Raw genomic sequence first — 230,686 nt, 5'->3', positions numbered from 1 at the left:
GTGGATCATCGACCCCCACGGCAATCTGGTGCTGCGCTACGACCCGACCGTCAAGGGTAAGGACCTGCTCAACGACCTGCGTCACCTGCTGAAACTGTCGAACATCGGATAAGGGCATCGTCATGGCCAAACCTGGATTTCGCCTCGCGCTGTTTGCCACCTTGCTGGCACTGATTGTGGTGTTGCTCGGCGCCTACACCCGCCTGACCCATGCCGGCCTCGGTTGCCCGGACTGGCCGGGGTGCTACGGTTTTATCAGCGTGCCGAAAAGTGAAGCCCAGTTGGCCCATGCCGAATTGCACTTTCCCGATGCGCCCGTCGAAACCCACAAAGGCTGGAACGAAATGGTCCACCGCTACTTTGCCGGCACGCTGGGGTTGTTGATTTCGGTGCTGGCCGGTCGCGCCTGGGTGCATCGTCGTCATCCGGGCCAACCGGTGAAGTTGCCGTTGTTTCTGCTGGCGGTGGTGATCGCCCAAGCGGCGTTCGGCATGTGGACGGTAACGCTCAAGCTCTGGCCGCAAGTCGTGACCGGTCATTTACTCGGCGGTTTTGCGACCTTGAGCCTGCTGTTTTTGCTGACCTTGCGCCTGTCCGGCGTACTGCCGGCGCTGACCGTGCCACGGCGCTTGCAGCACTGGGCGACGGCCGGATTGCTGCTGGTGATCCTGCAAGTCGCCCTCGGTGGCTGGGTCAGTTCCAACTACGCGGCGGTGGCCTGCATTGACTTCCCGACCTGCCACGGGGAATGGCTGCCACCGGCTGATTTCGCCAACGGTTTTCACCTGACGCAACACATCGGCCCCAATTACCTCGGCGGGCAACTGGACAGCGATGCCCGCACGGCCATTCATCTGACTCACCGTATCGGGGCATTGCTGGTGACGCTCGTGCTGCTGGGTCTGGCCTGGCAACTGAAAATGGTCGGCATGACGCGCCTGGCAGGGTTGGTGCTGATTGCCCTCGCGACGCAGATCACGCTGGGCATCAGCAACGTTCTCTTTCACCTGCCGCTGCCAGTCGCCGTCGCGCACAACGCCGGCGGCGCAGCGCTGCTACTGACAATGGTGCTGGTCAATTATCACGCGCGGACCAGCCTGGTTCGGGTCAAACAGCAACACCCTGCACGCTGGCGGTTCAGCCCGCGTCTACATTCAGCCGGGCCCATAACAATAAAAGGAGAGATGCCATGGCGACTCTGATCGGCGAACGTCACAGCCAGGCGATCTGGCGTGACTACCTGGAGCTGACCAAGCCGAAAGTGGTGGTGCTGATGCTCATCACCTCGCTGGTGGGGATGTTTCTCGCGACCCGCGCCGGGGTGCCGTGGACGGTGCTGGTGTTCGGCAATCTGGGAATTGCCTTGTGTGCGGGCGGTGCGGCGGCGGTGAACCATGTGGTGGACCGGCGTATCGATGCGGTCATGGCCAGAACTCACAAACGTCCCTTGGCAGAAGGTCGAGTCTCGCCGACGGCGGCACTGACATTTGCCCTGGTATTGGCGGTGCTTGGGCAAGCCATACTGCTGGCCTTCACCAATCCGCTGACGGCGTGGCTGACCCTGGCCTCGCTGCTCGGCTATGCGGTGGTCTACACCGGTTTCCTGAAACGCGCGACGCCGCAAAACATCGTCATCGGTGGCCTGGCTGGCGCTGCGCCGCCGCTGCTCGGCTGGACCGCCGCCACCGGCCACGTCAGCGCCGAACCACTGTTGCTGGTGCTGATCATCTTCGCCTGGACCCCGCCGCACTTCTGGGCCCTGGCCATTCACCGCAAAGAGGAATACGCCAAGGCCGACATTCCGATGTTGCCGGTGACCCATGGCGAGCACTACACCAAGGTTCACATCCTGCTGTATACCTTCGCGCTGTTGGCTGTGAGCCTGATGCCTTACGTGATCCACATGAGCGGCATCCTCTACCTGATTTGCGCGCTGGGACTGGGCGCGAGGTTTCTGCAATGGGCCGTGGTGCTGTACCGTGGCACTCGGCCGCACGCGGCGATCAACACCTTCAAGTACTCTATCTACTACTTGTTCCTGCTGTTTATCGCGCTGCTCGTAGACCACTACTTACTGTTGAACCTATGACTCGAACTCAGAAAACCGTCTTTATCCTCGTCGCCCTGATCGCGCTGGTTCTGGGCCTGACCATCAATAAAGTGCTGTCCGGCAAAGGCCAGGGCGATCCGACGGCGCTGATCGACGCCGGGATCATTTTGCTGCCGCAAAGCCGCAACTTGCCGAACGTGACGATGACCGATCAGGACGGCAAGCCTGTGGCGGTCAACGCGCTGAAAGACAAATGGTCATTGCTGTTCTTCGGCTACACCTTCTGCCCGGACATCTGCCCGACCACCCTCGCCCAGCTGCGCCAGATCAAAAGCGAACTGCCGCCAGAGGCTGTGGACAAGTTGCAGATCATCCTGGTCAGCGTCGACCCGAATCGCGACACGCCCAAGCAGCTCAAGCAGTACCTGGGTTACTTCGATCCGCAGTTCCAGGGGCTGACGGCGGCGTCGGTTGAAGACATCCAGAAACTGGCCAACGCGGTGAGCATTCCGTTCATTCCGGCGGACACCAGCAAGCCGAACTACACCGTCGATCACAGCGGCAACCTGGCGGTAATCGGACCGGACGGGACACAGCGTGGGTTCATTCGCGCACCGTTGAACAACCAGAAACTGGTGGCGCAGTTGCCGGTGATGCTCAAACGCAAATAGGCACCCCGCTTTCCCGTAGGAGCCAGGCTTGCCGGCGAAGGCGATTTCATGGACGCCTTCGCCGGCAAGCCTGGCTCCTACAGGGTCGGTGTTTCAAGGCACAAAAAAAGGGGGCGCATTCGATGCGCCCCATTTTTCGTTCAAGCGGCAGATCAGAACGCCGGCAGTACCGCGCCTTTGTACTTCTCGAGGATGAAGGCTTTCACTTCCGGGCTGTGCAGCGCAGCAACCAGTTTCTTCATGTCTTCGCTATCCTTGTCGTCCGGACGGGCAACGAGGATGTTCACGTAAGGCGAGTCGTTGCCTTCGATGACCAGCGCGTCCTTGGACGGGTCGAGTTTGGCTTCCAGCGCGTAGTTGGTGTTGATCAGCGCCAGGTCGACCTGGGTCAGCACGCGCGGGATGGTCGCGGCTTCCAGTTCACGGAACTTCAGGTCCTTGGAGTTCTCGGTGATGTCCTTCACGGTCGTCAGGATGTTGTTCGAATCCTTCAACTTGATCAGGCCAGCCTTGGCCAGCAGCAACAGCGCACGGCCGCCGTTGGTGGCGTCGTTCGGGATCACCACGTTGGCGCCGCCTGGCAGCTCGGTCAGCGCTTTGTACTTGCTGGAGTAAGCGCCCAGCGGTTCCAGATGCACGCCGGCAACGGCAACCAGATTAGTGCTCTTGGCCTTGTTGAATTCATCGAGGTACGGCTGGTGCTGGAAGAAGTTGGCGTCCAGACGTTTTTCGGCCACTTGCACGTTCGGCTGAATGTAGTCGGTGAAGACTTTGACCTTCAGGTCCACGCCTTCTTTGGCCAGGGCAGGTTTAACGAATTCGAGGATTTCGGCGTGCGGAACCGGGGTGGCTGCGACGGTCAGGGTATCCGCGTGAGCGGAAAACGCTGCAACGGCTACGAACGCGACGAGTAGTTTTTTCATTCAGCTAACTCCATGTGAGGCGCCTGTCTTCGGCGCCTGCCAGCGAATGGCCGGCTCAGTCTTATTTACGTGAGAAATGGACAACCAGCTTGTCGCCAACGGTTTGCAGCACTTGCACCAGCACCAGCAGCAACATCACGGTCACGACCATCACATCAGGCTGGAAACGCTGGTAACCGAAACGGATCGCCAGGTCACCCAGACCACCCGCGCCGACCACACCGGCCATTGCCGTGTAGGACACCAGTGTAATCGCTGTCACCGTAATCGCCGCGAAGATGCCCGGGCGGGCTTCCGGCAGCAAGGCATTGGTGATGATCTGCCGTGTCGTGGCGCCCATGGCCTGGGTGGCCTCGATGATGCCGCGATCCACTTCACGCAGGGCAGTTTCCACCAGTCGCGCGAAGAACGGCGTAGCGCCAATCACCAGCGGTGGAATGGCACCGGCAACCCCGAGGGACGTGCCGGTGATCAACACGGTGAACGGGATCATCACGATCAGCAGAATAATGAACGGCAGTGAACGCAGGATGTTCACCATCAGCGACAGCATCGCGTAGACGCCTCTGGCTTCCAGCAACTGACGCGGGCTGCACAGGAACAACAGCACGCCCAACGGCAGGCCGAGCAAAACGGTGAACAACAACGAACCGAAGAGCATCAGCAGGGTGTCGCCGGTGGCCAGCCAGATTTCGAACCAGTCGATGTTGACGAAGAAACTTGTCAGGACTTCCATCAGCGCAGGACCTCCATGTGGACATCAGCCGCGGTGAAGTGGGCGAACGCCGCCTCCATGTCGCCACCGGTGACGGCCAGGGTCAACTGCCCATAGGGGATGTCTTTGATGCGGTCGATACGACCGGCCAGGATGCTGTAGTCCACACCCGTTTCACGAGCGACGGTACCCAGCAACGGCGCGTAGGTCGCTTCGCCCTGGAAGGTCAGACGCACAATACGGCCCGGCACGTGAGAGAAGTCGTCACGCTGTTCGCTTTCATCGATCTGTTCGTCTTCTTGCACGAAACGTTTGGTGGTCGGGTGCTTGGGATGCAGGAACACCTCGGCGACCGAACCTTGCTCGACGATCACACCGGCATCCATTACCGCCACCTGGTCGCAGACCCGGCGGATCACGTCCATCTCGTGGGTGATCAGGACGATGGTCAGTTTCAGCTCGCGATTGATCTCGGCCAGCAATTGCAGGACCGACGCAGTGGTCTGCGGGTCCAGGGCGCTGGTGGCTTCGTCGCACAACAGGATTTTTGGCTTGGTCGCCAGGGCGCGGGCAATGCCGACACGCTGCTTCTGGCCGCCGGACAGCTGCGCCGGATACTTCTTGGCGTGGTCGGACAAGCCCACCCGCGCCAGCAACTCGGCGACACGCTGGTCGATCTCGCTGCGCGACAGTTCACCGGCCAGGGTCAGTGGCAGCGCGACGTTGTCGGCCACGGTCTTGGACGCCAGCAGGTTGAAGTGCTGGAAAATCATCCCGACCTGCTGGCGGAAGCGTCGCAGGCTGTTGGCGTCGAGCGCCGTGACTTCTTCGCCGTCGACGAAGATCTTGCCGCCACTGGACTCTTCCAGGCGATTGATCAGACGCAGCAGGGTACTTTTTCCCGCACCGGAATGACCGATCAGGCCGAAGACCTGACCGTTCTCAATCGTCAGACTGGTCGGGTGCAGGGCGGGGATATCCTTACCGGCGACGCGGTAGGTTTTGTGGACGTTTTGAAACTCGATCACGTAGCGAACCTTGTGGGGCGCGTTGGAATAGGGTCAGCGGTTAGCCGGGCGCGCATTTTAGCCTGTCCGTATAGAGGTTATTAGCATTTATTCCGCATTCAACCTTCCATTTGGCAATAACGCGATCAAAGGTTAGAAAAAAGGAACGGCTAAAAAGCTCATCAGTCACTAATAAGGCAACTCGAAAACGCCCCCCGGTGCCGTGCCTGGGGAATGCATATGAGTCCTGGCTACGGGATCGCAACGAGGAGTTTACGACTGATGAGTACTAAAAAGCCTGCAGCCCCCAAAAGCGCAATGGCCGGGACCGATTCCCTGGACCGCGGCAACACCAATGCCAAGCTCGATAGCCTGGAAAAATTCCGCTCCGATGCCACCGAACAGGCCCTGCGCACCAATCAGGGCGTGAAGGTGTCGGACAACCAGAACACCTTGAAGGTCGGCGCCCGCGGACCGTCGCTGCTGGAAGACTTCATCATGCGTGAAAAGATCACGCACTTTGACCATGAACGCATTCCAGAGCGCATCGTTCACGCCCGCGGCACGGGCGCCCATGGCTACTTCCAGACCTATGAAAATCATTCGGTCCTGACCAAGGCCGGATTCCTACAGGATCCGGGCAAGAAAACCCCGGTGTTCGTGCGCTTTTCCACGGTGCAAGGACCTCGCGGGTCGGGCGATACCGTGCGGGACGTACGCGGTTTCGCCGTAAAGTTCTTCACCGACGAAGGCAACTTCGACCTGGTGGGCAACAACATGCCGGTGTTTTTCATTCAGGATGCGATCAAGTTTCCCGACTTCGTGCACGCCGTGAAGCCCGAGCCGCATAACGAGATTCCTACCGGTGGCTCGGCCCACGATACGTTCTGGGACTTCGTTTCACTGGTGCCGGAATCAGCGCACATGGTGATCTGGGCCATGTCCGACCGGGCGATCCCTAAAAGCCTGCGCAGCATGCAAGGCTTTGGTGTGCATACGTTCCGGTTGATCAATGCCGAAGGGAAATCACGCTTCGTCAAATTCCACTGGCGCCCTACCGCCGGTACTTGCTCGCTGGTGTGGGATGAAGCGCAGAAGCTCGCCGGTAAAGACACCGACTATCACCGTCGTGATCTCTGGGAGTCGATCGAGATGGGCGACTACCCGGAATGGGAACTGGGCGTGCAGGTCATCGAGGAAGAAAACGAACATAAATTCGACTTCGATATCCTCGACCCGACCAAGCTGATCCCGGAAGAACTGGTGCCGATTACTCCGTTGGGCAAAATGACCCTCAACCGTAACCCCGACAACTTCTTTGCGGAAACCGAGCAGGTTGCGTTCTGCCCAGGCCATATCGTGCCGGGAATCGACTTCTCCAACGATCCTTTGCTGCAAGGTCGACTGTTTTCCTACACCGATACGCAAATCAGCCGACTCGGCGGGCCGAACTTTCACGAGATTCCGATCAACCGTCCGGTGGCGCCGTTCCATAACGGCCAACGGGATGCGTTGCATCGCACCACCATCGACAAGGGGCGCGCGGCCTACGAACCGAACTCCATCGATGGCGGCTGGCCAAAAGAAACGCCGCCCGCCGCGCAGGACGGTGGGTTCGAGAGCTACCCTGAGCGCATTGACGCCAACAAGATTCGCCAACGCAGCGAGTCGTTCAGCGACCATTTCTCCCAGGCACGCCTGTTTTTCCACAGCATGAGCAAGCACGAGCAGGAACACATCATCTCGGCTTACAGCTTTGAGCTGGGCAAGGTCGAGCGTGAGTTCATCCGGGCGCGTCAGGTGAATGAGATCCTGGCCAATATCGATCTGGAACTGGCCAAGCGCGTGGCACAGAACCTCGGCTTGCCGGCGCCAAAGGCTGGCACCGTCGAAGTGCGTAAAACCTCGCCGGACCGCTCACCGGCCTTGAGCCAGGCCAACCTGCTGCCGGCGGATATCAAAACCCGCAAAGTGGCGATTCTTGCGGCCAACGGTGTCGATGGTGCTGCGATTGATGCGATGAAGAAGGCGTTGAAAGCCGAAGGGGCACACGCCAAGTTGCTCGGCCCGACCTCCGCACCTGTGACTACCGCCGATGGCAAAACACTACCGGTAGATGCGTCCATGGAAGGGTTGCCGTCAGTGGCGTTCGACGCAGTGTTCGTGCCCGGTGGCGCGGCGTCGATCAAGGCGTTGAGCGGTGATGGCGTAGCGCTGCATTACCTGTTGGAGGCGTACAAGCACTTGAAGGCGATTGCGTTGCATGGCGAGGCGAAGCAGTTGCTGGATGTGTTGAAGCTTGAGGTGGATGCGGGGTTGATCGTGGGAGCGGATGCCAAGTTGATCAAACCTTTTTTTGCGGCGATCGGGCAGCATCGGGTTTGGGATCGGGAGCCGAAGGCCAAGGCGATTCCGGCTTAAGGATTTGAGTATTTAGAGAGGACGCCTTCGCGGGCAAGTCGGACCGCCGCACCGCTCGCTCCTACAAGTATCGAGTCGTTCGCTTGTGTGATGAACGACGCGACCCTGTAGGAGCGAGGCTTGCCCGCGAAGCTTTTAGGGTTTACGCGGGCTCAAGACCATCTGCGCCGGAACGTTTCGCAGGATCTGTCTTTCCAGATTCAACTCAAAATTCGAATCCAGCTTCTTCACCCGCTTGGTCAGTAACGTGGCCAACCAAGGATAATCCTGGGTGCGCGGCGCCTGAATGCTCACGTCGCACTGATAATTCACCACATCGGCGGCAATCGCATCCAGTTGGCGGCGAAGCTTAGTCATATCGGTGAGGTTTAAAGCAACTGTGGTGCTTTCAGCAGTCGGATCGATCACTTTCGCCTGCGGTTTAGCCTCAGCAGCCAACAGCGCCGCTTCCGCTCTATCCAGCTCGGCTTTACGCGCATTAACGATGGCGTTGTTGACCCCACCGGTCAGCGCCGGAGCCTTGGGCATCAACGCCCGAGCTCGAGCCAGCGCCGTGGCGGCCGCATTAACATCGCCCTTTTGCAGCACGATCTGGCTGCGGCGCAGATAGGCTTCGGCCAATTGCCGCTGATATTGCACAAGGGATGGGTCGTCGGGCGACTGGGCCTGCAAGGTCGCCAGTTGATCTTCGGCGGTGGCCAGCTCGCTGCTGGCCAGGTTTTGTTCCAGCTGCGCGATCGCCGTGGCGCGAGCATCGGCCGCCTCAGTGGTGGCCGATGGCGTGCTTTGGCAAGCGCCCAGTAGCAGCGAAAATGCGACAAGGAGCAGATAACGGGAGGCTAACAGCTTCATTCCTGCGACTCTCTATTTGCGCAAAAAACGAGCAAGTCTACACCCCTCGACGGGGCAGGACAAAACTCAGCAGAAACAGTGCGGCGGCCGTCACAACAATCGATGGGCCCGCCGGTGTGTCCTTGAACCACGACAGCGCCAACCCGCCACAGACCGCGAGCATGCCCAGCAGGCTCGCGCCCAGTGCCATCTGCTCCGGCGAGCGGGCGTGACGTTGTGCCGCAGCCGCCGGGATGATCAACAACGAAGTAATCAGCAACACACCGACGATTTTCATCGCCACAGCGATCACCACAGCGATCAGCAACATCAGGGTCAGGCGCAGCGCCGGCACCGGCAAACCTTCCACTCTGGCCAATTCTTCGTGCACCGTGATTGCCAGCAATGGCCGCCACAATGTCACCAGCAAGGCTAGAACGGCCGCGCTGCCGCCGAGAATCCAGGCCAGATCGGTCGGGCTGATCGCCAGCAAGTCGCCGAACAGATAAGCCATCAGGTCGATCCGCACTTCGTGCATGAAGCTTAGTACGACCAGGCCCAGAGAGAGCGTGCTCGGTGCGAGAATTCCCAAGAGCGTGTCGGACGCCAGCGGCTGACGCTGTTGCAACGTCACCAGCAGCACCGCCAACAGCAAACAGCCGACGGTGACTGCCACGGTCGGGCTGACATCCAGCAAAAAGCCCAACGCCACGCCGAGCAAGGCCGCGTGGGACAGGGTGTCGCCGAAATAGGCCATGCGCCGCCAGACCACAAACGAACCCAGCGGTCCTGCGACCAGTGCCAAAGCCAGACCTGCAAGCAGGGCGTAGAGCAGAAAATCAGCCATGCTTGCAGCTATCTCCATGGACATGGGTGTGGGCCGCCGGGGCCGCGCTGACTACCGAGCCATGCAGGTCATGGGCGTGGTCGTGGTGATGGTGATAAATCGCCAGGCTTTGTGCGTTCTTCCCGAACAGCTCGACGAACGCCGGATCGCCGCTGACCTGTTCCGGGTGCCCGGAGCAGCAAACATGACGATTCAGGCACACCACTTGGTCGGTGGTGCTCATGACCAGGTGCAAATCGTGGGAGACCATCAACACGCCGCAGCCGTGACGGTCGCGCAGGCGTGTGATCAGGCTGTAGAGCTCGGCCTGACCGGCCACGTCGACACCTTGCACCGGTTCGTCGAGCACCAGCAATTCCGGCTCACGCAACAAGGCCCGAGCCAGCAGCACGCGCTGCATTTCGCCACCGGAAACGCTTTGCACCGGACTGTCGATCACCTGCTCGGCGCCGACTTCCTTGAGTGCTGCCAAGGCCCTGGCCCGGTCCACGCCCGGCACCAGACGCAAGAAGCGAAGCACGGACAGCGGCAGCGTCGGATCGACGTGAAGTTTTTGCGGCATGTAACCGACCCGCAGTTTCGGCTTGCGCCAGACGCTGCCGCTGTCCGGCTTCAACAGACCGAGCACGGCGCGCACCAGCGTGGTTTTGCCCGCACCATTCGGGCCGATCAGGGTGACGATCTGCCCCGGCTCGACGCTCAGCTCGATGTTATCCAGCACGTTTTGCCCGGCAAAGGTGACGGCAACCTGCTCGAGGCGGATCAGCGCGTTGCTCATCAAGCCCCCTGGCAACCCGAGCAGAGACCGACGACTTCAACGGTCTGGCCTTCGACGACAAACCCGACATCCTTGGCGCTGCTGATGATCGCGTCGCTGATGGATTTCTGTTCGAGCTCGATGGCGGCGTGGCATTCGCGGCAAATGAGGAACTGGCCCTGGTGGGCATGCTCAGGGTAATTGCAGCCAATGAAGGCGTTCAACGAGGAGATGCGGTGGACAAGGCCGTTTTCCAGCAGGAAATCCAGCGCGCGGTACACAGTTGGCGGCGCGGCGCGACGGCCATCCTGTTCGCTGAGCACCGCGAGGATGTCGTAGGCACCCAGCGGTTTGTGGCTTTGCCACACCAGTTCCAGCACCCGCCGACGCAACGCGGTCAGGCGCAAGCCTTGACGTGCGCACAAGGCATCGGCCTCCGACAGAGCGCTATGCACGCAATGAGAGTGATCGTGGGGACGGCTGGCAATCGGTGTTTTAGGCATGAGCGGCGACGAGTTTTGTGAGAGACGTTATTATGTTACCCGTTCTCACCTCTTCGAGTGGTCATCGTGTCCCGACTTTTTTCTATCTTTGTCGCATTTGTCGCAAGTTTTCTGCTGATTGGTTCGGTCCAGGCCAACGTCAAAGTCCTTACCAGCATCAAGCCTCTACAGCTGATTGCCGCTGCGGTGCAGGACGGCGTGGCGATTCCGGAAGTGCTACTGCCGCCCGGTGCTTCGCCGCATAACTATGCCTTGCGCCCGTCCGACGTACGGAAGGTGCAATCGGTGGATCTGGTTTACTGGATCGGTCCGGACATGGAAGGTTTCCTGCCTCGTGTGCTGAACGGTCGTACGCTGCCGAGCGTCGCCATCCAGGATTTGCCGGGGCTGAAACTGCGCCGTTTCGCCGAAGACAGCCATTCCCACGCCGAAGAAGCCGACGAGCATGACCACGATCATCGCCCAGGCAGCCTGGACTCGCATTTGTGGTTGTCACCGGTGAACGCCCGCGTAATCGCCAGCAAAATGGCTGCTGACCTGAGTGTGGCCGATCCGGCCAATGCGGCGCGTTATCAGAGCAACCTCAAGGCGTTCGATGAGCGTCTGGATGCGTTGGACCTGCGACTGAAGGCGCGTCTGGCCGGCATCGCCGGCAAACCTTACTTCGTGTTCCACGAGGCGTTCGACTATTTCGAAGACGCTTACGGCCTCAAGCACACCGGCGTATTCAGCGTCGCTGCGGAAGTGCAGCCGGGTGCTCAACATGTCGCGGCCATGCGCACACGCCTGCAGGAAGTTGGCAAGACTTGCGTGTTCAGTGAGCCTCCGTTGCGTCCGCGCCTAGCGGAAACGCTGGTAGCCGGCCTACCGGTGAAACTGGCGGAGCTGGATGCGCTGGGCGGGTACACGCCGGCGACTGCTCAGGGATATGAGCAGGTGCTGGAGAAGTTGGGGAATGATTTGGCGGGGTGTCTGGAGTCGTTGTAATTCCAGAATTGCGGCGCCCCATTCGCGGGCAAGCCTCGCTCCTACAGATCACACCAACCTGTAGGAGCGAGGCTTGCCCGCGAAGCTTTTAGAGGGCGAACGGCAGCGGCGTGCTGACCTTCTGCCGCTGCGCCAACCGCTGCTGGAACTCCATCGGATCGTGAATCAACACGTCCTGCCCGGCGAAAGATTCCGCGGCGATCAACCGTGACAACCAAAACCGCACACACGCCACGCGCAGCATGGTCGGCCACAGCTCGGCTTCGGCTGCCGTGAACGGCCGCAACGCCGCATAAGCCCCGAGCAATGCTCGCGCTCGCGGTCCGTCGATCAGACCGTCATCGCCTGAACACCAGTCATTCAAGGCAATCGCCACGTCGTAGAGCATCGGCCCCGAACACGCGTTGTAGAAGTCGATCAGCCCGGTCAGGTGCGTGCCTTCGAACATCGCGTTGTCGCGGAACAGGTCGGCGTGGATGTTGGCCCGTGGCAACGCCAGAATTTTCGTTTTCTGCTGAGTGATTTCGTCCAGCGCCCGTTGCAGCAGATTGCTTTGCTCGGCATTCAGGTGGGACAGCAACTGCGTGCCCTCCTCCAGCATCCAGTCCAGGCCACGATCGGTTTTGCGCTTGATCATGTTGGCCTGGGTCGCCAGGTGCAGATGGCCCAGCAGCTCGCCGACTTGAGCGCAATGCTGCGCGTTGGCGACCTTGATGTGCTTGCCGGCCAGACGTGGCTGCAACAGCGCAGGCTTGCCGGCCAGTTCGCGCAAGGCAACGCCGTCGGTGGTTCGCAACGCGTACGGCACCGGCAGATCGGCTTCGTGCAGCACGTCGAGCAGTTCGATGAAGAACGGCATCTCCTGAACCGGACCGCGCTCAACCAGAGTCAGGACAAATTCGCCCTGCTCCAGGCTGATGAAGAAATTGGTGTTCTCACTACCGGCGGCAATCCCCTGGAAATCAAGCAGGCGGCCGAGCCCGTATGGGGCGAGAAAGGTTTCCAGCTCGGGCCGAGCCAGCGGGGTGAACACAGACATGTTTAAACTGCCAGTACGGGCGCCGCTGCTTGAGCCAGCGCCGATTGAAATTAAGAAACTACTTCCACTCAAAAATTTTCCATGACGGAATCAGCATATCCGGCTGATCCGAGCGGATGAAGTTTGCATCGGTACCGTCCGCACGCACCAGAAAATAGGGCGGTGCACCCTTCGGCGTGACTTTGATCGCGTACAGGAAACCGTTTTGGCGGTACTCCTGAATGACCTTGTCCCCTTCCGTGCGGATCGTGACTTCCGGCTCCGGTGTCGGCGCATCGTCCGCCGCCATGACAGCCAGGGGAACGGTTGCAAACAAGCCAGCCAGCAACAGGCGATTTAGTGTGCGCATGATAACCTTGTCCCTTTGTCGTCAACGGTCCCGCTATTCTAGCGCCGGACCCGCCGAAAAGGTTGATCCTGCTCATGAGCCAAGCCCCCCTCGTCCTGGTGGACGGTTCTTCTTACCTGTACCGCGCCTTTCACGCCCTCCCACCACTGACCACGTCCAAAGGCCTGCCGACCGGTGCGGTCAAAGGCGTGTTGAACATGCTCAAGAGTCTGCGTAAGCAGTACCCGGACAGTCCGTTCGCCGTGGTGTTCGACGCCAAGGGTGGGACGTTTCGCGATGACATGTACGCCGAATACAAGGCCAACCGTCCGAGCATGCCAGATGACATGCGCGTGCAGATCGAGCCACTGCACCAGAGCGTGATCGCGCTGGGCTTCCCGCTGCTGTGCGTCGAAGGCGTCGAGGCCGATGACGTGATCGGCACACTGGCCCGCAGCAGCGCGGCGGCTGACCGCCCGGTGGTGATCTCCACCGGCGACAAGGACATGGCGCAACTGGTCGATGGCCACATTACCTTGGTCAACACCATGACCGGTAGCGCGCTGGACGTGGAGGGCGTGAAGGAGAAATTCGGCGTCGCTCCCGAGCAGATCATCGATTATCTGGCACTGATGGGCGACTCTTCCGACAACATTCCGGGCGTTCCGGGCATTGGTCCGAAGACCGCTTCGGGCCTGCTGGTCGGTGTGAACGGCGGCCTGACCGAGCTGTACGCACAGCTCGACATCGTCCCGACCCTGCCGATTCGCGGCGCCAAGACACTGCCGGCCAAGCTCGAAGAGCACAAGGAGATGGCGTTCCTCTCCTATCAACTGGCGACCATCAAGATCGACGTACCGCTGGATATCGGCCTCGACGACTTGCAAATGGGTCAGCCAGATCACGACAAACTCGCCGATCTCTACACCCTGCTGGAATTCAAGAGTTGGTTCGACGACAACCAGCGCGACGCCAAGCGTTCCGGCCAGGAAGTCACCGCTCCGGTGGCTGAAGAAGCCGCTGTCGAGACTGAACTCAAGTACACCACGATTCTCACCCAGGCCGATTTCGACCTGTGGCTGAAGAAGCTCAACGACGCCAAGCTGATCGCCTTCGATACTGAAACCACTGGCATCGACGCGCAGCAAGCGCAGCTGGTCGGCCTGTCGTTTGCTGTACAGGCCAACGAAGCGGCCTACATCCCGCTGACCCATTCCTACATGGGCGTGCCGGATCAGCTCGATCGCGACACCGTGCTGCGCGCGCTGAAACCGATTCTGGAAGACCCGAACAAACTCAAGGTCGGCCAGCACGCCAAGTTCGACATGAACATCCTGGCCAACTGCGCCATCGGTGGTGACCAGAGCTGCGGCATCACCGTGCAAGGCATTGCCTTCGACACCATGCTCGAATCCTACGTGCTGGATTCCACTGCGACCCGCCACGACATGGACAGCCTGGCGCTGAAGTACCTGAACCACACCACTACCAGCTTCCAGGACATTGCCGGCAAGGGCGCCAAGCAGCTGACGTTCGACCAGATCTCGCTGGAACTGGCCGGGCCTTACGCCGCCGAAGACGCCGACGTAACGCTGCGCCTGCATCAAACCTTGCAGGAAAAGCTCAATGCCATCCCGAGCCTGAGCAAAGTCCTGAGCGAAATCGAAATGCCGCTGGTGCCGGTACTCGCGCGAATCGAACGCCAGGGCGCATTGGTCGATGCCAACCTGCTGGGCATTCAAAGCGTTGAACTGGGCGAAAAAATGGTCGCTCTGGAGCGTGAGGCATTCGCCATCGCCGGCGAAGAATTCAACCTCGGCTCGCCGAAGCAATTGGGCGTGATCCTGTACGAAAAGCTCGGGCTGCCGATCCTCAGCAAAACTGCCAAGGGCCAGGCATCCACCGCCGAAGCCGTCCTCGCGGAATTGGCCGAGCAGGATTACCCGCTGCCCAAAGTGCTAATGCAGTACCGCTCCATGAGCAAGCTGAAAAGCACTTACACCGATCGCTTGCCGGAGCAGATCAACCCGCGCACCGGGCGGATTCACACGTCTTATCATCAGGCTGTCGCAGCGACAGGGCGTTTGTCGTCCAGTGATCCGAACTTGCAGAACATTCCGATCCGCACGGCTGAAGGGCGTCGGATTCGTCAGGCGTTCGTCGCGCCTAAAGGCTACAAGCTGCTGGCGGCGGACTATTCGCAGATCGAACTGCGGATCATGGCTCACCTGGCCAAGGACGAAGGTTTGCTGCACGCGTTCCGCAATGACCTGGACGTGCACAGGGCCACCGCCGCCGAAGTGTTCGGCGTGGAACTGGCCGACGTCACCATCGATCAGCGTCGCAGCGCCAAGGCGATCAACTTCGGTTTGATCTACGGCATGAGCGCGTTTGGCCTGGCCAAGCAGATCGGCGTTGATCGCAAGCAATCCCAGGCGTACATCGACCGTTATTTCGCCCGCTACCCGGGTGTTCTGGAATATATGGAACGCACCCGCGCCCAGGCGGCCGAGCAAGGTTTTGTCGAGACGATCTTCGGTCGTCGCCTGTACCTGCCGGAAATCAACGCGAAAAACCCGGCCCTGCGCAAAGGTGCCGAGCGCACGGCGATCAACGCCCCGATGCAGGGCACGGCGGCGGACATCATCAAGAAAGCCATGGTGGCGGTGGATAACTGGCTGACCTCATCGGGCCTGGACGCCAAAGTCATCCTGCAGGTGCACGATGAATTGGTGCTTGAGGTGCGTGAAGATCTGGTCGACCAGGTCCGCGATGAAATTCGCGCGCACATGAGCGACGCCGTGAAGCTGGATGTGCCGCTTCTGGTCGAGGTTGGCGTAGGCAATAACTGGGATGAGGCTCACTGAGCCGTCTGAAAGGCGTTTTCTGCTGCGGCATAGCGCCGCGGCAGAAAGGTCGAAGGGCTGTTATTTCGAAAAATGCTTGGGCTTATTCCGAATGGATTTTGACCCACTCAGGAACTAAACCCGTGAACCGCCACTCAGAGTTACTGAATGGCTGGTGAAGCCCTTCGATGCTCCTATGTTGTGTTAAGTGTTGGCAGATATCTGGACCCCGCCCTAACGGTCCGGAACTTGAACCCCGGAACTTCCCCCTCCCCATAAGAAGTCCGGGGTTTTTTTTGCCTGCGATTTATTGCTCGGCAATCTCGGAGCCTTTGTCCGCCAGTTCCATCCAGCCTGCCAGTACAGTGTAGGCGTCTTCCAGGCCCATGCGTTTTGGCGCCGAAAACAGCTGAATACTGATCGCATCGCCCCACCCTTTGCGGATGTCTGTCTGGACCTTGAGCAGGACGTTTTTCGCCGCGCCGTAGGTCAGCTTGTCGGCTTTGGTCAGCAAAATGTGCATCGGCATGCCGCTGGCCACGGCCCAGTCGAGCATCAACAGGTCGAAGTCGGTCATTGGATGACGGATGTCCATCATCAGAATCAGACCCTTCAAACTCTCGCGACCACCCAGATAAGCTTCCAGGTGACGCTGCCAGTGCAGCTTCAACGGGATAGGTACTTTCGCGTAACCGTAACCCGGGAGGTCGACCAGACGACGATCATCGTCTAGCTTGAAGAAGTTCAAAAGCTGCGTGCGACCCGGAGTTTTCGAGGTCCGCGCCAGGCTGGCGTGCGTCAAAGTGTTCAGCGCGCTGGATTTACCGGCGTTGGAACGCCCGGCGAAGGCCACTTCAAAGCCTTCGTCGTCGGGACATTGGTCGACTTTGGCAGCGCTGAGCATGAAGGTGGACTGTTGGCACAGGCCGAGGATGGGGTTCTTGAGTTGCATGGGATTTCCGATGTGGGCGGCGCCGGGGATGGACGCGGTAAGCGGTGTCGTTTCCGTTTCAGTGACGCCAGTATATAATGCCGCAGATTTTGTGTGCGCTTTGTCCCAGCGTAGGATGAAGTTCACGAGAGCGATTGACCTTGATTGCGCATTAGAACGCAGAACGCTCTCAACCCTGAAAAGGTCGTTTTATGACGAAATGGCTGCTAGCTGCCGGTGTCTTGATGCCGCTTTACAGCGCTCAGGCTACACAGGATCCGGAAGCTGTGTACAACCGTGTTTGTGGTGCCTGTCATTCCGGCCAACTACCCATGGCGCCCAAAAAGGGCGATCAGGAAGCTTGGACGCCGAGGTTGGCGAAAGGTATGGAGACGCTGGTGCAACACGTGACCCAGGGTTTCAAGGCGATGCCGCCGCGTGGTTTGTGCATGGACTGCAGTGCCGAGGATTACCGAGCCATCATCCAGTGGATGAGCGAGTGATCCCGGCCCATAACTCTTTAACCCTTAGCCGTAGTTGGATTAGCTGATGAACAAATTGATCGTGAGTCTGCTGTTGACCGTGGGGATCTCCGGCATAGCCCATGCTGCAGGTGATGCAACTGCTGGTCAGGCGAAAGCCGCAGTATGTGGCGCCTGTCATGGCCCGGATGGCAACAGCATGGCGCCTAACTTTCCGAAACTGGCAGGCCAGGGCGAGCGTTATCTGAACAAGCAGCTGCACGACATCAAGTCCGGCAAGCGTACCGTTCTGGAAATGACCGGCCTGCTCACCAACCTGAGCGATCAGGACCTGGCCGATATGTCCGCTTACTTCGCCAGCCAGAAAGGCAGTGTTGGCGCCGCCGACCCGAAAGTCGTGTCTCGCGGTGAAGCACTGTTCCGTGGTGGCGACCTGGCCAAAGGCCTGCCAGCCTGCACCGGCTGCCACTCGCCGGACGGCAAGGGTAACGCGGCTGCCGGTTTCCCGCATCTGGGCGGCCAGCATGCTCAGTATGTTGCCAAGCAATTGACCGACTTCCGCAAAGAGGAAGGCGGTCGTGCCAACGATGGCGATACCAAACCGATGCAGAGCATTGCCAAAAAGCTGAGCGACGAAGATATCGCCGCGGTGTCCAGCTACATTCAGGGCCTGCACTAAGACCGACGAATAGGGCGTCGCGCGGGGCGTACATCTCCTGCAACGTTAACGCTCTATTAATCCGTCGCAGCAAGTATAAAAAGGGTGGCTTAGGCCGCCCTTTTTTGTGGCCGCTGCCGTTACACTACAGAACTCAAGCCCGCCAGGACCTGTCTGAAAACAGGTCGCGCGAGGCGACCCAAATTGTCCAGGAGTAAAGCATGCGTAATCTGATCATCAGCGCCGCACTCGTCGCTGCCAGCCTGTTCGGCCTGACTGCCCAAGCCGCCGAAGCACCCGCCGCCCCTTACGTCGAACTGACCAATCCGGTTCCGGTCGCCGTGCCTGGCAAGATCGAAGTCGTGGAGCTGTTCTGGTACGGCTGCCCGCATTGCTACGCTTTTGAACCGGTGATCAATCCTTGGGTCGAGAAGCTGCCTTCCGACGTGAACTTCGTACGTATTCCGGCCATGTTCGGCGGCCCATGGGACGCACACGGCCAGATGTTCCTGACCCTTGAAGCCATGGGCGTCGAGAACAAGGTTCACGCTGCGGTGTTCGAAGCGATTCAGAAAGAACACAAGAAGCTGGTCGACAAAAATGAAATGGCCGACTTCCTGGCGACTCAAGGCGTAGACAAGGACAAGTTCCTGGCGACCTTCGACTCTTTCGCTATCAAGGGCCAGATCACCAAGGCTCGCGAGCTTGCCAAGAAATATGAAATTACCGGCGTTCCAACCATGATCGTCAACGGCAAGTATCGCTTTGACGTGGGCTCTGCCGGCGGCGCCGAACAAGCTTTGCAACTGGCCGACAAACTGGTCGACAAAGAGCGAGCGGCTAACAAGGCTGCCGCCAACTAAGCGCGGCGGCTGCCATGCGCCGCTGGGGTACTGAACGCGTCGTTGGCCGGCATGATCCGCGGGTCAACGAGCATCATCTGGAATCGACGGGCTTGCCCGCAGACAGCCGTTTGCGTTTGCTCAGTTTCAATATCCAGGTCGGCATCAGTACCGAGCGCTATCGGCACTACCTGACCCGAGGCTGGCAGCATCTGTTGCCGCACACCGGGCGTGCCGACAACCTGCAAAAGATCGGCAATCTGTTGGGCGACTTCGATCTGGTCGCCTTGCAGGAAGCCGATGGCGGAAGCCTGCGATCAGGCTACGTCAATCAGGTTGAGCACTTGGCGCAGCTCGGCGCCTTCCCCTACTGGTATCAACAACTCAATCGCAACCTCGGTCGTCTCGGCCAGCACAGCAATGGCGTGCTCAGCCGCCTGCGCCCGTGGGCGATTGAAGATCATCCGCTGCCGGGGCCCAAGGGTCGCGGGGCGATTCTGGTGCGCTTCGGCGAGGGTCCAGAGGCGCTGGTAGTGGTAATGATGCACCTGGCTTTGGGCGCTCGGGCCCGCACCATGCAACTGGCTTACATCCGCGAGTTGATTGGCGGTTACAAACACCAGGTGCTGATGGGCGACATGAATACCCACGCCAGTGACTTGCTGCAAACCTCCCCGTTGCGTGACCTCGGCCTGCTCGCGCCGCAAATGGAAGCGACCTTTCCAAGCTGGCGCCCGCAGCGCTGCCTGGACCATATTCTGCTCAGCCCCACCCTGACCCTTGAAAAGGTCGAGGTGCTGGCACAACCGATTTCAGATCACCTGCCCGTCGCGGTAGAGATTCGTCTGCCGGGTTCGCTCACGGCCGATGCATTCCCCGCGTTGATTCCTGCCCCTTCGCGGATCCCATGAATGAGCGACGAAACACAGCGCTGGAAAGAGAAATACCTTAAAAGCATCGAACAACAGGAAAAGCTCGAACGCCGATGGGATGCCCGTCTCGACTTGCTGCGTCGTGGGTTGGTGCGCAGTACGCTGGCCGCAGAAGGCACCGATCGCGCCGTTGACCAGTGCATGAAGGAAATGCGCGAAGTCGTGCGCACCGATGACATGGACGCCGGCCTGGCCGCCCTGCTTCCGCGCCTGGAAAAAGCCGTACTCGATTCCGAGCAGCGCCGGGAAACCCGGATCAATCAGACCAGCGCCGCACTGACAGCACTGGTGACTCAGCTACAAACACTGCCGCTGCCTCGCGAAGTCAGCCGACCGCTCAAGAACTTTGCCAAACAACTGGATGGCCGAGTCAGTCAGGCGCGCGAGATTCCGCTGCTACTCAGCGAACTCAGTGGCCTGCAAGGCAAAGCCTTGCGTCAACTGGACACCCCGCCAGAGCCTGATCGTCCTGGTTTTCTGCAGCGACTGTTCGGTAACCGGGAAACGGATGAGGCCGCGCCGCAGATCGCCGCTCCTGCGGTGCAAGCGGCGACTGTCGAACCCGTTGCCGCGCCGCTGGCCGCAACCCCGAATGAAACGGTCGATCTCGCCTCTGTGGTCGAGCAGCCGTCAGTCGTACCGCCAACGGTACTCGACGCCCAACCCGCCGCAGCCATTCCTGAAACCCTGGAGACGCAGGCACCAGCCGCAGAGGCACCCACTCCTGAAGTGGTGGCCTTTGTCCCGCCTGTGCTACAGCCAAAAACTGCATCTGCGCAAACTGTAGAGCCACACGTACAGCCGAACATTGAACAACTGCAGGAGCCAGCGCTTCCGGACATCGTGCCAGCCGAGCCAATTCAACAGGCAATCAACCCTGATGAACTGACCCCGGCATTGGCGACCATCGATGCAGAGCACTTCGAGCCAGAGCATATTCTCTACGCCCTGCCCGACTCGCCCGAGCCGTCCTACAGTTCGGTTGCCAAGCACATCGAAGACACGCTCCTGGGCCTGCTCGACGACCTGACGCTGCCCGAACGCCATCGACCGCAAGCAGAAGCAATGCGTGATCGCCTGCAAAACGGTCTGAACTGGTATGAATTAATCCCGATCCTCGACGATCTGGCGACTTTGATGCTGGCGATCACCGACAGCGGTCAGCATGAATTCGAAGCTTATCTGCAGCAACTCAACGAACGCCTCGAGTCATTCCAGAGCAACTTGCAGGCGGCCAGCGACGGCCATGCCGACAACCGATCTGCTGCGCGCGAGATGGATACACAGATCCGCGAGCAAGTTGATGGCCTGCAGAGCAGCATGCAGGAAGCGGCGGACCTGGACGACCTCAAGCACGTCCTGGAAAACCATCTCGAAGGCCTGCTCGGCACCATGGATCAACACCAGAAGCAGCGCGACGAACGTGAGCAGGAAGTCGCGGCACGCTTGCATAGCTTGGCCGAACGTGTGGCGCACATGGAACAGGAAGCGCTGGGCTACCGTGAGCACCTTGAAGAACAGCGCCAGAAAGCCCTGATCGATCCACTCACCAGCCTGCCCAATCGAGCAGCCTGGAGTGAACGACTGGAACACGAAGTCCACCAATGGCAGCAACACGGCGACACCCTGTTGCTGGCGATGCTCGATCTCGACCATTTCAAACGCATCAACGATAACTACGGCCACCTGGCAGGCGACAAGGTGCTGAAAATCATCGCCAGCGTGCTGCGCAAACGCCTGCGGGGGACGGATTTCATTGCGCGGTTTGGCGGTGAGGAATTTGTCCTGTTGATGCCCGCTACGCCATTGGCTGCCGGAGCGAAACTGCTGGAATCCTTGCGCGCATCAATCGAAGCCTGCCCTTTTCACTTCAAGGGCGAGCGGGTGACGATCACCATTTCCATGGGTGTGACTGCGTTTAAAGCCGGCGAACACAGCGATCTGGTACTGAAAAGAGCCGATCAGGCGCTATACCGTGCAAAAAACGCCGGTCGCAATCGACTGGAGGCAGGCTGACAGCCAATTGTTCCATTTTATTTAAAACAGCGCTTTTGCCCTCGGCTCGCAAGGCAGTACGTTACACTGTTGCATTACTGTCTTGCGTGTATTCCTTCTAGCCATGAAATGTCTTGCCCTTATCGTGTCGCTGCTTCTGCTGGCAGGCTGTGCCAGCGGTCCCCGGATCGACACCAGCCACCCTTCAGCCAATCACGACAGTCGTATTCAGTTCGTGGTGGTGCATTACACCTCCGCCTCGCTCGAAAGCTCGCTGCAATTGCTGACCCACGGCGAAGTCAGCAGCCACTACCTGATCGGTGACGACAAGGGCGCCACCATCTATAAGCTGATGGGTGAAAATCTTCGCGCCTGGCATGCAGGCGAAAGCGAATGGCAAGGCCGGACGTGGCTGAATTCGAGCTCCATCGGCATCGAGATCGTCAATCCTGGCTTCAAAGACACGCCGACCGGCCGACTCTGGTACCCCTACAGTGAAGATCAGGTTCAGTCGTTGATCTTTCTACTTAAGGACATCAGCAAGCGTTACAACATCAATCCTCACTCCATCATCGGCCATAGCGACATCGCGCCGCTGCGCAAGCTCGATCCCGGCCCGCTGTTCCCCTGGAAGCGCCTGGCCGCCGAAGGCCTCGGCGTCTGGCCAAACGAGCAGGCCGTCGTACGCCAACAAGCCCGGTTCGTAACAGAACTGCCGAGCATCAGTTGGTATCAGGGACAGCTGGCTCGCCTGGGTTATGCCACACCACAAACGGGCGAGCTAGATGTGGCCACGCGTCACGTACTGGCGGCCTTCCAGATGCATTTTCGCCCCTCCCGATTCGACGGCACACCGGACGCTCAGACTGCGGCGCTCCTGCAAGTCTTGAATCAGACAAAATAATGACGCCCGCCCGACGGTAAGGGCTTTTTCTCAATCAGCAGCTATAACTCATTGGTAATTCTTCGGATATCCATAATGGCTGTAGCTCGAGAGACGCTCCGTAGCTGGTTTTATCGCCCCTGGTTTTTGGCGATGCTGGCTGCTGCCTTGAGCGCAACGCTATTGATGGCTGCCAGCCTGTTTTTAGCGATGAATCAGGTCGAGCAGAGGGAAAGTCAGGAAATGAACGCCCAGGGCGAGCGCTTCCTCGCCCGGCTGGAGCAGCTGTTCGGGCAGCTACGCGAAAGCCTCGACGATCTGGAAGCCCAGCCGCTGCGAGGCTGCGATGATGAAATGATCGCGACCTTGCAACAGGTCAGCTTCAACTACCGATTCGTTTATGAAGCCACTTACATGGATGCATCGCGGATCTGTTCAAATCGCCCTCGCCAGGGAGGGCTGTCGATGATTCGCCCCCCGGACATCAAGGGCCCCACCTACAGTTTCTGGCTGAACACTACCACCGAACCCGATGAAAACCGTGCGGCGCTGATGCTGGGACGCGGCAATTTTCGGGTCGCAACCTCTCGCGGCCATTTGACCGACATGGTCGATCTGTCGCCGGAAAGCAGCCTGCTGGTGGTACTCGATAATGGCACCCGCGCGATTCCTGTGCTGGGTGTGCCACAGGCCTGGCCACCCAAAGAGTCCTTGCCCCTGACAAGCCGCGACGCCTTGCAAGTGACACAAACCCGCTTGATTTACCGTATGCCCACCAACAATCCCGAATACCAATTAGTGCTGATCACCCCGCGCACGGGCATGCATGTGCCAGGAGTGTGGTGGTGGCTGCTGCCGGCCAGTCTGGCGCTGGGTGTTTTAGTCGGTTTCATGGTGTTTCTGCTGGTGCGCCAGCGTCAGTCACTGGACGCCGAACTGAACGGCGCCATACGGCGAGGCGAATTACAGGTGCTGTATCAACCGATCTTCGATCTCGACAGCCGCAACTGTGTCGGGGCCGAAGCCTTGCTGCGCTGGCGAAGGCCGGACGGCACGCTGACCAGCCCCGACCTGTTCATTCCGATGGCCGAGAACACCGGCCAGATCCGCCAGATGACCGACTTCGTATTACAGCGACTTCTCGAACAACTAGGGCAACTGCTACGCGCCAATCCGCAGTTGTACATCTCCGTCAACCTTGCAGCTTGCGACGTCATGGTGCCGCGTATCGGCCAGGTGATGGCACGCCTGCTGACCTTGCACCGGGTCGCGGCGAAGCAGATTGCCTTTGAGGTGACTGAGCGTGGCTTGATCGATGTGGTGGTGGCCAGGGAAAACCTGCAAGCCTTGCGCGATGTCGGGCATCAGGTGTTGATCGATGATTTCGGCACGGGCTATTGCAGCCTCGCCTACCTGCAAACCCTGCCGGTGGACTGCCTGAAAATCGACAAGGCGTTCATTGATGCGCTGGGCCATGACGCCGCCAGCAGCGGCGTGGCACCACACATCATTCACATGGCCCAGGCCCTGCAACTCAGGGTGATTGCCGAGGGCATCGAACATGAAGCCCAAGCGGCATTTCTGAGCAGCGAAGGAGTGAAGTACGGTCAGGGCTGGCTGTTTGCTCATGCACTGAGCGCCGTGCAGTTCATCGAACTGATTACCCGTGGTCGCCGACTGAGCAATCGACGCCTGGATGATGAAGCCTGAGGAGACTGCCGGGGTTAAACCGCCAGCGCCATGTAGAACTGCGTACCCTGCCCCGGCCGCGAATAAACGCCCATCCGCCCGCCATGCAACTGCACGATTTCCTTGCACAACGCCAAACCAAGCCCGGCACCGCCCTTCTTGCGACCAACCTGAACAAAGGGTTCGAAGATCCTCCCCTGTTGACCATAGGCAATGCCTTCGCCGTTGTCTTCGACGCTGATAATCACCCGCTCCCCATGGCGTCGCGCCTGCAGACGTATCAGTCCATCCTGGGCGGTATGGCGCAAAGCGTTATCGATCAAGTTATCGAGCACCCGGTCCAATTGCGCTTGGTCAGCCTGCAATCTGGGTAACGGGCCCTGCACTTCCACCCGCATCTCGATGCCCTTCTGCGCCGCAGCCCCGGCAAAACGCGCCTGAGCCTCACCCAGTAGATCTTCGATTGAACACGGCGCCAGCGTGAGCTTCTGCAATCCGTTCTGGTAGCGAGAGAAATTCAGCAGGTCGTTGATCAACTGCATCAAGCGCTGCATTTCTTCGTTCACGGTGTCCAGCAAGTCGGCTTCGCGGGAGTCCTCAGGAAATTTCGCCCGCTCGCGGAACAGGCCGAAGGCCATATGCATTCCGGTCACCGGTGTGCGCAGCTCATGGGAGGCGCGCAAGACAAACTCGCTGCGCACCCTCTCGAAGGCACGCTGTTCGGTGACGTCATGCAACACCATCACGGCGCCGAGTATATGGCCCTGTGTGTGGCTGACCGGGGTCAGGCTGTAAGTCAGTAACCTCGATTCACCATCGACCTCAACGCTCAGGTCTTCCGGCGCCCGCTCCAGGGTCCCGCCGCGCAGTACCAGTTGCAGCTGCTCATCGAGTTCGGGACGATCGAGCGCTGTGCCCAGCCCTTGGCCGAGACGATCGGAGTCCCAACCCAACTGCCGCTGGGCCACTGGATTGAGGTGCTCCAAATGGCCTTCGCGGTCGATCATCAACAACCCATCGTCGATGCTGTCGAGTACCGCCTGCAAACGTTGCTGACCGGCGAGCAGCTCGTCGATATTCATCGCCTGGTGCTCACGCAGCGCCTGCGCCATGATGCCGAAGCGCTTGGTCAGTTGGTTCATTTCCTCGGCGGAGGAAACCGGCAGGGTCACTTCGAAATTGCCCTGGCCGATGTTGTCGGCGGCCTGGACCAACGCTTCGATCGGAGCGCCAAACCGCCGGGCGATCGCGTGAGCAGTCACGAAACCGATGATCAGCACCGCCAACCCCACCAACCCGAGCAGACCGGCAATCAGCAACGCGCGTTCACGGGCCTTACGCTCGGTATCGTTGATGTTATCCAGTGCGCGCTTTTGTTCAGTGACCAGACCGTTGCGCAAAATATTGAATTTTTCCGTCAGCGCCTCATTGCCGCTCAACGCAGGCGTCGGCGCTTGTGTCTGATCGTAGACCTGAAGAAAGTCGAGGTAGTCAGCCTTGGACTGTATGAAACCGTAGCTGCCGTTGCCGGATTGCTGAAGGGTGATGCCTTCTTCGAGCAACTCGAGGTAGTGCTTCCTGGCAGCCTCGAATGCCGCGGGATCAGGCTTGTCGTTGATCATGATCATGAGCTGATCGCCCAGGGTCTGACGCAATTTCAACCCCAGGTCCAGCGTGACGAAGTTGTTACGAACCTGGACTTCCTGGGTGCCGGCCATCTGCATCACGCTGACCAGCCCGAGCAAGAGCCCGAGCAGCGCCACGGTGATCAGCGCCGAAATACTCAGGAACAGCCGAGTCCGCAGCTTCATCGCCAGTTTCATCGCAGGCTCACAAGTTGTACTGCTTGCGTTTGCGGTAGAGGGTCGAGGCATCGATGCCGAGAGTCTTGGCCGCCTGGTCCAGCGTGTCGGCGGTGGCGAGGACGGCACCGATGTGGGCTTTCTCCAACTCATCCAGACTCAACGCCGCACCAATACGCGGCGCGTTGTTGGTCGGAGTCTCGGCCATGCCCAAGTGACTGATCTCGACCCGTTCCTGGGGACAGATAATGCTCGCCCGCTCCACCACGTTACGCAGTTCGCGAATGTTGCCGGGCCAGCGGTAACCCAGCAACGCTTCACGGGCCTCATCGCTAAAGCCACGGGCAGGGCGCGCGTACTCCTTGACGAAGCGAGCGAGGAAACGGTCGGCCAGGTTCAGGATGTCTTCCCGGCGTTCGCGCAGTGGCGGCAAGTGCAGAGTGATGACGTTCAAGCGATAGAGCAGGTCTTCTCGGAAACGACCGTCGCGCACCATGTCTTCGAGGTTCAGGTTAGTCGCCGCGAGAATTCGCACATCGGCGCGCCGGGTCACTGGATCGCCCACACGCTCGTATTCCTTGTCCTGGATGAAACGCAGCAACTTGGGTTGCAACGTCAGAGGAAAATCGCCGATCTCGTCAAGAAACAACGTGCCGCCATCGGCCTGATTGACTCGCCCCAAGGTACTTTCGCTGGCACCGGTGAACGCGCCTCGGCTGTGGCCGAAGAGTTCACTTTCCATCAATTCCGCCGTCAGCGACGGGCAGTTGATGGTGACGCACGATTTCTTCTGGCGCTTGCTCCAGCCGTGAATGGCTTGTGACAGTTCACCTTTACCGGTGCCGGACTCGCCAAGGATCAGAATGTTGGCGTCGGTGCTGGCGACCTGGCGTGCGGTTTCGAGTACCACTTTCATGGCCGGGCTATGGGAATCCAGACCGTCCTTGGGTTTACGCACTTCGCCTTCAAGTGCTTCCAGGCGGGCCGAGAGCTGCCGCACTTCCAGCTGCTTGGCGGTGGCCAGTCGCAACTGGTCGGGGCTGCAAGGTTTGACGAGGTAGTCGGCAGCACCGGCCTGAATCGCATCCACGGCGGTGTCCACGGCCGAGTGAGCGGTGACGATCACCACCCGCATCCATGGCGCCTGGATGCGCATCTGAGCCAGAACATCCAGACCATTGTCTTCACCCAGACGCAGATCGAGGAAACACAGATCGAACACCTGCCGTTGCAGCAAAGCATCGGCCTGCGCCGCGCTGTTCGCGGTGGCCACGCTATAGCCTTCATCTTCGAGGCAATAACGGAAGGTTCGCAGAATAGCGGATTCGTCATCCACCAGCAGAATGCGGCCTTGATGCTCAGTGGCTGATTCCATGTTCCTGCGCTCCTTTAATGAATGATCTTGGTTAGTCCCGGAAAAATCGGGCAAGTTGCATGGTTGATTCTGATCCTTTCCAGCCATGGCAGGGTAGCTGTCTACTCATCCATTAGCTAATGGGCTGATTTCTTTGGTTTTTTACCAGAAGAATAGTTTTACGGCGACTTCCCACGTCCTTTTCTGACACCTACGCCCTCCTCTCAATTCAAAAATAATCAAAGTCCCCGGGAATTGATCGTGCAATACGCACGACCTTGCGCGGTCCATCGTGCAGGATGCGTCCGCCGTGATTTCTGAGCTAAAACTAACTTATTGATTTATAACAGTTTTTTTCTATTGAAAAGCTGGCATGCAGGCTGCAATAGTCTGGGTAATCAGGGCCATTTTGAATCGACGCCCACTAACAGGATCACCACCAGAGTGGGAGGAGTTTCAGGATGAATCGCCAACGTGTCGCCCCATTGCGCATCTCGCCTTTGCATATTCAACAAGGACTGTTTGGCATTCTGGCGCTGTTGATCACGCTGATCGCCGGCCAGCGGTTCCTTCTGTGGGAACAGAGCCAGCAACCCGAGGCGCCGCACGTATCGATTCAACGCGCAACCCAGACCCACTTCAGCGCCGTCAGCAGCCACCAGGCTGATCTCGCCCCGATGCGAATGATGGACGTCGACCAGGCTCAGCCAGTGGATGAAATGCCTCGTCAGGAACGTTGGGTGTTCTGAGCAAACGAACTTGGCGCGCTCGATGCGCCGGGAAAAGCACCACAAGCTACATCTCTAATATAGAAGCGTAAGGAGAATCACCATGTTGAGCTGGGCAATCACATTCTTGATCATTGCCATCATCGCCGCAGTGCTGGGCTTCGGTGGTATCGCGGGCACCGCCACGGGTATCGCCAAGATTCTCTTTGTCGTGTTCTTGGTGATGTTCATTGCTTCGTTCTTCTTTGGCCGTCGCGGTCGAGGCTGAATATGAGCGTTTTGTTAAAGACTCTGGCAGCCGCCCTATTTCTGGGCGGCAGTGCCATGGCGATGGCGGCCAATGATGGCCAGACGCGGGCCAGCGAATTGCTGAATTCGGACCCGCAGTACCGTGAAACCTGGACTAAAGTCGTTAAAAAGGAAGAGCGACTGCCGGAATGGGTGATGAACCTGTCCGGCGATGCCGAGCAAATGAATGCTGTTGAAGAGGATGGCGACAAGTACTTGGTCGGGCCGCTTTGCGAAACGCAACCGACGTGCCTGAACAAGCGCCTGATCGTGGCCTTCAGCTTCGACAAAAAGGATGCCTATGCGATGCTGGTCGAGGTGCCTGCAGGACTGCCGGCCGACAAGTCGCCAACGCGACATGCCGATTACCGCTTCCTCGGCAAGCCTGATCAGGGCATGCAGGACCTGTTGATGGAGCAACTCAAGAAAGATCCGAACTGGTACTGAGTTTGTAACACGAGAGGAGCAGCATGCTCCTTTCCAGTGCGCCACCCGAGGAAGGCAGGCGCATGACCAAGGGGTCGGGACGTTCTGCCTGTTTCAGGGGCGGAGTGACCTACGGGCACATGGAGTGTCTGCGCAAGGGCCAGGTCAGGTATAAAGCTGCGACGCAGGTTCGCCAGCCCCGAGGGGCTCGACGGACTTGCGGAGAGCTTCAACGTGCAAAACGTTGATCTAGAGCACTGCGCTCATTCCCCTCTGTGTTGCATATTCCCCGCAAAACCGTTTCGCGGTGTTTCTTTACGACCGTATATCGAGAAACCTTCGACATTCGGCGTATGAGTTTTCGCTGCCAAACGTAGGCTTTTTCGTAAATTTCGCCATGAATTCAACTGTTTAAAAAACAACCAACCTCCTCTGAAATGGCCGGTTCACGGCACTTATGCCTGCCGAAATGTCGTATTCGAACCGGTTGGGACGCGAGTTTCAATTAAAAAAGCTCATGCCGATTCGGCATAGGGTAGGCGTTTACGGCATTAGACGTTGCTTCCTTGCATCGGAATAGTTGCGCCTTTTTTCGCCTGCCAGAGAGCCGTAATAAAGCGCTCCGGGGCACCTTATACGGGGGCAGATGCACAGACTTTTTCGCCACGAGCGTTCCAGTTCTTGCATTCGCCTGAGTCAAACGCAAGTAAGGGTAAAGATATGAAGAAGGCAAAGCTCAGCCTCGCCTGGCAGATCCTCATCGGTCTGGTTCTGGGGATAGCAATCGGTGCACTGCTCAACCATTTCAGTGCCGAAAAAGCCTGGTGGATCAGCAACGTCCTGCAACCGGCAGGCGATATCTTTATCCGTCTGATCAAGATGATCGTGATTCCGATCGTCATCTCCTCGCTGATCGTCGGCATCGCGGGCGTAGGCGATGCGAAGAAACTCGGGCGTATCGGCCTCAAGACCATCATTTACTTCGAGATCGTCACCACCATCGCCATCGTGGTCGGTCTGGTGCTGGCCAACGTGTTCCATCCGGGCACCGGCATCGACATGAGCACCTTGGGTACCGTGGATATTTCCAAGTACCAGGCGACGGCTGCCGAGGTTCAGCATGAACACGCGTTCATCGAAACCATCCTCAACCTGATCCCGTCGAACATCTTCGCGGCCATGGCCCGCGGCGAGATGCTGCCGATCATCTTCTTCTCCGTGTTGTTCGGTCTCGGCTTGTCGAGCCTGCAATCGGACCTGCGCGATCCGCTGGTGAAGATGTTCCAGGGCGTGTCGGAAAGCATGTTCAAAGTCACCCACATGATCATGAACTACGCCCCGATCGGCGTTTTCGCACTGATCGCAGTGACTGTGGCCAACTTTGGTTTCGCGTCCCTGGTACCGCTGGCCAAACTGGTGATCCTGGTTTACGTCGCCATCGCCTTCTTCGCCTTCGTGGTGCTGGGCCTGATCGCCAGGCTGTTCGGCTTCTCGGTGATCAAGCTGATGCGCATCTTCAAGGATGAGCTGGTGCTGGCTTACTCCACCGCCAGCTCCGAAACCGTGCTGCCGCGCGTGATCGAGAAGATGGAAGCCTACGGCGCGCCGAAAGCCATTTGCAGTTTCGTGGTGCCGACCGGTTACTCATTCAACCTCGACGGTTCGACCCTGTACCAGAGCATCGCGGCGATCTTCATTGCCCAGCTCTACGGCATCGACCTGTCGATCAGCCAGCAATTGCTGCTGGTGCTGACCCTGATGGTGACGTCCAAAGGCATCGCCGGCGTACCGGGCGTGTCCTTCGTGGTGTTGCTGGCCACTCTCGGCAGCGTGGGTATTCCGCTCGAAGGCCTGGCGTTCATCGCCGGTGTCGACCGCATCATGGACATGGCGCGTACCGCGTTGAACGTGATCGGCAATGCCTTGGCCGTGCTGGTCATCTCCCGTTGGGAAGGCATGTACGACGATGCCAAGGGCCAGCGTTACTGGAACTCGTTGCCGCACTGGCGCAGCAAGGAAAAACTGCCGGCTGGCGAGATTTCCAGCAACTGACGCAGGTCCCTGTAGGAGCGAGGCTTGCCCGCGAAGAACGATAACGCGGTTGATCAGATACACGCAGTGTCCCGTTCGCGGGCAAGCCTCGCTCCTACAGATAGATAGCGTTAATACAAACCCCGGAGAAATCCGGGGTTTGTCGTTTCTGGCTACCCCGCTATCATTCGCGGCATTCTTCGGGGGATTTAACTGATGCTCAATGGCCTGTGGCTTGGCTTCTTCATCGTGGCGGCCGTTTCGGCGCTGGCGCAATGGCTGATCGGCGGTAATGCCGGAATCTTCGCGGCGATGGTGGAAAGCATTTTCGCCATGGCCAAGTTATCGGTCGAGGTCATGGTCCTGCTGTTCGGTACCCTGACCCTCTGGCTGGGCTTTCTGCGAATCGCCGAGAAGGCCGGGATCGTCGAATGGCTGGCCAGGGCGCTGGGCCCCTTGTTCCTGCGCCTGATGCCGGAAGTGCCGGCCGGTCACCCGGCCATCGGCCTGATCACGCTGAACTTTGCCGCCAATGGCCTGGGCCTGGACAATGCCGCCACGCCGATCGGCCTTAAAGCCATGAAGTCGCTGCAAGAGCTCAACCCCAGCGACACTATCGCCAGCAACGCGCAGATCCTGTTCCTGGTGCTCAACGCCTCCTCCCTGACCCTGCTGCCGGTGACGATCTTCATGTACCGCGCCCAGCAAGGTGCGCCCGATCCGACGCTGGTGTTTCTGCCCATCCTGCTGGCAACAAGCTGCTCGACACTGGTCGGCCTGCTGTCGGTGGCGTTCATGCAGCGTCTGCGGCTGTGGGACCCGGTGGTGCTCGCGTATCTGATTCCCGGTGCCCTGGCTCTCGGTGGCTTCATGGCGCTGCTGGCGACGCTCTCGGCGACCGCTCTGGCCGGGTTGTCATCGATCCTCGGCAACCTGACGCTGTTCGGGTTGATCATGCTGTTTCTGGTGATCGGGGCATTGCGCAAAGTGAAGGTCTACGAAGCGTTCGTCGAAGGTGCCAAGGAAGGCTTCGACGTGGCCAAGAACCTGCTGCCGTATCTGGTGGCGATGCTGTGTGCCGTCGGCGTATTGCGGGCGTCCGGGGCGCTGGATTTTGGTCTCGACGGGATTCGGCATCTGGTGGAATGGGCCGGTTGGGACACGCGCTTCGTCGATGCTTTGCCGACAGCGATGGTCAAACCATTCTCCGGCAGCGCCGCGCGGGCGATGTTGATCGAGACCATGAAGACCTCCGGGGTGGACAGCTTCCCGGCGCTGGTGGCGGCGACGATTCAGGGCAGTACTGAAACGACGTTCTATGTACTGGCGGTGTACTTCGGTGCGGTGGGCATTCAGCGGGCACGGCATGCGGTGGGGTGTGCGTTGCTGGCGGAGCTTGCCGGCGTTCTAGGCGCCATCGGCGTCTGCTACTGGTTCTTCGGTTAACCACAAAAACCACTGTGGAGAAAAACCCTGTGGGAGCGGGCTTGCTCGCGAAAGCGGTGTGTCAGTCGACATCACTGTTGAATGACACACCGCTTTCGCGAGCAAGCCCGCTCCCACATTGGGGTTGTGTTGGCTTTAAGGGTGGGGAGGCGGAGCGACTTTCTGCCCTTGCCCAACCGCCCAACGCACCACCTGCACCGTCAACTGATCACTGGCCTGGCCAAACCCGGCCACCACCGCCGGCACCTTCACATCGTTCAATGGCTGACGCACTTCAAAGCGTCGGCTGGCGAGGATTCGCTGGTCATACCCGCGCACCAGCAACGCATCCAGCCGCACGACCACGCTCGCCGCGGTGCCTTGGTATTCAGTCTGGAACGCCTGCAGACTCCCGCCCAATTCCAGGTCTGCCTGGAAGTTGCTGTCATCCGTACTCAGCAACGGCACCCGACCGTCCCGCTGAAAACCATCAAGCAATCGATTACGCAGCAACACCGGTGCCGGATCGCTCCAGCGCGAGGCGGTGTAGCTGCTGATCAAATCACCTTGCGGGATCACCGCAATTTTCGGGCTGTTCAACGCTTCGCTGGCCTGAGGTTTGTTCAGGCGCAGCGACCAGCGTTGCGGCCCGCCGGGGCTGGCCGAGACGTTGCTCTGGGCCGACGGCAAGCGATAGACATCGGACGGCTCGGACTTGGGCAAGATCGAGCAGGCACTGACTAACGTGAAGCTGGCGAGGAGGGCGAGGGGCGCAAGCTTCATGGCGTGAACTCCTTGTTCTTGTCATTGCCCAGCAAATAACCGCTGGGGTTGGCTTCCAGGCGTTGGGAGATGGCCCGCAACGACGTCAGGGTGTCGCGCAGTTCACGCACCGCCGGCGCCAGGCCATTGAGGCCCTGCATGCCGCTGTTCAGAGAATCCTGATTGGTCGTCATCAACGTGTTGATGGTCGCGGTGCTTTGTTCCAGCGATTTCATCGCCTGCTCGGCGCTGCCAAACATCTGCTTGCCCTGATCGTTGAGCAGGCCGTTGGCGTTGCGCATCAACGCCGACGTTTGCTCCAGCATGGCGCCAGCCTGCTTGCCGACCGACGCCAGTTGCTGCATTGCCTGACGAATATCGCCGCGCTGGTCGGCGATGGTGCCGGTGGTTTGTTCCAGATGTTCCAGCGTCTTGCTGATGCGCTCGACGTTCTCTGTGGAAAACATCAGGTTGGCGTTATGCATCAGCGTGTTCACGCCGGCCATCAGGTCGCCGCTGTCGTTCAGCAGACGGGCGATGGGCGAGGGCGACGCGATAATCACCGGCAGATAGCCGTCCTTGCCTTTGAGGTTCGGACTTTGCGGCGTACCGCCGCTGAGCTGAATGATCGACGTGCCGGTAATCCCGGTCAGCGCCAATATGGCCCGGGTGTCTTCCTTGATTGGCGTATCGCCGCCCAGGCGAATCCGTGCCAGCACCCGGCGCGGGTCTTTCGGGTCCAGGCGCAACGTCACCACGTCGCCGACCTTGATCCCGCTGTATTGCACGGCGCTGCCCTTGGACAAACCGCTGACGGCCTCGTTGAAGACGACTTCGTAATCCTTGAACTCGGTGTCGACGCTGGACTTGGCCAGCCATAGACCGAAGAGCAGGGCGCCTGCCACCACAATCACGGTGAACAGGCCGATCAATACATGATGGGCTCGGGTTTCCATGTCAGACCTCGTTCAACTGTTTAGCGGCCGTCAGCGCCGCGCGGCCGCGAGGGCCATGGAAGTATTCGTGAATCCACGCATCGTCGGTTTCCGAAACCTTGTCAATGGCATCCGCCACCAGCACTTTTTTCTGCGCCAGCACCGCCACCCGGTCGGTGATGGTGTAGAGCGTGTCGAGGTCGTGGGTCACCAGAAACACACTCAGGCCCAAGGCATCGCGCAGCGTCAGGATCAATTGATCAAAAGCCGCGGCACCAATCGGATCGAGGCCGGCAGTGGGTTCGTCGAGAAACAGAATGTCCGGGTCCAGCGCCAAGGCCCGGGCCAGCGCCGCACGTTTGATCATGCCGCCCGACAGCGAAGCCGGGTATTTGTCCGCCGCCGACAGCGGCAGCCCGGCCAACGCCAGTTTCACCGCCGCCAGGTGCTCGGCGTCTTCACGGCTCAGGCCGGCGTGCTCGATCAGGGGCAGGGCGACGTTCTCGGTGACCGTCAGTGAGGAGAACAGGGCGCCTTTCTGAAACAGCACGCCGAAGCGCCGTTCGACCATCGAGCGCTCGTGCTCGGACAGGGTCGGCAGGTTCTTGCCGAAAACCTTCACCCTCCCTTCGCTGGGCTGGCGCAAGCCGACGATGCTGCGCAGCAACACCGATTTACCGCTGCCGGAACCGCCCACCACGGCGAGGATTTCACCTTTGTACAAATCCAGATCGAGGTTCTCGTGCACGCTCTGGCTACCGAAGCGATTGCACAGCCCACGGACTTCGATCACCGCCTCGGAAGGCGCTCGGGGTACACGACTCACCAGCCCATCTCCATGAAAAACAGCGCGGCCACGGCGTCGAGCACGATCACCACGAAAATCGACTGCACCACGCTCGACGTGGTGTGCGCGCCAACGGATTCGGCGCTGCCACTGACCTTGAAGCCTTCAAGGCAACCGATCGCAGCGATCAGGAAGGCGAAAATCGGCGCTTTGACAATCCCCACCAGAAAGTGCTGAACGCCGATATCGGTTTGCAGCAGCGACAGGAACATAGCGGGCGAAATATCCAGCGACACCGCGCACACCACGCCACCGCCGATAATGCCCGAGAGCATCGCCAGAAAGGTCAGCATCGGCAGCGCCACCAGCAACGCCAATACCCGCGGCACCACCAGCAACTCCATCGGGTCGAGGCCCAACGTGCGGATGGCGTCAATTTCTTCGTTGGCCTTCATCGAGCCGATCTGCGCGGTGAACGCACTGGCGGTGCGCCCGGCCATGAGGATTGCAGTCAACAACACGCCGAATTCGCGCAGAAAGGAGAACGCCACCAGGTCCACGGTAAAAATACTCGCGCCGAAACTCGCCAACACCGTCGCCCCGAGAAACGCCACCACGGCGCCGACCAGAAAGGTCAGCAGGGCAACGATGGGCGCGGCGTCGAGGCCGGTCTGTTCGATGTGCGCAACCATTGGCGTGATGCGCCAGCGCTTGGGGCGAAACAGCCCGTGCGCGATGGTTTCGAGGATCAGACCGACAAAGCCCAGCAGTTGCAGGGTGTCCTGCCAGACTGTGTCGACTGCGCGACCAATGCGGGTCAGCAGCTGAATGCCGACGCTGATTTCCGGTTCCTTGATCGGCACGCAGAAGTCACTGAGCGAGCAATAAACCGTCTGCAACAAGGCGCGGTCGGGCGGGGACAGTGTGCAATCGGGATGTTCGGCGGATCGGCCCAAACGCTCGGACCCGAGCAACTCAACCAGCAGCGAAGCACCGGCGGTGTCGAGCGCACCGAGGCCATTGAGGTCAATGTGCGTGCTGTCGTCGTATTGGCCGCGGAGCTTTTCGCTCAGGTTCTTGAGATCGGCGTAATGGGCGAGCGTCCAGTCACCCGTGACCCGCAGTTGTGCGGGTGAGTGAGAGGCGTCTAGCTGGGCATTGCCGGCCATTGTGCTGCTGGTCATAAGCTCCGTGCTTGTTCGGCTATTTACGCAGATCTACGTAATAGCACGAACCGGATTACTTTTCTTTGATCGGTGTGCTGTCCATGATTTTGAAGCGCAACACACCGATCAACTGGCCGTCTTCAGTCAACACCCGGACCTGCCATTTACCCGCAGGATTGCCCGGGAAATTCCGCTTGTGGGTCCAGGCGCGGTAGCCCTCCTTGCGCCCGCCGTGGATGTCCAGCGGGATGCGATCGACCTCTTTGCCGTTGAACTGCCAGACGTGATAAATCCGCTCATCGAGACCGCGCGGAGCGTTGATCGCCGTGTAGGCGTACAAGCCGTCGCCACGGATCTGCTCGACGCTGACTTCTTCCAGGCTTTTGCCGGGTGTGCGGTCCTGCATCTGAGTGCTGATCGCCACATCGGTCATCCACAGGGTTGCCGGCGGCACCCACGAACGCAGCACCCAACCCACGCCGCCGATGCCGACCGTGATACTCAGAATTGCCAACGCGTTGCGCACCGTGCGGATCGGGAAGATGGACGCCAGGCTCGGGAACGACAGGACAACGGCCGTACCCAGCGCCAGTTTGAAGCTCTGGGAGGTGCTCAGGTGCAGGATGACGGGCAGGGCGGTCAGCAGCGCCGCGAACAAGGTCAGCGTGTGCAACGCCAGGAACGCCCAGCGCCGCGGTGCCAGCCATTTGTAGTAGAGCGGATCAGTGATGGAAATCAGCGCGGCGATGCCCAGCAGCCCGGTGAAAAATAACTGGCCGCTGTTCCAGGTGGTGGTGATGAAAAAGAACGGCAGGACGAAGAACAGGCTTTCCTGGTGAATCATCTGCGTGGCGTAGCGCAGCAACGGCTGGGGAATTTCGCGTTTGAAGATTCGGGTAAAGAGCTTGGTAAGGCTGTTTTCCAGCATCAGCCAGATCCAGCTGAGCACCATGATGATGGTGATCCAGGTCGCCAGGCCCTGTTGGCGATCCACCAGAATGAAGCTGCCGACCCCGGAGACAAAACCACCAAGCGCAATGACCCCGGGATAGCGCTTGATCAATTCCAGGATGCGCTGCACGTACAGGGTCAGAGTAGGCATTCGGCGGTTCGCAATAGTCGTGGGAAAAATCCTCGACAGAGTACCGCCCGGGCGCAGGCGTGGCGAGGGTGCCGGTCACTTTGTCGAACACAAAACCCGGATTGGAAATCTACTGTGGCGAGGGGATTTATCCCCGTTGGGCTGCGAAGCGGCCCCTATCCCGCGATTAAGTTAATCAGACATACCGCATTCGCCAGTTTTGCGACTGCTTCGCAGCCGAACGGGGATAAATCCCCTCGCCACAAAAGCTCCCTCACCACAAAGCGTCTTAGCCACAGGGATCGGTTATCTGCTGCGATGGACTCGCCAAGCTAAAACGCCAAGGACCATCAGGCCAAACACCCCGGCCATCGCCCACATCAACTGGTCATAACTCATGACCGGCTTCTCGATCCGCAGATACCCCGGCTGCATGAGCAACTCGCGCATGGCTTTGTTCGCTTCCGCCAGCGTCACGCCTTGCAGTTCCTTCGCCGGGTCGGCGAAGCGCCCGTCCTGGTAGTCCCCAAGCGCGCTCCAGTAGTAATCGGCCAGCGCGCTGTTGCCTTGCACGGCCCACGCCTGGCGGGCGATGGCGGCCTGTTTGAGACGGTTGAAGGTGTCTGCGTTGAGACCATCCTTGAGCAAGCCGGCCCTCAAATCCTCCAACACCTGTTCGGCCTCAGGCATGTCGTCGCGCTCGAGGTCTGCGTTCAGGCTCATGAAACCGACCCCGCCAAACACCTCGCGCTCGGCCGAGGGACCGTAGGACAAACTGTGGGACAGGCGCAATTGGCGATAGAGCGCCCAGTCCAGATAGTCCTTGAGCAGGTCGAAGGTTTCGTCGTGCTGATCCTGCAGCACCGGTTCCGGCACCAGCCAGTGCAACTTGGCACTACCGCCGACGAATCCGTGACTCAACGTGCGCTCATGGGCGGCACTGGCCTGGATTTCCGGCAAGGACAGGTGATCGCTGGGGTCGACGGCTTCAAGTGCGCCATACGAGCGTTCCAGATACGCCGGCAACAGCTTGTCGAGCTCGCCGACCACGATCAGCGTCATGTTGTTGGGCGCGTACCAGGCCTCGCGCACCGTATCCAGTTGCTCGCGGGTCAGGTGATCGACCTCGGCCCGCTCGGGGCATTTGAGGCCCAGTTCCACCGCCAGCTGATTGCTCGCCGTGTGGCCCAGGTCCTGACGATCCAGCCAACGCTGCAAATGAGAGTAATGGCCGCCGTCTTCGCGCTCGACCACTTGTTTGGCCGCGTTAATGGCGTTGTCGTCGATTCGGGTCTGCGTCAGCAACGCCAGCAGCAGGTCGAGCACCTTGCGCTGGTTTTTCGCCGGGGCTTCGATGACGAACGTGGTGTCGGCATTGCTGGTGTAGGCGTTCCACTCACCGCCCAAGGCCTGCATCCTCTCTTCCAGGCCACCTTCGCCGGTGGCATCGATGCCGCTGAACAATAAATGCTCAAGCAAATGCGGCAGCTCCTTGTCGGCGCAGCTGAAATCATCCAGACCCACGCCGACCACCAGACGAATCGCCACATGCCCGCGCTCCGTGCCGGGTTTGAGCAGCAATTGCAGGCCGTTGGGCAGCGTATAACCCTCGACCTGAAAGCGATCCAGGGCAAACGAAGGAAATGAACCAAGCAACAGACAGGCGAACAGCAGACAACGCATAGCAAGCTTCCAGGCAACCAATCGGAGATCCGTGTCGTCAGTCATGCCGCCTTCGCGAGCAAGCCCGCTCCCACAGTGGATCTTTGGTGCACTTGGAAACAGTGTCCGACTCAGATCACCTGTGGGAGCGGGCTTGCTCGCGAAGACGGCGTTGAGGCTGAGTACATGTTACTGACTGACCCCACCGCCAGACGTTCAAGGCGAATGCGTGATGTCAGCCAAATCGTCAACCGCCAAGGCACCAGTGTCCGACGTTTCCAGCACCACATAAGCGCTGCTGCAGAACAGCGAATTCAAGCGCTTCATGTCGGCGATCAGCTCCAGGTGCAGTGAACTGGTCTCGATACTCTGCACGATCTTACGTTGCAACCGGCTGACGTGAGCATGGGCCAGGCGGCGTTCCTGTGCGCGAAAGCGACGTTTCTCACGCAGTAACTGGCGGGCACTTTCCTTGTCGGCACTGAGAAATACCGACAACCCGAGACGCAGGTTGGAGATCAACTGGCTGTGCAACCCGGCCAACTCTTCCAGGCCAACCTCTGAAAATGACCGGCGCTGCGAGGTTTTCTGCTGCTGCACCTTGCGCAGCATGCGTTCGATCAGGTCGCTGGCGAGTTTGAGATTGATCGCCAGCTCGATGATTTCCGCCCAACGCCGACTGTCTTGATCGCTCAAGTCTTCCCGGGGCATTTGCGCCAGATAGAGCTTGATCGCGCTGTAGAGCGCTTCGACATCATCCGTCAGTTTGCGCATTTCCTGGGTGATGGCGGATTGATTCCCGCGCAGCACGTCGAGCATCGCTTCGAGCATATTGTCGATCAGGTCGCCCATGCGTAGCGTTTCCCGAGCAGCGTTGGCCAGCGCCAGGCTGGGTGTCACCAGCGCTGTCGGGTCAAGGTGCCGGGGTTTCGCCATGCCGTTAAGCTCCGGCCGCTCCGGCAGCAGCCACGCGCAGAGCCTGGCCATCGGGCCGACGCTCGGCAACAGGACCAGGCAGCGCGCGGTGTTGTAGAGCAGGTGGAAGCCGATGACCATTTCCTGAGGACTGAAGTCGAGGCTGTCGATCCAGTGCACCAACGGGTCCAGCACCGGAATGATCAGCAACAGGCCGATCAGCTTGTACAGCAGGCTGCCGAGCGCCACCTGGCGCCCGGCGGCGTTTTGCATGCTGGTGCTGAGGAAAGCGAGGACGCCGCTGCCGATGTTGGCACCGATCACCAGGCCGATGGCCACCGGCAGACTGATCACGCCAGCGCCAGCCAGGGTCGCGGTCAGCAGGACGGCGGCCAGGCTGGAGTAGGAAATCATCGCGAACAACGCGCCAACCAGGGCATCGAGCAGGATGTCGCCGGTCAGTGAGGCGAAAATCACCTTCACGCCCTGCGCCTGGGTAATCGGCGCGGCGGATTCGACGATCAGCTGCAGCGCCAGAATGATCAGCCCAAGGCCGATGCTGACGCGGCCCATCTGGCCCAGTCGGGTCTGCTTGCGGGACAGGAAGAAAATCACCCCGAGAAAGATCAGCAGCGGCGACAGCCAAGACAAATCGAGCGTCAGCACCCGCGCCATCAGCGCGGTCCCGACATCCGCGCCGAGCATGGTCGCGAGAGCGGGAGTCAGCGCCATCAGGCCCTGACCGACGAAAGAGGTGACAAGCATGGCGGTGGCGTTGCTGCTCTGGACCATCGCGGTGACGACGATCCCCGAGATGAACGCGAGCCAGCGTTTGGACATGTTCTGGCCGATCACATGGCGCAGATTGGAACCGTAGACCCGCAAGATGCCGGTTCGGACGATGTGCGTGCCCCAGATCAACAAGGCCACGGCAGATAACAAATTGAGCAGGGTGAGCATGCAGGCCCCCTGTGGTGGTAGCGCCCCAAAGGGGCAAATTGACGGTGCCGCGACGTTCTACGTTCTGTTACTTAAGCTGTAGTTGGCTAACGGTCTAGGCGCCAGCATCGCATAGCTAAAGAAGTGATTGAAACAAAACTGTCATGAAAACAGGTTCATGCAGAAATGAAGAAAGGGACCCGAAGGTCTCAGCCACTCAGTTGAAAAAGTGCGCGAACACAAACCCTGTGGCGAGGGAGCTTGCTCCCGCTGGGCTGCGCAGCAGCCCTAAAATCGGGGCGAGAACTCAATCGCTGAAATGATCCCTGCTCAGCCCTATGTCGATCAGATACCTGGCTGTTTCGGCGTCTCGCTCATCACAGCGGGCGTAGCATTTGATGTGCAGTAACAGACTGTACTTGTTGGGAATCAGAAGAATGACTCCATCAGCCTGATCAAACAGCTTGGCTTGTAGCTTTCGTTTTTCTTCGTCGCTCGAGACTTTTATCCAGTCGTTACCTTCAACCGTCTCCGGTGTCCAACCGGTCTTTTTGAACATGGATTGCAGGTCGTCCAAGAGTTTTGCTGTTTGGGGGAAAGGTAGCGTCTCCACCATCGGAGATGTAGTGATGCCATCCACTTTTCCCTTGCTGTACCCCACAGTCCCGTAGATGGTTTCCGGCAAGGTAAAGCCGTGCTCAGGATCATCAAAAGTGATGACGACCGGGCTGCTTATCCAGGTGGAGTCAACTTCGGGGGGGTCGCTTGGGTAAACGGCGGTTTGGCGTTCGATGGGGAAAGTATAGTCTTCAACGAGTTCTGCGTACGGCTTACCGATATGAAGGATCAACCTATCAATCGGGAAGTGAAAAGAGGTTAGGCAAATGAAAAGCATAAAAAACGTTGCTTTGTGCAGATAATCGCTCCGCCTAAGGTGACTCCTCATTTCTCGATGCGATCCCGACCAACGCTTATATCGATCAAGTACTTTGCTGTCGTCAAATCACGCTTATCGCAGCGTGCATAGCACTTAATCAAAAGCAGCAGGTTGTACTTTCCCGGCACATACAAGTCTATGCCCACGGCCTGATCGAAGAGCTTGGTCTGTAATTGATCACGCTCTGCGACAGACTCGGTTCTGAACCAATCATTATTCTCTAAAGGCGCGAGCTGCCACCCTCGGGATTTGAGGGTGTTTTGTATCTCCACCAATCGAATCACTGCCTCTCCAAATGGAATTGTTTTCGACATGGGCGACGTAGTCAGTGTCGTGACTTTCTGGGCTGCATACGTAACTGCTCCAAATACCGTGGGAGGGAGTTTGAATCCGTAAGCGGGATCATCAAACTCAATGACTGTCGGGCTGCTGATCCACGTAGAGCCAGGCCTAGGAGGGTCTTCTGCGCCGGTAGGATCGCCTGGATAGATTGCCGTGTTGTCCTCGACAGAGAATGTCGAATCTTGGACAACCTGCTCGTAGGGTTTTCCTATGTGCAGTGAAAACGTCTTGGTGCTCCAGTGTGAATACATCAAGCTGCCCGCTACCAGAAGTGCAACGAAAGATAAAATTAACCAACGATTATTTGCCCTGCTCACTCGCATACTCCGTTCCATTGGCGGGGTGTTCAATCGCTAAAGTGATCTTCTCCCAGTCCTACATCGATCAGATACCTGGCTGTCTCGGGGTTTCTTTCGTCGCAGCGGGCATAGCATTTAATGTGAAGGATCAAGCTGTACTTGTGCGGAATCAACAGAATGAGGCCATCCAGTTGATCAAACAGCTTTGCCTGAAGTCGTTGTTTGTCTTCTGTGCTTTCTGTTCTTAGCCAATCGTTGCCTTCCACCGCCTCCGGACTCCAACCGGCTTGTTTAAACATATTTTGCAGGTTTTGAAAAAGCTCTACAGCTTGCCCAAAAGGCAAGGTTTCAAGCATCGGAGAAGTGGATAGGGTTATCGCTTTGAATTCGGACCAGCCAATCGCGCCAAACTTTGTCGCAGGCAATGTGAATCCATGTTGCTTATCATCAAACGTGATAATTACTGGCTTGCTGATCCAGGTCGAGCTTGGGTGGGGTGGGTCACTGGGATAGATGGCGGTTTCGTCCTTTACAGGAAATGTCGAATCGCGCACCACATCATCGTAACTTTTACCAATATGGAAGGAAATTTGTTCCGGACCACGGCTGAAATAAAAAGCCACAGTGACCGTCGCCAACGTAACAGCGGCAGAAAATAAGTAGATATTTCGCTTCCGCATCACTTGATGCCCCCGCCGCGTGCGATGTCAGCAATGGACTGTTTTAACTTTGCTCGAGAGGCTGGCTCATTAAGCAACATGTCAAACTGAGTGGCGGCGCGCAGGACAAACTCCATCCTTTGGTTCTTGTCGGCAAGGTTGGCAAGCGGATTACTACCGAAAGCAACTTTCCTGTTGTCAGGCGCTTTGCATTGGCTAGCAAGGGTAAGCTGGATTTCCTCGGCTGCCCCAGGCAACAAACCTGTTACGACCGAAATGACATCACCTCCATGGGTGCCCCGCATGAGCATCGCAAAATGATTTTCGTCGTACATCGCTGGTTGAAGGATGTTTACCTGTTCATGAGTCGCCATTCGCTCGACGCTATCCTTGATTTTTCCCTCGTCGATGGCCTTGAACGTTGCGTAAATCTCCGGGGTATCTGCGCCAAACTCCACCTTCCCTGCAATCGGCCACATCACGTCTTTCACAATGCCACGACGGCTCTTCAAGCACTTATCCATTTCCTGATAACCCCGCACCATAAAAAACCGATGCAACGGATAAACATCCAGAAACAGCGAGGTATTACCGAGGGCAAGCATTTCATACACATAGTCCAACTGCTGCTGGACCCCGGAACGAGAGTTGTCGCCGAACGTAATATCTTCAGTAGGAAGAGGATTGGCCGCTTTAGCGTTCGCTAATTCTTTCTCGATTTCCGGATCAGTCTTGCTGAGCTTGAACCCAAATCCTTCGAAAAGGGTTTCCGACTTCCCCGTCCGCAGTTTCTCTTGCGCAGCCTTTTGCGCCGCAATTGCCGTTTGCAACTTAGTGGCATGAATCAACCCACACCCCACCTGCTTAGAAGCAAACGCCGCCAACCCCGCCCACTGAAACCGGTTATCCGCCAGCCACAACTGTGCGTAGGCCGCGTTGATCTTGCGGTTACGAGCTTGCGGGTCGGCAATCAACACGCCGCCCGGTGCCACCCATTCTTCGGCTTCTTTCTGAAACCTGCGCCACAGGCAGTTACAGGTCAGCAACGGCACTTCGACGCGGGTTTTCGGGTTGGGGCCGGCCTTGGTAGTTTCGCGCTTGCAGGCGGGGAGTTCGCAGGTGCTGTCCCAGAGTTTCTTCATGTCCAGATCGTCTGGCGCGATGCATTGTCCAGTCATTTCATTCTTCCTTGAGGCGTCAGACAGTCCAGCTGACTACGGCGAGGTCGGGCTGTAGGGTAGCGACGCTTTGGGTCATGCCCTCGGCGTTGGTCTGGCCTTTGACGATGCGGCCTTCGGCGGTTTCGATTTCGTAGTCCTGTTGGGCAATCGGCTCGCCGTTGCCGGCGCTGACAGCTTTGAATTCGACCAAGGGCTGACCAATGATTGGCAGGGGCTGAATGAATGGCGTGGGGGTATGAGAGCTGCCGATGATGACGTTGCCGGAGCCGCCAATCACCACACCGCCATGGCTGGTGGTGCTATCGAGCGTCATGGCGTTCAGGCCGTTGATGAACACGGTTGAAGAGAATCCGCCGTTCAGGGTCTGACCGCAGGTGCATGTGTCGCTGACCCGAGCAGCCGCAAGACCGTTGAAAAACACGTCGGGAGAACCGCTGGCAATCGGGTTGGTGCCGTGGCCGGGGAGGGGACAGGTGGTGGGGTCCGTGAGGCGTGCAGCCGGTTTTCCTGACATATGCATTCCTTGTCATTGTCGGTTGAAGCGAGCGAGGGACGCTAACCACCAGAGCTCGGTGCGTCAACCTTGGGAAAAAAGCAGTCGGCTGTTTTGATGTGATTCACGCGTTTTTGCAGTGCGTGTTTAAAGACACCCGGCGTTACTTCTCGGAGGCTACAACGCCTTGCGTCGTTGCCTACGGCTACGCCAGAATCCGCCGGCTTGTGCGCCTTGACCCTGCTCTCTATCGTTTCTCCGTCGCTAATAACAGCGATCGGGTTTGGTAGCCCGGAGTCTGGCGCATAGCCACTTTTTGCGGACGCTTTTTCAGGTCGCAGTTTATGGTGGCCATGCGCAGGGTCCCTTCGGGGGCGCCGGTTCCAGTACTCCGGTCTACCAACCTGTGTATGGCCACCACCCATCGTTTGGTAGCGAGAGTGAAGGCTCCAAGTAACCAGTACTGGAGTTATATCTATGTTCAAGGCAACGCCCAACCCACCGGACACCGATCCGGTCGCTCACGACTTCCCACCACGCAAACCCAGCACCATCTTTCTCATAGACCCCAAGGTCGACAACGAAACCCTGCTCGCTCATGCCTGCGAGTCGTTGGCGTCGGCCAGTGTCATGGCCAGTGAACTCGCCGCACGAATGGAAGGCACACACCGCAACACCCTGCTGGGGATTCAGCAAAACATCATGTTGGGGGAGTTGGCGGTGAATCGAGTGCTGGATAACCTCGATCCGCCTGGGTAACCACTGAGCAAAAAAAATGTGGGAGCGGGCTTGCTCGCGAAAGCGGTGTATCAGGCAACATTGATGTCGACTGACACTCCTTTTCGCGAGCAAGCTCGCTCCCACAGGTTTTGTGCACTGACTGACACCAGCCAGTGCACAGGTTCGGGTTACTGCCCCGGAATGTCCTTGCGCAGTTTCACCGGATCTTGCTGTTTGCGTTTTTTCGCAATCGCGGTGCGCATCTTGATGTTGATCGCTTCCACCGCCAGCGAGAACGCCATGGCGAAGTAGACGTAGCCTTTTGGCAAATGCACTTCGAAGGACTCGGCAATCAACACGGTACCGACCAGCAACAGGAACGACAGCGCCAGCATTTTCAGCGACGGGTGCTTGTCGATGAATTCGCTGATGGTGCCAGCCGCCAGCATCATCACCAGTACGGCGACGATGATCGCTGCGACCATGACCGGCACATGGGAAACCATACCCACGGCGGTGATCACCGAATCCAGCGAGAACACGATGTCGATAATCGCAATCTGGATGATGGTGTACAGGAAGCTGCCACCCTTGGCGGTCGGTTCCTCGTGGGTCTCATCCTCGCCTTCCAGTGCGTGGTACATCTCTTGCGAGCTCTTCCACAGCAGGAACAGACCACCGAAGAACAGGATCAGGTCTCGCCCGGAAATACCCTGGCCGAACATTTCGAACAGGTCGGCGGTGAGGCGCATGACCCAGGTGATCGACAGCAACAACAGGATCCGCGTGACCATGGCCAGCGCCAGGCCGAAGATCCGGGTGCGCTGCTGCATGTGCTTGGGCATGCGGCTGACCAGGATCGAAATCATGATGATGTTATCGATACCCAGGACGATTTCCAGGGCGGTCAGGGTAAAGAAGGCAACCCAGATTTCAGGGTTGGTCAGCCATTCCATGTGTATTCCTTTGAGCGAGTGTTAAACCACAAAAGGCCCAGGCTTCGAACAGCGAAGCCTGGACCCGTTGTGGTGAGTCTTGGGCTTATAGAGTGCTGAACAGCGGAAAAATCCCCATCAGCAACGCGGCAACCAGTATGCACATGCACACCAGCACTGCCCATTTCAGGGTAAAGCGCTGATGGTCACCGAAATCAATACCGGCCAGGGCCACCAACAAGTAAGTCGATGGTACCAGCGGGCTCAGCAAGTGGACGGGCTGACCGACGATCGAGGCACGTGCCATTTCAACCGCGGTTATACCGTAATGACTGGCTGCTTCGGCAAGTACTGGTAACACGCCGTAATAAAATGCATCGTTCGACATGAAGAACGTGAACGGCATGCTCACCAGCGCAGTGATTACGGCCAGGTACGGACCGAGGAAATCAGGGATCACCGCCAGCAGGCTTTTCGACATCGCATCGACCATGCCGGTGCCCGTCAGGATACCGGTGAAAATGCCCGCGGCAAAGATCAGACCGACCACCGCCAGCACGCTACCGGCGTGAGCCGCGACGCGATCCTTCTGCTGTTGCAGGCAAGGATAGTTGACGATCATGGCAATACTGAACGCCACCATGAACAACACCGGCAGTGGCAACAGACCGGCAATCAGAGTGCACATCAGGCCCAGGGTCAGGGCGCCGTTGAACCAAATGAGCTTCGGACGACGGGCATCCGGGAACTGCGAAACGCTGATTTCACTGTGGTCGACTTCATCGCCCACCAGGTGCAGCTCCCCCAGACGCGCACGTTCACGTTTGCCGTAGAAGTAAGCAATCAACAGGATTGCCACCACGCCGGCCGCCATCGCTGGAATCATTGGTACGAAGATGTCCGACGGGTCCACGTGCAGTGCACTGGCCGCACGGGCAGTCGGGCCGCCCCACGGGGTCATGTTCATCACGCCACCGGCGAGGATGATCAGGCCGGCCATAATCCGCGGGCTCATGCCGATGCGGCTGTAAAGCGGCAGCATGGCGGCCACGCAGATCATATAAGTGGTCGCGCCGTCACCATCAAGGGAAACGACGAGCGCCAGTACGGCGGTGCCGACCGAAACTTTCAACGGGTCGCCCTTGACCAGTTTGAGGATCTTGCGCACGGCCGGGTCAAACAGGCCGGAATCGATCATCAGGGCGAAATACAGAATGGCGAACATCAGCATCACGCCGGTCGGCGCCAGCTTGGTGATGCCTTCGAGCATCATCGGGCCGATCTTCGGCGCAAAACCACCGAACAGGGCAAAGACGATTGGAATGATGATCAGGGCGATCAGCGCAGACAGGCGCTTGGTCATGATCAAGAACATGAACGTGATGACCATGGCGAAGCCAAGGAAAGTCAGCATGGGAATACTCCAGGCGTAGCGCGGCTAGGGAATGGGCGAACCGGGTGCGGTCAGCGCAGAACGGGAAGCACGAGGCGTACGGGCGGAGTTGCAGCGAAGCGGCGGGTAATAGAGGACATCAGAATCACCATTGTTGTTGTTAAATGGGCTGTGCGAGCGATAAAACACTGGCATTGGCCGACCGGTCTGTTGCCGGTAGTGGGGCGATCCTAATCGGGGAAGCTTTCAGCCAGCTTTCGCTGGTGAAAGCATTGACCGGATGTGTGACCGGTCGTCGGACTAGGGCAGGGTGTTAAACCGAGTTGAGGCCATCGCGAGCAAGCTCGCTCCCACAGGTGATTTGTGTACGACGTATATCCAGTGTGGGAGCGAGACCGGCTTGCCGGCGAAGGCGTCGGTACATACGCATCAGGAGGAAAGGTCATGAGCGAACTTCACACAGGCGGCTGCCACTGCGGAAATCTGCGCTATCAATTCAGCGGTCTATTACACGATATCGCCCACTGCCACTGCTCAATCTGCCGACGGGTCAGCGGCGGGATCGTGACGACCTGGATCACCGTGCCTACGTCAGCCTTCAAATGGCTGAAAGGGAAACCGGCGCAGTACGATTCTTCGACAACCTGCGTGCGCTATTTCTGCTCGAACTGTGGGGCGCAACTGGCGCTGACGACGCATCTCAGCCCCGAGAGCATCGACGTGACCATCGCCACCCTCGATCACCCGGAGCAGGCCCCGGCCGAGCGGCATATCTGGACCGACAACCGTTTACCCTGGCTGCACCTGGACGAGCACTTGCCGGGTGAAGCCGAAGAAAACCTCTGATCAAAAAATAGACAGGTCCAGCGGCCGGATCGCGCCCATCCAGATCGCGTGCTCGGTGTGGTCCAGCAAATCGTCGCCGGTAACCGGGTGCAGGAACACCACCAAACCCTTGCGGTTGAGCGCCAGCCACGGCAGCACGTCACCGATCAGCTCCGGCCCGAACGCCAACTGGCAACTCCAGTCCGGGTGCGGACCCACCGGGCGTTCGTGCACGCGGCCCATTTTCAGCGGGAACACGTGCGCGGCTTGCTCACACAGCGCTCGCGCCTGATCAATGCTGCTGGCGTCGAAATAGACATGGGCGTGGTAGCCCTTGATCTGTTGCATCTGAAACCCTCTAAATCCCAGTCGAACCCTCACCGATTCCTACAGGTCACACGACATATACGTCGGAAACAAGGAATCTCAGCCATGAAAAATGCCGAAACCCCTGTGGTGAAAGTGGTGCTTTATGGTGCCATGAGTAGCCTGGGCAGTGCGCTGATGGCTGAAATGCTGCGGCGCCAACATGAAGTGATCGCGATTCTGGATGACCTGACGGCGCTCCCACCGCGCCCGGGATTGCGGACCAAGACCGGCGATGTGTTCGACGCCGAGCGGGTCAAGCAGAGTGTCGCCGGTTGTTCGGCGGTGATCTGCCTGCTGGATGCACCAGGGTTGCCGATGAACAGCGAGCACGTGGAAAAATCCATCGTCCCCGGCCCGGTCGAGCAAGTGCTGGCGGTGGATGCTCTGATCGATGGCATGCAGGCCTCGGGGATTGTCCGGTTGTTTCTGGTGGGCGATTTCGAGGCATTGGACGATCCGGAAATAGAAGATCGACTGCAACGCCACGCCGCCGAAGAAATTCGAGAAGCCCTGCAAAGCAGCTCCTTGCACTGGACGCTGGTGAATGCGCCGCGCGGGGTGGCCGGGCTGACCATTGAGCATTTCAGCCAGGTCAGCAGCAGCCTGGAGCCGGGCCTCGCTGAACCACTTGAGCGGTTGAGCCGGGTGGCTGTCGGGATTGCCGATGAGTTGCGGTTGAACCTGCATGTCGGCGAACACGTGACCTTCGTCGCGACCGAGGCTATACAGCGATAGACGGCAGCGGAAGCCCGTTCAACGATTGCGCACTGCTGGCCTGCTCAGCCATCAGCCAGTCCACAAACTGTTGAATCAGTGCGCCACGCCGTTTTCGCTGGGGCAGGACCACGTAATAGCCGAGCCTGGAAATGACCGTTTGCGCAATCGGTCGGCACAACAATCCCTGCGCCAGCAAGTTATCCACAAGGTGTCGCCAGCCAATGGCCACGCCTTGGCCGCCAATCGCCGCTTGAATCAGCAACGTGTAATTGTCGAAGCGCAATTGCCCCGGCGCGGGTGCCGAAGCAATCCCCAACTCACGAAACACGCCGCTCCAGTCGAACCAGTTGCTGCTGTTCTCACCTCGAAGGTGCAGCAGCGGGAATTCCAGAAGTGACTGGACCGGCAAGGGCAGGGCGCGGTCCTTTAGCAACAGCGGGCTGCACACCGGAAACACTTCTTCGCTGAACAGCCAGTGGCTTTCGCCCTGCTTGAATCGACCATCACCAAACAACACCGCCACATCGATATCGGTGCGCAGCATGTTGAGGCTACGTTCGCTGGTGACCAGGCTGACGTCTACTTGAGGATTGGCGGCATGAAAGCGGTGCAGGCGCGGCATCAGCCAATAGGCGGCGAAGGCGAAATCGGTCGCAACCTGCAAGACCTCATGTTGATGCTGTGCGCTGATCGCGCTCAATCCTGCATCGATATTCTGCAAACCGAGCTGAACCTGCTCGAAAAGTATGGCTCCAGCCTCCGTCAGTTCAATGCCGCGATAGATGCGATCAAACAGACGCGTGGAGAGTTGCTCTTCCAGTCGCTTGATCTGCTGACTGATCGCCGGCTGCGTGGTGCCGAGTTCGACCGCAGCGGCGGTAAAGCTGCGCTGACGGGCCGCCGCTTCAAAGGCGCGAAGCAAATCCAGAGACAGATCACCAAGGGCGTCATACATAAGCTGTGCTTATCCTAGTCATTGCCGCGCATGGGCTTTACCACAAATTGCTTGGGCTACATGCTCGATCGCAGCACTCTCGCATAAATATTCACTATGGAATGCCGCGATCACATGAAGCGCAAGAATATTCTTTTCATCATGGCCGATCAGATGGCCGCGCCAATGTTGCCGTTCTACGGCCCTTCGCCCATCAAACTGCCCAATCTCAGCCGCCTCGCCGCTGAAGGCGTGGTGTTCGACGCCGCTTATTGCAACAGCCCACTGTGCGCGCCCTCGCGTTTCACCCTGGTCAGCGGACAGTTGCCGAGCAAGATCGGCGCCTACGACAACGCGGCCGATTTTCCTGCCGATGTACCGACTTATGCCCACTACCTGCGTCGACTCGGCTACCGCACCGCGTTGTCGGGCAAGATGCATTTCTGTGGTCCGGATCAGCTCCACGGCTATGAAGAACGCCTGACCAGCGACATCTACCCGGCCGATTACGGCTGGTCTGTGAACTGGGATGAGCCGGACGTGCGTCCGACCTGGTTCCACAACATGTCTTCGGTGCTGCAAGCCGGGCCGTGCGTGCGCACCAATCAGCTGGATTTCGACGAAGAGGTGGTGTTCAAGGCCCAGCAATACCTGTTCGATCATATCCGCGAGGACGGCGATCAGCCGTTCTGTCTGACCGTGTCGATGACTCACCCACACGATCCGTACACGATTCCCAAGGCTTTTTGGGATATGTACGACGACGCCGACATCCCTTTGCCCGAAACCCCGGCGCAAACCGAACTCGATCCGCACTCCCAGCGTTTGCTCAAGGTGTATGACCTGTGGGACAAGCCGCTGCCTGTGAATAAGATTCGCGACGCTCGACGCGCGTATTTCGGTGCGTGCAGCTATATCGACAGCAACGTCGGCAAACTCCTGCAAACACTCGAAGAAACCGGGCTGATCGACGACACCATCATTGTCTTCTCCGGCGACCACGGCGACATGCTCGGCGAGCGTGGCCTCTGGTACAAAATGCACTGGTTCGAAATGGCCGCCCGCGTACCGCTGTTGATCAGTGCACCGGGGCAATTCGGGGCTGGCCGAGTCAGCGCTGCCGTGTCCACCGCCGACCTGCTGCCCACCTTCGTGGAACTGGCCGGTGGTTCACTGGAGCCGGGGTTGCCGCTGGACGGCCGCTCGCTGGTCTCGCACCTGCAAGGGCAGGGCGGTCACGACGAAGTCTTCGGCGAATACATGGCCGAAGGCACCATCAGTCCTTTGATGATGATCCGGCGCGGCGCTTACAAATTCATCTACAGCGAAGACGACCCTTGCCTACTCTTCGATGTACACAATGATCCGCGCGAACAGGAAGAACTCAGTCAATCGCCGCAACATCGGCCATTGTTCGAAGATTTTCTGGCCGAAGCACGGGCCAAATGGGACATTCCGACGATTCACCAACAAGTGCTCGCCAGTCAGCGGCGCCGGCGTTTCGTCGCCGATGCGCTGACCATCGGCAAGTTGAAGAGCTGGGATCACCAGCCGCTGGTGGACGCCAGTCAGCAGTACATGCGCAACCACATCGACCTCGACGATCTGGAACGTAAAGCACGTTATCCACAACCCTGCCAAAACCAATAATGTTAAGGGGAAGTTCATGCAAAAGTTATCCACAGTACTGACGGTCGGGCTATTGGCTCTGGGCAGTGCCTCGGCGTTCGCCGATCAGAGTTGCGACACGGTGAAAATGGCCGACCCAGGCTGGAGCGACATCGCCGCGACCAACGCCATTACCGGGTTTCTGCTGGACGGCATGGGCTACAAGGCCAAGGTCGACACCCTCGCGGTGCCGATCACCTTTGGCGGGTTGAAGGATGGCCGGGTCGACGTGTTCCTGGGTAACTGGATGCCGGCGCAGCAGGGCTTCTACGACAAGTTCGTCGCCACGGGCGATGTCACTCAACTGGCGAAGAACCTCGACGGCACCGAATTCACGCTGGCCGTCCCGGATTATGTGTGGGACGCGGGTGTGCATAACTTTGCCGACCTGAACAAATATGCCGACAAGTTCGATAAAAAAATTTACGGCATCGGCTCCGGTGCGCCTGCCAACATTTCCTTGCAGGAAATCATCAAGAAGAACGACTTTGACATGGGTCAGTGGAAACTGGTCGAGTCCAGCGAGCAGGCCATGCTGGCTGAAGTGTCCCGCGCGGTGAAGAAACAGAAGTTCGTGACCTTCCTCGGCTGGACGCCGCACCCGATGAACGTGCAATTGAAAATGCATTACCTGAAGGGCGGTGAGAAGTACTTCGGTGACACCGGCAGCGTTTATACACTCACCCGCAAAGGTTATGCACAGGCCTGTCCGAACGTTGGCAAGCTGCTCACCAACCTGAGTTTCACCCAGGAGATGGAGAACAGCATCATGGCCGAGGTGGTGAACAAGAAAGTCAGCAATGCCGATGCGGCCAAGGCGTGGATCAAGGCGAATCCCGCCGTACTGGATAAATGGCTGGATGGCGTGAAGACCGTGGATGGGAAGGATGCGTTGCCGGCAGTAAAAGCCAAACTTTAACCAACCCTGTAGGAGCGAGGCTTGCCCGCGAAGAACGATAACGCGGTTCTTTAGAAAAACCGCGTTATCGTTCTTCGCGGGCAAGCCTCGCTCCTACAGAGGCAAGGATCGTCGTCTGTCCTGTTACCCTTGCACAAAATTCTCACCGAGAGGACCCATGGCCTTCCCCAGCCGCCATTCACTCTTCCCCTTCCTTTCCTGGTTGCCCCGGCAAACCCGTGCCAGCGTCGGTCGTGACCTGATCGTTGGCCTCAGCGGCGCCATTCTTGCGCTGCCACAATCCATTGCCTACGCCCTGATCGCCGGTCTCCCGCCGGAATACGGCCTGTACGCCGCAATCATCCCGGTGCTGATCGCTTGCCTATGGGGTTCGTCGTGGCATTTGATCTGCGGTCCTACGGCGGCGATTTCCATCGTCCTGTACGCGAGTGTCAGCCCTCTGGCCGTTCCCGCGTCCGAGGACTACGTCACCCTGATCCTGCTGCTGACGCTGCTCGCCGGGATTTTCCAGTGGCTGCTTGGTTTGCTGCGCTTTGGCGCCTTGGTGAATTTCGTTTCGCATTCGGTGGTGCTGGGCTTCACCCTCGGTGCGGCGGTGGTGATCGCCATCGGCCAACTGCCGAACCTGCTGGGGCTGGACCTGCCCAATCAGTCCACCGCCCTGGACAGCTTTTTAATGGTGTTCAAACACCTCGGAGAAGTGGATAAACCTTCGCTGGGGCTGGGGCTGGCCACCGTCGGGGTGGGGGTGATCCTGAAATTACTGCTGCCACGCTGGCCGACGTTATTGATCACGTTGGCGCTGAGCGGATTGCTGGTGTGGTTGTGGCCCTCGATGTTCGGCCATGTGAAGTTGGTCAGCGCGTTTGTCGGACGGCTGCCGCCTTTCAGCCCGCTGCCGCTGGACCTGGATCTGATCCTGCGCCTGCTGCCCAGCGCCGTGGCGGTGGGGATGCTCGGACTGGTGACCAGTCTGTCGATTGCCCGCTCCTTGTCGACTCGCTCTCAGCAATTGCTCGACGCCAATCAGGAAGTCCGTGCCCAGGGTTTTTCGAACATGGTCGGGGCGTTTTTCTCTGGCTCGCTGTCAGCCGGTTCGTTCACCCGCTCGGGCCTGAGCTACGAAGCGGGCGCCTGCTCACCGATGGCCGGCGTTTTTTCGGCGGTGTGGGTGGCGTTGTTTGCGATCTTCGGCGCGAAGTTGATTGCGCACATTCCGATCCCGGCCATGGCCGGCAGCATTTTGTTGATCGCTTGGGGATTGGTGGACCATCGGGGTATTCGCGCGTTGTGGAGAGTCAGTCGCGCCGAGTTCCTGGTCATGGCGCTGACCTGCGTCGCCACGCTGTTGCTGGAGTTGCAGACCGCGATCTATGCCGGGGTCTTGGCTTCGCTGTTCTTTTACCTCAAGCGAACTTCGCAACCGCGGGTGCAGCATTGGCGCGAAGGCGATGAAGACATTCTGCGGGTCGGCGGTTCGATTTTTTTCGGCGCCAGCCATTACCTGCAAGTGCGCCTGCAACGGATGCACGGCGCGCGCGTGGTGATCGAGGCGCAGCAGATCAACTTTATCGACTATTCAGGTGTGGAAATGCTGCATCAGGAAGCGCGGCGGTTGCTCAAACAGGATCGCAGCCTGACCTTGCGGCGCGCACGGCCGCAGGTGGTGGAAGAGTTGCGCAAGCTTGAAGGCGCGGAGAAATGCCCGATCCGGTTTGAGGATTGAGGATTGAACCCTGTGGGAGCGAGGCTTGCCCGCGAAGCTTTTGGCGTACTTGAGGACGCCTTCGCGGGCAAGTCGGACCGCCGCACCGCTCGCTCCTACAGTTTATGCGGCGAGCTGGCGGCGGAGTTCTGCCAATACCGGCGCCGTGTCCGGCCGCACACCGCGCCACAGGAAGAATGCTTCCGCCGCTTGTTCAGCGAGCATTCCCAACCCATCCATCGACAACGCCGCGCCGTGCTCACTGGCCCAACGGCAGAACGAGGTCGGCTCCTTGCCGTACATCATGTCGTAGCACACCGTCTTGCCCGGTTCGATCAGGCTGCTGGCAATCGGCGGTACATCGCCTGACAAGCTCGCCGACGTCGCGTTGATGATCAGGTCTACCGATTCCCGCAGCCAGTCGAAACCGCTGGCCGACACCGGCCCGAGGTCAGCGAACAACTCCGCCAGCAGTTCGGCTTTCTCCACCGTGCGGTTGGCAATGATCACCGATTCCGGCAACTCGGCCAGCAACGGTTCCAGCGCACCACGGACCGCGCCGCCGGCACCCAGCAGCAAGATACGTTTGCCCTTGAGGCTGAAACCGGCGTTGACCGTCAGGTCCCGCACCAGCCCTGCGCCGTCGGTGTTGTCACCCAGCAAACTGCCATCGGCGAGTTTGCTCAAGGTGTTGACCGCACCGGCCCGCTGCGCACGCTCTGTCAGACTGTCAGCCAGGCGATAGGCTTCTTCCTTGAACGGCACCGTCACATTCGCCCCGCGACCTTCGGAGAAAAACGCTCGGGCGAAGTCGGAAAAGCCGTCGAGTGGCGCCAGCGAGGTGCTGTAGTCCAGTTGCTGAGCGGTCTGCTCGGCGAACAAGCGATGGATCAGCGGCGATTTGCTGTGGCCAATCGGGTTACCGAATACGACGTAACGATCCATCAGGATTCCTCTCAGGCCTTGGCCAACCAATCGCGGTCTTGCAGGAAGTATTCAGTCAGGCGTGCTTCTTCGCTGCCCGGCTCGACCTTCCAGTCGTAGCCCCAGCGGACTTGCGGGGGCAGGGACATGAGGATCGACTCGGTACGCCCGCCCGATTGCAGGCCGAACAACGTGCCGCGGTCGTAAACCAGGTTGAACTCAACGTAGCGACCACGGCGGAATTCCTGGAACTCACGCTGTTTGGCGGTGAACGCGTCATTCTTGCGACGCTGCACGATCGGCAGGTACGCCTCGATGTAGGCGTCACCGATGGCGCGCATGAAAGCGAAGCTGGTGTCGAAGTCCCACTCATTCAAGTCATCAAAAAACAGACCGCCGATGCCCCGCGGTTCGTGGCGATGCTTGATATGGAAGTAAGTGTCGCACCAGGCTTTGTAACGCGGGTAGACATCCGGTCCGAACGGCGCGCAGGCCTGTTCGGCGACGCGGTGCCAGTGCACGCAGTCTTCTTCATTGCCGTAATAAGGGGTCAGGTCGAAACCGCCGCCGAACCACCAGACCGGTTCTTCGCCTTCTTTTTCAGCGATGAAAAAGCGCACATTGGCGTGGGAAGTCGGCACCTGCGGGTTGTGTGGGTGAATCACCAGCGACACGCCCAGGGCTTCGAAACCACGGCCAGCCAATTCGGGGCGGTGAGCGCTGGCGGACGGTGGGAGACCGCTGCCAAAGACGTGGGAAAAGTTGACGCCACCCTTTTCGATCACAGAGCCGTTTTCGATCACTCGCGTGCGACCGCCACCACCGGCAGGCCGGGTCCAGGCGTCTTCGACGAATTGCGTGCCACCGTCTTCAGCTTCCAGGGCAGCGCAAATACGGTCTTGCAGGTCGAGCAGGTAGGCTTTTACGGCCTCGGTGCGGGTCGTCATGTCATCACCTTGAATCGGGCAAAGCTGCGCGGCGTTTAACGGCCGGCGGCAAATTGCTGCGTAGGATAACACTGCACCTTGCCCCGCCGCAGTTGACGAAGATCAAGCTTAGGAGTCCGATAGGGAGCTTCGCAAATTGACCTAAGGAGAGTTCTGATGGCAAAGCGTATCCAGTTCCGCGCCCATGGCGGCCCCGAAGTACTTGAGCATGTCGACTATCAACCCGCCGAGCCCGGCCCGCAGCAAGTTCGCGTGACCAACAAGGCCATCGGCCTCAACTTCATCGACACCTACTACCGAAGCGGTCTCTATCCGCCGCCCGCCCTGCCATCGGGCGTTGGTTCGGAAGGTGCGGGCGTGGTCGAGGCAGTGGGCAGCCAAGTCACCCGCTTCAAGGTCGGTGATCGCGTGGCTTACGGCAGTGGTCCGTTGGGCGCCTACAGTGACGTTCACGTTTTGCCAGAAGCCAATCTGGTGCACCTGCCGGACGCCATCAGCTTCGAACAGGCTGCCGGGGTGATGCTCAAGGGCCTGACCGTGCAGTACCTGCTGCGTCAGACGTATGAACTCAAGGGTGGCGAAACCATCCTGTTCCACGCTGCCGCAGGCGGTGTCGGATCCCTGGCCTGCCAATGGGCCAAGGCCTTGGGCGTGAAGTTGATCGGCACGGTCAGTTCACCGGAGAAAGCCGCGCTGGCCAAGGCCAACGGTGCCTGGGCGACCATCGACTACAGCCACGAAAACGTCGCACAACGCGTACTGGAATTGACTGACGGCAAAAAAGTCCCGGTGGTGTACGACGGGGTTGGCAAAGACACCTGGCTGACGTCGCTCGATAGCGCGGCACCACGGGGGCTGGTGGTGAGCTTCGGCAATGCCTCTGGCGCAGTGGACGGGGTGAACCTGGGGATATTGTCGGCGAAGGGTTCGTTGTACGTGACCCGGCCGACACTCGCGACTTATGCGAACAATGCGGAAAACCTGCAGCGTATGGCGGATGAGCTGTTTGAGATGATCATCAGCGGCAAGCTTACGGTGGACATCAGCCAGAAGTACCCATTGGCTGAAGCGGCGAAGGCGCAGACCGAGTTGTCGGCGCGGCGTACTACGGGTTCGACTGTTTTGTTGCCTTGAGAACGCCTTCGCGGGCAAGCCTCGCTCCTACAGAACCACGGTTGTTCACATAATTTGTGTCCGACCGTGGTTCTGTAGGAGCGAGGCTTGCCCGCGAAGAACGATGACGCGGTCTCAATCCGGGCGAATGACATTCCCGGTCGCCAGATCGCGAATCACACTCGGATTTTTGCGCCCGCCAAGGTTACCGCCGAGGATAAAATCCACCTGCCCACGGAAATACTGCTCGACGCGAATCCGCGTCCTTGCCGCCGGCCGCCCTTGAGGATTAGCCGAGGTCGACACCAACGGCCCCACCATCGCACACAAATCCCGCACCTGCGGGTGGTCGCTAACGCGCAGCGCCACCGTTTCATGCACACCCGTAATCCACAGGGGCAACAAATTCTGATGCGGCACCAGCCAGGTATTCGGCCCCGGCCAAGTGCTGGCCATGCGGTCCATCCACAGTTCGGGAAAGTCTTCGAACAGGAAGTCGAACTGACGAATATTGTCGGCCACCAGAATCAGGCCCTTTTCCATGGACCGGCCCTTGATCATCAGCAGACGAGAAACCGCGCCTTCGTCCCACGGATCGCAACCCAGGCCCCAGACCGCTTCGGTTGGATAGGCAATCACCGCCCCTGAGCGAACGGCTTGTGCGGCTTGTTGCACACGCCAATTGTTGACCATGAAAAACTCTCCGGAATAAGGCTCTGCGCAGTTTACCGATCTTCCTTATAAAACCTAGCTCACCCGCGCAAACCAGCGCCCGCTTTCGCACACGGCCTGACCCCCCATTTCCAGTTCCGTCAGCGCTGCCAGGACTTTGGACAAGGCCCAGCCACTGCTGACCGACAGTGCTTCACTGGTGTGGGGCGCGGCGTGAAGCAACATGAGGAGTGGATGAGTGGGTGCTTGCAGCGTTTCTGTGGATAACGGCAGCCGTTGCCAGCCGCGCAAGGCTTCGAGGATATGCTCGATGGTTTCCACCAGCATTGCCCCGTCGCGGATCAATTGATGACACCCCTTGGCGCCTGGGTGATGGATCGACCCTGGAATCGCGTAGACCTCGCGCCCTTGTTCCGCCGCCAGTCTCGCCGTGATCAAAGACCCGCTGGCGACACTCGCCTCGACCACCAGCACGCCGAGGGATAAACCGCTAATGATCCGGTTACGCCGAGGAAAGTTGCCTGCGCTGGGGCCGGCGTCCAGCGGGAACTCGGAAAGCACCGCGCTGCCCGTCGCGATCATGGCATCGGCCAGCCGCCGATTGCGCTGTGGATAAAACTTTTCAAGTCCCGTGCCAAGTACCCCCACCGTTCGCCCGCCGACGTCCAGCGCAGCTTGATGCGCAGCTGCATCGATGCCCAGCGCCAGACCGCTGGTGATGACGAAACCGGCGCTGGCCAGGCTGCGCGAAAACGCAGCTGCGGTGTCCATGCCCGGCCGCGAGGCGCGACGACTGCCGACCATCGCCAATTGCGGTTTTTCCAGGATGCCGGGATCGCCTGCCACAAATAACAGCGGCGGCGCATCACTGATTTCCGCCAGCAGCGCCGGGTACTCAGGTTGGTCCCACATCAGTAAATGCTGGCCCGGACGCTCTAGCCAGGCCAATGCGTGGCTCGCGCCATCGCGCACTTCATTGGTGCGTCGGGCCTCGGCGCACGCCAGCGGCAAACCCAGCGAACGCCAGGCGCTGGCGGGGGCGCTGATGGCTTTTGACGCCGAGCCGAAGGCCTCGAGCAATTTCTTGAAACGCGCCGGGCCGAGTTCCGGCAACCGATGCAGACGTAGACGAGCTTCCAGTTCCGCAGGGGAAACCGGTGTGACAGCAGACAGCGACATGGATCATCCTTGATCGTTATGAGCCCCGTTCAAACGGGAATAAGCTGTGGATAACTCTGTTGGTAACTTGTGGAGCAGGCTAAGGGTTTCGCACCTTGTCCATGACGGCCAGCGAGCGCGAAGCGTGGAGTACCAACCCGTAACTGAGTTTGTCGTAGGTGCGAAAAACCATCAGCAAACCGGCACGCTCATCGGGAATCTTCAGCGGTTGGCCGGTGATCCGGTCACGCACGGTTTCACCGGTTTTCATCACCACCAGCACGTTGCCTTCAGCCAGGCCATCGCGTTGACCCTTGTTCAGGGTGACGACGTCCAGCGCGCCGATCTGGGTGACCCCGCGCGGCACATCGATGATCAAGCCGTTGATCTGGGTTTTTGGCGCACTGGGCATGAAGGTCGAGTTGATGGATCGCTCTTCACCGCTGAACAAACGGTCGCCGAGACGGACTTCCTGAGTCGTGCGTTGCAGCGCCAACGTGGCGACGTCGCCTTCGGTGGCCACAATCTCGCCACCGCCGATGTCATCGGCATTGATGCCCAAAAACTCTTTGCTGTCAGGATCGGTATAAACCTTGCCCTGACGGAAGATCCCGTACACCGGCTGGTTCGGATCGAAATGGCCACGGGCGAAAATACGGTCACCGGTGCCGCTGAGCACGCGTTCGGCATCGCCAGCGACAATGTAAGGCGCCTTGTCGAAGTCCTCGACCTTGTCGACGATGCGGTTGCTCAGCAAAAAGCTGTTGATCGATTGCAGCGGAATGCTCGGGATCGCATCGGCCACCGGACTACTACGCACCCCTGGCGAGAGCTTGATGGTGCCGCGCGAAGCCCCGCGATTGAGGGTCAGGCGCGGCTGGCCGTTGACGTAGACCAGCGACAACGAGTCGCCAGGGTAGATGAGATTGGGGTTTTCAATCTGTGGATTGGCCTGCCAAAGCTCTGGCCACTTCCACGGCTCCCGGAGGAATTTTCCCGAAATGTCCCAGAGTGTGTCACCCGCCACCACTGTGTATTGCTGTGGAAAACCTTCCTTGAGTTGCACTTGCCCGTGCGCCAAACCGGCCGAGGCCAGAAGGAGCAAGGCGAGTAGTGATTTCCTCATGCGGTGAATCCCTTTATTATGTGCGTTCGCGTGAAACGCCAGAGCCCTCGTGGCTCGCTTCCGACTCTTTACCGAAAAGAAAAGGAAGCTACGCTTCACAACGGTAGCCTGCATCTTCGGACCCGCCAGGCCATCGACCCGACTTTACCTCACACGTGCAGCAATTAAGCTTATGGCCATTTTAGACATCCTCGAATTCCCCGACTCGCGCCTGCGCACTATCGCCAAACCTGTGGCCGTAGTGGACGACGAAGTGCGTCAGTTGGTCGATGACATGTTTGAAACAATGTATGAAGCGCCAGGCATCGGCCTCGCCGCGACCCAGGTCAACGTGCATAAACGTATCGTCGTGATGGACCTCTCCGAAGACCGCAGCGAACCACGGGTGTTCATCAACCCGGAGTTTGAATCCCTGACCGACGAGATGGAGCAATACCAGGAAGGCTGCCTCTCGGTGCCGGGCTTCTACGAAAACGTCGATCGCCCGCAGAAGGTCAAGGTCAAGGCTCTGGACCGCGACGGCAAGCCCTACGAACTGATCGCCGAAGGCTTGCTCGCCGTGTGCATCCAGCACGAATGCGACCACCTCAACGGCAAATTGTTCGTCGACTACCTGTCCAGCCTCAAACGCGACCGAATCAAGAAGAAACTGGAAAAGCTCCATCGCCAGAACGCTTGATGCCCTTCTTTCAAAGGCTTGCTGCGGCAAGCCTTTTTCTTTTCAGAGATTGCTCCCATGACTGAGCCACTGCGCATCGTCTTTGCCGGCACCCCGGAATTCGCCGCCGAACACCTAAAGGCCCTGCTCGACAGCCCTTACGAGATCGTCGCGGTTTACACCCAGCCGGACCGTCCGGCGGGCCGTGGGCAAAAGCTGATGCCGAGCCCGGTCAAGCAACTGGCGTTGGAAAACTCCATTGCGGTGCTGCAACCGTCGACGCTGCGCAACGAAGACGCTCAGGCTGAACTGGCCGCGCTCAAGCCGGATTTGTTGGTGGTGGTCGCGTACGGCCTGATCCTGCCGCAAGTGGTGCTGGATATTCCGCGCCTGGGCTGCATCAACAGCCACGCCTCGTTGCTGCCACGCTGGCGCGGCGCGGCGCCGATTCAGCGTGCCGTTGAAGCGGGCGACAGCGAAAGCGGCGTGACCGTGATGCGCATGGAACTGGGCCTCGACACCGGGCCGATGCTGCTGAAAGTCACCACGCCGATTACCGGCGAAGACACCGGCGGCAGCCTCCACGACCGTCTCGCCGAAATGGGCCCACCGGCCGTGATTCAGGCGATTGCCGGCCTCGCCGCCGGAACGCTGGAAGGCGAGGTGCAGGACGACAGCCTCGCCACGTATGCTCACAAATTGAACAAAGACGAAGCGCGCATCGACTGGAGCCGTCCGGCGATAGAGCTGGAACGCCTGGTCCGCGCCTTCAATCCGTGGCCGATCTGCCACAGCACGCTGACCGGTGAAGCGCTGAAAGTGCTGGCCGCGAGCCTCGCCGAAGGGCAGGGCGCACCGGGGCAAATCCTCAGCGCCAGCAAGGACGGCTTGATCGTCGCCTGTGGTGCGCAAGCCCTGTGCCTGACTCGTCTGCAATTGCCCGGCGGCAAGGCGCTGAACTTCAGCGACTTGTTCAACAGCCGTCGTGAGAAATTCGCCGTCGGCACCGTGCTTGGTCAAGCGGTGGACGCTCAATGAATCCACGTCTGGCCGCCGCCAAGGCACTCGCTGCTGTTCTTAACGGAAAAGCCTCACTCAACAGTTCTCTGCCGACACAAATGGACAAGGTTGAAGACCGTGACCGCGGCTTCACCCAAGACCTGGCGTTCGGCACGGCGCGCTGGCAACCCCGTTTGTCGGCACTGGCGGCCAAGTTGCTGCAGAAGCCATTCAAGGCAGCGGACGCCGATGTCGAGGCGCTGCTGCTGGTAGGCCTCTACCAACTGCTTTACACCCGCGTCCCGGCCCACGCCGCCATCGGCGAAACCGTCGGTTGCGCTGACAAGCTGAAAAAGCCCTGGGCCAAGGCATTGTTGAATGCTGTTTTGCGCCGCGCCCAGCGTGAAAGCGAAGCACTGCTGACCGAGCTGGAACACGACCCGGTGGTGCGCACCGCGCATCCGCGCTGGCTGCAAAAATCCCTCAAGGCGTTCTGGCCTGAGCAGTGGGAAGCCATTTGCGCGGCGAACAACGCGCACCCGCCGATGATTCTGCGGGTCAACCGTCGCCATCACACCCGTGATGCTTACCTCGGGTTACTGACTGAGGCCGGCATCGCCGCCACGCCATGCGTTTACAGTCAGGACGGCATCATCCTCGAAGCGCCGGCCGACGTGCGCAGCCTGCCGGGTTTCGCCGAAGGCTGGATCAGCGTTCAGGACGAAGCGGCGCAACTGGCCGCCGACCTGCTCGACCTGGCGCCGGGCCAACGGGTGCTGGACGCCTGCTGTGCACCGGGCGGCAAGACCTGCCACATCCTCGAAGCCGAGCCAAAACTGGCGGGCGTCGTGGCGGTGGATCTGGAAGCCAAGCGTCTGGTGCGAGTGCGCGAGAACCTTGCACGCCTGGGCCTGAGCGCCGATCTGATCGCCGCCGACGGCCGCGACACCGCGACTTGGTGGGACGGCAAACCGTTCCAGCGCATTCTGCTCGACGCGCCGTGCTCGGCCACCGGCGTGATCCGTCGTCACCCGGACATCAAGCTGACTCGCCAACCGGACGACATCGCCGCACTCGCGGTGCTTCAGGGCGAATTGCTCGATGCCCTGTGGATAACGCTGGAGGTGGGCGGGATTCTGCTTTACGCCACCTGCTCCACGCTGCCGACCGAGAACACCGAAGTCATCGAAGCCTTCCTCGCTCGCACGCCGGGCGCTCGTGAACTGGACCTCGCCACGGCAGCCGGCATCAAGCAGCCTCACGGTCGCCAGTTGCTGGCCCAGGAAGGCGGCCACGACGGGTTCTACTACGCCAAGCTGATCAAGATCGCCGCCGCGCGCGGTTAACCGGTTTTAAGGGAGTGACTGGATGAAAATCATCATCCTCGGTGCGGGGCAGGTCGGCGGTTCGCTGGCGGAACATCTGGCCAGCGAGGCCAACGACATTACCGTGGTCGACACCGACGGCGAACGCCTGCGCGATCTCGGCGATCGGCTGGACATCCGCACCGTGCAAGGCCGCGGCTCACTGCCGACGGTGCTGCGTCAGGCCGGCGCGGACGATGCCGACATGCTGGTGGCGGTGACTAACAGCGACGAAACCAACATGGTGGCCTGTCAGGTTGCCCACACCCTGTTTCACACCCCGACCAAGATCGCCCGGGTCCGCGAAGCTGCGTACCTGACGCGTTCCGAGCTGTTTGATAACGACGCGATTCCGGTAGACGTGCTGATCAGCCCGGAACAAGTGGTCACCAATTACATCAAGCGCCTGATCCAGCATCCCGGCGCGTTGCAGGTGATCGACTTCGCCGAAGGCAAAGCGCAACTGGTGGCGGTGAAGGCGTACTACGGCGGACCGTTGGTGGGTCAGCAACTGCGCCAGTTGCGTGAACACATGCCGAATGTCGAAACCCGCGTGGCGGCTATTTTCCGTCGCGATCGGCCGATCCTGCCCCAGGGCGATACGGTGATCGAAGCCGACGACGAAGTGTTTTTCATCGCTGCCAAGGCGAATATTCGCGCAGTGATGAGCGAAATGCGCCGACTGGATGAAACCTACAAGCGCATCGTCATCGCCGGTGGCGGGCAGATCGGTGAGCGTCTGGCCGAGGCGATCGAAAGCCGTTATCAGGTGAAGATCATCGAGATGAACCCGGCCCGCTGCCGCCATCTGTCGGACACCCTCGACAGCACCGTGGTATTGCAGGGCAGTGCCTCCGACCGCGACTTGCTGATGGAAGAGAACATCGCCGACGCGGATATCTTCCTGGCCCTGACCAACGATGACGAAGCCAACATCATGTCCTCGCTGCTGGCCAAGCGCCTGGGCGCGAAGAAGGTGATGACGATCATCAACAACCCGGCTTACGTTGATTTGATCCAGGGCGGCGATATCGACATCGCCATCAGCCCGCAACTGGCGACCATCGGCACGCTGCTGGCCCACGTGCGACGCGGCGATATCGTCAGCGTGCACTCATTGCGGCGCGGGGCGGCGGAGGCCATCGAGGCGATTGCCCATGGCGATGAGAAGTCGAGCAAGGTGATTGGCAAGGCCATCGAGAACATCGGCTTGCCGCCGGGCACCACGATTGGCGCGATCATTCGTGATGAAGAAGTGATCATCGCCCACGACGACACGGTGATCGCGGCGGGCGACCATGTGATTCTGTTCCTTGTGGATAAGAAGCATATTCGGGATGTGGAGAAGCTGTTTCATGTGGGGCTCAGCTTCTTCTGATCTCGCAACCAGATCGTTCCCACGCTCTGCGTGGGAATGCCTCAACGGACGCTCCGCGTTCGGCTTTAGATGGGGCGCAGAGCGTCCCGGGCTGCATTCCCACGCAGAGCGTGGGAACGATCACTGACTGAGGGGAAACACCGATGCTCGAATCCCTGGAAAAAATGCTCGCCAAGGGTGTGGATAACTCATTGCTGCGCTTCGGCCTGGGCAAGGGCTATCTGGACCTTGGGGAAAACGCCAAGGCTGCCGAGCATTTCCAGCGCTGCGTCGAATTCGATCCAAAGTATTCGGCGGCCTGGAAGCTGTTAGGCAAGGCCCATCTGGGGCTCGCAGACTTTGCGGCTGCGCGTCAGGCGTGGGAGCAGGGCCTGGAAGCCGCCCGCGCCCATGGTGACAAGCAAGCAGAGAAGGAGATGACGGTGTTTTTGAAAAAGCTTGAGCGTCAGGCGCACTGATCAGAGGTAGCGCAGGCCAATGCCGTCGGCATCTACCAGCACCACTTCCATGCGCACTCGCGGCGCGCCTGTGGGCAAGTCCTGCACCTGTCCATAAACCACCGCGCCTTTAGGCAACGACGACAAGCCCGGATGCTTGACGTAGACGCCCGTGGTGGAGAGGTTGCGGGTCTGGCCGAGGCATTCGCCGAAGCTTTCGTGAGTGATCTTGATGCGAAACGATTTGTGGTGTTCGGACATCTTTTGCGCCCTTGTATGAACCGTTGTGGATAACCTGAACCTGTAGGAGCGAAGCTTGCTCGCGAAGGCGATATCACATCCAATCAATGTTGACTGTAATGGCCTCTTCGCGAGCAAGCTTCGCTCCTACAGGTTTGAGTTATCCACAGATCATGCCAATCAACTCAATACCAGCGTTCTTCGCCCGGCGGCCGCTTCTTGAAGCGCTTCATGCTCCACATGTACTGGCTCGGATAAGCGCGCACATAACGCTCGACCACCTGGCTCATGGCCGCGCAGGACGTTTGCGTATCGGTGCTGTACATGGCCTCTGGCGCGGCTTCCAGGATCACTTTGTACCCCGAACCATCCGGCAGCCGCAGCGCATGCAGGAACACGCCGACCGCTTTGCCGCCGGCGAGCATATTCGGTACGAACTTGCTGGTCAGCGCCTGCGTGGCGAAGAACGGCACGAAAATCCCGGCGGATTCGGCCGGTTCCGGGTCAGCGGGAATACCCACTGCACCACCTTTGCGCACTTCCTTGATGACGCTGAGGATGCCTTCCTTGGTGGAAGCGGCCACGCGGTTGCCCAGTTGTACGCGCTGTTTGCGCAGCAAATCGTCCACCGCTTTCAACTTGGGCGGGCGATAAAAAATGATCGGTTTGCACTGGTTGCAATAGAAGTGGTTTAACACTTCCCAATTGCCCAAGTGGCTGGTGATGCCGACGACACCTTTGCCCGAGGCGAGGGCGTCCTTCAACACGTCGAGCCCTTCGACTTCACGCACCAGGTCGATGGAACGCTGGGCGGGCCAGATCCAGGCGCAGGCGCTTTCGGTCAGGGACTTGCCGATGTCTCTCAGGCTCTGGCCGACAAGACGCTCGCGTTCAACCGGGTCCATCTGCGGAAAGCATTTGGCGAGGTTGATCCGCACCACATCGCGGGAACGGTTGGGGGTTTTCCACATCACCCAGCCAATGGCCGAGCCCACTGCTTGCACTGCCCACCACGGGAGCAGGGCAAACAGCCGCAGAGCGCCTACCAGCAAGGCGCCTTTAAACTTATCCACAGGTCACTCCTGATCTTGTGCTGTGCGCGAGGCGGCTATTCTAACCGCCGTTCGCCAGCGTCGCGTAACGATCGCAATCCTGGGTGTGGTCCATGACCATTCCCGAGGCCTGCATCAGCGCGTAGCAAATGGTCGGGCCGACGAAGGTGAAACCGGCCTTTTTCAGGCCTTTGCTCATCTCCACGGCCGTTGGGGTCACGGCCGGCACTTCACTGCGATCCTTGAAATGATTGATCACAGGCGTGCCGCCGACGAAGGACCAGAGAAACGCTACCGGGTCCTCCAGCGTCAGCCAGGCCTGGGCGTTGCGGCGGGCTGCATTGAGTTTGAGGCGATTGCGAATGATCCCCGGATCAAGCATCAATTCATCGATTTCCGCGTCGCTCATCTGCGCCACCCGTTGCACGTCGAAGCCGAACAACACCTCGCGATATCGCTCACGTTTACGCAGCACGGTGATCCAGGCAAGGCCGGCCTGGAACCCTTCGAGCAAAAGCAACTCGAACAATCCCTGCGCATCGCGTAGCGGCGTACCCCACTCCTGATCGTGATAAGCCATGTACAGCGGATCTTCGGAACACCAAAAGCAGCGTGGCATAAGGCTCCAGGGGGCGTGCGCAGGACCGAATCGGGTATACTCCCGCTCTTTAAATCGCAGCCCAAGAAACAGGTGAATTTCGTGAGCCAGCCTACGCCAGCCGTGCGTACCTTCCAAGACTTGATCCTCGCCCTCCAGCAATACTGGGCCGAGCAAGGTTGTGTGGTACTTCAGCCCTACGATATGGAAGTAGGCGCCGGCACTTTCCACACCGCTACATTCTTGCGCGCCATTGGCCCGGAAACCTGGAACGCCGCCTATGTGCAGCCCAGTCGTCGCCCGACTGACGGCCGCTACGGCGAAAACCCGAACCGTCTGCAGCACTACTACCAGTTCCAGGTAGTCCTGAAGCCGAACCCGGACAACTTCCAGGAACTGTACCTGGGCTCCCTCAAGCACGTCGGTCTGGACCCGTTGGTCCACGACATTCGCTTTGTTGAAGACAACTGGGAATCGCCGACACTGGGCGCCTGGGGTCTGGGCTGGGAAGTCTGGCTCAACGGCATGGAGGTGACGCAGTTCACTTACTTCCAGCAAGCGGGCGGCATCGAGTGCTACCCGGTGACCGGCGAGATCACCTACGGTCTTGAGCGTCTGGCCATGTACCTGCAAGGCGTGGACTCGGTCTACGACCTGGTCTGGGCTGACGGTCCGATGGGCAAGGTCACCTACGGCGACGTGTTCCACCAGAACGAAGTGGAGCAGTCGACCTATAACTTCGAACACGCCAACGTCGAGAAGCTGTTCGAGCTGTTCGATTTCTATGAAAGCGAAGCCAAGCGCCTGATCGAACTCGACCAGCCGCTGCCATTGCCGAGCTACGAAATGGTGTTGAAGGCCTCCCATACCTTCAACCTGCTGGATGCGCGCCGGGCGATCTCGGTGACCGCGCGTCAGCAATACATTCTGCGTGTCCGCACCCTGGCGCGTTCCGTTGCGCAAGCCTACCTGCTGGCTCGCGCCAAGCTGGGCTTCCCGATGGCGACCCCGGACCTGCGTGATGAAGTGTTGGCTAAGCTGGAGGCTGCACAATGAGTGCTCAAGATTTTCTGGTTGAACTGGGCACCGAAGAACTGCCACCCAAAGCCCTGAACACCCTGGCCGATGCGTTCCTGGCCGGTATCGACAAGGGCCTGCAAGCCGCTGGCCTGAACTACGAGACCAAAACCGTCTACGCTGCGCCACGTCGCCTGGCGGTGCTGATCACCTCGCTGGCGACCCATCAGCCGGATCGCAGCATCAACCTCGATGGCCCGCCACGTCAGGCCGCGTTCGATGCCGAAGGCAATCCGACTCAAGCGGCACTGGGCTTCGCCAAGAAGTGCGGCGTCGACCTGAGCGAAATCGATCAGAGCGGCCCGAAACTGCGCTACAGCCAAAGCATCGCCGGCAAGCCGACCGCGAGCCTGTTGCCAACTATCGTCGAAGACTCCCTGAACGACCTGCCGATCCCCAAGCGCATGCGCTGGGGTGCTCGCAAGGAAGAATTCGTTCGCCCGACCCAGTGGCTGGTGATGCTGCTCGGTGACCAGGTCATCGATTGCACGATCCTCGCCCAGACGGCCGGCCGCGATTCCCGTGGTCACCGCTTCCATCACCCGGAAAGCGTGCGCATCACCTCGCCGGCCAATTACCTGAGCGACCTGCGTGCCGCCTACGTACTGGCCGACGCCAACGAGCGTCGCGAGCTGATCAGCAAGCGCACCGAAGAGCTGGCGACGATGCAGGAAGGTACTGCGATCGTTCCACCTGCCTTGCTCGACGAAGTGACCGCGCTGGTTGAATGGCCGGTGCCGCTGGTGTGCTCGTTCGAGGAACGCTTCCTCGACGTGCCGCAAGAAGCCCTGATCACCACCATGCAGGACAACCAGAAGTACTTCTGCCTGCTGGATGCCGACGGCAAGTTGCTGCCACGCTTCATTACCGTGGCCAACATCGAAAGCAAGGACCCGCAACAAATCATCGCCGGTAACGAGAAAGTGGTCCGTCCACGCCTGACCGACGCCGAGTTCTTCTTCAAGCAAGACAAGAAGCAGAAACTCGAAGACTTCAACCTGCGTCTGCAAAACGTGGTGTTCCAGGAAAAACTCGGCAGCGTCTACGACAAGGCCGAGCGTGTTTCCAAACTCGCCGCGTTCATCGCGCAACGCATTGGCGGCAACGCAGCCTGGGCTTCCCGTGCCGGCCTGCTGTCCAAGTGCGACCTGGCGACCGAGATGGTCGGTGAGTTCCCGGAGATGCAAGGTGTCGCCGGTTACTACTACGCGCTCAACGACGGCGAGCCGGAAGAAGTCGCACTGGCACTGAACGAGCAGTACATGCCGCGTGGTGCCGGTGCTGAACTGCCGACCACCCTGACCGGCGCAGCCGTGGCCATCGCCGATAAACTCGACACGCTGGTGGGCATTTTCGGCATCGGCATGTTGCCTACCGGCAGCAAAGACCCGTATGCCTTGCGCCGTGCTGCACTCGGCGTGTTGCGCATCCTGATCGACAAGAAGCTCGACCTCGACCTGAACGACGCCGTGGCGTTCGCCGTGAATGCGTTCGGTGCCAAGGTCAAGGCTGCCGGCCTGAACGATTCGGTGCTGGAGTTTATCTTCGACCGTCTGCGTGCCCGTTACGAAGACGAAGGCGTGGATGTCGGGACTTACCTGTCGGTCCGTGCCCTGAAGCCGGGTTCGGCGCTGGACTTCGATCAGCGCGTACAAGCGGTGGAAGCGTTCCGCAAATTGCCGGAAGCCGCTGCACTGGCCGCGGTGAACAAACGCGTTTCGAACTTGCTGAGCAAGGTCGAAGGCTCTGTTCCTTCGGTCGTGGAAGCCAAGTACTTCGACAACGCCAACGAGTTCTCCCTGTACTCGGCGATCCAGCAGGCTGACCAGGCTGTCCAGCCGATGGCCGCTGCGCGTCAGTACAGCGAATCGCTGGCACGTCTGGCCGCCTTGCGCGAGCCAGTGGATGCGTTTTTCGAAGCGGTAATGGTCAACGCTGAAGACGCCAAGGTCCGCGCCAACCGTTATGCGTTGCTGGCGCGCCTGCGTGGGCTGTTCCTCGGCGTTGCCGATATTTCGATGCTGGGCTGAGGGACTGCTGTTGAAACTGCTGATTCTCGATCGTGACGGGGTGATCAATTACGACTCCGACGCGTACATCAAGTCGGTGGAGGAGTGGATTCCGCTCCCCGGTTCGATCGAAGCCATCGCGCAGTTGAGCAAGGCCGGCTGGACGGTGGCGGTCGCCACCAACCAGTCGGGCATCGCTCGCGGCTATTACGACATCGCAACCCTGGACGCCATGCACGAGCGCTTGCGCGCATTGGTGGCGGAGCAGGGCGGCGAGGTCGGGCTGATCGTCTACTGCCCGCACGGGCCGGACGACGGCTGCGACTGCCGCAAGCCAAAACCCGGGATGTTGAAAACCATCGCCGCACATTACAACGTATCGCTGAACCATCTATGGTTCGTCGGCGATACCCTTGGTGACCTGGAAGCCGCCAAAGCCGTCGATTCTCAGCCAGTTTTGGTTAAGACCGGGAAAGGTGAAAAGACTCTGGGCAAGACCCTACCGGTGGGGACCTTGATTTTTGACGATCTTGCGGCGATTGCCGCAGAACTTATCCACAATTAGAGTGCTTCTGATATTCCTGGCCAAGGATTGATCGGGGGTGCGCTTTATACAGACGGGCAGAGCCCGCACGGTAAACGTCACCATGTCGATACTGCAGGCCATCAGAACGTTCCTCTTTTATCTGTTGCTGGGCACCAGCTCTTTGCTTTGGTGCAGCCTGAGCTTTTTTATCGCGCCGTTTCTGCCATTCAAGGCACGCTATCGCTTCATCAACGTGTACTGGTGTCGCTGCGCCTTGTGGCTGAGCAAAGTGTTCCTGGGCATCCGCTACGAAGTGAAGGGCGCCGAGAACGTGCCTGAGCAGCCTTGCGTGATTCAGTCGAACCACCAGAGCACCTGGGAGACATTCTTCCTCTCTGCTTACTTCGAGCCGTTGAGCCAGGTGCTCAAGCGCTCATTGCTGTTTGTCCCGTTCTTCGGCTGGGCCATGGCCATGCTACGACCGATCGCCATCGACCGCGGCAATCCAAAAGCTGCGCTCAAGCATGTGGCGAAGAAGGGCGATGAACTGCTGAAGGATGGCGTCTGGGTGCTGATCTTCCCTGAAGGGACGCGAGTTCCTTATGGCACCATCGGCAAGTTCTCACGCGGTGGCACCGCGTTGGCGGTCAACGCCGCACTTCCAGTGCTGCCGATTGCGCACAATGCCGGCAAGTTCTGGCCGAAAACCGGTTGGGCGAAGAAACAGGGCGTCATCACCGTGATCATCGGAGAGCCGATGTACGCCGTGGGAAGTGGGCCGCGCGCCATTGCCGATCTGAATGACCGCGTGCAGAGCTGGAACGAGCAGATGCAACAGGAAATGGGCTCGATTCCGCCCGCTCCGCAAACGCCGACTGCCAGTGATCAGATAGCTGTCTGAAATTCTGTGGATAACCTGTGTACCGTTTTGCTGAAAACTAACGATTTTTGATTTTATCTTTATGATTTATATACATATTTCTTAAACACATAAAACTTGGAAAATGGTGCATAAGTTTTTTTCGGGCGCAAAAAAACCGGCTGATATAGCCGGTTTTTTTATGCCCGTGATTGCTGTTTCATAAGTTAAACAACAGCACGGTTTAACTGCTTCCAGAGCTATTACACGGACAATAAAAAAGGCCAACGCTGAGCGTTGGCCTTTTTCATTTGGGCAGGTTTTCTGGATCAGAAGTCCAGGTTGGATACCGCCAGGGCGTTGCTTTCGATGAAGTCACGGCGAGGTTCGACCGCATCACCCATCAGGGTGTTGAAGATCTGGTCTGCGCCAATGGCGTCTTCGATGGTCACTTTGAGCATCCGGCGCTGGCTTGGGTCCATGGTGGTTTCCCACAGCTGATCCGGGTTCATTTCGCCCAGACCTTTGTATCGCTGGATGGTGTGACGCTTGGTGCTTTCAGCCATCAGCCATTCAAGGGCTTCCTTGAACTCGGTCACCGGCTTTTTGCGCTCGCCACGCTGGATGTACGCGCCGTCGTCCAGCAAGGTGCTTAGTTGAGCGCCCAGGGATACAACGGTTTTGTAATCGTTGCTGCCGAAGAAGTCGCGGTTGAAGGTGACGTAGTTCGACAGGCCGTGGGAGATCAGTTCGACCTCTGGCAGCCAGACGTTACGTTCACGGTCTTCACGCAGGCTGGCTTTGTAGACCAGGCCGGACTTCTCGACGGTGCGCAGGCGAACTTCGTACTGGGCCATCCAGGCCTGCATCGCTGCGTGATCGGACAATTGCTCCAGGCTGACGGCTGGCAGGTAGATGAAGTGCTCGGTCAGTTCCTGTGGGTACAGACGCGACAGACGCTTGAGGGTCTTCATCACCAGACGGAAGTCGTTCACCAGACGCTCGAGCGCTTCACCGGAGATACCCGGGGCTTCTTCGTTCAGGTGCAGGCTCGCGTCTTCCAGGGCCGATTGCGTCATGTACTCTTCCATGGCGTCGTCGTCTTTGATGTATTGCTCTTGCTTGCCTTTCTTGACCTTGTACAGCGGCGGCTGAGCGATGTAGATGTAACCGCGCTCGATCAGCTCCGGCAACTGACGGAAGAAGAAGGTCAGCAGCAGGGTACGGATGTGCGAACCGTCGACGTCAGCATCGGTCATGATGATGATGTTGTGATAACGCAGCTTGTCGATGTTGTACTCGTCGCGGCCGATGCCGCAGCCCAGCGCGGTGATCAAGGTGCCCACTTCCTGGGAAGAGATCATCTTGTCGAAGCGCGCCTTCTCGACGTTCAGGATCTTGCCCTTGAGCGGCAGGATGGCCTGGGTGCGGCGGTTACGTCCCTGCTTGGCGGAGCCGCCAGCAGAGTCACCTTCCACGAGGTACAGTTCGGACAGGGCAGGGTCTTTTTCCTGGCAGTCAGCCAGTTTGCCCGGCAGGCCGGCGATATCCAGCGCGCCTTTGCGACGGGTCATCTCACGCGCTTTACGCGCCGCTTCACGAGCGCGGGCCGCGTCGATCATTTTGCCGACGACCAGTTTGGCTTCGTTCGGGTTTTCCAACAGGAAGTCGGAGAAATACTTGCCCATTTCCTGTTCGACCGCGGTCTTCACTTCGGAAGAAACCAACTTGTCTTTAGTCTGGGAGCTGAACTTCGGATCCGGCACTTTTACCGAGATGATCGCGGTCAGGCCTTCACGGGCATCGTCACCGGTGGTGGCGACTTTATGCTTCTTCGCCAGACCTTCAGCTTCAATGTAGGTGTTCAGGTTACGCGTCAGTGCGGAACGGAAACCCACCAGGTGAGTACCGCCATCGCGCTGCGGAATGTTGTTGGTGAAGCACAACAGGTTCTCGTTGAAACTGTCGTTCCACTGCAGGGCGATTTCCACGCCGATGCCGTCTTCGCGCTGGATGTTGAAGTGGAACACTTGGTTGACCGGAGTCTTGTTGGTGTTCAGGTATTCAACGAACGCACGCAGGCCACCTTCGTACTTGAACAGCTCTTCCTTGCCGCTGCGTTCATCCTTGAGGACGATACCGACACCAGAGTTGAGGAAGGACAGTTCACGAATACGCTTGGCCAGGATGTCCCAGCTGAAGTGGATGTTCTTGAAGGTCAGATCGGATGGTTTGAAGTGGATCTGGGTGCCGGTGGTTTCGCTCTCGCCGACGATTTTCATCGGTTCTTTCGGAACACCGTGAATGTAGGTCTGTTCCCAGATCTTGCCGCTGCGGCGCACCGTGAGAACAAGCTCTTCGGACAGGGCGTTCACCACCGACACACCTACACCGTGCAGGCCGCCGGATACTTTGTAGGAGTTGTCGTCGAACTTACCGCCGGCGTGCAGCACGGTCATGATGACCTCGGCTGCCGAAACGCCTTCTTCTTTGTGCACGTCTACCGGGATGCCACGACCGTTGTCGCGAACGGTGATGGACTCATCCGGGTGGATAATGATGCTGATGTCGTCGCAGTGGCCAGCGAGTGCTTCATCGATGGAGTTGTCGACTACCTCGAAGACCATGTGGTGCAGACCGCTACCATCGTCGGTGTCACCAATGTACATACCGGGACGTTTGCGTACGGCATCCAGGCCTTTCAGCACCTTAATGCTCGTTGAGTCGTAGGTATTCGTATTTTCTTCGCTCAATGCCTTCACTCCCGATGGTCGTGGGTCTGGGTGATACGGCCCTGTTCCACGTGGAACAGAGCGACTGGCGTTTCCGTCTGCCAGCCTTCCCTCAATAATTCTTGATCTACACAGGTGATAAACACCTGGCAGCGTAAGTCTTCCAACAAGCGGCAAAGCGCGCGACGGTGGTGCTCGTCCAGTTCGGACGGCAGGTCATCCACCAGATAAATACACTGGCCGCGTCGGGCCTGGCTCACCAAGTGCCCTTGGGCAATCCGCAATGCACAGACCACCAACTTTTGCTGACCACGGGACAAGATGTCCGCGGCGTTATGTGCGCCCAATCTAAGACGCAAATCAGCACGTTGTGGTCCGGCCTGGGTATGACCCATTTGCTGATCCCGCTGAAGGGACCCAGCGAGCACTGCACTCAGTTCGCGGTCTTTGTCCCAACCTCGGTAATAGCTGAGCGTTAAGCCCTCGAGCTCAACCAGTTCGCTCAAGGTCTGTTCAAAGACTGGTTTCAAGGCTTTGATGTAAGCGCGGCGGTATTCATCTATTTCAGCGCTGGCCTGGCACAGTTCCCTGTCCCAAACCGCTTGCGAAACGGCGTCAAGTGTACCATGCCGCAGCCAAGAGTTTCTCTGGCGCAGGGCCTTCTGCAAGCGCTGCCACGTGGACATGAATCGCGGTTCCACGTGGAACACGCCCCAGTCGAGAAACTGCCGACGAATCTTCGGTGCGCCCTCCAGCAAGCGGAAGCTATCCGGGTTAATCAACTGAAGTGGCAGGATCTCTGCCAGCTGCGCGGCGCTGCGGGCGTTCTGGCCGTCGATGCGGATCTGGAACTCACCCTGCCGGTCGCGAGATATCCCCAAAGCACTGTGGCCACCCTCGGCCAACTCAACCTGCCCAAACACCGTGCATGCCAATTGCTCGTACTGAATGACGGGCAACAGACGGGTGCTACGAAACGAACGGGCAAGCCCCAGCAGGTGAATGGCTTCCAGAACACTGGTTTTGCCGCTGCCGTTGGCGCCGTAAAGAATATTGATTCGGGGGGAGGGGGAGATGGTCACCGGGTGCAGATTGCGCACCGCGGTGACCGAGACGCGACTTAAGGACATCTAGCTTCTGCTGAGCATGATTACAAACGCATCGGCATAACAACGTAGGCCGAGTCATCGTTGTCGGACTCTTGCACCAGCGCGCTGCTGTTGGAGTCGGACAGGATCAGGCGAACCTGCTCGGTGGTCATCACACCCAGCACGTCGAGCAGATAACTCACGTTGAAGCCGATTTCCAGATTGCCGCCGTTGTATTCAACGCCCACTTCTTCTTCCGCTTCCTCCTGCTCCGGGTTGTTCGCCTGAATTTTCAACTGGCCGTTAGCCAGTTGCAGACGGATGCCGCGGTACTTCTCGTTGGACAGAATCGCGGTGCGGCTGAAGGCTTCACGCAGGGCCTGACGATCGCCAAGTACCAGTTTGTCGCCGCCTTTTGGCAGAACGCGCTCGTAATCAGGGAATTTGCCGTCGACCAGCTTCGAAGTGAAGGTGAACTCGCCGGTAGTGGCACGGATGTGGTGTTGACCCAGCACGATGCTGACGATGCCGTCCGGCTCGGTCAGCAGGCGCGCTAGCTCAAGGATACCCTTGCGCGGCACGATGACCTGGTGGCGATCCGGCTGACCGATGTCGGCCTGCATCGAGCACATGGCCAGACGGTGACCGTCGGTGGCCACGGCGCGGATGATCCCGGCCGAGACTTCCAGCAGCATGCCGTTCAGGTAGTAACGCACGTCCTGCTGGGCCATGGCGAAGCTGGTGCGTTCGATCAGACGACGCAGTTTGCTCTGCTCCAGGCTGCAAGTCAGCGAGCCTGGGCCTTCTTCAACTGTCGGGAAATCGTTGGCCGGCAGAGTCGACAGGGTGAAGCGGCTACGACCGGCCTTCACCACGAGCTTTTGCTCGTCGACCTTGATGTCGATCAGCGCGTCATTCGGCAAGCTCTTGCAGATGTCCATCAGCTTGCGCGCAGGCACGGTGATGGAACCCGGATCCGCAGGCTCTTCAAGTTGCACACGACCGACCAGCTCGACTTCCAGGTCGGTACCGGTCAGCGACAGTTGCTGGCCTTCGACAACCAGCAGCACGTTGGAGAGCACCGGCAAGGTCTGTCGGCGCTCGACGACGCCTGCGACCAGTTGCAGGGGTTTCAACAGGGCTTCGCGTTGAATGGTGAAATGCATGGTCTCGTCCCTTGCCTTAATAAGCTGCGCTGGTGTTCATCAAGTGGTCAGTGTACGCAGCAGGTTCTTGTAGTCCTCGCGGATGTCCGCGTCGGATTCCTTGAGTTCGTTGATCTTGCGGCAGGCGTGCAAAACAGTCGTGTGGTCTCGGCCGCCAAACACGTCACCGATTTCCGGCAGACTGTGGTTAGTCAACTCTTTGGACAACGCCATTGCAACCTGACGCGGACGAGCTACCGAGCGTGAACGACGCTTGGACAGCAGATCGGAGATCTTGATCTTGTAGTACTCGGCGACCGTGCGCTGAATGTTATCCACAGAGACTAGTTTGTCTTGCAGCGCCAACAGGTCTTTCAGGGATTCGCGAATCAGCTCGATGGTGATGTCGCGGCCCATGAAGTGAGAGTGGGCGATGACGCGTTTGAGCGCGCCTTCCAGCTCACGGACGTTGGAGCGAATGCGCTGGGCAATAAAGAACGCCGCATCGTGTGGCAGATCGACTTTGGCCTGGTCGGCCTTTTTCATCAAGATGGCGACGCGGGTTTCCAGCTCCGGCGGCTCGACGGCGACCGTCAGGCCCCAACCGAAACGGGATTTGAGCCGCTCTTCAAGGCCTTCGATTTCTTTCGGGTAGCGGTCACTGGTGAGAATGACCTGCTGGCCACCTTCAAGCAGGGCGTTGAAGGTATGGAAAAACTCTTCCTGGGAACGTTCCTTGCGGGCGAAGAACTGAATGTCATCGATCAGCAATGCATCCACCGAACGGTAGAAGCGCTTGAACTCGTTGATCGCGTTCAGTTGCAGCGCCTTGACCATATCGGCCACGAAGCGCTCGGAATGCAGGTACACGACCTTGGCATTCGGGTTCTTCTTTAATAGATGGTTACCCACCGCGTGCATCAAGTGGGTTTTACCCAAGCCAACGCCACCATAAAGGAAGAGCGGGTTGTAACCGTGCTTGGGGTTGTCCGCCACTTGCCAGGCCGCAGCCCGTGCCAGTTGGTTGGACTTGCCCTCGACGAAGTTTTCAAAGGTGAAGGTGCGGTTCAGGTAGCTGGTGTGCTTGAGCGCACCTTCGACCTGCACCGTGCGCTGTTCGGCGCGAATCGGGGCCTGTTGCGAACTGGCACCGGCCATCGGGTCGAAGCTGTCACGAGAAGGCTCTTCATTAACCTCGGCAATTTTTTGCGTCGAACGCTTGGCCGGGGCGGCTACCGAGGATGGCACCGGAGCGCTGGCAGGTGCATGAGCGGCCTGAGCCTGTGAGGCAGCGGCGGCCAACGGTGCATTCGGCGCCGCACGGGGTGCCGAACTGCGTTTGCTGCCTATTAATAAGGAGAGCGCAGGCGCCATGCCATTGCCATGCTCATCCAGCAGCTCAAGGACGCGGCCCAGGTACTTTTCGTTGACCCAGTCGAGAACAAAACGATTCGGTGCGTAGACACGCAACTCGTCGCCTTCGGCTTCGACCTGTAGTGGACGGATCCAAGTGTTGAATTGTTGGGCAGGCAGCTCATCGCGCAAAAGCTCCACGCACTGCTGCCAAAGTTCCACTGACACGGATATCCCCTAAGTTGAAAGCCGGTGAGGCAAAAACAAGCGGCCATTGTAGCGGCCAGACGTCCACTTATCCACATGCAGGTTGCGCACAGGGCATGAATTATCAAGGCGTTAACCACAAAAAAGACGACCAATGGTATGTGCATAAGCTCTGTGGATAACCCCCCATGAGGGCACTGGACAAGTGGGGGTGAAACTCGGTGGATAACCTGCCTGTGGATAACTACCCATTCCACACACAGCTTATCCGACAGCGCAGCACAGGCTGACCACCGTTTTCCACCGTAGTTGTCATTCTCTGTACAGCACGAGATAGAAGGGCTAAAGGTAGTTATCCACAGATGATCGCGTCCCTAGCTTTTATAAGCATTACAGAAAAGCTTTAAATAACTTCCTTCTTTATTTCTATATCTAGCGAAGGACCTGCGGACAGGAAAACGCTTGGAGATCTATTTATAAGGAAACGCTGGTTGGAAATTGACCTAGAGGCTTGCTTTCTCTAGAATCCCCGGTCTCTTAAAACGGGGGCCATTCCGGCCCGTTGTGGACGAACCAGGTAACACGACAATGAAACGTACTTTCCAACCAAGCACTATCAAACGCGCTCGTACCCACGGTTTCCGTGCTCGCATGGCTACCAAAAACGGTCGTGCCGTCCTGTCGCGTCGTCGCGCCAAAGGTCGTGCGCGTCTGGCAGTTTGATAATCCGGCACTGGAGGTGAGTCAGGACTTCAGTCGGGAAAAGCGTCTGCTTACTCCCCGGCATTTCAAGGCAGTCTTTGACTCCCCTACCGGCAAGGTTCCGGGGAAAAATCTCCTGCTCCTTGCGCGCAATAACGATCTTGATCACCCCCGTCTCGGGCTGGTTATCGGGAAAAAGAGCGTAAAGCTCTCCGTCGAGCGCAATCGCCTCAAACGTCTGATGCGCGAATCGTTCCGTCTGCACCAGGATTCACTGGTCGGCTGGGATATTGTTATCGTCGCGCGCAAAGGTTTGGGGGACGTAGAAAACCCCGAATTGATTCAGCATTTCGGCAAACTCTGGAAGCGTCTGGCACGCAGCACGCCAGTACCAGCAGTCAAAACCGAAACTGTAGGGGTAGACAGTCCCGATGCGTAAACTGGCACTCGTTCCGATCCAGTTTTATCGCTATGCCATTAGTCCTCTGATGGCCAGTCACTGTCGCTTCTACCCCAGTTGTTCCTGCTACGCGTATGAAGCCATAGAAAATCATGGCCTTCTGCGCGGTGGCTGGCTGGCCTTTCGTCGTTTAGGTCGCTGTCATCCGTGGAATCCCGGTGGTTATGACCCGGTTCCATCTATCCCTACCTCCCGTTCTTCTTCGATGGCCGAGTAATCATGGATATCAAACGCACGATCCTGATCGTCGCCCTGGCAATCGTGTCCTACGTTATGGTTCTTAAATGGAACCAGGACTATGGCCAGGCTGCCCTGCCGACTCAGAATGTTGCTTCCAGCACTACCGCACCGGGTCTACCGGATACGGCGACTGGCAATAATGCTTCTGTCAGTGACGACATTCCACGCGCCGCAAGCGAAACCAGTGCCGTTGCACCTGCTGATGCCCCAGTGGCTGCAAGCAAAGACCTCATCCAGATCAAAACGGATGTGCTCAACCTGGCTGTCGATCCACAAGGAGGTGATGTTGCCCAGTTGACGCTGCCGCTGTATCCACGTCGCCAGGACCATCCGGACATTCCATTCCAGCTGTTCGATAACGGCAACGAACGGACTTATCTGGCTCAGAGCGGTTTGATCGGCACCAACGGTCCGGACGCAAATCCTGCCGGTCGTCCGGTTTACTCCTCGGAGAAGAAGGTTTACCAGCTGGCTGACGGTCAGGACCAATTGGTCGTAGACCTGAAGTTCAGCAAGGACGGCGTCAACTACATCAAGCGTTTCACCGTGAAACGTGGCCTGTATGACGTAACCGTTTCCTACCTGATCGATAACCAGAGCGCTCAGCCCTGGTCCGGTGCAATGTTTGCGCAGTTGAAGCGTGACGCCAGCTCCGATCCTTCTTCCAGCACTGCCACCGGCACCGCGACTTATTTGGGCGCCGCCCTGTGGACAAGTAACGAGCCGTACAAGAAAGTGTCGATGAGCGACATGGACAAGGCTCAGTTGAAAGAAACCGTGAACGGTGGTTGGGTTGCCTGGTTGCAGCACTACTTCGTGACCGCGTGGATTCCAGCGAAGGGCGAAAACAACGTCGTCCAGACCCGTAAAGACAGCAAAGGCAACTACATCATTGGCTACACCGCCCCGGCGATGACTGTCGCGCCAGGTGCAAAAGCCGAGACCAGCGCCGTTCTGTACGCCGGTCCGAAAAGCCAGGCTGTGTTGAAAGAGTTGTCCCCAGGTCTGGAACTGACCGTCGACTACGGCATTCTGTGGTTCATTGCCCAGCCAATTTTCTGGCTGCTGCAACATATCCACGCGCTGATCGGCAACTGGGGCTGGTCAATCATCTTCCTGACCATGCTGATCAAAGGGATCTTCTTCCCGCTGTCGGCAGCCAGCTACAAATCCATGGCTCGTATGCGTGCAGTGGCACCGAAACTGGCCGCGCTGAAAGAGCAACACGGCGACGATCGGCAGAAAATGTCGCAAGCCATGATGGAGCTGTACAAGAAAGAGAAGATCAATCCGCTGGGTGGTTGCTTGCCAATCCTCGTGCAGATGCCGGTTTTCCTTTCGCTGTACTGGGTTCTGCTGGAAAGCGTTGAAATGCGCCAAGCGCCGTTCATGCTGTGGATTACTGACCTGTCGATCAAGGATCCGTTCTTCATTCTGCCGATCATCATGGGTGCAACCATGTTCATCCAGCAGCAGTTGAACCCGACTCCTCCGGATCCGATGCAGGCCAAGGTGATGAAGTTGATGCCAATCATCTTCACCTTCTTCTTCCTGTGGTTCCCGGCTGGTCTGGTGCTGTACTGGGTTGTGAACAACGTTTTGTCGATCGCCCAACAGTGGTACATCACTCGTAAAGTCGAAGCGGCTACCAAAGCAGCTGCCTGATTTACACTGTGAATAACCACTCAGAACGCCCCCTAGTGGGGCGTTTTGCTATCTGTCACTTTTGTCTGGATACCGGTTTATGAGCGTTCCTCGTGAAACCATCGCAGCTGTCGCCACCGCTCAAGGTCGCGGCGGTGTGGGCATCGTCCGTATTTCCGGGCCATTGGCGAGCATTGCCGCCAAGGCGATCAGCGGTCGCGAGCTGAAACCCAGATTTGCCCACTACGGCCCGTTTCTCAATGAAAACGAAGAGGTGCTGGACGAAGGCATCGCGCTGTATTTCCCGGGACCGAACTCCTTCACCGGCGAAGACGTGCTTGAACTGCAGGGTCACGGCGGGCCAATCGTTTTGGACATGCTGCTCAAACGTTGCCTGGAACTGGGCTGCCGTCTGGCACGGCCAGGTGAATTCAGTGAGCGTGCTTTCCTCAATGACAAGCTCGATCTGGCCCAGGCGGAGGCCATCGCCGACTTGATCGAGGCAAGTTCTGCACAGGCTGCTCGAAACGCGCTGCGTTCGTTGCAGGGCGCCTTCTCCCAGCGTGTGCATAACCTCACCGAGCAGTTGATTGGCCTGCGCATCTACGTCGAGGCAGCCATCGATTTCCCGGAAGAAGAAATCGACTTCCTGGCCGACGGCCACGTACTGGCGATGCTCGACAAAGTTCGCGATGAATTATCCACAGTGCTTCGTGAAGCCGGGCAAGGTGCCTTGCTGCGCGATGGGATGACCGTGGTCATTGCCGGCCGGCCGAATGCCGGCAAGTCCAGCCTGCTGAATGCCTTGGCCGGTCGGGAAGCCGCGATCGTGACTGAGATTGCCGGCACCACCCGAGACATTCTTCGCGAACATATCCACATCGATGGCATGCCGTTGCACGTGGTCGACACTGCCGGTCTGCGGGATACCGATGACCAGGTGGAAAAAATCGGAGTCGAGCGGGCGTTGAAAGCCATCGGCGAGGCAGATCGCGTTCTGTTGGTTGTCGATGCGACCGCTCCTGAGGCACTTGATCCGTTCGCGTTATGGCCGGAATTCCTCGAAATCCGCCCGGATCCGGCCAAAGTCACGCTGATTCGTAACAAGGCAGACCTGACCGGTGAAGCCATTGCCCTGGAGGTCAGTGATGATGGCCACGTCACCATCAGCCTGAGTGCCAAGTCTGCAGGCGATGGCCTGGAATTGCTGCGCGATCACCTCAAGGCCTGCATGGGCTACGAGCAGACCTCGGAAAGCAGCTTCAGTGCACGCAGGCGTCACCTTGAGGCGTTGCGTCATGCCAGCGCATCCCTTGAGCATGGCCGTGCACAGCTGACATTGGCGGGGGCTGGTGAGTTGTTGGCCGAAGATTTACGTCAGGCTCAGCACTCTTTGGGTGAAATCACCGGTGCATTCAGCTCCGATGACCTGTTGGGACGCATCTTTTCCAGCTTCTGTATTGGTAAATAGTCCTTCCGTTGTCCACAGACAGGCCATTCGCGCCTGTCTGTTCCCTCCCTTCTCTTAAATCTTTCTCCAGTGCCGAGCAGATTCTTTCTGCTTGAGCGGATTTTCCGTGTGCGGAATTTGCTCGATCAGCGCTTTTCTGTGGATTAAGCCCTGTGAGTAACTGCCACTAAGGGCAGTTGATAACAGGGCCTGAAAACTGAAGATAACCACCACTGTGGATAACCACCACTTTAATCCACAGGCTTAAACCGGTTATCCAAGGGACTCCTTGGCACATGACCACAGGGTTTTGAATCTCTGTACACATTGAATATAAAGGTCCGTAGAGATCTATCCACAGAAATGTTCCTCAGTAGAAATAAACATAAAAACAAAGATTTAATAAATTTCTCTCTTTTTAATTTCTATAACCTCGACTTCTCCACAGCTGGTTAAATTTTGTGCAAAGGGTTCTTTAGGAAGGGCGAAGTCCCTATACTTGCCGACCAGGTATAGAAACCTGAGCTCAAACTATTCTTGATTACCTAACTGAAGCAGGCACGAGGTGCGTGGTGGATTTCCCTTCCCGTTTTGAAGTGATCGTCATCGGCGGCGGTCATGCCGGTACCGAGGCAGCACTGGCCTCAGCACGTATGGGTGCAAAAACCCTGTTGCTGACGCATAACGTGGAAACCCTCGGTGCCATGAGCTGCAACCCCGCCATTGGCGGGATCGGTAAAAGCCATCTGGTCAAGGAAATCGATGCCCTTGGCGGCGCGATGGCCATGGCCACCGACAAAGGTGGTATTCAATTTCGCGTGTTGAACAGCCGCAAAGGCCCGGCCGTGCGAGCCACTCGCGCTCAGGCCGACCGGGTTCTGTACAAGGCTGCTGTCCGCGAAGCATTGGAAAACCAGCCGAACCTGTGGATATTTCAACAAGCCGCTGATGACCTGATCGTCGAACAGGAACAAGTGCGCGGTGTTGTCACCCAAATGGGCCTGCGTTTCTTCGCGGATTCAGTGGTGTTGACCACCGGCACCTTCCTCGGTGGACTTATCCACATCGGCATGCAGAATTATTCCGGCGGCCGCGCCGGCGATCCGCCATCGATCGCCCTGGCTCACCGTTTGCGTGAATTGCCGCTGCGCGTTGGTCGTTTGAAAACCGGTACACCACCGCGTATCGACGGTCGTACTGTGGATTTCTCGGTCATGACCGAGCAGGCCGGCGATACACCGATCCCGGTGATGTCGTTCATGGGTTCCAAAGAGCAGCACCCGAAACAGGTCAGCTGCTGGATTACCCACACCAACGCCCGCACCCACGAAATCATTGCCGCCAACCTTGATCGTTCGCCGATGTATTCCGATGCAGGGTTGATCGAAGGCATCGGCCCGCGTTATTGCCCGTCGATCGAAGACAAGATCCACCGCTTTGCCGACAAGGAAAGCCACCAGGTCTTCATCGAACCGGAAGGCTTGACCACTCACGAGCTGTACCCGAACGGGATATCCACATCCTTGCCGTTCGACGTGCAATTGCAGATCGTGCAATCGATCCGTGGCATGGAAAACGCCCACATTGTTCGTCCGGGCTACGCCATCGAGTACGACTACTTCGACCCGCGTGACCTGAAGTACAGCCTCGAAACCAAAGTCATCGGCGGTCTGTTTTTCGCCGGGCAAATCAACGGCACCACCGGTTACGAAGAAGCCGGCGCCCAGGGTTTGCTGGCCGGTGCCAACGCTGCACTGCGTGCGCAGGGCAAAGACGCCTGGTGTCCGCGTCGCGATGAGGCGTACATCGGTGTGTTGGTCGACGACTTGATTACCCTCGGTACTCAAGAGCCGTACCGAATGTTCACATCCCGCGCCGAGTACCGCCTGATCCTGCGTGAAGACAACGCCGACCTGCGCCTGACCGAAAAAGGTCGCGAGCTGGGTCTGGTGGATGACGCGCGTTGGGCGGCGTTCTGCACCAAACGTGAAAGCATCACCCTGGAAGAACAACGCCTGAAAAGTACCTGGGTCCGCCCGGGCACCGAGCAGGGCGATGCGATTTCCGAGAAGTTCGGCACGCCGCTGACCCATGAATACAATTTGCTCAATCTGCTGAGCCGTCCGGAAATCGACTACGCTGGTCTGATCGCCGTGACCGGTGGCGGCGCTGAAGATCCACAAGTCGCCGAGCAGGTCGAAATCAAGACCAAATACGCGGGTTATATCGATCGTCAACAGGATGAAATCGCCCGTCTGCGGGCCAGCGAAGACACAAAACTGCCTGTGGATATCGATTACACGAACATTTCCGGTCTCTCCAAAGAGATCCAGAGCAAGCTCGGTGCGACCCGTCCAGAGACCTTGGGCCAGGCGTCGCGTATCCCGGGCGTAACGCCGGCAGCGATTTCGCTGTTGATGATTCATTTGAAAAAACGCGGCGCGGGCCGTCAGTTGGAGCAAAGCGCTTGAGTTCGTTGGTCACCTCGCAACATGCAGAAGAGTTATCCACAGGTGCTCGCCAGCTCGGTGTCACGCTGACAGAAGCCCAGCACGCGCAGCTGCTGGGTTACCTGGCCCTGTTGATCAAATGGAACAAGGCTTACAACCTAACCGCAGTGCGCGATCCGGATGAAATGGTTTCCCGTCACTTGCTCGATAGTTTGAGCGTGATGTCGTTCGTCGAAAACGGTCGCTGGCTGGACGTTGGCAGCGGCGGTGGCATGCCGGGAATTCCGTTGGCCATTCTGTTTCCAGAGTCGCAAGTGACCTGTCTGGACAGCAACGGCAAGAAAACCCGCTTCCTGACCCAGGTCAAACTCGAACTCAAACTGGATAACCTGCAAGTTCTCCACAGCCGTGTCGAAGCGTTCCAGCCTGCCCAGCCATTCAATGGGATCATTTCCCGGGCGTTCAGCAGCATGGAAAACTTCAGTAACTGGACTCGCCACCTCGGCGACGCCGATACACGCTGGCTGGCAATGAAGGGCGTTCATCCGGCCGATGAGCTGGTAGCATTGCCGGCAGACTTCCACCTCGATAGCGAACACGCCCTGGCCGTACCTGGTTGCCAAGGCCAACGCCATCTGCTGATACTGCGCCGCACGGCATGATTGGGAACACAAGCAAGAATGGCTAAGGTATTCGCGATAGCGAACCAGAAAGGTGGTGTGGGTAAAACCACCACCTGCATCAACCTCGCAGCTTCCCTGGTCGCTACCAAGCGCCGGGTGCTGTTGATCGATCTCGATCCACAGGGCAACGCCACCATGGGTAGCGGTGTGGATAAACACGGGCTGGAAAACTCGGTCTACGACTTGCTGATTGGCGAGTGCGACCTGGCCCAGGCCATGCACTACTCCGAGCACGGTGGTTACCAGCTGTTGCCGGCCAACCGCGACCTGACCGCGGCCGAAGTGGTTCTGCTGGAAATGCAGATGAAGGAAAGCCGTCTGCGCAGTGCGCTGGCGCCGATCCGTGAAAACTACGATTACATTTTGATCGACTGCCCGCCGTCGCTGTCGATGCTCACATTGAACGCATTGGTCGCGGCTGACGGGGTAATTATCCCCATGCAGTGCGAGTACTTCGCGCTCGAAGGTTTGAGCGACCTTGTGGATAACATCAAGCGCATCGCTGAATTGCTCAACCCGAACCTGAAAGTCGAAGGCCTGTTGCGGACCATGTATGACCCGCGCCTGAGCCTGATGAACGACGTATCGGCGCAGCTCAAGGAACACTTCGGCGAGCAGCTGTACGACACCGTCATCCCGCGCAACATCCGCTTGGCCGAAGCGCCAAGCTATGGCATGCCGGCGCTGGCGTACGACAAATCATCGCGGGGCGCCATTGCCTATCTGGCATTGGCCGGCGAGATGGTTCGCCGTCAACGCAAAAACTCACGCACCGCCGCTGCTCAGGCAACTTAAGGAATCCCCATGGCCGTCAAGAAACGAGGTCTCGGACGTGGACTGGATGCACTGCTGAGTGGTTCGACTGTCAGCTCGCTGGAAGAACAAGCGGTGCAGGCCGATCAGCGTGAGCTGCAGCACCTGCCCCTGGACCTGATCCAGCGCGGCAAGTACCAGCCGCGTCGGGACATGGACCCACAGGCGCTGGAAGAGCTGGCACAGTCGATCAAGGCTCAGGGTGTGATGCAGCCGATCGTGGTTCGTCCGATCGGCAACGGTCGCTTCGAAATCATCGCTGGCGAACGCCGTTGGCGCGCCAGCCAGCAGGCTGGTCAGGAGACCATCCCGGCGATGGTTCGCGATGTGCCGGATGAAACCGCGATCGCCATGGCGCTGATCGAGAACATCCAGCGTGAAGACCTCAATCCGATCGAAGAAGCCGTGGCCTTGCAGCGTTTGCAGCAGGAATTCCAGCTGACACAGCAACAAGTGGCCGAAGCCGTGGGCAAATCACGCGTCACCGTGGCCAACCTGCTACGCTTGATCGCGTTGCCGGAAGTCATCAAAACCATGCTGTCGCACGGCGACCTGGAAATGGGTCATGCCCGTGCTTTGCTCGGTTTACCGGAGAATCAACAGGTTGAAGGGGCGCGACATGTTGTCGCACGGGGGCTGACAGTGCGCCAGACTGAGGCACTGGTTCGCCAGTGGTTGAGTGGCAAACAGGAGCCTGCTGAACCGGTTAAACCGGACCCGGATATTGCTCGACTCGAACAGCGCCTGGCTGAGCGCCTAGGCTCTGCGGTGCAGATCCGCCACGGGAAAAAGGGGAAGGGGCAGCTGGTGATCGGTTACAACTCCCTCGATGAGCTTCAAGGTGTGCTTGCACACATCCGCTGAAACATTTCCTCATGTAGCGAGCAGGTGGAAATCACTACCTGACAGTTGAATAGGGGCAGAACCGCCCCTATACTCTGCGCGCATTTTGTCGGCACAAATTATGCCAAGTTATTGAATTCTGGCAGCCGATCATTGGGGAGCAAAAACGATGGAGAGCCGCACGCCAAACCGCTTGCCGTTCCATCGCCTGGCAGTTTTTCCGGTCTTACTGGCTCAATTTGTCGTTTTGGTACTGGCCGCTTTGGCGCTCTGGTACTGGCATGGAGTCGTAGCCGGGTACTCAGGACTCTGCGGAGGCCTGATAGCCTTGCTGCCCAATGTTTATTTCGCTCACAGGGCATTTCGGTTTTCCGGCGCCCGAGCAGCTCAAGCCATCGTCCGGTCTTTTTATGCCGGCGAGGCGGGCAAACTGATTTTGACGGCAGTGCTCTTTGCATTGACGTTCGCAGGTGTGAAGCCATTGGCGCCGCTAGCTGTATTCGGCGTCTTCGTGTTGACCCAACTGGTCAGCTGGTTCGCGCCCCTGCTGATGAGAACAAGACTTTCGAGACCTTAGGGCGTTTGAGGCAACCATGGCAGAAACAACCGCTTCGGGCTATATCCAGCACCACTTGCAGAACCTGACCTTCGGGCAGCACCCAACTGGCGGGTGGGGTTTTGCCCACACCGCAGCAGAAGCCAAAGAAATGGGCTTCTGGGCTTTCCACGTCGATACGCTCGGCTGGTCGGTCGCGTTGGGTCTGATCTTCGTTCTTCTTTTCCGCATGGCGGCAAAGAAGGCGACTACGGGTGTACCTGGTGCTTTGCAGAACTTCGTTGAAGTATTGGTCGAATTCGTCGATGGCAGCGTGAAAGACAGCTTCCATGGCCGTAGCCCGGTGATTGCACCGCTGGCACTGACCATCTTCGTCTGGGTCTTCCTGATGAACGCCGTCGACCTGATCCCGGTCGACTGGATTCCTCAGCTGGCCATCCTGATCACTGGCGATGCGCACATTCCGTTCCGTGCCGTATCGACCACTGACCCGAACGCTACCCTGGGCATGGCCCTGTCGGTGTTCGCGTTGATCATTTTCTACAGCATCAAGGTCAAGGGCATCGGCGGCTTCATCGGCGAACTGACCCTGCACCCGTTCGGCAGCAAGAATATCTTTCTTCAAGCCCTGCTGATTCCGGTGAACTTCCTGCTGGAGTTCGTGACGCTGATCGCCAAGCCTATCTCCCTGGCACTGCGTCTGTTCGGCAATATGTACGCCGGCGAACTGGTCTTCATTCTGATTGCTGTGATGTTCGGCAGCGGTCTGCTCTGGCTTAGCGGCCTGGGCGTAGTTCTGCAGTGGGCGTGGGCTGTGTTCCACATCCTGATCATCACCCTGCAGGCGTTTATCTTCATGATGCTGACCATCGTTTACCTGTCGATGGCGCACGAAGAAAACCATTAAGACCAGTCTCGACTGGTCTGATGTCCCACTCGGTGAAACGAGTGGGTGCCCGAACAGGGCTATGAAACGATTTGTTTTACCGCTTTAAAATCTAAAAAACCTAAACCATACGACGTAAAAGTCGGGAGGAAAGATGGAAACTGTAGTTGGTCTAACCGCTATCGCTGTTGCACTGTTGATCGGCCTGGGCGCACTGGGTACCGCAATTGGTTTCGGCCTCTTGGGCGGCAAGTTCCTGGAAGGCGCAGCGCGTCAGCCAGAAATGGTTCCAATGCTGCAAGTTAAAATGTTCATCGTTGCCGGTCTGCTCGACGCCGTGACCATGATCGGTGTTGGTATCGCTCTGTTCTTCACCTTCGCGAACCCATTCGTTGGTCAACTCGCTGGCTAATTACTCGAACCTTCGAGTAATTGGTGTGATGTGCAACGAACGAGCGAGGTGTTGGCGTGAACATTAATGCAACCCTGATTGGCCAGTCCGTTGCGTTCTTCATTTTTGTACTGTTTTGCATGAAGTTCGTGTGGCCTCCGGTCATCGCGGCTTTGCACGAACGTCAGAAGAAGATCGCGGATGGACTGGACGCTGCCGCCCGAGCAGCTCGCGACCTGGAGCTGGCCCAAGATAAAGCGGGTCAGCAACTGCGCGAAGCAAAAGCTCAGGCAGCCGAAATCATTGAGCAAGCCAAGAAACGCGGTAACCAGATCGTTGAAGAGGCTGTTGAAAAAGCCCGTATCGACGCTGACCGTGTGAAGGTTCAGGCTCAGGCCGAGATCGAGCAGGAACTGAACAGTGTCAAAGACGCGCTGCGTACCCAACTGGGTAGCCTGGCAGTCTCCGGCGCCGAGAAGATCCTGGGTTCCACAATCGATCAAAACGCGCACGCGGAGCTGGTAAACAAACTGGCTGCTGAAATTTAAGCGAGGGCGATCATGGCAGAATTGACCACGTTGGCCCGACCTTACGCTAAGGCAGCCTTCGAGCACGCCCAGGCCCACCAGCAACTGGCCTCTTGGTCAGCCATGCTCGGCCTGGCTGCAGCAGTGTCGCAAGACGACACTATGCAGCGCGTGCTCAAGGCCCCGCGACTGACGAGCGCAGACAAGGCCGCCACGTTTATTGACGTGTGCGGCGACAAGTTTGATGCCAAGGCACAGAACTTCATTCACGTCGTTGCCGAAAACGACCGTCTCCCGCTGTTGCCGGAGATTGCCGCTCTGTTTGACCTGTACAAGGCCGAACAAGAGAAATCGGTAGACGTTGAAGTGACCAGTGCTTTTGCATTGAACCAAGAACAGCAAGACAAACTCGCCAAGGTTCTCAGTGCACGACTCAACCGGGAAGTGCGCCTGCAAGTCGAGGAAGACAAATCCCTTATTGGGGGCATTGTCATCCGCGCCGGCGACCTGGTTATCGATGGCTCGGTTCGCGGCAAACTCGCGAGCCTTGCCGAAGCATTGAAATCTTGAGTTTGAAGGGGCAGCAGAGCAATGCAGCAACTCAATCCTTCCGAAATAAGTGAAATTATCAAGGGCCGCATCGACAAGCTCGATGTGACCTCCCAAGCCCGTAACGAAGGCACTGTCGTCAGCGTATCTGACGGTATCGTGCGGATTCACGGTCTGGCCGACGTCATGTACGGCGAGATGATCGAGTTTCCGGGCGGCGTCTTCGGTATGGCTCTCAACCTGGAGCAAGACTCTGTAGGTGCCGTTGTATTGGGCTCTTACCAGACTCTGGCTGAAGGCATGAGCGCCAAGTGCACTGGCCGCATCCTCGAAGTTCCGGTTGGTAAGGAACTGCTGGGTCGCGTAGTCGACGCACTGGGTAACCCTGTTGACGGCAAAGGTCCGCTGAACAACACCGAGACCGATGCGGTCGAGAAAGTTGCTCCAGGCGTGATCTGGCGTAAGTCGGTAGACCAGCCTGTACAGACTGGCTACAAGGCTGTCGATGCCATGATCCCTGTCGGCCGTGGCCAGCGTGAGCTGATCATCGGTGACCGTCAGATCGGTAAAACCGCTCTGGCGATCGACGCGATCATCAACCAGAAAGACAGCGGCATTTTCTGCGTCTACGTAGCAATCGGTCAGAAACAATCGACCATCGCTAACGTTGTTCGCAAGCTGGAAGAAAACGGCGCACTGGCTAACACCATCGTCGTGGCCGCGAGCGCTTCGGAATCTGCAGCACTGCAATTCCTGGCACCGTACTCCGGTTGCACCATGGGTGAATTCTTCCGCGACCGCGGTGAAGACGCGCTGATCGTTTATGACGATCTGTCCAAGCAAGCAGTGGCTTACCGCCAGATTTCCCTGCTGCTGCGCCGTCCACCAGGCCGTGAAGCTTACCCAGGCGACGTGTTCTATCTCCACTCCCGTCTGCTGGAGCGCGCATCCCGCGTTTCGGAAGAGTACGTAGAGAAGTTCACCAACGGCGCAGTGACCGGCAAAACCGGTTCCCTGACCGCACTGCCGATCATCGAAACCCAGGCTGGCGACGTTTCCGCGTTCGTTCCGACCAACGTGATTTCCATCACCGACGGTCAGATCTTCCTGGAATCGGCCATGTTCAACTCCGGGATCCGTCCTGCTGTGAACGCCGGTGTTTCGGTATCCCGTGTGGGTGGTGCCGCTCAGACCAAGATCATCAAGAAGCTCTCCGGTGGTATCCGTACCGCTCTGGCTCAGTACCGTGAACTGGCGGCATTCGCCCAGTTCGCTTCTGACCTGGACGAAGCGACCCGTAAGCAACTTGAGCATGGTCAGCGCGTTACCGAGCTGATGAAGCAGAAGCAATACGCACCAATGTCGATCGCTGACATGGCGCTGTCGCTGTATGCCGCTGAGCGTGGGTTCCTGACTGACGTCGAAATCGCCAAGATCGGCAGCTTTGAACAAGCGCTGATTGCTTTCTTCAACCGCGATCACGCCGATTTGATGGCGAAGATCAACGTGAAGGGTGACTTCAATGACGAAATCGACGCTGGCCTGAAAGCCGGTATCGAGAAGTTCAAGGCCACCCAAACCTGGTAAGCCGCAGCGGGAGCCGCAAGGCTCCCGCTTGCTAACCTGATAGGTGTTACATGGCAGGCGCAAAAGAGATTCGCAGTAAGATTGCGAGCATCAAAAGCACGCAAAAGATTACCAGCGCCATGGAAAAAGTGGCGGTCAGCAAAATGCGCAAGGCACAAATGCGCATGTCGGCTAGCCGTCCTTATGCGGAGCGCATCCGCCAGGTTATTGGCCATCTGGCCAACGCCAACCCGGAATATCGCCACCCGTTCATGATCGACCGTGAAGTAAAGCGCGTCGGTTACGTCGTGGTGAGCAGTGACCGTGGTCTGTGTGGTGGCTTGAACACCAACCTGTTCAAGGCCTTGGTCAAGGACATGGCGGTAAACCGCGATAACGGCGTCGAGATCGATCTGTGTGTTGTTGGTAGCAAGGGTGCGGCTTTCTTCCGCAACTTCGGCGGTAACGTCGTAGCAGCTATCAGCCACTTGGGTGAAGAGCCGTCGATCAATGACCTGATCGGCAGCGTCAAGGTGATGCTGGATGCCTACCTGGACGGCCGTATTGACCGCCTGTCCGTGGTGTCCAACAAGTTCATCAACACCATGACGCAATCGCCTACCGTGGAGCAGTTGATTCCACTGGTGGCAACCCCGGAACAGGAACTCAAGCACCACTGGGATTATCTGTACGAACCGGACGCCAAAGAGCTGCTTGACGGCTTGATGGTCCGTTACGTGGAGTCGCAGGTCTACCAGGCGGTGGTCGAGAACAACGCGGCTGAACAGGCTGCGCGGATGATCGCGATGAAGAACGCTACCGACAACGCCGGTGATTTGATCAGCGATTTGCAGCTGGTCTACAACAAGGCGCGTCAGGCTGCGATCACCCAAGAGATCTCGGAAATCGTCGGCGGCGCTGCCGCGGTTTAACGGTTCAAATATTCAGAGGATCCAGCTATGAGTAGCGGACGTATCGTTCAAATCATCGGCGCCGTTATCGACGTGGAATTTCCACGCGACAGCGTACCGAGCATCTACAACGCGCTGAAAGTAGTGAGCGCGGCTGAAACCACCCTCGAAGTTCAGCAACAGCTGGGCGACGGCGTGGTTCGTACCATTGCGATGGGTTCCACCGAAGGCTTGAAGCGCGGTCTGGAAGTCACCGACTCTGGCGCTGCCATTTCCGTACCGGTCGGTAAAGCGACGCTGGGCCGGATCATGGACGTACTCGGCAACCCGATCGACGAAGCTGGCCCGATCGACACCGAAGAGCGCTGGGGCATTCACCGTCCTGCGCCAACCTTCGCTGAACAAGCGGGCGGCAACGACCTGCTGGAAACCGGCATCAAGGTTATCGACCTGGTTTGCCCGTTCGCCAAGGGTGGTAAAGTCGGTCTGTTCGGTGGTGCCGGTGTAGGCAAAACCGTAAACATGATGGAACTGATCCGTAACATCGCCATCGAGCACAGCGGTTATTCCGTGTTCGCCGGTGTGGGTGAGCGTACTCGTGAGGGTAACGACTTCTACCACGAGATGAAGGATTCCAACGTTCTGGACAAAGTGGCACTGGTTTACGGTCAGATGAACGAGCCGCCGGGTAACCGTCTGCGCGTAGCACTGACCGGCCTGACCATGGCCGAGAAGTTCCGTGACGAAGGTAACGACGTTCTGCTGTTCGTCGACAACATCTATCGTTACACCTTGGCCGGTACTGAAGTATCCGCACTGCTGGGCCGTATGCCTTCCGCAGTAGGTTACCAGCCGACCCTGGCCGAAGAGATGGGTACTCTGCAAGAGCGTATCACTTCGACCAAAAACGGTTCGATCACCTCGATCCAGGCGGTATACGTACCGGCGGATGACTTGACTGACCCGTCGCCAGCGACCACCTTCGCCCACTTGGACGCCACCGTCGTTCTGTCCCGTGACATCGCTTCCCTGGGTATCTACCCAGCGGTCGATCCACTCGACTCGACTTCGCGCCAGCTGGACCCGAACGTAATCGGCCAGGACCACTACGACACCGCTCGCGGCGTACAGTATGTTCTGCAACGTTACAAAGAACTGAAGGACATCATTGCGATCCTGGGTATGGACGAGCTGTCGGAAGCCGACAAGCAGTTGGTAAACCGTGCTCGTAAGATCCAGCGTTTCTTGTCGCAGCCGTTCTTCGTGGCTGAAGTCTTCACTGGTGCATCGGGTAAATACGTTTCCCTGAAAGACACCATTGCTGGCTTCAAAGGCATCCTCAACGGTGACTACGACCACCTGCCAGAACAAGCGTTCTACATGGTCGGCGGCATCGAAGAAGCGATCGAGAAAGCCAAGAAACTGTAATCCCGGCGCCCGGCAACGGGCGCTAATTTAGGTTGAGGCAATCAGATGGCTATGACAGTCCATTGCGATATCGTCAGCGCGGAAGGAGAAATCTTCTCCGGCCTGGTCGAGATGGTGGTTGCGCACGGTGCACTGGGTGATCTTGGTATCGCCCTGGGTCACGCGCCGCTGATCACTAATCTCAAGCCGGGCCCGATCCGCCTGATCAAGCAGGGCGGGGAAGAGGAGGTGTATTACATCTCTGGTGGTTTCCTCGAGGTTCAGCCGAACATGGTCAAGGTTCTTGCCGACACCGTGCAACGTGCTGCCGACCTGGACGAAGCCTCCGCTCAGGAAGCCGTTAAGGCTGCCGAGAAGGCCTTGCATGAGCGGGGCGCGGAATTCGATTACGGTTCTGCTGCCGCACGTCTGGCCGAGGCTGCAGCTCAGCTGCGCACCGTCCAGCAGATCCGCAAGAAGTTTGGCCACTAATAGGCCATTGTTTGTTGCGCGATTGATTAAAAAGGGTAGCCTCGGCTACCCTTTTTTCTTTTCCGATTTTCATAACTTGGTCGCAGCCGCTGACCACCCAGGATTGGTAGCCAGTCATGTCTCTTGAAATCGTTATCCTCGCTGCCGGCCAAGGCACTCGCATGCGTTCGGCGTTGCCAAAAGTCCTGCACCCGATTGCCGGCAATTCGATGCTTGGCCATGTTATCCACAGCGCCCGGCAACTCGATCCACAGCGCATCCACGTGGTGATTGGTCATGGCGCCGAAGCGGTGCGCGAGCGCCTGGCGGCAGACGATCTGAATTTCGTCCTGCAGGACAAACAGCTGGGTACCGGTCATGCGGTGGCTCAGGCCGTACCGTTCATCGAGTCCGACACCGTGTTGATCCTGTACGGTGACGTACCGTTGATTGAAGTCGAAACCCTGCAACGTTTGCTCAAGAAAGTCGCACCGCAGCAACTGGGCTTGCTCACCGTTGAGCTTGAAGACCCGACCGGTTACGGCCGCATCGTCCGCGATGCCGCGGGCAAGGTCACGGCGATCGTCGAGCAGAAAGATGCCAACGAAACCGAGCGCGCAATCACCGAAGGCAACACCGGCATTCTGGCGCTGCCTTTTGCGCAACTGGGCGGCTGGATGAGCCGTCTCTCCAACAACAATGCCCAGGGCGAGTACTACCTGACCGACGTGATTGCTATGGCGGTCAGCGATGGTCTGGTAGTGGCCACCGAGCAACCCCATGACGCCATGGAAGTGCAGGGCGCCAACGATCGCAAGCAGCTTTCCGAACTCGAACGTCACTATCAATTGCGTGCCGGTCGCCGTTTGATGGCTCAAGGCGTGACCTTGCGTGACCCGGCACGCTTCGACGTGCGTGGTGAAGTCACCGTCGGCCGCGACGTGCTGATCGATATCAACGTGATCCTCGAAGGCAACGTCGTCATTGAAGATGACGTGGTGATCGGCCCGAACTGTGTGATCAAGGACAGCACCCTGCGCAAAGGCGTGGTGATCAAGGCCAACAGCCATATCGAAGGCGCGATCCTGGGTGAAGGCAGCGATGCCGGTCCATTCGCACGCCTTCGCCCGGGTACGGTGCTTGAGGCGCGCGCGCATGTGGGTAACTTTGTCGAGCTGAAAAACGCTCATCTGGGTGAAGGCGCCAAGGCCGGTCACCTGACTTACCTGGGTGACGCTGAAATCGGCGCGCGTACCAACATTGGCGCGGGCACCATCACCTGCAACTACGACGGTGCCAACAAATGGAAAACCGTGCTGGGTGAAGATGTGTTCATCGGTTCCAACAACTCGTTGGTGGCGCCTGTGGATATCTCTTCCGGTGCGACGACGGCAGCTGGTTCGACCATCACCCAGAATGTGGATAACGCACAGTTGGCGGTGGGTCGGGCACGTCAGAAGAACATTGATGGCTGGAAACGGCCGGTGAAGATCAAAAAGAGCTGAGTTATCCACAGCGCTTTCGGCGGTCTTGAGATCGCCTTCGCGGGCAAGTCGGATCGCCGCCCGCTCGCTCCTACAAGTTTTCAGGTGTTCACATAATGTGTGAACGACGCTGAACCGTAGGAGCGAGCGGGCGGCGATCCGACTTGCCCGCGAAGCTTTTTATCTACAGATATTTTTTCGCATCCTGCTTGACGAAGTTTCGCCAATAGGTTTTGATTGCTTCCGTTATCTTTCGAATCGAAACTTACCCGCTCATGTCGAAACGCAATACACCTCAGCGTCGCCACAATATCCTCGCCTTGCTCACTGAACAGGGCGAAGTCAGTGTGGATGAGCTGGCCAAGCGCTTCGAAACTTCGGAAGTTACGGTTCGCAAGGATTTGGCCGCGCTCGAAAGTAATGGCCTATTGCTGCGCCGTTATGGCGGAGCGATCACCATGCCTCAGGAACTGGTCGCCGACATCGGCCAACCGGTCTCCAAATACAAGCAAGCCATTGCCCGCGCCGCCGTTACGCGGATTCGCGAGCATGCGCGGATCATCATTGACAGCGGCAGCACCACCGCTGCCATGATTCCGGAACTCGGCCAGCAGCCGGGGCTGGTGGTGATGACCAATTCCCTGCACGTTGCCAATGCATTGAGCGAACTCGAACACGAACCGGTGCTGTTGATGACCGGTGGCACCTGGGACCCGCATTCCGAGTCCTTTCAGGGGCAGGTCGCCGAGCAGGTACTACGTTCTTACGATTTCGACCAGTTGTTCATCGGTGCCGATGGCATCGATCTGGTTCGCGGTACCACCACCTTCAATGAATTGCTGGGTCTGAGCCGAGTCATGGCTGACGTCACCCGTGAAGTGATCGTGATGGTGGAGGCCGACAAGATCGGCCGCAAGATTCCCAACCTGGAACTGCCCTGGAGCAGCGTCCATACCCTTATTACCGATGAACGCCTGCCGGTTGCGGCACGCGATCAGATTCAAGCCCGCGGCATCAATTTGATTTGCGCGGCTGTCAGTCAGGAGAAATAGCATGTGTGGAATTGTCGGGGCAGTCGCAGAACGTAACATCACCGCCATCCTGCTCGAAGGCCTCAAGCGCCTGGAATACCGTGGCTATGACAGCGCCGGTGTGGCGGTCTTCACCAACGACGAAAAGCTTGAGCGCATGCGTCGTCCGGGCAAGGTCAGCGAGCTGGAAATCGCCCTTGAAGCCGAACCGCTGGTCGGTCGCCTCGGCATCGCCCACACCCGTTGGGCCACTCACGGTGCGCCGTGCGAGCGCAATGCGCACCCGCATTTCTCCGGCGACCTGGCCGTGGTGCACAACGGCATCATCGAAAACCACGAAGCCCTGCGCGAACAGCTGAAAGCTCTGGGTTACGTGTTCACTTCGGACACCGACACTGAAGTCATCGCTCACCTGCTGAACCACAAACTCAAGGATCTGCGCGATCTGACCGTGGCCCTCAAAGCCACTGTTAAAGAGCTGCACGGCGCTTATGGTCTGGCCGTTATCAGCGCCGATCAACCGGATCGCCTGGTGGCAGCTCGCAGCGGCAGCCCATTGGTTATCGGTCTGGGCCTGGGTGAAAACTTCCTCGCTTCCGATCAGTTGGCCCTGCGTCAGGTCACCGACCGCTTCATGTACCTGGAAGAAGGCGATATTGCCGAAATTCGCCGCGACAGCGTGCACATCTGGGACGTGAAAGGCCAAGCCGTCGAGCGTGAAACCGTGCAGTATCGTGACGGCGCCGAAGCGGCCGATAAAGGCGAATACCGCCACTTCATGCTCAAGGAAATCCACGAGCAACCGGCCGTGGTTCAACGCACCCTCGAAGGTCGTCTGAGCCCGAATGGTGTGCTGGTACAAGCTTTCGGCCCACAGGCCGCGGAGCTGTTCGCCAAAGTACGCAACGTGCAGATCGTCGCCTGCGGCACCAGCTACCACGCCGGTATGGTTGCTCGTTACTGGTTGGAAGAATTGGCCGGTATCCCGTGCCAGGTCGAAGTGGCCAGCGAATTCCGCTACCGCAAAGTCGTGGTGCAGCCAGACACCCTGTTCGTGACCATCTCCCAGTCCGGCGAAACCGCCGACACCCTGGCCGCCCTGCGCAACGCCAAGGAATTGGGCTACCTCGCCAGCCTGGCAATCTGCAACGTCGGCATCAGCTCGCTGGTGCGTGAATCCGACCTGACCCTGCTGACCCAGGCCGGTCGCGAAATCGGCGTGGCCTCGACCAAAGCGTTCACTACCCAATTGGTCGGCCTGTTGTTGCTGACCTTGTCCCTGGGCCAGGTTCGCGGCACGTTGGCCAAAGGCGTCGAAGCCACCCTGGTTGAAGAACTGCGTCGTCTGCCAACCCGCCTGGGCGAAGCCCTGGCCATGGACAGCACCGTGGAGAAAATCGCCGAGCTGTTCGCCGAGAAGAACCACACCCTGTTCCTCGGTCGTGGCGCGCAATTCCCGGTAGCGATGGAAGGGGCCCTGAAACTCAAGGAAATCTCCTACATCCACGCTGAAGCCTACCCGGCGGGCGAACTGAAGCACGGCCCGTTGGCGCTTGTGGATAACGACATGCCCGTGGTCACCGTGGCGCCGAACAACGAACTGCTGGAGAAGCTGAAGTCCAACCTCCAGGAAGTCCGCGCCCGTGGCGGCCAGTTGATCGTCTTCGCAGACGAAAAGGCTGGAATGACCAATGGCGAAGGCACCCACGTTGTCCACATGCCGCACATCCACGACATCCTGTCGCCGATCCTCTACACCATCCCGCTGCAGTTGCTGTCGTATTACGTGGCGGTGTTGAAAGGGACTGACGTTGACCAGCCGCGGAACCTGGCGAAGTCTGTGACGGTGGAATAAGTTATCCACAGCTGACTGAACACTAAAAATCGCAGCCTTTGGTTGCGATTTTTTTTATCCGAATGAAGGACATTGCCCCATGGACAGATTCCAGGAAATGCAGGTCTTCGCCGCCGTCGCCCAAGACCAAGGCTTCTCCGCGGCGGCGCGGCGTTTGGGGATGTCGGCGGCCAGTGTTACCCGGGCGGTGGCGGCGCTGGAGAAGCGCATTGGCACGCAGTTGCTGACGCGTACCACCCGCAGCGTGCATTTGAGTGAGGCGGGGCAGCGTTTTCTGGAAGATTGTCGGAGGATTCTCGCCGAGGTGCAGGAAGCGGAAGATTCGGCTGCCGGCAGTCACGCCCAGCCCCGTGGGCAACTGACAATCACCGCGCCGGTGTTGTTCGGTGAGTTATTCGTTACGCCGCTCACGGTGGGTTACCTCAATCAGTTTCCTGAAGTCACCATCAATGCGCTGCTCGTCGACCGGGTTGTCAGCATGGTCGAGGAGGGCATCGATGTGGCGGTGCGCATCGGTGAGTTGCCGGACAGCAACCAACATGCGATTCGTGTGGGCGAGGTGCGGCGGGTGATTTGCGCTTCTCCGGCGTTTCTGGCGAGCCGTGGCAAGCCTCGCCACCCTAATGATTTGAATGGGGCGCCGATTATCGCCACCTCATCCATTGGCCAACTGAGAACCTGGCCGTTCCTTGAGACGGGGGAGCCATTGAGCGTACGCCCGGAGCCGCGACTCGTGGTCACGGCCAATCAAGCAGCCATTACCGCCGCGTGCATGGGACTGGGCCTGACCCGAGTCTTGTCGTATCAAGTGGCGAGCAAGGTGGCTTCCGGTGAGCTGGAAGTTGTTCTGGCTGACTACGAACTGCCGCCATTGCCCATTCATGTGGTTTACCAGGGAGGTCGCAAGGCTCCGGTACGGGTCCGCAGTTTTGTCGACTTCGCGGTGAGGGCGTTGCGTGAGCACCCGGCTCTGAATGGCTGACGGTTTATTGCGCTGGTTGAAATAATGGATTGCGTTTGCTGGTTATTCTGTTGTTTTGGTTGATGGCGGAAGATAGCTCCCATCGGCGCTGATCTTTCCTGAACGGCGCCATCACTGTGCGGAGTCGACCATGCAAGCCATCAAACTCTACAACTTCCCGCGTTCCGGCCATGCTCACCGTGTGGAGCTGATGTTGTCCCTGCTGCAACTGCCGACCGAGCTGATCTTTGTCGATCTGGCCAAAGGCGCGCACAAGCAGCCGGATTATCTGGCACTCAATCCGTTAGGTCAGGTGCCGGCGATTGATGATCAAGGCGTTGTGCTGGCCGATTCCAACGCGATCCTGGTTTATCTGGCGCAGAAATACGGCAACGGTCGCTGGCTGCCCACCGATCCGGTCGGTGCGGCCAGGGTTCAGCGCTGGTTGTCGATCGCCGCCGGGCCGATTGCCTTTGGCCCGGCAAGAGCAAGGCTGATCACAGTGTTTGGTGCGCCTTACAACGCTGAAGAGATAATCGCCTACTCCCACACCTGGCTCAAACTAATCGATCAGGAACTGGCCGCGACCCACTACCTTGTCGGCAACGAGCCGACCATCGCCGATGTCTCGGCCTACAGCTACATCGCCCATGCTCCCGAAGGTAACGTGTCGCTGGACGACTACGCCAACATCCGCGCCTGGCTGGCGCGCATCGAAGCCTTGTCAGGGTTTGTCGGCATGCCGCGCACCGTCGCCGGCTTGCAAAAAACTGCCTGATGCTCACGGCCCGACTCAGTCGGGCCGTTTTGGTTGCGCGATGAGCGCAGGGGAGAAGCCGTTATGGACCGTTCACCTTGGCACGCAGGTGAGAAACAGTTGCAGGCTCACGTGGGTGTGGCCGAGCGAATGGACACATTAGGCCGTAGGGTGATTCGCGGCGAGATGCCGGATCAGCACCGCCAGTTCTATCAGCAATTGCCGTTCATGCTGTACGGCGCGGTGGATGCTGACGGCAACCCTTGGGCCAGTATTCTGGAAGGGACGCCGGGTTTTGCTCATTCTCCAGCGCCTGCGCTGTTGCAGTTCGCCAGCCTGCCCGGCAGCGACGACCCTGCGCAGTTGCAAGAAGGCGCGGCAATCGGACTGCTCGGTATCGAGCTGCACACCCGTCGTCGCAACCGTATGAATGGCCGAGTCGGCGCTGTCACCGCGGACGGCTTCGGGGTGACGGTGGAGCAGTCTTTCGGCAATTGCCCGCAATACATTCAACTGCGCCAGTTTCGCTCGGTGCCCTTGGCGGATCCGGGGACCCGTGTCGCGCAGCACCTCAATGTGTTGGATGACGCGGCCCAAGCGATGATCGCCGGCGCCGATACCTTCTTTGTCGCCAGTTATGTGGACGTCGATGGCCAACGCTCGGTGGACGTTTCCCATCGGGGAGGCCAGGCCGGTTTCGTACAAGTGGAAGGCAATCGCCTGACCATCCCGGACTTCGCCGGCAACCTGTTCTTCAATACTTTGGGCAACCTGCTGATCAACCCTCGAGCCGGTTTGTTGTTCATCGATTTCAATACGGGCGACCTGCTGCACCTCAGCGGCCGCACGCAAGTCATCCTCGAAGGCCCGCAGGTCGAAGCCTTTCAAGGGGCCGAGCGCTTGTGGACCTTCGAAGTGGAGCGCGTGGTGCGCCGGCCTGCGGCACTGGCCTTGCGCTGGCGCTTTGACGGCGTGTCACCCACCAGTTTGATGACTGGCACCTGGGCGCAGGCGAATGCACGCCTGCAAGCCAAGGCCCTGGGCGATCACTGGAGGCCGCTGCGGGTGACGCGCATCGAACAGGAAAGCCACAACATCCGTTCGATCTATCTGGAGCCTGCCGATGACGCCGGGTTGCCGGTGTTTCAGGCCGGGCAGCATTTGCCCCTGCGATTCAACATTGCGGGCGATGTGCATATCCGCACGTACAGCCTGTCGAGCGCGCCGTCCGATGACTTTTTCCGTATCAGTGTGAAGCGTGAAGGATTGGTGTCTTCGCATCTGCATGAGCAGATCGGTGTCGGCGATGTGCTGGAAGCCCGGGCGCCTCAGGGGCATTTCACCGTGGCGGCCAATGAGCGTCGGCCGCTGGTGCTGCTGGCTGCCGGTGTCGGCATCACACCGCTGCTGTCGATGGTGCGTGAGGTGGTTTATCAAGGCCTGCGCACGCGGAGCATTCGGCCCACCTGGTTTTTCCAGAGTTCGCGAACCTTGGCCGATCAACCGTTTCGTCCTGAACTGGACCGCTTGCTTCATGGGTTGGGTGACGCGGTGCGCGTGCTGCGGTTGCTCAGTCAGCCGGAACCAGACGCCCTCGAGGGTGAAGATTTTGACCTGACCGGGCGCATCGACGCCGACCTGCTCAAGACGATTCTTGAGGTGGAAGACTACGACCAGGTGGACTTTGTCCTCTGCGGCCCGGGCAGTTTTACCCAGGGTCTGTACGACAAACTGCGGGATCTGGACATTCGCGACGCAAGGATTCATGCCGAAACCTTTGGCCCGTCGACGCTGCGGCGCACGCCGGACCCGGACGCCATGGTCATCGAGCAACCACCGGCCGCTACCGTTTCAGTGCCCGTCGTGTTCCAGCGCTCCGCGAAAGAGGCGCGCTGGCAGCCCGATGGCGGCAGTTTGCTGGAGTTGGCGGAAAGCCGCGGATTGCGCCCGGAATTCAGCTGCCGCGGCGGTTCCTGCGGGACCTGCAAGACCCGGCTGATCAGCGGGGAGGTGAGTTATCCACAGCCCCCGACGGAGGTGCCTGATGCTGGAGAGGTGCTGATTTGTTGCGCGGTGCCGGCGCAAGGGTCGCAGCCGTTAGTGCTGGATCTGTAACCAATCCGGAAAGCACAGGCGACCCCCTGTAGGAGCGAGGCTTGCCCGCGAAGGCGGTGTGTCAGACAACCTCCATGTTGAATGTTAAACAGCCTTCGCGAGCAAGCCCGCTCCCACATTTGATCTCCGTCGACCTGAAAATATGTGCGAACGTCCTACAAACTTGAGCGTTCCGGGGACGATTCCGACACGTTCTATCGGTTGTCGTGTCGGAAGCCGGGGGGATAGGCTTTGGGGGTCGCTGCACATCAGCGACCGGGCGTCGCAGTCCGTTCAGTTCATTTGGTGCATAATCGCCGGCCCAAACCACAGCGCTTCGGTGCTAGTTGTTTGCTTGATGGTGGCTGTGCGCGGGATACCTTCGGGTATGCCGAGTTTCCGAATGGCTCGGTCTGCGACCCCGCGTACAGCTGCCTCCTTCACATCGCGTCGCAGCGATCAGGGCAGCCAAACCTTTCATTCGGAGTGTCACCATGTTCAAAGAAACACCCAATCCCCCGGAAACCGACGACGTTTCCCCCTACGAATCCATCGATTCCAAAAAACTCAACGAAGCCGCCGAGCGCGCGTTGGATCACTACCTCAACCCGTCCGCCCTCAAGTCCCCCGTGGCCCGCAAGGCAAGCACGATGTTCATGATCGCGCCGGATATCAAAGACGAAGACCTGTTGGCCCACACCTGTGAATCGTTGGCCCAGGCCAGTGTGATGGCGAGTGATTTTGCGGGGTATCTGGAAGGGCCGCACCGGCACACGGCGATGGCGATTCAACAGATCGTCATGCTGGCGGAACTGGCGGTGAACCGGATGCTGGATAACGTTGCCGTACCAAAACCCGCGCCACACAGCTGAACTACTGTGGGAGCGGGCTTGCTCGCGAAGGCGGTGTGTCATTCAGCATTGATGTTGACTGAACCACCGCTTTCGCGAGCAAGCCCGCTCCCACAAAAAAGCAATCAGGCGTAGGACAGGGATTTTTCTTCCAGCAGTTCTTCGTACAGCTCGGTCCACTTGCGGCCCATTTCATCGGCTGTGAATAACTGGCGATAACGCGCCTCAGCCTTCACGCCCATTTCCGCCGCACGCGTCGGGTTTTCCCACAACGTGCGCATGGCTTCACGGAACGCCTGTGGATTACTGGGCGGCACCACCAGCCCGGTTTCGTTGTGGATGTTGATGTAGCTGGTGCCGGTGCCGATTTCGCTGGAGATCATCGGTTTGCCGTACATCGCGCCTTCGAGTAGCGAGATGCCGAACGCTTCCGAGCGTAGATGCGACGGAAACACGACCGCGTAACTCAGCTCAAGCAAGGCAACCTTGTCCTCGTCACCCAAACGCCCCAGGAAGTGCAGATTCTGCAAACCCAATGCCTTGGCTTGAGCATGCAGTTCGGCTTCCAGCGGTCCGGCGCCGACGATCACCACTGGATAATTCAGCCCTTGCATCGCTTCGAGCAGAATATGCAGCCCCTTGTAGTAGCGCATGACGCCGACGAACAGGAAGAACCGGTCACCCACCTGTTTACGCCAGCGTTCAGTACGTTCAGCTTCGGGCTGTGGATAACCTGACTTGTCCAGCCCGTAGGTGATGACTCGGGTTTTCTCGCGGTAGTCCTGGAGCACGTCACTGGTGTGAAAGTAGTTGGGGGAGGCCGCGACGATTCGATCGGCACTGTCCAGAAAACGACGCATCAATGGACGGTAGAGTCTGAGCAAATGGCGCTGGCGAATGATGTCCGAGTGGTAACTCACCACGCAGGGTTTTTGGGTGGCGCTGAAAAAATGCACCAGGTCCATGAAGGGCCAGGGGAAGTGGTAGTTGATCACGTCGGCCTCAGCCGCCAGCTCACGAAACTGCTTGAAGACGCTGTAGGAAAAACCGGTGGAGGCCAGTTGAAAATCCATCCTGGCCTGATGAACCTGGTGCTGGCGGATCTGCAACGCACCAGGCGCCGGGTCGTTGCTCAAGGTCAGTACCGTGCTGTCGATCGCGTGCCGCGCACCACTCTCGCACAGCTGAAAAATGACCTGTTCGATGCCACCCATCGAGTCCGGAAGGTAGGTCTTGTAAAAGTGCAGTACGCGCATATCAGTCTCCCATAGCCTGGCGGTAAGCGCGGGCCGTGACCTTCGCGCAACGCTCCCAGGAAAAAAGCTTCGCTTGTTGCAAACCGGCTTCGCGACATGCCTGCCAATGCAGCGGGTCGTCAATGAGCCGGCTCATGGCATCGCGCAAGGTGTGTGGATCGTCCGGCGTGACGTAGTTGCCTGCGGCGCCCGCGACTTCCGGCATGGCCGAATGCTGGGTCAGAATCACCGGGGTGCCGCTGGCCATGGCTTCCAGAACGGGCAGGCCGAACCCTTCGTACAACGAAGGAAAAATCAATGCCCGGGCTCCGGCGAGCAGCTGTGCCAGAGCCTCATCGGGTAGATACCCGAGCAGGCACACATCGCCGGTGGCCAGGGCTGCGCGCAATTCATCACTGAACTGCTCGCCCTGCCAACCGGCCATGCCGGCGATCAGCAGTGGAAAACGCTGGCGTACGGCTTCCGGTAATCGGGCATGGGCGCGCAGGGCAAGCGTCAGGTTCTTGCGCGGCTCGAGGGTGCCGACGCACAGGAAGTATTCCCGCGCCTCAACGCCATGGGCCTTGAGCACCGCGTCGATGGCTTCAGGTTCCCGTGGATGGAAACGTGCGGCCACGCCCAGCGGCGCGACGACAAAACGCTCGGCGGGCAATGCGAAATACGCCTGGGCTTCGTCGGCAATGTACTGCGAGTCGGTGAGAATCAGACGCGCCCGCTGCACGCCGTCGGCCAGCCGCCGCTCGATTTCTCGCAAGCGCGCGGGTGGTTGCGTTTCGGGGTAGTGCAGGTGCGTCAGGTCATGCAGGGTGATGACCGTCGGGCCGTCGAACGACAGCGGCCACAGGCTCGGTTCGTGATAGAGGTCGATGGTCTGCGAGCGACCCTGATCGAAGCGTTTCTGCTCCAGCCAGCGCCGGGCCTGATAGGCCCCTGGAACCTGTCGCAGCAACGGCGTCAGTCGCGAATAACCAGGCATGGCGGCTTCCGGCAAGTCCGAACTCCAGCCCCAACCGTGGAACAGCGTCAGTTCGACATCGGGCTCGCCAGCAAGGGCGTTCGCCAGTTCGGCAACATAATGGCCGATGCCGGTGCGCGGGGCTTGAAGGATCCGGGCGTTAAGGGCAATTCGCATGTTGCCTCTCTTGCACGGCCGGCGCTTCTACAAGATTGCGCAGGGTTCGTTCGGCCAGTTGCGCACTGGCTTCCTGCCAGCCGATCCACTGCCAGTCCGCCACATTGCGAGCGGCCGGAAATTGCCCGGAACGTTCGAAACCGGTAACCAGGTCCGCCAGGCTTTGCGGCTCGGCCAGGTCAAAGTACGCCATGAACTCGCCACCGATTTCACGGAAGACCGGAATGTCGCTGCCCATGGCCGGCAAACCGCGCTGCATCGCTTCGACCAAGGGCAGACCGAAGCCTTCGACCCAGGACGGAAACACCAACGCGCTGGCGTGGGAATAGGCGTGTTCGAGGCTGGTGTCGCTCAGGTCGTTGAACATGAACAGGCGTTGGTTCAACTGCGGGTGATTGCGCACGCGGGCGAGCAGGGCGTCGCACTTCCAGCCGACTCGGCCGGCGATACATAGCCGGGCTTGCGAACCCGAGGCCCAGGCCCGTTCGAAAGCGTCGAGCAGGTAATCGTGGTTTTTACGCGGCTCGATGGTGCTGACCATCAAAAACACCGGTTCCGGTGTTTTGAATACACGGGCCAGGCGCGGCTCGATGACGGCGGTGGCTTCGCTCAGGTCCAGCTCGGAGCCAAGGTGAAAATAATCGAACCACAACGTATTGGCTTTGGCCGGACCCAGCCGACGCTGCAATTCCTCACGCACCTGATCACGGACCGTGGCGGAAATTGCCACGTAGCCGTCGGCGGTTTGGGTGACCCAGTTGAACCACTCGTTGAAAATCTGCACCAGCCGCGTGTCGTAGAACTGCGGATGCGTCAGCGGGATAAGGTCATAGATCACTGAAACGATGCCCACGCCTTCACGCTTGAGCTGTTCGACCACCGGGAACAGATCGGAATGCCAGGACGAGTCCAGCAGCACCAATTGATCCCCCGGTTGATGCTGCAACGGCGAGCAACGCTTGGGCAGTTGATACTGGTTGATGCCATCGATCAGACGCAACGGAATGCTGAAACAGCTGATCGCCGTGAGGCGGTAGGCCACGTGCAGCAGGCGCTTGACCACTCGCGAGTGGCTGCGGTTGTGCAAGCGTTGGTGCAGTTGCCAAAAACGGTGAGCCAGCCGCCCCAGGCGCCCGCCCAAGGTCATCAAGCCATCGAAAAACGGTATGTTCAACGCGCCGAGTTTCAGCACCCGATAGAGTTTGCCGTTGAGCATCACGACCGGGATGCACTCGACACCGTCGACACTGTCCGGCAGCTGATTGATGACGTTACGCACCACCCGCTGAATGCCCGAATTGACCTTGGGGTGCTGGAACACGTGGGTGCATTCCACCAGAAGACGCGTCACGGCGTGCGCTCCGAAACAATCGACCCGGAGCGGGTAATGGTGGTTTTCGCCGCCAGCCACGAGCAGCCGACGAAGTCTTCATGCCGGTTGTTGATCACATGGAACACCAGCCCGTAATCGCGCCATTCGTAGTTGCGATCCAGGTGCGAATCCAGTCGCGACAGGCTTAGGGACACGGAATAGTTGCCCTTGCCCAGGCCCATGACGAAGGCAAAACGGTACGTGTAGCGTTCCCCGGCGTGCAGGTCGGTCAGGGCCTTGTCCTGGCGATGGGTGTTGATGCCATACATCATCTGACCCAGACGGTCCTTGAGGATGAAGCCGAGCACCAATCGCTCGATGTCCTGACGGACTTCGACCTGGACTTCCAGCACCACGGGCTGACCGACCTCGGCGGCGTCGATGGAACGTTCATTCTCGTCCAGCAACCGCACGCTGAGGATGCCCGCTTCACCGGTACCGGAAACCGTTTGCACTTCCCCGTCCGCGAGCATTTCCTGACGCACGATCTGGCCTTCACGTTCGGCCATCATGGCGTTGTAATAATCCAGGACCGCTTCGGGTTTGCCGTGCATGGCCATGCGGCCGTCCTTGAGCAGGATTGCCGAATCGCAAATCGCCTGGATGGCTGAACGGTCGTGGGACACGATCAGCAAGGTGGTGCCGGCCTTGCGGAAGCTGCGGATGCGTTCGAAGCTCTTGTGCTGGAAGTAGGCATCGCCCACGGACAGGGCTTCGTCGACGATCAGGATGTCCGGACGTCGTGCGGTGGCCACGCTGAACGCCAGGCGCATCTGCATGCCGCTGGAGTAGGTACGCACCGGATGGTCGATGGCTTCGCCGATTTCCGCGAAATGTTCGATCTCGGGCATCAGCGCTTCAATCTCATCGACCTGCATGCCCAGTAATTGCCCGGCCATGATTGCATTCTGTCGGCCGGTAAAGTCCGGGTGAAACCCCATGCCCAGTTCCAGCAGCGCCGCTACCCGGCCTTCGAGCTCGATCTTGCCGCACGTCGGTTGGGTGGTGCCGGTGATCATCTTCAACAAGGTACTTTTGCCCGCACCGTTGACCCCGACGATGCCCACCGCTTCACCGGGGGCAATCTCGAACTCGACGTCTTGCAGCACCCAGTGCTGGTGATGACGCAGGGGCGAAAACGGGATCAGCCACTCGGCCAGTCGGCTCCAGCGGGTCGGGTATTGCTTGTAGGCCTTGCCCAGGCCGGTGACGCGTATATGCCCCATCAGAGTTCATCCACCATTTCGCCGACGCGCTGGCGAAACAGACGCAGCCCGATCAGACAGAACACCACGCCGGTGACAAAAATCGGCAGCAGCGAACTCCAGACCGGCCATTGCCCATAAAGAAACATGTTTTGATAGCTGACGATCAGGTTGGTCAGGGGGTTGAGTTGCAGCAGGCGCTGAACCCAATCCGGCAGGATGCTCATCGGGTACACAATGGGCGTCAGCCAGAACCAGAATTGCAGGCAGATGCCGAAGAGTTGTCCGACATCACGGAAGAATACGTTCAGCACGCCGAGCATCATCCCCAGCCCGGCACAGAACATCATTTGCAAGGCCATCAGCGGTATCAACGCCAGCAGCGCCATGCCCGGCCAACGTCCAGTGAACAGCAGGAAAACCAGGAAAAGGCCGATGATGATCGCGAAGTTGATGCCGGCGTTGATCAATACAATCACCGGCAGGCAGACCCGCGGGAAGCTGATTTTCTTCAACAGGTTGGCGTTTTCCAGAAACATGTTCTGGCTGCGCAGGGTGATTTCCGCAAACAGTCCCCACGCGAGCAAACCGGCACACAGGTACACGCTGTAGGCCATGCTGTCATCCACACCCGGCAGACGGGCGCGCATGATGTGCGAAAAAACCACGGTGTAGACGATGATCATCGACAGTGGGTTGAGCACCGGCCACAGGGCACCGAACAGCGAATTGCGATAACGCGCCTGAAACTCTCGCTGGACGCTACCGAGGATGAACCCTCGATGGCTGCACAGTGAGCGGTATAGGGAAAGCAGCATTCAAACCGTCCTGCCGTATTGGTCTTCGAAGCGAACGATATCGTCCTCTCCCAGGTATTCGCCGCTTTGCACTTCAATGATCACCAGGTCGATCACGCCCGGGTTTTCCAGACGATGCTTGTGACCGGCGGCAATAAAGGTCGATTCATTCTTGGCCACCAGGTGGGTGCCGCTACCGTTGTTGGTCACCTTGGCCATGCCTTCGACGACCACCCAGTGTTCATTGCGGTGGTGGTGCATTTGCAGCGACAACTTGGCGCCGGGCTTGACCACGATGCGCTTGATCTTGAAGCGCGGGCCTTCCTCGAGCACGGTGTAGGTGCCCCACGGCCGGCTGACCGTACGGTGCAGGCGATAGGCCTCGTGCTTTTTATCTTTGAGCTGCTTGGCCACCCGGCGCACATCCTGCGCGCGATCGGCGTGGGCCACCAGCACCGCGTCGGCGGTGTCGATGATGATCAAGTTATCCACACCCACCGTCGCCACCAGCCGGTCTTCGCTCTGGACAAAGTTGTTGTGGCTGTCGATGAACACCGCGTCACCGCTGGCACGGTTATTTTGCGCGTCTGCGGGCACCAGCGCGGCCACCGCGCTCCAGGAGCCGATGTCGCTCCAGTCGAAACCGGCGGGCACCACGACCACTTTGTCGGAGCGTTCCATCAAGGCGTAGTCGATGGAAATGTCGGTGATCTCGGCAAACAATGCGGGGGACAGTTCCTGTTGCAGGCACCCGGCCGTTTCCACGGGGGCGCTTTGCGCCATGCAGGTTTGCGTCTGCTCCAGCAGCTCGGGGGCATGAACCTGCAATTCGGCCAGCAGGGTCGCGACCGAGAAGCAGAACATCCCCGAGTTCCACAGGAATTTGCCGCTTTCCAGGTAATGCGTGGCGGTTTGCAGATCCGGTTTTTCAACGAAGCGCTGCACTTTCGTGGCGCCTTTTCCATCCAGCGCCGCGCCGGTTTCGATATAGCCGAAACCGGTTTCCGGGGCGGTCGGTACCACGCCGAATGTCACCAGGAATCCATCTTTGGCCAGTGCCACGGCGTGTTCAACCGCCGACTTCAAGGCGTCTTCGTTGAGGATCAAATGGTCGGCGGGCATCACCACCATGATCGCGTCATCGCCGTGCAAGGCTTGCAGCGACAGGGCGGCGGCCGCGATGGCCGGGGCCGTATTGCGGCCCGTCGGCTCAAGCAGAAAGTGCCCGCGATGGCGATTTAGCTGCGCCTCCTGATAGTGATCCTTGCTCTGGAAGTAGTAGTCGCGGTTGGTCACCGTGACGATATCGCCCCCGCTATCGAGCAAACCGGCCGCACGCCGATAGGTCTTGCCCAGCAGCGACTGACCGTCGGGCAGGGTCATGAACGGCTTGGGATGGCCCTCGCGGGACACCGGCCACAAGCGAGTACCGGCACCGCCGGAGAGAATCACAGGAATCAGCATGGCCTACTCCTTGGCAACGCGTTTCATGTCCGCATCCATCATCATGCGGATCAAGGTATCCAGGTCGGTTTTTGGCTTCCAGCCCAATACACGCTGGGCTTTTGCGGGGTTGCCCAGCAGCACTTCAACCTCGGCCGGGCGGAAGAATGCTGGGTCGATCTTCACGAAGTCGCGGTAGTTGAGGCCCACGTGATCGAAGGCAATGCGGCACATCTCGCGCACGGTGGTGGTCACGCCGGTGGCGACCACAAAATCGTCAGGCTTGTCCTGTTGCAGCATCAGCCACATGGCTTCGACGTAGTCGCCGGCAAAGCCCCAGTCGCGTTTGGCGTCGATGTTGCCCAGGCGCAGTTCCTGCTGTTTGCCCTGCTTGATACGGGCGGCGGCGTCGGTCACTTTGCGGGTCACGAATTCGATGCCGCGCAGGGGTGATTCGTGGTTGAACAGGATGCCGCTGCTGGCGTGCAGGTTGAAGCTTTCGCGGTAGTTCACGGTGATCCAGTGGCCGTACAGCTTGGCCACGCCGTAAGGGCTGCGCGGGTAGAACGGCGTGTTCTCGTCCTGCTGCTCGGCCTGGATCAGGCCAAACATTTCGCTGGTCGACGCCTGATAAAAACGCGTGTGCGGACTGAACTGGCGGATCGCTTCGAGCAGGTGAGTCACGCCCAGCCCATCGACGATGCCGGTGGTGACCGGTTGATCCCAGGAGGCCGCAACAAAGCTTTGCGCCGCCAGGTTGTAGATTTCGTCCGGGGCGGACTTGATCACCGCGCGCTGCACCGAGCAGGCATCGGCCATGTCGCCGTCCAGGTAAACGATGTCGCCCTCGACCCCCATCTCACGCAGGCGCCAGCGCGCATCGCTGCTGCGCCGTGCCACCAGGCCGTGGACTTTATAACCCTTGTCGAGCAGCAATTTGGCCAGATACGCGCCGTCCTGACCGGTGATCCCCGTGATCAATGCACTTTTTGTCATTCTTCTTTTACTCGCTTCTCCCAGTCGGACAGGATCGCCCGCAGGGATTGTTGTGTTGTGATTTCAGGCGTCCATCCTGTGGTCTGGGCAAGCTTGGCAGAGCTGCCGCAAACGCGACGCTGATCCGCGCGCCGAAGACGCGCAGGGTCCTGGATCAATTGCATGTCGACCTGGGCGAGGTCCCCCAGTTGTTCGATCAGACTGCGAATGCTCTGCTCGCGCCCCGAGCAAATGTTGTAGACCTGCCCCGGCGTGCCCTTTTCCAGCAGCGCCAGATAGGCCGACACCACATCGCCCACATCCAGGAAGTCGCGCGTGACGTCGATGTCACCGACTTCCAGTTGCGGGGCTTGCAGGCCTTGTTTGATGCGGTTGATTTGCCGCGCGGCGCTGGCGATGACGAAGCTCTCTTTCTGACCGATGCCGATGTGGTTGAACGGGCGCGCGACCAGTACCGGCCAGCCTTCGCTCAGGCCCCATTGCAGGCTCAGAAACTCGGCCGACAGTTTGCTCACGGCATAGGGATTGCGCGGGCAGGGTGGCTGAAGTTCGGTAATCGGCAGGTGTGATTCGATCACCTGGCCGTAGACGTCGCCGGAGCTGACGTACAGGAAAGTCCCGCTGAACCCCCGGGCCTTGAGTGCCTGAAGCAGGTTCAAGGTGCCGAGCAGGTTGATATTCAGCGTGCGTGCCGGATCGCGGAAGGCTTCGGGAACGAAGGTCTGGCCGGCGAGGTGAATGACCGCGTCGGGCAACTCGGGCCAGAGGCCGTCGAGGGTGCCGGGCTCAGCGAGATCGTAACGGGAGGCGACAGGCAGAAGCTCCCATTCCGAGGCATCAGCCTTCAGGCGAGATTGGATGTGTTGTCCTACGAATCCACTGAGACCCGTAACGAACAGACGCTTTTTCAAACAGCGGCCCCTTGGTCATGCATTTCGTCCATTCCCCACAGGCTATATGGAGATGTCTGACAGACCGGGTGGATTCCTTGGTCGAAAGACAGGCGAAACGTTTGTTGTAGTTGTTTGGTAGCCAATCTGTGCCAATTGCTCGGTAATTTCAACAGGTCCCACCGTGACCAGTCAGTTCTCATTAGCGTAGCCCGATTTATTCTCGCCGGGCGGTTCACGAATCCTTAACGGATGTGTTTAGAATGCCCCTCGTCACGATTACCCAGGGTTCGGCCGGGTGGTATTCACACCCCGCGAAGCTGACCATTAAAACAAGAACGTAGACGGGCAAAAAGACGATGGACGACGACCGGCAAACCCCGGATCTCCGTTGCTTTGCCGTCATAGAGTGAGGCTGCCGGGATGGCGGTTTCATCGTGGGATGCCATGAATTTCATTCTTTACTCGGACGTCAACGACAACTCCATCAGCCAGAGCCTCGGTCGTCCTGAATACAGTTATTACTTCGTGCTCAAGGCTTATCGCCCGGTGCTCGAAAGCCTCGGGCGGGTGCATGTGGTGTCCTCCACCGCCGAGGTCGATCCTCTCTATCGACAATTGCTGGCCGCCGGCGAAGACAGCCTGTTCCTGTCCTTTACGCCGCCGCAGAAAACCCCGAACGACCTTGAATGCCCGACGATCTGCGTGGTGGCCTGGGAATTCGACTCCATTCCTGATGAGCAGTGGGACAACGACCCGCGCCAGGACTGGACGCAGATGCTGGCGCGTCAAGGCCGGGTCATCACGCTTTCCAGCCACACGGCCCGGGCGATTCGGCGGGCCATGGGTGACGATTTCCCTGTGCTGGTTTTGCCCACGCCCTTATGGGAGAACTTCGCGGCCATTCGCAACAACCACACCAGCGTCCCGGTCAATGCCGGTTCGACACTGGAGATCAAGGGCTGCATTTTCGATACCCATACCCTCGGGCTTAGCGCCGACGCATTGATTCCTGTCGTGCCCACGGCTGAAGAAATCGCCGCGCGAGAGGCTGAAGCGGAAGCCGCGAAGCCACCGCCGCTGACCTTGAAACGCCGTTTCGTCATTGCTCGCCATTACCTGCATATGTGGCGCCGGGACATGGGCAAAACCCTGCCCGTCCCGATGCATCGCACGCACTTTCTGAGCCAGTGGTACTGGGAAGGTGTTCGCGATCTTCTTTCAGATGCCGTTCATGCACGGCTTGCCGGATTTTTGCCGGCCATCGCAGGCCCGCAGACGATGGCCGTGCATGAGCCTGAACCGCGTCAATGGCCGGACACCACCGCGCAGGTCGATACTCAGGTCGGCGGCGTGGTTTACGTCACGGTGTTCAACCCCCGGGACGGTCGCAAGAACTGGCATCAATTGATCACCGCTTTCTGCTGGGCCTTCCGCGAAACGGATGACGCCACGCTGGTGCTGAAGATTACCCAAAGCGATCTTTCGTCCTACTACGACGAGCTGATGACCTTGCTCGCGCAACTCTCGCCGTTCGCCTGTCGGGTGGTGGTGATGCACGGTTACCTGGACGATCCGCAATACGCCCGGCTGTACGCAGCGGCCAGTTATTACGTCAACGCATCGCGCTGCGAGGGGCTGTGCCTGCCGCTGATGGAGTTCATGGCCAGCGGCAAACCGGTGATCGCCCCGGACCACACCGCCATGGAGGACTACATCGATGAGCGTGTGGCGTTTGTGGTCAAGTCCAGCGAAGAGCTGACCATCTGGCCGCAGGACACCCGGATCATCTACCGGACCCTGCGTTATCGACCGGACTGGGGTTCGCTGAAAACTGCCTACGAAAACAGCTACCGGATGGCCAAGGAGCAACCGCTGGAGTACCAGCGCATGTCTCGCGACGCGGTCGAGCGCATGCACGACTACTGCGCTTTCGCCCCGGTGCAAAAGCGCCTGGCGGATTTTTTCGGGCTGACACCGCAGGCATTGCCGGCAGCGGCCGTGACGGATAACGCCTCATGCTGATCATCATTCATTCGGAAACCAACCAGCACACCATTGCCCAGAACCTCGGCCGTTCGGAGTACAGCTATTACTTCGTGCTCAAGGAGTATCGGCCGGTGCTGGAGCGTCTGGGGCGCGTGGTGGAAGTCAGCGACCCGCAGACCGAAGTCGATGCCTTGTACCTCGACGCGCTGTCCCGTGGTGAAGACTGCGTGTTCCTGTCGTTCTCGCCACCTCATCGCACGCCAGTGCACTTCGCGTGTCCGACCTTGCCGGTGTTCGCGTGGGAATTCAGCACCATTCCCAATGAACCCTTTGCCGGTGAACCGCGCAATGACTGGCGCACTGTTTTGCGCGCCTCAGGAGCGGCGATTACCCATTCCGGCTACACCGTTGACGCCGTGCGCGAGGCGATGGGCGCCGACTATCCGATCGTCGCGGTGCCGGCGCCGGTATGGGACCGATTCTCGGCGCGTGGCGCGCAGTTGCAGCGTCAGCCCCTGGCCAGTCAGGTGCATCTGAAGATCAAAGGCTTGGTGGCGGACAGCCGCACGCTCGATTTGCGAGCCTTTGGGCCGCCGCAGTTGCGTGAGGGTGAAGGTATCGATTTTGCGGCGCCGCCCCGTGAGCACGAGCTGGTGCTCGACGGCGTGATCTACACCTCGGTGTTCAACCCGGGTGACGGGCGCAAGAATTGGGAAGACATGCTCAGTGCCTTCTGCGTGACGTTCCGCGAGGTGGATGACGCGACGCTGGTGCTCAAACTGACCCACCACGACGCCGAAGACGCGCTGACTGACATCCTTCACCATTTGTACAAAAACCAGTCTTATCGCTGCCGCATCGTGCTGATTTACGGCTACCTCGCGGATGCGGACTACGAGCAGTTGGTGCAAGCAACCAGCTACGTGGTCAACACGTCCTACGGCGAAGGCCAGTGCCTGCCGCTGATGGAATTCATGTCCTGCGGCAAACCGGCGGTGGCGCCACGCACTACGGCAATGATCGATTACCTGGATGCTGATAACGCATTCCTGATCGACTCTACCGACGAGCTGACGGCCTGGCCCCACGACCCGCGCCGGGCGTTCCGAACCCTGCGTTACGTCACGAACTGGGCGTCGTTGTGCCGCGCTTATCAGGCCAGCTATGAGGTCGCCAAAAACGACGCCGAGCGTTACGCGCAGATGTCCAGGCATTCGGTGGCCAGCCTCGAAAAATTCTGCAGCCAGGCCACCGCCGAGCAACGATTGGAAGCCTTCTTCGCGCAGCTCCTTGAAACCCGGGTCGCTTTGGAGACCCCCGAAGCATGATCCGCGCAGTGTTGAATAGGGTGGATAACGGAGCAGCGTCCAGGAGGACGACATGAGTAACGACAGACGGATCATGGACATCGAGTTGCTGCGCGGCATTGCGGTGCTCGGTGTGTTGTTCCATCACCTGAAAGACAGCCTGTTTGCGGCCCCGGTGCCACTGTTGCAAGGCATTACCGCGTGGGGTCAGCCGTGGTGGGGCGTGGATCTGTTTTTTGCGATCTCCGGATTCGTCATCGCGCGCAGCCTGATCCCGGCGTTGCAGGGTTGCAGCACGCGTCAGGAATACTGGCAGCAGACGCGCAATTTCTGGCTGCGCCGAGCCTTTCGATTGCTGCCGTCGGCGTGGTTGTGGTTGGCGCTGATGCTGCTGGCGTGTATTTTCCTCAATCGCTCCGGGGCGTTCGGGACGCTGCATGCCAACCTGCAAGCGACGCTGGCCGGGGTCGCGCAGTACGCCAACTTCCGCTTCGCCGACAGTTTCTATAACTATGAGTACGGCACCAGTTTCGTTTACTGGAGCCTGTCGCTGGAGGAACAGTTTTATTTGCTGTTTCCGCTGTTGATCCTGATCTGTCGCAAGCACCTGGTCTGGGCCTTGCTGGCGCTGGTCGCGGTGCAATTGTTCACATTGCGCACGCCGATCCTGATGGTGGTTCGCACCGATGCGCTGGCACTCGGCATCTTGCTGGCGATGTGGAGTGTGCAACCCTCGTATCTGCGCTGGGACCCGACGTTTTTGCGCCGTCCATGGACCGGTGTGGCGGCGCTGGTCGCGCTGTTGCTGGTGATCAGTTTCATGGCAACGGATCGCTTCACCCTCACCAACTACCGCATCGGCGCGATTGCCGTGTTGTGCGCGGTGCTGGTGTGGATCGCTTCCTACAATCGCAATTACCTGATGCCACGGGGCGTGTTCAAGAACCTGATGACGTGGGTCGGCAGTCGCTCCTACGGGATCTACCTGATCCACATTCCGGCGTATTTGCTGGTGCGTGAATTCACTTTCCGTTTGCAGGCTGCCGGTTTGCCCAATCCCGGCGGTCATCCAATTCTGACGCTGATGATTGCTGGCGGGTTGATTGCCTTGTTGAGCGAACTCAACTATCGCTTTATCGAAATGCCCATGCGTAACCGCGGTGCCTCGCTGGTCAAACGCCTGGGCACGTCCCGAACAGCCGCTCAAACCTCTGGAGCTACCTCATGCTGAGCCTTTTGAAGAAACTCACGGCGGGTACGCCCGCTCCCGCGCAGCCGGTAGCGGACAAGGTCGAGAAGGTCGATCCGTACATGCTCGGCCTGCACGACGCGATGCTCAGTGGCTGGTTCAATCAGCAAACCGGCGAGCTGTTCACGGGGTTCCCGGTGACCGCCGAGGACACGTTGCTGGACGTAGGCTGTGGTGACGGCGGCAACGTGCATTTCTGCGGCATGCGCGGGGCGAAGATCATCATCGCCGACATCGACGCGGTTAAGGTCGAAGCCACCCGTCAGCGCCTGAGCGACACGCCGGCGCGTGACGTCGAATGCCACGTCACCGACTGCAATCCGCTGCCGATTGCCGATGCAACGGCCACCCGCGTGGTGTCCACCGAAGTCATCGAACACGTGGACGATCCGGCGCAGTTCCTCGCTGAACTGGTGCGGGTTGGCAAACCGGGCGCGTTGTATTTGCTCAGCGTCCCGCACCCAAGTTCCGAAGACCTGCAAAAAGACATTGCGGCGCCCGAGTATTTCCAGAAGCCCAACCACATTCGCATCATCAGCGAAGAGCAGTTCAAGGCGATGGTCAGCGACGCCGGCCTGGAAGTGCTCAGCCACAGCCAGTACGGGTTTTACTGGTCGATGTGGATGCTGTTGTTCTGGGAAGCCAAAGTCGACTTCAGCAATCCCGACCACCCGTTGCTCAACCACTGGGCCGACACGTGGCAGGCCATCCTGGCGTCGCCCCGTGGCGCGCAGATCAAGCAGGCGCTGGACGCGGTCGTGGCGAAAAGTCAGGTGATCATTGCCCGCAAGCCACTGGTGTAGGCACTCTCCCACAGGTTTTGTGTACCCTGTAGCCCTGTGTTTTCAGGTCAGGGATTTCATGTTTTTAGTTCGTCTTTCGCTCCTGCTTATCGCGCTGGTGCAGGTCAACGGTTGCGAGCAACACGGCGCGCCGCCGCTTGATCAGCAACTCTACGTCTGGCAACGGCAATGGACGTCGGCGCATGACGCCGCACTGCGGGACAGTCGCGCTGACTTTTCAACATTACGAGTGCTGGCCTTGCAGGCGTTCCCGCAGGCGGGCTGGAGCCGGACGCGAATAGATCCGGCGCTGCTCAAACGTGATGGTCGGCCGCTGATTGCGGTGATTCGTCTTGATGGCCAGCTCAAGGCGCTGGATCAGGACGAGGTCACGGCGCAGATTCAGCAAGTGCTCAGCGATTGGCAAGGGCAGGGGCTGACGCTCTCCGGCGTGGAAATCGACCACGACGCGGGCAGCGCTCGGCTACCGGCTTACCGCGAATTTCTCACGCACCTGCGCGCGGTTGTACCCACCTTGTTGCCGTTAAGCATCACCGCATTGCCGGCCTGGCTCGACAGCCCCGAGTTGCCGGCACTCTTGGCGACCGTCGACAGCAGCGTATTGCAGGTCCACGCGGTGAGTGATCCGCGTCGTGGTTTGTTTGACCCGGACCAAGCCAGGCAATGGGCCAAGGCCTGGAGCCGAATCACCTCGAAACCCTTCTACCTGGCGCTACCCGCCTATGGCGTTGCCCTGTTGCCGGGTGCCAGTGGAGCGCCAGTCGTTGAAAGCGAAGTGCCTATCGAGCGCACCGGCAAACGTCGGGAATTGCTGGCGGACCCCTTGCAGCTGAGCACGCTCGCCGCCGAACTGCGCGCCGACCCACCGGCGCATCTGGCCGGCCTGATCTGGTTTCGCCTGCCGCTGGCGGGTGATCGCCGGGCCTGGAGTCTGGCCACGCTGAGTGCTGTCGCTCGCGGAGATTCGCTCGACAGTCGTTTGAGTTTGAAACTCATCGCGCAAGACGACCTCTATGACATCAGCGTCAGCAATCAAGGCAACCTCGACAGCGCCTGGCCCGAACGCGTGACGCTGGCGGTTCGCGGCTGCGATGGCGCCGATGCGCTGGCCGGATATGCGTTGCAACAAAGCCCGGATCTGCTTACCTTCACCCGCCTGCGCGACGGCCGGATACCGGCCGGCGAGCAGCGCGCCATCGGTTGGGCTCGCTGCGCACACCTTGATCAAGGAGGTTCAAATGTTCACCCGTAACTGGCCCCGTCATTTGCTTTGCCTGAGCCTCAGCCTGCCGCTGGGTTCGGCGCTGGCCTGCGGGCCGGACTTCCCGATGCGCTTGCTGGACAACCGTGCGCAGTCGCTGGCGGAACTGCCGGAAGGCAACTTCCAGTTCGAGATCAATCGCCTCGGGCATGTGATCGCAGGGCTCAAGAACGTTGAGGCGTCCCCTTACAGCATGGAGGCGACCGACTACGCAGCGCAGCGGGACAAGGCCGAGCAGGCTGGTTTGACGCTGGAGCAGCAAGCACTGGTCAAACAACTTCGCGCGCTGACCGATGCCCATCAAGTCGACACCGAGGGCGCGAGCTTGCCGGCCGAGCTTCGGTTCTATCTGGCGGGTGCAGTGGCGTTCAACGCCGGTGATCACGCACTGGCCGCCGAGTACTTCCAGAGAGTGCTGGCGCTGCCAGCGGATCAACGCGCTTTGCGCAGCACGTGGGCAGCGTATTCGCTAGGTCGGGCGCTATTTGCCATGAGCACCGAAGCGGACGCAACGCCCGACCTGTTGGCGCAGGCGCGAAAGGCTTTCGAGCAGACCCGTCAGTTGAGCATCGACGGCTTCAGCGAACCGCTGGAACTGGGTGTCGCCAGCCTCGGCGAAGAAGCCCGCGTGGCGCGCACCGCTGGCGACTGGAACAGCGCCATCAACCTGTACGCCACGCAAAATCGTCACGGTTCGGCGGTGGGTTACACCTCGCTGAAGCTGTTGATGGCGGATCTGCTGGCGATGCCTGACGATCAGTTGGCCGAGTTGCTCAAGGGCAAACCGGTGCAACAACTGGTGACGGCGTCGCTGATCAGTCGCTTGGGCTGGTCATTCGGTGATCAGCCGCCGAACGAGTTGAAACTGATCAAGCTGCTGCAAAGCAGCACGCGGGGCAGTCTGGACAACGCTGACAGACTGGCGGCGATGAATTATCAACAGGGCGATTACGCCAGCGCCAAAGCGTTCCTCGAACATGCCGGGGACGGTGGTCTGGCGTGGTGGCTGCGGGCGAAACTGGCGCTGCGTGATGGCGACAAAACCGCAGCGACTGCGGCGTATGCCAAGGCTGCCCAGGCTTTCCCGCAGAACGAGTCATGGGGCGAGCGACGCACGCCCGACTACGATTTCGAAAGCCTCCAGCCCAAGTGCCGGGTCGAGGGTGAAAGCGCGATTCTGGCGTTGCAACGCGGGGATTATCTGCAAGCGTTCGATCAGCTTTATCGCAGCCAAAGCATCTATTGGTTCGATGCCGCGACCGTTGCCGAGCGCGTATTGACGGTCGATGAACTCAAGCACTACGTCGACACCCAAGTGCCGGCGCCGCCAGCGCTCAGCCAGCAGGATCGCGACAACTACGTGCCGTTGCCGGTGGCGGCGCAACTGCGCAATCTGCTCGGGCGTCGGTTGCTGCGCGAAGAGCGCTACGACGAAGCACTGGTGTACTTCGACAATCCCGATCTACAGAAAAAGGCCCGGTTGTATGCGCAACAACGGCAGCTTGCCGATGCTGCGTGGTGGCCGACCAAGCGCGCCGCCGCCCTGTTCAATGCCGCCTGGACCGCACGCGAGTGGGGCATGGACATTCTCGGTTATGAAGTGGCCCCGGACTACGCCACGTTTGGCGGCAATTACAGCCTGGAGACGGCTGAACTCAAGGTCGGCCCATTGGTGGCCGAAGGTGAAGTCCAGCGCCAGCAAGCCAGCGCCGCGCAGCCCGACGAGCGCTATCACTATCGATTCGTCGCAACAGCCTTGGCCAGTCGCGCCGCCGATAACCTGCCTCACACCAGCCAGGCCTTCGCGGCGGTGTTGTGTGCGGCGGCGGGGTGGAACAGCAGCCTTGAAGACCAGAGTGCGCTTTACCAGCGCTACGTCAAAGAAGGGCCCTACGTGGATTGGGCGGTGGATTTCGGCCACCAGTGCCCGTATCCCGACTTCGAGAATGCCAGCAAACGTTATGTGACCCAGGCGACTGACGCCACCCGTTCGGTGCTGCGACCGTACAAGTGGCCATTGCAGATCGGCGGCGTTATTGCCGTAACGGCAGCGGCGCTGTTGTTGATCAACCGGCGCCGCCGTCGTAAAGCGCAGTAAGGCTCAGGCCTGTTGAACAAAGGTCAGCCGCACGGCGAAGCCGATCAACAGGCTGCCGAATAACCACTGTTGCAGGCGTTGGGCCGAGGGACTGCGTTGCAGCCACCGGCCCAGTGCGGCGCCGGTCAAGGCGTAGGCGCTGTCGAAGAGCAAACCGACGCCGACCAGCAGCACGCCCAATACCGCAAATTGCGCGAGCACCGGTCCGGTGTGGGGGGTGATGAACTGCGGCAGCAACACCGAGCAGAACAGCAACGCCTTGGGCGTTGAGCAGGTTGGTCAGCAAACCGCGCAGGATCGCGTCCTGCCAGCGAGGTTTTTCGAGAGGGGCGTTGCTGCCATTCAGGTTCGGCAACATCGTGGTTCGCAGGCACTGAATGCCGATCCACAGCAGGTAAGCGGCCCCCGCCAGGCGCACTACGTCGAAGGTCCACGGCGCGGCTTTGAACAGCGCCGCGAGCCCTAACGCGGCTAACGCCACATGGCAACCTCGAGCAATGCCCAGACCCACCGCCGTCGCCAATGCTGCGCCTTTGCCTTGGCGGGCGCCGGTTTGCAGCAGCAGAATCATGTCCGGGCCGGGCAACAGATACACCACCGCCAGCGCCATGAAAAACAGCCAGAGTCCTTCCACGTTGCACCCCATTCGTTGTCGATTCGGTAGCGCCAGTCTAGGGCTGAAGGGAGGGGCAGGTGCTTGCGTAGTCAGCTTCTAAAGCATCGATAATTGGCATAACCTGCCACTTCGTCGCGATCAAACCATCAGGATCTGCCAAACCATGAAACTGGACGCCTACGACCGGAAAATCCTCGCAGCCCTGCAACGGGATGGTCGCCTGAGCAATGTGCAATTGGCCGATGAGATCGGTTTGTCCGCTTCGCCATGTTTGCGCCGGGTGCGGATGCTGGAGGAAGCCGGTGTGATTCGCGGTTATCAGGCCAATCTTGATCGTGACGAAGTGGGGCTTGGGCTGACGGTGTTCGTCGGGGTCAAGGTGGAGCGCCACAACGATGAACAGGCCGAAGCCTTTCGCCAGGCCGTGACGGCACTGCCCGAGGTGATTTCGGCGTTTCTGGTGTCAGGGGAATCGGATTTTCTGCTGCAAGTGGTGGTGCCGGATTTGCGCGGGTATGACCGCTTTCTTACGGAGCGATTGCTGAAATTGCCGGGCGTGAGCGACATCCGCAGCAACTTTGCGATTCACACGGTGAAGACGCCGGGGGCGTTGCCGTTGGGGCATTTACCGCTCTAGACCGAGTCGATCCCTTCGCGAGCAAGCCCGCTCCCACAGGGTGATTTGTGATGTTCACACAACCCATGTGGGAGCGGGCTTGCTCGCGAAGGCGGCCTAACTTACGGCATCAATCTGACAGGCTCACTCACATCTGTGTCGCCATCCCCTCCACATTCATCGCCGCCTGACGCAACGCCTCGGACCGCGTCGGATGCGGATGGCATGTCAGCGCAATGTCTTCAGCCGAAGCGCTGAACTCCATCGCCACGCAATACTCGCCAATCATTTCACTGACACTCGGCCCCACAAGGTGCACGCCGAGTATCTCGTCGGTGCGCTCATCGGCCAGCACTTTGGCGAAGCCTTCGGTCTCGTGGTTGATCTTCGCCCGGCTGTTGGCGGTGAAGGGGAATTTACCGACTTTGTACGCGCGACCTTCAGCCTTTAGCTGCTCTTCAGTCTTGCCGACGCTGGCCAGTTCAGGCCTGGTGTAAATGACGTTGGGGATCAGGTCGTAGTTGACCTCGCCCGCCTTGCCGACGATCTGTTCGATGCAGGCCATGGCTTCATCTTCGGCCTTGTGGGCGAGCATGGGCCCGGACGTGACGTCGCCGATCACCCATACGCCAGCGGCTTCGGTGCGGTGGCCCTTGTTGGCGAGCATGCCGCGCTTGTCGGTGGTGAGGCTGACGTTTTCCAGACCCAGACCCTCGGTGTAAGGCCGACGCCCGATAGAAACCAGCACGTAATCGGCTTCGAGCAGCTCGGCGGTGCCGCCAGCCGCCGGCTCCACGCTGAGCTGAACGCCGTTTGCCGAGGGGGTGGCGCTGGTCACTTTCGAGCTCAACTTGAAGCTGATGCCCTGTTTGCTCAGCGAGCGTTGCAGGGTTTTACCTGCTTCACCGTCCACGCCGGGGCAGATCCGGTCGAGAAATTCGACCACGGTCACCTGAGCGCCCAAGCGCCGCCATACCGAGCCCAGTTCCAGGCCGATCACGCCGGCACCGATCACCACCAGGTGCTTCGGCACTTCGGTCAGTGACAGCGCGCCGGTGGAGTCGAGAATGCGTTTGTTATCGATCTCGACGCCGGGCAGGGGAGTGGGCTCGGAGCCGGTGGCGATGATGATGTCCTTGGCGCTCAGTTCGGTCTTGCCACCCTGGTTGTCGGTCACCGTCACTTTGCCCGGTCCGTCGATGTGGCCCCAGCCTTTGATCCAGTCGACTTTGTTTTTGCGGAACAGAAATTCGATGCCCTTGGTCAGCCCGGTCACGCTTTCATCTTTCTGCTTCATCATCTGGGCGAGGTTGAGGGTGGGCTTGACCTCGATCCCCAGGTTGGCGAATTCCGTGCCCATGGCCGCGTCGTAGAGTTCCGAGGCATGCAGAAGTGCTTTGGAGGGCATGCAACCGACGTTAAGGCAGGTCCCGCCGAGCGTCGCGCGACCTTCCACGCACGCCGCTTTCAGGCCCAGCTGACCTGCGCGGATCGCTGCGTTGTAACCACCGGGGCCACCGCCCAGTATCACGACGTCATAAGTGCTCATGGATGTACTCCTGGACTGAAAGGGAAATGGGTTGGGTAACCGTAGCCTTTGATGAAAAATTACGGACGTAATATGTGCGTTGGTGGCTGTTTCGGTCAAGGCTTCAGCAAGGCGACAGGTTGGGCGTCTTTAGATAAAGCGAATTAGTACAAAAATTTCACCAACTTCGTTATATCGTAACGAATTGCGATACAGCTAAATGATGAGCACTGGGGTGGTATGCAAGTCGATCTCGAAGTCGATGGAACGCAGGTAGCAGGGCTGCCGCGCTTTCAGCAAGCGGTCTTTCAAGGGCGGCGATTGCGTCAGTTCGCCATCGGCCTGAGCGCCTTGGCGGCGGTCGGTCTGGTGTTGGCGTTTTTCGTCGGGCTGTTTGCGCCGCTGTCGCTGTGGGCTCCGTTGCTGGTCAGTCAGAGCGCCGGTTTGCTGGTGCTGATTGCCGGTCTGCAATCGGCGTGGTGGGTGACTCAATGGCGTGCGCAGGCGATGAGCCCGACGCTGCCGGTGGTGGTCGCGGACGACACCGTTGCGCCGGAAGGCTGGTATGAGCGATTGCTGGAGCGACTCAGTCAGCGCTGGGTGAGCATGCTCGGGCAGATCGGCGCACCGACCCTCTGGCTCGCCGCTTGGGCGCTGTTGACGATCTTCAGCATCAGTCAGTTCTGGAACCTCGCGTTGCCGCCCGCTGCACTGGGGTTATGGGCGAGCGTCGGTGCCGCGCTGTCGTTATTGCTGGCCTTCGGTTTGCTGGTGCTTGAGCGTCAGCTCGCCCAGGAAAACGTCGCCCAATGGCCAGAAGCGGGGCAGTTGGCGCAGATGAGCCGGGTGGCGATCATTTGCCTGGTGCTCAGCGCTTTGTGTTTGTTGTTCGGCAGCGAAACTTCGGTGTGGCCGGTACGCCTCGCCGTGTTGATCGGCTTGCTGCCAGGGCTGGTCGCGGTCGAGTTGATGCTACGCGCCGTGCTGTCGCTGTTCAGTCCTCGCCGTGAACAACTTGAGCCGACGTTGCTGGCACGCAGCTTCGTCGCCGACATGCTGCGCTGGCCGCCACAACCGTTGCTGGCGTTGCAGCATGAACTGCACAACCGCTTCGGCATCGACTTGCGGCAAATTTGGGCTTTCACCTATATGCGCCGTGCATTTTTGCCGGTGATGGCGGTGGTGGCGATCGTGGGATGGTCGCTTACCGGTATTCACGAAATTCCGCTGCAAGCGCGGGGTATCTACGAACGTTTCGGCAAACCGGTGGAAGTGTTCGGCCCGGGGTTGCACGCTGGTTTGCCGTGGCCGTTGGGCCGGGTGTTGAGCGTTGAAAACGGCGTGGTTCACGAGTTGGCGACCAGCGTTGGCGAAACGTCGGCGCCGGTCGTCTTGGAGCCTGCGGAAGGGCCGGCACCGGCGATTGCCAATCGCTTGTGGGACGCCAGCCATGTGAACGATAAATCCCAGGTCATCGCCAGCAGTCGTGCCGACAAGCAGAGCTTTCAGATCGTCAACATGGACGTGCGTTTTGTCTATCGCATCGGCCTGACCGATCAATCCGCGTTGGCCGCGACGTACAACAGCGCCGATGTACCGACGTTGATTCGCAGCACCGCCAGCCGGATTCTGGTTCACGATTTTGCCTCGCGGACCCTCGATGGTTTGCTCGGCGAAGACAGGGTAGGGCTGGCCGAAGAGATCGGTCGCGCCGTGCAGGCTGATTTGCAGAAACTCGATAGTGGCGTGGAAATTCTCGCCACGGTGGTTGAAGCCATTCACCCGCCGGCCGGTGCGGCTAACGCCTATCACGGTGTTCAAGCTGCGCAGATTGGTGCCCAGGCATTGATCTCCCGCGAGCGCGGTGCGGCAGCGGAGGCGACCAACCAGGCGCAGTTGCAAGCCAGCATCGCTCGCGATCAAGCGACAGCCAGTGCGCATGAAATCAACTCCACCGCTCAGGCGGCGGATCTGAAATTCACGGCCGAACAAAAAGCGTATGCCAGTGCCGGTCAAGCGTTCGTGCTGGAACAGTATTTCAGCCAACTGACCCAAGGCTTGGCCAACGCCAAGTTGTTGGTTCTCGATCATCGTCTGGGCGGCAGCAACAATGCACCGACCATCGACCTACGTACTTTCACGCTGCCGGCCGATCCTGCGTCGCCGCGCAATAGCGCTCAGCCAGGAGCTGCCAATTGAGCCAGTCGCATACTCACGATCACGATGACCACGCCGGCCACGATCACGGTCATGGCGGACATCACCACGGTCACCACCATCATCACGGTGATCCACAAGAAGCCGGCCCGTTCCCGTGGCGGCGCATGGGCTGGGCAGCGTTGCTCGTGGCATTCGCCATCGCGGCAGCGAGTCTGGTGCAAGTGCGCTCGGGGGAGGCTACGGTGATCACTCGCTTTGGCAATCCGTCGCGGGTGTTGCTGGAACCGGGCCTTGGCTGGCGTTGGCCGGCACCGTTTGAAGCGGCCATTCCTGTCGACTTGCGGCTGCGTACCACCTCCAGCGGTTTGCAGGATGTGGGTACGCGCGACGGTTTGCGCATCATTGTTCAGGCGTACGTGGCGTGGCAGGTGCAGGGCGATCCGGACAACGTGCAGCGTTTTATGCGGGCCGTGCAGAATCAGCCGGACGAAGCGGCGCGGCAGATTCGCACGTTTGTGGGGTCTGCACTGGAGACCACCGCGAGCAGTTTCGATCTGGCCAACCTGGTAAACACCGACGCCAATCAGGTTCACATCGCAGATTTCGAGGCACAGCTGCGTCAACAGATCGATCAGCAGTTGCTGACCACGTATGGCGTTCGGGTGCTGCAAGTGGGCATCGAGCGTTTGACCCTGCCGTCGGTGACGCTCACCGCTACAGTTGACCGCATGCGCGCCGAGCGTGAAACAATCGCCACCGAACGCACCGCCATCGGCAAGCGAGAAGCCGCGCAAATCCGCTCGGCTGCCGAACGTGATGCGCGCATCGTACAAGCCGATGCGACGGTAAAAGCCGCTGATATCGAAGCCCAATCCCGCGTCGAAGCTGCGCAGATTTATGGCCGTGCCTACGCCGGTTCGCCGCAGCTTTATAACTTGCTGCGCTCCCTCGATACCTTGGGCACGATCGTCACCCCGGGCACCAAACTGATATTGCGCACCGATGCCGCGCCTTTCCGGGTGTTGGTCGATGGTCCGCCGACCCTCGAAAACAAGTCCGGGTCACAGCCATGAATTTAGTTCCACGTGGAACACATGAGTTAAGTAGTCCCTGGATTCAAGCCGGGCGATTGGCTTTTCTGGCGCTATACGCGGTGACAGTTCTTGCCGCGTTGGCCTGGGCATTCTCCAATGTGCGGCAGATTGATCCGCAGAATCGAGCGGTGGTTTTGCACTTCGGCGCGCTGGATCGCATCCAGAATGCCGGGTTGCTGCTGGCTTGGCCGCGTCCTTTTGAGCAGGTAATTTTGTTACCCGCAGCCGACCGGGTGATCGAGCGTCGGGTGGTGAATCTGCTTCGCAGCGATGCTGCGTTACAGGCCGATCGGTTGGCCTCTTTCGCGACACCGCTGAGCGATGCGCTTGCGGGCTCGGGCTATTTGCTGACCGGTGATGCGGGCGTGGTGCAACTGGATGTGCGGGTTTTCTATAAGGTCACCGAACCTTACGCCTTCGTGCTTCAAGGTGAACATGTGCTGCCGGCACTCGATCGGTTGGTCACTCGCAGCGCCGTTGCACTGACTGCCGCGCGAGACCTGGACACCATTCTGGTGGCGCGCCCCGAGCTGATCGGCACCGACAATCAGGCGGCCGAACGCCGCGAACGCCTGCGGGGTGATTTGGTGCAAGGCATCAATCAGCGCCTGGCAGAGCTGACCGCGACGGGGCAGGGACTGGGTATCGAAGTGTCGCGAGTCGACGTGCAATCGAGCCTGCCCGGCCCAGCGGTGAATGCGTTCAATGCGGTGCTGACCGCCAGCCAACAAGCGGACAAAGCCGTCGCCAATGCGCGTACCGAGGCCGAGAAACTGACCCAGGCTGCGAATGAGCAAGGCGACCGAACGCTGCAAGTCGCTCACGCCCAGGCAAGTGAACGGCTGGCCAAAGCCTCGGCCGATACGGCCACGGTGTTGAGTCTGGCCAAGGCGCAACAACAGGGCACCGACCCGCAAATGTTGCTGCGCATTTACCGCGAACGGATGCCGAAGATTCTCGGCCAGGCCGGATCGGTGACGACGGTCAACCCGAAAGACGATTCCCGCCTGATCATTCAGGGAGCAGCACAATGACCGCCCAAACCGCCGCCGCACCGAGCATGTTGTCCTCGGCTGAACAACGCAGCGCTGCACGCCAGTTGACTCTGGCCATGCTCGCACTGGGCTTGCTCAGCCTCGGGTTGATCTGGCGTTGGCTGTCGCCGGAGCAGACCGGCGTCAGCCAATTGCTGTTGGGTTTTGCTTCGTTACTGGTGGCCGTGCCGGTGATGCGTTCGGCGTGGTACAGCCTGCGGTATCCGAGCCTGCACGGGATCACCGATCAGCTGATCGCCCTCGCCATGCTCGGCGCCTGGGCCACGGGTGACCTGCTGACCGCCGCGCTGCTGCCGATCATCATGATCTTCGGCCACGTACTGGAAGAGCGCAGCGTGATCGGTTCCCAGGAAGCGATTCGTGCCCTCGGCAAACTGACCCGCAGTCACGCGCGCAAGGTTCAGGCTGACGGGGCCATCGTTGAAGTCGACAACGGCACACTCAAGCCCGGCGACATTGTGGAGGTGCGCGCGGGTGATCGGGTGCCGGCCGACGGTCGAGTGTTGTCCGGTCAGGCGAGCCTCGACACGGCATCGATTACCGGTGAGTCGGTGCCGATCGAGGCAGGCGTCGGCATGCAGGTCTTCGGCGGGGCAATCAACCTCGACGGTCTGCTGCGCATCGCAGTGACGCGCACCGGTAATGAGTCGACCCTCGGTAAAGTCATCGCCCTGATGCAAAGCGCCGAGCGCTCCAAGCCACCGATCACGCGTTTGCTCGAACGTTACGCCGGCAGCTACATGGTGCTGGTGTTGCTGTTGGCCGCGGTGACCTGGTTTGTCACCAACGATGCCCAGGCGATGCTCGCGGTGCTGGTGGCGGCGTGTCCTTGCGCGTTGGTGTTATCGGCTCCGGCCACGGCGATTGCCGGCGTGGCGGTGGCGGCGCGGCACGGGATTCTGATCCGCAGTTCGGCGTTTCTTGAAGAGCTGGCGGACCTGACTTCGCTGGTGGTCGACAAGACCGGAACCCTGACGTTTGGCACCCTGCGGTTGCAGTCGATCGACAGCCCGCTGGAGGACCGCAGCCACGTGCTGAAACTCGCCGCGAGTCTCGGCTCGGCCAGCAGTCATCCGGTCAGCCGTGCGCTCGCCGGGTTGGTCACTCAAGAACATTTTCTGCTGCTCTCGGACATCCATGAGCGCCAGGGTCTGGGCGTGGTGGCGATGACGGAACAGGGCGAGGCAGCGCTAGGTCGTCCTGAGTTGTTTGCGCAACTGGGCATCGCCACTTCAGCCGTTCCCGAACACGACGGCCCGATTGCCGGGCTTGCACTCAACGGTGAATTCCTTGCCTGGCTGCTGCTGGCCGACAGCGTCAAACCTGAGGCGCGATTTGCCTTGAGCGAATTACGTGAGCTGGGTTTGGGTCGCCAGTTGCTGCTCACTGGAGATCGGCAAAGCGTGGCGCACACACTGGCGCGCGATGTCGGCATCAGCGATGTTGAAGCGCAGGCGTTGCCTGAGGACAAACTCAACCGCGTGCTGACGGAAATCGACAACGGTTTCCGGCCGATGGTGGTGGGGGATGGCATCAACGATTCGCTGGCACTCAAGGCCGGCGTCGTGGGTGTGGCCATGGGTGCGGGAGGTGCGGACATCGCACTGGCGTCGGCGGACATTGTGCTGATTGGCAGCGACCTGCGTCGTCTTGGAACCTGTGTACGGTTGAGTCGCCAATGCCGTCAGACCTTGCAGGTCAACGTGATCATCGGCCTGGGCTGGACCCTCGCGATTGTTGCCTTCGCCGCATTCGGCTGGCTCGGTGCTGCGGGGGCGATGATTGCGGCGTTGCTGCATAACCTCAGTACGTTGCTGGTGCTCGGAAACGCGGGGCGTCTGCTGCGTTTTCAGGAGCCATTATTGAAAATCAAAGACGAGGCTTGAAAGGCTCTAAACCAAGGAGATGAAGGCAACACTAACTTTTTAGAACTGCACTTCAAGTTCGTAGTCATCTAGGGTAAGGACCATCGCCCCCGACAGCTGGTTACAGCGCCGCGAGTTATACAAAAACGCTATTAAATCGATAGCCAGCTATTTTTCAAGGATGGTCTACCCTCAAATCAGACGTCTGAAACAAGGGGTGATTCTCTATGCTCGCGCAACTTCCACCGGCCCTACAGAATCTGCAGTTACCGTTACGCCTGCGACTCTGGGACGGCCATGAATTCAATCTGGGGCCGACGCCCAGCGTCACGATTGTGGTCAAGGACCCACAAATGGTTTCCCAGTTCACCCATCCAAGCCTGGACGCGCTTGGCGCGGCGTTCGTCGAAGGTAAACTTGAGCTCGAAGGTTCCATCAGCGACGTGATACGTATCTGTGATGAGTGGAGCCAGAAATTGCTCGGTGACCAAGACAGTCAGCCAGTGCGCACCGCCCATGACAAGGAAACCGACGCGAAGGCGATTTCCTACCACTACGACCTTTCCAATGCGTTTTATCAGCTGTGGCTCGACAGTGACATGGCGTATTCCTGCGCGTATTTCGAGACCGGCAGCGAAACGCTGGAGCAAGCCCAACAAGCCAAATTCCGTCACCTGTGTCGCAAGCTGCGGCTGCAACCGGGTGAATACCTGCTGGATGTCGGTTGCGGTTGGGGTGGGCTGGCCCGGTTTGCGGCCCGTGAGTTCGGCGCGAAAGTGTTCGGAATTACCCTGAGTAAAGAGCAACTGGCCCTGGCCCGTGAGAGGGTGAGCGCCGAAGGCCTGGACGATCTGGTCGAACTGCAACTGCTCGACTACCGCGATCTGCCCCAGGACGGGCGCTTCCACAAAGTGGTCAGCGTCGGCATGTTTGAACACGTCGGCCACGCCAACCTGGCCGAGTACTGCAAAACCTTGTTCGGCGCGGTGAAAGAGGGCGGCCTGGTGATGAACCACGGCATTACCGCCAAACACACTGATGGCCGTCCAGTGGGACGCGGTGTCGGTGATTTCATCGAGAAGTATGTGTTCCCCAACGGCGAGTTGCCGCACCTGTCGATGATCTCCGCTGAGATCAGCGAAGCCGGGCTGGAGATCGTCGACGTCGAGAGTCTGCGCCTGCACTACGCGCGTACCCTCGATCATTGGAGCGAACGCCTGGAGGACAATCTGGAAGCGGCTTCCAAACTGGTTCCCGAACAGGCGCTGCGGATCTGGCGGTTGTACCTTGCCGGATGCGCTTATGCGTTCGCCAGAGGCTGGATCAATCTGCACCAGATCCTCGCGGTAAAAGCCCACGCCGATGGCAGCCATGAACTGCCATGGACGCGAGACGACATCTACCTTTAGAGAATCGGTGAAATAAGCCGGGCGATCCGCATGCCGACCTGTTGCAGGCGGCGGGTCTCCCTGCTTTCTTCTTTGGCGATCTCGTGGGCCTGGGCGAAGTCATCGTTGAGCATCTGTTCCACCTCGGCGGCAAATGCGCTGTCGACGGTCAGCAACATCACTTCGAAATTGAGCCGGAACGAACGGTTATCCATATTGGCGCTGCCGATGGCGCTGATTTCGCTGTCGATCAACACCACTTTCTGATGCAGGAACCCCGGCTGGTACCGGAACACTCGCACCCCTGCGCGTACGGCTTCGAACGCATAGAGGCTCGAGGCGGCGTAGACGATTCGGTGGTCCGGTCGTGAAGGCAGCAGCAACCGCACATCCACGCCTCGCAGAACCGCCAGTCTCAACGCTGCGAACACGGCTTCGTCGGGGATGAAGTATGGGCTGGTGATCCATACCCGTTCTGTCGCCGCATGGATGGATTCGACGAAGAATAACGAACAGGTTTCGTAGGAATCGGCCGGGCCGCTGGCGAGTAATTGGCAGAGCACACCGTCGTCCGGATACTCGTCCGGCAGGATCAGCGGTGGCAACGATCGCGCCGCCCAGAACCAGTCTTCGGCAAACGATTCCTGCATGCAGGCAACCACCGGCCCGCGCACGCGAACGTGAGTGTCGCGCCAGGGCGCCAACGGTGGTTTCTCGCCCATGTATTCGTCGCCGACATTATGCCCGCCGACGAAGCCCAGAATGCCGTCGACCACGACGATCTTGCGGTGATTACGGAAGTTGACCTGGAAGCGGTTGAGCCAGCCGCTGCGGGAGGCGAAGGCTTTGACCTCGACGCCGGCATCGCGCAACGGTTGCACGTAACTGTGGGGCAGGGAATGACTGCCGATGCGGTCGTACAGCAAGTGTATCGCCACGCCTTCGGCGGCTTTCTTCAGCAGCAGGCTTTGCAGGCGTTGGCCGAGGCGGTCGTCATGGATGATGAAGAATTGAATCAGCACGGCCTCTTTCGCGCTGTCGATGGCTTCGAAAATTGCTTCGAAGGTGGCTTGGCCATTAATCAGCAAGCTCACTTCGTTGTTCGCCAGGCACGGCATGCGCCCCAGTTTCGGCATTGCCCTCAGGGACGCGTAAGCGTTGGAGGCGCGTGCGGTCAGCGCTTCTTCCACCCAGGGGCGCCAGTTGAGCTCGGAGATTGCCTTGCGCATCTCTTCGTTGGCCTGGCGCCGCGCCATGATGTAACCATCGAAAGTGCTGCGGCCGAAGACCAGGTACGGAATGAGCGTGAGGTAAGGCATGAAGATCAACGAGAGGGCCCAGGCGATAGATCCCTGAGCGGTGCGGACGGTGAGCACGGCGTGGATGGCTGCGATCAGGCCCAGCGTATGTAGTAGTGCGATCGTGTAGCCGAAAATGTGCGGTCCAAAGTAATCCATGGGGCAGCCTTGCTCCTGAAGATTCAATGCTTAACAGACCATGTTCCGTGCAGAATGTCGCTATTTAATTGGCCCATGAACTGAAGCCAATGGCTGACGTCTAACGGCCACTACTGATCAGGAGTTACTCGATGAACGTTCGTCTGCTGGGTTTGGCCGTGGCTTTTGGTTTAGCACTTCCTGTGGCCGCTCAGGCACAGATGCTGCAGCCAGGTTTGTGGGAATTGACCACCAGCAACATGAAGGTCGATGACCAGAACCTGCCGGACTTGCAGTTGATCCTGGGCCAGTTGCAGGGCCAGATGACCCCGGAACAGCGCGCGCAGTTGGAGAAGCAGGGCATCACCATAGGCGGAAAGGGGATTCGGGCGTGTCTGACGCCGGAGCAAGTGAAGTCAGACAATATTCCGCTGACGGATCCGCAATCGGACTGCAAACAGGAAATCACTGACCGCAGTGGTAATCAGTGGAAATTCCGTTTCAGCTGTCCGAAAGCGCAGGGTGCGGGTGTCGCCACCTTCCTCAGTGATCGTGAGTTCACGACCAAGGTCAACGGTACGTTCAACGCGACCGGCATTCAGCAGAAGGGTAGCCTCGATACCCGCGCCGTGTGGTTGGGGCAGGATTGCGGGACCGTTAAGCCGAGAGCCTAAAGGCTTCGTGGGCAAGTCGGCGATCCGACTTGCCCACGAAGGCACCAGTTCAGATACCCGCTACACCTGTTGACCTCAACCAGTCACACACCGCATCAACGTCCATCCTGCCGAAATCCTCCCCGGTACGGCTGCGCACACTGACAAACCCACCCGCTTTTTCTTTCTCTCCGATCACCACCAGATACGGCACGTGCTGACTGTGCTCGCGGATCTTGTAGCGGACTTTCTCGCTGCGCAGATCCGCGCGAGCGCGTACGCCGCTTCGGCGCAAAACCTCGGTTACCGACTGTGCGTAATCCGCCTGACGCTCGTCCATGCTGATGATGATCACGTGCGGCGGCGCCCGCCAGTCTTCCAGTTCCTGTTCGCAGGACCAGCAGGTGCCATAGATCCGCTGTGGCGCAGCGCCGCTGATGTGATCGAGCGCGAATGCCTGCAACACTCGGGTTGCGGGAACATGCGGTCCCGCTGACACACACTCGAAACCCGCAAGGACGTAGGGCAATAACTTCTCCGCGGGCGTCGATGCGGATATCGGTTTGCGGCGCCGTATCGAATGATTGGTTGCCGCTAACGTCTTCATGCGTGCTTCGATGCCAGCGAGGTCGGCCAGGTTTAACAGACGCTCAAACGCAAACTCGTAAAAGAAGCCATCACCCAGTGCCGATCCGGTCTGCAATTGCGCTTTTGGATAGAGTTGTTTAATGGCCACCGCCAGCATCAATGCGCAGGAGCGTCGCAAGATCTCCAGCCCATCGGGCTCTTGAGGCGTGACGATGCTGACCCGGGCGTCGGCCTCGATCATGAACTCACAGTCCACCAGAACGCCGTCCACCCGGCCGGCCACGGCTGCTTTGGCCAGCCCGGCGCCGATGCTCGCGGCGAACTCAAACACCGACAACGGTTGGTCGTATTCACGCAATGAACCATCGCTCAGGGTGATGTGAATCATGTCGGTGCTCTCGAGTGCTTATAAACGCGCGTTAGCGCATAAACCGTAGGGGTAAACCTTGGCAGTTGTCATTAAGACGTTTGTCGTGCCAGGCAATTTGCCCCGATACGATCGTGGTGCTGACGCTGTGGCGAAAACGCTGCCGGGCAAAGGGCGTCCAGCCGCATTGCGACAAGACCGGCTCCCTGGATACGGCAACACCGCCAGGCTCGGGTTTGATCAGAACGAGATCGGCCCAGTAGCCTTCGCGCAGATAACCGCGGTCGGGAATGGCGAACAGATCAGCCACGCGGTGACTGGTCTTGGCCACGAGGGTAGTTATCGGCAGCACTTCATCAACCACCAGTTCCAGCAGCGCGGGCAGGGCGTGTTGCACCAATGGCAAACCGGAAGGGGCCTGGTGGTAGGGCCGTTTTTTTTCCGCCCAGGTGTGCGGCGCGTGATCGCTGCCGATAACGTCCAGTCGATTACTCAGCAAGGCATGACGCAAGGCATCGCGATCAGCCTGGCTCTTGATCGCCGGATTGCACTTGATCAGGTTTCCGAGGCTCAGGTAGTCGCGATCATCGAACAGCAAATGATGCAGGCAGACTTCAGCGGTAATGCGTTTCTGTGTCAGCGGTTTGTCTTCGAACAGCGCCAGTTCCCGCGCGGTGGTCAAATGCAAAACATGCAGTCGGGTGCCATGCCGCTTGGCCAGGTCCACGGCCATTGAGGAGGAGCGAAAGCACGCTTCGGCGTCACGAATCTGTGGGTGGACGGCGGCGGGAATGTGTTCCCCAACCAGCTCAAGCACCTTCGCGGCATTGGCTTCGATGCTCGGCGTGTGTTCGCAATGGGCGAGCAGAATGGTTGGCACTTCGGCGAACAGTCGTTCAAGCGTCTGCGGATCGTCCACCAGCATGTTGCCGGTCGAGGCCCCCATGAACACTTTCACCCCGGCCACTTCGCAGGGATTGAGCGCCGCAACGGTGTCGAGGTTGTCGTTGCTCACGCCGAAGTGAAAACCGTAGTTGGCGACAGAGTTGATCGCCGCTCGACGCTTCTTGTCCGCGAGTGACGCGAGTGTCAGGGTTGCCGGATTTGTATTGGGCATGTCCATGAAACTGGTGATGCCGCCGGCCACGGCCGCCCGCGACTCGGTGTAAAAGCTACCCTTGTGAGGCGCCCCGGGATCTCGGAAATGCACTTGGTCGTCGATCATTCCGGGCACTAGCCACTGCCCGTTTGCATCGATTTCGACGTCGGTATTTTCTCCGTCGATGCTTGCGGCTATCTTCACGATCCGGCCGTTGCTCACCAGCAGATCGCCATCGAATTCCCGACCTTCATTTACCAATCTGGCATTGCGAATCAGCACGCTGCTCATGGTCAGAACTCGTTCTGCAGGGCTTTGTAGCCGCGCACCAGATCGACGTTGGTGCGCGCTACGTCCTCGGAAAACTCCGAGGCGCTGACGCTCACCGGTGGGAACTGCGACAGATCGGTGTTGGGGCCGATGCGGGTAGTGGAGGGCACATAGAAGTCCTCGGGCAAGTCCCGACCGTCGACCACCGAGTTGTGCCGCACCACGCAGCCATCGCCAACTGCGCAGTTGAACAGCACGCTGTTGAAACCGATGAACACCCGGTCGCCAACCGTGCACGGGCCATGAACGATGGAGCGGTGGGCGATCGAACTGAACTCGCCGATGGTCACCGCCGCGCCGGACTTGGAGTGAATGACCACGCCATCCTGGATGTTCGAATTGGCGCCGATGGTGATCGGTTCCATCTCGCCTGATGTATCCACTTCGTCGGCCCGAATGACTGCGTAGGGACCGACGAACACGTTTTCGCCGATCACCACTTTGCCGCAGATGATTGCAGTTTTATCCACATACGCGGACTCCGCAATCCGTGGCAAATCACCTGAGGGGTTCTTGCGGATCATGGCTTGCCCAACGCGTCGTAGAGGGTGTTGAGGTTGTATTCGAACAGCCCGGCAAAGGTACTCGCCGGACCGTTTGCGGCGAGGGCATCGGAGTACAGCGTGCCACCGATGTGCGCGCCGCTTTCGTCGGCAATCTGCTTGAGCAGGCGCGCGTCCTTGATGTTTTCCATGAACACCGCTTTGACCTTGGCCTGGCGAATCTGGGTGATCAACGCCGCTACTTCGGCGGCTGAAGGTTCGCGCTCGGTGGACAGACCTTGCGGCGCCATGAAGTCGATGCCGTAGGCCTGGCCCAGATAACCGAACGCATCATGGGAGGTGACGATCTTGCGGTTGCCCGGTGGCAGTGAACCGAGCTTGGCCTTGGCTTCGGCGAGCAGTGCGTAGATCTGTTTCAGGTAGGCCTGGCTGTTGCGTTCGTAGTCGGCTTTGTTCGCCGGGTCGGCGGCAATCAGCGCCTTGGTGATGTTGCTGATGTACAGCTCGGTGTTAGCCAGGTTGTGCCAGGCGTGAGGGTCGGGCACGGTCTCGCCGTCCTCATCCAGGGAGCGCGGGATGACACCGTGGCTCGCGCTGATGACAGGGGCTTTGGTCTCGGTGCTGGTCACCAGACGGTCCAGCCATGGTTCGAAACCCAAACCGTTTTTGATGATGAGTCTGGCCTTGAGCAAGGCCTTGGCATCGTCCGGGGTTGGCTCGTACGTGTGGGCATCGGCGTCGGGACCGACCATGTTGGTGATCTGGATATGGTCGCCGCCGACCTGATGGGTCATGTCGGCGAGGATGCTGAAACTGGTGACCACCTGAAGTTTTTCCGCCGCCGACAGCGACATCGACAGCATCAAACTGAACAGCACGAGTAAAGCGCGCATCGGAACGTACCTCATTGGGATGTGAGCAAAGGCGGGCGGCGCAGCAAACCGTGCACCGGACCGAACACCACGGACAGCACATAGAAACCGCCCGCCACCAGTACGATCGCCGGGCCGCTGGGCAGCGAGTAGTAGAACGAGAGCAATAAACCGAGCCACACCGAGAGACAGCCGAGCAGGGCTGCGATCGCGATCAACGCCGGCAAACGACGACTCCAGAAGCGCGACGCGGCGGCGGGCAACATCATCAAACCGACCACCATCAACGCGCCGATGGCCTGGAAGCCGATCACCAGGTTCAGCACCACCAGGGTCAGGAATACGCCGTGTGCAAGCGGACCGAGGCGGCTGACGGTTTGCAGAAAGAGCGGGTCGAGGGTATCCAGCAACAACGGCTTGTAGATGAGCGCCATGGCGATCAGGCTGAACCCGGAGACCCACAGCATGCCGGTCAGCGTCGGCCCATCGACTGCCAGTGCCGAGCCGAACAACAGATGAAGCAGGTCCAGACGTTTGCCGGCGATGCCAAGGATCAGCACGCCGCTGGCGAGGGAGATCGGGTAGATCGCGGCGAGGCTCGCGTCTTCGCGCAGTCCCGTCCGGCGGGTAATCCAGGCCGCGAGTCCGGCCATGCTCAGGCCTGCGCCGAGGCCACCGAGGGTCAGTGCCGGCAGACTCAAACCGGCGAACCAGAAACCAAGTGCAGCGCCAGGCAGGATCCCGTGAGCCACCGCGTCGCCGATCAGGCTCATGCGACGAAGGATCAGAAACACGCCCAGCGGAGCCGTGCTGCAAGCCAGGACCAATCCGCCAAGGAGTGCCCGGCGCATGAACACGAACTCGTGGAAGGGTTGCCAAAGATGAGCGGCTGCGAGCATCAAGCCACCTGCGTTTGCGGTTGTTGGTGGATCAGTTCGGTACTGGACCCGAGGACGCAGCCGCTGCTTTTGATGAGCAAGCTTTGAGGAATGTGTTGGCGAACCGCGACCAGGTCATGACACACGACCACCAGGGTTCGACCTTCGGCGTGCCAGGCATGGAGGTGTTTCCAGAGCAGTGCCTGACCGAGCTCATCGAGCGCGGCGTGGGGTTCGTCGAGCAACAGCAACGGCGCTTCGGCGAGACTCAGGCGGGCGAGCAGTGCGCGCTGCAATTCGCCGCCGGAGAGGGCCATCAACGGGCGCTGTTCCAAACCCGTGAGGCACCAGTTTTCCAGCACGGCTTTGAGGCGTTGGCTGCGTACCTCAGGGGATAGTTTGCTGCCCCAGAAACCGGCAGCTACCAACTCCTGGAGGCTGATGGGGAATTGCCGGTCCAAGTGTTGTTGCTGGGGGAGAAAGGAAAGCGAGCCCTTGCGTGGAACATCAAGGATGATTTTTCCAGTCAGTGGTTTTTGTAGCCCCGCGATGACTTTCAGCAGACTGCTTTTACCCGAGCCATTGGCCCCGATCACGGCAGTCAGACTGCCTTTGGGTAATTCGAAATCAACGGGCGGTGTGAGCGGTTGCCCGAGTGCGCCCCAGCGCAAAGCGTGGCATCGGATCATGCATCCACCCAGTTCCATCGGCTCTCGGCGACGGCATCGTGGGCATGGAGGCTTTCGGCGTGGACGACGCGTATGTGGAAGGCGTTGATACCGGGCGAGCGTTTCAGGGCCAGATTCAAGCGGCGGGCGGCGTCCTCGCAGAACATCAAATTTTGACCATTGGCCAGAGCGAAGGCTTGCTCATCGGCGCGCTTTACCGCGGTTTGCACGGCGGTCCCCAGTGCGGCTTCGGCGTCATTGATGAACGCAATCAGCGGCAGGTCATCCAGATATTCGTCCAGTCTCAGGTGTAAAAGTGCATGGCTCCGTTGGCTGTGAGGTGTTGCAACGATGCCTTTCGTAGAGCCAAGCCACGCCAATACATCGGCGTGTTGCAGGGACTTGTTGGCGAAGTCGTCGACGAATTGTTGCTGAATCAACTGCCGAGAAAGTGCGGCTGAACAGGGGCAGGTTGAGGAATAAGGAACGTCGATTTTTAGTTCCACGTGGAACATCGCGTTTTTCAAACGCGCTTCGATGCTCACTGGATAGGTTTTCCAGCCAGCCAAAGGGCTGATCAGCGCCGGTCTTTTGAGCAGTAAATCCGCATCAATTTTTAAGTAGGCGCTGTGGGACAGTCCTTCATGACTATTGAGAAAGCTTTGCAGCACTCGCCGTAACAGGGCGGGTGTCAGGATTTCCCGCTCAAGCATTTCCAACGCCAAATACAGCCGGGACATGTGAATGCCGCGTGCTTCTCCATCATCGAGGCTCACGCCTGCGTCAGCCTTTGCGCTCAGCCGTTGACCATCGAATAAAACAGGAAGAGCAATGCCGCACATGCCCACCCATTCGAGTGGCAGGGCTTGGCGTGAAGCCTGCGCGGCGATATCCGGCAGAGTCAGCGCATTCATGAGCAGGTCCATCGTGGGAGTTTATATCGCATGTTATGTTATTACATTAAAATCGACTACGCCTTTTTCACGAGCGGCTTTCAAAATGCACAGACGTCACTTGCTCAACTGGATGCTGGCCAGCGCAGCCTTCGCTTTACCCTTCGGTGTTTCGGCCACGCAGATTCGCAACGCGCGGCTCTGGCGTTCGGATGACAAGCTACGTCTGGTGTTCCATTTGAGTGGGCCGGTGCAGTACAAGACCTTTTCACTGAGCGCTCCCGAACGACTGATCATCGATCTGAGTGGTGCCACCCTCAGTGGCGACTTCAGTCAGCTGGCGCTTGGCAATACGGTCATTCGGTCGATTCGCTCCGGGCATTTTGGCCAGGGCGATACGCGGATCGTCCTCGACCTCTGCGCCGCGGTGCAGCTCAACAGCTTTCTCCTGCCGCCACAGGATGGCCAAGGCGATCGGCTGGTGCTTGATCTGAGGTCGGCGGCGCCTATGCACATCGCAGTGGCACCCGAGGCGAGCATCGACGAGCCTCACCCCAAGCGCGACATCATCGTGGTGGTCGACCCTGGTCACGGCGGCAAAGACCCCGGCGCGGTGGGCGCCAAAGGGGAGCGAGAGAAAGACGTCGTCCTATCGATCGCTCAGCTTTTGGCCAAGCGACTGAAACGTGAGAAGGGCTTCGACGTGAAACTGGTGCGCAACGACGACTTCTTCGTTCCGCTGCGCAAACGTGTCGAGATTGCCCGCAAGCACAATGCGGATATGTTCATCTCGGTGCATGCGGACGCGGCGCCGCGTCTCACCGCTTCAGGTGCGTCGGTGTATTGCTTGTCTGAGGGCGGCGCCACTTCGGCCACGGCGCGTTTCATGGCGCAACGTGAAAACGGCGCAGACTTGTTGGGCGCCACCAGTCTGCTCAACCTCAAGGACAAGGACCCGATGCTCGCCGGGGTGATTCTCGACATGTCGATGAACGCCACCATCGCCGCGAGTTTGCAGCTGGGCAGCACAGTCCTCGGCAGTCTGGCGGGTATCACCACGCTGCATCAAAAGCGCGTGGAGCAAGCGGGATTCGCAGTGCTGAAGTCGCCGGACGTGCCGTCGATCCTGGTGGAAACCGGCTTCATGTCCAACGCCCGTGACAGCCAGCGACTCGTGACCGCGCGCCACCAGCAGGCTGTGGCTGACGGATTATTCGACGGATTGCAGCGCTATTTTCAGAAGAATCCACCGCTCAACAGTTACATCGCCTGGCAACAGCAGCAGAAAAATGCGAAGGCCTAGCAGCCGGTGATCCGGCTGCAGGTGAATTTGGCGCTGCTGCCGCCGGAGCTGGAGAACCGGTTGATCGTGGTCCAGCCGACCCGACGGTTGTAACCGACCCAGGCTTCGCCGTCGGAGGCGATACCGGTGAAGAAGGTGAGTTGTCCGTAGCGGCTGTTGGTCTGCGCCCAATAGCGTTTGCCCGCCAGTTCGAAGCCGCGCAAATAAATCGTACTGCCGACGGTGTTGACGCTATAGGCGTTGCCGTCGGCATCCGCACAGGCGAGCAGATTGGCGCTTCGGGTGCATTTGGCCAGGCTCGGGATTTGCGCCCATGCGTCTACGGAGAGCAACAGCGAAAAGCTTATCAACGCTGATTTCAGGGCAATACGCATGAGATTTCTCACGGACCGGACAGGGTTTAGCATCGTGCCCTTTGCTGTTGTGGGCAAGCGTGGGCTGGCTTGATTGTATCGTTATACTATAACATTGAAATCAGCCCGACATTGCGATCGGGCATCTCTGTGAGGAATTCCTGATGCCCAATCGTCTCCCCGTGACCGTCCTGTCAGGCTTTCTCGGCGCCGGTAAAAGCACGCTGCTCAACTACGTGCTGCGTAACCGCGAGAACCTGCGTGTCGCCGTAATCGTCAACGATATGAGCGAGATCAACATCGATGGCAGCGAAGTCCAGCGCGATGTCAGCCTGAACCGCGCCGAAGAAAAACTCGTGGAGATGAGCAATGGCTGCATTTGCTGCACCTTGCGCGAAGACCTGCTCGAAGAAGTCAGCAAACTCGCCAGGGACGGGCGTTTTGATTACCTGTTGATCGAATCCACCGGCATCTCCGAGCCATTGCCGGTGGCGGAAACCTTCACCTTCCGTGATGAAGACGGGCAGAGCCTGGCCGACATCGCTCGGCTCGACACCATGGTCACGGTGGTCGACGGCATGAACTTCCTGCTCGACTATCAGGCCGCCGAAAGCCTCGCTTCCCGCGGTGAAACATTGGGCGAGGAGGACGAGCGCTCGATCACCGACCTGTTGATCGAGCAGATCGAATTTGCCGATGTGATCCTCATCAGCAAGATCGATTTGATCAGCAGCCGTGAGCGCCAGGAACTGATCGCGATCCTTGAACGCCTCAACTCACAGGCAGAAATCATCCCGATGGTCATGGGTGAGATTCCTCTGAAAAAGATCCTCAACACCGGTCGATTCGACTTTGAAAAGGCTGCTCAGGCTCCGGGGTGGTTGCAGGAATTGCGTGGGGAACACGTGCCGGAAACCGAGGAGTACGGCATCGCCTCGACGGCCTACCGAGCCCGCCGACCGTTTCACCCGCAGCGTTTCTTCAGCTTCATCGATCGGCCATGGGTGAACGGCAAACTGCTACGTTCCAAAGGCTTCTTCTGGCTAGCCAGCAAGCATATGGACGCCGGGAGTTGGTCCCAGGCCGGCGGCTTGATGCGCCACGGTTTCGCCGGGCGCTGGTGGCGCTTCGTGCCGAAAACCCAGTGGCCGCAGGACGAAGAAAGCACCGCCGGAATCATGGAAAACTGGACTGCTACCACCGGTGATTGCCGTCAGGAACTGGTGTTCATCGGTCAGAACATCGACTTCGCGCAACTCACCGCCGAACTCGACAATTGCCTGCTGACCGATGATGAAATGGCGTTGGGTGCCGAGGGCTGGCGCTTGCTGTCAGATCCGTTCGGCCCTTGGCACGAAGAGGTCGCCGCCTGATGTTGGCGCCCAGTCTGAAGCGGCAGCCGGTCGTTCATCAGGTTCAAGGTGACACGCCGAAAACCCTGGCCCGAATTCTTGATGACGGGGTAAACCTCGCCATTTGGCAGCGCCAGCTCCCGGCGCACATTGATGATTTCGGGCGCTTGCTGCTGTCTCTGAACGAACCGCTGGCCGAGTCACTGGTCTTGGAGTTGCCTGAGGATGACGCCGAACCCAACCTGCATGGATTGGCCTCGGGATTCAGCGATCTTGAAGGGTATGCCGCTTTCATTGCCGATGTGTCCTGGCTGGTCAGCGCCTTCGCCTGTCTGGTGGGCGCCAAGCGCATCGGCCTGCGCGTGCGGGTTCTGGACAAGGCTATGTGCCCGCGCTTTCACGTCGATCATGTGCCTGTGCGGTTGATCACTACGTATTCCGGCATCGGCAGTCAGTGGTTGAAAGAAGGGGTGATGGATCGCCGGCAACTGGGCAAGCCTGAGGCCGAACCCACAGACGATTCGCTGATCGAGAATATCGCCAGCGGCGAAGTGGCACTGCTCAAAGGCGAAAAATGGCACGGCAACGAAGGTTTCGGCCTGATCCACCGTTCGCCGCAACCCGCGCCGGGCGAACGCCGTTTGATTCTGACCCTGGACTGGCTGGCTTAAGGCTTGAGCCAGTTGCCCTGACTCTGGCCTTCGCAAAACGGCTTCAGGTACGCAGCATCGGTTGTCACGCCGAAATAGTGAATATCCTGCCGGTAAGGCATATTGGCGACTTGGGCGTTGCTGCACACACCGAACGCGCCGGTGGGACATTGGTCGACGTATTGCACCTCGACTTTCTGCCCGGGAAGGTTCGGTTGGCAGAACCCGTCGGCGAAGAGCTTTTCCGGGATGTTGCGGTTCTGCTGGCAGACTTTCACGTCGAGTCGCTCGGCTGTGCTATGTACCACGCAAGCCTGGGCCAGCGCCTCGCCGGAACACAGCGCCAAGAGCAATGACAATCCCATCAACCGCATCCATTACCTCCTCAGAAAACATCGACCATGTTGCAGAACATTCCCACTCACGTCATTGCCGGTCCGTTGGGCGCGGGCAAGACCAGTTTGATCAAGCACCTGCTGGCGCAACGGCCCGCGAATGAGCGCTGGGCGGTGCTGATCAACGAGTTCGGCCAGATCGGCCTCGATGCAGCGCTGCTGACCCAGGACGCCGATGGTATCGCACTGGGAGAAGTGGCCGGGGGCTGTTTGTGTTGCGTGAACGGTGCGCCGTTTCAGATCGGCCTTGGGCGGTTGCTGCGCAAGGCGCGGCCGGATCGGCTGTTCATCGAACCCTCAGGATTGGGTCACCCGGCGCAGTTGCTCAGGCAATTGAGTGAGGCACCGTGGCAAGGTGTACTGGCGGTACAGCCTTGTGTGCTGGTTTTGGATGCCCAGGCACTCGCCGCTGGCAAACCATTGCCCGAGGCGCAACAGGAGGCGTTGAGCAGCGCTGGTTTGTTGCTGCTGAACAAGGCGGAAGGTCTCGACGACAATGATCGCCAGCGAATTGCCGCGCAGCTGCCTTCTCGTCCCCTGTTCTGGACGCAGCAAGCCCTCTTGCCGTTGAACAAACTACCGGGACTAAGTGCTCAGGCGGTGGCAGGTGTGGATAACTTCATCGTGCCCAAGGGATTGGCGCAGATGCCGGCCATCTGGACCGATCCTGCGCTGCCGATTTGCTTGAGTCAGGCACAGGAGGGCGGTTGGAGCATAGGCTGGCGTTGGCATCCGACGCAGACCTTCGATGTGGTGCGTGTTGGCCAGTGGCTTGAAAGCATCGCCTGGCGGCGGGCGAAGCTGGTTATCCACAGCGTCGACGGTTGGGTGTCGGCGAATGCGCTGGATAACTCGGAACTGGAATGGCAGCCCAGCGAATGGCGCCGGGATTCGAGGATCGAGCTGATTTTCAGTGAGCCGCAGGATGTTGCTGTGCTGCAGAAAAGCTTGGCCGCGTGCCGGGTTTCATCCAGTTAGCGAGTTTTTGTGCTGCTTTTGAGGCCTCTTCGCGAGCAAGCCCGCTTGTGTCTTGCGCAGGATTTAGACTGAGGATGAGAGCTTGCTCGCGAATGGATTTAACTGACGACATCAATCATCAAGGACGCCACTTGGTGTGTTCTTGCCGCCACTGACTCAGTTCGATCACTTCGGCGCGGGGTTTTGCGACATCGACCGCCACCGGCGTGTCGTCGAACGGCATCGGGTAGGGCGCCAGCTCGATCTGCGCGCTGTGGGCGCCGAACTGGGTGATGGTGCCGTTATGCCGGGTTTCGCCGGTCACGGTGAACTCGAAGTTATACACACGGGCCAGGCGCCGCCGGTTGTTGGCGTCTTTGATGAACGCGATCTTTTTCAACGCCACGTTGCCGTCCAGCAGCTCGATCCCGAGCTTGGTGCAATGCAGCTTGACCCGCTCCAGCGCGCGCTCGCGCAAGCCGTGGTTGTGCCACAGCCACGCGCCGCCAGTGGCGAGCAGCATCAGCACGAAGATATTTCCGAGGGTCAGCATCAACAGGTTGCTCCAACAAGATAGTGCCAGCTTAACTGTGTCGCCGGTCTGTCGTACAGGCCGTGTTTCGTCGCATACTGCGCGGCTCGAATTTCAATCGTTTGACGGAAAACACACCGCATGAAACGTACGCCCCATCTGCTCGCCATCCAGTCCCACGTGGTGTTCGGCCACGCTGGCAACAGCGCCGCGGTTTTCCCGATGCAGCGGGTCGGGGTGAATGTCTGGCCGCTCAACACCGTGCAGTTCTCCAACCACACGCAGTACGGCCAGTGGACTGGCGAAGTGCTGGCACCACATCAGATTCCCGAGTTGGTCGAAGGGATCGCGGCGATAGGCGAGCTGGGCAACTGCGATGCGGTACTGTCCGGTTACCTCGGCAGTGCGGCGCAGGGCCGGGCGATCCTGACCGGCGTGGCACGGATCAAATCGATGAATCCCAAGGCGTTGTACTTGTGCGACCCGGTGATGGGGCATCCGGAGAAGGGTTGCAGCGTGCCGGCCGAAGTCAGCGATTTCCTGCTGGAAGAGGCAGCTTCGGTGGCGGATTTCATGTGCCCGAACCAGTTGGAGCTGGACAGCTTCTCGGGGCGCAAACCGCAGTCACTGTTCGATTGCCTGGCGATGGCGCGGGCGCTGCTGGCTCGCGGGCCGAAAGCGGTGTTGGTCAAGCATCTGGCCTATCCCGGCAAGCCGGCGGATGGCTTCGAGATGTTGCTGGTGACCGCTGAAGGCAGCTGGCACTTGCGTCGGCCGCTGCTGGCGTTTCCGCGTCAGCCGGTGGGCGTTGGCGACCTGACGTCGGGTCTGTTTCTGGCGCGTGTGCTGTTGGGGGACAGCCTGGTGGCGGCCTTCGAGTTTACGGCGGCTGCGGTGCATGAAGTGCTGCTGGAAACCCAGGCATGTGCAAGCTATGAGCTGGAACTGGTGCGGGCTCAGGACCGGATTGCGCATCCGCGAGTGAAGTTCGAAGCGACTGCGATCAGTCTTTAAAAGCTTCGCGGGCAAGTCGGATCGCCGCATCGCTCGCTCCTACAGGTCTGTGCCGTACACAAAATGTGCGGGCGACTCGGAACTGTAGGAGCGAGGCTTGCCCGCGAAAGCGATCTAAAGCCCGAGCACGTCAGGCATCACCCTTGATTTCCTGATACCGCTTTTCCAGTTCCTGACGAATCTGCCGACGCTGCTGGGCCTGGATGAAGCGGCGCTTGTCTTCGCTGTTCTGCGGTTGCAGCGGCGGGACGGCAGCCGGCTTGCGGGCGTCATCCACCGCCACCATGGTGAAGAAGCAGCTGTTGGTGTGGCGCACCGAGCGCTCGCGGATGTTCTCGGTCACCACCTTGATGCCCACCTCCATGGAGGTGTTGCCGGTGTAGTTGACTGAGGCCAGGAAGGTCACCAGCTCGCCAACATGGATCGGCTCGCGGAAAATCACCTGGTCCACCGACAGGGTCACCACGTAGCGGCCGGCGTAACGGCTGGCGCAGGCGTAGGCCACTTCGTCGAGGTATTTGAGCAGGGTACCGCCGTGAACATTGCCAGAGAAGTTGGCCATGTCGGGGGTCATCAATACCGTCATCGACAGCTGGGCGTTTCCGGGTTCCATAGCGTTCTCACGGGTCAAGGCAGAATGTCGGAAGGGCGGCACCTCTGCGGGTGCCTGGTCGGTTTTTTTCAAACCACAGTTATCGGGACGCCGGGCGGGTGGTCGCCGTCACGCCGGATCGATCTGTTTCCATATATTGCACCGCCTTTCTGGCGGAAGTCGCGGTGTTAACCTCCGAAAGTCCGCCTTAAGGAGCCCCACACCATGCATGCCATCAGTTTTATTCAGGACTTGGCAGTGATCATGTTGGTCGCAGGTGTGGTGACGGTGCTCTTCCACCGCTTCAAGCAGCCGGTGGTGCTGGGTTATATCGTCGCCGGTTTCATCATCGGCCCGCACACGCCGCCGTTCAGCCTGATCCACGACGAAGAAGCCATCAAGACGCTCGCTGAGCTCGGGGTGATTTTCCTGATGTTCTGCCTAGGCCTCGAATTCAGCCTGCGCAAGCTCTTCAAGGTCGGCGCAACGGCCTTCATCGCGGCGTTCCTGGAAATCGTGCTGATGATCTGGATCGGCTACGAAATCGGCCAATGGTTCGACTGGAACACCATGGATTCATTGTTCCTCGGCGCGATCCTGGCGATTTCCTCGACCACCATCATCGTCAAGGCGCTCAACGACCTGAAGATGAAGAACGAGCGCTTTGCCCAGCTGATCTTTGGCGTTCTGATCGTCGAGGACATCCTCGGTATCGGCATCATCGCCTTGCTGTCGAGCATCGCGGTCAGCGGCACCGTCAGTTCCGGCGAAGTGTTTTCCACGGTGGGCAAGCTCTCGCTGTTCATGATCGTTGCGCTGGTCATTGGCATCTTGCTGGTGCCGCGATTGCTGGCCTACGTAGCAAAGTTCGAGAGCAACGAAATGCTGCTGATCACCGTGCTGGGCCTGTGTTTCGGCTTCTGCCTGCTGGTGGTCAAACTTGAATACAGCATGGTTCTGGGCGCGTTCCTGATTGGTGCAATCATGGCCGAGTCGCGGCAATTGCTGAAGATCGAGCGCCTGATCGAGCCGGTTCGCGACCTGTTCAGTGCAATCTTCTTCGTCGCCATCGGCTTGATGCTTGATCCGCTGATCCTGCTGCAATACGCCTGGCCGATCGCGGTGATCACCGTCGCCGTTGTACTCGGCAAAATGCTTTCCTGCGGCCTCGGGGCCTTTATCGCCGGCAATGACGGACGCACCTCACTGCGTGTGGGGATGGGGCTTTCGCAGATCGGCGAATTCTCCTTCATCATCGCCGCGCTGGGCATGACGCTGCAGGTCACCAGCAACTTTCTCTACCCGGTCGCCGTGGCGGTCTCGGTGATCACCACGTTGCTGACGCCGTATCTGATCCGCGCGGCGGATCCGCTGTCGATCAAACTTGCCGCCGTGATGCCGAAGCGACTGGGTCGGGTACTGGGGATGTACGGCGAGTGGCTGCGCAGCATCCAGCCTCAGGGCGAGGGCGCGTTGCTGGCGTCGATGATCCGGCGGATCCTGTTGCAGGTCGGGGTCAATCTGGCGTTGGTGATTGCGATCTTCTTTTCCGGCGCGTACTTCGCCAAACGCATGTCCGTTTACCTGCAAGACTGGATCACCGATCCGAGCTGGCAGAAAGCGTTGATCTGGGGTGGGGCGTTGCTGTTGTCGCTGCCGTTCCTGATCGCCGCCTATCGCAAGCTCAAGGCGCTGTCGATGCTGTTGGCGGAGATGGGCGTGAAGCCGGAGATGGCGGGGCGGCACACGCAGAGAGTGCGCCGGGTGATCGCCGAAGTGATCCCGATTCTCTCGCTGCTGGTGATCTTCCTGCTGCTGGCAGCCTTGTCGGCCAGTATCTTGCCGACCAACAAGTTGCTGGTACTGATAGCCGTGGTAGCGGCCGCTGTGGCGGCGTTGCTCTGGCGCTGGTTCATCCGCGTGCACACGCGGATGCAAGTGGCCTTGCTCGAAACCCTGGACAACCATAAGGAAACGTCCGGACATTGACCACGCGGCGCGTCAGTCGGCTCAGCTTTCCAGCCAGACGTCCCGCGCCCAGTGCCACACCGATTCCCAGGTTTCTTCGGCAATCAGTTCTTCTTCGGCCTGCCACAGCACCACGGTGCCATCTTCTTCGACGAGGTAGTAATCGTCACCGTCCTGGCAGATCGGGATCATGCTGCGGTCGACGCCAGCGTCCCAGGCGTTGGCAGCAACGTCCGGCAGGTAGGTGTGAGATTGCGGGTCGGTGACGGTCACCGGCTCTAGGCTGCCGTAGACGACGTCACTGACGGTCAGCAAAAACTCTCTGAAGACGAAGGGAATGTCGATGAACAGTTGTTCCTCGATTTCCACGATCTGGTCTTCGTCAGGCAACTCCAAGGGGACCGGTACCGGTTCGTTGGCTTCACGCAGTTGTTCGATGATTTCTTCCACGTCCGGGATCCTCTTGCTTGATGGCGCGGTTTAGTTGGGGCGGTTTATACAGTAGCTCGCTATAGATGCAACTGCGAAATAGAAAAACCCCGGCTAGCCGGGGTTTTCATTACAGCATGCTAGGTTCTGTCTGGAACGTGCCTGCGCGTCGATCATACTGCGTTAAAAACAAGCTCGGAATGCTCATTGACTAACGTCAACTCCGCTTCCTCGCTTGTTTTTGCCTTGTCTGATCTTAGCTCGGCACCTTCCAAACAGAACCGGGCGGTTATCAGCCGTTCTGGCGGATACCGGCCACCAGCCAAGGCTGGTTTTCGCCCTGTGGACGTTCCATGTTCCAGCTTTCGCTGAACACTTCGCCCTGGTCGAAACGCGAAGTCTTCGACACGCCGCTGAAGGTCAGGGTGGCGATGGTCTTGTCGGCACGATCATCCACGCCGTCCAGTTGAACATTGAGGTTATCAATGTAGGTGGACTGGAAAGCTTCACCCAGGTCGGCACGTTCGCGTTTGAGGAACTCCAACAGCTGCGGGGTTACGAACTCGGCGATCTTGTCCATTTCGTTGGCGTCCCAGTGTTGCTGCAGGGACTGGAAGTGGTTACGGGCGGCTTCAACGAAGTTCTGTTCATTGAACCAGGCCGGAGCGTTGATCACCGGACGAGCGGCAGCAGGTGCAGCCGAGCCGCCGAAGATCGAACCCATGGCTGTTGGCTTCTGCTCGAACACTTCACGCTGCATCGGCGCGCCAGCTGGAGACAGATGCTCCTGTTGCTTGCGACGACGAGCGGCGATGAAGCGGAAGACCAGGAAGGCAATGACGGCCATGATCAGGATGTCGAAGATCTGCATGCCCTGGAAGCCGCCGCCCATGAACATGGAGGCCAGCAGGCCGCCGGCAGCGATGCCGGCCAGAGGGCCGAGCCAGCGCGAAGCACCACCGGCCTTGGCGGCAGCGCCAGCGGCACCGGCCGCACCCGCAGTGGCAGCAGCGCCACCTGCGGCAGAAGAAGGAGCCATTTGGCTGGTCTGATGAGTCGGCGCAGCGCCGGAGCTCTTGCCGCCACCAAAGCGCTTGGCGGCATTGGCGTCGAGGCTCATCGTCAGGCCAATGCACAACGCCATGGCGATGCTAAGAAAACGTTTCATAAAGGGAATTCCCATTTGTGGAAGGCACGCGCGCCATGTTGCACAGCTGAAGTGTTACTGGCTAGCGGCAGAGTGTTTCGGGCTTTTGCCTGACAGGTTGCGTTCAGCTTCAGTCAGCGCAATAAGGCCTGTTAACTTTGGTCTGTAGGATTAGGGATTTAGTTCGGTAGGAATGAAATCCTGTGGGAGCGGGCTTGCTCGCGAAAGCGGCGTGTCATTCGATATCAACGTTGACTGACACACCGCTTTCGCGAGCAAGCCCGCTCCCACATAAGCCCTCTGGTGGGCTTCAGATCGCTTCCAGCTTGGCGTAACCGAGCATCAGCCACTTGCTGCCTTCGCCGAAGTTCACCTGCACCCGGGCCTGAGCACCGGCACCTTCGAAATTCAGGATCACGCCATCACCAAACACCGAATGCCGTACGGCCTGGCCCAGGCTGAACCCGGTGTCCGGAATCTCGCTGCCGCCAAACAGACTGCTGGAACTTTGCTGCTGGCCACCGCCGAACGGGCGGCTGACGCTGTTGGACAGCCGCACTTCCTGGATCAGGCCTTTCGGCACTTCCCGTACGAAACGCGACACCTTGTTGTAGGTCTCGCTGCCGTACAGGCGTCGGGTTTCCGCGTAGGTCATCACCAGGTTCTGCATGGCCCGGGTGATACCCACGTAGGCCAAACGGCGCTCCTCTTCAAGCCGCCCCGGCTCCTCGAGGCTCATCTTGTGCGGGAACAGGCCTTCTTCCATACCCACCAGGAACACGTAAGGGAATTCCAGGCCCTTGGCGCTGTGCAAGGTCATCAGCTGAATACTGTCTTCGTGCTCATCGGCCTGGGTATCCCCGGCCTCCAGCGACGCATGACCGAGGAACGCCGCCAATGGCGTCAGATCTTCATCTTCTTCAGCGTTTTCGAAGTTACGCGCGGCGCTGACCAGTTCCTCAAGGTTTTCTACCCGGGCCTGGCCTTTTTCGCCTTTTTCCGCTTCGTGGTAGGCAATCAGCCCCGACTGCTCGATAACCGTCTGGGTCATCAGGTGAAGCGGCATTTCCATGCACTTGGCGGCGAGGTTCTCGATCAGCTCGATAAATGCGCCAAGGGCGCCAGCTGCGCGACCGGTCAGGCCTTTATTGGCGACCAGCAAGCGCATGGCTTCCCACATCGATACATCACTGTGGCGCGCATGGTCGCGAATCGCTTCGACGGTTTTCTCGCCGATACCACGGGCCGGAACGTTGATCACCCGCTCCAGCGCCGCATCGTTGCCGCGACCTTCCAGCAAACGCAGGTACGCCATAGCGTTCTTGATTTCTGCCCGTTCGAAGAAGCGCTGACCGCCATAGATGCGGTACGGAATGCGCTCGCGCAGCAACGCTTCTTCCAGAACGCGCGATTGGGCGTTGGAGCGGTACAAAATCGCGATATCGCTGCGGGCCAAGCCGGTTTTCAGCGCGCTTTCGATGGTTTCCACCACGTAGCGTGCTTCATCGTGTTCGTTGAACGCTGCGTACAGATTGATCGCTTCGCCTTCGCCGCCATCGGTCCAGAGCTCTTTGCCCATGCGCCCTGTGTTGTTGGCGATCAGAGCGTTGGCAGCCTTGAGAATCCCGGCGGTGGAGCGATAGTTCTGCTCCAGACGAATGGTCTCGGCATCCGGGAAATCGTCGGAATACTGATAAATGTTCTCAATTTTCGCGCCGCGCCAGCCGTAGATCGACTGATCGTCGTCGCCCACCACCATCAGACTGTCGCCGCCCTTGGCCAGCAGACGCAACCAGGCGTACTGCACGGCGTTGGTGTCCTGGAACTCGTCCACCAGAATGTGCCGGAAGCGCTTCTGATAATGGGCCAGCAAGCCCGGGTGATCGCGCCACAGGTCCAGGGCACGCAGCAGCAATTCGGAGAAGTCGATGACGCCGGCGCGCAGGCAAGCGGCCTCGTAGGCCTCATAAATGCTGCGCATGGTCGCCAGGAACAGGTCGCCGCTGGCTTGAATGTGTTGCGGGCGCAGACCTTCGTCTTTCTGCCCGTTGATAAACCACTGGGCCTGACGGGCCGGCCAGCGTTGCTCGTCCAGCCCCAGCTCGCGGATAACCCGCTTGACCAGCCGTTGCTGGTCGTCGCTGTCGAGAATCTGGAAGGTCTGGCTCAGGCCGGCTTCCTGCCAGTGCGCCCGCAGCAAGCGGTGCGCCAGGCCGTGGAAGGTGCCGACCCACATGCCGGCAGGGTTGAGACCCATCAGCTGCTCGATGCGATGACGCATCTCGGCAGCGGCCTTATTGGTGAAGGTCACCGACAGGATCGAGTGGGGCGAAGCGTTCTCGACCTGGATCAACCAGGCGATACGGTGCACCAGCACTCGGGTTTTACCGGAACCAGCACCGGCCAGGACCAACTGACGACCCACGGAGGCAGCTACGGCCTGGCGTTGGGCATCGTTGAGGGAGTTCAGCAGAAGGGAGAGATCATCGCGCATCGGGGCATTCTAGGGTGCGCCGTCACACCGGGCAAACCGAGCTTTGCATTAGCCGATGAAAGAAGCACGAATGACGACCGGTCAGTCACTGGCTATAAGCGTTGGCGGGGCTCGCCCGAAGGGTTTTCAGGGGGCGGCGGGGGCCGGAAATTTTGCCGAATTTATGATTCGGAGCAGTGTGGTAAGGGCATTGGCTTGTGTATGCTCAGTCGACGTTTCGGGCTCATGCTCATCATTATAAGAACAAGAACATTGCCTATGACCCTCAGCTCCGACCTGTCGGGCCCCTCTGTGGAGCCTCGGGTTATCCGCAAACAGTACGCCATGGAAATGGCGGTCGAGCGTACGCGTCTGCTCTACCAGGGCTCGCTGCTGCCTACGCTGTTCATGCTGACCAACGGTCTGGTCTGCGCCGGATTGCTCTGGAGTCCGCAGCGCTACTTCCTCGTCAGCGTCTGGCTGATCTGGCTATTGTCGCTGGTGGCCTTGCGGGTGATTCAAGTCGCAGCCTTCGATTCGGCCATTCCTAACCGCCAGGCCCATCCGGTCTGGCGTCGTATGTTCCTGCTGGGCTCTGCCATGACTGGCCTGACCCTTGCTGGTGCCGGTATCGCTTTGGTGCCCGCTGACAATTTCATGCAACAAGCCTGGGTGTTCGGCCTGATCGGCGCCGCCGCCTTGTCGGCCAGCGTTGCGTACGCGGTCAGTCTTCCGGCGTTCCTGTCCTTTACCTTGCCCTGCCTGTTGCCGGCCATCGCCTATCTATTTTGGGGCGGCGATCAACAAGGCCAGGGTTGGGGTTGGTTCGGGCTGATTTTGTTGGGGGCGTTGAGCGTGGTGGCTTGGCAGGTCAATCGGCTGATCGACAACGGTTTGCTGCGGCGCTTTCAGAATCAGGCCCTGATCGAACACTTGCAGCAGGCGCAGAGCTGCGGCGACCAACTCAATCACGAGTTGGCCAAAGAAATTGATCACCGGCGGTGCGCCGAAGGCAAATTGCGTGAAGCCCAGGTCGGGCTGGAAAACCGTGTGGCCCAACGCAGCCTTGAACTGGACGCGGCCAACCAGGCCCTGAGCAAGAGTGAGGCGCGGCTGGCGCTGGCGTTGAAGGCCAGTGAGCTCGGGCTGTGGGACTGGAACCTGCAAACCGACGAAGTCCACCACACCCAGCTTCAGGAGTTGTTCGGCCTGGAGCCGGAATTCGTGACCGCGATGCTCAGCCACCTCAAGCCGCGCCTTCACCCTGAAGACTTGCCGTCGCTGCGCCGTGCCCTGGTCGAGCATTTGAAAGGCCGTAGCGAGGATTACCAGATCGAATACCGTGTGCGGCATGGCGACGGTCACTGGGTCTGGATCGAGGACCGTGGGCGGGCGGTCGAGCGTAGCGCAAATGGTCGGGTGATCCGCATGGTCGGCACCCGCCGCGACATCAGCGCGAGCAAAGGCCAGGAAGAGCAGCGCCAACTGGCGGCGACGGTGTTCGAGGCGGCCAGCGAAGGCATCGTGATTTTCGACCCGAATTACGCACTGATTGCAATCAATCAGGCTTTTAGCCGGGTCACGGGCTACGACATTGAAGACATGCTGGGGCGCAACGTCGTCGAGTTGCCATGCAGCCGCGATGCGCGCCGGCACTACGGCGTGATCCATCAAGCGCTGGAACAGCATGGCACCTGGCAGGGCGAACTGGTGGAAACCCGCAAGAACGGTGAGCTTTATCCACAGTGGCTGCAACTGAACGCTGTTCGAGATGCTCGGGGAAATGTCAGCCATATTGTCGGTTTCTTCGCCGATCTGTCGGCGCGACGGGAATCTGAAGAGCGCATGCGTTATCTGACCCATTACGACGAGCTCACTGGCCTGGCCAACCGTTCGTTGTTTCGCGAACGGCTGCGTGAGGCACATCAGCGAGTGCGTCAGGGCGGGCGTCGGAGCCTGGCGCTGCTGCATATCAACCTGGATCGCTTCAAGCTGCTCAATGACAGCCTTGGTCATGAAGTCGCCGACCAGTTACTGCAGAAAATGGCCCGGCGGCTGGTCAACGCACTGCCAGAAGCGGACACCATCGCGCGGCTTTCCGGTGACGAGTTTGCGGTGATCTTCGATGCTTACGGCAACCTGTCGAGCCTGGCGCGAGTGGCGACCCGATTGTCGACCAAACTGCGTTTGCCAATCACCGTCGATGGCCATGAACTGGTGGTCAGCGCCTCGATGGGCATCAGCATGCTGCCGGACACCGCCCGGGAAATTTCCGCGCTGGTCAGCCAGTCGAACATTGCCATGCAGCACGCCAAGCATTTGGGCGGCAACAACTTCCAGTTCTACACCGAGAGCTTGCAAGCGAGCACCCTTGAGCGATTGCAGCTCGAGAATCAGCTGCGCAAAGCCATCGAAGAAAAGCAGCTGCAAGTCTATTACCAACCCAAACTCTGCCTCGCCACCGGACGCCTGAACGCTGCCGAAGCCCTGGTGCGTTGGGATCATCCGACCATGGGGCGTGTGCCGCCCGGGGACTTTATCGGTCTGGCCGAGGAAACCGGGCTGATCGGTCCGATTGGCGAGTTCGTGTTGCGCCAAGCCTGTTGGCAGGCCTGCGAATGGCAGCGCCAGGGGCTCGATCCGATTCGCGTGTCGGTCAATTTGTCGGTGCATCAATTGCGCCAGGGCAAGCTCGTCAGTCTGGTGCGTCAGGTGCTGGAAGAAACCGGTCTGGCGCCGCACTATCTGGAACTCGAACTCACCGAAAGCCAGTTACTGGACAGCGTCGAGCACATCATCGCGACCTTTCAGCAGTTGCGGGATCTGGGCGTGAAGCTGGCGATCGACGATTTCGGCACGGGCTATTCGTCCCTGAGCTATCTCAAGCGCATTCCCGTGGATTACGTGAAGATCGATCAGGCGTTTATCCGCGGTCTGGGGCAGGGCAGCGAGGACGCGGCGATCACCCGGGCAATCATCGCCATGGCGCATGGCTTGTCGCTGAAAGTGGTGGCTGAGGGAGTGGAGCGGCCGGAGCAGCTGGAATTTCTGAAAGCCGAGCGTTGCGATGAAGTGCAGGGCTATCTGATCAGCCGCCCAGTCGAGGCCGACGACCTTGCTGCACTTTTACAACTCGACATGAAACCCCTGTAGCAGCTGCCGAGCAACGCGAGGCTGCGTTCGAGGAAGAATTCCTCGCCAATCCTGTGCACGCGGTTTACCTGAAAGACCGCGCTCTCTGAATTTACGATTGCTGCGCAACCGAAGGCAGCCTTCGCCTGCTGCTACAAGGGCCGCAGTGCTACATGGAGCGCATGTGGCGTGGAATGGGGACATCGAGTTACGCATTGAGCAGGCAAAAAGCCGATTCATGTAGTATAACTACAAGCTTGCTACATCTCCGGCACCTGCCAATAACAAAGAGTCCAGCCCTTTGAATCTGCTGCAACACATCGCCCAGTCACGCCACCTCTTACGCAAGTCGGAGCTCAAGGTCGCCGACCACGTGCTGCTTGATCCTGCGGCGGTGATGCACAGCTCCATGGCCGACCTGGCCCATAGCGTGGGCATCAGTGAGCCGACCATCGTGCGCTTCTGCCGTGCCATCGGTTGTTCCGGTTTCCAGGACTTGAAGCTGAAGCTGGCGCAGAGCCTCGCGGCAGGCGCGAGCTTCGGCCAGTTTGCGATTCATGAAGACGATTCGGTCGCCGACTACAGTCTGAAAATCTTCGATACCACCCTGCACACCTTGATGGAGGTTCGCGAGAAGCTCGATCCGGTGGAGTTGCAAAGGGCTGTGTCGCTCATGTCCCAGGCCCAGCGCGTCGAGTTCTATGGCTTTGGTGCCTCGGGCGCGGTGGCGGCGGATGCCCAGCACAAGTTCTTCCGTTTGCTGCTGACCGCGGCGGCGTATTCTGACCCGCACATGCAGGCGATGTCGGCGGTCACCTTGAAACCGACCGATGTGGCGATCTGCATTTCCCAGTCCGGGCGCTCCAAGGATTTGCTGATCACGGCTAACCTTGTTCGCGAGAGTGGCGCCTCGCTGATCACCTTGTGCCCGAGCCAGACGCCGTTGGCCGAACTGTCGACCGTCAACCTGGCGATCGATGTGCACGAAGACACTGAAATCTACACTCCGCTGACCTCGCGTATCGCTCACCTGGTGGTGATCGACGTGTTGGCGATGGGCGTGGCCATGGCGCGCGGGCCGAGCCTGGTCAACCACCTCAAGAGCGTCAAACGCAGCCTGCGCAGCTTGCGGCTGTCGCCCAAGTCGGTGAAAGCCCTCGACGACTGACGTCGTCGTAAGGTCGTTCCGACCTTAATCGCCGGCAAGCCGGTCTCGCTCCCACACTTGACCGCGATCCAATGTGGGAGCGAGCCTGCTCGCGCCCTCAAATACGGCAACATTCATCTCTCTGTAACGCACAAGCCGCCAAACCGTCATCCCTCGCGCCTATCTTGAAACTCCCGTAATCGCCTTGGGAGACTCGAAATGGCCCAGCCCTACGAAGAACGCAACAGCGCCGCCAAAACCCGTCGTCAGCAAGAAGATCAGCGCCGCATGGAATTTCGCCGCGCCATCGAAGATCGCTGCGAACGCCGCCAGCTGCAGGCCGAGATCGGTGATTTCCCTGAGCTCGAGCTCAACTACTGGCAGGCAGCTCCCGCAACTTCCCGTCGAAACGCTCAACCAGCGCGCTGATCTGCACCCGCTCGCTGCGGATAAACGCAAGGAATGCGTGGGCCACCGGCGACAGCCGTTTCGCCTTGGCTTGCACCAGGCACCAGCTGCGATACAGCGGCAGTTCTTCGACCGGTAACTCGATCAATCCACCGGTCGCCAACTCAAGGTTCAGGGCGTGGCGCGTCAGGAGCGCGACGCCCAGACCCGCCAGTACACATTCACGCTGGGCTTCGGCCGAGGCAACCTCCTGGGTCTGGTTGAAGTGCACGCGCTTCTCTTTAAAATACTCCTCACAAGCCATTCGCGTACCGGAACCGGGCTCGCGCAGCAGCAGTGTGTACGGTTCAAGGTCCTGCAAGCGCAGCGGCCCCATGTGGCACAGCGGATGGTCCGGCGGCGCGACGGCAACGATCGGGTTGTTCAGGAATGGCAGGAATTCCAGGCCCATGTCCTGCGGCACCATCGACATGATCACCAAGTCGTCGCGGTTATCAGACAGTCGACGGATCACCTGCCCTCGGTTGACCACCGTCAGTTGTAAATTCACCTCTGGATGCTGACGCTTGAACGCAGCGAACAGGTGCGGGACGAAATATTTGGCACTGGATTCCACCGCCAGTTTCAGCTGGCCCTGCAACGATCCCTGCATGTCCGAGAGCTGCATGTCGAGGTTTTCCAGGCGCCCGAAGATATCTCGACTGGCACGCTGTAGTGCTTCGGCAGCCTCGGTCATGTAGAGTTTTTTGCCGACGTAATCGAACAAAGGCTGACCAATCAGCTCTTCAAGTTGACGAATCTGTAGGCTCACGGCAGGTTGTGTGAGAGACATTTCATCGGCTGCGCGGCTGTAGGACCGCAAATCACAGACCTCATTGAAGATCTGTAATTGACGCAATGTCATACGCATCAAGGACTTACGCATTTTATAGACGCTCTCACCGCGGGCTGATGCGTCAACTATAAGTCTTTACTTATGGCTGGCCCAATAATTAATCATTTTTGTTAATCCCTTGTGAGGGCTAGTGTGGGGCTGCGACTGAATCGAAACATTTGGTCACGCGTCGACCTGGTCTAGCAGGTCGTGGGTACCACCGGCTCAAGGGAACCTCCAAGTGATAAAAAAGATCCTGATCGCCAACCGTGGTGAGATTGCCGTACGAATCGTACGTGCCTGCGCCGAGATGGGCATTCGCTCGGTCGCGATCTATTCCGACGCCGACCGCCATGCGCTGCATGTGAAGCGTGCGGACGAGGCCCACAGCATCGGTGCCGAGCCACTGGCCGGCTACCTGAATGCGCGCAAGCTGGTGAATCTGGCGGTAGAAACCGGTTGTGATGCGTTGCATCCCGGCTACGGTTTCCTCTCGGAAAACGCCGAGCTGGCAGATATCTGCGCTGAACGCGGCATCAAATTCATTGGTCCATCGGCTGAAGTCATCCGCCGCATGGGCGACAAGACTGAAGCACGTCGCAGCATGATCAAGGCCGGCGTGCCGGTCACGCCAGGGACCGAAGGCAACGTGGCGGACATCGCTGAAGCCTTGATTGAAGGCGACCGCATCGGTTATCCGGTCATGCTCAAGGCCACCTCCGGTGGTGGCGGCCGGGGTATCCGTCGCTGCGACAGCCGAGAAGAACTCGAACAAGCCTTCCCGCGAGTCATTTCCGAAGCCACCAAGGCCTTCGGTTCCGCGGAAGTGTTCCTGGAAAAATGCATCGTCAATCCAAAACACATCGAAGCGCAGATCCTCGGCGACAGCTTTGGCAACGTGGTGCACCTGTTCGAGCGTGACTGCTCGATCCAGCGCCGTAACCAGAAGCTCATCGAAATTGCACCGAGCCCGCAACTGACCCCGGAACAGCGCGCCTACATCGGCGACCTGTCGGTGCGCGCAGCCAAAGCCGTGGGTTACGAGAACGCCGGCACCGTGGAGTTCCTGCTCGCCGAGGGCGAGGTGTACTTCATGGAGATGAACACCCGGGTGCAGGTGGAACACACCATCACCGAAGAAATCACTGGCATCGACATCGTTCGCGAGCAGATTCGCATCGCCTCCGGTCTGCCGCTTTCGGTGAAACAGGAAGACATCCAGCACCGCGGTTTCGCGCTGCAATTCCGGATCAACGCCGAAGACCCGAAAAACAACTTCCTGCCGAGCTTTGGCAAGATCACCCGTTATTACGCGCCCGGCGGCCCCGGCGTGCGCACCGACACGGCGATCTACACCGGCTACACCATTCCGCCGTTCTACGACTCCATGTGCCTGAAACTGGTGGTCTGGGCGCTGACCTGGGAAGAGGCAATGGACCGTGGCTTGCGCGCCCTCGACGACATGCGTCTGCAAGGGGTCAAGACCACCGCCGCGTACTACCAGGAAATCCTGCGTAACCCGGAATTCCGTAGCGGTCAGTTCAACACCAGCTTCGTTGAAAGCCACCCTGAACTGACCAACTACTCGATCAAGCGCAAACCCGAAGAGCTGGCCCTGGCCATCGCCGCCGCCATCGCCGCCCACGCAGGCCTGTGAGGAATAGAACAATGAGCAAAAAAATCCACGTTACCGACACAATCCTGCGCGACGCCCACCAATCGCTGCTCGCCACCCGCATGCGCACCGAAGACATGCTGCCGATCTGCGACAAGCTCGACAAAGTCGGCTACTGGTCGCTGGAAGTCTGGGGCGGCGCGACCTTCGACGCCTGCGTACGCTTTCTGAAAGAGGACCCGTGGGAGCGCTTGCGCCAGCTGCGCGCGGCGCTGCCTAACACACGCCTGCAAATGCTCCTGCGTGGCCAGAACCTGCTGGGCTACCGCCACTATAGCGATGACGTGGTCAGAGCTTTCGTCGCCAAGGCTGCGGTCAACGGCATCGACGTGTTCCGCATCTTCGATGCCATGAACGACGTGCGTAACCTGCGTACGGCCATCGAAGCGGTGAAAGCGGCGGGCAAACACGCCCAAGGCACCATCGCGTACACCACCAGCCCGGTGCACACCATCGACGCATTCGTCGCGCAAGCCAAGCAAATGGAAGCTATGGGTTGCGACTCGGTGGCGATCAAGGACATGGCTGGCCTGCTGACGCCATACGCCACTGGCGAACTGGTGAGGGCATTGAAAGCCGAGCAGTCGCTGCCCGTGTTCATTCACTCCCACGATACCTCTGGCATGGCGACCATGTGCCAGCTCAAGGCCATCGAAAACGGCGCTGATCACATCGACACCGCGATCTCCAGCTTCGCCTCGGGCACCAGCCACCCTGGCACCGAGTCGATGGTCGCCGCCCTTAAAGGCAGTGAATTCGACACCGGCCTGAACCTGGAATTGCTGCAAGAGATCGGCCTGTATTTCTACGCCGTGCGCAAGAAGTACCACCAGTTCGAAAGCGAATTCACCGCCGTTGACACCCGCGTGCAAGTCAACCAGGTGCCGGGCGGGATGATTTCCAACCTGGCTAACCAGCTGAAAGAGCAGGGTGCACTGAACCGCATGGCGGAAGTGCTGGCCGAAATCCCGCGGGTTCGTGAAGACCTCGGTTTCCCGCCGCTGGTGACCCCTACCTCGCAAATCGTCGGCACCCAGGCGTTTTTTAACGTGCTGGCCGGCGAGCGCTACAAGACCATCACCAACGAAGTGAAGCTCTACCTGCAAGGTGGCTACGGCAAAGCACCGGGCACCGTGAACGAGAAACTGCGCCGTCAGGCGATCGGCAGCGAAGAAGTGATCGACGTCCGCCCGGCCGACTTGCTCAAGCCGGAAATGACCAAGTTGCGTGCCGAAATCGGCGCTGTGGCCAAGTCTGAAGAAGACGTGCTGACCTACGCCATGTTCCCGGACATCGGCCGCAAATTCCTAGAAGAACGCGCTGCCGGCACCCTGACGCCAGAAGTGCTGCTGCCGATTCCCGAGGCGGGCGGTGTAGCCTCGGCCGGTGGCGAAGGCGTACCAACCGAATTCGTCATCGACGTCCACGGTGAAACCTACCGCGTCGACATCACCGGTGTCGGCGTCAAGGCGGAAGGCAAACGCCACTTCTACCTGTCCATCGACGGCATGCCGGAAGAAGTGGTGTTCGAACCGCTCAACGAGTTCGTCAGCGGCGGCAGCAGCAAGCGCAAGCAAGCCACGGCGCCAGGCCACGTCAGCACCACCATGCCGGGCAACATCGTCGACGTGCTGGTCAAGGAAGGCGACACCGTGAAAGCAGGGCAAGCCGTGCTGATCACCGAAGCGATGAAGATGGAAACCGAAGTCCAGGCAGCCATCGCCGGCAAAGTCACCGCCATCCATGTGGCCAAGGGCGACCGGGTGAACCCGGGCGAAATCCTGATCGAGATCGAAGGCTGAATTAACAGCCTCGATACACCGCTTTAAACCTCGGGGGGGCATGTGCTCCCCTTTTTTTTGTCCCGAGTTCCGCATGGCAAATGTGGGAGCGAGCCTGCTCGCGATTGCGGTGTGACATTCGGCATCAATGTTGATTAATGCTCCGCAATCGCGAGCAGGCTCGCTCCCACAGGGACTGCGCCGTTTCAGTCAGTGATCAGAACGCCATTCGCCACTGACCCGTTACTCCATGGTTTCGACTGTCAGTGCCGATCTCACCATTCAGGCCGACACCCAGCGTATGTTTCGCTGACAAGCCAAGGTCCAGCCCTGCATCAACCAGCAGGCTGTCTCGATCCAGCGGCGCACCGGAAACGGTAAAGTTTTTCCCGCCCGTTACCAATCGCTGACGGGTGTCGCTGTCGATATCCCCGTAGGTGTGTTTCCAGCCGGCACTGAACCGTGGCGTCAGTTGCATGCCGTTATTCAGCGTATTGATCTTCGCCAGTCGCAGACCGAATGTGCTGTTGAGGTTGTTTTGGGTTTGGCCGTGGATTTTCAGCGCAGCCGCGCCACCTTTTTCCGTGTACCCGTCGCGCTGATAGCGTTGGTAGCCAAGGCTGGCAAACGGTTCGATGCTGACATTGGCTCGCCCGAAGTTGTAACCCACTTCTGCAAAGGCTTGCTGGGTGCTGGCATCGTAACGGCCTTGGGGACGGTCGCTGAAACCGTTGAAGGCAACTCGACGTTTAGTGCTGCCGTCGTGATTGCTGTAGGTCGCGCCCAGACGCAACGACATGGGGCCGCTCTGGCGCAGGGCGTAGGCGCCCAAGTGCCAACTGTCGAGATCGCCGTCGAGTTCGCGGCTGTCCAGCCGAGTGTCTGACTTGCCGCCCATCACACCTATGCGCCATTGATCATCGACGCTCCAATCCGCACCCAGAACGAGACCCTTTGTGGACGTTTGCAGAGCGTCGTGGTGGCGATCCAGCGTTCCGCCGTGCCCCAAGGCTTGCAGCCAGACCCTGCCATTGTCTTCGCTGCCGGCGGCCAGGCGTGGTGCGTTGGTTCGGTTACCGCGTTTGTTGTAGCCGCTGGCGCTGTCCAGTTGGCGCATGGCCGAGAGCAGGGTGGCGCTGACCGGGCTGTCGCTATTCAGGGTTGCCTTGGCGAGGTTGGCGTTGTTGCCGCCGGCAAGCTGTTCGATTGCGTAGGAGGCAGTCACTTTGTCACTACCGAGCAGGGCTTTGACAGCGGCATTTGCGGAGGTTGTTGGTTTTGGTGCTGTGGCGACGGGATTGGTCGCTGTTGAGGGAATTGAGGTGGTGGCGGGCGCGGGCGCGTCAGTGGTGGTGGATGGAATAGAGGCTGTCGAGGGTGTATCGGCGGGAGCTGCTGGTATGGAGGCGGTGGCGGGCTCCGGCGAATCGGCGGTGGTGGATGGAACAGAAGCTGTCAGGGGTATATCGGCAGAAGCGGTTGGCGTGGTGGAGGTAGCGGAAGTGTCGGTACCTGTCGTTTGATTCAGGTTTTCAGGGGCAGGTAGCGAGTTTGCAGCTGAGGTCAGTTCCTGTGGTATGTCCTTCGGCTCTTCGATGTTTTGAGCGAATTGCTTTCCGTTCTCGCTGATCGCGACACTCTCGATAGGCACATCGTTACGGATGAAGATCAGGTCAACTTTCTTATCTGAGTAGTCGAGCTTAGGCGTTAAAAAGGCAAGGTTGTTGAGAACTTTCCCAAATTCACCTTCGACGTTATTGGCAATAAGGATGGTGTTTTCGCTGATCACCGGGTAGTCACCGGGGGCTGCAACGATGTTCAGCGTGGCGTTACCAAGACTGGCGGTGCCACTGACTAATATCGCTTCACTTTTGCGATCGGCATCGACCTCGTAGGTCAGTACGGCAGTTTTCGAAAGCGTTAAGTCACCTGATACTTTTGGGGCACCGTGCAGAGGGTGTAATTAGTTTTGTGTAAACGGTCATTTGGCAGGAGACTGCCTACCCCAAGGAAATCCAATGACCGAGTCAAAACCCAAGCGAGCCAAACGAGTCAAGCCTGATCCTGAGCTGGTTAAACTGGCCGACAGTCTGTTGGCCAATTACAAAAAGCCCGAAGATCTCATCGGCGAAAACGGCCTGCTCAAACAGCTCACCAAGATGCTGGTCGAGCGGGCCCTTGAAGCCGAGATGACCGAACACCTGGGGCACGACAAAAGCGCGACGATCACCAACACCGCCGCCAATGCGCGCAACGGTCACAGCGGTAAAACCCTGAAGGGCGACTTCGGCGAACTGCCGCTCGACATCCCTCGCGACCGGCAGGCGTCCTTCGAGCCGCAGTTGGTGGCCAAGCATCAAACCCGCTGGACGGGCTTCGATGACAAAGTCATCTCGCTGTACGCTCGCGGTTTGAGTGTCAGAGAAATTCAGGCGCACTTGCAGGAAATGTACGGCACCGAGGTCTCTCCCAGCCTGATCTCGGCGATTACCGACGCGGTGAGTGATGAGGTCAAACTCTGGCAGGCGCGGCCGCTGGACGCGCTGTACCCGATCCTCTATCTGGACTGCATTCACGTCAAAGTGCGCGATGCCGGCGCCGTGCGCAACAAGGCGGTTTATCTGGCCATCGGCGTCAACATGGCGGGTCACAAAGAGGTGCTGGGCTTGTGGATCGCTCAAACCGAAGGCGCAAAATTCTGGCTGCAAGTGGTGACCGAACTCAAGAATCGGGGCGTGCAGGACATCTTCATCGCCTGCGTGGACGGCCTCAAAGGCTTCCCTGAGGCGATTGAAACGGTTTACCCAAAAGCCGTCGTTCAGCTGTGCATCGTGCACATGGTGCGCAACAGTTTGAACTTCGTATCGTGGAAACGGCAGAAGGAAGTCGCGGCTGACCTCAAGCTGATTTACACCTCGGCCACCGCCGAGCTGGCTGAGCAACGGCTCTGCGAATTTGAAGCCAAATGGGACGCCGAGTACCAATCGATCAGCCTGTCATGGCGACGAAACTGGGCTCGGGTGATTCCGTTTTTTGACTATCCAGCCGAAATTCGCAAGGTGATCTACACCACCAATGCCATCGAATCGATCAACATGAGTCTGCGTAAAGTGATCAAAACGCGTGCGTCATTTCCGACCGACGAGGCGGTGATGAAGCTGTTTTATCTGGCGCTGAACAACATCAGCAAAAAGTGGACAATGCCGATCCGGGACTGGAAAGCGGCTTTGAATCGCTTCAGTATCCAGTTTGAAGATCGGCTGTTAACGGTTTAATAGAAATCCCGTTTACACAAAATCAGGGACACCCTCACCGTGCATTTTGTCTGCGGAGAACTTCCCGTTTACCTGTAGAGCACCGACTAAACCATTGCCAGCCAATACGCCATTTTCATCAATAACAACGTCACCTCGAATATCCCCCGAGTTTTTCAGGATGCCTCCTGATTGCACAGTCACACCGCCGCCAATCTGACCAGTGTTGACAAGAGTACCTTGGGCCAGCGCGCCTCCCTCGATATGTCCATCATTGATTAGCGTTGCATTGGGGCGGATCAGGACACCGATATCGAAGTCACCGGAACCATTCAAGGTCCAAATACTTCGTTTGAGCTCCAAACCTGCGAAGCGGTGGCTCTTGCCTAACGTGCCACCACTCGGAGTGTCGAGTTGCATGAAGTTGGTACCGTCACCACCGTCAATTATTCCGGTGATTCTTCCGCGACCAGAGACAATGACCAGATCATTCCCATCACCAAGTTTCCGATTAACACCATCCGCTACCTTGCTGATCGGGATCTCGATGGTGTCGGGGTCGATAATGAATGCTTCAAGAGCCGCTATGAGCTGATCCGGTGTTTCAGCCGCAGGCGCGATGGTCTCGGCAGAGATCTGTTGGGCAAGTGAGATTTCGGTGCAACCTATCGCAAGCGCAACGGCCAGCGCCAGGTGTTGTGGGCGGAATTTGTGTTGAACGGGCATCAGGTTTGACCTCATTTAACTGAAGGTCAAACTCTAAAGTGCGCGTTTCTGTGCCGATGTCAGCCGGTTCCGACGCGTTTGCGGGCGGTGTCAGATAGTTGTGTAGAAAATAGCCGCTCGCTTGATTGAGAGGATTTTTGGCCGCCCAAGCGAAAGACCTTTCTTACAACTATTCTAGACGCCGCCTGCTATCAAAAACTCAAAAACTCATCTGCCACTGCCCAATCACCCCATGATTGCGGCTGTTACTCCCAATCTCCCCGCTGTAACCCACCCCCACCGAATGCCGCGCCGAAATGCCCAGATCCAGCCCGGCCTCCAGCACCAGACTGTCACGATCCAGCGAACTGCCGTCGACGCTGAACGCCGTGCCGCCGACCACAAATGCCTGACGCGTCGAGCTGCTGACATCGCCATACGCGTGCTTCCAGCCAGCGGTCATACGCGGCGTCAGGCTCATGCTGTTCTCCAGCGAATTCAGGTGCGCCAGACGCAGGCCGAAGGTGCTGCTGAAGTTGTCCTGGGTTTGTTTGTCGACCTGAAGGGCTGCGGCGCCCCCTTTTTCCTGGTAGCTGTCGCGGTGATAACGCTGGTAGCCGAGGTTGGCAAACGGTTCGGCGCTGAGACGGCCGCTACCCATTGCGTAGCCCAATTCGGCGAAGGCCTGTTGGCTGTCGGCGTCGTAATCGCCTTTTGGTCGGTCGCTGAAACCGTTGAAGGCGACGGTGCGTTTGCTTTCACCTTGGTGGCCGCTGTACGCGGCGCCGAGACGCAAAGCGAAGGGGCCGCTTTGGCGCAAGGCATAAACGCCGACGTGCCAGCTCTCGACGTTGCCATCGACCCCCGTGGCATCCAGATCCGTCTTCGAGTAACCGCCGAGCACGCCCAGGCGCCATTGCGGGTTGAGCGCCCAGTCGGCCCCGAGCACGCTGCCCTTGGTGCGCTGTTCCAGACCGCTGCTGCCATGCTCGCCATCGAGCTTGCCGTAGCCGCCGATGGCTTGCAGCCAGAGTCGACCCTGGGCGTTCGGGTCGTTGAGGTTGCGCGCTGCGGACGGAACGCCAGTGGCGGCGAGCACCGGGGTGTCCCGCTGATCCAGGCCAACCAGCAATCCTGAACCGCCACCCATTTGTTGCATCGCCGACAGCATGCTGCCGCCAATCTGGCTGCTGGCGCCGAGGGTGGCGCTGGTCAGATTGGCGTTGCTGGCGCCGGCGAGTTGCTCGATTGCATTGCCGGCCGTGGCGCTGGTGGTGTTGAGCAGTGCGTTGTAGAGCGCGTTGTTTTTGCCCATCGAGGCCAGGCTGTTGGCGGCGCTGCTGCCGTTACCTGTGACCGCGAATTGGTTGAAAGCGACATCGTTGCGTGTGTAGGTCAGGTCGATTTGGGTCGGGCTGTACGCGAGGGTCGGCGTGAGGAACGCGTAGTCGCTGATGACCTTGCCGAAGGTGCCGCTGATGCTCGCGGCTTGCAGCACCGTGTAATGGCTCTGCCATGGATAGGTGCCGCTGCCGGGGTTCACCGCCAGGGTCGAGCCGTTCAGGCTGGCAACGCCACCGACCTTGATCGGCGCGCTGCTGCCATCGGCGTTGACGCCATACGCCAGGGTCGCGCCGCTGCCCAGGGTCAAATCACGGGTGATGGTCGCCGTGCCGAGTTGAGCGTTGGTCCGCAAAGTCCCGTTGACCAGCAAATTGCCTACCGAACCGCCTCCGGCATACACACCACCCGCATCGACGGTCAGATTCCCGGCAATACCACCCTGGTTGATCAGCGTCGCACCGTTACGCACCGCGCCGCCGTCGCTGAAATCACCGTTGCCGGTCAACGTCCAGGCACCTTGCTTGACCTCCAGCCATTCGAAGTTGCGACTCGCGCCGAAACGGCCGCCCGCCGTGTCGTCCATCACCACGCGATCGTAGCCGCTGCCGCCGTCGACCACACCGACGAAGCGACTACCGTTGCGCAAGGTCAGGTTGTCGTTGCCGCCGCCCAAATCCAGTGCCAGGCCGTTGCTGCCGCTGATCGTGCCGCCGTTGAACACGCTGTCATCGAACCCGCCGACGAACTTCACGCCGAAACCGTCGAGGCCTTGAATGGTGCCGAAGTTTTCCAGCGTAGTCGCGGCCACGCCTGCTCCGCCGCTGCCGTCGTCCACCAAAATGGCACTGTTGGCGCCGCTGATCAGCGCTCCGCTGGCGTTCAACACATAGCCGCCGCCCAACGCGATGCCTTCACTGCTGTTGGCGAAACCACCCCTGTCGACACCGCCAGCGCCGACACCCTGAATGGTGCCGTAGTTTTCGATGTGGGCGAGCTTGTCGATGTCCACGCCATCGCCGTCGCCGTTGGGTTGCAGGCCCGAATAGGCACCCGTAATCGTGCCGTGGTTGATCACTGTGCCGTCGCCATCGGAGCCGAACCCCGAGCCATTGCGACCGGTGATTTGACCGTAGTTGGTCAGTGTCGCGCCAAGGTCGGTGGTAATGCCGTGGCGGCCGCCGGAAATGCTGCCGTAGTTAGTCACCGTCACGCCGGTCGCGGTGTCGATGTCGATACCGTCGAACTTCTCATCGGCGTTGTGAGAATCGCCGGTAGAGATCTCGCCATAATTGGTGATCGTCGCGTTGGCGCCGGTCTTCATGCCATCGCTGGCGTCCCCGCGAATCAACCCGCCCGCGCGGTTGATGATCGTGGTTTTGACTCCCGCACTGCGCAGCGCATCCAGGTCCAGCCCTTGGCCGGTGGTGGAGCGGATGATGCCGCTGTTGTCGATCAGCAGACTGCCGCTGGCGAAGTTGCTGTCGATGCGCAACGCGTCATTAAAGCCAAGAATCTGCCCGCCCGCGCGGTTATAAATGCTGTAGTTGCGAGCCTGAGTCAGGTCGCCGCTGCTGTCGATCGCCCGGCCGCCGGTCGAGATGATCTTGCCCGAGTTATCGATTACCACCCCGGCACCGCTGGTGCTGTCTTTCAGGCTCACTGTCTTGCCAGCGTTGGTGATGCTGCCTGGCGCCGAGATCGTCAGAGTGTCACCACCGCCGAGGGTTTGCGCGGTGGTGGTCGGCGTCGTGATTTGCACATTTTTGAACGGGGCGGCATGGGCGCCGGTGCTGATCAATAACGCGATGCTGAGTGCCAGGCGCTGGGGCGAGGAGGGCATGTGGACGGCCTTTTTGTTATAAGCGGGCCGTCTTGTATAGCGGAGGGTTTTTACAGAATGATGTATTTGGACTATGTGCAATCTTTTGCGTTTGTTCGTTAATCCAACACATTTTTACGCAGTTTAATGCGCATACGGGGCGTTTTCTGGGGTCAGGATGCACTATTTTGCACATCGAGATGCTCATTGAATGTGTGGAGTGACGGATAACGATGACAGTTCAGGAAAGGACGCTTCTGCTCGAAAGCATCCTCGAAGATCTTGCCAATGGCTCGCTTACTACTCATCAAGCGGTTCGTCGTTTGCGAGTAGAGGTAACGGGATTGAAGCAGAGCCCATTCGCGAAAATGTGCAAAATTTCAGTGCGCGCGTTGGTACACACTTTTTACGTCTATGGCGGCTGTGCGTGGGACACCTCCGGGTGTGCCGGAATTCTCTTGTCCGGTCGGCTAACCCGCGTACAGCTGCCACCTAAATTTGCTTACCCGCGAACGGTGGGAGCTCTTAATTCAAGAGAGAAACCCCATGTCCAAATACCACCCGCTTCAAGGCAACTTCAGTGTCGCCCCGACGTTGTTCATCGACACGGAGGCCAAAGCCTCTGACCTTCTTGAAACCGCTACACACCGAATCAAAGCTGCGCGCAATCTGCTCAACAGCATCACGTGTTTGTGTGTAAAGGATGTGGAAGGCCATGACTTGGAACACTTCGCCAACGCTGCTCATATTTTGGTTCAGGACGGCTGCGACGCGTTGGATGCGTGGGGCTGGAGTCTTGATCGAAAATCTGGGCCTGATGCGCCCCCCCTCTAGCCGCTCCACTTAAATATTGGTGGATCAATCGGCATAACCGCTTAGCCGAAGCGCTAGCATTGAGTTAACAAGGCTGTATATTCATACAGCTTTGTTGCTTTCTATTTGTGCTCATTTTTGTGGTCCGATCAATTGCCAATTGTTGAATATATTTTTTTAACGCAACATCGCGTAACAGCGATGGGCGGGACGCCTAGACCTTCAAAGCAAGGTAGAATCGCGACCCGCAATGGGGGGTGTATGGCAAAAGAGGCGCAAATCACATTTGCTGAGCAGGCTAGTCCTTTCTCTTTGGAGGCTCCTGTTCAGTCATTGAAGGCGGTTCGGGCAATGGCCCGAGCGATGGCGAACACCATCCCCGCAGAAAATCAGCTTGTCTTTGCCAGAACCTTTGGTGTTCGGGTAATCGAAGCTTGGTGGCGAGGTCTCACCGAGCAAGAGGCAGTTCCTCAAGAGCTTCGAGCACCCATCTCTGCATTTGAGACTTCGACACTCATTAACTCCGCCAGTTTTCTTGCGGAGCAGATTGGTTCGGCAGCAGCTAAGTTCGATTCAGAGACTGCTGCTTACCAAATCGGTCTTACGTATACCAGCATGCTTCCTGTGGAGCATCGTGGTGAGTATGGAATTTTTTATACTCCGCCCGCTTTGACTGCCAGGCTCATCGATCAAGCTACATCGGCTAACGTTGATTGGGCGAAATGTCGTGTTCTGGACCCGGCGTGCGGCGGTGGTGCGTTCCTTGCGCCAATCGCGCAGCGAATCATGAAAACGCTTGCGCATTGCAGTCCAAAGCTTCTGATGCAGAGCATCGGAAACCGTTTGCATGGTTTTGAGATTGATCCATTCGGTGCCTGGTTGAGCCAAGTTGCACTAGACGCTGTGTTGTTGCCAATTAGCAGCCCCTCAGGTCTGCGGCTCCCAGTAATGGTGACCGTTTGTGATTCTTTGCGACATAGCCCAATCAAAGATGGGTTTGATTTGGTCATTGGGAATCCCCCATATGGTAGAGCCAAGCTAGATGTCGAGACTCGAGAGCTATACAAGCGCTCACTGTATGGACATGCCAATTTGTATGGCTTGTTCACTGATTTTGCTATTCGCCAGACCAAGCCCGGTGGATTGATCGCTTATGTCACTCCGACTTCTTTCCTCGCCGGAGGGTATTTCAAAAACCTCCGTGCGTTGATAGGCCGTGAAGCACCTCCAATTGCGATCGACTTTGTTGCAGCGCGCAAAGGTGTTTTTGATGATGTGCTTCAGGAAATGGCGCTAACCACCTATCGCAGAGCAGGTGAGGCAGTTCCGGTAGCGATTTCTGAAATTACCTCGTCCGGTGGTGTTGTCGAAGCCATAAAAACGGGCTCGATCACACTTCCGAAAGATCTCACCCTGCCATGGTTGCTGCCCAGAAACTCAAACCAAACTGAGCTCGTAGCGACGCTTGTTGATATGCCTTTCCGTCTTGCTGACTGGGGTTACGGCGTCAGCACTGGTCCATTGGTCTGGAATCGTCATAAATCACAATTGACCTATCAGCCGGGCAGCAACCGACTGCCGCTAATTTGGGCTGAAGCCATTACGGCTGATGGCGAATTCATTTTCAGGGCAGAAAAAAAGAACCACGCTCCGTATTTTGAGCTGAAACCATCTGATCAGTGGTTAGTAACAACCAAACCATGTGTTCTCTTGCAGCGAACCACTGCAAAAGAGCAGAACCGTCGCCTTATTGCGACAGCTTTGCCCCTTGCGTTTTTGCAGTCACACGGTGGAGTTGTTATCGAGAACCACATCAATATGGTTAGACCCATCACTGACGCTCCGAAAATTAAGGCTTCAGTGCTTGCTGCTTTTCTTAATAGTGGCGCGGCTGATCGTGCGTTTCGCTGCGTTAGTGGCTCAGTGGCTGTTTCAGCTTACGAGCTAGAGTCATTGCCATTGCCCGCACCCACGGCCTTGAAGGAGTTAACGAGGCTGGTTGAATCCGGTGGTTCAAAAGAGTCCATCGAAGCCGCCTGCTCCATGCTTTTCTAAGGAAGAAATAGTGTTACCACCTTATGTCTCACGGGCGTTGATATCTGAAAGGCTACCTCTGATTTTTCCAGAGGGAACGCCTAACCGTTCTTATTGCACACGTGAGTTGGCGGCAAGTACAGTTTTCGCCATGCTTTACATCGGAGCAGTCGAAGGTGCGGATGTCTGGCTTGGACCTGTACACGTCTACCGAATGACAGATATGCAGGCAGAAGACTGCTGCGAGACTGCTCGGTTGAATTACCGCACGAATTTGCGGAAGAAATCTTTCCAGGTCCCTGGTAGGCGTTGGTATGCAGACAATACCCGTGAGCCTATTCGTGACGAAACTTTGCGGGAAGGTTTATTAGTCGTTGGCGCGGTACTTGAATTAGCAGATGTACCTACGACATCGGGTGTTCCTCGCTATGCACTCAAGGCTGAGCTTGCGGCTCTTCTCGATCCTGCCCTGGTAGGAGAGGACTTGAACGCCGCTATCTTGATGTGGCAGGAAAAACACCTCTCACGCAGCGCTAGAGCACGTGTATCCCTTATGCGGGCAGGTACTGCGGGAAAGGAAGGAGTCTTTGTAAGTTTCCCGAATGGAGAAACTCGTCGGCTAGCGTCAGGGCCTAGTTCCGACATCTCAAAAGCGGTTGTTGAAGTGTTTGCAGCCAAGTTTCTAGAGCGTCCAGGCGTTATTTGGCTAAGTGAGTCAGGAAATAAGGTTGCCCATCCTGATCTCAAACTCTCATCAATGATCGGTCTCGACATAGAAACACAGAAAAATCTTCCAGACTTGATTCTGGTTGACCTTGCTCCGGTCGAACCATTGATTGTATTTGTTGAAGTTGTCGCAACTGACGGCGCGATTACGCCTCGTAGGCAGGAAGCGTTGTACGCGATTACTGACAAAGGCGGGTTTAGTCGCTCACAAATTGCTTTTGTGACCGCTTATGCAGACAGAGAAGGAGCGGGATTCAAAAAAACAGTAACAGGCTTGGCTTGGGGATCCTTTACATGGTTCATGTCTGAACCCGAAAATCTTGTGTTGCTACAAAACGGTGTGAGTCGACTTTCGAGTCTGAACGTACTTGTTGAGCCAACGTAACCTTTAGGCCATCATTTTTTATTTGATGGCTGTAACGCATTGGATGCGTTGAGTTTCTGGGTTTAGCGGTGCGTCAACGCATTAAATGCCTCGCGGGAAAGCCTCGCCCCTACGGATTTATAGGCGTTCACAAGAATTGTGTCTTGCCACAATCCTGTAGGAGAGAGCGGTGCGGCGATCCAACTTGCCCGCGAAGGCGTCCTTTCAAACATCGAAGATCACCCGCGGCACTCCGCCAACGTTTTCACCTGCCCCGACCCCGTCTGATTCTCATCACGCAACCACCGCTCAAACCCCGCACCAATCGCCGGCCATTCCGAATCCAGAATCGAGTACCAAGCCGTATCCCGGTTCTGCCCCTTCACCACCATGTGCTGGCGGAACACGCCTTCAAAACTGAAGCCCAAGCGCTCTGCCGCGTACTTGGAGCGGGCGTTGCCGTTGTTGCATTTCCACTCCAGACGCCGGTAACCCAGAGCAAAGGATTCCTTGGCCAGCAAGTAGACCGCCTCGGTACTTTTCGGCGAGCGCTGCATCGGCGCGCCGAAAGTCACGTGGCCGATTTCGATGCGACCTTGCGCCGGGACAATCGACATCAGACTGAGAATGCCCTGCACCTCACCACTGGCACGGTCGATCACGCTGAAGAAATACGGGTCGCTATTGGCCGCATGGTTGTTCAGCCAATCGTTGAAAGCACTGCGCTCCGGGAAAGGACCGTACGGCAAATAGTCCCAGAGTTTCGGGTCCGATCCCGGGCCTTGCAGGGCTTTCCACAAACCATCGGCGTGACGCGCGGGGTCGAGTTTTTCCAGACGAATGAAGCGCCCTTCGATGGTTTGAACCGTCGGCGCCGGGACGCCTTTCCAGTCTGCGAGTGAAGTCGACATGTTGTTCTCCTTGAACTTTAAAGGGCTTTGCGAAACTGGATGAAACCGGGGCGTTCGGCGATGCGCTCGTAGAGCTGGATCGCGGTGGCGTTGGTTTCGTGGGTCAGCCAGTGGACCTTGCAGCAACCGTCCGCTTTGGCGGTGGCATACACAAATTCGATGAGCTTGCGGCCGATGCCGGTGCCCCGAGTCTGCGGCGTTACCAGCAAGTCTTGAAGGTAGCAGGAGTTTTCGATGCTCCAGTTCGAACGATGGTAGATGAAGTTCACCATGCCGACCGCTTTGCCATCGACCCACGCCAACGCCGAATGAGTTGGCTCATTGCGGTCGAGCATGCGCTGCCAGGTGCTGTCAGTGACAGCCTCGGGCAACTCGGTGTTGTAGAAGCGCAGGTAGGCTTGCCACAGTGGCAGCCAGGCCGCGTGATCGTCGGCGGTGACCTGGCGGATTTCAATCAGACTCATGTTCATTCCTTAACGCATCAAGTGGGCGAGGGCCTGGTCGTGCACATCAGGGCTGGCGGCGAGCCCCTCGCGCACACCAGCGATATCTGCAACGCTGCGGTTCTGGCTAAGCTTGCGTTTGCCTTCCAGGCGCTGGATCGGCAGGGCGAATCCGACGATGGCTTTGAGCATGCCGTCGATGTAGTCGGCGGGCGCATCAGTCACTTTCCACGGTTGCGCGCGGCCGGCTTCATGGCGATTGGTCAAATCGCTGACGAGGTTGAGCAGGCGATCGGCATCGGTGAACACTTCGGCTGTTCCGTAAGCGTGCACCGCGACGTAGTTCCAGGTCGGCACTACGTTGCCGTGCTCGGTTTTGCTTGGATAAAACCCAGGGCTGACGTACGCATCGGCACCGGCAAAAATCACCAGGGCTTCGGCACCGTTTTGCAGTTCCTTCCACTGGGGATTGCCCCGGGCGAAGTGGCCGTAGAGGGTGCCATTCTGGCCCTGCTCAGGATTGAACAGCAACGGCAGATGACTGGCTTGCAGGCCTTGCTCGCCGTGGGTGACCACCATGGCGAGACGGGTGCCTCTTATCTGCTGCTGCAGTTCATGTAAATCTTTGATGGCAAAGCCGTTGGGGTTGTACATGGAAAAACTCCTTGGCGAATGCCTCCATCCTAGGCAGGCTATTGGTCTGTTGTAAGAGCCATTAATGACCAATTTCATAGGTCCATTGCCATGAGCGAAGCGCCGCTGTCCCTGTCATTCAACCCAGCCGGTATCGAACTCGACCGTCGCCAAGGCCTGAGCCGTCAGCTGTACCAGGCATTGCGCCTGCGGGTGCTCGACGGTCGGCTGGCCAGCGGCATGCGGTTACCAGCCAGCCGGGATCTGGCAGCAGCGTTGGCGATTTCACGTAACAGCGTGGTGCGAGCCTACGATCAGCTTTACGCCGAAGGGTTTATCGAGGGGCGTGTCGGCGACGGGACTTACGTTGCGCAATTACCCCAAGAAGCTCTGCCGGCGAAAAAATTATCCACAAAAGTATCCACAGGGTTGCCAACAGGGTTACCCACAACCTTATCCACAAATTGGCTCGATTTACCTGTGGTTCCATCCAGTAAAGTTATCCACAGGGGGGCGTTGGGGCGGGTTGAGAATAACCATTTACCCACCCCGCCGAGTGGTCCGCCGCGAGCGTTTCGGGTGGGTGTTCCGGCGTTCGATTTATTCCCCTTTGAGGTCTGGGCCAAGCTGAATGCGGCTTTCTGGCGTAAACCGGATTTACAGCAGCTGTGTTATGGCGATCCGGCGGGTGATGAGCGCTTGCGCGGCATGATCGCCGCGTATTTGCGCAGTTCGCGAGGGATGCAGTGTTCGGCTGAGCAAATAGTGATCACCAGTGGCGCGCAGCAAGGGATTAGCCTTTGTGCACAGCTGCTGGTAGAGCCGGGAGATGGGGTGGCGATTGAAAATCCGGGGTATCGGGCGGCAGGTCATGCATTCGCCGTGGCCGGTGCGCAATTGCATGGCGTGGCAGTGGACAGTGAGGGCATCAATTGCAACGAACTGAACGGCCTCAGCGATTGTCGGCTGGCGTATGTCACGCCGTCGCATCAATACCCGACCGGGGCGGTGATGAGCCTGGCTCGTCGCCTCGAATTGCTGGCCTGGGCCGAACGCACCCAGGGATGGATCGTCGAGGACGACTACGACGGCGAATACCGCTACAGCGGCGCGCCCTTGGCCCCGTTGGCCGCACTCGACCGGCAGGGTCGGGTTTTGTACGTCGGGACGTTTGGCAAAGTTGCTTTCCCGGCGCTGCGACTGGGTTACCTGGTGTTGCCGCCAACGCTGGTGCAGGCGTTCTCGCAACGTCGAGCAGTGGACGTTCGGCATTCCGAAGTGAGCACCCAAGCGGTCATGGCCGAGTTCATGGCTGCCGGGCATTTCCAGCGGCATATCCGTCGCATGCGCCGCGCAGCCCTGAGCCGACGCAATACCTTGCTGGCCGGTTGGCCGCAGAACGTTCCCGGCGTTGGCAGCCTGCCAAGTGTAGCGGCAGGGCTGCATCTGACGGTGGCGGTCGACTCACAGGCCCGCGAGCGCGAACTGGTGGAGCAGGCGGCTAGCGTCGATGTCGAGATCAATGCGCTGAGCAGCTACTGGTTGCCGGATTCGGCAAAACCTGTGGACGAGCGCGCCGGGCTGGTCCTGGGTTTCGCGGCGGTGCCCGAGGCGGCCATCAGCGCCGCACTCGGGCGACTGGAAAAGGTCTGGCGTCGTTAAGGGATTACGATGCAGTTTTTGCCTGTGGTTCCAGGTCCAGAAACAATTTGCGTAGCCCAGGATCTTCTATCTTTCTGAACACCCCATCGATGGGCTCGAAGGTCGTCAACGCCTGTTGCAGTTCAGGTGTCAGCGTTTTCAGATAGTCATCTGAAACTTTCAAATGGGCCGCGGTGGGCGCGTTCGCAGGGCTTGTCAGGGTTTCGTAGTGGAAATGCGCAACCCATAACGGCTTATTCTGGGGCTTGTCGAAAATCCGGTATTCTTGAAAAAGGTCGCCGAGCCCTTTGGTCTGGATACGCCCTCGCTTGTCGCGGCTGATGTCGAGCTGCCCGTTTTCATGCATCCATTTGAAAATGCTCTGGGTCGGTTTCCGCCGCGTGTACAGGTCGGCTCGAACGCTGACACCTTCTTTGCGCAGACGGCTGGCTCCATCACGTAGATCGCGGCTCAGCGTGGCGACAGGGATTGGGTCACCTCCGGCCTTCCTGCTGTTGGCCACGGCTTGATCAACGCTGCTGGCAGCCTGCTCCAGTTTCAGTGCCTGCTGATCAAATACATCCTGGATATCGGCAGGGATGCGTCTTGGGAGCAGAGCGTCTTTACGGGTGCGTTCGATGAATGTGTTCGTGTCCAGGTCCAGCTCTATGCCGGCCTCGACCGTTTCCGCATCATCCAGCACCGGAACGGGTTGCTTATAAACGGCGGGGGTAAACGGCTTGAGCGGATCCTCCGTGGTTTTTTCGGTTTCATTCTTGCTGGAGTCGCGTGGCCGGGTCTTGCGCACTTTGATCGGTTGTCGTGACGTGCCCGGTTGCACTCGCTCTACAGGAGGCTGCACAGCAATGGGCTCTGGCAGCAACGCCTGTAATCGGTTGTGTGCCAGTTGCGAGAACTCATCGATGAGTGATTGCAGATGTTCGAGTTTGGACGGTTTGACCAGTCCGGCGTACGTGCCCGGTAATTCCTGAATGCGCTGGTCGGCGTCGGCAAATGTCTCCACGAGACTGTTCAGATCCTCGACATGCTCCTTTACACCGGAATGTTCGCCTTCGACTTTCATCAGGTCCGCCACTTGAATCGCGGCCTTCGCTGCGCTCACAACGATATTTGCCACCGCAGTACGAGCCTGCTGCATCAGGGGGCTGGCCTGCTCATTGAGGCACAGCTCCTGCGCCATGCCGATCTCGTTGGCCTTGATATCCAGCACGGTAAACGAAGGCGCCAGTTTTTTGATTTCCATCGCGCGTTCAATGCCAGGTCGTCCGGCTGCGTGCATGCCCTCGAGTGTCAACGCCGACAGGGTCAGCTTTTCACTCATCTCCTGACCGAGGTCGGACGCTTTCTGGGCACTGTCGACGAAAGTTTGCCTGGGGACTGGTTCGTTTTGTCCGGCCTTGGTCATGACACTCGTGGCCTGCGCATACTCGGATCGTTTCAGGACAAACCACAAAGACAGGTTCTTCTGCAGCACCACGCTCATGCGAAGCAAGTCTTCTCGGTAGTTTTCCGTCCCGCCGAGGGTGCGCCATTCGCGCAGTTGTTCCAGCGCCCGGCGATACTCGCCGATCGTTGCATCCAGTTTTTCCATGTACGCCGCCGTGCGCTGATCGTAGTTTTCAGCGCTGGCTTGCCGGATGCCGTCATGTAACTTTGTCAGTTCGGTTTCCTTCGCCTTTTCGAGGCTTTTGAAGGATCTCAGTGCTTCACCCAGATTGACTCTGCGCTGTTCGTTAGCCGCCTCCTGGTGGCGACTGAACGCATTTCCGGCGCCCCCTCGCAAACGCAGACGCAGGTCGAGCACCCATTGCCCTTTGCCGTTATCCATCAGCATCGGACCGTTTCGCTCAGGTTGATCCGGGTAAACGATATGAACCTCTTCGTCGCCTTTCACGTCGACGTAGAACCACCGATCACCCACCTGTGCGTAGTTTCTGAGTTTATGTTGGTAAAAATGCGGAGGAGCTTCCTTTACCTTCGTCACGCTTGCGCTGGAAATATCGGGGGCCGTGACTTTTAGCGTGTCCAGGTAGGCGCCCAGCGCGGTCGGTGCTCGGCGTGGGACCGAGCCGGCCAACTCCAGCGAGGAAAGGTGATTGGGCGGAAGATCCGGAGCCAGCGGGGTGGGATTGAGCGTGACGGTCACGGGCTCGGCGACGAGTTTTGCAGCTTTCTCCTTCGACACCTGCTCAATTCGGGGTTTGCTCGAAACCCTCTTGCGTCGCATCACGGCGTGGTGGCTGAGGATAATGCCGATCGCCAGCAGAATGTCCGACACCGACGTCCATTCGATGAAACGGTCATCCTTGTCATGGGCATCGAGGGCCTGCTGAATCTGGTTGATGGTTTGCCAGACCCAGACGGCTGTACCGACCGCACCGCTGAGGAAATTTGAGGCGACATTGAAGAGCGCCCAGCCACTGTCTTTCAAAACACTCCAGCGCCGTTCGGCATTGGATCGCGATTTCCGGTCGGCGAGGTTGACCAGCATCTGCGCGTTGCTTTTGAACAGCGCAGACAGAATGTCGCCGGTGATCTCGACGCTTTCGAAAACCACGCGCCCGAACTTGTCTGCCCGCTGCAATGGATTGACGACTTGTTCCGCGATCAGCCACGGAGAGGGCAGTCCGGTGGGGAAAACATACTGGGCGTATTCAAAGCTCAGATTTTTACCGGGCAGCCAGGCCAGTACCGAATCCCTGAGGTCACCGGGTTGATGCAACGCGTACAAAAGGTTTTGCCTTGAGGGGTATTGCAGCAGGGGCTCATCGAGCATCGGCCGATAGAGCAGGCAAGGCCCGCCGTGTGCCTCTCGAGGGCTGATGATGAACATGTTGTCGACTGTGTCGCTGCTGTTGATCAAGCGATGTTGTGGTGTCATCGTCAGCGGGTAGAGGGCAATGGTTTTGGCTGAGACATCGGGATCGAGCAGCTCGCAGACGTATTGATAACCGCGTTCGTCCACACCGGTTTCAGGCTTGAATCTGGCCTCTAATGCCTGGAGTGGCAGCAAAGAACGCAGCTGGTCGCGATAGAAGTTTTCCTGACGTCGGGAGGCGACCGGATCCTCCAGGAGCTTGGGCTTGATCAGTTCTGGATAAGCTTTGCCGACGTCCACTCGCGCTGACACGGTGGTAAGAAGTTCAGCAGTCAGCCAATCAGGCACCGCCTCTCCGCCCTTGAAAAACAATGTCGCCATATAGGGCGCTTCATTCTCAAGAGCGAAGTCGGCCAGCGTTTCAATACGCTGATCGAGGGGGTTGGGGAGCGTGAAATTGTCGGCGGAAAAACTGTTGGTGATTTTGATCCGCAGATCGTCCAGCGCAAGATTCGCGCTGCCGACCGCCAGTGGATCCGCGATGATCGCTTCACGCATCAACTGCTGAGCGTAATCGGTGATGGACGGGATCTCGGCTTTGGCCAGTTTGCTGTTCGGTTGCCTGTACAGCTTGCCCAGTGCGCTGATGTAACGGCTGTAGTCTTGAACATCGTTGTACGAGGCGTTGCGCAGCCAATCGGGAATCGCTTTGTTCAGTTGCAGGAGTTGCGCTTTTTCGGTGGGGTCGAGCCCGGTTTCGGGCTCGACATCGACTGCCGGTGCTTCAAGAAACTGCAATGAGTTGATGGCATCCAATTGTGACGACACCAACGCCCACGCCATGTGATCGAAGACGTTGCCTTCCGGCTCGTAAAGCCGCCACGTCAGACCACGTCCTGACTGTTGTTCCTCCAAGCGTGCGGGAAGCGAGCTACCCAGTTCTTCCAGCGAACTGAACGACTCGTAGGCGCGCTCGATGGTGTACATCACCAGCAGTTCGCGCTTGCGATACGTGGCCTTAAGCACCAGCGCGCCGCCAATCAACAGATGGCGGGCGATGTCATTCTCGACGGTATCGACATCGAGAAGGCACGCCTGAATGGCAGAAAATTCGCTTTTTACATTTTTACGGGTGGTTTTGTCCGGGGCGTTGAAGACCTCTCGCGCCATCGCGCATTCATCGGCGTCCCAGCCTTTGACCGTCTGCACGTTCAACGCCTTGCGCAACGTATCCGAAAGCTCCTGCCAGCGGGGGATCACATGCCCCTTTGCATTCCAGAACTCCAGCTGCCGTACTTGAGCCTCGACGAACAGTATCGACGCCGAGTCATTGAGTATTCTTGCAATGTCTTCAATGCTGACGGCGAGGTGAACCGGGTTTTCGCTGTCCGGTTCGAGGGTCAGGAAATGCTCGCCTTCGAGATAGTTGGCCACCGTCCCATACAGACCCTGGCGCATCAGCGCCAAGGTCAGTGATTCGAACTCGGTCGGGCCAGCCTCGACGTGGTCGTCCACGATGAGCCATCGAGGCGTGGCGACGAAGGCTTTGTCTGGGTCGACTTGCAATTCTGGCCAGGACTTTTCCAACATCTGGCGCAGGAGGTTTGATGCCACTTCGCTGAGCATCGGACCATGGCTGGTCAGGCTCACCAGGTCACTGGTTTCCACCAAGGGCGTCGATTCAGTTTGGGGCGATGAAGTGTTGTTGCTCATGGTGATACCTGGGGCAAAGCGAGGCAGGGAAAGCCTCTTGATGCATCGAAGGTACTCAGGCGTCGGCCCTCCGGGGTGGTAGATATATATATCGGAGGGAAAAAAGACCCGCTAATGCGGGTCTCGGGTTCAGCACAACGTACGCCTTACGATCCTCAGGCCGAAGACGGCTCTTTTGTGAAGAACAGTGTGGTCGCCAGTTGCGGGCTGATCTCGCTGCGGTAGATCGAAATCGCCCGGAGATCGTCGTTCGCGTTGCGGGACTCGGATGCGCCCCCTAGCAGCCGTTGCTGCACGGTTTTCAGGTGCGCCGCCGTGAAGGTTTGTGCAGGCGACGCGGGCTCTGAATAGTGGAAGTGGGCATACCACAGAGCTTCTTTGGTGCTGCGATCACGGATCTCATACTCCTCGAGGTAGTCTCTTTTACGGCTTTTGAGCAAGCGTCGGCCGGGGTTCTTGACGATGTCGACCTGACCTTCGGTTTGCAGCCACCGGACGCGCTCCGCCGTCGGCGGCTGCAGTTTGGTCATGCTGATGCGCGTCACGCGTCCCTGGTTGTAGAGTCTGGTTGCCCCATCATTCAACTGCTTGACCAGTGTGACGGCGGAACCCGGACCGCCTTCAGTGGAATTAGTGGCAGTCAGCGCTTCTTCGATTGCGCTGGCGGCTTCCTGCAATCGATGGGCCTGCTGATGAAAAATTTCCTCTATTTCCACGGGTATTCGCCGCGTCCCTTTTGAGTGGGCCTCTGTTCGACGAATGAACCCATCCAACCCGTCCAGCAAGGCCTGGCCAAGCACATTGCTTGCACTCAAGTCGGGTTGGACGACGGGGGAAACCGGTTTCGGCGCCACTCTTTCAACCCAGACACCCGGAGTCTTCTCATGAAAGGTCGAGATGACTTTGCCGGTCAACGCCGAGGTCACGTCAATCAGTTCTGACCCATGCGCCACGGAATCGGCGCTTATCTGGCCGACCACCGTACCTTTGTAGCGGGTCTTGATGATTCGCTTGGCGGGAGCGGTCGGCAGGCGGGAAGGGCCCGGTTGCGGCTCGAGTGCCTGGCGTTCCCGCAGCAGCATCGCCAGATGCTTCACGGTGCGCTGTTGAAAACCGTCGATACGTCGGCGCATCAAGTCGAGCGATGGTTGCAGGAGCTGACCGGGAAACTCGGTGGGCAGATCGACGATGCGCTGGTCGGTGATCGAGAGCTGCTCCACCAGATCGCTCAGCCCATCGATCCGCTCCGGTAGGCGCCGCACCTCTTCGTCAGCGGCCAGGTCCAGTGATGCCTGAATGGCGAGGGCTGCGTTTTCGACAACGTTCTCCAGTGCCTGGCGCGCTTCAGGCGCGGTCGTAACACTGTCGTCGAGGCACAACTCTTGCCCCAGTGTGATCTGGAACAGTTTGAGGTCTTGTAAATTGAATGTCGGCAAGTTGGCTTTGACGTCGCGGATCACTTCGACGGCTTCTTTGCCAAGCAGGTTCAGTTGCTCGAAGCGCGAATGCGCGAACTCGATTTTGTTGATGTAGCTTGCGGTCAGATCGCTCATGAGTTGATGGGTTTGCCGGGCGGTCTGTATGTCTTCCGTTGGCTGTTTGTCGAGTAGGTCGAGGGAAAGAAGCATTTGACTGCCGAAACGCGGACGCTGGTGATCGAACCATTTTTGCAGCAGCGAAAGCTGGAAATCCAGGCGACTGATCATCGCTTTTCGGTAATTGGGAATGGCCTCGCGAGCATTGAAGGCTTTCATCTGTTCCATGTTGGCGCTGATGAACGACATCTGCGCGTCGAGCATTTCAAGGTACAAGCGGCGATGGGTGTCGGTGGCTGTAGGCGCCTGCGCGTTTTTTTGAGCTTCCTTGAGTTCGGTCTCGCGGCTTTTGGTTTGGCTTTCGAACGCAATCATTTGCTGTTTCAGTTCAGCCTGGCGTTGCTGGTTTTGTTGTTCCAGCCGTTGCTTCTCCTTGCCCCCGGCCTTCAGCCGCAGCCGTGTATCGATGAACCATTCGCCTCTGGTGTTCTTGATCAGCAACGGACCGGTGCGCATAGGAGACTGGCGTGAGTCAATGATCTGCACATCGTTGTTGTCGTTGAGGGTGACTTCGAACCATCGCTGACCGACCTTCGCGTACCTTTTCCCGTTGAGCGAACTGAGGTGTTGATAAGGACCGGGCTCGCTGGAGGCGGCTGCCATTCCTTTGGGCTCGGAGATGGCCAGTTCATCCAGCAAGACGCCCAAGGATGAAGTAGGCAGCGTTGCGATGGCGTGCAGAGATGACTCATGGGAGGGTGGAAGCTGATTGAGTTCGGGCAGATGGGTGATCGCGATTTTGCGGGCGGGCTTGCTTTCGTGTGTCACGGGTGTCGGCTCGACCTTCTCGGGTAACCGCGAAACGGGTTTATGGCGAGTGGCAGCCCGATGGGCCAGCACCATGCCAAGCGTCAACAGGAGATCCGTCACGGCGGACCAGGCGAGTTGACTGTCGTCGTTCTCAGCGGCGTCGGTAATGTCCTGCAAGTCGTCCATGATCTGCCAGATCCACGCGGCAACACCGGCAGTGCGACCGAGGAAGGGCAACGCGACATTGAACAGCATCCATGTGCCTTGCTTGAGCGTCGCCCAGCGAGCTTGCGCATTGGACACCGATTGACGGTCAGCCAGAGTAATCATCGCGTTGGCGTTGGCTTTGAACAGGGTCGCCAGCGGCGCGTCATCGAGGGCTGCCGCACTGAGCGAAACCGCGCCCATCTTGCCCAGGGCTGAAGTGGGATCTACCAGCAATTGGGTCAGCGTCCAGACCGAAGGTAACTCACCCGAAAACACATACTGGGAGTAGTTGAAGCGCACATCGTCGGACAGCCAGGCCAGGATCGATTGGCGAAGGGGTTTTTCGTGCTTGATCGCATACAGCAGATTGGCCTCGCTTGGGTGCTGCGTCAGCGAGGGGGAGAGCAATGGCCGGTAGAGCAGACACGGTCCTTTGTCGGTGAGCCGAGGACCGATGACGAACATGTTGGCGACTTCATCGCCTTTGCTGTCGGCGGAATCACCGGTAATAAAGGCCAACGGTCGAATGACAATCTCCTGTCCGTTCACCCAGCGATCGGCAGCGTTTTCCTGCATGGCCGCATTGACGTATTGATACCCGCGTTCATCAATCCCGGCCTCACTGCGCATCTTGTGCTGCAACGCCTGCAAGGGCAGCTGGATGCGCAGATGGCGAGTGTAGAGAGCCTGGCGTCGCAACGTTTCTGGTGGGTCTTCAAGCAGCTTGCGCTTGATCAGTGCCGGGTAAACCGCACCGATATCGACCTGCGTGACGAGCTTTTCCAGATAGGCCGGGGTCATCCACGCAGGCGCCGCGTTGCCGTTTTTGTAGCGCACCGTCTTGTTGCCCAGCGGAACGGCAATCAGGTTTTGCAGCGCCAGTTCGACCAGCGACAGCGTGGTGGTTTGCGTCTTGCCGGGTACCACGACGGCGCCCAGCACTACGACGCTGGTGATGTTGATTTCAATGTCTTTCAGGTCCAGGTCCGCTGCCGCTGGATGATCCTTGATCATCTGCTCTCGCAGGGTTTGCAGCGCAAATTGCGGCAGTGACGAGATGCCTTCGTCGAAGGTTTTTCCAGCGTCCTGTTCCCGCAGCTGCGCCAGGTCCATCAAATGTCGGCTGTACCGAGTGAGGTCCGCTGACGAAGCGTTTTTCAACCAGCCTGTCAGTAACCCTTGAACCTTGCTGAAGCGCGACGACGGCAGGGCTTCAAACTCAGTGAAGCTTTTTGCCGCGGCACTGATTTGTGGTGAAAGACTCGTAAAAGAAGCACGCTGAAACGTATTGAATTGACCGATGGCTTCAGCTTCGAGTGCGATCAGCGCGCAGGCCTGGTGGTGAAAGAAATTGCCATCGGGTTCATACAGACGCCATTGCAGTGTCAGCTCAATGCTTGACGTTCCAGGCTGGGCGAACAATGTTTTACCCAGTGCCTCAACAGAGTCGTAACACCTGAACCCTTCGGCAATCGAGTGCGTCAGCACCAGGGTTCGCGTGCCCAACGTGCCCACGAACACGGCGATATCCAGGACACGCAGATGTTCGCTCACCGCGTTTTCAACCCGGTCGGTGTCGATCAGGCAGGCCTTGGTCAGGTACTTGTCCTGTGACCGCCGTGTTGCGCGATCCGGATGGTTGAATACTGCTCGGGCCATCGCTTTGTGATCCGCATCCCAGTCAGTGACCCCATCCAGGTTCCAGATGTCCTGCAGCGATTGCGAAAGCGAATGCCAGCGCGGGGTCGAAGGGCTTGTCTCCTGATTCCAGTAATCAAGCTGCTGTTGCTGATAGGCGATGAACAGCTGCGGTGCGAGCGTGTTGAGCAGGCATCCGATGGCGTCGATTTTCACCGGCAGTTGAGCCAGCGGTTCAGCGCCCGGTTGCAGGGTCAGGAAATGTTCGCCATCGATGAGCGTCACCGTTGTTCCCGACCAACCAAGTCGCACCAGCACATCGGTGAGCGATTCATACAAGTTGTGGCCGGACACGACATCGGTGCCGGTATCGACCCAGGTCGGGGTGACGACCGTGGCGAGCGTCGGATCAATCTTCAACTGCGGATAAAGCGCATTGAGCGCAGGACTCAACGCGCTCGCGGCGACCTCTCTGATCGAGGGGCCGGTGACCAGTTGGGTCAGTACCTCTTCTGCACTCGGGGCAACGGTTTCGGGCATGGTCGTCTCCTGATTGAGCGCGCGCCGCTGTTGAGTGCGCAGCGCTGGATCAGGGCAAGGTATCGGGCGGCCCGAAGTGAATGGCGGTACATAAATATCGCAGGCAAAAAAAGACCCGCGTCACGGCGTAATGCTGTTCACTTAAGACAATCATCAGTCGAGCGAGAACCTGTGGCGAGGGGATTTATCCCCGTTGGGCTGCGAAGCGGTCCCCTGCGCCCGTTCAGACAGACCGAGTTGTCTGGATTTACGACTGCTTCGCAGCCGAACGGGGATAAATCCCCTCGCCACAAATGAGTGCCCGCGCTTAAGTGAACAGCATTACGCGTCACGGCGGGTCTTCGGTTCTCAGGCGTGGTTTTCAGATCCCGGACTTGATCTTGGTCCAGGCCCGGGTCCGCGCGCGTTCGGCATCGCGTGGCAACGGTTGCAGGGTGTATAGCGTGCCCATGGCCGTTTCGGTCGGGTACAGGTTCGGGTTGTTGCGGATCGCCGGGTCGACCAATTCCGTGGCGTCCTTATTCGGGTTCGGGTAGCCGACGAAGTCGCTGACCGGCGCAATCACTTGCGGTTGCAACAGGTAGTTGATGAAGGTGTAGGCGTCTTCCGTGTTCTTCGCGCCTTTCGGAATTGCGAGCATGTCGAACCAGATCGGCGCGCCTTCTTTCGGCAGGCGCATGTCGACGATCACACCGTTCTTGGCTTCCTTGGCGCGGTTGGCGGCCTGGGAGAAGCTGCCGGAATAACCGACCGCGACGCAGATATCGCCGTTGGCAATGTCGGCCATGTATTTGGAGGAGTGAAAGTAGGTGATGTGCGGACGGATTTTCATCAGCAGCGCTTCAGCTTTTTCGTAATCCGCAGGCTTCTTGCTGTTGGGGTCCAGACCGAGGTATTGCAAGGCCAGCGGCAGGATCTCCGACGGCGAATCGAGCAGGGCGACGCCGCACTGCTTGAGCTTGCTGATGTTCTCTTCCTTGAAGATCAAATCCCAACTGTCCACCGGCGCGTTGTCGCCCAGCGCGGCTTTGACCTTGTCCGGGTTGAAGCCGATCAGGATGGTTCCGTACATGTACGGCACGGCGAATTTGTTGCCCGGATCGTTGCCTTCGAGCAGCTTCATCAGCTTCGGATCAAGGTGATTCCAGTTCGGCAGTTTGCTGCGGTCCAGCGGCTGGAACACGCCAGCCTCGATCTGTTTGGCGAGGAACACGTTGGAGGGCACCACCACGTCGTAGCCAGAGTTGCCGGTCAGCAGCTTGGCCTCCAGTGCTTCGTTGGTGTCGAAGATGTCGTAGACCAGTTTGGTCTGGGTGTTCTGTGCCTTGAAGTCTTCCAGCGCTTTGGGTGTGATGTAATCGAACCAGTTGTAGACGCGCAACGTTCGCTCTTCAGCGTGGGCGGCGCCACCGAGCACCGTGGCGCATAGCGCCGGTGCGATAAAACGCTTGAGTCTGTTCATTGTTTTAATTCCTCATTGGGCGCTTTCAAAACCTTCGAGAACGTTCACGGCATTGATGCCGATTTCTTCTACCGCGTAACCGCCTTCCATCACGAACAGCGTCGGTTTGCCGAGCTTCGCAATGCGCTCGCCCATGGCCAGGTAATCCGGGCTGTCGAGCTTGAACTGGGAGATGGGATCGTCCTTGAACGTATCCACGCCCAGGGAGACGACGATGAGGTCGGCGCCGTACTGTTCGATCTCTTTGCAGGCTTGCTCCAGCGCGGCACTCCAACTGTCCCAGCCGCTGCCGGCCGGCAAAGGGTAGTTGAAGTTGAAGCCTTCGCCGGCCCCTTCGCCGAACTCGTCTTCATAACCGAGGAAGAACGGGAACTCGGCTTCCGGATGGCCGTGGATCGAGGTGAACAGCACGTCGCTGCGTTCATAGAAAATCGACTGAGTGCCGTTACCGTGGTGGTAATCGACGTCGAGGATCGCGACCTTTTTGTGGCCCTGATCAAGGAACGCCTGAGCGGCAATGGCGGCATTATTGAGGTAGCAATAGCCTCCCATCAAATCGCTGGCGGCGTGGTGTCCCGGTGGACGGCACAAGGCGAAGGCACTGCGGGCGCCGCGCTGGATGGCGGCTTGCGCGGTGAGGGCCACTTGCGCTGCGCTGTACGCCGCTTGCCAGGTGCCGGCGGTGATCGGTGCGCCGCCGTCGAAGCTGTAATAGCCGAGCTGGCCGTGCAGGCTGGTGGGGATGATCCGGCGCAGGGTGCGGGCCGGCCAGGTGTAGGGCAGCAAGTCGCCGTCGGTATTGAATTCGGTCCAGCGTGCCCAGGCGCCTTTAAAGAAGTCGAGGTAGTCGCGGCTGTGGATGCGCGCGATCGGGTCCAGGCCAAAATCCTGGGGCGCTTCGACCGGGCCGAGATTCTGCTTTTGCACACGTTGCAACACATGGTCGGCTCGCGAGGGCATTTCGAAGCAGGGCATCAATTGCCCGTCCATCAATTCACAACGGCCGTGGTGCAGGTGGTGATCGTCCGAGTAGATCGTCAGCATTTCTTGTTCTCCGTAGGCTGATTCGGTTGAACACAGTCTTGCGGGAGGCGGCGTTTGGGAGAACGGCAGGAAAGGCCAAAAGGGGATCGATATGGCCAAAAGGTTTGACCGGAATTCGCCCTTTATTGGCGCGGGTGTGCCCAGGTGTTGGGCACCCACCCCTGTAGGAGCGAGCGGTGCGGCGACCCGACTTGCCCGCGAAGCTTTTGGCGTACTTGAAGACGCCTTCGCGGGCAAGTCGGGTCGCTGCACCGCTCGCTCCTACAGAGGGTGGGGGTCAGGGCCGAAACTGGCTGGGCGTCACACCGCTCCAGCGCACAAACGCATGGCGGAAACTCGCGGTTTCGCTGAAGCCCAACGCTTCGGCGATCCGGTAAATCGGCAGATGATCCTCACAAAGCATCAGCTTGGCCTGCTCGAAGCGCAGTTCATCGAGCAATTCCTGATAGCTGCACCCCAGGTCCTTGAGATGGCGACGCAACGTCCGCGCCGAGCAGTTCATCTGTAACGCCAAACCGTCCAGCCCCGGCGCTGCATTCAGTTGCGCACGGAGTAACTCTCGAATCCGCCCCAACCACGCCTGACACCCGGTAAATTCGGTGTTCTGCTTGCGGCAGCGTTCGACCATGGCCTGATGGGTGATGACATCGGCAAGCGGCAAGGGTTGGTCGAGCCAGCGCTTGTCGAAGGCAAAGGCGTTATCCCGCGCGTCGAAGTGCAATGGGCAGTTGAAGTGTTCGGCGTAGGTCGCCTGGTAGTCCGGCGCCGCATGTTCCAGACGCGCTGCGAGTAATGGCAGCGGGTGCCCGAGCAGGTCATCGCAAATGACTTTCAACGACACCAGACAGAACTCAGCGTTGAACACCGCCAGCGCCGGGTTCTCCCGGTAATCGGCAGCCACGAACCAGATGCGCTCGCCGTCATTTTCCAGACTCAACTCGAAAAGTGTTCCCAACAGCGCCGGATAACGCATCGCCAATCGCAAAGCGTCACCGAAGGTGGCACAGGTGAGCAATGCATAACCGAGCATTCCGTACGACGAAACGTGCATCCGACGCCCCAGTTCCAGGCCGATATCACGCTTGAGCGCGACCGCGTTGGCGCAGACCTGCATCTCCTGGTTGGTGGTGATGCGCGTGTCCGCCCGGCTCAGATCCGCCGCGCTGATGCCACTTCCCGCCAGCAGCGCTTCGCTCGACAAGCCTTCGGCCTTGAAGGTGTTGAGCACCAGGGAGACGGCGTTGAGGGTGGTGAGGTGGGAGTGGAGCATGGGATGTTCCAGCGGTTGGATGCTGGAACGGAGCAAGTTGTATGCCGCTTACAAGTCATATGTAGGAGCGAGGCTTGCCCGCGAAGCTTTTGGCGTTATCGAAAACGCCTTCGCGGGCAAGCCTCGCTCCTACAGGTCCTGCAGTGTGTCAGACCAGTTCGCCGCAGAGGTCGAGCTCGACCAGGCGCCGCACTTCAGTGGTGTCGAGTCCAGCCCCCAACAACCCATGCAACTTGCCGAACGCCGCCTCACGGGTCATGCCGCCACCCGAAAGCACGCCAGCACCACGCAACCGGCTGCCGGCCTCGTACACATCCAGCTCCACACCACCTTCATGGCACTGCGTAACCGCCACAACCACAACACCCTTGTCCCGTGCCCGTTCCAGGCTGGCGAGAAACTCAGGGTTGTCGCTCGGCCCGGTGCCGCTGCCGTAGCACTCGAGGACTAGGCCTTGAATGCCGCTGTTCAGCACGCCATCAAGTTGCTCGGCGCCGATGCCGGGGAACAACGGCAACACCGCGACTTTCGCCAGTTGCTTACTCTGGTTGTAATTCAATTGAGCTGGCAGCGAAGTGGCTTTCGCACCACCGCCCTGACGCTCCAGCCGCTTGAACGGATGACGACCGAAGCTACGAACTTTCGCGCAACGGGTCGGGTCCAGTAGTTCGCCGTGAAAGTACAGGTGCACGCCCGGCGCCAGGCCTTGGCCCAGAGCAACCAGCGCACCGCTGAGGTTTTCCCAGGCATCGCTGTCGGTCACGCCGGCTGGCAGCATGGACCCGGTGAACACCACGCGGGCGTGCAGGCCGAGCAGTTGAAAACTCATGGCTGCCGCGCTGTAGGCGAGGGTGTCTGTGCCGTGCAGGATCAGCACGCTGTCGCAGCCCTGGACATCAACGGCGTCGACCACCGCCTCACGCAGTTGCTGCCAGTACGCCGGGCTCATGTTGGCGCTGTCGATCAGCGGCGACATTTCGCGAAAGCGCCACTGCGGCACAATGAGATCAGGTTGGCTGTGCAAATACTCGCGCATCCGCGCTTCGAAACCGGACGCCGGGGCCAGGCCGTGGGCGCTGGCTTGCATACCGATGGTGCCGCCGGTGTAGAGCACCATGACGTGCTGGGCGGCAGGATAGGTCGAGGAATTCATGGGGGTTCTCCGAGAACGATGACAGCATGCGGTCGAGCATGACGCTGACCGCACGGTGTGTCACGTCGGGCGCAGGGGATGCGCCCGGTTTTTTACCGATCAGCGTTGCGCTGCGGGTACGCCTTGCGGTTCAGCTTCGGCCTTAGGGGCGACGGCTGGCGGATTGGCGGGCCAGGCTTTCAAGTCCAGGTCCAGATCCGGGAATTTGCTCGAATCGAACACTGGCGTCTTGATACCGGCCGCGCGCTGGTCATCGTAGTCACGCAGGATGCGCATGCCGACTTTGAACAGCAGGAACAGCGCGATCAGGTTCACGAACGCCAGCAGGGTCATGGTGATGTCAGCGAAGGCGAACACCGTACCCAGGTTCTCGATCGCACCCCAGTAGATCAACACCAGTACCAGTGCGCGGTAGCCGATCAGCGCCTTGCGGTTTTCACCGATCAGGAAGCGCAGGTTGCTCTCGCCCAGGTAGTAGTTGTAGAGGATCGAGGTGAACACGAACAACGACAGAGCCACGGAGATGAAACTGCGGCCCCAGTCACCGACTACGGCGGCCAGCGAGTTTTGGGTCAGGGCAATGCCGTCGCCTTCGAAGCCTGGTGTGTAGAAGCCCGAGAGCAGGATCAGCAACGCGGTGCAGGTGCAGATCACAAAGGTGTCGAGGAACACGCTGAACGCCTGAACCACGCCTTGTGCCACCGGGTGCTCGACCGAAGCCACGGCGGCTACGTTCGGCGCACTGCCAAGGCCCGCTTCGTTGGCGAACACGCCACGCTTCACGCCCATGACAATAGCGCTGCCGATCAGGCCACCAAAGGCTTGATCCAGACCGAAGGCGCTTTTGACGATGGTCATCAACATGCCCGGAACGTGGTCGAATTGCAGCACGATCACGTAGATGGTCACGCCGATGTACACCAGGGTTTTGACCGGCACTAACAGGTCAGCGACCTTGGCGATCCGCTTGATCCCGCCGATGAACACCAGACCCAGCAACACCGCCAACGCCAGCCCGGTGTAAGTAGGGTCGAGGTCGAAAGCGTTTTTCAGCGAATGGGTCACGGCGTGGGATTGCAGACCGTTAAAGGCGAAGCCGAAGGTGATCAGCAGCAGGAATGCCATGATCATGCCCAACCAGCGCTTCTGCAGACCGTGCTGGATGTAGTAGGACGGGCCGCCACGGTAGGTGCCGTCGGCATCCGTACGTTTGTAGAGCTGGCCGAGGGAGCATTCGAAGAAGCTGCTGGACATGCCGACCAGCGCGGTCACCCACATCCAGAACACCGCCCCTGGGCCACCCAGGGTCACGGCGATGCCGACACCGGCGATGTTACCCGCGCCGACACGGCCGGCGAGGCTGAGCATCAAGGCCTGGAACGAACTGAGTTGCCCGGCACTGCTTTTCAGGCTGTCGCGGAACACCGCGAACATGTGGAAGAAGTGGCGCAATTGTACGAAACGCGAGCGGATCGTGAAGTAGCTACCGAGCCCGACAATGAGCACGATCAGTACTTTCCCTGAGAGGAAGTCGTTAATGACTTCGAGCATGGATTATTCCTCGCTGTTTTTTGTGTAGGCAAATGCTGGGCAGGTAGAAACATCGCGTTACACCGACGTGCGCGTGGCACAACAGTGAGGCGAGTGTTCGTCCCGGGCCCATATCGCAGGTTTGTTATTAGTTCGGGTTTCGCATGGGTTTGGGCCTCGTTACCGACGACCGCTCACGCGAAGAGGGGCGGCACTATACCTATGAGCGTGCCATCCGTCTGCACGGTTGTGGTGCAAGCGACGAAACGAAGCCTTTGAAACACCTGACTTTTTTGAAGTCAGGCTCGTGTGGGAGGGCGAGAGCCCCATTTCCACAGAAGTCTTTTTCCTGCCAATGAGTTAAAAAAAAGGGCTTGGGGAATAAATCCCCAAGCCCTCAAAAGGTGAGAGGTGTCTAGTCCCTCGACCTGGTGAGCGTGGCGCTTCGTGCTCTTCGTTAAAAGAGCAAGCGCCGGCGTTGCGTTCGGTTAAGCCTTCAGAGGCACCAGACGCGGAGCAATCATGTTTTCCGGGCGCAGAATGTCGGCGAGCATTTCGTCGTCGAGCAAGCCTTCTTCACGCACCAGTTCCAGCACGCCGCGGCCGCTTTCCAGCGCGATACGGGCGATGCGAGTGGCGTTTTCGTAGCCGATGTACGGGTTCAGCGCGGTGACCAGGCCAATCGAGTGTTCGACCAGTTCGCGGCAACGCTCTTCGTTGGCGGTGATGCCGACGATGCAGTGCTCGCGCAGCATGTCCATGGCGCGTTGCAGCAAGCGGATCGAGTCGAAGATCTTGAACGCGATCAGCGGCTCCATCACGTTCAATTGCAACTGGCCGCCTTCGGCCGCGATGGTCAGGGCCAGGTCGTTGCCGATGATCTGGAACGCTACCTGGTTCACGGCTTCCGGGATAACCGGGTTGACCTTGCCGGGCATGATCGAGCTGCCTGGCTGACGCGCCGGCAGGTTGATTTCGTTGATGCCTGTGCGTGGGCCGCTGGACAGCAGGCGCAGGTCGTTGCAGATCTTCGACAGCTTGACCGCGGTGCGCTTGAGCATGCCGGAGAACAGCACGAAGGCGCCCATGTCAGAGGTGGCTTCGATCAGGTCAGCCGCCGGAACCAGCGGTTGACCGCTGATCAGTGCCAGACGCTGAACGGCCAGGAGTTGGTAGCGTGGGTCGGCGTTGATGCCGGTGCCAATCGCGGTGCCGCCCAGGTTCACTTCGGTCAGCAGCTCAGGAGCCAGTGTCTTCAGACGCGCCAGGTCTTCGCCCAGCGTGGTGGCGAAGGCGCGGAATTCTTGACCCAGGGTCATCGGCACGGCGTCTTGCAGCTGGGTACGACCCATCTTCAATACGTGGCTGAACTCTACACCTTTGGCCGCGAACGACTGGATCAGGCTGTCGAGACTGGCCAGCAACGCATCGTGACCCAGCAGCAGACCCAGACGGATCGCGGTCGGGTAGGCGTCGTTGGTCGACTGCGCCATGTTCACGTCGTTGTTCGGGTGCAGGTATTGGTATTCGCCTTTCTGATGACCCATGGCCTCCAGTGCGATGTTGGCGATGACTTCGTTGGCATTCATGTTGGTCGAAGTGCCAGCGCCGCCTTGAATCATGTCCACCACGAACTCTTCGTGGAAATCGCCGCGGATCAAACGTGCACAGGCTTCGCTGATGGCAGCGTGCTTGGCTTCGCTCAGGTGACCCAGCTCGCGGTTGGCGTCAGCGGCGGCCTGCTTGACCATCGCCAGACCGACAACCAGCTTCGGGTAATGCGAAATCGGAACGCCGGAGAGACGGAAGTTGTTCACCGCTCGCAGGGTCTGGATGCCGTAATACGCTTGCGCAGGTACTTCGAGTACGCCAAGCAGGTCTTTTTCTATGCGGAAAGATGCAGCGGAGGACATGATAGAAATCATCTCGATATGGACCCGGTCTGTGCCGGAACACTGCAAATGCTAGGCTTGTGCAGAATTTTCGGCCAATGCTGTTAAACACTGGCCTATGCACATTCGGCATAATGCCCATGTGACGCCGCGTGTGCGGCGAGCGTGTGACCTAAATTGGTGCGTGTCCGGGAGGACGTGATGAATCTGGAAAGTAAATGGCTCGAGGACTTTAGCGCCTTGGCCGCCACCCGAAGCTTCTCCCAGGCTGCCGAACGACGGTTCGTAACGCAGCCAGCGTTCAGCCGCCGAATCCGCAGCCTGGAAGCGGCGCTGGGGCTGCAGCTGGTCAATCGCTCGCGCACGCCGATCGAGTTGACGGCGGCGGGGCAGCTGTTCCTGGTGACCGCGCGAACCGTGGTCGAACAGCTCGGCGAAGTGCTGCGCCACCTTCATCACCTGGAGGGCGGACAGGGCGAGGTGATGCAGGTTGCTGCCGCTCACTCGTTGGCATTGGGTTTCTTTCCACGGTGGATCGCGCAATTGCGTAATGAAGGCCTGAACATTGCCACGCGGTTGGTGGCAACTAACGTCGGCGACGCGGTGCATGCGCTGCGTGAAGGTGGTTGCGACTTGATGCTGGCCTTCTATGACCCGGACGCGGCATTGCAGATGGACCCGGAAATCTTCCCGTCGCTGCACCTCGGCCACACCGAGATGCTGCCGGTGTGCGCGGCGGATGCCGACGGCAAGCCGTTGTTCGACCTGGAGGGCGAAGGCAGTGTGCCGCTGCTCGCCTACAGCGCCGGTGCGTTTCTCGGACGTTCGGTGAACATGTTGCTGCGCCAGCGTGCGCTGCGATTCACCACCATCTATGAGACCGCCATGGCCGACAGCCTGAAAAGCATGGCGCTGGAGGGATTGGGAATTGCCTGGGTGCCGCAACTCAGCGTTCGCGCCGAACTGGCGCGCGGTGAACTGGTGGTCTGCGGCGGCCCGCAATGGCATGTGCCGCTGGAGATTCGCCTGTATCGCTGCGCGTTGGTGCGCAAGGCGAATGTGCGGTTGTTGTGGCGCAAGCTTGAAGGCGGCGCAGCCCAGGGCACAACCGGGCAATAAGGTTTTGTAGGAGCCAGGCTTGCCGGCGAAGGCGTCCGTAAGATCGCCTTCGCCGGCAAGCCTGGCTCCTACAGGTTAGGTCGATTTAAGATGTTTTTGCCTGACCTGCGAGTCAATAAAACCGGGACTTTGCGCCGTATGACAGATGGTCGTTTCGGGGGCTGTTTATCTGCTTCATTGAGGTATACTGCGCGGCCTTCGGCCGGTTCGACTGGCCATAATTCGTACAATCAAGCCACGCATTTGCGTGGCTTGTTGTTTTTTGACGCGCCTGCGGGCGCCCAGAGAGAAGAGGCACGACGATGAGTGCACTGGTTGGCGTGATCATGGGCTCCAAGTCCGATTGGTCCACCCTTAGCCACACCGCCGATATGCTGGAAAAGCTCGGCATTCCTTACGAGGTGAAAGTGGTCTCTGCCCACCGCACCCCGGACCTGCTGTTCCAGTACGCCGAAGAGGCCGAGGCGCGTGGCATCGAGGTGATCATCGCCGGTGCCGGTGGCGCGGCCCACCTGCCTGGCATGTGTGCGGCCAAGACCCACCTGCCGGTGCTGGGCGTTCCGGTGCAGTCGTCGATGCTGTCTGGCGTCGATTCGCTGCTCTCAATCGTGCAGATGCCAGCAGGCATCCCGGTTGCCACCCTGGCCATCGGCAAGGCCGGCGCGATCAACGCAGCGCTGCTCTCGGCGAGCATCCTCGGCGCCAAGCACCCGCAGTTCCACGCGGTGCTGAAAAAATTCCGCGCTGAGCAGACAGACAGCGTCCTGGAAAATCCAGACCCACGCATCGCCTGAGGTTGTTGACGATGAAGATCGGTGTAATCGGTGGCGGCCAGTTGGGTCGCATGTTGGCGCTGGCGGGCACTCCGCTGGGCATGAACTTCGCTTTCCTGGACCCGGCGCCGGATGCTTGCGCAGCCGCACTGGGCGAACACCTGCGGGCCGATTACGGCGATCAGGATCACCTGCGTCAGTTGGCCGATGAAGTCGATCTGGTGACCTTCGAGTTCGAAAGCGTCCCGGCTGAAACCGTGGCGTTCCTGTCGCAATTCGTCCCGGTCTACCCAAGCGCCGAAGCCCTGCGCATCGCCCGTGATCGCTGGTTCGAGAAGAGCATGTTCAAGGACCTGGGGATTCCCACCCCGGCGTTCGCCGACATTCAATCGCAAGCCGATCTGGATGCCGCCGTCGCTTCTATCGGTCTGCCAGCCGTGCTGAAAACCCGCACTTTGGGTTACGACGGCAAGGGCCAGAAAGTCCTGCGCAAACCGGAAGATGTGGTCGGCACCTTCGCCGAACTGGGCAGCGTGGCCTGCCTGCTGGAAGGTTTCGTGCCGTTCACCGGTGAAGTTTCGTTGATCGCCGTGCGCGCTCGCGATGGCGAAACAAAGTTCTATCCGCTGGTTCACAACACCCACGACAGCGGCATCCTCAAGCTGTCCGTGGCCAGCACCGATCACCCGCTGCAAGCACTGGCCGAAGACTACGCCAGCCGCGTACTTAAACAGCTGAAATACGTCGGCGTGATGGCGTTTGAGTTCTTCGAAGTCGACGGTGGCCTCAAGGCCAACGAAATCGCCCCGCGTGTGCACAACTCCGGGCACTGGACCACCGAAGGCGCCGAATGCAGCCAGTTCGAAAACCACCTGCGGGCCGTTGCGGGCCTGCCGCTGGGCTCGACGGCCAAGGTCGGCGAGAGCGCAATGCTCAACTTCATCGGTAAAGTGCCGGAGACCGACAAAGTCCTGGCCATCGCCGATTGCCATTTGCACCACTATGGCAAGGCGTTCAAGGTCGGCCGCAAGGTCGGTCACGCCAACCTGCGCTGTGCTGACAAGGCCACGCTGGAGCAGCAGATCCTCAAGGTCGAAGCGCTCATCGCCGAATAAATAGTTTCATGTGGCAGCGGCGGAACCATTAAGGCTCGCCGTTCTCTCATGGCAGGATGCCAAAGTCTGACTAGGCTTGGGGCTAGGTATCCTGTCTCACCAATACTGTTCCTTTTTGACGGCGTCTGTTGCCGTCATGCTGCGTTGCCGCTCCTCGCCATAGCAGGCTATGACTCGTCGCGGCGCCTTGCCTGACGACAACAGCCACTCGCCAAAAGAGGAACGTATTGGTGAGACAGGACACACAAAACCATTCAGAGGGAAATGCCATGGGAATTATCGGAACCATCTTTATCGGCTTGATCGTCGGCCTGCTGGCTCGGTTCCTGAAACCGGGCGATGACAGCATGGGCTGGATCATGACCATCCTGCTCGGTATCGGCGGTTCGCTGGCGGCCACTTACGGCGGTCAGGCTCTGGGCATCTATCGCGCGGGCGAAGGTGCAGGCTTCATCGGTGCGCTGGTCGGCGCGGTGGTGTTGCTGGTGATCTACGGCTTGATCAGAAAGAACTGATTCAAGCGACAAAGTCCTCTCTGCGGCGCACGCGGGGAGGGCTAGAATGCTCGGCGTTATACAGTCCTTTCCTTACCGAGCAACTCCATGCGCCGTCTTTTTTTGACTCTCCTCCTTTTGGGCAGTGGTTTGGCCCATGCCGGCGAACTGCCGGAAACCGACTGGCTCGAACTGATGCCCAAGTCGGACCAGAAGGCCCTCGAGGCCATGCCCGAAATCGACCACAACTCCCCCGAAGCCACTGGCACCTTTACCGAAAAGGGTGGCATGAAGCAGAGCAAGGGCTTGCCGGCGGTGATGTATTCGACCAAAACCGTGCCGTCGATGAACGACAAGAACATCCGCATCGGTGGTTATCCGGTGCCGCTGGAGTCCGACGCCAAGGGCCGCAGCACACTGTTCTTCCTCGTACCGTACCCGGGCGCCTGCATCCACGTGCCGCCACCGCCGCCGAATCAGTTGGTGCTGGTGCGTTATCCGAAAGGTTTGAAGCTGGATGATATCTACACGCCGCTGTGGGTGATCGGCACGCTGAAGATCGAGAAGGTCAACAATGATTTGGCAGATGCGGCGTATGCGCTGGATGCGGCGAAGGTGCGGGTAGTCAAAGAGTCGGATTTGTAGGAGATCAAATGTGGGAGCGAGCCTGCTCGCGATGGCGGTTTAACAGTCAACATTGATGTTGGATGTTATGGCCTCATCGCGAGCAGGCGAGGGTGTAATTAGTTTTGTGTAAACGGTCATTTGGCAGGAGACTGCCTACCCCAAGGAAATCCAATGACCGAGTCAAAACCCAAGCGAGCCAAACGAGTCAAGCCTGATCCTGAGCTGGTTAAACTGGCCGACAGTCTGTTGGCCAATTACAAAAAGCCCGAAGATCTCATCGGCGAAAACGGCCTGCTCAAACAGCTCACCAAGATGCTGGTCGAGCGGGCCCTTGAAGCCGAGATGACCGAACACCTGGGGCACGACAAAAGCGCGACGATCACCAACACCGCCGCCAATGCGCGCAACGGTCACAGCGGTAAAACCCTGAAGGGCGACTTCGGCGAACTGCCGCTCGACATCCCTCGCGACCGGCAGGCGTCCTTCGAGCCGCAGTTGGTGGCCAAGCATCAAACCCGCTGGACGGGCTTCGATGACAAAGTCATCTCGCTGTACGCTCGCGGTTTGAGTGTCAGAGAAATTCAGGCGCACTTGCAGGAAATGTACGGCACCGAGGTCTCTCCCAGCCTGATCTCGGCGATTACCGACGCGGTGAGTGATGAGGTCAAACTCTGGCAGGCGCGGCCGCTGGACGCGCTGTACCCGATCCTCTATCTGGACTGCATTCACGTCAAAGTGCGCGATGCCGGCGCCGTGCGCAACAAGGCGGTTTATCTGGCCATCGGCGTCAACATGGCGGGTCACAAAGAGGTGCTGGGCTTGTGGATCGCTCAAACCGAAGGCGCAAAATTCTGGCTGCAAGTGGTGACCGAACTCAAGAATCGGGGCGTGCAGGACATCTTCATCGCCTGCGTGGACGGCCTCAAAGGCTTCCCTGAGGCGATTGAAACGGTTTACCCAAAAGCCGTCGTTCAGCTGTGCATCGTGCACATGGTGCGCAACAGTTTGAACTTCGTATCGTGGAAACGGCAGAAGGAAGTCGCGGCTGACCTCAAGCTGATTTACACCTCGGCCACCGCCGAGCTGGCTGAGCAACGGCTCTGCGAATTTGAAGCCAAATGGGACGCCGAGTACCAATCGATCAGCCTGTCATGGCGACGAAACTGGGCTCGGGTGATTCCGTTTTTTGACTATCCAGCCGAAATTCGCAAGGTGATCTACACCACCAATGCCATCGAATCGATCAACATGAGTCTGCGTAAAGTGATCAAAACGCGTGCGTCATTTCCGACCGACGAGGCGGTGATGAAGCTGTTTTATCTGGCGCTGAACAACATCAGCAAAAAGTGGACAATGCCGATCCGGGACTGGAAAGCGGCTTTGAATCGCTTCAGTATCCAGTTTGAAGATCGGCTGTTAACGGTTTAATAGAAATCCCGTTTACACAAAATCAGGGACACCCTCGAGCTGGCTCGCTCTCACATTGGTTTTGCGGTGTTACAGCGGTTTGCTGCCGATGCTCACGCCCAGTGTATGGCTCGCCCCCGGCGCCAGTGTCACCACGTCATCCATCACATTCGCCGTCTCGATGCATAGCATCTTCTGCCAGCCATCGTCTGCCATGTCGCTGAACGCCGCCGCGCGTTCGATCCACGGGTTCCAGATCACCGCCGTGCGCGAACCACTGCTGGTCAGCTCGATGCGTCGTTCCCACGCCGGGTCGACAATGCTCAGCTTCGCCGGGGTATTGAGGTAGATGCGATCAGTCTCGCCGGTAAAACGCAGCTCACCGGTCTGAGCCTTGGTTTTCCAGTCATCCAGCGTCTCGATGTAACTCAAGCCATCCAGCCCTTCGACCTGCACATTACGCACATCACTGACCGCGAAATAGCTGTGCAGCGCCTGGCTGATGGTGACTTTGTCAGTGCCGCGATTGTGGCTGGTCAGGCTGATGTGCAGTTGCTCATCCAGACGAATGCTCAGCTTCAGATCCACCTGATGTTGCCAGCCAGGGAAGCCGCCTTCAGGGTAGGGCAGGATGAATTGCACGTTCAGGCTCTCGCCCTCGGCTTCGATACCGCCCAGTTCCCAATCCATCGCCCGGACAAAACCGTGGGCGGTTGGCGGTTCGTTGCTCACGCGCATCGCCTGGACGCTTTGCGGGTTGCGCGGGAAATTGCCAAACCACGGCCAGCACACCGGAACGCCGGCACGGATGCTCTTGCCGGTCTTGAACACAGCCTCGTCGTTCAGCCAGATCAGCGGCGGTTGGCCGGCCAATTGATAACTGAGGATGTGCGCGCCTTGCTGGGCAACCAGCAATTCGGCCTGACCGTGGCGGATGCGCCAACAGTTCAGTTCATCCAGTTTCACGGCTTCAACGTTGGGCGTGCTCATGGGGCAACTCTCGATCAGGAACAATGACTGCAATGGACCGCAGAAACGTTGCGGTGTTTAACGCGCGCGCGGAGGAACCGAACGGGTACGGCCGCTGCCATCGATTGCGACAAACACAAACACGGCTTCAGTCACTTTACGCCACTCGCTGGACAGCGGATCGTCGCTCCAGACTTCGACCATCATCTGAATCGAGCTGCGGCCGATTTCCAGCGCCTGGGTATAGAAGGAGAGCTGAGCGCCCACCGCTACCGGAACCAGGAACGCCATGCGATCAATTGCAACGGTCGCCACGCGTCCGCCAGCGACTTTGCTGGCCATTGCGGTGCCGGCCAGATCCATCTGTGCGACCAGCCAGCCGCCGAAGATATCGCCGAATCCGTTGGTTTCACGCGGAAGCGCGGTGATTTGCAGGGCCAGGTCGCCTTGCGGAATTGGATCTTCTTGTTCGAGCTCTATCATGCCGGGGGTGCCTCTGACCCGTGACTCTTCATAAGTACTTCACGTGAATAGCCGTCTCAAGGAAAAACGATTCAGCCCGAACATACTACGTCCGTCACGTTTTTCGTAAGGCGCCTAAAGGGAAACTCTGCGAAAGCGACTGAACCAAGCAATTACCTTGCCTGACAGCCAGCGCGTTTTCGCACAGCAACCCCTTACAAATGCTGCAACGCAGCGAGTATATCGGTCGGTAGACTCCGAGACGACCGTCCGGTTCTCATTTTGACCGTCAAATATGCACCTCTATGTGCTTTTTCGAACAATTTGCTATCGTGCCGGACCTGCCCAAGCCCCCGCCAGCGTTGTTGGGGTTGCAGATCCGACTATAAGAGAAGCCCTTGCCATGACCACAGCGCCCTCTAGCATCGCGCAGCCGACCCAGCCTGCACGACCGTTAACCCGTAGCGACTACAAGACTTTATCGCTGTCTGCCTTGGGTGGCGCGCTGGAGTTTTACGACTTCATCATCTTTGTGTTCTTCGCCACAGTGGTGGGCAAACTGTTCTTCCCGGCGGACATGCCCGAGTGGCTGCGCCTGATGCAGACGTTCGGCATCTTCGCCGCCGGCTACCTTGCTCGTCCGCTGGGCGGCATTGTCATGGCGCACTTCGGCGATCTGCTGGGCCGCAAGAAGATGTTCACCCTGAGCATTTTCATGATGGCGGTACCGACCCTGATCATGGGCTTGCTGCCGACCTATGCGCAGATCGGCATGTGGGCGCCGATCCTGTTGCTGCTGATGCGGGTGATTCAAGGCGCGGCAATTGGGGGGGAAGTGCCGGGCGCGTGGGTATTCGTTTCCGAACACGTCCCGGCGCGTCATATCGGTTATGCCTGCGGCACTCTGACGAGCGGTCTGACGGCTGGCATCCTCCTGGGTTCATTGGTCGCCACCGCGATCAACAGCATTTACACCCCGCTGGAAGTGTCCGATTACGCCTGGCGGATCCCATTCCTGCTGGGCGGCGTGTTCGGGCTGTTCTCGGTCTACCTGCGCCGCTGGTTGCACGAGACCCCGGTATTCGCCGAGCTGCAACTGCGCAAAGCCCTGGCCGAAGAAGTGCCGCTGCGCGCTGTGTTGCGCGACCATCGCGGTGCGATCCTGATTTCCATGCTGCTGACCTGGCTGCTGTCCGCCGGCATCATCGTGGTCATTCTGATGACCCCGACCGTGCTGCAGACCGTTTACCACTTCTCGCCGACCACGGCGTTGCAGGCTAACAGCCTGGCGATTGTGTTCCTGAGCTTTGGCTGCGTGGCGTCCGGTGCTTTGGCTGATCGATTCGGTGCTGGTCGAGTGTTCGTGTTTGGCAGTGCTGCGCTGTTGTTCAGCTCGTGGACTTTCTATCACAGCCTGTTCAATCACCCGGACTGGCTGTACCCGATGTACGCGTTGACAGGCTTCCTGGTCGGCACCATCGGTGCAGTGCCGTACGTGATGGTAAAAGCCTTTCCGGCGGTGGTGCGCTTTAGCGGGTTGTCGTTCTCCTACAACATGGCTTACGCCATCTTCGGCGGCCTGACCCCGATGGTCGTCACTTTGCTGCTCAAGGAAAGCCCGATGGGGCCTGCCTACTATGTGGCGATCATTTGTGGGGTCGGGATTCTGGTAGGCGCTTACCTCTGGAAGAAGGGCCGCTAAGCCGACTGACGCCTTCGCGGGCAAGCCTCGCTCCTACAGGATATGCATTAATTCCAACATGGCGTATTTCCTGTAGGAGCGAGGCTTGCCCGCGAAGAACGATGACGCGGTATCCCTTCAAAACATCGAATGCTGGCCTTTCATCTAATTGTCATATTTCAGCCATAGAGTGTTCACACGGCCTGCTGATACTTGGCCCCGACTTAACACACCTATCTGCTAGGAGTAAGGCATGAAACTGAAGCGTTTGATGGCGGCAATGACTTTTGTCGCTGCTGGCGTTGCGACTGCCAACGCGGTTGCCGCTGTTGACCCTGCTATCCCGAGCTACACCAAAACCACTGGTGTGTCGGGCAACCTGTCCAGCGTCGGCTCCGATACCCTGGCCAACCTCATGACCCTGTGGGCTGAGAACTACAAAAAAGAATACCCGAACGTAAATATCCAGATTCAGGCCGCCGGTTCCTCGACCGCGCCACCTGCGCTGACTGAAGGCACCGCTAACCTGGGTCCGATGAGCCGCAAGATGAAGGACAACGAGCTGCAGGCCTTCGAAACTAAATATGGCTACAAGCCAACCGCTATTCCGGTTGCCGTGGATGCCCTGGCTGTGTTCGTGCACAAAGACAACCCGATCCAGCACATGACCATGGAACAAGTCGACGCGATCTTCTCGTCCACTCGTCTGTGCGGCGCTAAAACCGACGTGAAAACCTGGGGTGACCTGGGTGTGACCGGCGACCTGGCGAACAAGCCGGTTCAACTGTTCGGTCGTAACTCGGTATCGGGCACCTATGGCTACTTCAAAGAAGAAGCCTTGTGCAAAGGCGACTACAAGCCAAACGTCAACGAACAACCAGGTTCGGCTTCGGTCGTGCAGTCGATCAGCTCCTCGCTGAACGGCGTTGGTTACTCGGGCATCGGCTACAAAACCGCTAGCGTGAAGACGGTAGCTTTGGCCAAGAAAGGCAGCACCGAGTTCGTCGAAGACACCGAAGAAAACGCCCTGAACGGCAAGTACCCGCTGTCGCGTTTCCTCTACGTTTACGTCAACAAAGCCCCGAACAAGCCTCTGGCCCCGCTGGAAGCCGAGTTCGTGAAGCTGATTCTGTCCAAACAGGGTCAGGAAGTTGTAGTGAAAGACGGCTACATCCCACTGCCGGCCAAGGTTGCTGCAAAAGCACTGGCTGACCTGGGTCTGCAAGAAGGCGGCAACGTCGTAAAGAAGTAAAACCTTGAGTCCGGGATGATTTCCGGGCTCCAGTGGGAGCGGGTACGCCCGCTCCTACACCCCCAAATTTTTGATCCACTGCCAGTTCCCACTGGCGGCGGATTTGTTGCGTCACTGCATTGTCATCTTTCTGTCATATAGGACCGCTAGGGTGTGCGCATGAATGATCTGGCCAATTCCACCATGACTACTAATCCTCCCAAGCGAATTGATTTCAATACGCCTGAGCTGCAACGCAAGCGCCGCATCCGCGCGCTCAAAGATCGCCTGACCCGCTGGTACGTCCTCGTGGGCGGCCTTGCCGTTCTCGGCGCGATCACGCTGATCTTCTTCTTCCTCGCCTACATCGTCTTCCCTCTGTTCCAGGGTGCCGACCTGACGACCAAGGACGCCATCACGCCGGCCTGGATGCAAGACGCCGGCAAGCCGTTGATGATCTCCCTGGAAGAACAGAACCAGGTCGTCATGCGGGTTTCCGACAAAGGGCAGGCGCTGTTCTTCGACATCGACAGTGGCGCCGAACTCAAGCGCGTCGATCTGCCGGTTCCGGCGGGTGCCAGCGTCACGTCCATCGGTGAAGACCAGCCCGGTCATCCGCTGGTAGCGATGGGTTTCTCCAACGGCCAGGCCTTGGTGTTCCGTCACACCTATAAAGTCAGCTACCCGGATGGCAAGAAGACGATCACGCCAGCCATCGAGTACCCGTACGGCGAAACCCCGATAGCGCTGAACGAGGCGGGCGGTGCGCTGGAGCATGTCAGCCTCAACGCCACCGACACCACGCTGATGCTTGTCGGCTCGACCGGTGCGCAACTCAATGTTCTATCGCTGACCAGCGAAGAAAACATGATGACCGGCGAAATCACCAACGAGCAGAAGCGCATCGATCTGCCGCAGATGACCGAGCCGGTGAAGAACATCTTCGTCGACCCGCGCCAGCAATGGCTGTACGTGATTAACGGTCGCGCCCAGGCCGACGTATTCAGCCTGCGTGACAAGAGCCTCAACGGTCGTTACAAGCTGCTCGAAAATGGCGATGCCGAGATTACCGCCAGTACTCAATTGGTCGGCGGTATCTCGCTGATCCTGGGTGATTCGAAGGGCGGTCTGGCCCAGTGGTTCATGGCCCGCGACCCGGATGGCGAGCAGCGTCTGAAGCAGATCCGCACCTTCCAGATGGGCACTACGCCAATCATTGAAATCACCGCCGAAGAACGTCGCAAAGGCTTTGTTGCTCTTGACGCTGCGGGCAAGCTCGGCGTGTTCCACAGCACCGCTCACCGCACCTTGCTGGTGGATCAGGTGGTCGATGGCCAAGGCCTTTTCGGTCTGTCGCCACGGGCCAACCGCATCATTGTGGAGCAGGGCGGCAAGCTGCAACCGCTGCTTCTCGACAACCCGCACCCGGAGGTTTCCTGGAGCGCGTTGTGGAGCAAGGTCTGGTACGAGAACTACGACGAGCCTAAATACGTCTGGCAATCGACCGCCGCCAACACCGACTTCGAACCGAAGCTGAGCCTGTCGCCACTGACCTTCGGCACCCTGAAGGCCGCGTTCTACGCCATGCTGCTGGCCGCACCACTGGCCGTCGCCGCTGCGATTTACACCGCGTACTTCATGGCCCCGGGCATGCGCCGCAAGGTCAAACCGGTGATCGAATTGATGGAAGCGATGCCGACGGTGATCCTCGGTTTCTTCGCCGGCCTGTTCCTCGCTCCGTATGTGGAAGGGCATTTGCCGGGCATCTTCAGCCTGCTGATGCTTCTGCCGATCGGCATTCTGGTGGCCGGTTTCGTCTTCAGCCGCCTGCCTGAGTCCATCCGCCTGAAAGTGCCGGACGGCTGGGAAAGCGCGATTCTGATTCCGGTGATCCTGTTCGTGGGCTGGCTGTCGCTGTACATGAGCCCGTACATGGAAACCTGGTTCTTCGGCGGCGACATGCGCATGTGGATCTCCCACGACCTGGGCATCACCTACGACCAGCGCAACGCTCTGGTGGTCGGTCTGGCCATGGGCTTCGCGGTGATCCCGAACATCTACTCCATCGCCGAAGACGCCGTGTTCAGCGTGCCTCGCGGATTGACTCTCGGCTCCCTGGCCCTCGGTGCCACGCCGTGGCAGACGATGACGCGGGTGGTGATCCTCACCGCCAGCCCGGGCATCTTCTCGGCACTGATGATCGGCATGGGCCGTGCGGTCGGTGAAACCATGATCGTGCTGATGGCCACCGGTAACACCCCGGTCATGGAAATGAACCTGTTCGAAGGTCTGCGAACGCTGGCCGCCAACGTCGCGGTGGAAATGCCCGAATCGGAAGTCGGCGGCAGCCACTACCGCGTGCTATTCCTCTCGGCGCTGGTGCTGCTGTTGTTCACCTTCGTCATGAACACCCTCGCGGAACTGATTCGTCAGCGTCTGCGCAAGAAATACTCGTCGCTTTAAGAAAGGTAGAAGTCTGTGAAACAGAACTCCCTGAACGGATGGTTCAAGAGCGGCGCCCCAGGCGTCTGGATCAGCGGTGGCGCGGTGTCCATCGCGGTCATCATGACGATTGGCCTGCTCGCGGTGATTGCCGTGCGCGGTCTGGGTCATTTTTGGCCGGCGGACTTGATTCACGCCAGCTACGACGTGCCGGGCCAGGCCAATCACCTGGTCATCGGCGAGATCGTGCAGAAAGAAGAAGTGCCGCGCGAGCGCCTGAAAAGCGCTGGCCTGCCAGTGCCCGATCAGGGCCCGGAGTTCATGACCCGCGAGCTGATCAAGGTCGGCAACCGTGACTTGAACGGCAACGACTTCACCTGGATCGTCGGCGAGTGGCTGACCAACCAGAAGACGCCGCCGGAGCTGATGGCCATCGAGCGCCGCGAGTGGGGCAATTTCTACGGCTACCTGGTCAACGTCAAACAGGAAGGCAAGGTTATTGCTGAAGGCGAAGCCGCGTGGCCTGAGTTGCAGGCTCGTGTTGACCGCGTCAACGAGCTCGCCGCACAGCTCAAGACCCTTGAAAAAGTAGACATCGGCGCGATCAACGCCGGCCTCGAACGCATCCGCCTGCACGGTCGCAAGCTGGAACTGGCCGGCACCCTCGACGCCGCCGCACAAGCGGACATGGAATCCGAGCGCGCCGAGCTGAACGCACGTTATCAGGACATCGAAGCACGTCTTGCCGATCTGCACGCCCAGTTCAACCGCGACAGCCTGACGGCCCGCGATGCCAACGGCAAAGAAGTCGTCATCGACATCGGCAAAGTGGTTCATGCCTACCAGCCGAACGCGATGGGCACCTTCACCAAGATCGGTTTCTACTTCAGCAAGATGTGGGAATTCCTCAGCGACGACCCGCGTGAAGCGAACACCGAAGGCGGGATCTTCCCGGCGATTTTCGGCACTGTGATGATGACCCTGATCATGGCGATGGTCGTGACGCCGTTCGGCGTGCTGGCAGCGGTCTACCTGCGTGAGTATGCGAAACAGAACACCATGACTCGTCTGATCCGCATCGCGGTGAACAACCTGGCGGGCGTTCCGGCTATCGTCTACGGCGTGTTCGGTCTGGGCTTCTTCGTCTACGTACTCGGCGGCTCGGTCGACCGGCTGTTCTTCCCTGAAGCACTGCCGGCACCGACCTTCGGTACGCCGGGCCTGCTCTGGGCCTCCCTGACCCTGGCGCTGCTGGCGGTGCCGGTGGTGATCGTGGCCACCGAAGAAGGCCTGGCGCGGATTCCTCGCACCGTGCGTGAAGGCTCGTTGGCCCTCGGCGCGACCAAGGCTGAAACCTTGTGGAAGATCGTGCTGCCAATGGCCAGCCCGGCGATGATGACCGGCATGATCCTCGCCGTGGCTCGCGCCGCCGGTGAAGTGGCGCCGCTGATGCTAGTGGGTGTGGTGAAACTGGCACCGTCGCTGCCACTGGACGGTAACTACCCGTACCTTCACCTTGACCAGAAGATCATGCACTTGGGCTTCCACATTTATGACGTCGGCTTCCAGAGCCCGAACGTCGAAGCTGCGCGGCCGTTGGTGTACGCCACGGCGCTGCTGCTGGTGCTGGTGATCGCCACGCTCAACTTGTCGGCCGTCTATATCCGTAACCACCTGCGCGAGAAGTACAAAGCGCTGGATAGCTAATACCGCCGCTCCCTGTAGGAGCCAGGCTTGCCGGCGAAGGCGATTTCAAGGACGCCTTCGCCGGCAAGCCTGGCTCCTACAGAACGGCAACACCGCTGGCCCATTTTGTGAGGCCAGCGGACAACCGAACCGAATTTGTTAGCACAGGGAGCCTCCCATGCAGCACGAAGCACATACCCACGGCATCAACATGTCGGCCTTGGGCCGCGATAAACAGAGCTTGAGCCTCGAGCAGGAAACCGTCGCCATCGAAGTGCCAGGCCTGAGCCTGTTCTACGGCGACAAACAAGCGCTGTTCGACGTCAGCTTGAACATTCCGAAACAGCGCGTGACCGCCTTCATCGGCCCGTCCGGCTGCGGTAAGTCCACGCTGCTGCGTACGTTCAACCGCATGAACGACCTGGTGGATGACTGCCGTGTCGAAGGCGCGATCAACCTCTACGGCAACAACATCTACCGTAAGGGCGAAGACGTGGCCGAGCTGCGTCGTCGTGTTGGCATGGTGTTCCAGAAGCCCAACCCGTTCCCGAAAACCATCTACGAAAACGTGGTTTACGGCCTGCGCATTCAAGGCATCAACAAGAAGCGCATCCTCGACGAAGCCGTCGAGTGGGCGTTGAAAGGCGCTGCGCTGTGGGACGAAGTCAAAGACCGTCTGCATGAATCGGCACTCGGCCTGTCCGGTGGTCAGCAACAACGTCTGGTGATCGCTCGCACCATCGCCGTGGAGCCAGAAGTGCTGCTGCTCGACGAACCGTGCTCGGCACTCGACCCGATCTCCACGCTGAAAGTCGAAGAGCTGATCTACGAACTGAAATCGAAGTTCACCATCGTCATCGTGACCCACAACATGCAACAGGCCGCGCGGGTTTCCGACTACACGGCGTTCATGTACATGGGCAAACTGGTGGAATTCGGCGACACCGACACCCTGTTCACCAATCCGGCTAAGAAGCAGACCGAGGACTACATCACCGGTCGTTACGGCTAGGAAGCTGTTGTTGCTCACTGAACTGACGCTGCGGTCCACCGCACCTTACCGGACGCTCCAAGGACGCCAACATGATTAGTAAAGAAGGCCTTACCCATCACATCTCCGCGCAGTTCAACGCTGAGCTGGAGGAAGTTCGCAGCCACCTCCTGGCCATGGGCGGTTTGGTGGAAAAGCAGGTTAATGACGCGGTGACCGCGCTGATCGAGGCCGACTCCGGCCTGGCCCAGCAGGTTCGTGAGATCGACGACCAGATCAACCAGATGGAACGCAACATCGACGAAGAATGCCTGCGCATTCTGGCCCGCCGTCAGCCGGCTGCATCTGACTTGCGTCTGATCATCAGCATCTCCAAATCGGTGATCGACCTGGAGCGCATCGGTGACGAAGCGACCAAGATCGCCCGCCGCGCCATTCAGTTGTGCGAAGAAGGCGAGGCGCCGCGTGGTTACGTCGAGGTTCGCCACATCGGTGACCAGGTGCGCAACATGGTGCGTGACGCACTGGACGCGTTTGCCCGCTTCGACGCCGACCTGGCGTTGTCGGTGGCCCAGTACGACAAGATCATCGACCGCGAATACAAGACCGCGCTGCGCGAGCTCGCGACCTACATGATGGAAGACCCGCGCTCTATCTCGCGGGTCTTGAGCATTATTTGGGTGCTGCGTTCGCTGGAACGGATCGGCGACCATGCGCGCAATATCTCGGAATTGGTGATTTACCTGGTGCGCGGCACCGACGTGCGTCACCTGGGCCTCAAGCGCATGAAGGAAGAAGTTGAAGGCACAAGTGCCGAAACCGCTAATGTTCCGGGCAAAGCTGACGATAAGTAAGACTGCCCAAGAAAAACGCCCGGTCCTTTGGCCGGGCGTTTTTTTGTGTGGTTTTCGACTTCAAAAGCAGCACCCGCGAACGAAAAGTCCCGGCGTGACTGAAGGTTTTTGGCAATGTGCCATCAGCAAAACGGTATGCTTGCCGGGATTTTTTCGAGGGGTGATGGATGAGCAAGATCAGTGTGTTGGTGGTGGACGATGCGGCGTTCATTCGTGACCTGGTAAAGAAGTGCCTGCGTAACTACTTCCCGGGTATCCGGACAGAAGATGCCATCAACGGCAAAAAGGCTCAGGCCATGCTGGCCAAGGAAGCTTTTGACCTGGTGCTGTGCGACTGGGAAATGCCGGAAATGTCTGGCCTGGAATTGCTGACCTGGTGCCGCGAGCAGGACAACCTCAAGACCATGCCCTTCGTGATGGTGACCAGCCGTGGCGACAAAGAGAACGTGGTCCAGGCGATTCAGGCCGGCGTTTCCGGCTACGTCAGCAAGCCGTTCACCAACGAACAACTGCTGACCAAGGTCAAACAAGCGCTGAACAAGGTCGGTAAGCTCGACGCCTTGATGAACGGTGCACCGACCAAAATGAACTCGGCCTTCGGCAACGATTCCCTGAGCGCATTGACCGGCGGCAAGGCTGCCGTGGTCGCGGCTCCGGCACCGGCGGCTGCACCTTCACGCGGCTTGCTCAGTAGCCCGCCGGTCAAGGCACCGGTCGCTGCTTCCGCACCGGCCAGCGGTCGTGGCCAAGGCCAGTTGCGTTTGCCAAGCGGCATTCAGCAATGCGTGATCAAAGCCTTGAGCATCAAGGAAGCACTGCTGGTGGTGAAACGCACCGACACGCTGCCACAAGTCCTCGACAGCGCCGTGCTCGATCTGGAGCAGGGCGACAACGCTGAAGTCGCGCGCCTCAATGGCTACTTGCACGCCATCGTCGCGTTTGAACCGAAACCCGACAGCGACTGGCTGCAACTGACCTTCCGCTTTGTGGATCAGGATGCGCAGAAGCTCGACTACATCTCCCGCCTGATTGCTCGTGGTACTGCGCAGAAGCATTTCGTACCCGGCGCGTAACGTGTACCGCTGATCGTTCCCACGCTCTGCGTGGGAATGCCTCCCCGGACGCTCTGCGTCCGCTTCGGTGGGACGCAGAGCGTCCCTTGCTGCATTCCCACGCAGAGCGTGGGAACGATCATTTGAAACATCTGCCGACTACCCGGGTCCATTGCAGCTGCTAGGCTCCTCCCCAGGCCTTACTCGACAGAATCTTGCCAATGCTCGCGCGCCTGTTGTTTTTCTGTGGTCTTTTCATGGCCTCCACCTCGGCTGTGGCCATGACTATCTACAAGTCCAAAGACGCCAACGGCGTGGTCTCCTACAGCGACCGCCCCACCAAAGGCTCCCAGGTGTTCGTTTTTCGTGATCGCATGGTTGAGCACCTTGAGCGCCAGGTGTACCTCGAGATCAAGAAGCAGAAGGGCGTGGACAACGTGTACGTGCGCAACGACCTGTATGCGCCGGTCGAGATCGAGCTGAGTTTTGCCGGGCTGAACAATGTCAGTGGCGCGCCGAGCCGACCGATCCGCCGGGTGATGCCGGCGCGCAGCAACATCCGTCTGGCGCTGCTCACGGCGACGAAACCCGGAAAGCCGCTGGCGTACACCCCAAGGTTCGAATATTCCCTGGGCGACCCTTCAGGGGCCGCCTTGGCCTATCGGTATCCGCTGCCCTGGCGTGGCGGGCCGTTTCGTTTGAGTCAGGGCGCCAACGGCCAGTACAGCCACTTCGGCGCCAAGAACCGCTACGCCATGGACATCGCCATGCCCGAAGGCACGCCGATCATCGCGGCGCGAGGCGGGGTGGTGGTGAAAGCCGAAAATGCTCAGACCGGACGCGGCACCGATCCGTCGGGCAATTTCGTGCGGGTGCTGCACGATGACGGAACCATGGGTGTGTACCTGCACCTCAAGCAAGGTTCAGTCAGCGTTCGCGAGGGGCAACGGGTCGCGGTGGGGAGTGCGCTGGCACTGTCGGGCAATACCGGCAACAGCAGCGGGCCACACTTGCACTTCGTGGTGCAGCGCAATACGGGGTTGGGGCTGGTGTCGATTCCGTATCAGTTCAATCAACCGGTGGGGAGTCTGCCGAACTTTGCGCTCGGCAAACAGTGAAGGTGATGGAGATTAATTGTGGCGAGGGGATTTATCCCCGTTGGACGGCGAAGCCGTCCCAATTCCTCTAAATACGACGGGGTCGCTTCGCGACCCAACGGGGATAAATCCCCTCACCACAAAAGCCCGCCAGCTCCTGATCAATCGAGCATCAACACCTTGGCCAGAATAATCTTCGGCCCTTTCATCTTCTTGATGATGATCCGCAAGCCTTCGACTTCCAGCACTTCTTCCTCTTCCGGCACCCGTTTCAGGGTTTCGTAGACCAGCCCGGCGAGGGTTTCGGCTTCGATGTGGTCCAAGTCGATGCCCAGCAGTCGTTCGACCTTGAACAGCGGCGTATCACCCCGTACCAGCAACTTGCCCGGTTGGTACGCGAGGATGCCGCGCTCAGCCTTGCGGTGTTCGTCCTGAATGTCGCCCACCAGCACCTCAAGTACGTCTTCCATGGTCAGGTAGCCGATGATGTTGCCATCGGCCTCTTCAACCAGGGCGAAGTGCGAGCCGCCCTTGCGGAACTGCTCCAGCAACTGAGACAGCGGCATGTGCCGCGACACACGCTCCAGCGGCCGGGTTAGTTCGGCGAGGTTGAACGACTCGGGGATGTGGTCCAGGGCCGCCAATTCGAGCAGCAGATCCTTGATGTGCAGCAGGCCGACGAACTCCTGGCTTTCGCTGTCGTACACCGGATAACGGCTGAACTTGTGGCGACGGAACATCGCCAGGATTTCCTTGAGCGGCGCGTTGAACTCCAGCGTCACCAGGTCTTCACGGGAGTTCGCCCAGTCGACCACTTCCAGCTCGCCCATTTCCACGGCGGAAGCCAAAACACGCATGCCCTGGTCGCTTGGGTCCTGGCCACGGCTGGAGTGCAGGATCAGTTTCAGTTCTTCACGGCTGTAATGATGCTCGTGATGCGGGCCGGGTTCACCCTGACCGGCGATCCGCAGGATCGTGTTGGCGCTGGCGTTGAGCAGGTAAATCGCCGGGTACATGGCCCAGTAAAACAGGTACAGCGGCACCGCGGTCCAGAGCGACAGCAGCTCGGGTTTGCGGATGGCCCAGGATTTCGGGGCCAACTCGCCGACCACAATGTGCAGGTACGAAATGATGAAGAACGCCGTGAAGAACGACACGCCTTTGACCACTTCGGCCGACTCTACGCCAACGGCGCTCAGCACTGGCTCGAGGATGTGCGCGAACGCCGGTTCACCGACCCAGCCAAGGCCCAGGGAGGCGAGGGTGATGCCCAATTGGCACGCCGAGAGGTACGCATCGAGCTGACTGTGAACGGTGCGCAGGATGTGTCCGCGCCAGCCGTTTTTCTCAGCGATGGCCTCGACCCGGGTCGAGCGCAATTTGACCATGGCAAATTCCGCCGCAACGAAAAAGCCGTTGAGCAAAACCAGGATCAGAGCAAAAAGAATCATGCCGAAATCGGCGAAGAGTGTCGCGAGGGTCAAGCCAGGGGAAGGGTCCATGATGGAGTTTTGCGGGTTCCGTGTATTCGAAAAGGGGGTCGATGCGGTGCCTGAAGGGCAGGCACAAGTCAGCCAATGTAGCGGCTGACTTGATGATTGCCTAGTGGCGAGTGCTGGCCGGTATCAGTCAGCCGTGCTGATGACCCGGGTTTTTGAGACCTGGGCCGGCGCGAAATGGCAGGTAAAGGTGCTGCCATGCCCCGGCACACTGCTGATTTCCATCCGCGCGCGATGCCGTAACAGTACGTGTTTGACGATCGCCAGGCCGAGGCCAGTGCCACCGGTGTTGGAGTTACGGCTGGAGTCGACGCGGTAGAAACGTTCGGTCAGGCGCGGCAGGTGTTTGCTGTCGATGCCAATCCCGGAGTCCTGCACGCTCAAATGTGCGCCTTGCTCATCGCCCCACCAGCGAATGCGGATATTGCCTTCGGCCGGGGTGTATTTCACCGCGTTGAACACCAGATTGGAAAACGCGCTGCGCAACTCGGCTTCGCTGCCCTTGAGCAGAATCGTCGGATCGGCTTCCAGGGTGATGCGTTGGTTTTTCTGGCCGGACAACTGCTGGGCATCGCCAGTGATCGATTGCAGCAAGCCGTCGATGACCACCGGCTGGTTGTCCGACGGGTAATCGGTGGCTTCCAGTTTGGCCAACAGCAGCAAGTCGTTGAGCAAGGTCTGCATGCGCCCGCCTTGCTGCTGCATTTGCTGCAAGGCACGGGTCCAGCGCGGGTTCACCTCCTCGACGTTGTCGAGCAGGGTTTCCAGGTAGCCGCAGATCACCGTCAGCGGTGTGCGCAATTCGTGGGACACGTTGGCGATGAAGTCTTTGCGCATCTGTTCCAGCTGATGAATGCGCGTCACGTCGCGCACCAGCATCAGGTGTTCGTTGTTGCCGTAGCGGGTGATGTACAGCTGAATGCGTACGCGATCATTGGTCGGCGAAGGAATTTCCAGCGGTTCGGCGTAGCTGTTCTGCTCGAAATATTCCTTGAAGCGCGGATGGCGTACCAGGTTGGCGACCGGCTGACCGCTGTCTTGCGGTGTCTTGAGGCCGAGCAGGGTCTCGGCGGCGCGGTTCCACCATTCCAGGTTGCCGTCGCTGTCGAGCATGATGACGGCGTCTTTCAGCGCGGCGGTGGATTCCTGAACCCGGTCGATCACCGCTTGCAGACGTCCGCGCACACGTTGGTCACGGCGTTGCAGGTGATAGATGCTGTCGAACACCTCACCCCACAGGCCATAGCCGTCGGGGGGGGCTTCGTCGGCTTTGTGCAGCCGCAGCCATTCGTGCAGCCGCAGCAATTGCTTGAGGGTCCAGGCCAGGTAAAGGCCCAGGCCCGCGGCGAGGCTCCAGCCGTAGTAGCCGGTAATCAGGCCGATCACCAAACAGCCGGTCACCAGCAACAACATGTGGCGAATCAGGGTGCCATGCCAGTTTTGGTTCAATTGAACACGCGTCCTTGTCAGCGAGTCTGGCGGTCAGCTCAGGCCTTGGTGGAAAACCGGTAGCCGGTTCCGCGCACGGTTTGTACCAGATTTTCGTAGGCGTCGCCGAGGGCTTTGCGCAGGCGACGGATGTGCACGTCGACGGTGCGCTCTTCGACATACACGTTGCCGCCCCAGACCTGATCCAGCAACTGGCCACGGGTGTAGGCACGCTCCTGGTGGGTCATGAAGAATTGCAGCAGACGGTATTCAGTCGGGCCCATCTCAGCGGGTTTGCCGTCGATGGTCACACGATGGCTGATCGGGTCCAGCAGCAGGCCACCGACTTCGATCGGCGTCTCGCCATCGGTAGGGCCCGCGCGGCGCAGCACAGCCTTCAGGCGCGCCACCAGCTCACGTGGGGAAAAAGGCTTAGTGATGTAGTCATCGGCGCCGACTTCCAGGCCCTGGATCTTGTTGTCCTCTTCGCCCTTGGCGGTGAGCATGATGATCGGGATGTCCCCGGTCAGCTCATCACGCTTGAGGCGTCGGGCCAACTCGATACCGGAGGTGCCGGGTAGCATCCAGTCCAGCAGGATCAGGTCCGGCTTGCGGTCAACGATGATGGCGTGGGCCTGCTGGGAGTTTTCAGCCTCCAGGCAGTCATAGCCGGCCATTTCCAACGCAACGGCGATCATTTCGCGAATGGGCGCTTCGTCGTCGACGATCAGAATGCTCCTGCCAACCATGCCTTTAATCCTCTTGTCATTTAACTGTCTTGCGCCGCATTAGATAACGGAATTATTGCAGTCGTGTGACAGTATTCTAGTCGCCCTGCGATTGTTGTGATCCTGAACTAAGCTCTAATTCCGAATCCTGACAACCACAAAAGGAAGGTTTCCATGAAGCAATACTCGCAATCCATCAAGGCTCTGATGCTGACCGCGGCCCTGGCGTTGCCATCGATGGCCTTCGCGGCTGAGCCAGCAATGATGAAAGACGGGATGATGGTCGATCATAAGGGTATGACGGTGTACACGTTCGACAAGGATGCTGGCGGCAAGTCAATGTGTAACGATGATTGTGCCAAGAACTGGCCGCCAATGATGGCACCGGCAGGCGCCAAGGCCGAAGGCAAGTGGAGCGTTATCAAGCGCGATGACGGCACGAGTCAATATGCCTACGACGGTAAACCGCTTTACACGTTCGTGAATGACAAAAAACCCGGTGACATGGTAGGCGACAAAATGAAGGACGTCTGGCACGTCATCACCAATACCGGACCGAAGAAGTAAGCGAGTCCAGAAACCACAAACCTGCCCCCATGCCGGGAGCAGGTTTGATTCAACGCAACCCGTAATCCAGCACAATCCCGACAAAAATCGCCAACCCGGCCCAGTGGTTGTGCAAAAAAGCCTTGAAGCAACGCATCCGGTCCTTGCCGCGGGTGTGCCAGAACTCCCACGCAAAACAGCCCGCTGCCGCCAGCAATCCCAAGTGGAACCAGCCGCCGAGCTCAAATTTCGACCCGGCCAGCAGCAGGCAACCCAGCGCCAGCCCTTGCAGGGTCAGAATGATCACCCGGTCCGCTTCGCCAAACAGAATCGCTGTGGATTTCACGCCTATCTTCAGGTCGTCGTCGCGGTCAGTCATGGCGTAATAGGTGTCGTAGCCCACCGTCCACAGCAGGTTGGCGATCCACAGCAGCCAGGCGGCCGCTGGCAGTTCACCAGTCTCGGCGGTGAATGCCATCGGCATGCCCCAAGAGAACGCCGCGCCCAGCACCACTTGTGGGTAATAGGTGTAGCGCTTCATGAACGGGTAAGTGAAGGCCAGAGCCAAACCACCGAACGACAGCCAGACCGTCGTGGCATTGGTGCACAGCACCAGCAAAAAGCTCACGCCCATCAGCAGCGCGAAGAACACCAGGGCTTCTTTGGAACTGATCTTGCCGCTCACCAATGGCCGCTGTTCGGTGCGCTTCACGTGGCCGTCGACTTTGCGGTCCGCCCAGTCATTAATTACGCAGCCGCCGGCGCGGGTCAGCACCACACCGAGGACGAAAATGACGATGTTGGCCAGTGACGGTGAACCTTTACCGGCAATCCACAGTGCCCATAGCGTCGGCCACAGCAGCAGATAAATGCCGATCGGCTTGTCCATGCGGGTCAGCTGAACGAAATCCCAGGCCCGAGGGTTCAAGCGATTCAGGGACTTGAGCAGGCTCTGGTACATCAGCAATTCTCCGGATGGGCGCGGGTAGCGTTCCACAGGGTCGGCAAGAAAATTTCGGCCACCAGCACGCTCAAGGCGCCACGGTCGAAACGCGAGCGCCGGCCCCACAGTTCAGGTGCCCGGGACTCCATCGGCAGCCACTGTTGAGGATAATGACAAACCTCGATAGCGCGGCGCTGGAACGCTTGATCGCAAAACAGCAATTCGCCCAGGGAACGGCTGCCCAATTCGTCCATGTGCAAACCGTCGCCCTGCAATGCGCTGCGCGCCGCCACGCTGCGTGCAAACACCCAGGCCTCGCCGTGGCCGCGCAGATACACCTCGCGAACCCAGCCCTCGCTGCCTTCGGCCAGATCCAGTGCGGCGCATTCATCGGCGCGCAGGGGCTGCCAGCCTTCGAAGAGTGGCGTGACGCTGAAGCCGTCATTCGACAAACGGATCAGCCGTCGGGTCAGAGAGCCTTCGTCGAACAACCAGTCGAGGGTAGACGTGTCAGGAAGGGGCGTCAGTTGGCTTTCAGGGAGCCAGAACGGGGTCGCGGTGGGGAATTTTGAGTGCGGCACAGTGAGTCATTATTGGCAGCAAATGAGGCGGCGAGCTTACCATGTCAGCCAGCGATTTTGATTGATCCGGGCCGTCGTCGCGCCGAACAGGCTTGCATCTGCCTTGCCCGATCAGTACAAAACGCCCCTGAGCCGGACGGCATCGCTCCACCTATCGACCGTTCGCGCCGGCAATAAGCCTGAATCCTGAGGAAGTACCTGAATGAAAAAGTGGCAATGTGTGGTCTGCGGCCTGATCTATAACGAAGCCGACGGCTGGCCGGACGACGGCATTGCGCCGGGCACGCTGTGGCAAGACGTACCGGAAGACTGGCTGTGCCCGGACTGCGGCGTCGGCAAGATGGATTTCGAAATGATTGAAATCAACTAATAAAAAACCGAGGAGTAAGGAATGAACGCACCTGTCGTGATCGTCGGCACTGGGCTGGCCGGCTACAACCTGGCCCGCGAGTTTCGCAAGCTCGATGGCGAAACCCCGCTGCTGCTGATTACCGCCGATGACGGACGCTCCTACTCCAAGCCGATGCTCTCCACCGGTTTTGGCAAGAACAAAGACGCCGACGGCCTGAGCATGGCCGAGCCGGGCGCCATGGCCGACCAATTGAAGGCTGAAGTGCGCACTCATACGCGTATCAGCGGCATCGATCCGGGCCACAAACGCCTTTGGATCGGTGAGGAAGCGGTGATTTATCGCGACCTGATCCTCGCCTGGGGGGCGGAAACCGTGCGGGTGCCCATCGAAGGCGACGCGGCTGATGCGGTGTTTCCGATCAACGACCTGGAAGATTACGCTCGCTTCCGTGCCGCCGCGGCGGGCAAACGCCGGGTGCTGCTGCTCGGTGCCGGCCTGATCGGTTGCGAGTTCGCCAACGACTTGATCCTCGGCGGCTACGAGGTGCAACTGGTTGCACCATGCGAACAGATCATGCCGACCCTGTTGCACCCGGCCGCAGCCGCTGCGGTTCAGGCCGGGCTGGAAAGCCTGGGCGCGCGCTTCCACCTTGGGCCGGTACTCAACCGCTTGCAGCGCGTCGCGGACGGCCTGGAAGCGCATCTGTCCGATGGGCAGGTGATTCCGTGCGACGTGGTGGTCTCGGCCATTGGCCTGCGTCCACGTATCGATCTGGCGGCTGCGGCCGGTGTGCAGGTCAATCGCGGCGTGGTGGTCGACCGCCACCTGAAAACCTCCCACGCCAATATCTACGCGCTGGGGGATTGTGCCGAGGTCGATGGGCTGAGCTTGTTGTACGTCATGCCCCTGATGAGCTGTGCGAGAGCGCTGGCACAAACCCTCGCTGGCAACCCTACGGCCGTGAGTTATGGCCCGATGCCGATCACCGTGAAAACCCCGGTCTGTCCGTTGGTGGTTTCGCCGCCACCACGGGGCGCCGAGGGCGTCTGGACCGTCGAAGGGCAGGGCGCGGACATCAAAGTATTGTGTCGCGATACCAGCGGAAAACTGCTCGGTTATGCCCTGACAGGCGCGGCGGTGATGGAAAAACTGGCCCTGAACAAAGAGCTTCCGGCACTGCTGGCGTAAATACCGGTCGTTCTGTCGGAATCACCCCTCTTTTGCCCCTACAAAGGTCGCGCCGAGACTGGCGCGGGTCTTCCGTGCATGCCATTCTCACTCCCGTCTGCCGCAGAGTAGAGCACCTGCGGCGCTTTGGGCGCTGTTCCAACGAGAACAGCACGGACATAACAACAAAAAACCGTCAAAGGGGCTTCACTAACATGCGTAAACCAGAACTCGCCGCAGCAATTGCTGAAAAAGCAGACCTCACCAAAGAGCAGGCCAACCGCGTTCTCAACGCCGTTCTCGAAGAAATCACCGGCGCTCTGCACCGCAAGGACAGCGTCACGCTGGTGGGTTTCGGTACCTTCCTGCAACGCCATCGCGGTGCCCGCACCGGCAAAAACCCGCAAACCGGTGAGCCCGTCAAAATCAAGGCCAGCAACACCGTTGCGTTCAAGCCAGGCAAATCGTTGAAAGACAGCGTTAATCCGTAATCCGCATCCAAATCTCGCGTAGCAGGGGAGCGGAATAAAGATGGGCACGCCAACCAGGTTGGGTGCCCATTTTTTTATGGGTCGCGAGGTAATGCCGATCAGTCAAGGCAAGACGCGGCCCGAACCGAACGCAGGCCTCGCCAGCTGCTATAGGATGCGTTGCTTCTGAACTACTTAACGGATCAGATAACTCGGTTTTGTTGCTTGGCGAATATCGCTGCCATTTCCGGTTCATCCAGATGATCCAATACTCGCTCCACCAACAAATGCACCCCATCGGCCAGCCACCATCAAATGCAGGTAGGAAATACCTGTCTGACGGACGCTTGTGCTACTTCAATTTCCAGCGAGCGACTAAACCCGATCACTGACGATCAGTGACAGGAATGAAGGTACCGACCGGCCCCAAGGCGCACAAGCCGGCGGATTCTGGCGCAGCCGTAGGCAACGGCGCAAGGTGTTGTAGCTTGCAGGAAGTAACCTTGAGGTGTTTTAAACAGGCGCTGTCATCGGTTTTAGCTACCGGAAGTTTTTGCACTCCTTACCAGCTTCCATAGGGCATTCCGAATTTGTCGATGCAGGCTCTGGACTCTTCTGTAAGCGGTCGATGTTTGCCCACTTCCCTCTGCTACGAAGACTTGTGCCAAATAGTCCGCACCCGACCGCAGACAGCGACTTAACGGATCCGTCCTACACAAAACATCGATTTGCCTGACTTCACCAATTCGTAGATCCACGCAAAGTCCCGTGTCTTTAATAGACACAGGGATATGTGGATGCACAGTGCTGCCAACCAAGTCATTTTCAGACACGACGCTGATTTTTCCTGCGACATTCAGGTACTCAATCAGCCCGAGCGCATCCCCCCAACGCTCCATACTCAATCGCTGCAATCCCCCGGCGAGCGCATGTCGCTGGCCGCTGATCTGGCCCGCCGCTCGGCCAGCCAACGGGGGCGCCCATGACCCATCCAGCCAACCTCGCCGCAGCTGCGGCATCCAAATCCCCCATTGGCTCTCTGGGTGCCTGCCCCTTGCGCCAAACCCATGTGCAGTTGTTGCCCTTGCGTTATGGACTGGTGGAAAAACCCCTCGATCCGAGTGCCGAACTGAAGCTGCCGTATGCCCTGACGACCCGCCCGCTGGGCATTCGCATGCTGCGCGATGGCTGGTTGTACGTTATCGACAGCGTCACCGGTCACCTGCATGAATACCGCGTACTCAACGGACTGGTCAGTGCCTTGCTGCACAAGGGCGCCAAGGTCGTTGATGATCGGCGTACACCCATCGAAGAGCGTCCGGCGCTGGTGTTTTCAAGACGCAGCACCCTGCATGTGACCTTCGCCGAAGTGCAGTGGACGGCGACCAAATGCATGCAAGTGCTCGACAGCCGCGAGGAACGCGAACACTTCATGCAGGCCGTCGATCTCGGCCCGGTGCATTGCCAAACCGGTGGCGAGCATCTGCTGACGGTCGCGCAAGGCAAGCAGTGGCTGGCAGAGATTGCTACGGTACCGGTCCAGCAGGCCCAAGCCGCCCAAGACCGCGCCGACCTGGAAGCCGAGTCGCCACCGGACGCCGTTCTATTGCCGACGCTGCAGGTCTGCGACGCTCCCGCGCACGAACGTGAACCCTATTTGTGGGAGCAGCCGCGGCGCTTTCGCGAGGCGCACATTGGCGAGTTTCTCGGGCGGGTCCGCCCGGCTTATCAGGACGACACGCTGTTCCTCGTGGTGCAGGACGACCTCGGCGTGCTGCGTGATCTGGCCGAGTATCAAAACACCGCGGTCGGTTGGGTCGACGACTGGAGCAACGCCGACCACAACGAACGCGATTACTTGCTGGCTTGCTACATCGAGTCCTTGAGCCTGCTCAGTCCCGCGGATGTCGGCAACCTGGCCAATGCCAGCGACGACCCGGCGGTCAATGCGCTGCTCGTCGATCTGCAACAGTTGCCCGAACCGGATCGGGAACAGACCCGCAAAGCCTTGCTGGATTACCTGAACAAGGGCGGCAAGGTCGAGCCTGTCGACGTACCACCCTCCCCGGAGCTGGTGCAGATGCGCAAGGAAGCCCAAGCCGAAGTCCAGGAGATGCTCAAGTATCAGGGGGGCAATCCAGACATCACTGCACACAGGCGCGCCATTGACGACGCGGACCGCAGTTACTACACCCGCCAGCACTTTGCGATGGCCCCCACCGACTTCGTTGAGCAGCACCTCAAAACGCTGATTAAGCTCGGCAAGGAGCAAAACAAACGCATTGAGGACGTGATCGCGGGCTCCAATATCACGGGCAAACGCGGGATCAACGATTTCATCGACCGCCCCGCCATGGACGACGCGTTGTTTCAGCACCGCGCAGACCTCGGGCGCTGGAACCGCTTGCTCGAACGCATCACCGCTGACCGTACGATGCTGGTATGTGCCGGGCGTTACCATCGTTCGGCCTGGTACTACGACGCGCACGAGCCGCAGCAATTGGCCGAGGTTTTCGCTGCTGAATACGCCTGTATCAAAGACATCTGCCGCAGCGACCATGCCAGTGAAGAGATGCTGGGTTACCTGGAAAAACACCCGGAGTTGACCCGATCCGCGTTTTACACCTTGCCGCTACGCGTTCGGCCTGAGCTGCTGGTGCAATACAGCGTGCTATCCAATGCTGGGACCGGCCTGTTCAGCAAGCTGCCCGATTGGTTGGAAACCCTGCGAAAAATCGAACAAGCGCACCTGCCGGCCCTCGACGATTTGCCCGAACACACCCGCGCCATGGCCGACGCGGTGCAACACAGCTACAGCCCAGCGTTGAACCTGGGCCTGAGTCGCGCGCTGGAGGGCTTCGATCTGGCGGGTGGAAAAGTCCCCGACCTCGACGAACTGTTCCGCCATCTGCCCAAAGCGCTGCCGGCACGGATCCTCGATGCGGCGAAAAGCACCGGAGTAACGTTCACCGTCGCCACCCCGGCCGAACACGCGGCGCTGCAAACCGACATCAAGGACGTGCTCAGGGAGCGCGCTTACCAAAAGAGTTTGACCCGTGAGCGCAACCGGCTTACCCACAACAAAAACCTGCCGGGACACAAGACCCAACGGGCGGTTGAGTTGCAGACCGAGATCGATCGGGTGCGTGCGCAATTGACTCAACTCGAAGGCCGACTGGCGGGCGCACTGAGTCCGATTGCTGAACTGCCGGATCAGTCGGTGCGCACCTACGGCGCCACCCCGGCTCGGGCGGGGGTGACGGTGGTGTTTCCACCGGCGCAGCAGCAGGAGGTGAGGAGTTTGCTGAAGAACATTCGGCTGGGGATTCAGAGTGTGCCGAAGGCAGACTTGATCAAGAGCGAAGGGGTTGGGTTGTTGGTGTTTTTGGCGCAGGCGGTGAATTTGGTTGTGGCTTATCGAGAGATGACGAAACAGACGAAAGACAAACAGAAACTAGGACCGTTGATGAATGCAGTAACCGCTACCGGCGCTGCTGGGTTCGCCGCAGCTCAAAGCTTGGCAGACACCGCACTGAAGGCGCGCAGCGATAAGTTAGTCGAGGCTCTTCAACATCACGCCTTGCAGAATGTGCATGTGCAGATGGGAAAAATGCATGTTGGACTGGGTTACTTTACCTATTTATTCGGTTTCGGGGCCTCTGTAATCAGCCTGAATACCCAACAGCAGAATTGGCAGCAAGCGACGCGCAGTGGCAACCGCGCGGCCCAAAGAAGCGCTGCTCTTGGCACAGTGGGTGCTGCCGGCATGACGGCTGTTAATGCCAATGGCCTTAGCCATACCGTGCACGCCACTTTTAAAGTCCTGACTGCAAGGAGTGCCGCGGCACGAACAGCCGCGTGGGCCGCCGCCGGCACACGTCTTTCAACAGTCTTTTTCCGGGTCAACCTGGCCGGCTTCTTGTTTACCGTTTTGGAGTTTGGCGGCACCTGGCTGTTCAACCGCTACAACATCAGCGCCCACGATAAATGGCTCAAAACCACACCATGGAGCCTGGACACCGATGAACGCGGTAACCACACCCTGGATGAGTACCAACGTTACCTCGGCGATTTACTTCACGCCCCTACTGCACAACTTGGCTTGAACAAACATGACTCATTGCTGAAGAACCTGTTTTTGCGCGCCAAACCCAGCGATATCCATCTGGAGCTACCGAGGGTGAAACTAAGCGACTTCCAGCCCCCATTAAGTGGGAAACCCTCCCACCGCTTGGGCATTGGCGCCCATCGGCTTTACCGCCCACTCGACAGCCGCGGTACCGCCCGCGAACGCAAGGATGTGATCAGTAATGAAGTGACGGACAGCCTGGAAGTCGTGCAAGCAGACCCGCTGATTGTATGCCTGCAATATCCGCTGAATCGTAATGCCCCAATGGCGCCCGTGGTCGAGACACTGGAACTGGGGGTATGCGTGCAAGTGTTGAATGCCAAAGGACAGTGGATCTCCCGCACCCACGTCATCCACCTTAATCCTCGTGGCGAAGGGCATTTTCCTTCGCTGCCGCCCAATACAGTTATCGAGCATCCGCCCCTGTTGCTGGTTGAAACCCATTTGCTGGAGTTGGCCGACCATGCCCAACAACCTGGATAGCCCCATGCCGGTACCGCACCTTGAGCAATCGCGCAAAGCCGGAGATGTCGAGCCCTTTCCAAGCGGGAAGATTACCTATCTCGCGCCGCTGCCGCTTCCAACACCGTTGCCGCCTCATGGCCCTCACATCGGGGAATTAAATGAGGTGTACATGGACTTCGGGTTGGGATCGCCAGAGGTGTTCTCATGGCAAGTCATATTAGGCGGACCATTCAGTGGTGCATTTATGATTGCATTTTTGATACCTCTGTTCAGCGGCTTCATGTTTTTTCTGTTCGGCCAAAGCTGGGAGGATATACAAGACATCACAACTCGTATGTTCATAGAGGAGGCGTATGAGCTCGCCCTAGTAACCGGTTTTCTCACCCTATTCATCGGCCTCTGCGTCTGGCTCCACAACCACAACAAACGCGCCGAAATCATCCCCACCCGCTTGAACCGCCAACGCCGCGAAGTCTGTTTCATGCCCGAAGACGCCACCGAACCGGTCTTCGTCCCCTGGGAGTCCCTCTCGGCCTGGGTCATCGAAGCCCAAAGCGCCACCCAATACGGCATCCGCCGCCAATACGGCATGGGCATCGGTTTCCAGCATGGCGAAATCCTCACCAGCGTCGAATTCCCCTGCACCGGCCTGCCCATCGCCATCAGCTACTGGGAAGCGATCCGTGGCTACATGGAATACGAAGTCAACGACCTCAAATCCATCCAGGACTTGCAAGACCTGCAAGGCCCCGACGACCCGCCCCACGAAGGCCTACACACCTTCCACAACGCGCGCGCGCGCATGCATCAGCAAATCCGCGACGGTTCCCGCAATCGAGTCTCGGGGTTTTTCTGGTACCTGTACCACGTCATGACACTGTGGACGATTCCCAACCACCTGACCGAATGGGAAATCCGCCGCCTTCAGAAAATGGCCCCGCACGTCTTGCCCGAGGTGATGCGCCAATGGTCCGAGCCGCTGCCCAAGGAGCAATGGGCCAAGCCGAGCGAAGAACTCGTGCGGATGAGTGAGCTGGTTCGGCAGCTACACAAACGTCAACCTCGCCGGACAATCACCGAGATTTTTGCCGAGGTGTATCGGGGCGACAGCACGGGCAAACGACGCGCATGAAGCGTTCTGACTGGACGAACCGCGTCGCTCACACCGCCGTCATCGCGGGTAAGCCTTGCTCCTACAAATCGGTGCACGTCTTGGTGGACAACGGCCAGTGGATCTCTCGCACCCACGTCATTCACCTCAACCCTCGTGGCGAAGGCCGTTTTCCTTCGCTGCCGCCCAACACAGTCATCGAGCATCCGCCCCTGTTGCTGGTTGAAACCCATTTGCTGGAGTTGGCCGACCATGCCCAACAACCTGGATAGCCCCATGCCGGTACCGCACCTTGAGCAATCGCGCAAAGCCGGAGATGTCGAGCCCTTTCCAAGCGGGAAGATTACCTATCTCGCGCCGCTGCCGCTTCCAACACCGTTGCCGCCTCATGGCCCTCACATCGGGGAATTAAATGAGGTGTACATGGACTTCGGGTTGGGATCGCCAGAGGTGTTCTCATGGCAAGTCATATTAGGCGGACCATTTACCCTTGCCTGTATGTTTGCTTTCCTATTCCCGTTGTTCAGCTTTTTTTTCGGTCTCGTTTTGGGATACGAGTGGCTTTACTCATGGGAGTTCGCGATAGATGTTTTTTTTGCTGCCTCTGAACTCGGGCTGGTAACCGCTTCTTTTACCCTATTCATCGGCCTCTGCGTCTGGCTCCACAACCACAACAAACGCGCCGAAATCATCCCCGCCCGCTTCAACCGCCAACGCCGCGAAGTCTGTTTCATGCCCGAAGACGCCACCGAACCGGTCTTCGTCCCCTGTGAGTCCCTCTCGGCCTGGGTCATCGAAGCCCAAAGCGCCACCCAGTACGGCATCCGCCGCCAATACGGCATGGGCATCGGTTTCCAGCATGGCGAAATCCTCACCAGCGTCGAATTCCCCTGCACCGGCCTGCCCATCGCCATCAGCTACTGGGAAGCGATCCGTGGCTACATGGAATACGAAGTCAACGACCTCAAATCCATCCAGGACTTGCAAGACCTGCAAGGCCCCGACGACCCGCCTCACGAAGGCCTGCACACCTTCCGCAACGCCCGCGCACACATGCACGAGCAAATCCGCGACGGTTCCCGCAATCGAGTCTCGGGTTTTTTCTGGTACCTGTACCACGTCATGACGCTGTGGACGATTCCCAACTACCTGACCGAATGGGAAATCCGCCGCCTTCAGAAAATGGCCCCGCACGTCTTGCCCGAGGTGATGCGCCAATGGTCCGAGCCGTTACCGAAGGAACAATGGGCCACGCCGAGTGAAGAACTGCTGCGCATGAGCGCACAGGTCCGCGCCCTGCACAAACGTCAGCCGCGACGCCCGATCACCGAGATCTTTGCCGAGGTACAGCGTTTAAATCCGACCGACAAACGTCGCGCATGAGGTGTTATTCCAAAGTAATCGGCTCGGACAATTAGCCGACAACAGTGGGAACATTTAATGTCGTTCCAGACTTGTTGCTTGAAATGTCTTCAGTGCCGCTTCGCAAGCGCTTTGGCGGAACCGAAAACCGCCGATTTGAATCAGCGGAGTAGCGAGAACCGGTTACAGCCTCCAATTGCCCGCCTTCACGCACAAAATCATTTACCTCTTTCACCCGGCGACTGCGCAGCCAGGTAATCCACCGGATCAACTCGGTGTGCCCCTGCTGTTCTAGCATCTGCGTAATACGCACTTGCCAGCGCTTGCAGGCTGGTCCGCAAAGTCCTGTACGGCGTTGCAAATCAACCACGCTTTCGCCATTGATCACCCCCTGAGCAAAACCCAGCCAGTGTTCCGGATAACCCAATCGGGACAGCACCGTGCCACGCAGTAAGCTCAACGTGCTTGAGCAGCCAGAACAGTAGAAATTAGGACGCCGCTCATCGACACGCTTCATGTCAAGTGATCCACACCTTGAGCAAACAGCCTGTTGAGTCGTCAGCAAATGCTCTAACCCGCTCAGGAACACCTGGGCCTGGGCCGCAATATGCGGCGGCGGTTCCAGGTCGGTTCGATCTTGTCGCGCAGACCACCAGTGGTACAACGCGGGAAATTCTTTAGCCATTACCGCACGGCAGGGTTTAATCCAGCGCCACGTGGTGCTGGGAGAAATGCCCATCGCTTTGGCAACATTGGGCATAGGCCAGCCCGCTAAGAGGTACTGTCCGTAGGCGGACCACAGGTGCATAAGCCCATACCCCGAAAATGGATTTTTCGACAGGCAGTTAAAGCCTTTATTGCAAACCGCACAGCGGTAAAACGGAAGACGCAGGTTTGGCATGGCCTCCAGTCTGAAGCGTGGATGACCACACTGCGGGCACTCGACCGGTGATTTACTGGGTAGCTCGTGCAGATAACGGATAAATGCATCCGCCTGACTGTGCAGCTCGATGGGCAGGCATCTATGGTAGTCAGGTGAGATTGCCAAGTGGGCAGCATTGGCCGGTGCGAACATGCGCATATCCTTTTGCTTCTTTAGCTCGTCCTTGAGCTGAGAGAAAAATATCGCGATGCCGGAGCCGCTTGGCCTGAACAAGTCGCAAAGTGCGCGGCACGCTAACAATGTATCTAAAGGATTGATGTAGGAGGGATCTTGCAACCCGGTATGAATTTTCCGCGATACTGAAAGTTCCATTTTGGAACTTTGTTAGAAATACAAATGGCCATCATGATGATGGCACTTTTCTTATTGGATGTTGTCTCTTGTCGATTTATTCATTGATATTGGCAACATTTCGGAATGCTCCTACATTCATAATATTTTATTTTTGGCATGCTTCACGTCCGCCTCAGGGGGCGAATCGGCAATGAATACAAGGTTTATTAAGGTGGCAGCGTCGGATGGCTCTATCTCAATGGTTTCCGGCCGGCTGGTCGAGAGATAAGCAATTAACCCGATCTCAGGGATTCCCCTGCTACATATAGGGCGATCTCCTACAGGAAATAAACACGCATCGTCTTGTTGTTTAATCGGATGCTTGCTAGTGGCCATCATTGTGATTACGATGCGCCCACTTGAAAGAGCACGAACTCAATTGGATGAGACTCATCGCAGCTCTTTGATACTGTCCCGCGCCGCTGCAACTGCAATTGGCGATCGACCGTAATCCTAATTAAAGGCCATGGATGTCCTACTCAAGCAAACTTTCTGCTCATTACCTTGAACTCGCAAAAGCCTCTGTTTCCAAAGAGAATTTCGCGGGCGAGGACGTTCGCTTTTCGAGCGAATATGAAGCACTTGAAAGCGAGCTGGCGAAAGCCTCGTCCATGCACGAAAGCGGTCAGATCGACTGGCTGAAAATCCGTGAAAACAGCGAAAACCTGCTGCGCACCCAGTCCAAGGATTTGCGCGTTGGCGCCTGGCTGACGTGGGCCTTGTACCAGCGTGAATCCTTTCAAGGCCTGTTGGCCGGCCTCGGTTTGTTGCACCACCTGTGCGAAAACCACTGGGCCGAAGTCCATCCGAACAAGGCCCGTACTCGCTCCGCTGCGATCAGCTGGCTGGTGCCGCGCCTCGAGCAGGTGCTGACCGAAAACGTCGCGATCAAAGAGCAGTTGCCGATGTTCCGGCGACTGGTCGAACACCTGGAAGGCCTCGATGCCGCTTGCACCGAGCACCTGGGTGACGACGCGCCGCTGCTGCTGCCGATCTCCCGCCGCCTGAAAAACATGGTGCAACGCGCCGCCGACAACCAGCCGGAACCCGGTGTGGTGGGCGCCGCAGTAGCCCAGGTCAAACAGGCCGCCACGCAACTGTTCACTCCCGGCGCGCCGATCGACAACGAAAAAGAAGCCCACAAGGCCCTGCGCGCCCAGCAGGAAAGCGCTCGTCCGTTGTGTGCCTGGTGGCTCAAGCAGAAAGCCACCGACCTGCGCGCCTTGCGCCTCAATCGCACGTTGCTGTGGTTGCCCATCGACGCGGTGCCTGAGCGCAACGCCGAGCAAATCACCGTGCTGCGCGGCTTGCCCGCCGACAAGCTCAAGGCCTATCAGGACCGTTACGATCAGGCCAAATACGCCGACCTGTTGGTGGAACTGGAGGCGAGCCTGGCGAAGGCGCCGTTCTGGTTCGATGGCCAGCGAATGGTCTGGGAATGCCTTCAGGGCCTGAACGCCGAGATGGCGATGCGCGAAGTGGAAATCCACTTCGCGCTTTTGATTCAGCGTCTGCCCGGCATCGTCGAATTGCGTTTCCACGACGGTGCGCCGTTCGCCGATCCGGCCACCCGCGCCTGGATCAGCGCCAACGTCATGCCGCACCTGCAAAGCGCCAGTGCGCCGCGCAAGGTCGAAGTCGCCGACACCCAGCCGGCCTGGGAAGTGGCGTTGGAAGAAGTCCTGCCGATCCTGCGCAAGGACGGCCTCAAGGCTGCCGTGCAGGTGCTCAAGCAGGGCCTG

At 59.1% G+C, this 230,686-nt stretch carries 199 protein-coding genes and 4 pseudogenes (2 of these 203 only partly in view); 114 read left to right on the top strand and 89 right to left on the bottom strand.

Annotated elements, in window-relative coordinates; translation table 11 throughout:
- The 4 genes in view from ACYZTM_RS15680 to ACYZTM_RS15665 are tightly spaced (at most 10 nt apart) and all read left to right on the top strand, a layout consistent with a single transcriptional unit that may run on beyond the window.
- Positions 1-112: the final stretch of a hypothetical protein gene (locus ACYZTM_RS15680; RefSeq protein WP_461983333.1), read on the top strand. The gene continues 482 nt to the left of window position 1, outside the view; only the last 112 of its 594 coding nucleotides appear in the window; the start codon falls outside the window, past its left edge; its stop codon occupies positions 110-112.
- A 10-nt stretch (positions 113-122) separates the two neighbouring features.
- A complete protein-coding gene (locus ACYZTM_RS15675; RefSeq protein WP_461983331.1) occupies positions 123-1,202 on the top strand; it encodes a COX15/CtaA family protein in 1,080 nt (359 codons plus the stop codon).
- A complete protein-coding gene (gene cyoE / locus ACYZTM_RS15670) occupies positions 1,190-2,089 on the top strand; it encodes a heme o synthase (RefSeq protein WP_461983329.1) in 900 nt (299 codons plus the stop codon). Before ACYZTM_RS15675 ends, cyoE begins: the two co-directional genes overlap by 13 nt.
- Positions 2,086-2,721, top strand: coding sequence for an SCO family protein (locus ACYZTM_RS15665; protein WP_131059104.1), 636 nt, complete (start codon positions 2,086-2,088; stop codon positions 2,719-2,721). The genes cyoE and ACYZTM_RS15665 overlap by 4 nt, the downstream gene beginning before the upstream one ends.
- Before the next feature lie 152 nt (positions 2,722-2,873).
- Here the strand turns inward: ACYZTM_RS15665 and ACYZTM_RS15660 are convergent, their stop codons facing one another.
- From ACYZTM_RS15660 to ACYZTM_RS15650, 3 genes are all read right to left on the bottom strand, one after another.
- The gene (locus ACYZTM_RS15660; protein ID WP_461983326.1) at positions 2,874-3,644 is read right to left on the bottom strand and encodes a MetQ/NlpA family ABC transporter substrate-binding protein; all 771 of its coding nucleotides are present in this window, start codon (positions 3,642-3,644) and stop codon (positions 2,874-2,876) included.
- Between the two features lie 61 nt (positions 3,645-3,705).
- A complete protein-coding gene (locus tag ACYZTM_RS15655; protein ID WP_461978216.1) occupies positions 3,706-4,380 on the bottom strand; it encodes a methionine ABC transporter permease in 675 nt (224 codons plus the stop codon).
- Positions 4,380-5,387, bottom strand: a complete 1,008-nt coding sequence (locus ACYZTM_RS15650; RefSeq protein ID WP_461956476.1) for a methionine ABC transporter ATP-binding protein — start codon at positions 5,385-5,387, stop codon at positions 4,380-4,382. Before ACYZTM_RS15650 ends, ACYZTM_RS15655 begins: the two co-directional genes overlap by 1 nt.
- Positions 5,388-5,648: 261 nt before the next feature.
- Between ACYZTM_RS15650 and katE the strand changes: the two genes are divergently transcribed.
- On the top strand, positions 5,649-7,787 hold the full coding sequence (gene katE / locus ACYZTM_RS15645) for a catalase HPII (RefSeq protein WP_461983324.1): 2,139 nt from the start codon (positions 5,649-5,651) through the stop codon (positions 7,785-7,787).
- A 135-nt stretch (positions 7,788-7,922) separates the two neighbouring features.
- Here the strand turns inward: katE and ACYZTM_RS15640 are convergent, their stop codons facing one another.
- The 4 genes from ACYZTM_RS15640 to zur are packed head-to-tail and all read right to left on the bottom strand — an operon-like array spanning position 7,923 to position 10,725.
- Entirely contained in the window at positions 7,923-8,639 is a 717-nt protein-coding gene (locus ACYZTM_RS15640; RefSeq protein ID WP_461983322.1) for a PA5502 family lipoprotein, read from the bottom strand.
- 37 nt (positions 8,640-8,676) lie between these two features.
- The gene (gene znuB / locus ACYZTM_RS15635; protein WP_017341765.1) at positions 8,677-9,465 is read right to left on the bottom strand and encodes a zinc ABC transporter permease subunit ZnuB; all 789 of its coding nucleotides are present in this window, start codon (positions 9,463-9,465) and stop codon (positions 8,677-8,679) included.
- Positions 9,458-10,243, bottom strand: coding sequence for a zinc ABC transporter ATP-binding protein ZnuC (gene znuC, locus ACYZTM_RS15630; protein WP_461956473.1), 786 nt, complete (start codon positions 10,241-10,243; stop codon positions 9,458-9,460). The genes znuB and znuC overlap by 8 nt, the downstream gene beginning before the upstream one ends.
- Positions 10,243-10,725 carry a zinc uptake transcriptional repressor Zur gene (zur, locus tag ACYZTM_RS15625; RefSeq protein ID WP_461956472.1) on the bottom strand — a complete coding sequence of 161 codons (483 nt, stop codon included), beginning with the start codon at positions 10,723-10,725 and terminating at the stop codon, positions 10,243-10,245. The genes znuC and zur overlap by 1 nt, the downstream gene beginning before the upstream one ends.
- 66 nt (positions 10,726-10,791) lie before the next feature.
- On the opposite strand from zur, the gene ACYZTM_RS15620 reads away from it, so the two are divergent.
- The gene (locus tag ACYZTM_RS15620) at positions 10,792-11,712 is read left to right on the top strand and encodes a zinc ABC transporter substrate-binding protein (RefSeq protein WP_461983320.1); all 921 of its coding nucleotides are present in this window, start codon (positions 10,792-10,794) and stop codon (positions 11,710-11,712) included.
- An 88-nt stretch (positions 11,713-11,800) separates the two neighbouring features.
- Here the strand turns inward: ACYZTM_RS15620 and ACYZTM_RS15615 are convergent, their stop codons facing one another.
- Both ACYZTM_RS15615 and ACYZTM_RS15610 read right to left on the bottom strand, forming a co-directional pair.
- A complete protein-coding gene (locus ACYZTM_RS15615; RefSeq protein WP_461983318.1) occupies positions 11,801-12,751 on the bottom strand; it encodes a homoserine kinase in 951 nt (316 codons plus the stop codon).
- Positions 12,752-12,809: 58 nt separating this feature from the next.
- On the bottom strand, positions 12,810-13,100 hold the full coding sequence (locus ACYZTM_RS15610; protein ID WP_034149452.1) for a DUF2782 domain-containing protein: 291 nt from the start codon (positions 13,098-13,100) through the stop codon (positions 12,810-12,812).
- 74 nt (positions 13,101-13,174) lie between these two features.
- Between ACYZTM_RS15610 and polA the strand changes: the two genes are divergently transcribed.
- On the top strand, positions 13,175-15,946 hold the full coding sequence (gene polA / locus ACYZTM_RS15605; protein ID WP_461983316.1) for a DNA polymerase I: 2,772 nt from the start codon (positions 13,175-13,177) through the stop codon (positions 15,944-15,946).
- Between the two features lie 286 nt (positions 15,947-16,232).
- Here the strand turns inward: polA and yihA are convergent, their stop codons facing one another.
- Positions 16,233-16,877 carry a ribosome biogenesis GTP-binding protein YihA/YsxC gene (gene yihA / locus ACYZTM_RS15600; RefSeq protein ID WP_046055303.1) on the bottom strand — a complete coding sequence of 215 codons (645 nt, stop codon included), beginning with the start codon at positions 16,875-16,877 and terminating at the stop codon, positions 16,233-16,235.
- Between the two features lie 191 nt (positions 16,878-17,068).
- Here yihA and ACYZTM_RS15595 point away from each other — a divergent pair, with 191 nt between their 5' ends.
- The 7 genes from ACYZTM_RS15595 (at position 17,069) to ACYZTM_RS15565 (ending at position 24,358) form a co-directional block, all read left to right on the top strand.
- A complete protein-coding gene (locus tag ACYZTM_RS15595) occupies positions 17,069-17,359 on the top strand; it encodes a c-type cytochrome (RefSeq protein ID WP_128874650.1) in 291 nt (96 codons plus the stop codon).
- A 46-nt stretch (positions 17,360-17,405) separates the two neighbouring features.
- A complete protein-coding gene (locus tag ACYZTM_RS15590) occupies positions 17,406-18,017 on the top strand; it encodes a c-type cytochrome (RefSeq protein ID WP_131059093.1) in 612 nt (203 codons plus the stop codon).
- Positions 18,018-18,217: 200 nt separating this feature from the next.
- Complete coding sequence (locus ACYZTM_RS15585) at positions 18,218-18,859, top strand: thiol:disulfide interchange protein DsbA/DsbL (protein ID WP_461983313.1); 642 nt, start codon at positions 18,218-18,220, stop codon at positions 18,857-18,859.
- 14 nt (positions 18,860-18,873) lie between these two features.
- Positions 18,874-19,749 carry an endonuclease/exonuclease/phosphatase family protein gene (locus tag ACYZTM_RS15580; protein ID WP_131059091.1) on the top strand — a complete coding sequence of 292 codons (876 nt, stop codon included), beginning with the start codon at positions 18,874-18,876 and terminating at the stop codon, positions 19,747-19,749.
- Complete coding sequence (locus ACYZTM_RS15575) at positions 19,750-21,786, top strand: diguanylate cyclase (protein WP_461983311.1); 2,037 nt, start codon at positions 19,750-19,752, stop codon at positions 21,784-21,786.
- A gap of 103 nt (positions 21,787-21,889) precedes the next feature.
- A complete protein-coding gene (locus tag ACYZTM_RS15570) occupies positions 21,890-22,669 on the top strand; it encodes an N-acetylmuramoyl-L-alanine amidase (RefSeq protein WP_131059089.1) in 780 nt (259 codons plus the stop codon).
- A 75-nt stretch (positions 22,670-22,744) separates the two neighbouring features.
- Complete coding sequence (locus tag ACYZTM_RS15565) at positions 22,745-24,358, top strand: EAL domain-containing protein (protein ID WP_131059088.1); 1,614 nt, start codon at positions 22,745-22,747, stop codon at positions 24,356-24,358.
- A 14-nt stretch (positions 24,359-24,372) separates the two neighbouring features.
- On the opposite strand, the gene ACYZTM_RS15560 is transcribed toward ACYZTM_RS15565, so the two are convergent.
- Both ACYZTM_RS15560 and algB read right to left on the bottom strand, forming a co-directional pair.
- The gene (locus ACYZTM_RS15560; protein ID WP_131059087.1) at positions 24,373-26,160 is read right to left on the bottom strand and encodes an ATP-binding protein; all 1,788 of its coding nucleotides are present in this window, start codon (positions 26,158-26,160) and stop codon (positions 24,373-24,375) included.
- Positions 26,161-26,167: 7 nt separating this feature from the next.
- Positions 26,168-27,514 carry a sigma-54-dependent response regulator transcription factor AlgB gene (algB, locus tag ACYZTM_RS15555; protein ID WP_010465602.1) on the bottom strand — a complete coding sequence of 449 codons (1,347 nt, stop codon included), beginning with the start codon at positions 27,512-27,514 and terminating at the stop codon, positions 26,168-26,170.
- 440 nt (positions 27,515-27,954) lie between these two features.
- Here algB and ACYZTM_RS15550 point away from each other — a divergent pair, with 440 nt between their 5' ends.
- The 5 genes from ACYZTM_RS15550 to ACYZTM_RS15530 all read left to right on the top strand — a co-directional run bounded on the left by ACYZTM_RS15550 (position 27,955) and on the right by ACYZTM_RS15530 (position 32,412).
- A complete protein-coding gene (locus ACYZTM_RS15550) occupies positions 27,955-28,242 on the top strand; it encodes a hypothetical protein (protein WP_131059086.1) in 288 nt (95 codons plus the stop codon).
- An 82-nt stretch (positions 28,243-28,324) separates the two neighbouring features.
- Positions 28,325-28,489, top strand: a complete 165-nt coding sequence (locus ACYZTM_RS15545; protein ID WP_003177151.1) for a DUF1328 domain-containing protein — start codon at positions 28,325-28,327, stop codon at positions 28,487-28,489.
- Between the two features lie 2 nt (positions 28,490-28,491).
- A complete protein-coding gene (locus ACYZTM_RS15540) occupies positions 28,492-28,956 on the top strand; it encodes an inhibitor of vertebrate lysozyme family protein (protein WP_131059085.1) in 465 nt (154 codons plus the stop codon).
- A gap of 699 nt (positions 28,957-29,655) precedes the next feature.
- Positions 29,656-30,987: a glutamate/aspartate:proton symporter GltP gene (gene gltP / locus ACYZTM_RS15535; protein ID WP_131059084.1), complete on the top strand. Its 1,332-nt coding sequence runs from the start codon at positions 29,656-29,658 to the stop codon at positions 30,985-30,987.
- A gap of 195 nt (positions 30,988-31,182) precedes the next feature.
- Positions 31,183-32,412, top strand: coding sequence for a nucleoside recognition domain-containing protein (locus tag ACYZTM_RS15530; RefSeq protein WP_131059083.1), 1,230 nt, complete (start codon positions 31,183-31,185; stop codon positions 32,410-32,412).
- 135 nt (positions 32,413-32,547) lie between these two features.
- On the opposite strand, the gene ACYZTM_RS15525 is transcribed toward ACYZTM_RS15530, so the two are convergent.
- The 12 genes from ACYZTM_RS15525 to ACYZTM_RS15470 form a co-directional block, all read right to left on the bottom strand.
- On the bottom strand, positions 32,548-33,174 hold the full coding sequence (locus ACYZTM_RS15525) for an ABC-type transport auxiliary lipoprotein family protein (protein ID WP_461983305.1): 627 nt from the start codon (positions 33,172-33,174) through the stop codon (positions 32,548-32,550).
- Positions 33,171-34,109 (bottom strand): MlaD family protein, encoded by a 939-nt coding sequence (locus tag ACYZTM_RS15520; protein WP_461983303.1) that lies wholly within the window; start codon positions 34,107-34,109, stop codon positions 33,171-33,173. The genes ACYZTM_RS15525 and ACYZTM_RS15520 overlap by 4 nt, the downstream gene beginning before the upstream one ends.
- A 1-nt stretch (position 34,110) precedes the next feature.
- Positions 34,111-34,914 carry an ABC transporter ATP-binding protein gene (locus ACYZTM_RS15515; RefSeq protein ID WP_461983301.1) on the bottom strand — a complete coding sequence of 268 codons (804 nt, stop codon included), beginning with the start codon at positions 34,912-34,914 and terminating at the stop codon, positions 34,111-34,113.
- Positions 34,911-36,059, bottom strand: a complete 1,149-nt coding sequence (locus ACYZTM_RS15510; RefSeq protein ID WP_461983299.1) for an ABC transporter permease — start codon at positions 36,057-36,059, stop codon at positions 34,911-34,913. Before ACYZTM_RS15510 ends, ACYZTM_RS15515 begins: the two co-directional genes overlap by 4 nt.
- Positions 36,060-36,114: 55 nt before the next feature.
- On the bottom strand, positions 36,115-37,143 hold the full coding sequence (locus ACYZTM_RS15505; protein WP_461983297.1) for a DUF5924 family protein: 1,029 nt from the start codon (positions 37,141-37,143) through the stop codon (positions 36,115-36,117).
- Positions 37,144-37,428: 285 nt separating this feature from the next.
- Complete coding sequence (locus ACYZTM_RS15500; RefSeq protein WP_461983295.1) at positions 37,429-38,805, bottom strand: M16 family metallopeptidase; 1,377 nt, start codon at positions 38,803-38,805, stop codon at positions 37,429-37,431.
- A 195-nt stretch (positions 38,806-39,000) separates the two neighbouring features.
- Positions 39,001-40,659 (bottom strand): Na/Pi cotransporter family protein, encoded by a 1,659-nt coding sequence (locus ACYZTM_RS15495; RefSeq protein WP_461983293.1) that lies wholly within the window; start codon positions 40,657-40,659, stop codon positions 39,001-39,003.
- Positions 40,660-40,945: 286 nt separating this feature from the next.
- A complete protein-coding gene (locus ACYZTM_RS15490; protein WP_461983291.1) occupies positions 40,946-41,488 on the bottom strand; it encodes a hypothetical protein in 543 nt (180 codons plus the stop codon).
- A gap of 92 nt (positions 41,489-41,580) precedes the next feature.
- The gene (locus tag ACYZTM_RS15485; protein ID WP_461983289.1) at positions 41,581-42,240 is read right to left on the bottom strand and encodes a hypothetical protein; all 660 of its coding nucleotides are present in this window, start codon (positions 42,238-42,240) and stop codon (positions 41,581-41,583) included.
- Between the two features lie 23 nt (positions 42,241-42,263).
- Complete coding sequence (locus ACYZTM_RS15480; RefSeq protein WP_461983287.1) at positions 42,264-42,896, bottom strand: hypothetical protein; 633 nt, start codon at positions 42,894-42,896, stop codon at positions 42,264-42,266.
- Complete coding sequence (locus ACYZTM_RS15475) at positions 42,896-44,053, bottom strand: DUF2515 family protein (RefSeq protein WP_461983285.1); 1,158 nt, start codon at positions 44,051-44,053, stop codon at positions 42,896-42,898. Before ACYZTM_RS15475 ends, ACYZTM_RS15480 begins: the two co-directional genes overlap by 1 nt.
- 19 nt (positions 44,054-44,072) lie before the next feature.
- Positions 44,073-44,570, bottom strand: coding sequence for a PAAR domain-containing protein (locus tag ACYZTM_RS15470; RefSeq protein ID WP_461983283.1), 498 nt, complete (start codon positions 44,568-44,570; stop codon positions 44,073-44,075).
- A 456-nt stretch (positions 44,571-45,026) separates the two neighbouring features.
- Between ACYZTM_RS15470 and ACYZTM_RS15465 the strand changes: the two genes are divergently transcribed.
- A complete protein-coding gene (locus ACYZTM_RS15465; protein ID WP_461983282.1) occupies positions 45,027-45,308 on the top strand; it encodes a DUF6124 family protein in 282 nt (93 codons plus the stop codon).
- A gap of 149 nt (positions 45,309-45,457) precedes the next feature.
- Here ACYZTM_RS15465 and ACYZTM_RS15460 read toward each other — a convergent pair whose 3' ends face one another.
- Both ACYZTM_RS15460 and ACYZTM_RS15455 read right to left on the bottom strand, forming a co-directional pair.
- The gene (locus tag ACYZTM_RS15460) at positions 45,458-46,225 is read right to left on the bottom strand and encodes a TerC family protein (protein WP_131059072.1); all 768 of its coding nucleotides are present in this window, start codon (positions 46,223-46,225) and stop codon (positions 45,458-45,460) included.
- A gap of 85 nt (positions 46,226-46,310) precedes the next feature.
- Positions 46,311-47,618, bottom strand: coding sequence for a CitMHS family transporter (locus ACYZTM_RS15455; RefSeq protein WP_131059071.1), 1,308 nt, complete (start codon positions 47,616-47,618; stop codon positions 46,311-46,313).
- A 423-nt stretch (positions 47,619-48,041) separates the two neighbouring features.
- Here ACYZTM_RS15455 and ACYZTM_RS15450 point away from each other — a divergent pair, with 423 nt between their 5' ends.
- Entirely contained in the window at positions 48,042-48,443 is a 402-nt protein-coding gene (locus ACYZTM_RS15450) for a GFA family protein (protein ID WP_461983280.1), read from the top strand.
- Here the strand turns inward: ACYZTM_RS15450 and ACYZTM_RS15445 are convergent, their stop codons facing one another.
- Positions 48,444-48,770, bottom strand: a complete 327-nt coding sequence (locus tag ACYZTM_RS15445) for a DOPA 4,5-dioxygenase family protein (RefSeq protein WP_131059069.1) — start codon at positions 48,768-48,770, stop codon at positions 48,444-48,446.
- Positions 48,771-48,854: 84 nt separating this feature from the next.
- Between ACYZTM_RS15445 and ACYZTM_RS15440 the strand changes: the two genes are divergently transcribed.
- A complete protein-coding gene (locus tag ACYZTM_RS15440; RefSeq protein ID WP_131059068.1) occupies positions 48,855-49,526 on the top strand; it encodes an NAD(P)-dependent oxidoreductase in 672 nt (223 codons plus the stop codon).
- Here the strand turns inward: ACYZTM_RS15440 and ACYZTM_RS15435 are convergent.
- Positions 49,513-50,463: a choline sulfate utilization transcriptional regulator gene (locus ACYZTM_RS15435; RefSeq protein WP_461983279.1), complete on the bottom strand. Its 951-nt coding sequence runs from the start codon at positions 50,461-50,463 to the stop codon at positions 49,513-49,515. The two genes, ACYZTM_RS15440 and ACYZTM_RS15435, sit on opposite strands and share 14 nt — an antisense overlap.
- A 114-nt stretch (positions 50,464-50,577) precedes the next feature.
- Here ACYZTM_RS15435 and betC point away from each other — a divergent pair, with 114 nt between their 5' ends.
- From betC to ACYZTM_RS15420, 3 genes are all read left to right on the top strand, one after another.
- On the top strand, positions 50,578-52,092 hold the full coding sequence (gene betC, locus ACYZTM_RS15430) for a choline-sulfatase (protein ID WP_461983278.1): 1,515 nt from the start codon (positions 50,578-50,580) through the stop codon (positions 52,090-52,092).
- A gap of 16 nt (positions 52,093-52,108) precedes the next feature.
- Positions 52,109-53,029 (top strand): choline ABC transporter substrate-binding protein, encoded by a 921-nt coding sequence (choX, locus tag ACYZTM_RS15425; RefSeq protein ID WP_461983277.1) that lies wholly within the window; start codon positions 52,109-52,111, stop codon positions 53,027-53,029.
- A 157-nt stretch (positions 53,030-53,186) separates the two neighbouring features.
- On the top strand, positions 53,187-54,755 hold the full coding sequence (locus ACYZTM_RS15420) for a SulP family inorganic anion transporter (protein WP_461983276.1): 1,569 nt from the start codon (positions 53,187-53,189) through the stop codon (positions 54,753-54,755).
- Between the two features lie 102 nt (positions 54,756-54,857).
- Here the strand turns inward: ACYZTM_RS15420 and aroE are convergent, their stop codons facing one another.
- Both aroE and hemF read right to left on the bottom strand, forming a co-directional pair.
- Positions 54,858-55,679, bottom strand: coding sequence for a shikimate dehydrogenase (gene aroE / locus ACYZTM_RS15415; protein ID WP_131059059.1), 822 nt, complete (start codon positions 55,677-55,679; stop codon positions 54,858-54,860).
- Positions 55,680-55,690: 11 nt separating this feature from the next.
- Positions 55,691-56,605, bottom strand: coding sequence for an oxygen-dependent coproporphyrinogen oxidase (gene hemF, locus ACYZTM_RS15410; RefSeq protein ID WP_461983275.1), 915 nt, complete (start codon positions 56,603-56,605; stop codon positions 55,691-55,693).
- 156 nt (positions 56,606-56,761) lie between these two features.
- On the opposite strand from hemF, the gene ACYZTM_RS15405 reads away from it, so the two are divergent.
- The gene (locus tag ACYZTM_RS15405) at positions 56,762-57,739 is read left to right on the top strand and encodes an NADPH:quinone reductase (protein ID WP_461983273.1); all 978 of its coding nucleotides are present in this window, start codon (positions 56,762-56,764) and stop codon (positions 57,737-57,739) included.
- 114 nt (positions 57,740-57,853) lie between these two features.
- Here the strand turns inward: ACYZTM_RS15405 and ACYZTM_RS15400 are convergent, their stop codons facing one another.
- From ACYZTM_RS15400 to ACYZTM_RS15390, 3 genes are all read right to left on the bottom strand, one after another.
- Entirely contained in the window at positions 57,854-58,411 is a 558-nt protein-coding gene (locus ACYZTM_RS15400; protein ID WP_131059056.1) for an L-threonylcarbamoyladenylate synthase type 1 TsaC, read from the bottom strand.
- Positions 58,412-58,465: 54 nt separating this feature from the next.
- Positions 58,466-59,569, bottom strand: coding sequence for a DNA-processing protein DprA (gene dprA, locus ACYZTM_RS15395; protein WP_131059055.1), 1,104 nt, complete (start codon positions 59,567-59,569; stop codon positions 58,466-58,468).
- A gap of 79 nt (positions 59,570-59,648) precedes the next feature.
- The gene (locus tag ACYZTM_RS15390) at positions 59,649-60,674 is read right to left on the bottom strand and encodes a LysM peptidoglycan-binding domain-containing protein (RefSeq protein WP_461983271.1); all 1,026 of its coding nucleotides are present in this window, start codon (positions 60,672-60,674) and stop codon (positions 59,649-59,651) included.
- A gap of 172 nt (positions 60,675-60,846) precedes the next feature.
- Here ACYZTM_RS15390 and def point away from each other — a divergent pair, with 172 nt between their 5' ends.
- The 5 genes from def (at position 60,847) to ACYZTM_RS15365 (ending at position 65,531) form a co-directional block, all read left to right on the top strand.
- Entirely contained in the window at positions 60,847-61,353 is a 507-nt protein-coding gene (gene def / locus ACYZTM_RS15385) for a peptide deformylase (protein ID WP_131059053.1), read from the top strand.
- A gap of 57 nt (positions 61,354-61,410) precedes the next feature.
- Positions 61,411-62,370 carry a methionyl-tRNA formyltransferase gene (fmt, locus tag ACYZTM_RS15380; protein WP_461983269.1) on the top strand — a complete coding sequence of 320 codons (960 nt, stop codon included), beginning with the start codon at positions 61,411-61,413 and terminating at the stop codon, positions 62,368-62,370.
- A complete protein-coding gene (gene rsmB, locus ACYZTM_RS15375) occupies positions 62,367-63,677 on the top strand; it encodes a 16S rRNA (cytosine(967)-C(5))-methyltransferase RsmB (RefSeq protein WP_461983267.1) in 1,311 nt (436 codons plus the stop codon). Before fmt ends, rsmB begins: the two co-directional genes overlap by 4 nt.
- A 22-nt stretch (positions 63,678-63,699) precedes the next feature.
- Positions 63,700-65,073, top strand: coding sequence for a Trk system potassium transporter TrkA (trkA, locus tag ACYZTM_RS15370; RefSeq protein WP_131059050.1), 1,374 nt, complete (start codon positions 63,700-63,702; stop codon positions 65,071-65,073).
- A gap of 143 nt (positions 65,074-65,216) precedes the next feature.
- The gene (locus ACYZTM_RS15365) at positions 65,217-65,531 is read left to right on the top strand and encodes a tetratricopeptide repeat protein (RefSeq protein ID WP_131059049.1); all 315 of its coding nucleotides are present in this window, start codon (positions 65,217-65,219) and stop codon (positions 65,529-65,531) included.
- On the opposite strand, the gene ACYZTM_RS15360 is transcribed toward ACYZTM_RS15365, so the two are convergent.
- The 3 genes from ACYZTM_RS15360 to tag all read right to left on the bottom strand — a co-directional run bounded on the left by ACYZTM_RS15360 (position 65,532) and on the right by tag (position 67,421).
- Complete coding sequence (locus tag ACYZTM_RS15360; RefSeq protein ID WP_131059048.1) at positions 65,532-65,771, bottom strand: PilZ domain-containing protein; 240 nt, start codon at positions 65,769-65,771, stop codon at positions 65,532-65,534.
- Between the two features lie 164 nt (positions 65,772-65,935).
- Positions 65,936-66,823 (bottom strand): lysophospholipid acyltransferase, encoded by an 888-nt coding sequence (locus ACYZTM_RS15355; protein ID WP_461983265.1) that lies wholly within the window; start codon positions 66,821-66,823, stop codon positions 65,936-65,938.
- 40 nt (positions 66,824-66,863) lie between these two features.
- Positions 66,864-67,421, bottom strand: coding sequence for a DNA-3-methyladenine glycosylase I (tag, locus tag ACYZTM_RS15350; protein WP_461983263.1), 558 nt, complete (start codon positions 67,419-67,421; stop codon positions 66,864-66,866).
- Positions 67,422-67,502: 81 nt separating this feature from the next.
- Between tag and glyQ the strand changes: the two genes are divergently transcribed.
- The 4 genes from glyQ (at position 67,503) to ACYZTM_RS15330 (ending at position 71,913) form a co-directional block, all read left to right on the top strand.
- A complete protein-coding gene (gene glyQ, locus ACYZTM_RS15345; RefSeq protein WP_008155694.1) occupies positions 67,503-68,456 on the top strand; it encodes a glycine--tRNA ligase subunit alpha in 954 nt (317 codons plus the stop codon).
- Complete coding sequence (gene glyS, locus ACYZTM_RS15340) at positions 68,453-70,507, top strand: glycine--tRNA ligase subunit beta (protein ID WP_131059045.1); 2,055 nt, start codon at positions 68,453-68,455, stop codon at positions 70,505-70,507. Before glyQ ends, glyS begins: the two co-directional genes overlap by 4 nt.
- 4 nt (positions 70,508-70,511) lie before the next feature.
- Positions 70,512-71,051, top strand: a complete 540-nt coding sequence (gene gmhB / locus ACYZTM_RS15335; protein WP_165557421.1) for a D-glycero-beta-D-manno-heptose 1,7-bisphosphate 7-phosphatase — start codon at positions 70,512-70,514, stop codon at positions 71,049-71,051.
- Between the two features lie 82 nt (positions 71,052-71,133).
- A complete protein-coding gene (locus ACYZTM_RS15330) occupies positions 71,134-71,913 on the top strand; it encodes a lysophospholipid acyltransferase family protein (RefSeq protein ID WP_131059043.1) in 780 nt (259 codons plus the stop codon).
- A 287-nt stretch (positions 71,914-72,200) separates the two neighbouring features.
- Here ACYZTM_RS15330 and gyrB read toward each other — a convergent pair whose 3' ends face one another.
- Genes gyrB through dnaA form a run of 4 tightly spaced genes read right to left on the bottom strand, consistent with a single transcriptional unit; the run spans position 72,201 to position 78,417 of the window.
- Positions 72,201-74,624, bottom strand: a complete 2,424-nt coding sequence (gene gyrB / locus ACYZTM_RS15325; RefSeq protein ID WP_131059042.1) for a DNA topoisomerase (ATP-hydrolyzing) subunit B — start codon at positions 74,622-74,624, stop codon at positions 72,201-72,203.
- Positions 74,625-74,629: 5 nt separating this feature from the next.
- Entirely contained in the window at positions 74,630-75,733 is a 1,104-nt protein-coding gene (recF, locus tag ACYZTM_RS15320) for a DNA replication/repair protein RecF (RefSeq protein WP_461983260.1), read from the bottom strand.
- Between the two features lie 20 nt (positions 75,734-75,753).
- Positions 75,754-76,857: a DNA polymerase III subunit beta gene (gene dnaN / locus ACYZTM_RS15315; RefSeq protein ID WP_017341709.1), complete on the bottom strand. Its 1,104-nt coding sequence runs from the start codon at positions 76,855-76,857 to the stop codon at positions 75,754-75,756.
- 39 nt (positions 76,858-76,896) lie between these two features.
- Positions 76,897-78,417 (bottom strand): chromosomal replication initiator protein DnaA, encoded by a 1,521-nt coding sequence (gene dnaA, locus ACYZTM_RS15310; RefSeq protein WP_461983257.1) that lies wholly within the window; start codon positions 78,415-78,417, stop codon positions 76,897-76,899.
- A gap of 567 nt (positions 78,418-78,984) precedes the next feature.
- Between dnaA and rpmH the strand changes: the two genes are divergently transcribed.
- From rpmH to ACYZTM_RS15185, 25 genes are all read left to right on the top strand, one after another.
- A complete protein-coding gene (gene rpmH / locus ACYZTM_RS15305; RefSeq protein ID WP_003213577.1) occupies positions 78,985-79,119 on the top strand; it encodes a 50S ribosomal protein L34 in 135 nt (44 codons plus the stop codon).
- A 16-nt stretch (positions 79,120-79,135) separates the two neighbouring features.
- Entirely contained in the window at positions 79,136-79,537 is a 402-nt protein-coding gene (rnpA, locus tag ACYZTM_RS15300; RefSeq protein WP_027926203.1) for a ribonuclease P protein component, read from the top strand.
- Positions 79,530-79,775 (top strand): membrane protein insertion efficiency factor YidD, encoded by a 246-nt coding sequence (gene yidD, locus ACYZTM_RS15295; RefSeq protein WP_074872215.1) that lies wholly within the window; start codon positions 79,530-79,532, stop codon positions 79,773-79,775. Before rnpA ends, yidD begins: the two co-directional genes overlap by 8 nt.
- Positions 79,776-79,777: 2 nt before the next feature.
- Entirely contained in the window at positions 79,778-81,463 is a 1,686-nt protein-coding gene (gene yidC / locus ACYZTM_RS15290; protein WP_461983255.1) for a membrane protein insertase YidC, read from the top strand.
- Between the two features lie 79 nt (positions 81,464-81,542).
- Positions 81,543-82,913 (top strand): tRNA uridine-5-carboxymethylaminomethyl(34) synthesis GTPase MnmE, encoded by a 1,371-nt coding sequence (gene mnmE, locus ACYZTM_RS15285; protein ID WP_131059038.1) that lies wholly within the window; start codon positions 81,543-81,545, stop codon positions 82,911-82,913.
- Positions 82,914-83,464: 551 nt separating this feature from the next.
- A complete protein-coding gene (mnmG, locus tag ACYZTM_RS15280) occupies positions 83,465-85,363 on the top strand; it encodes a tRNA uridine-5-carboxymethylaminomethyl(34) synthesis enzyme MnmG (protein WP_461983253.1) in 1,899 nt (632 codons plus the stop codon).
- Complete coding sequence (gene rsmG, locus ACYZTM_RS15275) at positions 85,360-86,004, top strand: 16S rRNA (guanine(527)-N(7))-methyltransferase RsmG (protein ID WP_461983251.1); 645 nt, start codon at positions 85,360-85,362, stop codon at positions 86,002-86,004. The genes mnmG and rsmG overlap by 4 nt, the downstream gene beginning before the upstream one ends.
- 18 nt (positions 86,005-86,022) lie before the next feature.
- On the top strand, positions 86,023-86,820 hold the full coding sequence (locus ACYZTM_RS15270) for a ParA family protein (protein ID WP_008155709.1): 798 nt from the start codon (positions 86,023-86,025) through the stop codon (positions 86,818-86,820).
- A 9-nt stretch (positions 86,821-86,829) separates the two neighbouring features.
- Complete coding sequence (locus tag ACYZTM_RS15265; RefSeq protein WP_461983249.1) at positions 86,830-87,702, top strand: ParB/RepB/Spo0J family partition protein; 873 nt, start codon at positions 86,830-86,832, stop codon at positions 87,700-87,702.
- Positions 87,703-87,850: 148 nt separating this feature from the next.
- Complete coding sequence (locus ACYZTM_RS15260) at positions 87,851-88,258, top strand: F0F1 ATP synthase subunit I (RefSeq protein ID WP_007948092.1); 408 nt, start codon at positions 87,851-87,853, stop codon at positions 88,256-88,258.
- Between the two features lie 16 nt (positions 88,259-88,274).
- Positions 88,275-89,144, top strand: coding sequence for a F0F1 ATP synthase subunit A (gene atpB / locus ACYZTM_RS15255; protein WP_131059034.1), 870 nt, complete (start codon positions 88,275-88,277; stop codon positions 89,142-89,144).
- Positions 89,145-89,277: 133 nt separating this feature from the next.
- Positions 89,278-89,535 carry a F0F1 ATP synthase subunit C gene (gene atpE / locus ACYZTM_RS15250; RefSeq protein ID WP_002555987.1) on the top strand — a complete coding sequence of 86 codons (258 nt, stop codon included), beginning with the start codon at positions 89,278-89,280 and terminating at the stop codon, positions 89,533-89,535.
- Positions 89,536-89,591: 56 nt separating this feature from the next.
- Positions 89,592-90,062, top strand: a complete 471-nt coding sequence (locus tag ACYZTM_RS15245) for a F0F1 ATP synthase subunit B (RefSeq protein WP_131059033.1) — start codon at positions 89,592-89,594, stop codon at positions 90,060-90,062.
- A gap of 12 nt (positions 90,063-90,074) precedes the next feature.
- Positions 90,075-90,611 (top strand): F0F1 ATP synthase subunit delta, encoded by a 537-nt coding sequence (locus tag ACYZTM_RS15240; RefSeq protein ID WP_109626976.1) that lies wholly within the window; start codon positions 90,075-90,077, stop codon positions 90,609-90,611.
- A gap of 21 nt (positions 90,612-90,632) precedes the next feature.
- A complete protein-coding gene (gene atpA, locus ACYZTM_RS15235) occupies positions 90,633-92,177 on the top strand; it encodes a F0F1 ATP synthase subunit alpha (RefSeq protein ID WP_131059032.1) in 1,545 nt (514 codons plus the stop codon).
- A gap of 50 nt (positions 92,178-92,227) precedes the next feature.
- On the top strand, positions 92,228-93,088 hold the full coding sequence (gene atpG / locus ACYZTM_RS15230; RefSeq protein WP_461983246.1) for a F0F1 ATP synthase subunit gamma: 861 nt from the start codon (positions 92,228-92,230) through the stop codon (positions 93,086-93,088).
- A gap of 27 nt (positions 93,089-93,115) precedes the next feature.
- Positions 93,116-94,495 carry a F0F1 ATP synthase subunit beta gene (atpD, locus tag ACYZTM_RS15225; protein WP_008155715.1) on the top strand — a complete coding sequence of 460 codons (1,380 nt, stop codon included), beginning with the start codon at positions 93,116-93,118 and terminating at the stop codon, positions 94,493-94,495.
- Positions 94,496-94,540: 45 nt separating this feature from the next.
- Entirely contained in the window at positions 94,541-94,966 is a 426-nt protein-coding gene (locus ACYZTM_RS15220; RefSeq protein ID WP_010465460.1) for a F0F1 ATP synthase subunit epsilon, read from the top strand.
- 116 nt (positions 94,967-95,082) lie between these two features.
- Positions 95,083-96,450, top strand: coding sequence for a bifunctional UDP-N-acetylglucosamine diphosphorylase/glucosamine-1-phosphate N-acetyltransferase GlmU (gene glmU, locus ACYZTM_RS15215; RefSeq protein ID WP_131059029.1), 1,368 nt, complete (start codon positions 95,083-95,085; stop codon positions 96,448-96,450).
- A gap of 254 nt (positions 96,451-96,704) precedes the next feature.
- Positions 96,705-97,481, top strand: a complete 777-nt coding sequence (locus ACYZTM_RS15210; protein ID WP_461983244.1) for a DeoR/GlpR family DNA-binding transcription regulator — start codon at positions 96,705-96,707, stop codon at positions 97,479-97,481.
- Position 97,482: 1 nt separating this feature from the next.
- Complete coding sequence (glmS, locus tag ACYZTM_RS15205) at positions 97,483-99,315, top strand: glutamine--fructose-6-phosphate transaminase (isomerizing) (protein WP_461989093.1); 1,833 nt, start codon at positions 97,483-97,485, stop codon at positions 99,313-99,315.
- A gap of 79 nt (positions 99,316-99,394) precedes the next feature.
- Positions 99,395-100,297, top strand: a complete 903-nt coding sequence (locus ACYZTM_RS15200) for a LysR family transcriptional regulator (RefSeq protein ID WP_461989092.1) — start codon at positions 99,395-99,397, stop codon at positions 100,295-100,297.
- Between the two features lie 130 nt (positions 100,298-100,427).
- Complete coding sequence (locus ACYZTM_RS15195) at positions 100,428-101,054, top strand: glutathione S-transferase family protein (RefSeq protein ID WP_461989091.1); 627 nt, start codon at positions 100,428-100,430, stop codon at positions 101,052-101,054.
- Positions 101,055-101,117: 63 nt separating this feature from the next.
- Positions 101,118-103,148, top strand: a complete 2,031-nt coding sequence (locus ACYZTM_RS15190; RefSeq protein WP_461989090.1) for a pyridoxamine 5'-phosphate oxidase family protein — start codon at positions 101,118-101,120, stop codon at positions 103,146-103,148.
- Positions 103,149-103,621: 473 nt separating this feature from the next.
- Positions 103,622-103,999, top strand: a complete 378-nt coding sequence (locus tag ACYZTM_RS15185; protein ID WP_131059023.1) for a DUF6124 family protein — start codon at positions 103,622-103,624, stop codon at positions 103,997-103,999.
- A 104-nt stretch (positions 104,000-104,103) separates the two neighbouring features.
- Here ACYZTM_RS15185 and ACYZTM_RS15180 read toward each other — a convergent pair whose 3' ends face one another.
- The 8 genes from ACYZTM_RS15180 to ACYZTM_RS15145 are packed head-to-tail and all read right to left on the bottom strand — an operon-like array spanning position 104,104 to position 113,090.
- Entirely contained in the window at positions 104,104-105,234 is a 1,131-nt protein-coding gene (locus tag ACYZTM_RS15180) for a glycosyltransferase family 4 protein (RefSeq protein ID WP_131059022.1), read from the bottom strand.
- 1 nt (position 105,235) lies between these two features.
- Complete coding sequence (locus ACYZTM_RS15175) at positions 105,236-106,366, bottom strand: glycosyltransferase family 4 protein (RefSeq protein WP_131059021.1); 1,131 nt, start codon at positions 106,364-106,366, stop codon at positions 105,236-105,238.
- Positions 106,350-107,717 (bottom strand): glycosyltransferase family 4 protein, encoded by a 1,368-nt coding sequence (locus tag ACYZTM_RS15170; protein WP_461989089.1) that lies wholly within the window; start codon positions 107,715-107,717, stop codon positions 106,350-106,352. The genes ACYZTM_RS15175 and ACYZTM_RS15170 overlap by 17 nt, the downstream gene beginning before the upstream one ends.
- The gene (locus tag ACYZTM_RS15165) at positions 107,714-108,964 is read right to left on the bottom strand and encodes an ABC transporter ATP-binding protein (protein ID WP_131059019.1); all 1,251 of its coding nucleotides are present in this window, start codon (positions 108,962-108,964) and stop codon (positions 107,714-107,716) included. Before ACYZTM_RS15165 ends, ACYZTM_RS15170 begins: the two co-directional genes overlap by 4 nt.
- Positions 108,964-109,761 carry an ABC transporter permease gene (locus ACYZTM_RS15160; protein ID WP_131059018.1) on the bottom strand — a complete coding sequence of 266 codons (798 nt, stop codon included), beginning with the start codon at positions 109,759-109,761 and terminating at the stop codon, positions 108,964-108,966. Before ACYZTM_RS15160 ends, ACYZTM_RS15165 begins: the two co-directional genes overlap by 1 nt.
- Complete coding sequence (locus ACYZTM_RS15155; RefSeq protein WP_461989088.1) at positions 109,762-111,204, bottom strand: mannose-1-phosphate guanylyltransferase/mannose-6-phosphate isomerase; 1,443 nt, start codon at positions 111,202-111,204, stop codon at positions 109,762-109,764.
- A 3-nt stretch (positions 111,205-111,207) separates the two neighbouring features.
- Complete coding sequence (gene gmd, locus ACYZTM_RS15150) at positions 111,208-112,179, bottom strand: GDP-mannose 4,6-dehydratase (RefSeq protein ID WP_131059016.1); 972 nt, start codon at positions 112,177-112,179, stop codon at positions 111,208-111,210.
- Positions 112,176-113,090: a GDP-mannose 4,6-dehydratase gene (locus tag ACYZTM_RS15145; RefSeq protein WP_131059015.1), complete on the bottom strand. Its 915-nt coding sequence runs from the start codon at positions 113,088-113,090 to the stop codon at positions 112,176-112,178. The genes gmd and ACYZTM_RS15145 overlap by 4 nt, the downstream gene beginning before the upstream one ends.
- 426 nt (positions 113,091-113,516) lie before the next feature.
- Here ACYZTM_RS15145 and ACYZTM_RS15140 point away from each other — a divergent pair, with 426 nt between their 5' ends.
- From ACYZTM_RS15140 to ACYZTM_RS15115, 6 genes are read left to right on the top strand one after another with little or no spacing between them, the layout of a single operon-like run.
- Positions 113,517-115,094, top strand: a complete 1,578-nt coding sequence (locus ACYZTM_RS15140; protein ID WP_461989087.1) for a glycosyltransferase — start codon at positions 113,517-113,519, stop codon at positions 115,092-115,094.
- Complete coding sequence (locus ACYZTM_RS15135; protein WP_461989086.1) at positions 115,088-116,386, top strand: glycosyltransferase; 1,299 nt, start codon at positions 115,088-115,090, stop codon at positions 116,384-116,386. Before ACYZTM_RS15140 ends, ACYZTM_RS15135 begins: the two co-directional genes overlap by 7 nt.
- A 52-nt stretch (positions 116,387-116,438) precedes the next feature.
- The gene (locus ACYZTM_RS15130) at positions 116,439-117,596 is read left to right on the top strand and encodes an acyltransferase family protein (protein ID WP_461989085.1); all 1,158 of its coding nucleotides are present in this window, start codon (positions 116,439-116,441) and stop codon (positions 117,594-117,596) included.
- On the top strand, positions 117,590-118,417 hold the full coding sequence (locus ACYZTM_RS15125) for a class I SAM-dependent methyltransferase (RefSeq protein WP_461989084.1): 828 nt from the start codon (positions 117,590-117,592) through the stop codon (positions 118,415-118,417). Before ACYZTM_RS15130 ends, ACYZTM_RS15125 begins: the two co-directional genes overlap by 7 nt.
- A 58-nt stretch (positions 118,418-118,475) precedes the next feature.
- On the top strand, positions 118,476-119,669 hold the full coding sequence (locus ACYZTM_RS15120; protein ID WP_461989083.1) for a DUF3142 domain-containing protein: 1,194 nt from the start codon (positions 118,476-118,478) through the stop codon (positions 119,667-119,669).
- Positions 119,656-121,776, top strand: a complete 2,121-nt coding sequence (locus tag ACYZTM_RS15115; RefSeq protein ID WP_461989082.1) for a hypothetical protein — start codon at positions 119,656-119,658, stop codon at positions 121,774-121,776. Before ACYZTM_RS15120 ends, ACYZTM_RS15115 begins: the two co-directional genes overlap by 14 nt.
- A 3-nt stretch (positions 121,777-121,779) precedes the next feature.
- Here ACYZTM_RS15115 and ACYZTM_RS15110 read toward each other — a convergent pair.
- Positions 121,780-122,410: pseudogene (locus ACYZTM_RS15110) on the bottom strand (LysE family translocator).
- A gap of 145 nt (positions 122,411-122,555) precedes the next feature.
- Here ACYZTM_RS15110 and ACYZTM_RS15105 point away from each other — a divergent pair.
- The gene (locus ACYZTM_RS15105) at positions 122,556-123,029 is read left to right on the top strand and encodes an Lrp/AsnC family transcriptional regulator (protein WP_131059007.1); all 474 of its coding nucleotides are present in this window, start codon (positions 122,556-122,558) and stop codon (positions 123,027-123,029) included.
- A gap of 127 nt (positions 123,030-123,156) precedes the next feature.
- On the opposite strand, the gene lpdA is transcribed toward ACYZTM_RS15105, so the two are convergent.
- Positions 123,157-124,557 carry a dihydrolipoyl dehydrogenase gene (lpdA, locus tag ACYZTM_RS15100; RefSeq protein WP_131059006.1) on the bottom strand — a complete coding sequence of 467 codons (1,401 nt, stop codon included), beginning with the start codon at positions 124,555-124,557 and terminating at the stop codon, positions 123,157-123,159.
- A gap of 219 nt (positions 124,558-124,776) precedes the next feature.
- On the opposite strand from lpdA, the gene hflK (ACYZTM_RS15095) reads away from it, so the two are divergent.
- From hflK (ACYZTM_RS15095) to cfaB, 5 genes are all read left to right on the top strand, one after another.
- Positions 124,777-126,735, top strand: coding sequence for a protease modulator HflK (gene hflK, locus ACYZTM_RS15095; protein WP_461989081.1), 1,959 nt, complete (start codon positions 124,777-124,779; stop codon positions 126,733-126,735).
- Positions 126,732-127,769: a protease modulator HflC gene (hflC, locus tag ACYZTM_RS15090; RefSeq protein ID WP_131059004.1), complete on the top strand. Its 1,038-nt coding sequence runs from the start codon at positions 126,732-126,734 to the stop codon at positions 127,767-127,769. Before hflK (ACYZTM_RS15095) ends, hflC begins: the two co-directional genes overlap by 4 nt.
- A complete protein-coding gene (hflK, locus tag ACYZTM_RS15085) occupies positions 127,766-128,824 on the top strand; it encodes a protease modulator HflK (protein ID WP_461989080.1) in 1,059 nt (352 codons plus the stop codon). The genes hflC and hflK (ACYZTM_RS15085) overlap by 4 nt, the downstream gene beginning before the upstream one ends.
- Complete coding sequence (locus ACYZTM_RS15080) at positions 128,821-130,731, top strand: cation-translocating P-type ATPase (protein WP_461989079.1); 1,911 nt, start codon at positions 128,821-128,823, stop codon at positions 130,729-130,731. The genes hflK (ACYZTM_RS15085) and ACYZTM_RS15080 overlap by 4 nt, the downstream gene beginning before the upstream one ends.
- 206 nt (positions 130,732-130,937) lie before the next feature.
- Positions 130,938-132,119: a C17 cyclopropane fatty acid synthase CfaB gene (cfaB, locus tag ACYZTM_RS15075; protein ID WP_131059002.1), complete on the top strand. Its 1,182-nt coding sequence runs from the start codon at positions 130,938-130,940 to the stop codon at positions 132,117-132,119.
- Here the strand turns inward: cfaB and cls are convergent.
- Positions 132,116-133,555, bottom strand: a complete 1,440-nt coding sequence (cls, locus tag ACYZTM_RS15070) for a cardiolipin synthase (protein WP_461989078.1) — start codon at positions 133,553-133,555, stop codon at positions 132,116-132,118. The genes cfaB and cls overlap by 4 nt on opposite strands.
- 131 nt (positions 133,556-133,686) lie before the next feature.
- Here cls and ACYZTM_RS15065 point away from each other — a divergent pair, with 131 nt between their 5' ends.
- Positions 133,687-134,208, top strand: coding sequence for a DUF3617 domain-containing protein (locus ACYZTM_RS15065; protein ID WP_131059000.1), 522 nt, complete (start codon positions 133,687-133,689; stop codon positions 134,206-134,208).
- Positions 134,209-134,257: 49 nt separating this feature from the next.
- On the opposite strand, the gene ACYZTM_RS15060 is transcribed toward ACYZTM_RS15065, so the two are convergent.
- From ACYZTM_RS15060 to folE2, 7 genes are read right to left on the bottom strand one after another with little or no spacing between them, the layout of a single operon-like run.
- On the bottom strand, positions 134,258-135,163 hold the full coding sequence (locus ACYZTM_RS15060) for a His/Gly/Thr/Pro-type tRNA ligase C-terminal domain-containing protein (RefSeq protein WP_461989077.1): 906 nt from the start codon (positions 135,161-135,163) through the stop codon (positions 134,258-134,260).
- 31 nt (positions 135,164-135,194) lie between these two features.
- A complete protein-coding gene (locus ACYZTM_RS15055) occupies positions 135,195-136,532 on the bottom strand; it encodes a dihydroorotase (RefSeq protein WP_461989076.1) in 1,338 nt (445 codons plus the stop codon).
- Positions 136,533-136,534: 2 nt separating this feature from the next.
- On the bottom strand, positions 136,535-137,095 hold the full coding sequence (locus tag ACYZTM_RS15050) for a gamma carbonic anhydrase family protein (RefSeq protein ID WP_461989075.1): 561 nt from the start codon (positions 137,093-137,095) through the stop codon (positions 136,535-136,537).
- Positions 137,092-137,967, bottom strand: coding sequence for a metal ABC transporter substrate-binding protein (locus ACYZTM_RS15045; protein WP_461989074.1), 876 nt, complete (start codon positions 137,965-137,967; stop codon positions 137,092-137,094). The genes ACYZTM_RS15050 and ACYZTM_RS15045 overlap by 4 nt, the downstream gene beginning before the upstream one ends.
- An 11-nt stretch (positions 137,968-137,978) precedes the next feature.
- Entirely contained in the window at positions 137,979-138,845 is an 867-nt protein-coding gene (locus tag ACYZTM_RS15040) for a metal ABC transporter permease (RefSeq protein WP_461989073.1), read from the bottom strand.
- The gene (locus tag ACYZTM_RS15035; RefSeq protein ID WP_461989072.1) at positions 138,845-139,513 is read right to left on the bottom strand and encodes a metal ABC transporter ATP-binding protein; all 669 of its coding nucleotides are present in this window, start codon (positions 139,511-139,513) and stop codon (positions 138,845-138,847) included. The genes ACYZTM_RS15040 and ACYZTM_RS15035 overlap by 1 nt, the downstream gene beginning before the upstream one ends.
- Positions 139,510-140,406 carry a GTP cyclohydrolase FolE2 gene (gene folE2 / locus ACYZTM_RS15030; protein WP_461989071.1) on the bottom strand — a complete coding sequence of 299 codons (897 nt, stop codon included), beginning with the start codon at positions 140,404-140,406 and terminating at the stop codon, positions 139,510-139,512. Before folE2 ends, ACYZTM_RS15035 begins: the two co-directional genes overlap by 4 nt.
- A gap of 85 nt (positions 140,407-140,491) precedes the next feature.
- On the opposite strand from folE2, the gene ACYZTM_RS15025 reads away from it, so the two are divergent.
- Complete coding sequence (locus tag ACYZTM_RS15025; RefSeq protein WP_461989070.1) at positions 140,492-141,688, top strand: N-acetylmuramoyl-L-alanine amidase; 1,197 nt, start codon at positions 140,492-140,494, stop codon at positions 141,686-141,688.
- On the opposite strand, the gene ACYZTM_RS15020 is transcribed toward ACYZTM_RS15025, so the two are convergent.
- Positions 141,685-142,062, bottom strand: coding sequence for a glutamine synthetase (locus ACYZTM_RS15020; protein ID WP_131058993.1), 378 nt, complete (start codon positions 142,060-142,062; stop codon positions 141,685-141,687). The two genes, ACYZTM_RS15025 and ACYZTM_RS15020, sit on opposite strands and share 4 nt — an antisense overlap.
- Before the next feature lie 143 nt (positions 142,063-142,205).
- On the opposite strand from ACYZTM_RS15020, the gene zigA reads away from it, so the two are divergent.
- Together zigA and ACYZTM_RS15010 are read left to right on the top strand one after the other, a co-directional pair.
- Complete coding sequence (gene zigA, locus ACYZTM_RS15015; protein WP_461989069.1) at positions 142,206-143,414, top strand: zinc metallochaperone GTPase ZigA; 1,209 nt, start codon at positions 142,206-142,208, stop codon at positions 143,412-143,414.
- Positions 143,414-144,064 carry a DUF1826 domain-containing protein gene (locus ACYZTM_RS15010; RefSeq protein WP_461989068.1) on the top strand — a complete coding sequence of 217 codons (651 nt, stop codon included), beginning with the start codon at positions 143,414-143,416 and terminating at the stop codon, positions 144,062-144,064. The genes zigA and ACYZTM_RS15010 overlap by 1 nt, the downstream gene beginning before the upstream one ends.
- Here ACYZTM_RS15010 and ACYZTM_RS15005 read toward each other — a convergent pair.
- Complete coding sequence (locus ACYZTM_RS15005) at positions 144,061-144,417, bottom strand: NADH:ubiquinone oxidoreductase (RefSeq protein WP_461989067.1); 357 nt, start codon at positions 144,415-144,417, stop codon at positions 144,061-144,063. The genes ACYZTM_RS15010 and ACYZTM_RS15005 overlap by 4 nt on opposite strands.
- A gap of 27 nt (positions 144,418-144,444) precedes the next feature.
- Here ACYZTM_RS15005 and ACYZTM_RS15000 point away from each other — a divergent pair, with 27 nt between their 5' ends.
- Complete coding sequence (locus ACYZTM_RS15000; protein ID WP_461989066.1) at positions 144,445-145,416, top strand: CobW family GTP-binding protein; 972 nt, start codon at positions 144,445-144,447, stop codon at positions 145,414-145,416.
- 118 nt (positions 145,417-145,534) lie between these two features.
- Here the strand turns inward: ACYZTM_RS15000 and ACYZTM_RS14995 are convergent, their stop codons facing one another.
- A complete protein-coding gene (locus ACYZTM_RS14995; protein WP_461989065.1) occupies positions 145,535-145,948 on the bottom strand; it encodes a DUF3301 domain-containing protein in 414 nt (137 codons plus the stop codon).
- A 120-nt stretch (positions 145,949-146,068) separates the two neighbouring features.
- On the opposite strand from ACYZTM_RS14995, the gene pdxY reads away from it, so the two are divergent.
- Entirely contained in the window at positions 146,069-146,941 is an 873-nt protein-coding gene (gene pdxY, locus ACYZTM_RS14990; RefSeq protein ID WP_461989064.1) for a pyridoxal kinase PdxY, read from the top strand.
- Between the two features lie 130 nt (positions 146,942-147,071).
- On the opposite strand, the gene ACYZTM_RS14985 is transcribed toward pdxY, so the two are convergent.
- Positions 147,072-147,554 (bottom strand): acyl-CoA thioesterase, encoded by a 483-nt coding sequence (locus ACYZTM_RS14985; protein WP_131058986.1) that lies wholly within the window; start codon positions 147,552-147,554, stop codon positions 147,072-147,074.
- Between the two features lie 204 nt (positions 147,555-147,758).
- Between ACYZTM_RS14985 and ACYZTM_RS14980 the strand changes: the two genes are divergently transcribed.
- Complete coding sequence (locus ACYZTM_RS14980; protein ID WP_461989063.1) at positions 147,759-149,522, top strand: cation:proton antiporter; 1,764 nt, start codon at positions 147,759-147,761, stop codon at positions 149,520-149,522.
- Between the two features lie 21 nt (positions 149,523-149,543).
- Here the strand turns inward: ACYZTM_RS14980 and ACYZTM_RS14975 are convergent, their stop codons facing one another.
- The 3 genes from ACYZTM_RS14975 to uvrD all read right to left on the bottom strand — a co-directional run bounded on the left by ACYZTM_RS14975 (position 149,544) and on the right by uvrD (position 153,571).
- Positions 149,544-149,951, bottom strand: coding sequence for an SMI1/KNR4 family protein (locus tag ACYZTM_RS14975; RefSeq protein WP_007943369.1), 408 nt, complete (start codon positions 149,949-149,951; stop codon positions 149,544-149,546).
- Positions 149,952-150,222: 271 nt separating this feature from the next.
- Entirely contained in the window at positions 150,223-151,098 is an 876-nt protein-coding gene (locus ACYZTM_RS14970; RefSeq protein WP_131058984.1) for a Tim44 domain-containing protein, read from the bottom strand.
- A gap of 289 nt (positions 151,099-151,387) precedes the next feature.
- Complete coding sequence (gene uvrD / locus ACYZTM_RS14965) at positions 151,388-153,571, bottom strand: DNA helicase II (protein ID WP_131058983.1); 2,184 nt, start codon at positions 153,569-153,571, stop codon at positions 151,388-151,390.
- A gap of 258 nt (positions 153,572-153,829) precedes the next feature.
- Between uvrD and ACYZTM_RS14960 the strand changes: the two genes are divergently transcribed.
- From ACYZTM_RS14960 to ACYZTM_RS14950, 3 genes are all read left to right on the top strand, one after another.
- Positions 153,830-156,703: a putative bifunctional diguanylate cyclase/phosphodiesterase gene (locus ACYZTM_RS14960; protein ID WP_461989062.1), complete on the top strand. Its 2,874-nt coding sequence runs from the start codon at positions 153,830-153,832 to the stop codon at positions 156,701-156,703.
- A gap of 280 nt (positions 156,704-156,983) precedes the next feature.
- Positions 156,984-157,850 (top strand): transcriptional regulator HexR, encoded by an 867-nt coding sequence (gene hexR / locus ACYZTM_RS14955; RefSeq protein WP_008027445.1) that lies wholly within the window; start codon positions 156,984-156,986, stop codon positions 157,848-157,850.
- 198 nt (positions 157,851-158,048) lie between these two features.
- Positions 158,049-158,258: a PA3496 family putative envelope integrity protein gene (locus tag ACYZTM_RS14950; RefSeq protein WP_131058981.1), complete on the top strand. Its 210-nt coding sequence runs from the start codon at positions 158,049-158,051 to the stop codon at positions 158,256-158,258.
- Here the strand turns inward: ACYZTM_RS14950 and ACYZTM_RS14945 are convergent.
- The gene (locus tag ACYZTM_RS14945; RefSeq protein ID WP_131058980.1) at positions 158,200-159,162 is read right to left on the bottom strand and encodes a LysR family transcriptional regulator; all 963 of its coding nucleotides are present in this window, start codon (positions 159,160-159,162) and stop codon (positions 158,200-158,202) included. The two genes, ACYZTM_RS14950 and ACYZTM_RS14945, sit on opposite strands and share 59 nt — an antisense overlap.
- A gap of 190 nt (positions 159,163-159,352) precedes the next feature.
- Between ACYZTM_RS14945 and ACYZTM_RS14940 the strand changes: the two genes are divergently transcribed.
- Positions 159,353-160,768: an acetyl-CoA carboxylase biotin carboxylase subunit gene (locus tag ACYZTM_RS14940; RefSeq protein ID WP_008156643.1), complete on the top strand. Its 1,416-nt coding sequence runs from the start codon at positions 159,353-159,355 to the stop codon at positions 160,766-160,768.
- Between the two features lie 11 nt (positions 160,769-160,779).
- Positions 160,780-162,588 carry a sodium-extruding oxaloacetate decarboxylase subunit alpha gene (oadA, locus tag ACYZTM_RS14935; protein ID WP_461989061.1) on the top strand — a complete coding sequence of 603 codons (1,809 nt, stop codon included), beginning with the start codon at positions 160,780-160,782 and terminating at the stop codon, positions 162,586-162,588.
- Positions 162,589-162,784: 196 nt separating this feature from the next.
- On the opposite strand, the pseudogene ACYZTM_RS14930 reads toward oadA, so the two are convergent.
- A pseudogene (locus ACYZTM_RS14930) lies at positions 162,785-164,308 on the bottom strand (autotransporter outer membrane beta-barrel domain-containing protein); the annotation flags it as partial.
- A gap of 277 nt (positions 164,309-164,585) precedes the next feature.
- Between ACYZTM_RS14930 and ACYZTM_RS14925 the strand changes: the two are divergent.
- Positions 164,586-165,842 carry an IS256 family transposase gene (locus tag ACYZTM_RS14925; RefSeq protein ID WP_461964636.1) on the top strand — a complete coding sequence of 419 codons (1,257 nt, stop codon included), beginning with the start codon at positions 164,586-164,588 and terminating at the stop codon, positions 165,840-165,842.
- A gap of 12 nt (positions 165,843-165,854) precedes the next feature.
- Here the strand turns inward: ACYZTM_RS14925 and ACYZTM_RS14920 are convergent, their stop codons facing one another.
- Together ACYZTM_RS14920 and ACYZTM_RS14915 are read right to left on the bottom strand one after the other, a co-directional pair.
- The gene (locus ACYZTM_RS14920) at positions 165,855-166,547 is read right to left on the bottom strand and encodes a hypothetical protein (protein ID WP_461989060.1); all 693 of its coding nucleotides are present in this window, start codon (positions 166,545-166,547) and stop codon (positions 165,855-165,857) included.
- Positions 166,548-166,746: 199 nt separating this feature from the next.
- The gene (locus ACYZTM_RS14915) at positions 166,747-169,710 is read right to left on the bottom strand and encodes an autotransporter outer membrane beta-barrel domain-containing protein (RefSeq protein ID WP_461989059.1); all 2,964 of its coding nucleotides are present in this window, start codon (positions 169,708-169,710) and stop codon (positions 166,747-166,749) included.
- A 206-nt stretch (positions 169,711-169,916) separates the two neighbouring features.
- Here ACYZTM_RS14915 and ACYZTM_RS14910 point away from each other — a divergent pair.
- From ACYZTM_RS14910 to ACYZTM_RS14895, 4 genes and pseudogenes are all read left to right on the top strand, one after another.
- Positions 169,917-170,090 (top strand): annotated as a pseudogene (locus ACYZTM_RS14910) (transcriptional regulator); the annotation flags it as partial.
- Positions 170,091-170,235: 145 nt separating this feature from the next.
- Positions 170,236-170,523, top strand: coding sequence for a hypothetical protein (locus ACYZTM_RS14905; RefSeq protein ID WP_461989058.1), 288 nt, complete (start codon positions 170,236-170,238; stop codon positions 170,521-170,523).
- Between the two features lie 240 nt (positions 170,524-170,763).
- Positions 170,764-172,557 (top strand): HsdM family class I SAM-dependent methyltransferase, encoded by a 1,794-nt coding sequence (locus ACYZTM_RS14900; RefSeq protein ID WP_131058972.1) that lies wholly within the window; start codon positions 170,764-170,766, stop codon positions 172,555-172,557.
- A 10-nt stretch (positions 172,558-172,567) separates the two neighbouring features.
- The gene (locus tag ACYZTM_RS14895) at positions 172,568-173,647 is read left to right on the top strand and encodes a BsuBI/PstI family type II restriction endonuclease (RefSeq protein ID WP_461989057.1); all 1,080 of its coding nucleotides are present in this window, start codon (positions 172,568-172,570) and stop codon (positions 173,645-173,647) included.
- Between the two features lie 218 nt (positions 173,648-173,865).
- Here ACYZTM_RS14895 and ACYZTM_RS14890 read toward each other — a convergent pair whose 3' ends face one another.
- Genes ACYZTM_RS14890 through ACYZTM_RS14880 form a run of 3 tightly spaced genes read right to left on the bottom strand, consistent with a single transcriptional unit; the run spans position 173,866 to position 175,634 of the window.
- Complete coding sequence (locus tag ACYZTM_RS14890; protein WP_461989056.1) at positions 173,866-174,537, bottom strand: GNAT family N-acetyltransferase; 672 nt, start codon at positions 174,535-174,537, stop codon at positions 173,866-173,868.
- Positions 174,538-174,554: 17 nt separating this feature from the next.
- The gene (locus tag ACYZTM_RS14885; RefSeq protein WP_131058970.1) at positions 174,555-175,001 is read right to left on the bottom strand and encodes a GNAT family N-acetyltransferase; all 447 of its coding nucleotides are present in this window, start codon (positions 174,999-175,001) and stop codon (positions 174,555-174,557) included.
- A 9-nt stretch (positions 175,002-175,010) separates the two neighbouring features.
- Positions 175,011-175,634 (bottom strand): FMN-binding negative transcriptional regulator, encoded by a 624-nt coding sequence (locus ACYZTM_RS14880; RefSeq protein WP_461989055.1) that lies wholly within the window; start codon positions 175,632-175,634, stop codon positions 175,011-175,013.
- A gap of 90 nt (positions 175,635-175,724) precedes the next feature.
- Between ACYZTM_RS14880 and pdxR the strand changes: the two genes are divergently transcribed.
- Complete coding sequence (pdxR, locus tag ACYZTM_RS14875) at positions 175,725-177,275, top strand: MocR-like pyridoxine biosynthesis transcription factor PdxR (protein ID WP_461989054.1); 1,551 nt, start codon at positions 175,725-175,727, stop codon at positions 177,273-177,275.
- Between the two features lie 4 nt (positions 177,276-177,279).
- Here the strand turns inward: pdxR and ACYZTM_RS14870 are convergent, their stop codons facing one another.
- The 8 genes from ACYZTM_RS14870 to aspA form a co-directional block, all read right to left on the bottom strand.
- Positions 177,280-181,806, bottom strand: coding sequence for a dermonecrotic toxin domain-containing protein (locus ACYZTM_RS14870; protein ID WP_461989053.1), 4,527 nt, complete (start codon positions 181,804-181,806; stop codon positions 177,280-177,282).
- A gap of 155 nt (positions 181,807-181,961) precedes the next feature.
- Positions 181,962-186,536, bottom strand: coding sequence for a dermonecrotic toxin domain-containing protein (locus ACYZTM_RS14865; RefSeq protein ID WP_461989052.1), 4,575 nt, complete (start codon positions 186,534-186,536; stop codon positions 181,962-181,964).
- A gap of 361 nt (positions 186,537-186,897) precedes the next feature.
- A complete protein-coding gene (locus ACYZTM_RS14860) occupies positions 186,898-187,998 on the bottom strand; it encodes a polyamine ABC transporter substrate-binding protein (protein ID WP_131058965.1) in 1,101 nt (366 codons plus the stop codon).
- A gap of 12 nt (positions 187,999-188,010) precedes the next feature.
- Positions 188,011-189,042, bottom strand: a complete 1,032-nt coding sequence (locus tag ACYZTM_RS14855) for a histone deacetylase family protein (protein WP_461989051.1) — start codon at positions 189,040-189,042, stop codon at positions 188,011-188,013.
- Positions 189,043-189,319: 277 nt separating this feature from the next.
- The gene (locus ACYZTM_RS14850) at positions 189,320-190,312 is read right to left on the bottom strand and encodes an AraC family transcriptional regulator (RefSeq protein WP_461989050.1); all 993 of its coding nucleotides are present in this window, start codon (positions 190,310-190,312) and stop codon (positions 189,320-189,322) included.
- A gap of 148 nt (positions 190,313-190,460) precedes the next feature.
- A complete protein-coding gene (locus tag ACYZTM_RS14845) occupies positions 190,461-191,465 on the bottom strand; it encodes an asparaginase (RefSeq protein WP_461989049.1) in 1,005 nt (334 codons plus the stop codon).
- A gap of 99 nt (positions 191,466-191,564) precedes the next feature.
- The gene (locus ACYZTM_RS14840) at positions 191,565-193,016 is read right to left on the bottom strand and encodes an alanine/glycine:cation symporter family protein (RefSeq protein ID WP_131058961.1); all 1,452 of its coding nucleotides are present in this window, start codon (positions 193,014-193,016) and stop codon (positions 191,565-191,567) included.
- A 467-nt stretch (positions 193,017-193,483) separates the two neighbouring features.
- Entirely contained in the window at positions 193,484-194,908 is a 1,425-nt protein-coding gene (aspA, locus tag ACYZTM_RS14835) for an aspartate ammonia-lyase (protein ID WP_131058960.1), read from the bottom strand.
- A gap of 180 nt (positions 194,909-195,088) precedes the next feature.
- Here aspA and ACYZTM_RS14830 point away from each other — a divergent pair, with 180 nt between their 5' ends.
- From ACYZTM_RS14830 to ACYZTM_RS14805, 6 genes are all read left to right on the top strand, one after another.
- Entirely contained in the window at positions 195,089-196,006 is a 918-nt protein-coding gene (locus tag ACYZTM_RS14830) for a LysR substrate-binding domain-containing protein (RefSeq protein WP_131058959.1), read from the top strand.
- Between the two features lie 302 nt (positions 196,007-196,308).
- A complete protein-coding gene (gene purE / locus ACYZTM_RS14825; protein ID WP_008150032.1) occupies positions 196,309-196,800 on the top strand; it encodes a 5-(carboxyamino)imidazole ribonucleotide mutase in 492 nt (163 codons plus the stop codon).
- 11 nt (positions 196,801-196,811) lie between these two features.
- Positions 196,812-197,894: a 5-(carboxyamino)imidazole ribonucleotide synthase gene (locus tag ACYZTM_RS14820; protein WP_131058958.1), complete on the top strand. Its 1,083-nt coding sequence runs from the start codon at positions 196,812-196,814 to the stop codon at positions 197,892-197,894.
- A gap of 269 nt (positions 197,895-198,163) precedes the next feature.
- Positions 198,164-198,409, top strand: a complete 246-nt coding sequence (locus ACYZTM_RS14815) for a GlsB/YeaQ/YmgE family stress response membrane protein (protein WP_131058957.1) — start codon at positions 198,164-198,166, stop codon at positions 198,407-198,409.
- An 87-nt stretch (positions 198,410-198,496) separates the two neighbouring features.
- A complete protein-coding gene (locus ACYZTM_RS14810; RefSeq protein ID WP_461989048.1) occupies positions 198,497-199,033 on the top strand; it encodes a DUF3299 domain-containing protein in 537 nt (178 codons plus the stop codon).
- A 153-nt stretch (positions 199,034-199,186) separates the two neighbouring features.
- Positions 199,187-200,443, top strand: a complete 1,257-nt coding sequence (locus ACYZTM_RS14805; protein ID WP_461964636.1) for an IS256 family transposase — start codon at positions 199,187-199,189, stop codon at positions 200,441-200,443.
- A gap of 69 nt (positions 200,444-200,512) precedes the next feature.
- Here ACYZTM_RS14805 and ACYZTM_RS14800 read toward each other — a convergent pair whose 3' ends face one another.
- Both ACYZTM_RS14800 and ACYZTM_RS14795 read right to left on the bottom strand, forming a co-directional pair.
- Positions 200,513-201,412: a D-hexose-6-phosphate mutarotase gene (locus ACYZTM_RS14800; RefSeq protein ID WP_131062511.1), complete on the bottom strand. Its 900-nt coding sequence runs from the start codon at positions 201,410-201,412 to the stop codon at positions 200,513-200,515.
- Between the two features lie 57 nt (positions 201,413-201,469).
- Entirely contained in the window at positions 201,470-201,874 is a 405-nt protein-coding gene (locus ACYZTM_RS14795; protein WP_007896491.1) for an acyl-CoA thioesterase, read from the bottom strand.
- A gap of 382 nt (positions 201,875-202,256) precedes the next feature.
- Here ACYZTM_RS14795 and ACYZTM_RS14790 point away from each other — a divergent pair, with 382 nt between their 5' ends.
- From ACYZTM_RS14790 to ACYZTM_RS14755, 8 genes are all read left to right on the top strand, one after another.
- Positions 202,257-203,555, top strand: a complete 1,299-nt coding sequence (locus ACYZTM_RS14790) for an MFS transporter (protein WP_461989047.1) — start codon at positions 202,257-202,259, stop codon at positions 203,553-203,555.
- Positions 203,556-203,787: 232 nt separating this feature from the next.
- Positions 203,788-204,786, top strand: coding sequence for a phosphate ABC transporter substrate-binding protein PstS (locus ACYZTM_RS14785; protein ID WP_131062509.1), 999 nt, complete (start codon positions 203,788-203,790; stop codon positions 204,784-204,786).
- 408 nt (positions 204,787-205,194) lie between these two features.
- Complete coding sequence (locus ACYZTM_RS14780; protein WP_178083851.1) at positions 205,195-207,228, top strand: ABC transporter permease subunit; 2,034 nt, start codon at positions 205,195-205,197, stop codon at positions 207,226-207,228.
- A gap of 15 nt (positions 207,229-207,243) precedes the next feature.
- Positions 207,244-208,914: a phosphate ABC transporter permease PstA gene (gene pstA / locus ACYZTM_RS14775; protein WP_131062507.1), complete on the top strand. Its 1,671-nt coding sequence runs from the start codon at positions 207,244-207,246 to the stop codon at positions 208,912-208,914.
- A 157-nt stretch (positions 208,915-209,071) separates the two neighbouring features.
- Positions 209,072-209,905 carry a phosphate ABC transporter ATP-binding protein PstB gene (gene pstB / locus ACYZTM_RS14770; RefSeq protein WP_131062506.1) on the top strand — a complete coding sequence of 278 codons (834 nt, stop codon included), beginning with the start codon at positions 209,072-209,074 and terminating at the stop codon, positions 209,903-209,905.
- A 71-nt stretch (positions 209,906-209,976) separates the two neighbouring features.
- Positions 209,977-210,738, top strand: coding sequence for a phosphate signaling complex protein PhoU (gene phoU / locus ACYZTM_RS14765; RefSeq protein WP_007896483.1), 762 nt, complete (start codon positions 209,977-209,979; stop codon positions 210,736-210,738).
- 167 nt (positions 210,739-210,905) lie between these two features.
- Positions 210,906-211,811: a response regulator gene (locus ACYZTM_RS14760; protein ID WP_131062505.1), complete on the top strand. Its 906-nt coding sequence runs from the start codon at positions 210,906-210,908 to the stop codon at positions 211,809-211,811.
- A 200-nt stretch (positions 211,812-212,011) separates the two neighbouring features.
- A complete protein-coding gene (locus ACYZTM_RS14755; RefSeq protein ID WP_461989046.1) occupies positions 212,012-212,908 on the top strand; it encodes a peptidoglycan DD-metalloendopeptidase family protein in 897 nt (298 codons plus the stop codon).
- Positions 212,909-213,048: 140 nt separating this feature from the next.
- On the opposite strand, the gene ACYZTM_RS14750 is transcribed toward ACYZTM_RS14755, so the two are convergent.
- The 3 genes from ACYZTM_RS14750 to phoB all read right to left on the bottom strand — a co-directional run bounded on the left by ACYZTM_RS14750 (position 213,049) and on the right by phoB (position 216,563).
- Positions 213,049-214,389: a hemolysin family protein gene (locus tag ACYZTM_RS14750; RefSeq protein WP_131062503.1), complete on the bottom strand. Its 1,341-nt coding sequence runs from the start codon at positions 214,387-214,389 to the stop codon at positions 213,049-213,051.
- A gap of 123 nt (positions 214,390-214,512) precedes the next feature.
- Positions 214,513-215,799 (bottom strand): phosphate regulon sensor histidine kinase PhoR, encoded by a 1,287-nt coding sequence (phoR, locus tag ACYZTM_RS14745; RefSeq protein WP_461989141.1) that lies wholly within the window; start codon positions 215,797-215,799, stop codon positions 214,513-214,515.
- A 74-nt stretch (positions 215,800-215,873) separates the two neighbouring features.
- Entirely contained in the window at positions 215,874-216,563 is a 690-nt protein-coding gene (gene phoB, locus ACYZTM_RS14740) for a phosphate regulon transcriptional regulator PhoB (RefSeq protein WP_008150066.1), read from the bottom strand.
- 153 nt (positions 216,564-216,716) lie between these two features.
- On the opposite strand from phoB, the gene ACYZTM_RS14735 reads away from it, so the two are divergent.
- Positions 216,717-217,109 carry a COG4315 family predicted lipoprotein gene (locus ACYZTM_RS14735; protein WP_283189463.1) on the top strand — a complete coding sequence of 131 codons (393 nt, stop codon included), beginning with the start codon at positions 216,717-216,719 and terminating at the stop codon, positions 217,107-217,109.
- 49 nt (positions 217,110-217,158) lie between these two features.
- On the opposite strand, the gene ubiA is transcribed toward ACYZTM_RS14735, so the two are convergent.
- Both ubiA and ACYZTM_RS14725 read right to left on the bottom strand, forming a co-directional pair.
- Positions 217,159-218,049 carry a 4-hydroxybenzoate octaprenyltransferase gene (gene ubiA / locus ACYZTM_RS14730; RefSeq protein WP_461989045.1) on the bottom strand — a complete coding sequence of 297 codons (891 nt, stop codon included), beginning with the start codon at positions 218,047-218,049 and terminating at the stop codon, positions 217,159-217,161.
- Positions 218,049-218,612 carry a chorismate--pyruvate lyase family protein gene (locus ACYZTM_RS14725; RefSeq protein WP_131062499.1) on the bottom strand — a complete coding sequence of 188 codons (564 nt, stop codon included), beginning with the start codon at positions 218,610-218,612 and terminating at the stop codon, positions 218,049-218,051. The genes ubiA and ACYZTM_RS14725 overlap by 1 nt, the downstream gene beginning before the upstream one ends.
- A gap of 202 nt (positions 218,613-218,814) precedes the next feature.
- Here ACYZTM_RS14725 and ACYZTM_RS14720 point away from each other — a divergent pair, with 202 nt between their 5' ends.
- The 3 genes from ACYZTM_RS14720 to ACYZTM_RS14710 all read left to right on the top strand — a co-directional run bounded on the left by ACYZTM_RS14720 (position 218,815) and on the right by ACYZTM_RS14710 (position 220,622).
- Entirely contained in the window at positions 218,815-218,982 is a 168-nt protein-coding gene (locus tag ACYZTM_RS14720; RefSeq protein WP_007954349.1) for a rubredoxin, read from the top strand.
- A 21-nt stretch (positions 218,983-219,003) separates the two neighbouring features.
- Complete coding sequence (locus ACYZTM_RS14715; RefSeq protein ID WP_461989044.1) at positions 219,004-220,152, top strand: NAD(P)/FAD-dependent oxidoreductase; 1,149 nt, start codon at positions 219,004-219,006, stop codon at positions 220,150-220,152.
- A gap of 194 nt (positions 220,153-220,346) precedes the next feature.
- Positions 220,347-220,622 (top strand): HU family DNA-binding protein, encoded by a 276-nt coding sequence (locus tag ACYZTM_RS14710; protein WP_003213368.1) that lies wholly within the window; start codon positions 220,347-220,349, stop codon positions 220,620-220,622.
- Between the two features lie 182 nt (positions 220,623-220,804).
- Here ACYZTM_RS14710 and ACYZTM_RS14705 read toward each other — a convergent pair.
- Positions 220,805-220,906 (bottom strand): annotated as a pseudogene (locus ACYZTM_RS14705) (DUF6124 family protein); the annotation flags it as partial.
- Positions 220,907-221,398: 492 nt separating this feature from the next.
- On the opposite strand from ACYZTM_RS14705, the gene ACYZTM_RS14700 reads away from it, so the two are divergent.
- From ACYZTM_RS14700 to ACYZTM_RS14680, 5 genes are read left to right on the top strand one after another with little or no spacing between them, the layout of a single operon-like run.
- Positions 221,399-221,587 carry a hypothetical protein gene (locus tag ACYZTM_RS14700; protein WP_461989043.1) on the top strand — a complete coding sequence of 63 codons (189 nt, stop codon included), beginning with the start codon at positions 221,399-221,401 and terminating at the stop codon, positions 221,585-221,587.
- Positions 221,584-225,213, top strand: coding sequence for a toxin VasX (locus ACYZTM_RS14695; RefSeq protein WP_461989042.1), 3,630 nt, complete (start codon positions 221,584-221,586; stop codon positions 225,211-225,213). The genes ACYZTM_RS14700 and ACYZTM_RS14695 overlap by 4 nt, the downstream gene beginning before the upstream one ends.
- A complete protein-coding gene (locus ACYZTM_RS14690) occupies positions 225,194-226,327 on the top strand; it encodes a hypothetical protein (protein ID WP_131062496.1) in 1,134 nt (377 codons plus the stop codon). The genes ACYZTM_RS14695 and ACYZTM_RS14690 overlap by 20 nt, the downstream gene beginning before the upstream one ends.
- On the top strand, positions 226,324-226,578 hold the full coding sequence (locus ACYZTM_RS14685) for a hypothetical protein (protein WP_131062495.1): 255 nt from the start codon (positions 226,324-226,326) through the stop codon (positions 226,576-226,578). The genes ACYZTM_RS14690 and ACYZTM_RS14685 overlap by 4 nt, the downstream gene beginning before the upstream one ends.
- A complete protein-coding gene (locus ACYZTM_RS14680; RefSeq protein WP_461989041.1) occupies positions 226,559-227,689 on the top strand; it encodes a hypothetical protein in 1,131 nt (376 codons plus the stop codon). Before ACYZTM_RS14685 ends, ACYZTM_RS14680 begins: the two co-directional genes overlap by 20 nt.
- 31 nt (positions 227,690-227,720) lie before the next feature.
- Here ACYZTM_RS14680 and ACYZTM_RS14675 read toward each other — a convergent pair whose 3' ends face one another.
- Complete coding sequence (locus tag ACYZTM_RS14675; protein ID WP_461989040.1) at positions 227,721-228,923, bottom strand: transposase; 1,203 nt, start codon at positions 228,921-228,923, stop codon at positions 227,721-227,723.
- A gap of 491 nt (positions 228,924-229,414) precedes the next feature.
- On the opposite strand from ACYZTM_RS14675, the gene tssA reads away from it, so the two are divergent.
- Positions 229,415-230,686, top strand: partial view of a type VI secretion system protein TssA gene (tssA, locus tag ACYZTM_RS14670; protein WP_131062492.1) — the 5' portion only. Its footprint extends 285 nt past the window's final position; the window shows 1,272 of its 1,557 coding nt (coding positions 1-1,272); its start codon is at positions 229,415-229,417; its stop codon lies beyond the right edge, outside the window.

It is taken from the genome of Pseudomonas sp. MDT2-39-1, from assembly GCF_054898085.1.
This window is presented reverse-complemented; position numbering and strand designations above follow the sequence as displayed.

Excerpts from the sequence above, each read along its gene's own strand:
- ACYZTM_RS15675 (WP_461983331.1), top strand. The coding sequence starts at position 123 with ATGGCCAAACCTGGATTTCGCCTCGCGCTGTTTGCCACCTTGCTGGCA.
- cyoE (WP_461983329.1), top strand. The coding sequence starts at position 1,190 with ATGGCGACTCTGATCGGCGAACGTCACAGCCAGGCGATCTGGCGTGAC.
- ACYZTM_RS15665 (WP_131059104.1), top strand. The coding sequence starts at position 2,086 with ATGACTCGAACTCAGAAAACCGTCTTTATCCTCGTCGCCCTGATCGCG.
- ACYZTM_RS15660 (WP_461983326.1), bottom strand. The coding sequence starts at position 3,644 with ATGAAAAAACTACTCGTCGCGTTCGTAGCCGTTGCAGCGTTTTCCGCT.
- ACYZTM_RS15655 (WP_461978216.1), bottom strand. The coding sequence starts at position 4,380 with ATGGAAGTCCTGACAAGTTTCTTCGTCAACATCGACTGGTTCGAAATC.
- katE (WP_461983324.1), top strand. The coding sequence starts at position 5,649 with ATGAGTACTAAAAAGCCTGCAGCCCCCAAAAGCGCAATGGCCGGGACC.
- ACYZTM_RS15640 (WP_461983322.1), bottom strand. The coding sequence starts at position 8,639 with ATGAAGCTGTTAGCCTCCCGTTATCTGCTCCTTGTCGCATTTTCGCTG.
- znuB (WP_017341765.1), bottom strand. The coding sequence starts at position 9,465 with ATGGCTGATTTTCTGCTCTACGCCCTGCTTGCAGGTCTGGCTTTGGCA.
- znuC (WP_461956473.1), bottom strand. The coding sequence starts at position 10,243 with ATGAGCAACGCGCTGATCCGCCTCGAGCAGGTTGCCGTCACCTTTGCC.
- zur (WP_461956472.1), bottom strand. The coding sequence starts at position 10,725 with ATGCCTAAAACACCGATTGCCAGCCGTCCCCACGATCACTCTCATTGC.
- ACYZTM_RS15615 (WP_461983318.1), bottom strand. The coding sequence starts at position 12,751 with ATGTCTGTGTTCACCCCGCTGGCTCGGCCCGAGCTGGAAACCTTTCTC.
- ACYZTM_RS15610 (WP_034149452.1), bottom strand. The coding sequence starts at position 13,100 with ATGCGCACACTAAATCGCCTGTTGCTGGCTGGCTTGTTTGCAACCGTT.
- polA (WP_461983316.1), top strand. The coding sequence starts at position 13,175 with ATGAGCCAAGCCCCCCTCGTCCTGGTGGACGGTTCTTCTTACCTGTAC.
- yihA (WP_046055303.1), bottom strand. The coding sequence starts at position 16,877 with ATGCAACTCAAGAACCCCATCCTCGGCCTGTGCCAACAGTCCACCTTC.
- ACYZTM_RS15595 (WP_128874650.1), top strand. The coding sequence starts at position 17,069 with ATGACGAAATGGCTGCTAGCTGCCGGTGTCTTGATGCCGCTTTACAGC.
- ACYZTM_RS15590 (WP_131059093.1), top strand. The coding sequence starts at position 17,406 with ATGAACAAATTGATCGTGAGTCTGCTGTTGACCGTGGGGATCTCCGGC.
- ACYZTM_RS15585 (WP_461983313.1), top strand. The coding sequence starts at position 18,218 with ATGCGTAATCTGATCATCAGCGCCGCACTCGTCGCTGCCAGCCTGTTC.
- ACYZTM_RS15580 (WP_131059091.1), top strand. The coding sequence starts at position 18,874 with ATGCGCCGCTGGGGTACTGAACGCGTCGTTGGCCGGCATGATCCGCGG.
- ACYZTM_RS15575 (WP_461983311.1), top strand. The coding sequence starts at position 19,750 with ATGAGCGACGAAACACAGCGCTGGAAAGAGAAATACCTTAAAAGCATC.
- ACYZTM_RS15570 (WP_131059089.1), top strand. The coding sequence starts at position 21,890 with ATGAAATGTCTTGCCCTTATCGTGTCGCTGCTTCTGCTGGCAGGCTGT.
- ACYZTM_RS15565 (WP_131059088.1), top strand. The coding sequence starts at position 22,745 with ATGGCTGTAGCTCGAGAGACGCTCCGTAGCTGGTTTTATCGCCCCTGG.
- ACYZTM_RS15560 (WP_131059087.1), bottom strand. The coding sequence starts at position 26,160 with ATGAAACTGGCGATGAAGCTGCGGACTCGGCTGTTCCTGAGTATTTCG.
- algB (WP_010465602.1), bottom strand. The coding sequence starts at position 27,514 with ATGGAATCAGCCACTGAGCATCAAGGCCGCATTCTGCTGGTGGATGAC.
- ACYZTM_RS15550 (WP_131059086.1), top strand. The coding sequence starts at position 27,955 with ATGAATCGCCAACGTGTCGCCCCATTGCGCATCTCGCCTTTGCATATT.
- ACYZTM_RS15545 (WP_003177151.1), top strand. The coding sequence starts at position 28,325 with ATGTTGAGCTGGGCAATCACATTCTTGATCATTGCCATCATCGCCGCA.
- ACYZTM_RS15540 (WP_131059085.1), top strand. The coding sequence starts at position 28,492 with ATGAGCGTTTTGTTAAAGACTCTGGCAGCCGCCCTATTTCTGGGCGGC.
- gltP (WP_131059084.1), top strand. The coding sequence starts at position 29,656 with ATGAAGAAGGCAAAGCTCAGCCTCGCCTGGCAGATCCTCATCGGTCTG.
- ACYZTM_RS15530 (WP_131059083.1), top strand. The coding sequence starts at position 31,183 with ATGCTCAATGGCCTGTGGCTTGGCTTCTTCATCGTGGCGGCCGTTTCG.
- ACYZTM_RS15525 (WP_461983305.1), bottom strand. The coding sequence starts at position 33,174 with ATGAAGCTTGCGCCCCTCGCCCTCCTCGCCAGCTTCACGTTAGTCAGT.
- ACYZTM_RS15520 (WP_461983303.1), bottom strand. The coding sequence starts at position 34,109 with ATGGAAACCCGAGCCCATCATGTATTGATCGGCCTGTTCACCGTGATT.
- ACYZTM_RS15510 (WP_461983299.1), bottom strand. The coding sequence starts at position 36,059 with ATGACCAGCAGCACAATGGCCGGCAATGCCCAGCTAGACGCCTCTCAC.
- ACYZTM_RS15505 (WP_461983297.1), bottom strand. The coding sequence starts at position 37,143 with ATGCCTACTCTGACCCTGTACGTGCAGCGCATCCTGGAATTGATCAAG.
- ACYZTM_RS15500 (WP_461983295.1), bottom strand. The coding sequence starts at position 38,805 with ATGCGTTGTCTGCTGTTCGCCTGTCTGTTGCTTGGTTCATTTCCTTCG.
- ACYZTM_RS15495 (WP_461983293.1), bottom strand. The coding sequence starts at position 40,659 with ATGCTCACCCTGCTCAATTTGTTATCTGCCGTGGCCTTGTTGATCTGG.
- ACYZTM_RS15485 (WP_461983289.1), bottom strand. The coding sequence starts at position 42,240 with ATGCGAGTGAGCAGGGCAAATAATCGTTGGTTAATTTTATCTTTCGTT.
- ACYZTM_RS15480 (WP_461983287.1), bottom strand. The coding sequence starts at position 42,896 with ATGCGGAAGCGAAATATCTACTTATTTTCTGCCGCTGTTACGTTGGCG.
- ACYZTM_RS15475 (WP_461983285.1), bottom strand. The coding sequence starts at position 44,053 with ATGACTGGACAATGCATCGCGCCAGACGATCTGGACATGAAGAAACTC.
- ACYZTM_RS15470 (WP_461983283.1), bottom strand. The coding sequence starts at position 44,570 with ATGTCAGGAAAACCGGCTGCACGCCTCACGGACCCCACCACCTGTCCC.
- ACYZTM_RS15465 (WP_461983282.1), top strand. The coding sequence starts at position 45,027 with ATGTTCAAGGCAACGCCCAACCCACCGGACACCGATCCGGTCGCTCAC.
- ACYZTM_RS15460 (WP_131059072.1), bottom strand. The coding sequence starts at position 46,225 with ATGGAATGGCTGACCAACCCTGAAATCTGGGTTGCCTTCTTTACCCTG.
- ACYZTM_RS15455 (WP_131059071.1), bottom strand. The coding sequence starts at position 47,618 with ATGCTGACTTTCCTTGGCTTCGCCATGGTCATCACGTTCATGTTCTTG.
- ACYZTM_RS15450 (WP_461983280.1), top strand. The coding sequence starts at position 48,042 with ATGAGCGAACTTCACACAGGCGGCTGCCACTGCGGAAATCTGCGCTAT.
- ACYZTM_RS15445 (WP_131059069.1), bottom strand. The coding sequence starts at position 48,770 with ATGCAACAGATCAAGGGCTACCACGCCCATGTCTATTTCGACGCCAGC.
- ACYZTM_RS15440 (WP_131059068.1), top strand. The coding sequence starts at position 48,855 with ATGAAAAATGCCGAAACCCCTGTGGTGAAAGTGGTGCTTTATGGTGCC.
- ACYZTM_RS15435 (WP_461983279.1), bottom strand. The coding sequence starts at position 50,463 with ATGTATGACGCCCTTGGTGATCTGTCTCTGGATTTGCTTCGCGCCTTT.
- betC (WP_461983278.1), top strand. The coding sequence starts at position 50,578 with ATGAAGCGCAAGAATATTCTTTTCATCATGGCCGATCAGATGGCCGCG.
- choX (WP_461983277.1), top strand. The coding sequence starts at position 52,109 with ATGCAAAAGTTATCCACAGTACTGACGGTCGGGCTATTGGCTCTGGGC.
- ACYZTM_RS15420 (WP_461983276.1), top strand. The coding sequence starts at position 53,187 with ATGGCCTTCCCCAGCCGCCATTCACTCTTCCCCTTCCTTTCCTGGTTG.
- aroE (WP_131059059.1), bottom strand. The coding sequence starts at position 55,679 with ATGGATCGTTACGTCGTATTCGGTAACCCGATTGGCCACAGCAAATCG.
- hemF (WP_461983275.1), bottom strand. The coding sequence starts at position 56,605 with ATGACGACCCGCACCGAGGCCGTAAAAGCCTACCTGCTCGACCTGCAA.
- ACYZTM_RS15405 (WP_461983273.1), top strand. The coding sequence starts at position 56,762 with ATGGCAAAGCGTATCCAGTTCCGCGCCCATGGCGGCCCCGAAGTACTT.
- ACYZTM_RS15400 (WP_131059056.1), bottom strand. The coding sequence starts at position 58,411 with ATGGTCAACAATTGGCGTGTGCAACAAGCCGCACAAGCCGTTCGCTCA.
- dprA (WP_131059055.1), bottom strand. The coding sequence starts at position 59,569 with ATGTCGCTGTCTGCTGTCACACCGGTTTCCCCTGCGGAACTGGAAGCT.
- ACYZTM_RS15390 (WP_461983271.1), bottom strand. The coding sequence starts at position 60,674 with ATGAGGAAATCACTACTCGCCTTGCTCCTTCTGGCCTCGGCCGGTTTG.
- def (WP_131059053.1), top strand. The coding sequence starts at position 60,847 with ATGGCCATTTTAGACATCCTCGAATTCCCCGACTCGCGCCTGCGCACT.
- fmt (WP_461983269.1), top strand. The coding sequence starts at position 61,411 with ATGACTGAGCCACTGCGCATCGTCTTTGCCGGCACCCCGGAATTCGCC.
- rsmB (WP_461983267.1), top strand. The coding sequence starts at position 62,367 with ATGAATCCACGTCTGGCCGCCGCCAAGGCACTCGCTGCTGTTCTTAAC.
- trkA (WP_131059050.1), top strand. The coding sequence starts at position 63,700 with ATGAAAATCATCATCCTCGGTGCGGGGCAGGTCGGCGGTTCGCTGGCG.
- ACYZTM_RS15365 (WP_131059049.1), top strand. The coding sequence starts at position 65,217 with ATGCTCGAATCCCTGGAAAAAATGCTCGCCAAGGGTGTGGATAACTCA.
- ACYZTM_RS15360 (WP_131059048.1), bottom strand. The coding sequence starts at position 65,771 with ATGTCCGAACACCACAAATCGTTTCGCATCAAGATCACTCACGAAAGC.
- tag (WP_461983263.1), bottom strand. The coding sequence starts at position 67,421 with ATGCCACGCTGCTTTTGGTGTTCCGAAGATCCGCTGTACATGGCTTAT.
- glyS (WP_131059045.1), top strand. The coding sequence starts at position 68,453 with ATGAGTGCTCAAGATTTTCTGGTTGAACTGGGCACCGAAGAACTGCCA.
- ACYZTM_RS15330 (WP_131059043.1), top strand. The coding sequence starts at position 71,134 with ATGTCGATACTGCAGGCCATCAGAACGTTCCTCTTTTATCTGTTGCTG.
- recF (WP_461983260.1), bottom strand. The coding sequence starts at position 75,733 with ATGTCCTTAAGTCGCGTCTCGGTCACCGCGGTGCGCAATCTGCACCCG.
- dnaN (WP_017341709.1), bottom strand. The coding sequence starts at position 76,857 with ATGCATTTCACCATTCAACGCGAAGCCCTGTTGAAACCCCTGCAACTG.
- rpmH (WP_003213577.1), top strand. The coding sequence starts at position 78,985 with ATGAAACGTACTTTCCAACCAAGCACTATCAAACGCGCTCGTACCCAC.
- yidD (WP_074872215.1), top strand. The coding sequence starts at position 79,530 with ATGCGTAAACTGGCACTCGTTCCGATCCAGTTTTATCGCTATGCCATT.
- yidC (WP_461983255.1), top strand. The coding sequence starts at position 79,778 with ATGGATATCAAACGCACGATCCTGATCGTCGCCCTGGCAATCGTGTCC.
- mnmE (WP_131059038.1), top strand. The coding sequence starts at position 81,543 with ATGAGCGTTCCTCGTGAAACCATCGCAGCTGTCGCCACCGCTCAAGGT.
- ACYZTM_RS15270 (WP_008155709.1), top strand. The coding sequence starts at position 86,023 with ATGGCTAAGGTATTCGCGATAGCGAACCAGAAAGGTGGTGTGGGTAAA.
- ACYZTM_RS15265 (WP_461983249.1), top strand. The coding sequence starts at position 86,830 with ATGGCCGTCAAGAAACGAGGTCTCGGACGTGGACTGGATGCACTGCTG.
- ACYZTM_RS15260 (WP_007948092.1), top strand. The coding sequence starts at position 87,851 with ATGGAGAGCCGCACGCCAAACCGCTTGCCGTTCCATCGCCTGGCAGTT.
- atpB (WP_131059034.1), top strand. The coding sequence starts at position 88,275 with ATGGCAGAAACAACCGCTTCGGGCTATATCCAGCACCACTTGCAGAAC.
- atpE (WP_002555987.1), top strand. The coding sequence starts at position 89,278 with ATGGAAACTGTAGTTGGTCTAACCGCTATCGCTGTTGCACTGTTGATC.
- ACYZTM_RS15240 (WP_109626976.1), top strand. The coding sequence starts at position 90,075 with ATGGCAGAATTGACCACGTTGGCCCGACCTTACGCTAAGGCAGCCTTC.
- atpA (WP_131059032.1), top strand. The coding sequence starts at position 90,633 with ATGCAGCAACTCAATCCTTCCGAAATAAGTGAAATTATCAAGGGCCGC.
- atpG (WP_461983246.1), top strand. The coding sequence starts at position 92,228 with ATGGCAGGCGCAAAAGAGATTCGCAGTAAGATTGCGAGCATCAAAAGC.
- atpD (WP_008155715.1), top strand. The coding sequence starts at position 93,116 with ATGAGTAGCGGACGTATCGTTCAAATCATCGGCGCCGTTATCGACGTG.
- ACYZTM_RS15220 (WP_010465460.1), top strand. The coding sequence starts at position 94,541 with ATGGCTATGACAGTCCATTGCGATATCGTCAGCGCGGAAGGAGAAATC.
- glmU (WP_131059029.1), top strand. The coding sequence starts at position 95,083 with ATGTCTCTTGAAATCGTTATCCTCGCTGCCGGCCAAGGCACTCGCATG.
- ACYZTM_RS15210 (WP_461983244.1), top strand. The coding sequence starts at position 96,705 with ATGTCGAAACGCAATACACCTCAGCGTCGCCACAATATCCTCGCCTTG.
- glmS (WP_461989093.1), top strand. The coding sequence starts at position 97,483 with ATGTGTGGAATTGTCGGGGCAGTCGCAGAACGTAACATCACCGCCATC.
- ACYZTM_RS15200 (WP_461989092.1), top strand. The coding sequence starts at position 99,395 with ATGGACAGATTCCAGGAAATGCAGGTCTTCGCCGCCGTCGCCCAAGAC.
- ACYZTM_RS15195 (WP_461989091.1), top strand. The coding sequence starts at position 100,428 with ATGCAAGCCATCAAACTCTACAACTTCCCGCGTTCCGGCCATGCTCAC.
- ACYZTM_RS15190 (WP_461989090.1), top strand. The coding sequence starts at position 101,118 with ATGGACCGTTCACCTTGGCACGCAGGTGAGAAACAGTTGCAGGCTCAC.
- ACYZTM_RS15185 (WP_131059023.1), top strand. The coding sequence starts at position 103,622 with ATGTTCAAAGAAACACCCAATCCCCCGGAAACCGACGACGTTTCCCCC.
- ACYZTM_RS15180 (WP_131059022.1), bottom strand. The coding sequence starts at position 105,234 with ATGCGCGTACTGCACTTTTACAAGACCTACCTTCCGGACTCGATGGGT.
- ACYZTM_RS15175 (WP_131059021.1), bottom strand. The coding sequence starts at position 106,366 with ATGCGAATTGCCCTTAACGCCCGGATCCTTCAAGCCCCGCGCACCGGC.
- ACYZTM_RS15165 (WP_131059019.1), bottom strand. The coding sequence starts at position 108,964 with ATGGGGCATATACGCGTCACCGGCCTGGGCAAGGCCTACAAGCAATAC.
- ACYZTM_RS15160 (WP_131059018.1), bottom strand. The coding sequence starts at position 109,761 with ATGCTGCTTTCCCTATACCGCTCACTGTGCAGCCATCGAGGGTTCATC.
- ACYZTM_RS15155 (WP_461989088.1), bottom strand. The coding sequence starts at position 111,204 with ATGCTGATTCCTGTGATTCTCTCCGGCGGTGCCGGTACTCGCTTGTGG.
- gmd (WP_131059016.1), bottom strand. The coding sequence starts at position 112,179 with ATGACAAAAAGTGCATTGATCACGGGGATCACCGGTCAGGACGGCGCG.
- ACYZTM_RS15140 (WP_461989087.1), top strand. The coding sequence starts at position 113,517 with ATGAATTTCATTCTTTACTCGGACGTCAACGACAACTCCATCAGCCAG.
- ACYZTM_RS15135 (WP_461989086.1), top strand. The coding sequence starts at position 115,088 with ATGCTGATCATCATTCATTCGGAAACCAACCAGCACACCATTGCCCAG.
- ACYZTM_RS15130 (WP_461989085.1), top strand. The coding sequence starts at position 116,439 with ATGAGTAACGACAGACGGATCATGGACATCGAGTTGCTGCGCGGCATT.
- ACYZTM_RS15125 (WP_461989084.1), top strand. The coding sequence starts at position 117,590 with ATGCTGAGCCTTTTGAAGAAACTCACGGCGGGTACGCCCGCTCCCGCG.
- ACYZTM_RS15120 (WP_461989083.1), top strand. The coding sequence starts at position 118,476 with ATGTTTTTAGTTCGTCTTTCGCTCCTGCTTATCGCGCTGGTGCAGGTC.
- ACYZTM_RS15115 (WP_461989082.1), top strand. The coding sequence starts at position 119,656 with ATGTTCACCCGTAACTGGCCCCGTCATTTGCTTTGCCTGAGCCTCAGC.
- ACYZTM_RS15105 (WP_131059007.1), top strand. The coding sequence starts at position 122,556 with ATGAAACTGGACGCCTACGACCGGAAAATCCTCGCAGCCCTGCAACGG.
- lpdA (WP_131059006.1), bottom strand. The coding sequence starts at position 124,557 with ATGAGCACTTATGACGTCGTGATACTGGGCGGTGGCCCCGGTGGTTAC.
- hflK (WP_461989081.1), top strand. The coding sequence starts at position 124,777 with ATGCAAGTCGATCTCGAAGTCGATGGAACGCAGGTAGCAGGGCTGCCG.
- hflK (WP_461989080.1), top strand. The coding sequence starts at position 127,766 with ATGAATTTAGTTCCACGTGGAACACATGAGTTAAGTAGTCCCTGGATT.
- ACYZTM_RS15080 (WP_461989079.1), top strand. The coding sequence starts at position 128,821 with ATGACCGCCCAAACCGCCGCCGCACCGAGCATGTTGTCCTCGGCTGAA.
- cfaB (WP_131059002.1), top strand. The coding sequence starts at position 130,938 with ATGCTCGCGCAACTTCCACCGGCCCTACAGAATCTGCAGTTACCGTTA.
- cls (WP_461989078.1), bottom strand. The coding sequence starts at position 133,555 with ATGGATTACTTTGGACCGCACATTTTCGGCTACACGATCGCACTACTA.
- ACYZTM_RS15065 (WP_131059000.1), top strand. The coding sequence starts at position 133,687 with ATGAACGTTCGTCTGCTGGGTTTGGCCGTGGCTTTTGGTTTAGCACTT.
- ACYZTM_RS15060 (WP_461989077.1), bottom strand. The coding sequence starts at position 135,163 with ATGATTCACATCACCCTGAGCGATGGTTCATTGCGTGAATACGACCAA.
- ACYZTM_RS15055 (WP_461989076.1), bottom strand. The coding sequence starts at position 136,532 with ATGAGCAGCGTGCTGATTCGCAATGCCAGATTGGTAAATGAAGGTCGG.
- ACYZTM_RS15050 (WP_461989075.1), bottom strand. The coding sequence starts at position 137,095 with ATGATCCGCAAGAACCCCTCAGGTGATTTGCCACGGATTGCGGAGTCC.
- ACYZTM_RS15045 (WP_461989074.1), bottom strand. The coding sequence starts at position 137,967 with ATGCGCGCTTTACTCGTGCTGTTCAGTTTGATGCTGTCGATGTCGCTG.
- ACYZTM_RS15040 (WP_461989073.1), bottom strand. The coding sequence starts at position 138,845 with ATGCTCGCAGCCGCTCATCTTTGGCAACCCTTCCACGAGTTCGTGTTC.
- ACYZTM_RS15035 (WP_461989072.1), bottom strand. The coding sequence starts at position 139,513 with ATGATCCGATGCCACGCTTTGCGCTGGGGCGCACTCGGGCAACCGCTC.
- folE2 (WP_461989071.1), bottom strand. The coding sequence starts at position 140,406 with ATGAATGCGCTGACTCTGCCGGATATCGCCGCGCAGGCTTCACGCCAA.
- ACYZTM_RS15025 (WP_461989070.1), top strand. The coding sequence starts at position 140,492 with ATGCACAGACGTCACTTGCTCAACTGGATGCTGGCCAGCGCAGCCTTC.
- ACYZTM_RS15020 (WP_131058993.1), bottom strand. The coding sequence starts at position 142,062 with ATGCGTATTGCCCTGAAATCAGCGTTGATAAGCTTTTCGCTGTTGCTC.
- zigA (WP_461989069.1), top strand. The coding sequence starts at position 142,206 with ATGCCCAATCGTCTCCCCGTGACCGTCCTGTCAGGCTTTCTCGGCGCC.
- ACYZTM_RS15010 (WP_461989068.1), top strand. The coding sequence starts at position 143,414 with ATGTTGGCGCCCAGTCTGAAGCGGCAGCCGGTCGTTCATCAGGTTCAA.
- ACYZTM_RS15005 (WP_461989067.1), bottom strand. The coding sequence starts at position 144,417 with ATGCGGTTGATGGGATTGTCATTGCTCTTGGCGCTGTGTTCCGGCGAG.
- ACYZTM_RS15000 (WP_461989066.1), top strand. The coding sequence starts at position 144,445 with ATGTTGCAGAACATTCCCACTCACGTCATTGCCGGTCCGTTGGGCGCG.
- ACYZTM_RS14995 (WP_461989065.1), bottom strand. The coding sequence starts at position 145,948 with ATGCTGACCCTCGGAAATATCTTCGTGCTGATGCTGCTCGCCACTGGC.
- pdxY (WP_461989064.1), top strand. The coding sequence starts at position 146,069 with ATGAAACGTACGCCCCATCTGCTCGCCATCCAGTCCCACGTGGTGTTC.
- ACYZTM_RS14985 (WP_131058986.1), bottom strand. The coding sequence starts at position 147,554 with ATGGAACCCGGAAACGCCCAGCTGTCGATGACGGTATTGATGACCCCC.
- ACYZTM_RS14980 (WP_461989063.1), top strand. The coding sequence starts at position 147,759 with ATGCATGCCATCAGTTTTATTCAGGACTTGGCAGTGATCATGTTGGTC.
- ACYZTM_RS14970 (WP_131058984.1), bottom strand. The coding sequence starts at position 151,098 with ATGAAACGTTTTCTTAGCATCGCCATGGCGTTGTGCATTGGCCTGACG.
- uvrD (WP_131058983.1), bottom strand. The coding sequence starts at position 153,571 with ATGCGCGATGATCTCTCCCTTCTGCTGAACTCCCTCAACGATGCCCAA.
- ACYZTM_RS14960 (WP_461989062.1), top strand. The coding sequence starts at position 153,830 with ATGACCCTCAGCTCCGACCTGTCGGGCCCCTCTGTGGAGCCTCGGGTT.
- ACYZTM_RS14950 (WP_131058981.1), top strand. The coding sequence starts at position 158,049 with ATGGCCCAGCCCTACGAAGAACGCAACAGCGCCGCCAAAACCCGTCGT.
- ACYZTM_RS14945 (WP_131058980.1), bottom strand. The coding sequence starts at position 159,162 with ATGCGTAAGTCCTTGATGCGTATGACATTGCGTCAATTACAGATCTTC.
- oadA (WP_461989061.1), top strand. The coding sequence starts at position 160,780 with ATGAGCAAAAAAATCCACGTTACCGACACAATCCTGCGCGACGCCCAC.
- ACYZTM_RS14925 (WP_461964636.1), top strand. The coding sequence starts at position 164,586 with ATGACCGAGTCAAAACCCAAGCGAGCCAAACGAGTCAAGCCTGATCCT.
- ACYZTM_RS14920 (WP_461989060.1), bottom strand. The coding sequence starts at position 166,547 with ATGCCCGTTCAACACAAATTCCGCCCACAACACCTGGCGCTGGCCGTT.
- ACYZTM_RS14915 (WP_461989059.1), bottom strand. The coding sequence starts at position 169,710 with ATGCCCTCCTCGCCCCAGCGCCTGGCACTCAGCATCGCGTTATTGATC.
- ACYZTM_RS14905 (WP_461989058.1), top strand. The coding sequence starts at position 170,236 with ATGTCCAAATACCACCCGCTTCAAGGCAACTTCAGTGTCGCCCCGACG.
- ACYZTM_RS14900 (WP_131058972.1), top strand. The coding sequence starts at position 170,764 with ATGGCAAAAGAGGCGCAAATCACATTTGCTGAGCAGGCTAGTCCTTTC.
- ACYZTM_RS14890 (WP_461989056.1), bottom strand. The coding sequence starts at position 174,537 with ATGTCGACTTCACTCGCAGACTGGAAAGGCGTCCCGGCGCCGACGGTT.
- ACYZTM_RS14885 (WP_131058970.1), bottom strand. The coding sequence starts at position 175,001 with ATGAGTCTGATTGAAATCCGCCAGGTCACCGCCGACGATCACGCGGCC.
- ACYZTM_RS14880 (WP_461989055.1), bottom strand. The coding sequence starts at position 175,634 with ATGTACAACCCCAACGGCTTTGCCATCAAAGATTTACATGAACTGCAG.
- pdxR (WP_461989054.1), top strand. The coding sequence starts at position 175,725 with ATGAGCGAAGCGCCGCTGTCCCTGTCATTCAACCCAGCCGGTATCGAA.
- ACYZTM_RS14870 (WP_461989053.1), bottom strand. The coding sequence starts at position 181,806 with ATGAGCAACAACACTTCATCGCCCCAAACTGAATCGACGCCCTTGGTG.
- ACYZTM_RS14865 (WP_461989052.1), bottom strand. The coding sequence starts at position 186,536 with ATGCCCGAAACCGTTGCCCCGAGTGCAGAAGAGGTACTGACCCAACTG.
- ACYZTM_RS14860 (WP_131058965.1), bottom strand. The coding sequence starts at position 187,998 with ATGAACAGACTCAAGCGTTTTATCGCACCGGCGCTATGCGCCACGGTG.
- ACYZTM_RS14855 (WP_461989051.1), bottom strand. The coding sequence starts at position 189,042 with ATGCTGACGATCTACTCGGACGATCACCACCTGCACCACGGCCGTTGT.
- ACYZTM_RS14850 (WP_461989050.1), bottom strand. The coding sequence starts at position 190,312 with ATGCTCCACTCCCACCTCACCACCCTCAACGCCGTCTCCCTGGTGCTC.
- ACYZTM_RS14845 (WP_461989049.1), bottom strand. The coding sequence starts at position 191,465 with ATGAATTCCTCGACCTATCCTGCCGCCCAGCACGTCATGGTGCTCTAC.
- ACYZTM_RS14840 (WP_131058961.1), bottom strand. The coding sequence starts at position 193,016 with ATGCTCGAAGTCATTAACGACTTCCTCTCAGGGAAAGTACTGATCGTG.
- aspA (WP_131058960.1), bottom strand. The coding sequence starts at position 194,908 with ATGTCCTCCGCTGCATCTTTCCGCATAGAAAAAGACCTGCTTGGCGTA.
- ACYZTM_RS14830 (WP_131058959.1), top strand. The coding sequence starts at position 195,089 with ATGAATCTGGAAAGTAAATGGCTCGAGGACTTTAGCGCCTTGGCCGCC.
- purE (WP_008150032.1), top strand. The coding sequence starts at position 196,309 with ATGAGTGCACTGGTTGGCGTGATCATGGGCTCCAAGTCCGATTGGTCC.
- ACYZTM_RS14820 (WP_131058958.1), top strand. The coding sequence starts at position 196,812 with ATGAAGATCGGTGTAATCGGTGGCGGCCAGTTGGGTCGCATGTTGGCG.
- ACYZTM_RS14815 (WP_131058957.1), top strand. The coding sequence starts at position 198,164 with ATGGGAATTATCGGAACCATCTTTATCGGCTTGATCGTCGGCCTGCTG.
- ACYZTM_RS14810 (WP_461989048.1), top strand. The coding sequence starts at position 198,497 with ATGCGCCGTCTTTTTTTGACTCTCCTCCTTTTGGGCAGTGGTTTGGCC.
- ACYZTM_RS14805 (WP_461964636.1), top strand. The coding sequence starts at position 199,187 with ATGACCGAGTCAAAACCCAAGCGAGCCAAACGAGTCAAGCCTGATCCT.
- ACYZTM_RS14800 (WP_131062511.1), bottom strand. The coding sequence starts at position 201,412 with ATGAGCACGCCCAACGTTGAAGCCGTGAAACTGGATGAACTGAACTGT.
- ACYZTM_RS14795 (WP_007896491.1), bottom strand. The coding sequence starts at position 201,874 with ATGATAGAGCTCGAACAAGAAGATCCAATTCCGCAAGGCGACCTGGCC.
- ACYZTM_RS14790 (WP_461989047.1), top strand. The coding sequence starts at position 202,257 with ATGACCACAGCGCCCTCTAGCATCGCGCAGCCGACCCAGCCTGCACGA.
- ACYZTM_RS14785 (WP_131062509.1), top strand. The coding sequence starts at position 203,788 with ATGAAACTGAAGCGTTTGATGGCGGCAATGACTTTTGTCGCTGCTGGC.
- ACYZTM_RS14780 (WP_178083851.1), top strand. The coding sequence starts at position 205,195 with ATGCAAGACGCCGGCAAGCCGTTGATGATCTCCCTGGAAGAACAGAAC.
- pstB (WP_131062506.1), top strand. The coding sequence starts at position 209,072 with ATGCAGCACGAAGCACATACCCACGGCATCAACATGTCGGCCTTGGGC.
- phoU (WP_007896483.1), top strand. The coding sequence starts at position 209,977 with ATGATTAGTAAAGAAGGCCTTACCCATCACATCTCCGCGCAGTTCAAC.
- ACYZTM_RS14760 (WP_131062505.1), top strand. The coding sequence starts at position 210,906 with ATGAGCAAGATCAGTGTGTTGGTGGTGGACGATGCGGCGTTCATTCGT.
- ACYZTM_RS14755 (WP_461989046.1), top strand. The coding sequence starts at position 212,012 with ATGCTCGCGCGCCTGTTGTTTTTCTGTGGTCTTTTCATGGCCTCCACC.
- ACYZTM_RS14750 (WP_131062503.1), bottom strand. The coding sequence starts at position 214,389 with ATGGACCCTTCCCCTGGCTTGACCCTCGCGACACTCTTCGCCGATTTC.
- phoR (WP_461989141.1), bottom strand. The coding sequence starts at position 215,799 with ATGTTGTTGCTGGTGACCGGCTGTTTGGTGATCGGCCTGATTACCGGC.
- phoB (WP_008150066.1), bottom strand. The coding sequence starts at position 216,563 with ATGGTTGGCAGGAGCATTCTGATCGTCGACGACGAAGCGCCCATTCGC.
- ACYZTM_RS14735 (WP_283189463.1), top strand. The coding sequence starts at position 216,717 with ATGAAGCAATACTCGCAATCCATCAAGGCTCTGATGCTGACCGCGGCC.
- ubiA (WP_461989045.1), bottom strand. The coding sequence starts at position 218,049 with ATGTACCAGAGCCTGCTCAAGTCCCTGAATCGCTTGAACCCTCGGGCC.
- ACYZTM_RS14720 (WP_007954349.1), top strand. The coding sequence starts at position 218,815 with ATGAAAAAGTGGCAATGTGTGGTCTGCGGCCTGATCTATAACGAAGCC.
- ACYZTM_RS14715 (WP_461989044.1), top strand. The coding sequence starts at position 219,004 with ATGAACGCACCTGTCGTGATCGTCGGCACTGGGCTGGCCGGCTACAAC.
- ACYZTM_RS14710 (WP_003213368.1), top strand. The coding sequence starts at position 220,347 with ATGCGTAAACCAGAACTCGCCGCAGCAATTGCTGAAAAAGCAGACCTC.
- ACYZTM_RS14700 (WP_461989043.1), top strand. The coding sequence starts at position 221,399 with ATGCACAGTGCTGCCAACCAAGTCATTTTCAGACACGACGCTGATTTT.
- ACYZTM_RS14695 (WP_461989042.1), top strand. The coding sequence starts at position 221,584 with ATGACCCATCCAGCCAACCTCGCCGCAGCTGCGGCATCCAAATCCCCC.
- ACYZTM_RS14690 (WP_131062496.1), top strand. The coding sequence starts at position 225,194 with ATGCCCAACAACCTGGATAGCCCCATGCCGGTACCGCACCTTGAGCAA.
- ACYZTM_RS14685 (WP_131062495.1), top strand. The coding sequence starts at position 226,324 with ATGAAGCGTTCTGACTGGACGAACCGCGTCGCTCACACCGCCGTCATC.
- ACYZTM_RS14680 (WP_461989041.1), top strand. The coding sequence starts at position 226,559 with ATGCCCAACAACCTGGATAGCCCCATGCCGGTACCGCACCTTGAGCAA.
- ACYZTM_RS14675 (WP_461989040.1), bottom strand. The coding sequence starts at position 228,923 with ATGGAACTTTCAGTATCGCGGAAAATTCATACCGGGTTGCAAGATCCC.